This window comes from Streptomyces sp. CNT360 (assembly GCF_000424785.1).
Window position 1 is genome coordinate 516,801 of sequence record NZ_AUKO01000002.1, and the last position, 179,010, is coordinate 695,810.

General features: G+C 70.5%; 121 protein-coding genes, 1 tRNA gene and 8 pseudogenes (1 of these 130 cut by a window edge). 70 read left to right on the forward strand and 60 right to left on the reverse strand.

Annotation, left to right across the window (positions count from 1 at the left end; genetic code table 11):
- From H297_RS34975 to H297_RS0106760, 3 genes are all read right to left on the reverse strand, one after another.
- Positions 1-198, reverse strand: partial view of a cytochrome d ubiquinol oxidase subunit II gene (locus H297_RS34975; RefSeq protein ID WP_051351601.1) — the 5' end (the start) only. Its footprint begins 873 nt before the window's first position; 198 of the gene's 1,071 nt are visible here — the first part of the coding sequence; the start codon lies at positions 196-198; its stop codon lies beyond the left edge, outside the window.
- Between the two features lie 90 nt (positions 199-288).
- On the reverse strand, positions 289-1,704 hold the full coding sequence (locus H297_RS0106755) for a cytochrome ubiquinol oxidase subunit I (RefSeq protein WP_051351643.1): 1,416 nt from the start codon (positions 1,702-1,704) through the stop codon (positions 289-291).
- A gap of 174 nt (positions 1,705-1,878) precedes the next feature.
- Positions 1,879-2,301, reverse strand: a complete 423-nt coding sequence (locus H297_RS0106760) for a secondary thiamine-phosphate synthase enzyme YjbQ (RefSeq protein WP_027736411.1) — start codon at positions 2,299-2,301, stop codon at positions 1,879-1,881.
- Positions 2,302-2,423: 122 nt separating this feature from the next.
- Between H297_RS0106760 and H297_RS0106765 the strand changes: the two genes are divergently transcribed.
- Positions 2,424-3,524, forward strand: a complete 1,101-nt coding sequence (locus H297_RS0106765) for a flavin-containing monooxygenase (protein WP_027736412.1) — start codon at positions 2,424-2,426, stop codon at positions 3,522-3,524.
- A gap of 33 nt (positions 3,525-3,557) precedes the next feature.
- Here H297_RS0106765 and H297_RS0106770 read toward each other — a convergent pair whose 3' ends face one another.
- A complete protein-coding gene (locus tag H297_RS0106770) occupies positions 3,558-4,577 on the reverse strand; it encodes a LacI family DNA-binding transcriptional regulator (protein WP_027736413.1) in 1,020 nt (339 codons plus the stop codon).
- A 468-nt stretch (positions 4,578-5,045) separates the two neighbouring features.
- On the opposite strand from H297_RS0106770, the gene H297_RS0106775 reads away from it, so the two are divergent.
- The 7 genes from H297_RS0106775 to H297_RS0106805 all read left to right on the forward strand — a co-directional run bounded on the left by H297_RS0106775 (position 5,046) and on the right by H297_RS0106805 (position 11,976).
- Positions 5,046-5,798, forward strand: a complete 753-nt coding sequence (locus H297_RS0106775; protein ID WP_027736414.1) for a (Fe-S)-binding protein — start codon at positions 5,046-5,048, stop codon at positions 5,796-5,798.
- Between the two features lie 41 nt (positions 5,799-5,839).
- Entirely contained in the window at positions 5,840-7,402 is a 1,563-nt protein-coding gene (locus H297_RS34980) for a lactate utilization protein B (RefSeq protein ID WP_078513828.1), read from the forward strand.
- Entirely contained in the window at positions 7,389-8,045 is a 657-nt protein-coding gene (locus H297_RS0106785) for an LUD domain-containing protein (RefSeq protein ID WP_027736415.1), read from the forward strand. Before H297_RS34980 ends, H297_RS0106785 begins: the two co-directional genes overlap by 14 nt.
- A gap of 137 nt (positions 8,046-8,182) precedes the next feature.
- Positions 8,183-8,776, forward strand: a complete 594-nt coding sequence (locus tag H297_RS0106790; protein WP_027736416.1) for a hypothetical protein — start codon at positions 8,183-8,185, stop codon at positions 8,774-8,776.
- A gap of 331 nt (positions 8,777-9,107) precedes the next feature.
- Complete coding sequence (locus tag H297_RS0106795) at positions 9,108-9,848, forward strand: MBL fold metallo-hydrolase (protein ID WP_027736417.1); 741 nt, start codon at positions 9,108-9,110, stop codon at positions 9,846-9,848.
- A gap of 72 nt (positions 9,849-9,920) precedes the next feature.
- Complete coding sequence (locus H297_RS0106800) at positions 9,921-10,727, forward strand: ATP-binding cassette domain-containing protein (RefSeq protein ID WP_027736418.1); 807 nt, start codon at positions 9,921-9,923, stop codon at positions 10,725-10,727.
- 160 nt (positions 10,728-10,887) lie between these two features.
- Complete coding sequence (locus H297_RS0106805; protein ID WP_027736419.1) at positions 10,888-11,976, forward strand: questin oxidase family protein; 1,089 nt, start codon at positions 10,888-10,890, stop codon at positions 11,974-11,976.
- A gap of 157 nt (positions 11,977-12,133) precedes the next feature.
- Here the strand turns inward: H297_RS0106805 and H297_RS0106810 are convergent, their stop codons facing one another.
- Positions 12,134-12,643 carry an O-acetyl-ADP-ribose deacetylase gene (locus tag H297_RS0106810; RefSeq protein WP_027736420.1) on the reverse strand — a complete coding sequence of 170 codons (510 nt, stop codon included), beginning with the start codon at positions 12,641-12,643 and terminating at the stop codon, positions 12,134-12,136.
- 199 nt (positions 12,644-12,842) lie between these two features.
- Here H297_RS0106810 and H297_RS0106815 point away from each other — a divergent pair, with 199 nt between their 5' ends.
- Positions 12,843-14,141: a DUF1343 domain-containing protein gene (locus H297_RS0106815; protein ID WP_027736421.1), complete on the forward strand. Its 1,299-nt coding sequence runs from the start codon at positions 12,843-12,845 to the stop codon at positions 14,139-14,141.
- A 56-nt stretch (positions 14,142-14,197) separates the two neighbouring features.
- Here the strand turns inward: H297_RS0106815 and H297_RS34985 are convergent, their stop codons facing one another.
- Positions 14,198-16,168, reverse strand: a complete 1,971-nt coding sequence (locus tag H297_RS34985) for an ABC transporter ATP-binding protein (protein ID WP_051351602.1) — start codon at positions 16,166-16,168, stop codon at positions 14,198-14,200.
- A gap of 137 nt (positions 16,169-16,305) precedes the next feature.
- Between H297_RS34985 and H297_RS0106825 the strand changes: the two genes are divergently transcribed.
- Both H297_RS0106825 and H297_RS0106830 read left to right on the forward strand, forming a co-directional pair.
- Positions 16,306-16,758 (forward strand): MarR family transcriptional regulator, encoded by a 453-nt coding sequence (locus tag H297_RS0106825; RefSeq protein ID WP_027736422.1) that lies wholly within the window; start codon positions 16,306-16,308, stop codon positions 16,756-16,758.
- Between the two features lie 224 nt (positions 16,759-16,982).
- Positions 16,983-20,003, forward strand: coding sequence for an FAD-binding and (Fe-S)-binding domain-containing protein (locus H297_RS0106830; RefSeq protein ID WP_027736423.1), 3,021 nt, complete (start codon positions 16,983-16,985; stop codon positions 20,001-20,003).
- A 98-nt stretch (positions 20,004-20,101) separates the two neighbouring features.
- Here H297_RS0106830 and H297_RS0106835 read toward each other — a convergent pair whose 3' ends face one another.
- Complete coding sequence (locus tag H297_RS0106835) at positions 20,102-21,523, reverse strand: alpha-amylase (RefSeq protein WP_027736424.1); 1,422 nt, start codon at positions 21,521-21,523, stop codon at positions 20,102-20,104.
- 330 nt (positions 21,524-21,853) lie between these two features.
- Here H297_RS0106835 and H297_RS0106840 point away from each other — a divergent pair, with 330 nt between their 5' ends.
- Complete coding sequence (locus tag H297_RS0106840; RefSeq protein WP_027736425.1) at positions 21,854-23,293, forward strand: Gfo/Idh/MocA family protein; 1,440 nt, start codon at positions 21,854-21,856, stop codon at positions 23,291-23,293.
- Positions 23,294-23,377: 84 nt separating this feature from the next.
- On the opposite strand, the gene H297_RS0106845 is transcribed toward H297_RS0106840, so the two are convergent.
- Complete coding sequence (locus H297_RS0106845) at positions 23,378-24,217, reverse strand: L,D-transpeptidase family protein (RefSeq protein ID WP_106959576.1); 840 nt, start codon at positions 24,215-24,217, stop codon at positions 23,378-23,380.
- Positions 24,218-24,577: 360 nt separating this feature from the next.
- On the opposite strand from H297_RS0106845, the gene H297_RS41260 reads away from it, so the two are divergent.
- Together H297_RS41260 and H297_RS0106855 are read left to right on the forward strand one after the other, a co-directional pair.
- Positions 24,578-26,872: an ABC transporter transmembrane domain-containing protein gene (locus tag H297_RS41260; RefSeq protein WP_486589431.1), complete on the forward strand. Its 2,295-nt coding sequence runs from the start codon at positions 24,578-24,580 to the stop codon at positions 26,870-26,872.
- Between the two features lie 65 nt (positions 26,873-26,937).
- Complete coding sequence (locus H297_RS0106855) at positions 26,938-28,716, forward strand: ABC transporter ATP-binding protein (protein ID WP_027736427.1); 1,779 nt, start codon at positions 26,938-26,940, stop codon at positions 28,714-28,716.
- Between the two features lie 83 nt (positions 28,717-28,799).
- Here H297_RS0106855 and H297_RS0106860 read toward each other — a convergent pair whose 3' ends face one another.
- Positions 28,800-29,597 (reverse strand): metal-dependent hydrolase, encoded by a 798-nt coding sequence (locus H297_RS0106860; protein WP_027736428.1) that lies wholly within the window; start codon positions 29,595-29,597, stop codon positions 28,800-28,802.
- Between the two features lie 232 nt (positions 29,598-29,829).
- Between H297_RS0106860 and H297_RS0106865 the strand changes: the two genes are divergently transcribed.
- Together H297_RS0106865 and tesB are read left to right on the forward strand one after the other, a co-directional pair.
- Positions 29,830-32,358, forward strand: coding sequence for a DEAD/DEAH box helicase (locus H297_RS0106865; RefSeq protein ID WP_027736429.1), 2,529 nt, complete (start codon positions 29,830-29,832; stop codon positions 32,356-32,358).
- 73 nt (positions 32,359-32,431) lie between these two features.
- Positions 32,432-33,343, forward strand: coding sequence for an acyl-CoA thioesterase II (tesB, locus tag H297_RS0106870; protein ID WP_027736430.1), 912 nt, complete (start codon positions 32,432-32,434; stop codon positions 33,341-33,343).
- A 110-nt stretch (positions 33,344-33,453) separates the two neighbouring features.
- Here the strand turns inward: tesB and H297_RS0106875 are convergent, their stop codons facing one another.
- Positions 33,454-34,455, reverse strand: coding sequence for a DUF6397 family protein (locus tag H297_RS0106875; RefSeq protein ID WP_027736431.1), 1,002 nt, complete (start codon positions 34,453-34,455; stop codon positions 33,454-33,456).
- A gap of 126 nt (positions 34,456-34,581) precedes the next feature.
- Positions 34,582-34,974, reverse strand: coding sequence for a roadblock/LC7 domain-containing protein (locus tag H297_RS0106880; protein ID WP_027736432.1), 393 nt, complete (start codon positions 34,972-34,974; stop codon positions 34,582-34,584).
- Between the two features lie 160 nt (positions 34,975-35,134).
- Here H297_RS0106880 and H297_RS0106885 point away from each other — a divergent pair, with 160 nt between their 5' ends.
- Positions 35,135-35,752 (forward strand): class I SAM-dependent methyltransferase, encoded by a 618-nt coding sequence (locus H297_RS0106885; protein ID WP_027736433.1) that lies wholly within the window; start codon positions 35,135-35,137, stop codon positions 35,750-35,752.
- 68 nt (positions 35,753-35,820) lie between these two features.
- Here H297_RS0106885 and H297_RS0106890 read toward each other — a convergent pair whose 3' ends face one another.
- Positions 35,821-36,735, reverse strand: coding sequence for an oxygenase MpaB family protein (locus tag H297_RS0106890; RefSeq protein WP_027736434.1), 915 nt, complete (start codon positions 36,733-36,735; stop codon positions 35,821-35,823).
- 142 nt (positions 36,736-36,877) lie between these two features.
- Here H297_RS0106890 and H297_RS0106895 point away from each other — a divergent pair, with 142 nt between their 5' ends.
- Positions 36,878-37,663 (forward strand): hypothetical protein, encoded by a 786-nt coding sequence (locus tag H297_RS0106895; protein ID WP_027736435.1) that lies wholly within the window; start codon positions 36,878-36,880, stop codon positions 37,661-37,663.
- Between the two features lie 105 nt (positions 37,664-37,768).
- Here H297_RS0106895 and H297_RS0106900 read toward each other — a convergent pair whose 3' ends face one another.
- Entirely contained in the window at positions 37,769-37,951 is a 183-nt protein-coding gene (locus H297_RS0106900) for a hypothetical protein (protein WP_027736436.1), read from the reverse strand.
- 203 nt (positions 37,952-38,154) lie between these two features.
- On the opposite strand from H297_RS0106900, the gene H297_RS0106905 reads away from it, so the two are divergent.
- Together H297_RS0106905 and H297_RS34995 are read left to right on the forward strand one after the other, a co-directional pair.
- Positions 38,155-41,112 (forward strand): DEAD/DEAH box helicase, encoded by a 2,958-nt coding sequence (locus tag H297_RS0106905; RefSeq protein WP_027736437.1) that lies wholly within the window; start codon positions 38,155-38,157, stop codon positions 41,110-41,112.
- A gap of 50 nt (positions 41,113-41,162) precedes the next feature.
- Positions 41,163-42,572: an SWIM zinc finger family protein gene (locus H297_RS34995; protein ID WP_486589432.1), complete on the forward strand. Its 1,410-nt coding sequence runs from the start codon at positions 41,163-41,165 to the stop codon at positions 42,570-42,572.
- A 57-nt stretch (positions 42,573-42,629) separates the two neighbouring features.
- On the opposite strand, the gene H297_RS0106915 is transcribed toward H297_RS34995, so the two are convergent.
- The 4 genes from H297_RS0106915 to H297_RS0106930 all read right to left on the reverse strand — a co-directional run bounded on the left by H297_RS0106915 (position 42,630) and on the right by H297_RS0106930 (position 46,010).
- Positions 42,630-43,430 (reverse strand): SGNH/GDSL hydrolase family protein, encoded by an 801-nt coding sequence (locus H297_RS0106915; protein WP_027736438.1) that lies wholly within the window; start codon positions 43,428-43,430, stop codon positions 42,630-42,632.
- A 153-nt stretch (positions 43,431-43,583) separates the two neighbouring features.
- Positions 43,584-44,171: a hypothetical protein gene (locus H297_RS0106920; RefSeq protein ID WP_027736439.1), complete on the reverse strand. Its 588-nt coding sequence runs from the start codon at positions 44,169-44,171 to the stop codon at positions 43,584-43,586.
- A 726-nt stretch (positions 44,172-44,897) separates the two neighbouring features.
- Positions 44,898-45,134: a DUF397 domain-containing protein gene (locus tag H297_RS0106925; protein ID WP_027736440.1), complete on the reverse strand. Its 237-nt coding sequence runs from the start codon at positions 45,132-45,134 to the stop codon at positions 44,898-44,900.
- A 3-nt stretch (positions 45,135-45,137) separates the two neighbouring features.
- Positions 45,138-46,010: a Scr1 family TA system antitoxin-like transcriptional regulator gene (locus tag H297_RS0106930; RefSeq protein ID WP_027736441.1), complete on the reverse strand. Its 873-nt coding sequence runs from the start codon at positions 46,008-46,010 to the stop codon at positions 45,138-45,140.
- A gap of 203 nt (positions 46,011-46,213) precedes the next feature.
- On the opposite strand from H297_RS0106930, the gene H297_RS35000 reads away from it, so the two are divergent.
- From H297_RS35000 to H297_RS35010, 5 genes are all read left to right on the forward strand, one after another.
- Positions 46,214-46,663 (forward strand): ATP-binding protein, encoded by a 450-nt coding sequence (locus tag H297_RS35000; RefSeq protein WP_486589433.1) that lies wholly within the window; start codon positions 46,214-46,216, stop codon positions 46,661-46,663.
- A 178-nt stretch (positions 46,664-46,841) separates the two neighbouring features.
- Positions 46,842-47,615 (forward strand): transporter substrate-binding domain-containing protein, encoded by a 774-nt coding sequence (locus H297_RS0106940; protein WP_027736442.1) that lies wholly within the window; start codon positions 46,842-46,844, stop codon positions 47,613-47,615.
- Entirely contained in the window at positions 47,612-48,391 is a 780-nt protein-coding gene (locus tag H297_RS0106945) for an amino acid ABC transporter permease (protein ID WP_027736443.1), read from the forward strand. The genes H297_RS0106940 and H297_RS0106945 overlap by 4 nt, the downstream gene beginning before the upstream one ends.
- A 5-nt stretch (positions 48,392-48,396) precedes the next feature.
- Complete coding sequence (locus tag H297_RS35005) at positions 48,397-49,275, forward strand: amino acid ABC transporter ATP-binding protein (protein ID WP_051351603.1); 879 nt, start codon at positions 48,397-48,399, stop codon at positions 49,273-49,275.
- A 203-nt stretch (positions 49,276-49,478) separates the two neighbouring features.
- The gene (locus H297_RS35010; RefSeq protein ID WP_078513800.1) at positions 49,479-50,585 is read left to right on the forward strand and encodes a sigma-70 family RNA polymerase sigma factor; all 1,107 of its coding nucleotides are present in this window, start codon (positions 49,479-49,481) and stop codon (positions 50,583-50,585) included.
- On the opposite strand, the gene xylA is transcribed toward H297_RS35010, so the two are convergent.
- Positions 50,567-51,733, reverse strand: coding sequence for a xylose isomerase (xylA, locus tag H297_RS0106960; protein WP_027736444.1), 1,167 nt, complete (start codon positions 51,731-51,733; stop codon positions 50,567-50,569). The genes H297_RS35010 and xylA overlap by 19 nt on opposite strands.
- Positions 51,734-51,968: 235 nt before the next feature.
- On the opposite strand from xylA, the gene H297_RS0106965 reads away from it, so the two are divergent.
- The 7 genes from H297_RS0106965 (at position 51,969) to H297_RS0107000 (ending at position 60,614) form a co-directional block, all read left to right on the forward strand.
- Positions 51,969-53,165, forward strand: coding sequence for an IS110 family RNA-guided transposase (locus H297_RS0106965; RefSeq protein ID WP_199787154.1), 1,197 nt, complete (start codon positions 51,969-51,971; stop codon positions 53,163-53,165).
- A gap of 195 nt (positions 53,166-53,360) precedes the next feature.
- Entirely contained in the window at positions 53,361-54,803 is a 1,443-nt protein-coding gene (gene xylB / locus H297_RS0106970) for a xylulokinase (protein WP_027736446.1), read from the forward strand.
- A 44-nt stretch (positions 54,804-54,847) separates the two neighbouring features.
- A complete protein-coding gene (locus tag H297_RS0106980) occupies positions 54,848-56,092 on the forward strand; it encodes an ROK family transcriptional regulator (RefSeq protein ID WP_027736447.1) in 1,245 nt (414 codons plus the stop codon).
- Positions 56,093-56,321: 229 nt separating this feature from the next.
- Positions 56,322-56,975, forward strand: a complete 654-nt coding sequence (locus H297_RS0106985; RefSeq protein ID WP_027736448.1) for a peptidoglycan recognition protein family protein — start codon at positions 56,322-56,324, stop codon at positions 56,973-56,975.
- Between the two features lie 172 nt (positions 56,976-57,147).
- Positions 57,148-58,029 carry a hypothetical protein gene (locus H297_RS43165; RefSeq protein WP_158693655.1) on the forward strand — a complete coding sequence of 294 codons (882 nt, stop codon included), beginning with the start codon at positions 57,148-57,150 and terminating at the stop codon, positions 58,027-58,029.
- A 189-nt stretch (positions 58,030-58,218) separates the two neighbouring features.
- Positions 58,219-58,986, forward strand: a complete 768-nt coding sequence (locus tag H297_RS0106995) for a bestrophin-like domain (protein ID WP_027736449.1) — start codon at positions 58,219-58,221, stop codon at positions 58,984-58,986.
- 161 nt (positions 58,987-59,147) lie between these two features.
- Positions 59,148-60,614: an acyl-CoA synthetase gene (locus H297_RS0107000; RefSeq protein WP_027736450.1), complete on the forward strand. Its 1,467-nt coding sequence runs from the start codon at positions 59,148-59,150 to the stop codon at positions 60,612-60,614.
- A 57-nt stretch (positions 60,615-60,671) separates the two neighbouring features.
- On the opposite strand, the gene H297_RS0107005 is transcribed toward H297_RS0107000, so the two are convergent.
- The 3 genes from H297_RS0107005 to H297_RS0107015 all read right to left on the reverse strand — a co-directional run bounded on the left by H297_RS0107005 (position 60,672) and on the right by H297_RS0107015 (position 63,790).
- A complete protein-coding gene (locus H297_RS0107005) occupies positions 60,672-61,766 on the reverse strand; it encodes an MsnO8 family LLM class oxidoreductase (protein WP_027736451.1) in 1,095 nt (364 codons plus the stop codon).
- A gap of 49 nt (positions 61,767-61,815) precedes the next feature.
- On the reverse strand, positions 61,816-62,493 hold the full coding sequence (locus H297_RS0107010; RefSeq protein WP_027736452.1) for a response regulator transcription factor: 678 nt from the start codon (positions 62,491-62,493) through the stop codon (positions 61,816-61,818).
- 91 nt (positions 62,494-62,584) lie between these two features.
- Positions 62,585-63,790 (reverse strand): FAD-dependent monooxygenase, encoded by a 1,206-nt coding sequence (locus H297_RS0107015; RefSeq protein ID WP_027736453.1) that lies wholly within the window; start codon positions 63,788-63,790, stop codon positions 62,585-62,587.
- Between the two features lie 269 nt (positions 63,791-64,059).
- On the opposite strand from H297_RS0107015, the gene H297_RS0107020 reads away from it, so the two are divergent.
- From H297_RS0107020 to H297_RS0107030, 3 genes are all read left to right on the forward strand, one after another.
- Positions 64,060-65,502 (forward strand): lipase maturation factor family protein, encoded by a 1,443-nt coding sequence (locus H297_RS0107020; protein WP_486589434.1) that lies wholly within the window; start codon positions 64,060-64,062, stop codon positions 65,500-65,502.
- 551 nt (positions 65,503-66,053) lie between these two features.
- Complete coding sequence (locus H297_RS35020; protein WP_064744785.1) at positions 66,054-66,608, forward strand: DUF4158 domain-containing protein; 555 nt, start codon at positions 66,054-66,056, stop codon at positions 66,606-66,608.
- A 139-nt stretch (positions 66,609-66,747) separates the two neighbouring features.
- The gene (locus tag H297_RS0107030) at positions 66,748-67,485 is read left to right on the forward strand and encodes a dienelactone hydrolase family protein (RefSeq protein ID WP_027736455.1); all 738 of its coding nucleotides are present in this window, start codon (positions 66,748-66,750) and stop codon (positions 67,483-67,485) included.
- Between the two features lie 1,262 nt (positions 67,486-68,747).
- Here H297_RS0107030 and H297_RS35025 read toward each other — a convergent pair.
- The 5 genes from H297_RS35025 to H297_RS0107055 all read right to left on the reverse strand — a co-directional run bounded on the left by H297_RS35025 (position 68,748) and on the right by H297_RS0107055 (position 74,477).
- A complete protein-coding gene (locus H297_RS35025) occupies positions 68,748-70,313 on the reverse strand; it encodes a sensor histidine kinase (protein WP_051351605.1) in 1,566 nt (521 codons plus the stop codon).
- Positions 70,310-71,059, reverse strand: coding sequence for a response regulator transcription factor (locus tag H297_RS0107040; RefSeq protein WP_027736456.1), 750 nt, complete (start codon positions 71,057-71,059; stop codon positions 70,310-70,312). Before H297_RS0107040 ends, H297_RS35025 begins: the two co-directional genes overlap by 4 nt.
- A 159-nt stretch (positions 71,060-71,218) precedes the next feature.
- The gene (locus H297_RS0107045; RefSeq protein WP_078513802.1) at positions 71,219-72,958 is read right to left on the reverse strand and encodes a CotH kinase family protein; all 1,740 of its coding nucleotides are present in this window, start codon (positions 72,956-72,958) and stop codon (positions 71,219-71,221) included.
- The gene (locus H297_RS0107050) at positions 72,958-73,635 is read right to left on the reverse strand and encodes a DUF4956 domain-containing protein (RefSeq protein WP_027736458.1); all 678 of its coding nucleotides are present in this window, start codon (positions 73,633-73,635) and stop codon (positions 72,958-72,960) included. The genes H297_RS0107045 and H297_RS0107050 overlap by 1 nt, the downstream gene beginning before the upstream one ends.
- Positions 73,632-74,477, reverse strand: a complete 846-nt coding sequence (locus H297_RS0107055; protein WP_051351645.1) for a polyphosphate polymerase domain-containing protein — start codon at positions 74,475-74,477, stop codon at positions 73,632-73,634. The genes H297_RS0107050 and H297_RS0107055 overlap by 4 nt, the downstream gene beginning before the upstream one ends.
- 326 nt (positions 74,478-74,803) lie before the next feature.
- Between H297_RS0107055 and H297_RS35030 the strand changes: the two are divergent.
- A pseudogene (locus H297_RS35030) lies at positions 74,804-75,278 on the forward strand (FGGY-family carbohydrate kinase); the annotation flags it as partial.
- A 45-nt stretch (positions 75,279-75,323) separates the two neighbouring features.
- Here the strand turns inward: H297_RS35030 and H297_RS44050 are convergent.
- A pseudogene (locus H297_RS44050) lies at positions 75,324-75,733 on the reverse strand (FGGY-family carbohydrate kinase); the annotation flags it as partial.
- 205 nt (positions 75,734-75,938) lie between these two features.
- On the opposite strand from H297_RS44050, the pseudogene rpsR reads away from it, so the two are divergent.
- Positions 75,939-76,172 (forward strand): annotated as a pseudogene (gene rpsR / locus H297_RS41270) (30S ribosomal protein S18); the annotation flags it as partial.
- A gap of 113 nt (positions 76,173-76,285) precedes the next feature.
- On the opposite strand, the gene H297_RS0107070 reads toward rpsR, so the two are convergent.
- Positions 76,286-77,005, reverse strand: a complete 720-nt coding sequence (locus H297_RS0107070) for a GntR family transcriptional regulator (protein WP_027736462.1) — start codon at positions 77,003-77,005, stop codon at positions 76,286-76,288.
- Between the two features lie 264 nt (positions 77,006-77,269).
- Between H297_RS0107070 and H297_RS0107075 the strand changes: the two genes are divergently transcribed.
- Complete coding sequence (locus H297_RS0107075) at positions 77,270-77,947, forward strand: C40 family peptidase (RefSeq protein WP_486589435.1); 678 nt, start codon at positions 77,270-77,272, stop codon at positions 77,945-77,947.
- 460 nt (positions 77,948-78,407) lie between these two features.
- Entirely contained in the window at positions 78,408-79,736 is a 1,329-nt protein-coding gene (locus H297_RS0107080; protein ID WP_027736464.1) for a helix-turn-helix domain-containing protein, read from the forward strand.
- 732 nt (positions 79,737-80,468) lie between these two features.
- On the opposite strand, the gene H297_RS0107090 is transcribed toward H297_RS0107080, so the two are convergent.
- Positions 80,469-80,969 (reverse strand): MarR family transcriptional regulator, encoded by a 501-nt coding sequence (locus H297_RS0107090; RefSeq protein WP_027736465.1) that lies wholly within the window; start codon positions 80,967-80,969, stop codon positions 80,469-80,471.
- Positions 80,970-81,180: 211 nt separating this feature from the next.
- Between H297_RS0107090 and H297_RS0107095 the strand changes: the two genes are divergently transcribed.
- The 11 genes and pseudogenes from H297_RS0107095 to H297_RS0107140 all read left to right on the forward strand — a co-directional run bounded on the left by H297_RS0107095 (position 81,181) and on the right by H297_RS0107140 (position 125,262).
- Positions 81,181-81,855 carry a DUF6198 family protein gene (locus tag H297_RS0107095; protein ID WP_051351606.1) on the forward strand — a complete coding sequence of 225 codons (675 nt, stop codon included), beginning with the start codon at positions 81,181-81,183 and terminating at the stop codon, positions 81,853-81,855.
- A gap of 293 nt (positions 81,856-82,148) precedes the next feature.
- On the forward strand, positions 82,149-82,658 hold the full coding sequence (locus H297_RS0107100; RefSeq protein ID WP_027736467.1) for a hypothetical protein: 510 nt from the start codon (positions 82,149-82,151) through the stop codon (positions 82,656-82,658).
- Between the two features lie 127 nt (positions 82,659-82,785).
- Positions 82,786-83,529, forward strand: a complete 744-nt coding sequence (locus H297_RS40175) for a 4'-phosphopantetheinyl transferase superfamily protein (RefSeq protein WP_051351607.1) — start codon at positions 82,786-82,788, stop codon at positions 83,527-83,529.
- Between the two features lie 26 nt (positions 83,530-83,555).
- Positions 83,556-84,977, forward strand: a complete 1,422-nt coding sequence (locus tag H297_RS35040; protein ID WP_199787155.1) for a PfaD family polyunsaturated fatty acid/polyketide biosynthesis protein — start codon at positions 83,556-83,558, stop codon at positions 84,975-84,977.
- 25 nt (positions 84,978-85,002) lie between these two features.
- On the forward strand, positions 85,003-85,869 hold the full coding sequence (gene fabD / locus H297_RS35045; protein ID WP_037793043.1) for an ACP S-malonyltransferase: 867 nt from the start codon (positions 85,003-85,005) through the stop codon (positions 85,867-85,869).
- Positions 85,870-85,900: 31 nt separating this feature from the next.
- The gene (locus tag H297_RS42605) at positions 85,901-98,746 is read left to right on the forward strand and encodes an SDR family NAD(P)-dependent oxidoreductase (protein WP_106959568.1); all 12,846 of its coding nucleotides are present in this window, start codon (positions 85,901-85,903) and stop codon (positions 98,744-98,746) included.
- Positions 98,747-98,748: 2 nt separating this feature from the next.
- Positions 98,749-109,383, forward strand: coding sequence for an SDR family NAD(P)-dependent oxidoreductase (locus H297_RS0107125; RefSeq protein WP_027736468.1), 10,635 nt, complete (start codon positions 98,749-98,751; stop codon positions 109,381-109,383).
- A pseudogene (locus H297_RS44055) lies at positions 109,380-113,855 on the forward strand (SDR family NAD(P)-dependent oxidoreductase); the annotation flags it as partial. The gene H297_RS0107125 and the pseudogene H297_RS44055, both read left to right, overlap by 4 nt.
- A 747-nt stretch (positions 113,856-114,602) precedes the next feature.
- Positions 114,603-123,308: pseudogene (locus tag H297_RS44060) on the forward strand (SDR family NAD(P)-dependent oxidoreductase); the annotation flags it as partial.
- Positions 123,305-124,396, forward strand: a complete 1,092-nt coding sequence (locus tag H297_RS35055; RefSeq protein ID WP_037793046.1) for a MupA/Atu3671 family FMN-dependent luciferase-like monooxygenase — start codon at positions 123,305-123,307, stop codon at positions 124,394-124,396. The pseudogene H297_RS44060 and the gene H297_RS35055, both read left to right, overlap by 4 nt.
- An 83-nt stretch (positions 124,397-124,479) precedes the next feature.
- The gene (locus H297_RS0107140) at positions 124,480-125,262 is read left to right on the forward strand and encodes an alpha/beta fold hydrolase (protein ID WP_051351609.1); all 783 of its coding nucleotides are present in this window, start codon (positions 124,480-124,482) and stop codon (positions 125,260-125,262) included.
- A 5-nt stretch (positions 125,263-125,267) separates the two neighbouring features.
- Here H297_RS0107140 and H297_RS0107145 read toward each other — a convergent pair whose 3' ends face one another.
- Together H297_RS0107145 and H297_RS35060 are read right to left on the reverse strand one after the other, a co-directional pair.
- Positions 125,268-125,936, reverse strand: a complete 669-nt coding sequence (locus H297_RS0107145) for a response regulator transcription factor (protein ID WP_027736471.1) — start codon at positions 125,934-125,936, stop codon at positions 125,268-125,270.
- On the reverse strand, positions 125,920-127,014 hold the full coding sequence (locus H297_RS35060; protein WP_051351610.1) for an ATP-binding protein: 1,095 nt from the start codon (positions 127,012-127,014) through the stop codon (positions 125,920-125,922). The genes H297_RS0107145 and H297_RS35060 overlap by 17 nt, the downstream gene beginning before the upstream one ends.
- Positions 127,015-127,317: 303 nt before the next feature.
- Between H297_RS35060 and H297_RS0107155 the strand changes: the two genes are divergently transcribed.
- Entirely contained in the window at positions 127,318-128,118 is an 801-nt protein-coding gene (locus H297_RS0107155) for a response regulator transcription factor (RefSeq protein WP_027736472.1), read from the forward strand.
- Between the two features lie 189 nt (positions 128,119-128,307).
- On the opposite strand, the gene H297_RS0107160 is transcribed toward H297_RS0107155, so the two are convergent.
- Both H297_RS0107160 and H297_RS0107165 read right to left on the reverse strand, forming a co-directional pair.
- On the reverse strand, positions 128,308-129,084 hold the full coding sequence (locus H297_RS0107160; protein ID WP_027736473.1) for an ABC transporter permease subunit: 777 nt from the start codon (positions 129,082-129,084) through the stop codon (positions 128,308-128,310).
- Positions 129,074-129,988: an ABC transporter ATP-binding protein gene (locus H297_RS0107165; RefSeq protein ID WP_027736474.1), complete on the reverse strand. Its 915-nt coding sequence runs from the start codon at positions 129,986-129,988 to the stop codon at positions 129,074-129,076. Before H297_RS0107165 ends, H297_RS0107160 begins: the two co-directional genes overlap by 11 nt.
- Positions 129,989-130,883: 895 nt before the next feature.
- On the opposite strand from H297_RS0107165, the pseudogene H297_RS44065 reads away from it, so the two are divergent.
- The 3 genes and pseudogenes from H297_RS44065 to H297_RS44075 all read left to right on the forward strand — a co-directional run.
- Positions 130,884-131,027 (forward strand): annotated as a pseudogene (locus tag H297_RS44065) (methionine adenosyltransferase); the annotation flags it as partial.
- Positions 131,028-131,145: 118 nt separating this feature from the next.
- A pseudogene (locus tag H297_RS44070) lies at positions 131,146-131,355 on the forward strand (methionine adenosyltransferase domain-containing protein); the annotation flags it as partial.
- A 477-nt stretch (positions 131,356-131,832) separates the two neighbouring features.
- Complete coding sequence (locus tag H297_RS44075; protein ID WP_486589436.1) at positions 131,833-132,114, forward strand: hypothetical protein; 282 nt, start codon at positions 131,833-131,835, stop codon at positions 132,112-132,114.
- A 309-nt stretch (positions 132,115-132,423) separates the two neighbouring features.
- Here H297_RS44075 and H297_RS43175 read toward each other — a convergent pair whose 3' ends face one another.
- Positions 132,424-132,585, reverse strand: coding sequence for a hypothetical protein (locus H297_RS43175; RefSeq protein ID WP_158693656.1), 162 nt, complete (start codon positions 132,583-132,585; stop codon positions 132,424-132,426).
- The gene (locus H297_RS0107185) at positions 132,582-132,998 is read right to left on the reverse strand and encodes an ATP-binding protein (protein WP_027736475.1); all 417 of its coding nucleotides are present in this window, start codon (positions 132,996-132,998) and stop codon (positions 132,582-132,584) included. The genes H297_RS43175 and H297_RS0107185 overlap by 4 nt, the downstream gene beginning before the upstream one ends.
- Before the next feature lie 151 nt (positions 132,999-133,149).
- On the opposite strand from H297_RS0107185, the gene H297_RS0107190 reads away from it, so the two are divergent.
- Both H297_RS0107190 and H297_RS35070 read left to right on the forward strand, forming a co-directional pair.
- Positions 133,150-134,400: a helix-turn-helix domain-containing protein gene (locus tag H297_RS0107190; protein WP_027736476.1), complete on the forward strand. Its 1,251-nt coding sequence runs from the start codon at positions 133,150-133,152 to the stop codon at positions 134,398-134,400.
- Positions 134,401-134,404: 4 nt separating this feature from the next.
- Positions 134,405-134,830: a tyrosine-type recombinase/integrase gene (locus H297_RS35070; protein WP_027736477.1), complete on the forward strand. Its 426-nt coding sequence runs from the start codon at positions 134,405-134,407 to the stop codon at positions 134,828-134,830.
- A 96-nt stretch (positions 134,831-134,926) separates the two neighbouring features.
- Here the strand turns inward: H297_RS35070 and H297_RS0107200 are convergent.
- Positions 134,927-135,000 (reverse strand) — tRNA-Pro (locus H297_RS0107200).
- A 217-nt stretch (positions 135,001-135,217) separates the two neighbouring features.
- Between H297_RS0107200 and H297_RS0107205 the strand changes: the two genes are divergently transcribed.
- A complete protein-coding gene (locus tag H297_RS0107205) occupies positions 135,218-136,579 on the forward strand; it encodes an NAD(P)/FAD-dependent oxidoreductase (RefSeq protein ID WP_027736478.1) in 1,362 nt (453 codons plus the stop codon).
- 55 nt (positions 136,580-136,634) lie between these two features.
- Here the strand turns inward: H297_RS0107205 and H297_RS0107210 are convergent, their stop codons facing one another.
- The gene (locus H297_RS0107210) at positions 136,635-138,047 is read right to left on the reverse strand and encodes a phospholipase D-like domain-containing protein (RefSeq protein WP_037793049.1); all 1,413 of its coding nucleotides are present in this window, start codon (positions 138,045-138,047) and stop codon (positions 136,635-136,637) included.
- Between the two features lie 407 nt (positions 138,048-138,454).
- Here H297_RS0107210 and H297_RS0107215 point away from each other — a divergent pair, with 407 nt between their 5' ends.
- Positions 138,455-139,288, forward strand: coding sequence for a PIG-L family deacetylase (locus H297_RS0107215; RefSeq protein ID WP_027736480.1), 834 nt, complete (start codon positions 138,455-138,457; stop codon positions 139,286-139,288).
- A 72-nt stretch (positions 139,289-139,360) separates the two neighbouring features.
- On the opposite strand, the gene H297_RS0107220 is transcribed toward H297_RS0107215, so the two are convergent.
- The gene (locus H297_RS0107220; protein ID WP_027736481.1) at positions 139,361-140,425 is read right to left on the reverse strand and encodes an acyl-CoA dehydrogenase family protein; all 1,065 of its coding nucleotides are present in this window, start codon (positions 140,423-140,425) and stop codon (positions 139,361-139,363) included.
- A gap of 368 nt (positions 140,426-140,793) precedes the next feature.
- Here H297_RS0107220 and H297_RS0107225 point away from each other — a divergent pair, with 368 nt between their 5' ends.
- The 4 genes from H297_RS0107225 to H297_RS0107240 all read left to right on the forward strand — a co-directional run bounded on the left by H297_RS0107225 (position 140,794) and on the right by H297_RS0107240 (position 144,297).
- A complete protein-coding gene (locus H297_RS0107225; RefSeq protein WP_027736482.1) occupies positions 140,794-141,111 on the forward strand; it encodes an ATP-binding cassette domain-containing protein in 318 nt (105 codons plus the stop codon).
- Entirely contained in the window at positions 141,074-141,598 is a 525-nt protein-coding gene (locus H297_RS35075; protein WP_486589437.1) for an ABC transporter permease subunit, read from the forward strand. Before H297_RS0107225 ends, H297_RS35075 begins: the two co-directional genes overlap by 38 nt.
- A gap of 278 nt (positions 141,599-141,876) precedes the next feature.
- On the forward strand, positions 141,877-142,590 hold the full coding sequence (gene gntA / locus H297_RS0107235) for a guanitoxin biosynthesis heme-dependent pre-guanitoxin N-hydroxylase GntA (RefSeq protein WP_027736483.1): 714 nt from the start codon (positions 141,877-141,879) through the stop codon (positions 142,588-142,590).
- Between the two features lie 204 nt (positions 142,591-142,794).
- Complete coding sequence (locus H297_RS0107240; RefSeq protein ID WP_027736484.1) at positions 142,795-144,297, forward strand: sulfatase-like hydrolase/transferase; 1,503 nt, start codon at positions 142,795-142,797, stop codon at positions 144,295-144,297.
- 34 nt (positions 144,298-144,331) lie between these two features.
- On the opposite strand, the gene H297_RS0107245 is transcribed toward H297_RS0107240, so the two are convergent.
- Together H297_RS0107245 and H297_RS41405 are read right to left on the reverse strand one after the other, a co-directional pair.
- Complete coding sequence (locus H297_RS0107245) at positions 144,332-145,177, reverse strand: SDR family oxidoreductase (protein WP_027736485.1); 846 nt, start codon at positions 145,175-145,177, stop codon at positions 144,332-144,334.
- The gene (locus H297_RS41405; RefSeq protein WP_486589438.1) at positions 145,090-145,668 is read right to left on the reverse strand and encodes a heme-binding protein; all 579 of its coding nucleotides are present in this window, start codon (positions 145,666-145,668) and stop codon (positions 145,090-145,092) included. The genes H297_RS0107245 and H297_RS41405 overlap by 88 nt, the downstream gene beginning before the upstream one ends.
- A 435-nt stretch (positions 145,669-146,103) precedes the next feature.
- Here H297_RS41405 and H297_RS35080 point away from each other — a divergent pair, with 435 nt between their 5' ends.
- The 6 genes and pseudogenes from H297_RS35080 to H297_RS35090 all read left to right on the forward strand — a co-directional run bounded on the left by H297_RS35080 (position 146,104) and on the right by H297_RS35090 (position 152,069).
- Positions 146,104-148,101 (forward strand): ABC transporter ATP-binding protein, encoded by a 1,998-nt coding sequence (locus H297_RS35080; RefSeq protein ID WP_199787156.1) that lies wholly within the window; start codon positions 146,104-146,106, stop codon positions 148,099-148,101.
- A 103-nt stretch (positions 148,102-148,204) separates the two neighbouring features.
- Positions 148,205-148,684, forward strand: coding sequence for a hypothetical protein (locus H297_RS0107255; RefSeq protein WP_027736486.1), 480 nt, complete (start codon positions 148,205-148,207; stop codon positions 148,682-148,684).
- Between the two features lie 137 nt (positions 148,685-148,821).
- A complete protein-coding gene (locus H297_RS35085; protein WP_486589439.1) occupies positions 148,822-149,850 on the forward strand; it encodes an SDR family NAD(P)-dependent oxidoreductase in 1,029 nt (342 codons plus the stop codon).
- On the forward strand, positions 149,736-150,404 hold the full coding sequence (locus H297_RS0107265) for a TetR/AcrR family transcriptional regulator (RefSeq protein WP_027736487.1): 669 nt from the start codon (positions 149,736-149,738) through the stop codon (positions 150,402-150,404). Before H297_RS35085 ends, H297_RS0107265 begins: the two co-directional genes overlap by 115 nt.
- A 104-nt stretch (positions 150,405-150,508) precedes the next feature.
- Positions 150,509-150,937 (forward strand): ester cyclase, encoded by a 429-nt coding sequence (locus H297_RS0107270; protein ID WP_027736488.1) that lies wholly within the window; start codon positions 150,509-150,511, stop codon positions 150,935-150,937.
- Between the two features lie 100 nt (positions 150,938-151,037).
- Positions 151,038-152,069, forward strand: a pseudogene (locus H297_RS35090) (ADP-ribosylglycohydrolase family protein).
- A gap of 18 nt (positions 152,070-152,087) precedes the next feature.
- Here H297_RS35090 and H297_RS0107280 read toward each other — a convergent pair.
- Positions 152,088-152,999, reverse strand: a complete 912-nt coding sequence (locus H297_RS0107280) for an LLM class flavin-dependent oxidoreductase (protein ID WP_027736489.1) — start codon at positions 152,997-152,999, stop codon at positions 152,088-152,090.
- Between the two features lie 352 nt (positions 153,000-153,351).
- Here H297_RS0107280 and H297_RS35095 point away from each other — a divergent pair, with 352 nt between their 5' ends.
- Entirely contained in the window at positions 153,352-155,718 is a 2,367-nt protein-coding gene (locus H297_RS35095; RefSeq protein ID WP_078513810.1) for an ATP-binding domain-containing protein, read from the forward strand.
- Positions 155,708-157,267, forward strand: coding sequence for an MFS transporter (locus H297_RS35100; RefSeq protein ID WP_051351611.1), 1,560 nt, complete (start codon positions 155,708-155,710; stop codon positions 157,265-157,267). Before H297_RS35095 ends, H297_RS35100 begins: the two co-directional genes overlap by 11 nt.
- 73 nt (positions 157,268-157,340) lie before the next feature.
- Here the strand turns inward: H297_RS35100 and H297_RS0107295 are convergent, their stop codons facing one another.
- The 19 genes from H297_RS0107295 to H297_RS35130 form a co-directional block, all read right to left on the reverse strand.
- A complete protein-coding gene (locus H297_RS0107295) occupies positions 157,341-158,156 on the reverse strand; it encodes an alpha/beta fold hydrolase (RefSeq protein WP_027736490.1) in 816 nt (271 codons plus the stop codon).
- 42 nt (positions 158,157-158,198) lie between these two features.
- Positions 158,199-158,486 carry a DUF1330 domain-containing protein gene (locus H297_RS0107300; RefSeq protein WP_027736491.1) on the reverse strand — a complete coding sequence of 96 codons (288 nt, stop codon included), beginning with the start codon at positions 158,484-158,486 and terminating at the stop codon, positions 158,199-158,201.
- 40 nt (positions 158,487-158,526) lie between these two features.
- Positions 158,527-159,318, reverse strand: coding sequence for a PhzF family phenazine biosynthesis protein (locus H297_RS0107305; RefSeq protein WP_027736492.1), 792 nt, complete (start codon positions 159,316-159,318; stop codon positions 158,527-158,529).
- A 66-nt stretch (positions 159,319-159,384) separates the two neighbouring features.
- Positions 159,385-160,122 carry a phytanoyl-CoA dioxygenase family protein gene (locus tag H297_RS0107310; protein ID WP_037793055.1) on the reverse strand — a complete coding sequence of 246 codons (738 nt, stop codon included), beginning with the start codon at positions 160,120-160,122 and terminating at the stop codon, positions 159,385-159,387.
- 162 nt (positions 160,123-160,284) lie between these two features.
- Complete coding sequence (locus H297_RS0107315; protein WP_027736494.1) at positions 160,285-161,787, reverse strand: amino acid adenylation domain-containing protein; 1,503 nt, start codon at positions 161,785-161,787, stop codon at positions 160,285-160,287.
- A complete protein-coding gene (locus tag H297_RS0107320; protein WP_027736495.1) occupies positions 161,784-162,089 on the reverse strand; it encodes an acyl carrier protein in 306 nt (101 codons plus the stop codon). Before H297_RS0107320 ends, H297_RS0107315 begins: the two co-directional genes overlap by 4 nt.
- Positions 162,079-163,320, reverse strand: a complete 1,242-nt coding sequence (locus H297_RS0107325; RefSeq protein WP_027736496.1) for a cytochrome P450 — start codon at positions 163,318-163,320, stop codon at positions 162,079-162,081. The genes H297_RS0107320 and H297_RS0107325 overlap by 11 nt, the downstream gene beginning before the upstream one ends.
- Positions 163,317-166,529 (reverse strand): non-ribosomal peptide synthetase, encoded by a 3,213-nt coding sequence (locus tag H297_RS35105; RefSeq protein WP_051351612.1) that lies wholly within the window; start codon positions 166,527-166,529, stop codon positions 163,317-163,319. Before H297_RS35105 ends, H297_RS0107325 begins: the two co-directional genes overlap by 4 nt.
- Positions 166,516-167,502: an ornithine cyclodeaminase family protein gene (locus H297_RS0107335; RefSeq protein WP_027736497.1), complete on the reverse strand. Its 987-nt coding sequence runs from the start codon at positions 167,500-167,502 to the stop codon at positions 166,516-166,518. Before H297_RS0107335 ends, H297_RS35105 begins: the two co-directional genes overlap by 14 nt.
- A 66-nt stretch (positions 167,503-167,568) precedes the next feature.
- The gene (locus H297_RS35110; RefSeq protein WP_064744786.1) at positions 167,569-168,168 is read right to left on the reverse strand and encodes a hypothetical protein; all 600 of its coding nucleotides are present in this window, start codon (positions 168,166-168,168) and stop codon (positions 167,569-167,571) included.
- On the reverse strand, positions 168,158-169,159 hold the full coding sequence (locus H297_RS35115) for a branched-chain amino acid transaminase (protein WP_064744787.1): 1,002 nt from the start codon (positions 169,157-169,159) through the stop codon (positions 168,158-168,160). Before H297_RS35115 ends, H297_RS35110 begins: the two co-directional genes overlap by 11 nt.
- Complete coding sequence (locus H297_RS0107350) at positions 169,159-170,574, reverse strand: phenylacetate--CoA ligase family protein (RefSeq protein ID WP_027736498.1); 1,416 nt, start codon at positions 170,572-170,574, stop codon at positions 169,159-169,161. Before H297_RS0107350 ends, H297_RS35115 begins: the two co-directional genes overlap by 1 nt.
- Before the next feature lie 35 nt (positions 170,575-170,609).
- Positions 170,610-170,963 (reverse strand): Dabb family protein, encoded by a 354-nt coding sequence (locus H297_RS35120; RefSeq protein WP_051351613.1) that lies wholly within the window; start codon positions 170,961-170,963, stop codon positions 170,610-170,612.
- A complete protein-coding gene (locus H297_RS0107360) occupies positions 170,960-172,105 on the reverse strand; it encodes a zinc-binding dehydrogenase (RefSeq protein WP_027736499.1) in 1,146 nt (381 codons plus the stop codon). The genes H297_RS35120 and H297_RS0107360 overlap by 4 nt, the downstream gene beginning before the upstream one ends.
- A complete protein-coding gene (locus tag H297_RS0107365; RefSeq protein WP_027736500.1) occupies positions 172,102-173,655 on the reverse strand; it encodes an amino acid adenylation domain-containing protein in 1,554 nt (517 codons plus the stop codon). Before H297_RS0107365 ends, H297_RS0107360 begins: the two co-directional genes overlap by 4 nt.
- A complete protein-coding gene (locus H297_RS0107370) occupies positions 173,652-174,779 on the reverse strand; it encodes an acyl-CoA dehydrogenase family protein (RefSeq protein WP_027736501.1) in 1,128 nt (375 codons plus the stop codon). The genes H297_RS0107365 and H297_RS0107370 overlap by 4 nt, the downstream gene beginning before the upstream one ends.
- Positions 174,780-174,784: 5 nt before the next feature.
- On the reverse strand, positions 174,785-175,060 hold the full coding sequence (locus tag H297_RS35125; protein WP_051351614.1) for an acyl carrier protein: 276 nt from the start codon (positions 175,058-175,060) through the stop codon (positions 174,785-174,787).
- Between the two features lie 121 nt (positions 175,061-175,181).
- Positions 175,182-175,400 (reverse strand): MbtH family protein, encoded by a 219-nt coding sequence (locus tag H297_RS0107380; RefSeq protein ID WP_027736502.1) that lies wholly within the window; start codon positions 175,398-175,400, stop codon positions 175,182-175,184.
- Positions 175,397-179,008, reverse strand: a complete 3,612-nt coding sequence (locus H297_RS35130) for an amino acid adenylation domain-containing protein (protein WP_078513811.1) — start codon at positions 179,006-179,008, stop codon at positions 175,397-175,399. The genes H297_RS0107380 and H297_RS35130 overlap by 4 nt, the downstream gene beginning before the upstream one ends.
- Positions 179,009-179,010 lie beyond the last annotated feature (2 nt).

Genomic DNA, 179,010 nt, shown 5'->3' on the forward strand with positions numbered 1-179,010 from the left:
GACGACGAAGATCAGCCAGACGTGGTTGGCCTCCCACACCGGCCCGATCGTGTGCTCGATCAGCACACGGGCCGGGCGTCCGCGCCGACTGCCGCCCGCCAGCAGGTCCCAGAAGCCCGCGCCGAAGTCCGCGCCGCCGAACAGCGCATAGCACGTCAGGCCGATCCACATCACGGCGAGGGTGATATCGGCGAGCATGCGGCTTCCTTTCGGGTGGGGACGGCAGGGGCTCGGTGCGGCGGAGGCTCGGGCCGGCAGGCCGAGGAGCGCGGACGGGGGCGCCCGGGTTCAGACCACGCGGTAGCTCGCCGCGTCGGTGTCCTGCGGCGCCACGGGCACGGGCGTGTCGCGGGCGAGCCGGCGCAGCACGTAGACGGTGGCGGTTGTCATCACGGCGTAGACCAGGAGCACGAGCCACAGCCCCGCCCTCAGGCCTGGGGCGGGGTTCACCGCGTCGTGCACGGACATCAGGCCGTACACCACCCACGGTTGCCGGCCCTCCTCGGTCACCGTCCAGCCGGCTTCCAGCGCGGCGACGGCGGCCGGGCCCGCCACGGCGCCGAGGAGAAGGAAGACGGTGCCCAGCCGTCCCTCGAACGGCCACCGCATCGCCTTGCGTCCGCCGCGCCACCAGACCACCAGCATCCACAGCCCCATGGCCAGCAGGAAGAAGCCGACGCCCACCATCAGGTCGAACGCCAGATGGGTGGCGGTCACCGGGGGCCGCTGGGCGGGCGGCACCTCGTTCAGGCCCTGCACCACCGTGTCGGTGCGGTAGCCGACCAGAAGGGACAGCCCGCTGGGGATCTCCAGCCCGTACTGCAGTCCGTCGGGCCCGGCGATGCCCGCGACCGTCAGCGGCACGTGACTGCCGGTGCGCTGGACGCCCTCCATCGCGGCGAGCTTGACGGGCTGGAAGTCGGCGAGGAAGCGGGCCGCCCAGTCGCCCACCACGATCTGGGCGGGGGCGACCAGCGCACCCAGGACGAAGGGGAGGGTGAAGCCGAGCCGGTGGTAACGGTCACGCCGGCCCCGCAGCAGCGCGACGGCGTACACGCTGCAGGTGAGGAAGGCGGCCACCATGAGCGCCGCCAGGATCATGTGTGTGGTCTGCGGAGGCGTCGCGGGGTTGAACATCGCCGCCCACGGGTCCACCGCGACGACCTCCCCGCCCCGCACGGTGAAGCCGCGCGGCTGGTTCATCCACGCGTTCGCGCACACGACGAAGAAGGCGGAGGCGACGCCGGCGACGACGATGGGGATGCCCGTGAGGAGGTGCTGCCGGGGCGGGAGCCGGTCCCAGGCGTACAGGTAGATGCCCAGGAAGATCGCCTCGATGAAGAAGGCGATGCCCTCCATCGCGAAAGGCAGCCCGATCACCTGCCCGTACTTCCCCATCAGTCCGGGCCACAGCAGCCCCATCTCGAAGCTGAGGATGGTGCCCGAGACAGCACCCACCGCGAACAGCACGCCCATGGCCCGCGCCCAGCGCCGGGCCAGCAGCCGGTAGGCGGGGTCGCCCGTGCGCATTCCGAGCCACTCCGCAAGGAGCGTCAGCAGCGGCAGTCCCACCCCCAGGCAGGCCAGCACGATGTGCCAGGCGAGCGAGAAGCCCATCTGCGCACGGGCCGCGCTCAGGTCGCCTCCGGTGTCGGCGGCGGCGAGGACGGCCAGGCTGTGCGGCGGGCCGAAGTGGAGTGGCAGTGACGTCACCCGGGCACTGGTTCCACCCGGTCACACCGCCACACCCCTCTCACGCCTGGATGCGCCCGATCGCGCCGGGGAGCACGCGTCACGGCTGCCTCCGCCGTGCCCCGAGCGTCCGGGGCCCCTGTGTCCCTTGACCCTGTGCGGCTGAGTGGCTGTGACCCCGAACAATCAGCCCAGGAAGCTGAGCCGGACCTTGCGGTCGGTGTTGTCCTTGTTGGTGTCGACCAGACAGACGGACTGCCAGGTGCCCAGCTCCAGGGAGCCGCTGACGACCGGGAGCGTGGCGTGGGGTGGTACGAGAGCGGGCAGTACGTGGTCGCGGCCGTGGCCGGGACTGCCGTGCCGGTGCCGCCACCGGTCGTCCGGCGGCAGCAGATCGCGGAGCACGGCGAGGAGGTCGTCGTCGCTGCCCGCGCCGGTCTCCAGGATCGCGATGCCGGCGGTGGCGTGCGGGACGAAGACGTTGAGCAGGCCGTCGCGACCGCGCGCCGCCTCGGCGAGGAAGGACTCGCAGTCGCGGGTGAGGTCGTGGACGGTCTCGGACGAGCCGGTGGTGACCCGCAGGACCTGGGTGTGCAGTGCGTCGCTCATGCCCCCCATTCTGGCGGCCGAACGGTCCGGGACGCGGGAGGGCTCCGTCGCGGCAGGAGGCCCGGGGCGTCGGGGTGGTGCACCGCGGGAAGGTTCCGGGGCTCTGCGGGGTTCGCTCAGGTATGGACACTGTGGAGGTCGTGGTCATCGGTGCCGGGCAGGCGGGACTGTCCAGCGCCTACCACCTGCGGCGCACGGGCCTCGTGCCCGGTACCGACTTCGTCGTGCTGGACAGCTCGCCCGCACCGGGCGGGGCGTGGCAGTTCCGGTGGCCGACCCTCACCTACGGGCGGGTGCACGGCATGCACGCCCTGCCCGGCATGGAACTGACGGGCGCCGATCCCGGCCGCCCCTCGGCACAGGTGATCGGCGCGTACTTCGCCGCGTACGAGGACGCCTTCGGTCTGCGGGTGCGGCGCCCGGTCGAGGTGCGGGACGTGCGGGAGGCGGGCTGGGATGACCGGCTCAGGGTACGCACTACCGAGGGTGACTGGGCAGCACGTGCGGTGATCAATGCGACGGGCACCTGGAACCGGCCCTTCTGGCCCCGGGTTCCCGGCCAGGAGTCCTTCCGGGGCCGGCAGCTGCACACTGCGCAGTATCCGGGCCCCGACGACGAGGCGTTCGTCGGCAGAAGGGTCGTGGTCGTCGGCGGCGGCACCTCGGCGGTGCAGCACCTCATGGAGATCGCCGAGGTCGCACGGGAGACCGTGTGGGTGACCCGACGGCCACCGGTCTTCCGTACGGGGGACTTCGGTCGTCAGGCAGGCCGCGCGGCCGTGGCGCTGGTCGAGGAGCGGGTGCGACAGGGGTTGCCGCCGCAGAGTGTGGTGTCCGTGACGGGCCTGCCCATGACGGAGGACATGCGGCGCGCCCGTGAGCGCGGGGTGCTGGAGCGGCGTCAGATGTTCTCGCGGGTCACGGAGGACGGCATCGAGTGGGCCGACGGCAGCAGGGCGCGCGCGGACACGATCGTGTGGGCGACCGGCTTCCGTCCGGTCCTCGACCACCTGGCACCGCTCCGGCTGCGCGAGGCGGGGGGCGGCGTCCGGCTGGAGGGCACCAGGGCGGTCCGCGACCCGCGCGTGCACCTGGTCGGTTACGGGCCCTCGGCCAGCACCATCGGCGCCAACCGGGCGGGCCGCTCGGCCGTGCGGGACCTGCGCGCACTGCTGACGGCCGGCGCCCGGGCCACCTCTCCGGCGGCGGCGTCGGCGGCCTGAGAGGCCGCTAGGGCGGCCCGACGGCGGGAGGTCTCAGGACCTGCTCGGCAGCGAGGAGGTGCGGACGACCAGTTCGGGGCGGAGGACGATGCGCTGGTGCTCGTGGTGGGCGGCGTTCTCGCCGGTCTCCTCGATGAGCAGCTCGGCAGCCGCCCGGCCCATGCGGTGGGCCGGCTGGCGCACGGAGGTGAGGGGAACGGCGGCTGCCGCGGCGAACTCGATGTCGTCGTACCCCACGAGAGCCACCTCGTCGGGGACCGCGACGCCGGCTCCGTACAGGGCTTGGAGCATGCCGAGCGCCATCAGGTCGTTGGCGCAGAAGACCGCGGTGGGTCGCGGTGACATGCCCAGCAGCCGGGCGCCCGCGTCGCGCCCGGCCGCCGCGTCCATGCGGTCGCACTCGACGTGGTGCAGCCGGGCTTCACCGCCGGACGCGCGCAGTGCCTCGGCGGCACCGGTGTACCGGTCGCGGCACTGGCTCAGGCGCGTCGGCCCGCTGACGTAAGCGATCTCCCGGTGGCCGCTGTCCAGCAGGTGCCGCACAGCCAGTCCTGCGCCCTCGACGTCGTCGACGGACACGGAGCAGCCTTCGGCGCTGGGGACGACACGGTCGACGGAGACGAACGGGATGCCGTGGCGCTGGAACGCGGTGAGGTTCTCCCCCGTTGTGCGGGTGGGGGTGATGAGCACCCCGCGGACGCGTTGTTCGGCGAAGAGGGAAAGGTAGTCCGCTTCCTCGCCGGGGTCCTGAGCGCTGTTGCAGAGCATCACGCCGAGTCCCGCGGCGCGGGCGGCCCGCTCGGCGCCGGCGGCCACGTCGACGAAGAAGGGGTTGGTCATGTCCAGCACCAGCAAGGCGATGATCCGGCTGCTCCCGGCCCGCAGGTGCCGGGCGGCTTCGCTGCGCACATAGCCGAGCCGCTCGATGGCGGCCTGGACACGAGTGCGGGTCTCCTCGCTCACCATGGCGGGCCGGTTGATCACGTTGGAGACCGTGCCGACGGAGACCCCGGCCGCTCGGGCGACCTCCTTGATACCGACGCTCCGGCTCACCTGGGTGCTCCGGACGTTCCCGGTCGCACGTGCTGATTCCGCCGCACGTCAGCTCAGCCCCTCCCTGCCGGTGCAATCCGGCTCCAGAAGTCGAGGTGGTCGATGGTGTTCCGGTTCTGCGCATGGTTGGCCCCGGCAGTTCTGCCGTCCCCCTGGAGCGCACCTGTGGGGACCGAGAATAGCGGGACCGTCCGCCCCTTCGTTCCGCCCTCCCGGCGTGCGCCGCACCGGCCCGGGCCCCGGAAACGGGCGCAGGGCGCGCACGTGGCAGGATCTTCCACACGGGCACCCTGAACTCCGGTGGACTGCGGGGCTCACGGGCGGCCGAGGAGAAGGGGCCGGAGCGGCAAGGGAGCTGCCCCGCCCTGCGGGTACCGGGTCGGTCTTCTCGGCCGCGGAGGGCCCCTGCCGACAGCGGCACGGAGGCCTCCCTGTGCGCCGACAGTATGCGGACAGGAGGGAGGTGCCGTGCGCGTAGCGCTCTTCGTCACCTGCATCAACGACGCGCTCTATCCACGCACGGGGCAGGCGGTGGTCACGCTGCTGGAACGGCTCGGGGTGGAGGTGGACTTCCCCCAGGAACAGTCGTGCTGCGGTCAGCCGCAGTTCAACACCGGCTACCGGCATGCCACCGAGCCTCTGGTGCGGCGCTACGCCGACGCCTTCGCGGGGTACGACCACATCGTCGTCCCCTCCGGCTCGTGCGCGGCGATGGTGCGCGACAACTACCCGCGGATCGGTGCGAAGGCCGCCGCTGAGGGGCGCGGCCGGGTGCTTTCGCAGACGGCCGCCGCCGTGGTGCCCCGCACCTGGGAGCTGACGGAGTTCCTGGTCGACGTTCTCGGCGTCACGGATGTGGGCGCCTACTACCCGCACACGGTCACCTACCACCCGACCTGCCACGGGTTGCGGATGCTCGGCCTGGGCGCACGCCCCAGAAAGCTGCTGGAGCAGGTGCGGGGTCTGGAGCTGCGGGAGCTGGAGGGCGCCGAGGAGTGCTGCGGTTTCGGCGGCACGTTCGCCGTCAAGAATGCCGCAGTCTCCACCGCCATGGGTGCCGACAAGGCCCGTCACATCGAGGAGAGCGGGGCCGGTTCGGTGTGCACGGTGGACAACTCGTGCCTGATGCACATCGGTGGGATCCTCTCCCGCTCCGGCTCCCCGGTGCGTCCCGTGCACCTTGCGGAGATCCTGGCCGGCACCGAGGAGGCCCCCCTGTGACCGATCAGCAGCCGGGCGCGGCGAGCGTCACGTACCTGGGCATGCCGCCCTTTCCGCAGGCGGCGCGCGCCTCCACCCAGGACGCGCGACTGCGCCGCAATCTGCGGCACGCCACCCGTACGATCCGCGACAAGCGGGCCGACGCGGTGGCGGAACTGGCCGACTGGCCTGCGCTGCGTGCCGCCGGGGCGCAGATCAAGGACCGCACTCTGCGTCATCTGGACGCCTATCTGGAGCAGTTGGAGGCCGCCGTCACAGCGGCCGGCGGGACCGTGCACTGGGCCGCGGACGCCGCGGACGCCAACGAGATCGTCACCCGCCTGGTACGGGAGACCGGCGAGCGGGAGGTCGTCAAGGTCAAGTCGATGGCCACCCAGGAGATCGGCCTCAACGAAGCCCTGGAGGATGCGGGAATCGCGGCGTACGAGACCGATCTTGCCGAGCTGATCGTGCAGCTCGGTGACGACCGCCCCTCGCACATCCTCGTCCCCGCCATCCACCGCAACCGCGCGGAGATCCGCGAGATCTTCCGCGAGCAGATGGGCCGCTGGGGACGGCCGGCACCCGACGGGCTCACGGACGACCCGGCCGAGCTGGCGGAGGCCGCACGGCTGCACCTGCGGGAGAAGTTCCTGGGTGCCAAGGTGGGCATCTCCGGGGCGAACTTCATGGTCGCGGAGAGCGGCACCCTGGTGGTCGTCGAGTCCGAGGGCAACGGCCGGATGTGCCTGACCATGCCTGAGACACTGATCTCGGTGGTCGGTATCGAGAAGGTCGTGCCCACCTGGCAGGACCTGGAGGTCTTCCTCCAGCTGCTGCCCCGCTCGTCCACGGCCGAGCGGATGAATCCGTACACCTCGACCTGGACGGGCACCACCGAAGGCGACGGACCGAGCACTTTCCACCTGGTGCTGCTGGACAACGGCCGCAGTGACACCCTGGCCGACCAGGTGGGCCGGCAGACACTGCGCTGCATCCGCTGCTCGGCCTGCCTGAACGTCTGCCCGGTCTACGAGCGGGCAGGCGGCCACGCCTACGGTTCCCCCTATCCCGGGCCGATCGGCGCGATCCTCACGCCGCAACTCGACAGCATGGACACCGGATTGGACGCCTCGCTGCCGTACGCCTCGTCGCTGTGCGGAGCCTGCTACGAGGTGTGCCCGGTGGCCATCGACATCCCCGAGGTGCTGGTGCATCTGCGGGAACGCGTCGTCCAGGGCGGGACGGTGACGGTGCGCGGGCAGCGGACGACCGTGCGGCCCGCGAAGGGACACGCGGCCGAACGCGCCGCCATGCGGGCGGCTTCCTGGGCCTTGGACCACCCACGTGCTCTGCGCGCCGGCGAGCGGATGGCCGCACGCTCCCGCAAGCTGGTGCCGCGGCGGCTGCCCGGGCCCGGCAGTGCGTGGACCGACTCCAGGGACGTACCCGCGCTGCCCCCCGAGTCGTTCCGCGACTGGTGGCGGCGCACCCGCGGCCGTGGCCCCGCCCTCGACAGCCGTGCGGACGAGTCCGAAGGCGGCCACCACGCGGACAGCGCCGGGGACGGGCGGGCGGACGCGACGAGGACCGACCGGTGGGAGGCATCCGATGAGCAGCCGTGAGACGGTGCTGGGCCGGGTACGCCGCGCCCTGGCCGACGTTCCCCGCCAGGAGCGGCCCGACCAGGTGCCGGTCGAGCGCGACTACCTGCCGGCTCACGGCGACCGCACGTCCGCCGAGAGCGTGCAACTGCTGGCCGAGCACCTGACCGACTACCGGGCCCAGGTGCACCGCTGTTCGCCCGACCGGCTGCCCGGCACCGTCGCAAAGCTGCTGGAGCGGCGCGGCTCCCGCAGCGTGGTGACGCCCGTCGGAGTTCCCGACGCGTGGCTGCCGGAAACCGTCGACCATGTGCGCGACTCGCCCGAGTTGACCGGGTACGGCCTGGACGCGGTCGGCAGTGTGGTCACCGGGTGCGCCGTCGCGGTGGCCGAGACGGGCACCTTGGTGCTGGATGCCTCGCCGGACCAGGGCAGGCGCCGGATCACCCTCGTCCCCGACCATCACGTGTGTGTGGTACGGGTCCCCGAACAGGTGGTCGACTCGGTACCGCAGGCCCTCGCACGGCTGGATCCCGCCCGCCCGCAGACCTGGATCTCCGGCCCCTCCGCGACCAGCGACATCGAACTGGACCGCGTGGAGGGGGTGCACGGCCCGCGCACCCTGGACGTCGTCCTGGTAGGTGCGCACACGGCGGCTTCCTGACGCTCATGGGCCTTGGGCAGCCGCCGGAGGCTTCTTCCACAAGTTACTTACCGGAACCGGTGGTTCGGCACGCGTGCGCGTGCAAAAGTGACGCGATCATCTTCCCCCCTGTGCTTCCCACAAGGAGACACGCGCACGTGAGCCACTCCCCCATATCCGCCCCCCACAGCGTGACGCCCAACGGGCTCCCCCAGCCGGCCGACTCACCCGGCGCATCGGTACACAGACCGGCGCTCCTGGTCGCCATGCTGGTCACCGCCGTACTGTCCGCCCTCTCCGGGCTGCTCGGAGCGCTCCTGGTCCACCTGGGGGGCAAGGACCTCGCCGACCAGAACGTCCGTGAGGCCGTCGACTCCGACCCCGCCTCCGTCGGCCTCCCCGCCGAGACCCGAGCAGCCGACCTCAAGCGGATGTCCGGCACGGCCTGGGACGACGTCGTCACCGACTGGCAAGGCACCATGGCCGCACGCGCCGGGATCGCCGTGGTACTCGCCCTGGTGGTCCTGCTGTGTGCGCTGCTCGCCCGCAGAGCCGCGCTGTGGTCGCGGATCACTCTGAGCGTCGCGGTGCTGGCCGCGGGCGCCTTCCCCCACCTGCTCGTGCTGCGGGACGCCGCACCGTCCGAGCTGTACGCGACCAGCCTGGCCGCCCTGGTGCTGGCTCCCGTCACCGTGGTGCTGTGCTGGCTGCCACCGGTGGGTCGGTACGCGAGGGCGCTGAACGAGCGCTGAAGCCCTCACGTGCTGTGCAGGCCCGGCCCCCGGGACCGGCGATCGCACGTGCTCGTGTGCCGCGTCCTTGGCGACTTCTCACCCGCAACTCGCTCGCGCGGGGCCTGCCAGGCAATCCGGACGCTCTTTGCGCTCTCCCGATTGATCACCCTGCCGCTGGTGTTCCTCAGCTCGAAAGGCGGCATGACGCCACCGGCGCGGCCGGGCGACGGTGCGCCCCAGCCGGTGGTCACGTCGACGGCGCTCCCGCCTCGGGAGGGACGGTCGCGCCGTCGCTACGCCGGGGGCGGAACACGGCCGACGGTCGCTCGCTCGGGCGTACGTTGCCCGAATGGAACCCCTTGCGGTACGGCCTTCGCTGCATCTGATCCCCTTCCCTGTCGGACAGGCGTACCTGTGGCGGGACGGTGGCACGCTCACGCTCGTGGACACCGGTCCGCCCGGCGGAGCCGACGGGGTGGAGGACGCGATCCGGCGCAGCGGAGGCGACCCACGAGCGCTGCGCCGGATCGTCCTGACCCACTTCCACCCCGACCACGCCGGCTCGGCGGCCGAACTGGCTGCCCGGCACGACGCGGAGGTGATCGCGCACGCGGCGGACGCCCCCGTACTGCGGGGCGAGGCCCCGGCCGAGCCGCCCGACCTGGCGACCGCGCCGGAGTGGGAGCGCACCGTCTTCGACCAGGTGCACGCACCGTTCGGGATCACCTCCGCGGCTCCTGCCGTCCCGCCGACCCCGCCCTGCCGGGTCGACCGGGAGGTGTCCGAGGGCGACGTGATCGAGATCGGCACGGGTGCCCGAGTGCTGTCCGTGCCCGGGCACACACGCGGCAGCATCGCGCTGTTGCTCACCCGGGAGCGCACCCTGTTCACCGGTGACGCGGTGGCGGGAGCCCGGGGAGGGCCGGTGCCCGGCGTCTTCAACCAGGACCGGGCCCGCACGCTCGACTCGTTCCTGCGCCTTTGCGCAGTGGGGGCCGAAGCGGCGGAGACCGTGTGCTTCGGACACGGTGAGCCACTGACGTGTTCCGATGGTGAGACGCTCAGACAGGCTGCTGCACAGTACAGCTAGTGTGGACGCCCGCACAGCGCCGGGAGCCCACAGCCTCCCCGCACCACGTCCGTATCACCACGGAGGCCCGCCATGAACCAGCCCACGCCCCGCCAGGTCGCTTCGATCGAGGGGGTCGCTGTCCGCCGCATGACCTCGGACCGGGTCATCCTCGACGGGATCGACTGGTCGGTGCGGGCCGGCGAGCACTGGGCGCTCCTGGGAGCCAACGGGGCGGGCAAGACGACGCTGCTGAAGCTGCTGGGCGCGGTCATGCACCCCACTGCCGGATCCGTGGAGGTGCTCGGCAACCGGCTCGGCCGGGTCGACGTGCGCGAACTGCGCGCGCACATCGGGCACGTGTCCTCCTCGCAGCGGGTGCCCCAGGACGCGACGGCGCACACGGTCGTGCTCACCGGTGCCACCGGCACGGTGCAGCCCCTGTGGCGCAAGTACGACGCGGAGACCCGCCAGTTGGCCACCGAGCTGCTGTCCGAGCTGGAGTGCAAGGAGCTGGCCGACCGCCCCTTCGGCGTGTGCTCGGGCGGGCAGCGTGCCCGTATCCTCATCGCCCGGGCCCTGATGCCGGCGCCGTCCCTGCTCCTGCTGGACGAGCCGTTCAACGCGCTGGACCTGCCCTCGCGGGAGGACCTGATCGACGCCCTGCGCCGGCTGGCGGCAGATCGCCCGTCGCTGGCGACCATCACGGTCACCCACCACCTCGAAGAGCTGCCGCCCACCACCAGCCACGCGCTGCTGTTGCGCGAGGGCCGCATCGGTGCCGTCGGCACCGTCTTTGAGGTACTGACCGGCGAACAGATGACGCAGTGCTTCGGCCGTCCCATCGAGGTGACCCACCAGGACGGCCGGTGGCTGGCCCGCTCGGGCCGCACGAGCTGACCGGCACACCGCCCGCACCCGGCTTCCCGGCTTCCCGGAGAGCGGCGTGCCGGGCGGCCGCGGCCGGGTCGGCGGCCGCCCGTGGTCCTAGGCCCTGTGTCCCGCCGCGCTGGGTCCCGCGTCCGTTCCGCCGACGACGGGCCGACCGTAGCGTCACCGTATGGACGGTCACCGTAGGGACACCACGACGTCGGGCGCGGGACGCGAGGACAGCTCCGGGACGCTGGACGAGGCGCTCGACCGCCTCCACGCCAGCGGCCCCGAGTTCGAGGGCTGGCTCAGCAACCACGGGCCCATGGCGGTCGAAGCACTGGTGCGGCACGGGCAGGCTCCCTCCGTGCACCGCTGGATCGACCACTACGAGGACAAGCTCGACGAGCTGCCCGGGCGGTACTCCCCCGTCACGGACGCCAACTGGCGGGAGGCGCTGGGCGACGCGCGACGCCTCGGGGACTGGGTGCGGTTCTTCACCCGTACGGTGGAGGAGCAGCCCTGGCAGGACGTACTGGCCACCTGGTGGCCCCGGCTGCTGCCGGGAATCTCCGGTGGCGCGACACACCCGGTCATCCGCACGGGGCACGCGGTACGCGCACTGCTGTCGGAGGGCGGCGAGAGCGCACCCCGCCGTGCGGAGCTTGCACACGCGCTCGGGTACTGGGCGGCACGGCACAGCAGCCTGCCGCCCTTCGCGCCGCTGCCCGCCGGTGCCTCGGCCGAGGAGGGACTCGACGCCGTTCCGCTGGTCGCCGACCAGAGCAGCGGCATCCGCGCGCGGCTCGCCCGGATCACCGCTCTGCCTCAGCGGCCACGGCAAACGGACGGAGAAGGCGCCGACCCGGAGACCGCACGCCGGGACCTGGAGGAGATCGTGCGGGCCGCCACCCACCGGTACGCCACGCACGCGCACGGCTCACCCGTCATGCTGGTGCACGCGGCAACCGCACCCAACGCCGTGCTGCGCACCCTCCCGGCGCTGCCCCGCACGCTGTGGCCCCTCAGCGTGGACGCGGCCTGGGCGGCGAGCGCAGCCGTCACGGCGGTCTACGGGCCCGCACAGGGCACGCCCGTGCCGTCCGACGGCGGGCTCCCCCCGCAGGAGGCGTTCGCCCGTGCGGCCGCCCACGGCGACGAGCACGCCATCAAGTTCGCGGACACCGCCTTGGACGTGGCCTTCCGGCGCGGCGGAGAGGACCCGCCGGCGATGGCCGCGGCGCTGCGGGCGACGGAGCTGATCGAGCCGATGCGGTGACCGCGTCCGGTCGCCGCCGCGGCCCGACGCGACCCTGCTCTGCCCTGCTCTGCCCTGCTCTGCCCTCTGGCGCCCTGGCGGGCGCCGACTGCCGGGGCCGTCCGCCGCGGCGGACTCCTGGGAGCGGCCCGCCGGGGGCCGACCGGCTGCCGGGCCGCTAGAAAGCGGCGGCGAAGGCGTCGTAGGCACGCTGGTCGAACAGGACGAACCGGATCTCGGCGAAGCCCTCGCCCTCGTCTTCGACGGTGCCTACGGCGATGCGTGCGGCGTCCTGCAGCGGCCAGCGGTAGACGCCGGTGGAGATGGCGGGGAACGCGACGGTGCGCGCACCCAGCTCCCTGGCCACCCGGAGCGACTCGCGGTGAGCGGAGGCCAGCAGATCGGAGCGGTCCTCCTCCTTGCTCCAGACCGGGCCGACCGTGTGGACGACCCAGCGGGCCGCGAGCCGCCCCGCCGTGGTGGCGACGGCCTGCCCGGTGGGAAGGCCGCGCCCGTACTGCTCGGCGCGCAGCTCGCGGCAGGCGGCGATGATCTCGGAGCCGCCTCTGCGGTGGATGGCGCCGTCCACTCCGCCACCGCCCATGAGCGAGGAGTTGGCCGCGTTCACGACGGCGTCGACATCCTGCTCGGTGATGTCGCCCTGCACCAGTGTGATGTTCGTCGGCATGCGCCCATCCTGACCCGCCGGACGTCCGCGTGCACACCGCCTGCCCGCTGCGCGCCCCCTGGTCGTCGCTCGCCGGTTCGTATTAGCTTGCCCAGCACCGCGCGCCCGCGGCCGGTGCCCAGCTCGCCTCCGGCCCGCGACGCTCCGTTGCCGCGCATGGCCCCTGCCGTACGCCTGGACGCTGGAAGGACGGTTCACCATGGCCGCTTCGCCCTCTCGCCGTGCCCTGATGGCCGGTGGCACCGCCGCCCTCACCGCCCCGCTGCTCGCCGGCTCCGCCGCTGCGGAGCCGATCCGCGAGCCGACGGGCGGACACGGTGGCCTACGGGTGACACCGGGCGCCGATGTCGCGGCCGCCGACGGCTGGCGCGTCCTGCGGGGCCGGAAGGTCGGTGTCGTCAGCAACCCGACGGGCGTCCTGCGGGACGCCCGCCACATCGTCGACTCGATGGCCGAACAGAAAGAGCTCCGCATCGTCGGCGTCTTCGGCCCCGAGCACGGTTTCCGCGGCAGCGCGCAGGCGGGCGAGTCGGAACCGGAGTTCAAGGACCCGCGGACGGGCCTGACGGTCTACGACGCCTACGGCGCGGACGCGGAGAAGATGGCCGGCCTGTTCCGCAAGGCGGGTGTGGACACCGTCCTCTTCGACATCCAGGACGTCGGGGTGCGCTACTACACGTACATCTGGACGATGTACCACGCCATGGTCGCCGCCCGGGACGTCGGCGCCTCCTTCCTCGTCCTCGACCGCCCCAACCCCCTCGGGCGCAGAGCGGACGGCCCCCTGCTGAAACCGGCCTTCTCCTCCGGCGTCGGCCTCGAACCGATCATCCAGCAGCACGGCATGACGGTGGGCGAACTGGCGCGCTACTTCAACGGCGAGCTGTTGCCGAAGGAGGGCGACGGCGGCCAGGTGGAGCTGGAGGTCGTCCAGGTGCGCGGCTGGTCGCCAGGGACGCCGGCACAGCAGACGGGACTGCCCTGGGTGCCGCCCTCCCCCAACATGCCGACGCCCGAGACGGCGACCGCCTACGCGGGAACCGGCTACTTCGAGGGCACGAACCTGTCCGAGGGACGGGGCACCGCCCAGCCCTTCCTGTGCATCGGCGCACCGTATCTGGACTACCACTACAGCGACCGGCTCAACGCCCTGCGGCTGCCCGGAGTGCGCTTCCGTGAGGGCTACTTCGTGCCGACCTTCAGCAAGCACAAGGGCACCACGTGTGCGGGCGTCCAGCTCCTGGTGACCGACCCCGCACGCTACGAGGCGGTGCCGACAGCGGTCGCCATGCTGCGGGAGGCGCAGCGGTACGACGGTTTCGCCTGGCGCAAGGACCCCGACACCGAGCAGCCGTACTGGATCGACAAGCTGTCGGGCTCCTCCCGGCTGCGGGAGATGCTCGACGCCGGCAAGAGCCTCGAAGAGGTCACCGGCGCCTGGCGCTTCGAGGTCCGCGACTTCGAGAGGACCCGAAGGCGGTATCTCCTCTACCGCTGAGACGACGGTCAGCTCCCCGCCGCACCGGCTCGGCGCCACAGCAGCTCACAGCCGCGTCAACCCACCGCGACGTCGGCTCCGGGCCGCTCGCCGGACACCACGGCGTCGGCATCGGAGCCTGCGCCTGCCTCCGCCGTGCCGGCCTCGCTGTGCGGTGCGTCCGTGGTCTCGCTGTCGCGCCGCACCAGGGCGGCGTATTTGCCGTCCGCGGCCAGAAGCTCCTCGTGAGTGCCCCATTCGGCGATCCGGCCGGCTTCCAGGACGACGATCTGGTCGGCGTCCCGCACCGTGGACAGGCGGTGCGCGATGGTCAAGGTGGTGCGGCCGGCGGAGAGCGTGTCGACAGCCTGCTGGACGGCACGCTCGGTGCGGGTGTCGAGTGCGCTGGTGGCCTCGTCCAGGATCAGCACGGGCGGATCGCGCAGGATGGTGCGCGCGAGGGCGAGCCGCTGCTTCTCGCCGCCCGAGAAGCGGTAGCCGCGCTCGCCGACGAGCGTGTCGTAGCCGTCCGGCAGAGCGGCGATCTGGTCGTGGATCTGTGCGGCCCGTGCCGCCGCCCGCAGCTCCTCGGCGGAAGCGTCCGGCTTCGCGAAGCGCAGATTGTCGGCGACGGTGGCGTGAAAAAGGTACGTCTCCTGGGAGACCACCCCGACCGCCTCGGAGAGGGTGGCGAAACCGAGATCGCGCACGTCCACTCCGTCGAGGGTGACGCGGCCCCCTGTCACGTCGTACAGGCGCGGCACGAGATAGCTCAGGGTGCTCTTGCCGGAGCCGGTGGCTCCGACGACGGCGAGGCTGCTGCCCGCCGGGAGCCTCAGATCGATCCCGTGCAGGGTGCGACCGCTCGCTCCGGTGCGGCCAAGGCTGCCCGGACCGCCTGCGGGCTCGGGCGAGTCGGGACCGGCGTCGTCACCGTAGGAGAAGTCGACGTTCTCGAAGCGCACGTCACCGCGCACCGTGGGCAGCTCCACGGGATACTCGGGTTCGGTGATGCTGACAGGCAGGTCGAGGTACTCGAAGATGCGCTGGAAGAGCGCCAGCGAGGTCTGCATCTCCACGCCGGTGGTCAGCAGCGAGACGGTCGGCCGCAGCAACCCCTGCTGGAGGGTCACGAAAGCGACGAGGGTGCCGATGGAGAAGGCGGGACCGCCGAAGTGGGTGAGGATGCCGGCGGTCCAGTAGAGCAGCGCGGGAATGGCGGCCATGACGATGCCGATGGTTGCCATCCGCCAGCGCCCGGCCATGCTGGAGCGCACCTCCAGATCGACCAGCCGCTCGGACTCGCCGGAGAAGCTCCGGGTGAGCGAGTCGGACCGGCCCATGGTGCGGCCGAGCAGGATGCCGCTGACCGAGAGCGACTCGGTGACCAGTGCGGACATCGACGCCATCTGCTTCTGCCGCTCGGTGGCGATGCGCTTGCGCTCCCTGCCCACGCGCCGGCTCACCCACACGAAGAAGGGCAGCAGCGCGAGGGAGGCGAGGGTCAGCCGCCAGTCGAGAGCCAGCATGGCGACGACCGTGGCGACCACACTGGTCAGGTTGGAGACGAGAGAGGTGGCGGTCGAGGTGACCGTCGCCTGCATGCCGCCGATGTCGTTCGCGATGCGGGACTGCACCTCACCCGTGCGGGTGCGGGTGAAGAAGGCGAGCGGCATCCGTTGCAGCTTCGCGTACACCCCCGTGCGCAGGTCGTGCATGACCCGCTGCCCGACCCTGGTGCTGATCAGTGTCTGCAGGACGCCGAAGACGCTGGTCGTCACGGCGGTGCCGATCATGCCCAGGGCCAGCAGCGACAGCAGTCCGGTGCGCTGCCGGGGGATGGCGACATCCAACATCTCGCGCAGCAGGAACGGAGACGCGACGGAGACCAGCGACGAGGCGGCGACCAGGAGGCCGACCAGCGCCAGCCGGCCACGGTAGGGCCGGAAGAGGCGCAGGATGCGGCGCACCTGCGCGGGCTGCTCGGCTGTCGGTGGATGGAGGGGATGCTTCTGGGCCGGCGTCCAGCCGGGCGCTGGATGGCGCAAGGGACTCCTCGGGTTCGGCGGGGAGGGCGGCGCCGGATCCACGGCACCGCGCTCTCACGGGTCTTCTCACAGGCCTCCGGAGCATAGTTCATTGTTACCTATACTCACAATGAACACTGTCCTGATACGTTGCGGCCATGGTCCACCACCCCGCCGACGAACCCGCTTTCGACCTGGCCGACCAGCTCCTCCGCCTGACGAAGCGGATCAACCATGCTCACCGGCACAACTTCGCCCCCCTCGGCGTCACCCCGGCGCAGGGACGGATGCTGCGCACGGTCGCGCACAGCCCCGAGCCGCCCCGGATGGCCGACCTCGCCGACCGGCTGGGCGTGGTCCCCCGGCAGGTGACCAGCCTCATCGACGCCCTGGAGGAGCGCGGGCTGGTGCGCCGCGCTCCGGACACCAGCAACCGCCGGGTCACCCGGATCGAGCTAACGGAGGGCGGCTTCCGGGCGCTGACGGAGCTGCGGCGGGCCCGGCGGACGGCCGCCGAGGAGCTGCTGGCACCGCTCACGTCCGCACAGCGCGACGAGCTCAGCCGCCTGCTGGCCCTGCTGGACGGCCAGGAAGGCTGGAGCAGCCGGTAGGCAGGCGGCCCGGCCGCAGGCGGGGCGACGAGCGTTGCCCGGCCGGGACGACCCCCACAGCTGGTGTCGGAGGGCCGCTTTAGCATGAGACGCAGATGCCGCCGCTCCGGCCGGGCAGACACCGTGCTCCGACCGGAAGGGGGCATCGCCCGTGCGGCCCGGACGGCGCGGTACGGGCCGAACACCCAGCGTCCCGTGTCCCCGCTGTGCGCCCAGGAGCTCCCATGCCGCTGCTCGAACCGAAGCCCGGATCGCTGCGCCCGCAGGCCGGAGACGGCCGCGCCCCGGCCGCGGACCGGGTGCCGAGCGAGCGGGCAGACGGCACACCGCAGCCGCTCCGTGGCGACCTGGAGCGGCTGCTGGGCGCCGACAAGGTCCTGACCAAGGTCTCCGACCTGGTGCGGTACGCCTCCGACGCGAGCCCGTACCGGTTCATCCCCAAGGTGGTCGTGCTGGCCGAGGACGTCGAGGACGTGGCCGCGGTCCTCGCGTACGCGCGCGAACACGGCCGTGACGTCGTCTTCCGCGCCGCGGGCACATCGCTGAACGGGCAGGCACAGGGGGAGGACATCCTCGTTGACGTGCGTCGGCACTGGGCAGGCGTCGAGGTGCTGGACGAGGGCTCCCGGGCCCGTATCGGACCGGGCACCACCGTCTTCAGGGCGAACGCCGCACTGGCGCCGCACGGACGGCTGCTGGGCCCCGACCCGGCCAGCGCCATCGCGTGCACCGTGGGCGGGGTGGTCGCCAACAACGCGTCCGGGATGACGGCCGGCACCACCCGCAACTCCTACCGCACCGTCGCCTCCCTCACCTGCGTCCTGCCCGGCGGAACCGTCGTGGACACGGCAGATCCGGCCGCGGACGGGAAACTGGCGCGCGAGGAGCCGGCGCTGTGCAAGGGCCTGCTGGCGCTCAAGGCGGAGATCGAGGCGGACACCTCTCTCGTCGCCCGTATCCGGGCCAAGCACGAGTTGAAGAACACGAACGGCTACCGGCTGGACGCCTTCTTGGACGGTGCGACGCCCGTGGAGATCCTGCGGGGGCTCATGATCGGCTCGCAGGGCACGCTCGGTTTCCTCGCCGAGTTCGTCTTCGAGACCCTTCCGCTGCACCGGCGCACGTCCACGGGACTGTTCTTCTTTCCGTCGCTGTCAGCCGCGGCAGCCGCTGTGCCGCGCTTCAACGAGGCCGGGGCCATGTCCGTCGAGCTGATGGACGGCAACACCCTGCGAGCCTCCGTGAGCGTGTCCGGTGTGCCGCGCGACTGGGCGGACCTGCCGAAGGAGACGACAGCCCTGCTGGTGGAGTTCCGCTCCCCCGACGACGCCGTACGGGAGGAGCGCGAACAGGCGGCGCGGGAGGTACTGGCCGGTCTCGAACTGGTGGCCCCCGTCGCCTCCGTCACCAATGAGCTGACCCGCGACGCGAAGACGATCGCCTCCTACTGGAAGGCACGCAAGGCGTTCGTCACGGCGGTCGGCGGGTCGCGCCCGTCGGGCACGACGTTGATCACCGAGGACTTCGCGGTGCCGCCCGCACGCCTGGCGGAAGCCTGCGAGGCGCTGTTGGAGCTGCAGGAGCGCCACGGATTCGACGCCGCCGTGGCGGGCCACGCGGCACACGGGAACCTGCACTTCCTGCTGGCCTTCGACGCGGCCGACCCAGGGGACGTCTCCCGCTACGCCGCGTTCATGGACGAGTTCTGCCGCATGACGGTCGAGCGCTTCGACGGTTCCCTCAAGGCCGAGCACGCGACAGGCCGCAACATCGCTCCCTTCCTGGAGCTGGAGTGGGGCACCGAGGCCACCGAGCTGATGTGGCGCATCAAGCGGTTGCTGGACCCGGCCGGCGTGCTGGCACCCGGCGTGCTGCTGGACCGCGACCCGCACGCCCACCTGCGCGGCCTGAAATCCATTCCCGGCGTCGAGGCGATCGCCGACCCCTGCATCGAGTGCGGGTTCTGCGAACCGACCTGCCCGAGCGAGGATCTGACCACCACGCCGCGCCAGCGGATCGTGCTGCGCCGCGAGATGCTGCGTCAGTCACCCGGCTCCCTGGTGGGCGAGAACCTGCTCGCCAGTTACGGCTACGACGCCGTCGACACCTGTGCGGGGGACTCGACCTGCAAGCTCGACTGCCCGGTGGGCATCGACACCGGTGCCCTGATGAAGACCTTCCGGCACGCACGGCACTCCCCGCGCGAGGAGCGGGCCGCCGCACGGACGGCGCGCCACTTCGCGCAGGTGGAGCGCTCGGCCCGGCTTGCCGTCGCAGCCGCCGACCAGCTCCGCAGGCGCGTCCGCGGGCGGGACGGCACCTTGGGGGACCGCCTACTGGGAGCCGTGACCGGCACCGCACGCAAGGCTGTCCGTCCGGATCTGGTGCCCGAGTGGCTGCCCGAGATCCCGGCGCCCGCCGCCAAGCGGCTGCCGGCGACGAGCCGGCAGCTCGCCGCCGCCGTCTACTACCCGGCGTGCGTGAACCGGATCTTCGGCGATCCGGACGGTTACGAGGGACTGTCGCTGCCCGAGGCCATGGTGGTCGTCTCGGCCCGGGCCGGCCGCCCGGTGTGGATACCGGACGACGTGCGCGGCACCTGCTGCGCCACGATCTGGCACTCCAAAGGCTACGAGGCAGGCAACACGCTCATGGCCAACCGGATGGTGGAGGCTGCCTGGCGGTGGACGGACGGCGGGGAGCTTCCCCTGGTGGTGGACGCCTCCTCGTGCACTCTGGGCCTCACGGAGGAAGTCGTCCCCTACCTCACCCCTGCCAACCGGAAACTCCACGATCGGCTGACCGTCGTCGACTCCCTGGTATGGGCGGCACGGGATCTGCTTCCGCACCTCACCATCGAGCGCCGCGTTCCCTCCGCCGTCGTCCACCCCACGTGCTCGATGCGGCACCTGGGGGACGAGGACGAACTGCGCCGGGTGGCCGAGGCCTGCGCGGACGAGGTCGTCGTACCGCTGGACGCCGGGTGCTGCGCCTTCGCGGGCGATCGTGGACTGCTGCACGAGGAGCTGACCGCCTCCGCGACCGCCCGGGAGGCCGCGGAGGTGGGGCAGCGTCCCTACGACGCCTATCTGTCGGCGAACCGGACGTGTGAGATCGGTATGGACCACGCCACGGGCAAGGGTGCACCCGCCTCCGCGGACGATGCGCACGGCACGGGCCGCACCGACAATCGCGGGTACCACTCGGTGATCCAGGAACTGGAGCTGGCGACCCGGCCGCACTGAACGGGCAGCGCCGGCCCCGGACTGTTCCGGCGGGTCACCCGGTGCCCGCTGTCACCGACCGGCCGCCTCGTCCCGCCAGCGTTGCTCCGCCGACCGTCTCATCTCTTGGCGTCCACGTGGAGGGCGACCGCGGTGTGGGCCGGCAGCGTCAAGCCTGCGATGCCGTCGGAGCCGACCTCCGCCTTCTCCTGGCAACCCCCCTGCTCGGAAGCCACGTTGCAGTACGTACCGGCGGGCAGCGAAGTGGTGAAGTCTGCGCTGACCTCGCTGTCACCGTTGTTGAGAGCGACGAACCCGCGGTCGCCGCGGCTGAAGGCGAGTGTCTGGCCCTCGGACCACCAGTCGGTCAGCTCGGCGGTGCCGACCGCGTTGCGGAAGCCGACCATCCCGGTGATCTCGGGCTTGGCGTGGTTGCCGGTCCAGCCGTCGGTACCGCCGGGCGGGCCCGCGTCGTTGTCGTCGAAGGCGTAGCCGGAGTAGACGTTCGGCGAGCCGTAGGGGTGGGCCAGCAGGAAGACGTTGGCGAGCGTGTAGACGGCTCCGTCCTTGTACGTGAGGGAGGAGCCGTTGCGTTCGGTGTCCCAGTTGTCGACGAAGGTGCGGGCGGCGCCGCCCTCCAGCATCCCGTCCCCGACCTGCGCAAGAGCACCGAGGTCTCCCCCCTGGAACGCGCTCTTGAGGGCACGGCCGTAGCGGAACTCGTCGACGTCCCCGAGGCCGGTGTACTCCTCCGGCTGGACCGCTTCACCGTCCCCCTGGATCACCTCGCTGACCCAGAAGCCGGGATCCTGGCTCATCTTGGCCTTGATGGCCGCCATGTCGTCCGCCGCCATGTGCTTGGCCGCGTCGATCCGGAACCCTGCCACCCCGAGGGAGCGCAGGTCGTCGAGGTAGCGGGCGACGGTACCGCGCACCGCCTCGCTGCCGGTGTCGAGGTCGGCGAGGCTCACGAGTTCGCAGTTCTGCACGTCGTCCCGGTCCGTGTAGTCCTGGATGTCGTGACGGCAGGTGTGGAAGTCGGCGTCCTGGTAGGTGCCGGGGTAGTCGTACTTGCTGTACGCCGAGCCTCCGGTGCCGGTCCCTGACCCGGAGGTCATGTGGTTGACGACGGCGTCGGCGATGACCCCGACGCCTGCCGTCTCGCACGTCTTCACCATCTCGGCGAAGTCGTCGCGGCTTCCGAGTCGGCCCGCGATGCGGTAGCTGACCGGCTGGTAGGAGGTCCACCACTGGTCGCCCTGGATGTGCTCGCCGGCGGGTGAGACCTCGACATAGCCGTACCCGGCGGGGCCGAGAGTGTCGGTGCACTCCTTCGCGACGGCGGTGAAGGGCCGCTCGAACAGGGTGGCGGTGACGGCTTTGCCGCCGGGCGGCGACGCCGGAGCGGGCGCGGTGGCGGACCGCGGCACGTGGCTGAGGCGCGCCGACGCGTCCGCCTGAGCGTGCCAGGGCGTCGTCACGAACAGGCCGCTTGCCGCCAGTACTCCTGCCGTCCCGGCTCCGAGCAGACGTTTTCTCATGGTGCGGCTCCTTCGGTGTTCGGGCAGGGGATGCCCGGAAGGCAGCCTGGCGCCTGGGCCACCGTGGGGGACGTGAACGCACCGGCGGCCACAGGGGCCCGGCCCGTCCACGAGCTGTGACCGGAGCCTCCCGCCACGGCAGGGACGCGTCAAGAGGGCTCGCAAGACCAGCCAGTCTCTTTCAGCAAATAATTGCGGACGGGGAAGTCCATCCACCGGCAACGAGAGTCCAAGTACGCGCTCTTGCGCACCACTGATCTCAACCACCAGGGTCCTGAGCCGAGTTCCTCGTTCCGAGACGTACCGGTGCGCCGAGGCCACCCGGACGACATGCGACGACCTGCGGGAGACACGATGAGTGACGACCAGGGATTCAGCCGCCGCTCCGTACTGCGGACCGCCTCAGCAGCCGGGGCCGGTCTCGGCGTCGGCGCGCTGGGCAGCACCACGGCTGGTGCGGCCACACCCACCCCGGCCTCGGCGGCGCCGTCGGGGTACGACGACGCCGCGACACCGCCACGCCAGGGCAAGACCATGATCGGCGTACCGTTCGAGGCGCGCCGCACCGTCCGGGTCGGCATCATCGGCCTGGGACAGCGCGGCGGCAGCATGATCGATCTGTTCCTCGCGCTGGACGGCGTCCGGGTCGTCGCCCTGTGCGACCCGGTGCGGGAGAAGTCCGAGCGCGCGGCGAAGAAGGTCACCGACGCCGGCCAGCCCGCGCCCGCCCTCTACACGAAGGACGATCACGACTTCGAGAAACTGTGCAGACGCTCGGACCTCGACTTCGTATACGTCGCCACGCCCTGGGACTGGCACTTCGAGATGGCCAAGACCGCCATGAAGGACGGCAAGCACGTCGGCGTCGAGTGTCCGATCGCGCTGGAGCTGCGGCAGCTGTGGGAGCTGGTCGACCTCTCGGAGAAGACCCGCAAGCACTGCATGCAACTGGAGAACTGCGCCTACGGACAGAACGAGATGCGCGTGCTGCGGATGGCCCATGGCGGTCTCTTCGGCGATCTCCTGCACGGCGCAGGCGCCTACCTGCACGACCTGCGCGAACTGATGTTTGACCCGGACTACTACGAGGGCCCCTGGCGGCGCCTGTGGCACACCCGCCTCAGGGGCGACCTCTACCCCAACCACGGCTTCGGGCCCGTCGCCAACTACATGGACGTCAACCGCGGCGACCGCGCCGTACGGATCAGCACCTTCGGCTCCCCCACCGCCGGGCTGGCCGCCTACCGCAAGGAGCACATGCCGCCGGGCGACCCGAGCTGGAAGGAGAGCTACGTCAAGAGCGACATGGCGATCAGCCTCATCCAGACCGCGAAGGGCCGGGTCATCCGGCTGGAGCAGGACGTGTCCAACCCGCACCCCTATTCACGGCTCAACATCCTCGGCGGCACCAAGGGCGTCTTCGAGGACTACCCACCCCGCATCTACCTCGAACCTGACATGTCCGGGGACGAGTGGGGCGACTTCGACGCGTACAAGAGCCACGACCACTGGCTGTGGAGGGAACACGCCGACCCGCCCGGCGGGCACGGCGGCATGGACTACATCATGCTGTTCCGTCTGATGCAGTGCATGCAGCTCGGGCTGGTGCCCGACTTCGATGTCTACGACGCGGCCACCTGGACCTCTCCCGTCCCGCTCAGCCACGCCTCCATCAAGGCACACGGGCTGCCGCAGGCCATCCCGGACTTCACCCGGGGGCTGTGGAAGAAGGCACGACCGGGCGTCGACTCCGAGAAGCCCGAGGAGTGACCCTCCGACACCTCACCCGGGCCCTGCCCGGCCTTGGACCGGCCGCCTCGCCCGCTGCGGGCACAGCGCGCGAGGAAGGCAGGCTCAGCTCCTGAGCGACGCCTTGTCCCCCATCACCACCACCGGGTGCTCCTTGGGATCCAGCGTCCTCAGCAGCGTCTCCATCCCGGACCTCGACAGGCTCACGCAGCCCGAGGTGCCGCTGCCGTGGTCCATGTGCAGCCAGATGCTTCCCCCCTTCGCCTGCCCCTGTGGCCGGGACGGGTCGAGGGGGGACGCGCCTTTGACGCGGTTGTAGTCGATCGCGATCACATGGTCGAAGTCGTGCCGGGTCTTCTTCGGCCAGTACGTCGGCGGAGTGAACGAAGATGTCTGGGCGTACGGCAACTTGGTGTCCGACTGCGGCAGCACCCCGCCGGCGTCGGAGAGGGTGTAGACACCGACCGGACTGCGTTTGTCCCCCTGGCGGTGGTCGGGCGTCCACCCCTTCTTACCGTTGTGCGCCTGCCAGGTGTGCTCCTCGCGCCACTTCTTGCCCTGCCGGGTGTAGAGGCGCACGGTCGCGGCTGCGGAGTCCTTCCCCTTGCCCTCGACGGCGACGACCTGATCGCTGTTGTCGGGGATCTTCTTCTGGAGGCGGTCACCCACGTGGGGGATCCTGGTGGGATCCTTCGCCAACTCGGCCTTCGGGGACGACTTCGAGGCCTTCGATTCCTTCGCTCCGGTGGAGTGTCCTCCCCCGCCATCCGACCCGCAGCCGGAGAGCAGCACGGCCAGCACCGTGCCGCCGGCCGCCGCCACGAGGACTGCCTTGGCCTTGGCCCGCGCTCTGGCCCGACCGGATGACACCTCCTGGGCGCGGCCCGTGAAGTCCGCGCGCGCCGCCGTACCGCCGCTTGTCCGTGCTGCCCCAGGTGTGCGCATGTCCTCCATCCTCGCATTGGCCTGAAGCTGTCCGCCGCCGGGGAAAACCTGTTGCTTTGTCCCGGCTGACCGGATGAGATCAGCAGTCGCCCGAGCCGTGCCGACGCCGCTGCGCGGCCGAACCGGGTGCGTACCGCTCTGTCCGCTCACCGCGCTCCTTCCACCCCTTCGGCCCCTCGCACTTTCCCGCCACCTGACCGACCGACCGTACGGCCCGGGCCTGGCCGCACACCCCTGCACTTCGCCCCGCCGCACTGCCGGCCTACGCCGGGGGCCGTCGACAGCCGGTCGGCCGCCGACCGCGCGCAGCCGACGCAGCCGCAGCCCGACTGCCCCGCTTTCGAAACCGTCTGGAACGGCATGCAGATTCGTGACCTCCCCTACTCCGACCCCGGCGACCCGGACGTGCGCTCCGGACCACGGCTGCTGCTGTGGCTGGGACGCCGGCAGCTCGGCGGCCAGCTCAAGGCGTTGGGGTGGGGTGTCCTGCACCTGGCCTCGATCGCCTTGTTCCCCGCGGTCGCCGGTCTCGCAGTCGACGCCGTCGTGGACCGCTCGGGCCGAGGCCTTCTGCAGGCCGGTGCGGCGATGCTGGCCCTCACCCTGACCGTGACCGTCGGCGACACGATGCTCCACCGGGTCGCGGTCACCAACTGGATCACCGCGGCCGCACGCATCCAGCAGTTGCTCGCCCGCCGTACCGCCGCGCTGGGCGCCACCCTCACCCGCCGGGTCGCTGCCGGGGAGGTGGTCGCCGTCTCGACCGGAGACATCGAGCGCATCGGCTGGTGCGTCGAGGCGGTCTCCCGGTTCAGCGCCGCCTTGCTGACCACCCTCGGTGTCTGTGCCGCACTCGCCGTCTACCAGCCGCAACTGGGCCTCCTGGCCTGCGGAGGCATGGTTGCTCTCGCGCTGACCGTGCTGCCGCTGCTTCCCCGGGCGACCCGGCGGGCCGACGTCCAGCGGGAGAAGGCGGGGCGCGCGACCGAGCTCGCCGCCGACACCGTCGCCGGCCTGCGAGTGCTGCGCGGCATCGGAGGCGAGGGCCTCTTCCTCGACCGGTACCGCAGGGCCTCGCAGGAGGTCCGGCGAGCCGCCGTGCGGACCGCTCGCATGTGGTCGTTCATCGAGGCCCTCCAAGTCGTCCTGCCGGGACTGCTGCTGATCGCGGTCGTCTGGTACGGCGCCGCACTGGCGCGGGACGGGCGTATCGCCGTCGGCGAGCTGGTCATGGTGTACGGAGCCATCAGCTTCCTGCTCATGCCTCTCCAGCTCTTCGGCGAGTTCGCCATGTCGTACTCCTTCTCACGGCCCGCGGCGACTCGTGCTGCGCGGGTTCTGGGGCTGCGACGGTCCGCCACGGGAGAGCGGGACGAGGAGCGGGCACGGCGGGACGGATCGCAGGCGCCGCGGGGCAGATCGCAGGCACCGCGGTACGGGGAGCGCGTCCCGGTCGAGGAGGCGCACACGTCGGTGCAGGGCATGCGCACACCGCCGGGCGAGGGCCGTACATCGGTGGACGGCTTCGACGATCCGGCCACCGCAGCGCGGGGCTCCAGCGTTGGCAGTGCCCGGGTGACCGTCCCCGACCCGCCGCAGGAATCCGTCGTCGACAGACCGCAGGACTCCGTCGTCGGACGGTTGCCCGAGGTCGTTGCGGGGACAGCGGAGGCGTCGCCCGCCGGGCTGTACGACCGGGTCACCGGACTGCACGTCCCCACCGGCACGCTCACCGCCGTGGTCTGTGGAGACCCGGACACGGCGGGGCGCCTCGCCGAGCGGCTGGGCGGCCACCCGCCGTCGGAGGCCGACACCGGGGCGGAATCCGCCGACGACCGCCAGGCGCACGCTTCCGCCTCCGTCCTGTTCGACGGGGCCCCGCTGGACCACATGCCGCTGGAGGAAGCCCGCGCCATCGTGCTGGTCCAGGACAAGGACCCGGTGCTGCTCTCCGGCACCCTCGCGGACCTGCTCGACGTACCGTCCTCCGGCACGGTGAGCGCCGCCCAGGCTCTGGCCGCCGCCCAGTGCCGGGATGTGCTGGACGCGCTGAGGCAGAGCAGCCCGGATGCGGGCGGTGAGGCGATGCGGGCCAGGGTCACCGAACGCGGGCGATCCCTCTCGGGTGGCCAGCGGCAGCGGCTCGCTCTGGCACGCTCGCTGCTGACCGATCCCCCCGTTCTGGTTCTCGACGAACCCACCTCGGCAGTCGACTCGCACACCGAGGCCCGGATCGCCCGCGCAGTGGCGCTGCTGCGGTCCGGCCGGACGACAGTGGTCTTCTCCTCCAGCCCGCTGCTCCTCGACCGTGCGGACCACGTCGTCTTCCTGCGCGAGGCCAACGTCGCCGCAACCGGCAGCCACCGTGATCTGCTGCGTACCGAACCCGGGTACCGAGCCGTGGTGAGCCGGGAACCAGGCGGCTCCGAGCCCGCTTCGGCCCCGGCAGCGCCGCGTGCCGCGGAGGCGGGGGGATGCGCCTCACCGCCCCGGTCCAGCGCCGCCGGCAAGAGACGTGCTCCGGCCGAATCCGGCGCTCCCGATGTCGGTCGCCTTCCAGCCGATCCTGGCGCCAGCGACCAGGAAGGCAGCCCTGTGGAGGCCGCACAGTCACCCGTGGAAGCCGCACAGACGGAGGAGGTCGAATCCGCGTGACCGCCCGTAGTTCGCCACCGGAGACGACGCACCGTCCGGCACCCGCCACGCGGCGCACGCCACGGTTGGGGGTCCCCGACCCGGCCTACGACCCGTCGGCGCCGGAGGACGTCACCATCCTGCCCGTCGGCTCCCCGGCGACCGTCCGCTCCTACGTCCGGGAGCTTCTGCGCCGCCACCGTGGCGCCTTCGTGCTCCTCGTCACGGTCAACACCGTCGCCGTCCTCGCCTCGATGGCAGGGCCGCAACTGCTGGGCGGGGTCGTCGACGATCTGGCCGCAGGCAGCCGTCAGCTGGAACTGGGCCGCGTCACCGCCCTGTTCGCACTCGCACTCGCCGTGCAGACGGTCTTCACCCAGCAGGTACGCCTGCGCGGAGCGATGCTGGGCGAGCAGATGCTGGCCGACCTGCGGGAGGACTTCCTCGTCCGTTCCGTGGGTCTGCCGCCCGGCGTGCTGGAACAGGCCGGTACCGGCGATCTCCTCTCGCGGATCACCACGGACATCGACCGGCTGGCCGACGCCATGCGCAAGGCCGTCCCGCAACTCGCGGTCGGCCTGGTGTGGACGGCGCTGCTGGTGGGCGCTCTCTGCGTGACGGCGCCGCCGCTGGCGCCGGCCGTACTGATCGCGCTGCCCGTGCTGCTGGTCGGCTGCCGTTGGTACTTCCGGCGGGCGCCGCACGCCTACCGGGCGGAGGCGGCCGGCTACGCGGCCGTCTCCGCCGCGCTGGCCGAGACCGTGGACGCGGGCCGCACCGTGGAGGCGCACCGGCTCGGCTCGCGTCGGGTGGCTCTCTCCGAGCGGCGGATCGGCGAATGGACGGCATGGGAGCGCAGAACGATGTGGTTGCGCACCGTGCTCTTCCCCACGGTCAACATCAGCAACATGCTGATCATCGGTGGCGTACTGCTGCTCGGCGGGCTCTTCGTCCTCCACGGCTGGGTGAGTGTCGGCGAGCTGACGACCAGCGCCCTCCTGGCGCAGATGCTCGTCGAGCCGGTGAGCATGATCCTGCGCTGGTACGACGAGTTGCAGGTCGCCCAGGTGTCGCTGGCCCGGCTCGTGGGCGTGCGGGAGATCGAGCGGGACGACGGCGCGGGCGGCCTCGTACCCCGGGGAAAGGAGATGCGCGCCAGCCGGGTGCGCTTCGGCTACCGGCACGGTGTCGACGTCCTGCGCGACGTCACGCTCGACGTGGCTCCCGGCAGCCGGGTCGCTCTGGTGGGCCCCTCGGGCGCGGGCAAATCGACGTTGGGCAGGCTGCTGGCCGGGATATACGGACCCCGGCGGGGCGAGGTCACTCTCGGCGGGGCACGGCTGAGCGAGATGCGTGCCGAGGATGTCCGCCGCCATGTGGTGCTGGTCAACCAGGAGCACCACGTCTTCGTCGGCACGCTGCGCGACAATCTGCTGCTGGCCGCCCCGGACGCCGACGACGCCGCGCTGCTGGCTGCCCTGGCGGCGGTCGGCGCGGACAGCTGGGCGCAGATGCTGCCGGAGGGGCTGGACAGCGAGGTAGGGTCCGGCGGTATCACCATCACCCCGGCCCAGGCGCAGCAGATCGCGCTCGCGCGCCTGGTGCTCGCCGACCCGCACACGCTCGTGCTGGACGAGGCGACCTCCCTGCTGGATCCCCGTGCCGCGCGGCATCTGGAGCGGTCGCTCGGTCAGGTCCTCGACGGGAGGACGGTGGTGGCGATCGCCCACCGTCTGCACACGGCGCACGATGCGGACGTCATCGCGGTGGTGGAGGACGGCCGCATCAGCGAACTGGGCAGCCACGACGCCCTCGTCGCGGCAGACGGCCCCTACGCGGCGCTGTGGCGCTCCTGGCACGGGTAGAGCAGTGCCGGGTCCGGCAAGGGAGGGAGCGGCATCCCACCGGGCTGCCCCCACCTGGCCGGGCGGCAGGACGGCGGGGCGGCTCAGGTGCCTATGAAACCGAGGGCGACCAGGCTGCCCGCTCCGCCGAGCACCATGAACGCGGGCATCAGCAGGGCGTTCTCCACCCAGGCGCCGGCGCGAAAGCGCATGAAGCGCGGCGTGCCCAGCGGGTACCACCGCTTGCCCGCTATCGGGATCGGCCACAGGATCGGGCAGCCGGAGACCGTCAGGGCGTCCCCGATGTTGTGCACCAGCGCGCCAAGGGCGATGGGTACCCCCATCCACAGGTACTCCTGGCCGTCGCCGGTGAACAGCCAGTCGGCCCCGTTGCCCGGCTCCTCCAGTATTCCTGCCAGAATCCAGGCGCAGGCCGCTCCCAGCAGCCACACCAGCACGTCGCTGGAGACCCGCGCCATGCGCCACAGCAGGCCCTCGACGGCGAGCACCACGTGGATGAAGAGGATGACCAGCACGGCCCACCGGCCCCAGAGGGCGCCGGCGGCCGAGAAGCCGGCGCCTATGAACAGGGCCCAGGGCCAGGTATGCGTCAACGTGCGGTGGCCTCCAGCACGGTGGCGCTCCCCCCGCGACCGGGTGCCGTTGTAGACCACCGTGGCGAGCTTGTCGATCACCCCGCACAGAATGTGGGAGAGGGGGCCGAAGGCCCGGGAGATCGTCGCCGACTTCTGATCGAGGTCCGGAGCCAGCGCGGCGCCGGCGCACAGCAGCGTGCCGATGACCACCACGGGCCAGGGCATCGGCTGGTCGAGCGCAGCCGCAGCAGCTCCCACACCGAGCCAGGCAGCGGCTCCCGACAGTGAGTGCGCCGGTCCCATCATGCGTATCCCCGCCTCGTTCTGTACAGCGTTCTGTACCTCGCGTCTGTCGCGGCCCTGCGGCCGGGACCGGGCCCCGCGCCCCCGCGCTGCTCATGCCCGGGCCTGACGCACGGTGGTCGTCACGGCCTGCCCGGTGGCCCGCCGTACCTGACGCCCGGTCGGCCACACAGCGTAGCGCTCGATGATCACGCCGAGCCCACCGGTTCCATGATCGGCAGGGGCAGAGGGCAGTATGGGGAGCGTGACAGCCACCCTTATCGACCAGATGCCGAGCGACGCCGACCCCGATGCCCTCTTCGAGTCCTTCTCCGGGTGGGCGGAGGAGCGAGGGATCTCGCTCTATCCCGCCCAGGAGGAGGCACTGATCGAGGTGGTCTCCGGGGCGAACGTGATCCTGTCGACGCCGACAGGGTCCGGCAAGAGTCTGGTCGCGGCGGGGGCTCATTACACGGCACTCGCCCAGGACAAGGTCACTTTCTACACCGCCCCGATCAAGGCTCTGGTCTCGGAGAAGTTCTTCGACCTGTGCAAACTCTTCGGCACCGAGAACGTGGGCATGCTCACCGGCGACGCCTCCGTCAACGCCGACGCGCCCGTCATCTGCTGCACCGCCGAGGTGCTGGCCTCCATCGCGCTGCGCGACGGGGCGGATGCCGACATCGGCCAGGTGGTGATGGACGAGTTCCACTTCTATGCCGAGCCCGACCGCGGCTGGGCCTGGCAGATCCCCCTGTTGGAGCTTCCCCAGGCGCAGTTCCTGCTGATGTCGGCGACTTTGGGAGATGTCACCCGCTTCGAGCAGGACCTCACCCGCCGCACGGGCCGTCCGACGGCTGTGGTGCGGTCCGCGACCCGCCCGGTGCCGTTGAGCTACGACTACCGCACCACCTCCCTGACCGAGACGCTCACCGAGCTGCTGGAGACGCACCAGGCCCCCGTCTACATCGTGCACTTCACCCAGGCGCAGGCGGTGGAGCGGGCGCAGGCGCTGACGAGTATCAACATGTCGACCCGGGCGGAGAAGGACGAGATCGCCAAGGTCATCGGTAACTTCCGCTTCACCACGAAGTTCGGTCGCAACCTCTCCCGCTACGTGCGCCACGGCATCGGTGTGCACCACGCCGGCATGCTGCCCAAGTACCGGAGACTGGTGGAGCGGCTCGCTCAGGCCGGTCTGCTGAAGGTCATCTGCGGCACGGACACCCTCGGCGTCGGTGTCAACGTCCCCATCCGCACCGTCCTGTTCACCGCCTTGACCAAGTACGACGGCAGCCGCGTGCGCACGCTGCGCGCTCGCGAGTTCCACCAGATCGCCGGCCGGGCCGGCCGCGCGGGGTTCGACACCTCGGGCTACGTCGTCGCCCAGGCCCCCGAGCACGTGGTCGAGAACGAGAAGGCGCTGGCCAAGGCGGGTGACGACCCCAAGAAGCGCCGGAAGGTCGTCCGCAAGAAGGCTCCGGAAGGATTCGTCAACTGGAGCCGGCAGACCTTCGAGAAGCTGATCGCCTCCGACCCCGAGCCGTTGACCTCCCGCTTCCGGGTGACCCACGCGATGCTGCTCTCGGTGATCGCGCGCCCCGGCGACGCCTTCACGCAGATGCGCCGACTGCTGGAGGACAACCACGAGGACCGCCGCTCGCAGTTGCGGCACATCCGGCGGGCGATCGCCATCTACCGCTCGCTGCTGGACGGCGGCATCGTCGAGCGGCTGGACGAGCCGGATGCCGAGGGCCGCACCGTCCGCCTGACCGTCGACCTCCAACAGGACTTCGCCCTCAACCAGCCGCTGTCCACCTTCGCACTCGCCGCGTTCGAGCTGCTGGACCCAGAATCGCCGTCCTACGCCCTGGACATGGTCTCCGTCGTCGAGTCGATTCTGGACGATCCGCGGCAGATCCTGGCGGCGCAGACGAACAAGGCCAAGGGCGAGGCCGTGGCCCAGATGAAGGCCGACGGGATCGAGTACGAGGAGCGGATGGAGCGGCTGATGGACATCAGCTACCCCCAGCCGCTGGAGGAACTGCTCTTCCACGCCTACGGCCTCTACCGCAAGTCCCACCCGTGGGTGGGAGACCACCCACTCTCCCCGAAGTCGGTCATCCGGGACATGTACGAGCGCGCGATGACCTTCAGCGAGTTCGTCTCCTTCTACGAGCTGGCCCGGACCGAGGGCATCGTGCTCCGGTACCTGGCAAGCGCCTACAAGTCCCTTGAGCACACCGTTCCCGACGACCTCAAGTCCGAGGACTTCCAGGACATCATCGAGTGGCTCGGAGAGATGGTGCGCCAGGTCGACTCCAGCCTGTTGGACGAGTGGGAGCAGTTGGCCAACCCGGAGGACGAGACGGCGGAGGAGGCGCAGGAGCGGGCGGACCAGGTCAAGCCCGTCACGGACAATCCACGTGCCTTCCGCGTCCTGGTACGCAACGCGCTGTTCCGCCGGGTGGAACTTGCCGCGTTCGACAAGTACGCCGAACTGGGCGAGCTGGACCAGGACGCCGGCTGGGACGAGGAGAGGTGGGCGGAGGCCATGGACGCCTACTGGGAGGAGTACGACGAGCTGGGAACGGGCCCCGACGCCAGGGGGCCGCGGCTGCTGCAGATCACGGAGGTGCCCGAGGACGGGTTGTGGCGCGTCCGGCAGACATTCGCCGACCCACGCGGCGATCATGACTGGGGCATCTCGGCCGAGGTCGATCTCGTGGCCTCGGACGAGGAGGGCCGTGCGGTGGTCCAGGTGACGGGCGTCGGCCCGATGTGAGAGCCGTAGCCGCCGCGACACCGGCCTGGGACACGAGAACGGCACGGCTGGACGCGAGAAAGGAACGCGCGAGATGACCGGGCCCAGCCCCGCGGAACGCCTTGTGGACCTGCTGAACCTCGAGGAGATCGACCTCAACATCTTCCGGGGCCGCAGTCCCCACGAGTCGCTCCAGCGGGTCTTCGGCGGGCAGGTGGCCGGGCAGGCGATGGTGGCTGCCGGCCGCACGGTGGACGACCAGCGCCCGGTCCATTCGCTGCACGCGTACTTCCTGCGTCCCGGCATCCCGGGCGTGCCCATCGTGTACCAGGTGGAGCGGGTACGGGACGGGCGCTCGTTCACCACGCGCCGCGTGGTGGCAGTGCAGCGCGGCCGCACGATCTTCAATCTGACCGCCTCCTTCCATGTGCGAGAGCCTGGATTCGAGCATCAGTTGCCGATGCCCGAGGTGCCCGAACCGGAGAGCCTTCCGAGACTGGCGGAGGAGATCCAGTCCCATCTGGGCTCCCTGCCCGAGCCGTTGGAGCGGATGGCGCGGCGTCAGGCCTTCGATCTGCGGTATGTGGAACGGCTGCGCTGGAGCCCGGAGGAGCTCGCCGACGTCGAGCCGCGCAGCGCCGTGTGGATGCGGGCGATCGGGTCGCTGGGAGACGACCCCCTCGTGCACACGTGCGCGCTGACGTACGCGAGCGACATGACGCTTCTGGACGCCGTGCGTCTCCCGATGGAACCGCTGTGGGGCGACCGCAACTTCGACACGGCGTCCTTGGACCACGCGATGTGGTTCCACCGGCCTTTCCGGGCCGACGAGTGGTTCCTCTACCAGCAGGAGTCCCCCATCGCGACCGGAGCACGAGGGCTTGCCCGTGGTCAGATCTTCGACCGGGAGGGCAAGCTGATCGTCTCTGTCATGCAGGAGGGGCTGTTCCGCCCGCACGGCGCCGCGCCGAACGGTTCCGCCCCTCGCCGGCCCGGCCACGACTGACCGGTGCCGTCAGCGACCGGATGGGCCTTCCTTCCCTGCACCGCTCCTGACATCGGCCTCGCTGCCGACCCGTCGGTCCGCGCGGCCCAGAGTCGTTTGTCGACCGCCCGTCAGTGTGCCGGCTGTGCCGCCGGCCGCGGCCGGCGGCGCCTGAGCAAGGACCAGCGCCTGCGCGGCACCGGAGCGGCGGGCTCCGGGGTGAGCGGACGCGGGGTTCCCGGGTGGGGCCGCCCCTGCCCGGGGTGCGGCAGGAAGGCCCGGGTCTGTGCCCGGTCCTCGCTGCGCCCCTGACCGCCGAAGGCCGGCCCCGCGGCAAAGCTGTCCGTCGAGAGCAACTCCGCGACCCGCGCGGCCTCTAGGTCGGCTTCCAGCATCAGCCGGTGCCGCCGCACCTCTTCCTCACCGCTGGCCAGACACAGCTTCTCCAGCAGCCCCCTGGTCGCCACCGACTCACTGCGCACCCGAAGCAAGCTGGGACGCAACTGCCTCAGCATGCGGCGCTCCACGGGATGCGGCACCGCCTCCGCCAAGGTGTCCTCGCTCAGCACTCCGGCCCTCGCGGCGGCCCGTTCCCACGGCGTGCCCGCCTGCCGGGTCAGCTGCTGCACACGCCGCGTCCGCCACTTCTCCGCGCGCTGGTCCGTGCCCGCCTGCAAGGCGGCCCGCATACCGACGGGCAGGCGCCCCGCCAACAGCGGGGCACTGTTCTCCGCGAAGTCCCGCAACTCGTCGGCGCGGTAGAGCCAGACGACGGTGCGGTACCGGTTCACATAGAGGCTGACCGGGCCGAGGCAACCCGCCCTGGCGAGGCGTGCGAAGCGTGCGGGGCTGATGTCCAGCAGCTCCGACGCCTCACTCGCCCCCATCACGCGCAGCCGCTCGCGCAGACCTCCGGGGAAGTCGGGAGCCCCCTTGATCCGCAGCAGCTCCTCGCGTGGCACCCGGCGGGGCTCCCCCGGCGCCGCAGGTACGGTGCGCACTTCGTCGAGCTGTACAGCCAGTTCGAGCTCCCGCAGCCCCAGGCCGAGCTCTTTGGCGGCCGTGCGCGGCGCCAGGTCTCCCGCGAGTGGGGAGGAGGCCGGTACACCGCGCCCGCCAGTCTTCTCACGCATCTTGTCATCCCCCGTCGTTGTCGGCTTTTCTTGCGTGACAACGACGGTAGCCCGCCCTCGACTTCTCCGCCGAGCCTGTGGATAACTCTGCGAAAGCGCAGGTCGTTCGGGTGTTTGCAGCCGCGGTCAGTCGTTCTTCCGGACGGCGAGCCCGAGGTGTTCGCCCACGCGGTTGACCAACAGGGTCATCTCGTAGGCAACCTGGCCGATGTCCGCCTCCGCCCCGGCCAGAACGCACAGGCAACTGCCGTCCCCGGCGGCCGTCACGAACAGCACGCCCTCGTCGAACTCGATCATCGTCTGGCGCACCCGGCCGGCCTTGAAATGCTGGCCGGACCCTTTCGCCAGGCTGTGGAGTCCCGAGGAGACCGCAGCGAGGTGTTCGGCGTCCTCGCGGTCGAGTTCCTGGCTGTTGCCCGTCACCAGCCCGTCCGTGGACAGGACCAGCGCATGCCGGACCGAGGAGATCCGCTTCGTCAGGTCGTCCAGCAACCAGTCAAGTCCAGTGTTCAGTGCCACCCCGCGCCCCCTTTTCCTCGGCATCCGCCGTGCCACCCTTACCCATGAGAGCACCGTCAGCAACCATGAGGTTCTGTTCAGTCGCACACAGTTACACCCCTGTCGCTCCTGTCACAGAGAACGCATCGACGGGAGCAGAACAGCCGAGTTGGATACACGTATGAGACATGACACGACAGGCGACCGGTCCGCGGTCCGGCGGTTCTTCGGCGAGCGTGCCGCGCGCTGGGACACACGCTTCCCCGACGACGGGCCCGCCTATGCCGCAGCCGTGGCCGAGGTCGGGCTGAGCCCGGGCAGCGCCGTGCTGGACGCCGGCTGCGGTACCGGCCGGGCCCTGCCCCCGCTCCGGGCCGCCGTCGGCCCGCACGGCACAGTGCTCGGCGCCGACCTCACCCCCGAGATGCTGGACCAGGTGGTGCGCGCCGGGCGGAAGGCGGCTGCCACCGGACTGCTGCTCACCGACGTCTCCCGCTTGCCGCTGCCGACCGGGTGTCTGGATGCGGTGTTCGGAGCCGGTCTCATCTCCCACCTTCCCGGGCCGGAAAGCGGGCTTCGCGAGTTGGCTCGCGTGGTGCGCCCGTGCGGACGTCTGGCGCTCTTCCACCCGGTGGGGCGCGCCGCGCTGGCGGCTCGTCAGGGGCGGAGGATCACCTCTGACGACATCCGCGCCGAACCACGCCTTCGCCCACTTCTGGCGGCAGCGGGCTGGCGACTGCTGTCCTACACGGACGAGGACGAGCGGTATTTCGCCCTTGCGGAGCGACAGCCGGAATGAGCGAGGACAACGGGCCAGGCGCAGCTCCGGAGTGCTCCGAGGGCAGCCACCGGCTCGGAGGGGACTTGTCAGCGCGGGCTCTCGTTCCCGGCGTGCGGAACGGGGCATGAGCCGGGACGCACGCCGCCGGAGCCCGGGAAGGTGCCGAGGTCGGCGGTCCGGTAGCCCGAGGGGTAGCCGGGGTAGCCCTTGATCTCGGGATTCTGCCGGGCGAAGTGAGGCCGCCGGCGGGGCGGCAGCAACCGCACGGTACTGGCACGCAACCGCAGCGCACCCCGCACCAGTCGGCGGGCTGCCGGCCTCGGCCGGGCGTAGCGGAAGGCCCTCAGCAAGGGGTCGTCCAGCAGTGCCAGGCTCGCGCGGCGCACCAGCGGAGCGAGCGGGCCCGGGTACCAGGACGCCATGAGGTCGAGCGTGGCGTCGGAGACCTTCCGGCCACCCTCGTCCCAGCCGAAGTGCGCCTCCTCGTAGTCGTCCAGGTACCGTTCGAACTCCTCGTAGGTGCGCGGCACTTCCTTGATGCCCATCCGCTGGCCCAGCGTGCGGTAGTAGTGGGCGACGGCCCGCAGTTCGTGCGGCGTCAGGCGGCGCCAGCCGAAGGAGTCGAGCCAGCGCTTCGGCACGACGACGAAGGTGCACAGCACGTAGCGCATGTCGTCGTCGGAGATGTCGTAGGCACGGTGCATCTGGTTGATCCGCCGGACGGCGGTACGTCCGTCCTCGCTGTCGAAGCCGTGCTCGACCACCGCATCCAGAAGCAGCGCCGTGTCGTCGTACCGCTTCTGGGTCCGGTCGGTGAGTTCGGCGGTCCGGGCCAGCAGACTGCCGATACTGGGCACCGCATAGGTGCGGTACAGCGCTAGTTCGAGCGCACGCGCGATGTCCCAGGGAAACTCATGAGCGGCGATCAACTGGTAGATCTCGTGTGCGTCCTGTTCCGGATCGAGTCGGAGGATGTGCCTGAGCCGGTCGTAGCGCCCCACGTTCGTGCCTCTCTCCTCGGGTTTCCCGGGGTCTCCTCGGGTTTCCTCGAATTGTGGCGTCCGTCGTGCACTGGTCACGTCTGTCGCGGACGCGTTCCGGCAGCTATGGTCACCGAGATTCGGTAGGAAGGGGAGACCGTCGGTGGCTGTGGAGGATCAGGATTCGCTCTATGTGCTGACTGCCGTACTGTTGACGCCGGCGCAGTTTCCGAGCGTGCTGGGTGACGACTACCCGGCCGTCTGCGAGGTGCTGGGGCTGGAGCCGTACGCCGAGGGATACGGCCTGGTCCTGGGGCAGGACGGAACGGGAGCCCGCTGGACCGTGGTGACCGAGGACGTGACCGAGGTTGCCTGCGCGGTGGCCTCGTGGGACTGCGGCATGGAGCACGACCTGTCCCCCGACGAGCGGCACATCGTCACCGCGCTGCCGGGCTGGCCCCTCTCGCTGGCCGTCTCCGCACCGGGCGTGCCGGAGCCCCACGACCCGGCGCCGGAGCCCGGGGAAGGCGGGGACAGGGTGGCGCTCTCGCCGCCGGACACCTCCGTGTGGGGGCCTGCCCAGCGGCGGCTGGGCGCGGACGAGATCGCTCTGCGCTGGGCACAGTGGCGGGCGGAGGTCGAGGAGGGTGTCGAGTTCGTCGACAAGGGCGGCGAGCCCGATCCCCAGGTACGGCGCGTGCTGGAGGAAGTCCGCGGCTATCTCGCGTCTCCCCCACCACCCGGACGGATACGTTCGGCGTTCGCCTCCGGCGAGGCCCGCACGCTACGCGCGGACGGACCGGGCTGGAGTGTGGTGGCACGCACGGACGACATCGCGTTCGTGTTGCTGGACGAGGCGCCCGGGGAGGTGCGCCCGGTCGGCCGCGGGAGCGAGCTCCCCGAGCTCCTGAGCGCTCTGGAAGGCGTCGCCGTGCGCCCGGCCGCCTAGGGCATCGGCAGGGCGCCGGGACGGCGACGGCACGACATCCCACTCCCCTGCCTCCGGGAGCCCGGGTGGGCCCCGGAGCGTCCTCGACGCCGGCTCAGGACGCGACTACCTGCCCAGTTCCTTGCGACTGACTCTGCGCAGCCTCCGCCGCTGGGAGGGGTCGAGCGCCAGATAGGCGACGGTGGGCACGCCCACGATCACGATCAGCGCGATCCAGAACGACGTCAGCCACCACAGGAGCAGCCCCACCGCGACGCCGCCCACGGCCACCTTGGCTCGGTTGGTCATCTTGATTCCTCCTCGCACCTGCGGCGCGCCAGGTGCCGTTCGCCCGGTGTCCGCCTCTCACTCCATTGAACGCCATGCGCGGCCGGCAGGTTCCCTCGTAGCCTTGCCACGGCTCCGCCCGCCGACGCATCGCGATCCCGGCCGGGGGTGAGGTACCCTCGGCCGCCCGCTCGCTAGTCAAATTTGAGGAATGCGTCAGCACTGTGGCCGAGACCTTGGCAAACCCCTCCTCGATCTCCCAGCTCAAGCGCTGTGCGGCCGTCTTTCTGGCGGCCGATCCGCCCCGCCTCTCCCGCGTCGCGTTCTGGCGTCCCGACGGAGCGCCGCCACCTGGGGAGAGCGAACCTTTGACGATCCTGACGCCCGGGGGCTCGTCCACGCCGACCCGCTCGGTTCCGGCACTGATTCTCCCCGTGGAAGACGCGCTCCCGGTCCTCACCCGGGCCTACGCGGACCGTCAGGACGACTCCGTGAACGCTGCCGCTGCCTTCTGGGGAGCGGCAGCGCTGCATGCTCTGCGACTCGCCGCCCAGGGCCGGCTGCTGCCCTCGCTGAGCCCGGCGGGATACGACACCTGGCGGCTGGGTCCGCTCACCGCCGCGGACGACGCCGTCCTCGGCGACCTCGCAGCCGCGATGCCGCCCGGCGCCCACTGCGTCCCCCTGCCAGGGGAAACCGCCCCGCGCATGCCGGCTCCGGGTCCTTCGGTGCGGGCCTTCCTCGACGCCGTCGCGGACGGTCTCCCACGTACTCCGGCGGCATCCACGGCCGCCGCGTCCTCAGCCTTCGCCGGCACCGAGCCGACCGCCGTTCCCGAGCTGCGCCCGTGGATCGCGGAGGTGACCGCCGGACTCGACGCGGGGATCCGTATCTCCCTCCGCATCGAGGTGAGGGGGCTGCCGACCTCCGAGAGGGATACACGCGGGCAAGGCGTCCCCGACGAAGACACCGCAGGTGCGGCATCGCCCGATCAGACCGCCACCGGTGCCCGCCCGCGCTTCCACGCGGTGGTTCAGGTCCATTCGGCCACGGACGGTGCCCTGGTCGCCGATGCCGCCGAGGTGTGGGCAGGCACGTCCGCGACCGCCAGGCGTTTCGGCCCCGAGGCGCGCAGCCGGATGCTGCTGACCCTGCGTCGCGCGGCGGCTGCCTGGGAGGCGCTCGCTCCGCTGCTGTCCGCCGCGGTCCCCGACACCGTCGAACTCGCCGACGAGGAGATCGCGGAGCTGCTGGGTGATGCGGTACCGCGTGCCCTGGCCGCGGCCGGAGTGCGGGTGCACTGGCCCCGCGAGTTCGCGCGCTCGCTGACGTCCCGCGCCGTGATCGGCCCCGGTGACGACACAGCGGAGGAAGCGGCTGCGCCAAGGAGGCGAGGCGGGAGCAGCGGGCCGCCGTCGGTGCTGTCGCCCGAAGCGCTGCTCCGATTCGACTGGCGGTTTGCCGTGGGTGGCCGAGAGGTCACCAGAGAGGAACTCGCCCAGCTCGCGGAGGCCGGCCGGCCTCTGGTGCGACTGCGCGACCAGTGGGTGCTCATCGACCCGGAGCAGGTCCGCGCGGCGAGGCAACGCAAGGATCGCGAAGTCGGCGCTCTGGAGGCGCTGGACGCGGTCCTCACCGGCGCCACGGAGCAGGACGGCGAACAAGTCGAGGTGGAGGCCACCGGATGGCTGGAGAGGCTACGAGAACGTCTCTGTGACCCGGAGCGCCGTGAGGTACCTCCGCTGCCGCCGCCGGCCGCACTCGACGCGTCACTGCGCGACTACCAGTTGCGCGGCCTGGACTGGCTGCACCGTATGACCTCGCTCGGTCTGGGCGGCTGTCTGGCCGACGACATGGGGCTGGGCAAGACGATCACCCTCATCGCGCTCCATCTGCGGCGGCAGGAGACCGACGAGACAGCCGGACCGACGCTGGTCGTCTGCCCGGCCTCCCTGATGGGCAACTGGCAGCGGGAGATCCAAAGGTTCGCCCCGGGCACACCCGTGCGCCGCTACCACGGCCCGGGACGTTCCCTGGAGGACCTGCGCGAAGGCGAGTGCGTGCTCACCACGTACGGCACGATGCGCCTGGATGCGCCCCGGCTGGCCCCCGGCGCCGATCAGCCGTGGGGCATGGTGGTGGCGGACGAGGCCCAGCACGTGAAGAACCCGTCCGCCGCCACTGCCAAAGCGCTGCGGACGCTCCCCACGCGAGCCCGCGTGGCGCTGACGGGCACCCCCGTCGAGAACAATCTCTCCGAACTGTGGGCGGTGCTCGACTGGACAACCCCGGGCCTCCTGGGCCGGTTGGGCACCTTCCGCCGCCGCTATGCCGACGCGGTGGAGGACGGTGACCCCGCGGCAGCCGAACGGCTTGCCCGACTGGTGAGGCCGTTTCTGCTGCGCAGGCACAAGACCGACCCGGGCATCGCTCCCGAACTGCCCGCCAAGACGGAGACCGACCGGGCGGTCGCCCTCACCGCGGAACAGGCCGGGCTGTACGAGGCCGTGGTCCGCGAGAGCCTGGCGGCGCTGCGGGGCACCGGCGGGATCGAACGACGCGGACTGGTGGTCGGCATGCTGACCTCGCTCAAACAGATCTGCAACCACCCGGCCCAGTTCCTCAAGGAGGAGGACGGCCGGCTTCCGGGGCGCTCCGGAAAGCTGGAACTGCTGGACGAGCTGCTCGACACCCTGCTCGCGGAGGAGGCGAGCGTGCTCGTCTTCACCCAGTACGTACAGATGGCCCGCCTGTTGGAGCAGCATCTGTCCGCACGCCGTGTGGCCATCCAGTTCCTGCACGGCGGCACACCGGTGGCGCGGCGTGAGGAGATGGTCCGCCGGTTCCAGGACGGCGCCGCTCCGGTCTTCCTGCTCTCCCTCAAGGCAGCGGGAACGGGCCTCAACCTCACCCGTGCCAGCCATGTCATCCACTTCGACCGCTGGTGGAACCCCGCGGTCGAGGCGCAGGCGACCGACCGTGCGTACCGCATCGGACAGACGCAGCCCGTACAGGTGCACCGTCTCGTGACGGAGGGCACCATCGAGGACCGCATCGCCGGCATGCTGCGCCGCAAACAGGCACTGGCGGACACCGTGCTGGCCTCGGGCGAGGGCGCGCTGACAGAGCTGTCCGACGCCGAACTCGCCGACCTGGTGCAACTGCGGAGAGCTGAACGTTGAACGGGTACGACCCGACGCACGCGTACGGTCCGAAGAACGAGGGGGACGGAATGACAGGCGACGACTGCCCTGCGGACGCGTTGGACGAGGAGAACCCGATCCCCGAGGACGGTGCGGCGAGCGGCGCACGGGAGCGTGTCTTCGCGCCGCTGCCGCCCTCCGCAGGGCGGGGCTTCGCCCGCACCTGGTGGGGCCGGACATGGCTCACGGCGCTGGAGGAGAGTGCGCTCGACGGGAAAGAACTCAAGCAGGGCAGACGGCTCGCCCGGCAGGGGGCCGTCGGTGCCGTCTCCGTACGCCCCGGCCGCCTCACGGCAGTCGTACGCGGGGCCGACCGCGCACCGTTCCGGGCGGACGTCCTGTTGCGTGAGCTGGACGCGGACGAGTGGCACAAGCTGGTGGAGGTGATCGTCGCCCAGGCCGGTCACATCGCCGCCCTGCTGGACCGTGACATGCCACCCCGTCTGGCGGAGGACGCCGCCGACGCAGGTCTCGGACTGTTGCCGGGAATCGGCGACCTGGACCCGGAGTGCACCTGTGGGGCCTGGGACCACTGTCCGCACACCGCCGCGCTCAGCTACCAGACGGCACGCCTGTTGGACGAGGACCCGCTGGTGCTGTTGTTGCTGCGCGGCAGAGGGGAGACCGAGCTGCTGAACGCTGTGCAGGAGCGCAGTTCGGTCCGGGCGGCGCAGCAGTCGGCGGACGCGGGCCGGAGAGCTGTCGAGGCGGTACCCGAAGGGATCGACGCTGCCGAGGCGTTCGCGCTGGGGGCCGTGCTGCCACCGCTGCCCGCCGTGCCACCGCTGACGCACGAACCCGGCCCGGCCGCAGCGCTGCCCGACAACATCTCCGTATGGTCCGACAGTGCCTGGGACCCTCCAGGGCTGGATCCCGGGGCGCTGGGCTTTCTCGCCACGGACGCCGCCACCAGGGCGCGCCGCATGCTCGCGGAGGCCCTCGGGGCGGGACACCGCACGAGCCGGCCGGCGCGCCCGCTCACCGCCTGGGAGGACACGGTACGGCTCGCCGCCGCTGCCCCTGGCTCCACGGTGACCGCGCGGCTCGCGGAGGGCTGCGGGCGCACCACAGGAGAGCTGGAGACCGCCGTACGGGCCTGGCAGTGCGGCGGCCCGGACGCGCTGACCGTGCTGGCCGAGGACTGGTCCCCGACGTCCGCAACCCTCACGGCTGCGCAGCAGCAACTGGACGCCGCCTGGGCCGGGGAGGAGGAGGCCCGCCCCACGTTGCGGGCCACGGGCGCTCGCTGGACCGAGGCGGCAACGGGCGCCCAGCTCCGTTACGGGCCGGACGGCCGGTGGTGGCCGTTCCGCAGGCAGTGGAGCCGGTGGTGGCCGGCCGGTGGCCCGGAGCGGGACCCCGCCGAGGCACTGGCCGTGGCGCTGGCGGACGAGCACGACCAGGTGGCGGACGAGCAGACGGCCTCCGGGGCGAACTGAACACGAGTGTGCCGCCGCCTCGTCGCCACGAGACGGCGGCACACACGTTGGGGGGTGTCAGACCAGGCCCTCCAGGACGGGGAGGTAACCGCCCGACTGCCCGGCGGCGGTGGGGTGGTAGGACTCGTCCACGGGGATCGTGACGCTGTGCAGCCACTCGTCGCCCGAACAGATCTCGTGCCCGGTGAAGGCCGGCCGGACGTCGCCGAAGCTGTAGCCGTGGTCGGCCGCGCGCTTGGCGGCGACGTCGTTGAGGTCGTCGGAAGCCGCGTTGACGGCCGCACGGGACTTCTCGCTGATGCCGACGGAACAGTCGCCGTCGAGCTTGTAGATGTGGGGGTAGCCCAGCACCACGACCTTCGCCGAAGGCGCCTTGTCGCTGATGGCGTTGTAGACGGTGTCGAGCTTGCCGGGGAGTGTGTTGGCGATGTAGTCGCGGGCCTGCTGGATGCGGGTCAGGCAGGCGCTCTCGCCCTGGGAGACGCAGACGGTCATGGCGTCGGCGAACCCGGCGTCGTTGCCGCCGATGCTGATGCTGACCAGTCCGGTGGAGGCGTTGAGCGGGCCGAGCTGACCGGCCAGCACGTCATCGGTACGCGCCCCGGAACACGCGGTGAAGTCGAACGAGGAGGGGGAGTTGGCGGCGCGCCAGAGTTGGGAGTAAGCGTTGGCGCTGCGTTTGCAGTCGCTTCCGTCGTAGTCCCCGGCGCCCACTCCGGAGGAGTAGGAGTCACCGAGGGCTACATAACCGGTGGCTGCGGTCTCGTCGGCCGATGCGGCGGTGGCACCGGTGAGGGACGACAGTCCGAGGAAGACGGCGACGGCGGTGGCCGTGGACGCCCATCTGTGCAGCTTCATGGGACCTCTCAATGGATGACACGGAGGAACTGCTGTCACTTCAGACGCGGCGGATTTACCCCGCGCCCGATGCGTCCATGCCAAATATGGAGTCCCAACCGAGGTGCTGCGTGGTCGCGTTGGGGCAACCGGGAGCGCGCACCAGGGTTCCTTTCACGCCAGAGGCTTGTGGAGCTTCTGGTCCTTTCCGGCCGTCAGGCTGCAGGTGACGTAGTCGAATCCCTTGCCGACATTCTGCGCCTTCGGGTACGAGATGAGCGTGCCGCCCACCGTACCGTTGGGCTGCTTCGCCGCCTTGTCGCGCAACGGGGAGCGGCAGAGCGAGTCGGCCTTCTGCTGCACCGCGTCGTCGGTGCTGTAGTCGCCCGTGATCTTCTTACGGGTCACGACCTCCGCGTCGTGCGGGCTGTCACACTCGCGTGTCTCGACCGATCCCTCGCGCTTCGTGGAGCGGTCGTAGCAGTCACCGACCTGCAGCAGGAAGGACGGCAACGGGACGTCGCTCGCGTCCTCGTCGGGGTCCTCGGACGGCAGGTCGTCCTCCCCCGGCGCCGGGAAGTCCGTGGCCCCGCCGTCGTCCGGGTCCTCGGAGGGCAGGTCCGTCCCCTCCTCGGAGGGCGAGGGGGAATGTGCGGCCGAGGGCTTGTCGTCGGCCCTGTCGTCCTTGCCCGAGTCCCCACGGGTGAGATACAGGACGGACGCGGTGATGAGGGCCAGAGCGACGACAGCTGCCGCTACCACCGCGGCGACGGTCCTGCCCCGGTTGCGGCCCGGTGGCGGCGAGGGCGGCCAGCCACCCGGCGCGGGCGGACCGAAGCCGCCGGAACCGGGAGGTCCGAACCCCGGCGGCGGTTGAGCAGGAGGCTGCGGGCCGCCCGGCGGCGGATGACTCGGTGGCGGTGGCGGCATCGTCATGGCACGCCACTCTGTCATGACGCGCTCACTGCGCGCGATCTGATTGTGCGACAGGTATGCCACCGCACCACGAGGGCGACCGCACCTGTACGGACAGCGACCTACGCTCCCGTACGTACGCCTCGCACGCCGAGGTCGAGCGCGCCGGCCAAGGCGCCCCCTCCTCCCCGGGCCGGTGGAGCAGCGCGGTCGACGCCATGCAGACTCCCCACGTGCGCTCCCAGGAGAGCGGCGCCCTCCCGCACGTGCGCCGGGCCGGGTTGAGGCGCGGGCAAAGGGGCCAGCGCTGCGGGTGGAGGCGGAGGAGACGAGGTGCTGGTTGACGGCGCGCGGCTGGACCAGTGAGCGCTGGGACGCGGCCCGGCGCACCACGGATCGGGTACAAGGGGGCCGTGTGGGCCGACCTCGACCACGGCATGCAGCATCGGCTCGCAGGCGTGCGGTCCGGAGGTGCTGCCGCAGCACCGATCGGCAGCCGGTCCGGCACGGTTCTGTCTCACCTTCCGGGAGGTGCCCGCCCCGTGGTGGACCGGGCGGAAGGCGTCGGGGCGGTCAGGCGACCAGGAAGTCGGCCTCGCCTGCCTTGACGGCCCGGATGAAGCCGGAGATGTCGCTGCGGCTGCAGATCAGGGCGGGTCCGTCGGGGTCGGTGGACTGGCGCAGCGCGACCCGCCCGTCGGCGAGCTCCAGCGCTTCCACGCAGCTCCCCCCGTTCCCGCCGCTCCAGGGCTTGCGCCAGCCTTCGCTGCCGAGATGGGTGGCGGGCATTCCGTTGTAGATACGGCCCATGGCTCAGATCTCCTTGCGCAGTGCACTCAGGACCGCCCGGGTCCGTGCCAGGGGCACGGCCTGGGCGCTCATCCGGTCCAGCGCCTCCAGGAACATGCTGACGTCGTCCCGCTGGTCGAAGTAGACCGCTCCGACCAGACTCTCGGAGCAGACCATGTCCGGCAGTTCGTCGAGAGGGAACCGGAAGAGGTGGAACGGCCCGTACATGGCCGGGTGGGGGCCCGCGCTGAACGGCATGATCTGTAGTGCGATGTTCGGCCGTTCGGTCGCCTGGAGCAGCGCGTCGATCTGCTCGCGCATCACGTCGGGACCGCCGAGGTTGCGCCGCAGAACCGTCTCGTCGATGACGCTCCACAGCAGCGGCGGGTCGGTCTCCCGGGTGAGGACGGTCTGGCGTTCCATGCGCAGTGCCACGCCGCGCTTGACCTCGCCTTCAGGGGCGTGCGGCATGCCGGCGCGCAGGACGGCACGCGCGTAGCTCTCGGTCTGCAGGAGGCCCGGGATGTAGTGCGGTTCGTAGGAGCGGATGACCTCCGATTCGCTCTCCAGGCTCACGAAGACGCTGAACCACTCGGGCAGCACGTCGCGGTAACGGTGCCACCAGCCGGGCTGGTTGGCCTCGCGGGCGAGCGAGACGAAACCGTCGATCTCCTCCTGGTCGGTCACCCCGTAGGTGCGCAAAAGTTTCTCGACGTAGGGGACCTTGAGGCCGACTTCGGCCTTCTCCATCCGGCGGATGGTGGCGTGGGTGACATCGAGGGCTCTGCCGGCCTGCTCGAAGGTCACTTGCGCACGCTCCCGCAGGTGCTGCAGACGCTTGCCCAGCACCACACGCAGCACGGTGGGCGCTCCGCCGCCCGTCCGTGTATCCGCCACAGTCGCTCCCCTCCAACGGACGTCAACGATCCGAAGTCTGGCACGGGACCGCCCTCGTGCACACCCTGTCAATCGCTTCTCTGCAATTCACAGATTGATCCTTGCCATACGCGAGTGTCGAACCGCATAGTGGAGCCGTGGCTGCCCCCCATGACGCCCTGCCCTTAGACCACCGGCCGAACGGCGCACCGACGACGCGCCCGTTGCGTGACGCGTTCCATCTTCCGGCCCGGAACACCTCCGTCGCTGTCGCACGCGCCCGCGTGCTGGAGAGGCTGCGGGAGTGGTATGTCGACGACGAGTCCAGCGCCGATGCCCAACTGCTGATGTCGGAGCTGTTCACCAACGCGGTACGCCACACGGACAGCGAGAAGGTGAGCTGCGAGCTGTGGGTCATAGGGGTACGGCTGCGGCTCGAAGTGACCGACGAAGGCGGAGGCGGTTCCGCCGCACGCGTCGAGCGGGCGGTCGTTCCCCCACCCGGAGACGACGAGGGCGAGTGCGGGAGGGGTCTGCTGCTGGTGAGCGTGCTCGCCGACGACTGGGGCATACGCAAGGCCCACGCGGTCGGCTCCGAGCTCGTGACGGGGCACGCGGTGTGGGCCGAACTGGAATGCCACAGGACCCAGGACCGCTCCGAGCCACAGTGCTGACCCGGCCGCACCGGACGCTTCCACCCCGTACGCACCGCTGACACAGACTCCGGCCGATGGCAGGATGCACGGCATTTACCGGCCAAGATCGGGCTCCATTGCCGACCTGTCCTCTCGTGGAGGCGCTGTGTCCGCACGACCCGCGCGTAAGCAACGGCACGGGATATCTCCCGTCTCTTTGACGGCGATACTGGCAGCCGCCGTGACGGTGGCCACCGCCTGCACCAGCACCAAGACTTCCGGCAGCGGAGGCGAGGAGATCTCCCTGGTGCACTCCGGAGAACTCACCACCTGTACTCACCTGCCCTACATGCCCTTCCAGTTCAAAAAGGGCAAAGAGATCGTCGGTTTCGATGTCGACCTGGTCGACCTGGTCGCCGAGGACCTCAAGGTGAAGCAGAAGATCGTGGACACCCCCTTCGAGGGCATCCAGACCGGGGAGGATCTGAACGCGGGCAAGTGCGACCTGGCCGCCGCGGGCATGACCGTCACCGCGGTGCGCGAGAGGAACCTTGACTTCTCCCGGCCCTACTTCGAGGCGACACAGGCCCTGCTCGTCAAGAAGGACGAGCAGGTCGACTCCCTGGAGGCGCTCAGGGGCAAGAAGCTGGGAGTGCAGCAGTCCACCACGGGTGAGGAGTACGCCAAGAAGCACGCCAAGGGTGTCAGGACCGTTCAGTTCGAGGATCTCGGGCTGTTGTTGACCGCGGTCAAGACAGGCAAGGTCGATGCGGGCATCAACGACAACGGGGTGCTGTACGACTACGCGAAGAAGAACCCCGACACCCGGGTCACCACCGAGTTCGACACCGGGGAGCAGTACGGCATCGGTGTCCGTACGGGCAACGACGCCCTGCGCAAGCAGATCAACAAAACGCTCAAGAAGGCCAGGGCCGACGGGCGGTACGACAAGATCTACAAGAAGTGGTTCGGCAAGGAGCCGGGCAAGTGAGCCGCAGGAACCGCACACGGGCCGTGCGCACCGCCCAGTACGGCGTGCTCGTCCTCGCCGCCGTGGTGGTGGCCCTCGCCGCCGACTGGGGCGAACTGCAACGGGCCTTCTTCGACGTCGAGGTCGCCAAGGAACAGTTCCCGGACGTGGTCACGACCGCCCTGGTCAACACGGTCGTCTACACGGTGCTCGGGTTCGGCTTCGGGCTGGCGCTGGGGCTGCTGCTGGCTCTGATGCGACTGTCCCAGGTGTGGGCGTACCGCTGGCTGGCCGTCGCCTACATCGAGTTCTTCCGGGGTGTGCCCGCGCTGCTGGTCTTCATCGCTCTCGGCTTCGGCGTGCCGCTGGCCTTCGAGGTGTCGATCAACCAGTACGTGACGGTGATGCTGGCCCTCGGCCTGGTGGGCGCCGCCTACATGGCGGAGACGATCCGTGCGGGCATCCAGGCCGTGCCCAAGGGGCAGACGGAGGCGGCGCGCTCGCTGGGCATGTCGCCGCCGCGCGCCATGGTCTCCATCGTCGTTCCGCAGGCCTTCCGCATCGTGCTGCCTCCGCTGGCCAACGAACTCATCCTCCTCACCAAGGACTCCTCTCTCGTGTATCTCCTGGGCCTGTCGATGGACCAGTACGAACTGGCGAAGTTCGGGCGGGACGCGCTCAATCAGAACCGCAGCCTGACGCCGATCCTCATAGCCGGCCTGTTCTACCTGGCGATCACGCTGCCACTGGGTCACCTGGTGCGGCGCCTGGAGGCCCGCACGGCGAGGGCGAGGTGAGCGGCATGGCCGAAGCGGAGCGAGCGGCCGAGTCGGCCGCGGAGGGCTCGGCGGCCATCGAGATCGCGGGGCTGCGCAAGGCGTTCGGTGAGGTGGAGGTGCTGCGCGGCATCGACATCACCGTGCGGCGCGGTGAGGTGGTCTGCGTGATCGGGCCGTCCGGATCGGGCAAGTCGACCCTGCTGCGCTGCGTCAACCTGTTGGAGGAGCCGACCGCGGGCACCGTGCGCGTCGCCGGAGTCGAGGTCACCGACCCGGACGTCGACATCGACCGGGTACGGCAGCGCATCGGCATGGTCTTCCAGGCCTTTAACCTCTTCCCGCACCTGTCCGCGCTGGGCAACCTGACGATCGCCCAGCGGCGCGTGCTGGGCCGCGGCAGAGCGGAGGCGGCCCAGGTGGCGCGGCACCATCTGCACCGCGTCGGGCTGACCGAGAAGGCCGACAGCTACCCGGCGCAGCTCTCCGGGGGCCAGCAGCAGCGGGTGGCCATAGCCCGCGCGCTGTCCATGGGTCCGGAACTGATGCTGTTCGACGAGCCGACCTCCGCCCTGGACCCGGAACTGGTCGGCGACGTGCTGGCGGTGATGCGCGGCTTGGCGGACGAGGGCATGACGATGCTGGTCGTCACCCATGAGATGAGCTTCGCCCGTGAGGTGGCCGATCGCGTGATCTTCATGGATGCCGGCGTCGTCGTCGAGGAAGGGCCTCCCGAACAGGTGGTGGCGGAACCCCGGCAGCCGCGCACCCGCGCCTTCCTCTCCCGGATCCTCGACCCGGCGGCGGCCGACGTGCTGGAGCAGACGCCCGCCGGAAGGGGCGACCCCACGGGGTCGGCCAAGGAGCCTCCCAAGGACGGCGACACCGGCCGCACGTCACCCTGACGCCGGCGCGGCGCGCGGCGCTCCGAGGCCGACGCGAAGCCGCCGTCGCGTGGGCAACGGCGCTCGGTGCCCGGGGGAACGCCTCCGTCCGCTTCCGCGGAGAGGACGGGCTGTCAGACCCTCCCTCTACATTCGTAGGTCTCACCGACTTCGCGTGTTCGCCGGCGCCGCCGGGCGACCGGAGCAGACGAAAGGCATGGACGATGGCCGACAGCCCCCGCACGGCGGACGCTCCCGCGAGCGGCCCCCCGGGCCCCGCCGACGAGCTGCTCGAACAGGCGAAGCCGTACCGAAAGGAACTGCTGGCCCACTGCTACCGGATGCTGGGCTCGGTCCACGATGCCGAGGACCTGGTGCAGGACACCTACCTGCGGGCCTGGCGGGCCGGCGACCGCTTCGAAGGCAGATCCTCCCTGCGGACCTGGCTCTACCGCATCGCCACCAACGCCTGTCTGACGGCCATCGAGCAGCGGGGACGGCGTCCGATGCCCTCCGGCCTCGGCGCGCCCTCCCAGGAGCCGGAGCAGCCGGTGACGGAGCAGCCCGAGGTGCCCTGGCTGGAGCCCATCCCGGATGCGATGTTCTCCGGGCCCGCGGGCCCCGCTGATCCGGCCGCGGTCGTCGTGCACCGGTCCTCCATGCGGCTGGCGTTGGTCGCCGCGCTGCAGCATCTTCCCGCCCGGCAGCGCGCCGTGCTGCTGCTCAAGGACGTCCTCGCGTGGCGCGCCGCCGAGGTCGCCGATCTGCTCGGAACCACGACGGCGAGCGTGAACAGCGCGCTGCAGCGGGCCCGCGCACAGCTCGAACAGGTCGCGCCGGTCGAGGAGGAGCTGACGGAGCCCAGCGATCCGGCCGCGCGGGAGCTGCTGGACCGGTATGCGGCAGCCTTCGAACGTTCCGACGTCACCGCTATCGTCGATCTCTTCAAGGAGGACGCCGTCTGGGAGATGCCCCCCTTCCCCCAGTGGTTCCGGGGACGGGACACCATCGTGCGGCTCGTCGGCGCCCAGTGTCCGATCGGCCGCGACGAGGGTTTCATGCTGCCGACGTCCGCGAACGGCCAGCCCGCCTTCGGCCTCTACAACCTGCGCGAGGACGGGACCTACCGGCCGTTCCATCTCCAGGTCCTCACCTTGCGCGACGGCAAGGTCGCCCATGTGGGCGCGTTCTTCGGCGACGCGCTCTTCACCACGTTCGGCCTGCCCGAGGCGGTGAGCGCCCAGGAAGCCGCGGACCGGCGCAAGGAGGGAGCTGCGAAGGGCGCCGTCAGCGCCCCCGCAGGCTTCCGGTGTCAGACCCCCAGCAGGTGATCCATGGCGAGCTGGTCGAGGTGCTCGAAGCCCATACCCCGGTCGGCCGCCGCCGCGACGTCGAAGTCCTCGAAGGCGCTCCGGTCGGCCAGCAGGGCGGCAGCGGTCTCCCCGGCGTCGAGGGTGGGCCGGGACAGCTCGTCCAGCCGGGAGGCCCGCAGTGCCTCCTGGACAGCGGGGTCGGCGCGGAAGGCGGCAGCCCGCTCCCGCAGGATGAGGTAGTTGCGCATGCACCCCGCGGCGGAGGCCCACACGCCCTCGGCGTCCTCCGTGCGGGGCGGCTTGAAGTCGAAGTGCCGCGGCCCCTGGTAGCCGCCGCTCTCCAGCAGGTCCACCAGCCAGAAGGCAGCGCGCAGGTCCCCGGCTCCGAAACGCAGGTCCTGGTCGTACTTGATGCCGGACTGGCCGTTCAGGTCGAGGTGGAAGAGCTTGTCCGCCCACATGGCTTGAGCGATGCCGTGCGGGTAGTTGAGCCCGGCCATCTGTTCGTGTCCGACCTCCGGGTTGACGCCGAAGAGCTCGGGGCGCGCCAGGCGTTCGATGAAGGCGAGCGCGTGCCCGACGGTCGGCAGCAGGATGTCGCCGCGGGGTTCGTTGGGCTTCGGCTCCAGCGCGAAGCGCAGGCCGTAGTCCTGTTCGGTGACGTACTCGGCCAGCAGGTCGAAGGCTTCCTTCATCCGGTCCAGGGCGGCCCGGATGTCCTTGGCCGCGCCGGACTCGGCGCCCTCCCGACCGCCCCAGGCGACATAGGTCTCCGCGCCGAGTTCGGCGGCCAGGTCGATGTTGCGCATCGTTTTGCGCAGTGCGTAGCGCCGCACGTCGCGGTCGTTCGCGGTGAACGCACCGTCCTTGAAGACGGGATGCGTGAACAGGTTGGTCGTCGCCATGGGCACGGTCATGCCCGTCGCGTCGAGCGCCTGCCGGAACCGTTTGACGTGCGCGTCGCGTTTGCCCTCGGGCGTCCCGAAGGGGATGAGGTCGTCGTCGTGGAACGTCACTCCGTACGCACCGAGCCCGGCGAGGCGGTGCACCGCCACGACCGGGTCGAGCGGTGCGCGGGTCGCGTCGCCGAAGGGGTCCCGCCCCTGCCAGCCCACGGTCCACAGTCCGAAGCTGAACTTGTCCGCCGGTACGGGCTCGTAGCTCATCTGCTGTCCTACCTTTCAAGGCATGGGTCTGATCTGGTCATTCGTAAGATCGGAGGGCCCAGGGGCTCTGGGTATGGCTGTCATGTGCTCGCCGGTTCGACGGCTCAGAGGACTTGGCCGCCCGGAGCCCCGCGACGACTCGACCGCCAATTGGGATACGCGACTCGATCGCTGCTGTAGGACAACGTCGGCGAGGTCGTCTGCGGGTGGGACGTGAACAGGCGAGCTGGCGGAGGTGGCCGTGCCCGAGATTTGGGCCGGGGTGGACATCGGCAAGGAACACCACCACTGTGTGGTGATCAACGCCGAAGGCGAACGGCTGTTGTCCCGCCGGGTGTTGAACGACGAGACGGAACTGCTTGAACTCGTCGGTGACGTCCTGGCGATATCCACTGACGCGTTGTGGGCCATCGACCTGAACCAGGGCGGTGCTTCTTTGCTGATCGGCCTGCTCCTCAGCCACGATCAGCCCATGGCCTACCTGACCGGCCTGGCGGTCCACCGTGCATCGGCCACCTACAAGGGCGAGGGCAAGACGGACGCGAAGGACGCCTTCGTCATCGCTGACCAGGCCCGCGTCCGCCGCGACATCGGCCTGTTGCGGCCTGGCGACGAGATCGCTGTCGACCTGCGGACCCTGACCACCCGGCGGCTGGACGTGGTCTTCGACCGCACCCGGCAGATCAACCGTCTGCGCGCCCAGCTCCTGGAGATCTTCCCCGCGCTGGAGAGGTCGCTGGACCTGGTCAACAAGGGTCCGGTGATGCTGCTGACGGGTTACCAGACCCCGACTGCGATCCGCCGGGCCGGCGCCAGACGGATCGAGACGTGGCTCAAGAACCGGAAGGTCCGCGGCGCCGCCACGTCGGCGAAGAAGGCGGTCGAGGCCGCCCAGGCCCAGCACACCGCGCTGCCTGGCGAGAAGCTGGCCGCCGCCATGGTGGTCCGCCTCGCGAAGGGGGTGATGGCCCTCGATGAGGAGATCGCCGAGCTCGACGCCCTGATCGAGGCACGGTTTCGCGAGCATCCGCACGCTGAGGTGATCCGTAGCCTGCCCGGCATGGGGACCAAGCTCGGCGCCGAGTTCATCGCCGCGACCGGCGGCGACATGGACGCCTTCGGCAGCGCCGACCGCCTGGCCGGCTTCGCCGGCCTGGCCCCCAGACCGCGCGACTCCGGCCGTGTCAGCAGCAACCTGCGCAGACCCAAGCGATATCACCGTGGTCTGCTGCGAGCGATGTACCTGTCGGCGATGGTCAGCATCACGAGCTGCCCTGCCTCCAAGGCGTACTACCAGCGGAAGAGGAACGAAGGGAAGGGCCACAAGCAGGCACTGCTGGCCCTCGCCCGCCGTCGCGTCAACGTACTGTGGGCGATGATTCGTGACGGACAGTGCTACCAAGGTTCACCTCCCGTCACGAAGGCGGCTTGACATCACGATTGGGAAGTCCTCTCCCGCCCTGTCAGGTCCTGGCACCCGGTTGCTCAGTTGCCTTGTCGATGTGTCGCTTTGTTGCTCTCCGAAGGAGAAAGCGACAAGGCAGCGCCGTGCGACAGCTATTCGTCATGGCTGCTGACAAATTAGTATGCGCACAGCACCGGCAGCGAGGGAAGGGATCGGCAGCCCATGACCGCACCGGAAGGGCCGCTCGTCATCGGAGTCGACAGCTCCACCCAGTCCACCAAGGCTCTGGTGGTGGACGCCGCCACCGGGGACGTGGTCGCCCGCGGGCAGGCGCCCCACACCGTCTCCCCCGGCGACCGCCGGGAGTCGGACCCGGAGCAGTGGTGGCAGGCGCTGCGCACCGCAGTGGGACAGTGCGGCCGGGCAGCGGCCGAGGCCGCCGCCGTGTCGATCGCCGGCCAGCAGCACGGCCTGGTGACGCTGGACACCGAAGGGCGCCCGGTGCGTCCGGCCCTGCTCTGGAACGACGTGCGTTCCGCGCCGCAGCGCGACCGCCTGCTGGACGCCATCGGCGGTCCGAAGGCGTGGGCGCAGCGGATCGGCAGCGTGCCGGCCCCGGCCTTCACCGTCACCAAGTGGGCCTGGCTGCGTGAGCACGAGCCCGAGGCGGCACGCGCCACGGCAGCCGTACGGCTGCCGCACGACTTCCTCACCGAACGGCTGACCGGGCAGCCGGGCACCGACCGGGGTGACGTGTCGGGCACCGGGTGGTGGTCGTCGGCGACGGGCGCGTACGACGAGGAGATCCTGCGCGTGGCCGACCTCGATGCCGGCCTGCTGCCTCCTGTCCTGGGAGCGGGGGAAGTCGCCGGTACGGTGCGGGAGAAGCACGGGGGCTTCCTCACCCCGGGCACACTGGTCGCGACGGGCACCGGTGACAACATGGCCGCGGCGCTGGGGCTGGGGCTGCTGCCGGGCCGCCCGGTGCTCAGCCTGGGCACGTCGGGCACGGTCTACACCGTCTCCGAGCGCCGCCCCGCCGACCCGAGCGGGACGGTCGCCGGGTTCGCCGACGCGCACAACGGCTGGCTCCCGTTGGCCTGCACGCTCAACTGCACCTTGGCCGTCGACCGGATCGCCTCGCTGCTCTCCCGCGACCGGGAGGACGTCGAGCCGGGTGGCAGCGTCACCGCGCTGCCTTTCCTCGACGGCGAGCGCACCCCTGATCTGCCCTACGCCACCGGCCTGTTGACCGGCCTCCAGCACGCGACCACGGGTGGCCATGTCCTCCAGGCCGCCTACGACGGCGCGGTCTTCGCCCTGCTGCGCGCACTCGGTCTCGTCATGGGCGAGGCGGGCGAGAGCGGGCAGGACGCACCCCTGCTGCTGATCGGCGGCGGCGCCAAGGGGGTGGCCTGGCGGGAGACGGTACGCCGGCTGTCCGGGCGCCCGGTGCAGGTCCCCCAGGCACAGGAGCTGGTGGCTCTGGGCGCCGCCGCACAGGCCGCCGGACTGCTGCTGGGCGAGGACGCGGCAGCGGTCGCCCGGCGCTGGCGCACCGACGACGGGCCCGCCTACGACCCCGTCGAGCGGGACGAGGACGCGCTCGCCCGGCTCGGCGCCACGCTGGAGGACGCGCAGACGCTGCTCACGGCCCGGCGCTGAACCGAACAGGGCAAGGCCTGCTCGGCCATGGAAGGAGCCCCTGCATGGCAGGCCACCCGGCCCGCACCGGTCCCGCCGGTCCGCAGCGCGAGATGCGCAGGCGCAATCTGTCGCGGGTGCTGCACGCCGTCGCCGCACGGGGCCCGTGCTCGCGCGCGACTGTGGCCACACACCTGGGACTGACCCGCACGGCAGTCTCCACACTCGTCGATGAACTGCTGCGCGGCGGCCTGCTGCGGGAGCAGGGCACCACTCCGCCCGGCGGCTCCGGCGGCGGTCCCGGCCGCCCCGGCACCGCCCTCGCGCTGCCCGGCAGCGGCCCCTGCGGACTGGGCGCGGAGATCGGAGTCGACCATCTCACGGTCTGCGCCGTCGACCTCCGCGGCGACGTACGCGCGCACGCACGCGTGGAGCACGACGGCCGGGACAGCGACCCGAACGTGGTGCTGGCCCGCCTGCGGTTGCTGGTGGACACGGTGGGCGGGGAGGCCCGCGACCTCAAGCTGTCCCCCGCGGGCCTCACAGTGGCGGTGCCGGGACTGGTGGCACGGGGCACGTCCCTCGTCGTGCGCGCGCCGAACCTCGGGTGGTACGGCACCGACATCGCCGCCGTCCTTTCCGGCGCGGGCGCGGCTGCCGGGTCCGCGCTCCCGCTGGGCGTCGACAACGAGGCCAATCTCGGGGCGTGCGCCGAACTCTGGCTGGACAGTGCCCGGGTGCCCCGCGACTTCGTCCACGTATCGGCCGAGGTCGGCATCGGCGCCGCAGTCGTGCTCGAAGGGGAGCTCCTGCGCGGCGCACGGGGGTTCGCCGGCGAGCTGGGGCACGTACCGGTACACCCCGACGGCGTGCACTGTGCCTGCGGTGGCCGTGGCTGCCTGGAGCAGTACGCGGGCGAGGTGGCGCTGTTGCGCGCCGCTGGGCTGCCCGCTGCCGGGCCGAGACGGACCGCGCTCGCCGCTTTGGAGGAGCACGCCGCCCGCGGAGACGGACGCGCGCGCGATGCGCTGGAGGAGGCGGGGCGGGCGCTGGGTGTGGCGCTGGCGGGGACGGTCAACCTGCTCGACCCGCGGGCGTTGGTGCTGGGGGGCGCGCTGGCCCGGTTCGCGCCCTGGCTGCTGCCCGCGCTGGAGAGCGAGCTGACCGGGCGTACAGCCGCGCCCGGGCAGCCGCCTGCGCTGGTGGTCTCAGGGCTGGGCGCGGAGGGACCGCTGCTCGGTGCCGCCCATGCCGCCGTCCGCGTGGTACTGGACGACCCGTTGTGCTACCTGGCTCACGCGGGGGAATGAAGGGAGTATGCGCAACGGGTCGGCACGGGTGGCGCGTCCGCGTGGTGGCCGTCCGACAGTGCTCCGTGACGGCGGTCCGCGAAGATCGCGGAGCGGTCAGAGGTCTGCCCAATGGCACGGTACTGCGGCTCTTGGCAGCCCTTCTGGCAACTGCCATCATCAACGCGCGTCAACTTGTCATGCACGTGCCCCCATTGCACTCCACCCCTTCCCCCCACTGGGAGACACGATGGATTCAGCACGCCCGCACCTGTCCGCACCGTCCCACCCGCAGAGCACCGCCCGCCGCGCGCTGCTGCGCGGTGGAGCCGGCCTCGCCGTTGCCGCCGGCCTCGCAGGCACCTCGCTCCTGACGAGCGGAGCCGCAGCCGCCCGCTCCAGACGAGCACCCGCCGTCGACTACCCGGACGCCGAGTGGGTCCCGGCCTCGTCGTCCAACTACACGGCAGCGAACCGGCCGACGGAATACCCGGTCGAGCTCGTGGTCATCCACGTGACCCAGGAGTACTACGACGACGCGGTCGCCATCTTCCAGAACCCGGACAAGGCCGTCTCCCCCCACTACCTGGTCCGGTCCGCGGACGGCCACGTCGCCCAGGTCGTACAGGAGCAGAACGTCGCCTGGCACGCGGGGAACTGGGACTACAACACCCGCAGCGTGGGCATCGAGCACGAGGGCTGGATCGACGACCCCGACACCTGGTTCACGGATTCGCTGTACGAGGAGTCCGCGAAGCTGACGGCGGACATCTGCCGCCGCCACAAGATTCCGGTGGACCGGGAGCACATCATCGGTCACGTCGAGGTGCCCGGAACCGACCACACCGACCCGGGCCCGTACTGGGACTGGGCGCGGTACATGGAGCTCGTCAAGGCGCAGTGACCGCCCGGTGACCGCCCCGCGGGACGACCGCACGGGCACATGATCGTCAACTCCGCGCGCCCGCATCCCAGTTCGGGCGCGCGGACAACCGGGCACGCAAACACTTCAACCCATCGTGTGACTACCGGCCGGAAGCCTTCTGCGCGCCGTCCGCACCCCTCATCCTCGGCGTGTGCAGCAACGCGACAGCGGGCGGGAACGCGACGACAGGCGGACCGGTGGCCGCGCACAACGGAAGACACGGACGACGGCTCTCGTTGTCTGCGCCGCACTCGGCACGGCGTCCGGCGTCGGGGCGCTGGGCGCCGCCGCCCTCGCCGCCGAACGGGATGCGGGCGGCACCGGTGCACCGGCCGCAGCAGCCGCACCCCCGGTCGCCGCCTCGCCACAGGCGAGCCGACGCCCCCTCGGCACGCCCCGCTCCCCGCTGCCGGCCTCCCCGGCAGCGAGCCCGACAGGCGGGGCACACCTGTCTGTCGACACGGGCGATGTGCGCCTGGAGGAGGACGCGGGCAGCCCTGACGGCTGCCCGGGGCCCTCTTTGACGGTCCACACCGCGCAGGGCACCACGGTGCACCTCTCCGCGGGGCACCGGCACTGCACCCCGGAACCGCCCCGGCCCTCCCCCACGCGGCCGACACCGGCCCCTCCGCGGCCCCCCGGCTCCCCACGAGTGCCCTCCAGTCCGGCGCCCACCCCACCGGCCCCCGAGAGACCGGCCCCCGAGGCGCCGGTGCCGCCGAAGGCCGCCGAAGCTGCGGCGCCGGCCCGGCACACCCTGCGCGCCGAACCGCCGGAACCCGCTCCTACCCGGGACGAGCCCTCGCCCAAGCCGCCCCAGCCGTCCCCCTCGCACAGCCTCGTCGCGGCTCCGCACCGCGCGCTGCCGGACCGCCAACAGCCCACCGGCGACATGTCGATGGTCACGCGCACCCTGCTGATCATCGCGCCTGCCGTGCTGGCAGCAGCCGCCCTGCGGCCCCGTAGCAGCGGCTCGCCACGGGCCGCGTCCGCAGCGTCCGGGGAAGCGGCAGGCGGCGGCGGTGACGCCTGATCCGGGACGCTGCCCTCCAGCGGACTCCCCTGTGCCGGGCAACGCGTGCGCGTGACGCCCCGCACGACACGCGTACGGATGGCACCGGCACACCGTTCCGTGCGGTTGTCCGCAGCTCACCGCACGGCGCACCTCACCCCTGCCTCATCTCCCACTTCTCTCCCCTGACCCGCTTCCTAGGAGGCCCCGTTGTCCGACTGGCTGGCTCTGCTCCTCGGCCTGCTCGCCGCCTGCCTGGTGGTCGTCGCCGTCCTCCTCCTTCGCGGTCGGCGCGCCAGCAACGAGGAGGACCCGTCCGAGACACCGGACGTCATCGAATACATGACCATGATGATCGGAGTGGTCTACGCGATCGTCCTGGGCCTGGCCATCGCGGGCGTGTGGGAGGCACGCGACGCGGCCGATGCCGCGGTGACCCAGGAAGCACAAGCGCTCCACGAGGTCAGTCAGCGTGTGCAGGTCTACCCCGCCGCAGAGCGCCAGCGGGTACGGGACGACGTCGACCGCTACGTGCACTACACCGTGAAGACCGAGTGGCCCCACATGGTCGAGCACGGGGAACTCACCGACCGGGGCGCCACCCTGCTGGAGCGGCTGCGCTCCGATGTCGCCTCCTACAAGCCGACGACCATGCAGCAGGCCCAGTCCTACCAGGCGGTCGTCGACCAGGTGGCCGAAATCGACGCCGCACGGACCACGCGCGGAGAGAGCGCCGAACCGACGATGCCCGGCGTCGTCTGGCTCGGCCTGTACGCCGGTGCGATCGTCTCGGTGGGGATGCTCTTCGCTCTGCAGATCCAGCGCTCGGGAAGGGAGCTGGTCCTGGCGGCGATCTTCAGCGCACTGATCGCCTTCCTGCTCTTCCTGGTCTGGCACTTCGACGCGCCGTTCGCCCGCGGTCTGGACGACCCGACGCAGGCCTTCACCTCGCTGTTCCCGCACGCGACCGGGTCGTGAGCGCGCACCGGCCGGAAGACGAGCGGGCCGGGGCCAGGCGGCCCGGGGCACGGGTGGTGCCCGAAGAACGGCGAGGCTTCCGGGACGGGGGAAGCCACCGGTCCGGCGAAGGGTGAGATGCTGGCGGGGCCCGCAGGCGAGCGATCACGAAGGAGTCCCGGGTGTCCCTGCTCTTCCCCGCGCTGCACACGGCGTCCGCCCACACGGCGCTGCGCTTCGGCGACCGAGCGCTCAGCTACGACCAGCTCTCCGCCGCCGCGAACACCCTGGCGGCGCGGCTGGAGCCGGCCACCCCTGCGGTCGTGTGGGCGACACCCAGCCTGGAGACGGCCGTCGGCGTGGTGGCAGGGCTGCTGGCAGGCGTGCCCGTCGTGCCGGTGAACCCGAAGAGCGGCGAGAGCGAGCTGGCCCACATCGTCACCGACAGCGCACCGGGGACGGTACTGGCGGAACCCGGCACGGAACTTCCCGACCTCCTCGCCTCGCTGCCGCGTGCCGATGTCGCACTGTCCGAGGAAGCCCTTCAGGCACAGACGGCCCCCACGGTGCCGCCTACCGAGCCCAACGCCGAGAGTGCCGCGCTGATCGTCTACACCTCCGGGACGACCGGCCCACCCAAGGGCGTGGTGCTCTCCCGGCGCGCGCTGGCCAGCAACCTCGACGCGCTGGCGGACGCCTGGGCGTGGACGGCGGACGACGTACTGGTCCACGGTCTGCCGCTGTTCCACGTGCACGGGCTGATCCTCGGTGTGCTCGGCCCGCTGCGCCGAGGGGGCTCTGTGCGCCATCTCGGGCGCTTCAGCACCGAGGGGGTCACCCGGGAGCTCGCCGGCGGCGGCACGATGCTGTTCGGCGTCCCGACGATGTACCACCGGCTCGCCGACGCCTGCGTGAGCGACCCCGACCTGGTACGGGCGCTGGCCGGTGCCCGGCTGCTGGTCTCCGGCTCCGCCGCTCTCCCGCTGCACGACCACGACCGGTTGACCGCAGCCACAGGCCAGCGGGTGGTCGAGCGCTACGGGATGACCGAGACGTTGATGAACACCAGTGTGCGGCCCGGCGGCACCTCGCAGCCCGGCACCGTCGGACTGCCGCTGCCCGACGTGGACGTCCGCCTCGTGGACGATGCCGGGCAGCGCATCCCCGCGGAGGACACCGAGACGGTGGGCGAGCTCCAGGTGCGGGGGCCCAACCTGTTCACCGAGTACCTCAACCGTCCCGACGCGACGACCGGGGCGTTCGACGGCGGCTGGTTCCGCACCGGCGACATGGCCACCCTGGACGCGGACGGCTCGGTGCGCCTCGTCGGCCGGAAGGCCACCGACCTGATCAAGAGCGGCGGCTTCAAGATCGGAGCCGGTGAGATCGAGAACGTTCTGCTCGGTCACCCCGCGGTGGCGGAGGCGGCCGTCACCGGCGAGCCGGACGAGGACCTGGGTGAACGCGTCGTCGCCTGGATCGTCCCGGCCGACCCGCTGCAACCGCCGCAGGAGGCGGAGTTGACCGCACTGGTCGCCGACCAGCTCGCTCCGCACAAGCGCCCCCGCACCGTCCGCTTCCTGGAAGCACTGCCACGCAACGACATGGGCAAGGTCCTCAAGCGCGAGCTTCCCGGGCAGCAGCGCTGAGACCGGCACCGCGCCCCGGCGCAGGCGGGCGGACAGCGGACGGGGCGTTCGCGGGTATCAGCGGGCTGCGGACGCCAGATCGTCCGGGAGCCGCCTGAGCCCGGCCGCGTCGGCAAGGCGGCGGTAGGAGGCGTAGCGGTCGGCCGGGTCGTAGGTGTTCAGGGTCAGCAGCAGTTCGTCGGCCCCCGTACGTTCCACCAGTCCGGCCAAATGGTCGGTCACCTCATCGGCTGTGCCGCGGATGTGGGACCGCCGGGCCTCCTCGAACACGGCACGCTCTTTCGCGCTCATGCTCCGGCTGAGCACGTCCTCGGGCGGTATGAGCGGCGTGAAGGTGCCCCGGGTGCGCGAGACCGCAGTCGACCAGGCCTCCGGCACCTGGAGAAGCTCGGCTTCCGCATGGCTCGCGGCCACGGCGGCGTTCACCGCGACCACGACGTAGGGTCCGCAGTCCAGTCGTGCACGGACGGCTTCGGGCTCATCGTCCGGCCGCGTACCCGGGCTGCCGTCGCCTCTCCCGCGTGGCCGGAAGGCGGTGCGGTAGGCCGCGACTGCCTCGCGGGTCCGGTTCTCGTCGCGGGACGCGCCGATCACCAGCGGCAGGCCCTGCTCCGCAGCCACGGCCGCGGCCGCGCCGACGGCGAGCACGAAGGCCGGCACCCGCAGGCCCTCGGCGGGGCGAGCGCGCACGGGTCCTGTGCCGTCGAAGTAGTCCAGCAGTTCGGCTGTCCGGGCGCTGAAGTCCTGCGCCGCGTCCTTGCCGACGCCCAGCGCCTTGCGGACCCCGTCGGTGAACCCCACCGAACGGCCCAAACCCATGTCGATCCGTCCTGGGAAGAGCGCTTCCAGAACGCCGAACTGCTCCGCCACCACCAAAGGCTGGTGGTTTGGCAGCATCACACCGCCGGTGCCCACCCGGATACGGGAAGTGGCCGAGGCCACGGCCGCCGCGAGAACCGTCGGAGCCGAGCCGGCGATTCCCGGTACGGCATGGTGCTCGGACACCCAGAAACGCAGGTACCCCAACTGCTCCGCCTGCTGCGCGAAGCGCACCGTCTCGCGCAGCGCCTGACCCGGGTGCCCGTCCGTGTCCCGGACCAAGGAGCGGTCGAGGACGGAGAGGGGGACCGTCAGCCGAGGTGTGGAAGTCACCTCGGGTACAACGCCTGTGAGCGCCACGGATTCCCGTTCGTGCCGAAGGTCACTCCTCGCCCGCGACCGCCTCCTCCACGAGCCCGGCGTCGTGGACGAGGAGCGCGATCTGCACCCGGTTGTTGAGGCCCAGTTTGGCGAGAATGCGGGAGACGTGCGTCTTGACCGTCGGCACGCTCATGTAGAGGGAGGCCGCGATCTCCGCGTTGGCCTGTCCCCTGCCTACCCCGTAAGCGACCTGGCTCTCCCGCTCGCCGAGCACGGTGAGCGCCTCCCGCGCGCCGGCCCGGCGGCTGCCCCGCCCCGCGGGGGTGACGTGCTCGATCAGTTGCCGGGTGACGGCCGGTGAGAGCACCGGCTCACCGGCAGCCACCTTCCGTACGGCGGTGAGGATCTCGGCGGGCGGGGTGTCCTTGAGGAGGAACCCGGCGGCGCCCGCACGGAGCGCTCTGAGCACCAGGGTGTCGGCGTGGAAGGTGGTGAGCACCACGACCTCGGGGGCCCGCTCGCGTCGGCGGAGGGTCTCGGTGGCGGTGAGGCCGTCCACGGTCGGCATTCTGATGTCCATCAGCACGACGTGCGGCCGGTGTGCGTCGACGAGGGGGAGCACCTGGCCGCCGTCCGCTGCCTCGCCCACGATCTCGATGTCCGGAATGCCGTCGAGCATCAGCCGGAGCCCGGCCCGTACCAGGGCGTCGTCGTCGACGAGGAGCACGCGAATGGTCATGCGCCCACGGTAGCCAGGACGGCTGCCGCCCTGCGGGCCCGGCCCGGCTGCACGAGGGGCCGCGAGTGGTCCGGGGACGACAGGGACGGCGTCACGGGGCTTCCGCCGTGACCGGGGCGTCCCACTCGATGCGGTATCGCAGCAGCCAGTCGCTTCCGGAGGTCTCCTCGTCGCGGCGCGCTCCGCTGCCGGAGGCGGGGCGCGGTACGACGCGTTCGCCGAGCCGTGCGCTGCGTGCGACGACGGCTTCCACCCGCTGGCGGCGCAGCAGTTCGTAGCGGGCGAAGGCCTCGGGGAGGGTGGGCAGGTCGCGCAGACACTTGGCCAGCACGACGCTGTCCTCGATCGCCATGGAGGCCCCTTGTGCGGCGTTGGGCGCGGCTGCGTGCGCGGCGTCGCCGATCAGCACCATGGCCCCGTCGGACCACACGGGCGTACTGGCCAGATCGTAGGCGTTGGTGGCGACCGTGCCCGGCCCGCCGGCCCGGACGATGCCGGCCGCCGGCGAGGCGTCCTCGGCGAACAGGCCGGCGACGTGGTCGCGCCAGTGAGCGCACTGCTGCGGCGTCACGGTCGCCAGCTGTTCCCGCGTGAGCTCGGCGCCCGGGGTGTTGGCGAACCACCAGACCTTGTCGTCGGGCGCCAGGATGCACCCCAGGAGGGCGCGCCTGCCCTGGATCATCCGGTAGGTGCCGGGCGGCGGTACTGCCTCCGGCGGTACACCGTCGGCGTGGCCGCAGACGGTGATCTGGCCGGTGTGACGAGGGGCGGGCGCCTCGGGGTCGATGAGGGAACGGGTGAGGGAGTGCACGCCGTCGGCACCGACCAGCAGGTCTCCCTCGGCGCTGGTGCCGTCGGCGAAGTACGCGCTCACCCTGCCGTCCGGCGCGGTGCGGGCGGAGACCAGCCGCTTGCCGTGCTCGACGGTGATCCCGCGACGTGCGGCCTCCGCGTGCAAAGCGCGGTTCAATGTCGCCCGCCGCAGTGTGCGCGGGCCGCGCATGCCGTCCTCGCCTGTGCCGGCCCCGCCGGCGACAGGTCGCGCTCCCAGGCTGTCGCCCGTGTGTGCGAGCATCTCGACACGTTCAGCCGGGAAGGACACCTCCAGCACCGGCTGCAGGGCGCCGATGGTGCGCAGCGCCGCCAGGCCGTTGTGGAAAAGCACCAGGAACGCACCCGCGTCGTCGGCACCGGCCGGATACGCCTCGTAGACGGTGGAGCTGATCCCGGCCTTGCCCAGCGACATCGCCGTCGTCGCTCCCCCGATACCGCCGCCGATGATGAGCGCGTGCGTCATGCTGCCTCCTGTCGGGAGCCCGTTTCTGCGGGCTCGCTGCCTCCGGCTCGGCCTCTCGGGCGCTGCCCCCGGTGCTCGGCCCGTGGTGCTCGATTCCGTGCTGCCCTCGCCCGTGGTGCCCGTGCTGCCCCCTGTACGGACCCCGCGCAAGGGCCGCGGGTTGCGTACCCGGAAGAGGGAATGCTTCCCTCCGGCTGCCGCCTCCAGCGAGCAGGCCGTCCTTGCGGGCTGTCGCCTGCGGGAGTGAGGGGGTGGCTCGGGTGGTACCCATGGCCGCCATGGAGTGGTTCACGCCGTGGTTCTCCGCATCCGGGTACGAGCTGAGCCGGCTGGTCCTCCAGCGGGCCCTGGCCGCCGTGTACCTCGTGGCATTCGTCTCGGCCGCCATGCAGTTCCGGGCGCTGCTGGGAGAGCGCGGCCTGCTGCCGGCCGCCGCCTTTGTCCGGCGCGTGCCCTTCCGTGCCGCACCGAGCCTCTTCCACTGGCGCAGCGACGACAGGGTCACCGGGGCCTGCGCCTGGGCGGGAGTCGCCCTGTCCGCCGCCGTGCTGGCGGGCGCCGCGGACGCCGTACCCCTGTGGGCGTCGATGGTGATGTGGGCGCTGCTGTGGGTGCTGTACCTCTCGTTCGTCAACGTGGGACAGATCTTCTACAGCTTCGGCTGGGAATCGCTGCTGCTGGAGGCCGGCTTCCTCGCCGTCTTTCTGGGCAACGCACGCACGGCACCTCCGGTGCTGACGCTGTGGCTGATGCGCTGGCTCCTCTTCCGCATCGAGTTCGGGGCAGGGCTCATCAAATGGCGGGGCGACCCGTGCTGGCGCGACCTGACCTGCCTGTACTACCACCACGAGACCCAGCCGATGCCGGGCCCGCTCAGTTGGCACTTCCACCACCTGTCCAAGCCCCTGCACCGGGTGGAGGTGGCCGCCAACCATGTGGCCCAACTGATCGTCCCGTTCGGCCTGTTCTTCCCGCAGCCGGTGGCGAGCGTCGCCGCGGGTCTGATCCTCGTCACCCAGCTCTGGCTCGTCACCTCGGGCAACTTCGCCTGGCTCAACTGGCTGACGATCGTGCTGGCCTTCGCCGCCGTCGACTTCTCGGCGCTCACCACTCCGTCGTCCGCCGCCACGTCGGCCACCCCGCTGTGGTTCGCCGCCGTGGTGTGCGCGGCTGCCCTGCTGATCGTCGTGCTCAGCTACTGGCCCGCCCGCAATCTGATCAGCCGGAACCAGCAGATGAACCGGTCGTTCAACCCTCTGCACCTGGTGAACACCTACGGCGCGTTCGGCAGCGTGACCCGGGTCCGTCAAGAGATCGTGCTGGAGGGGACCGCCGAGGAACGCCTCGGCCCCGACACCGAGTGGCGCGCGTACGAGTTCAAGGGCAAGCCGGGCGACGTGCACCGCCTGCCGCGCCAGTTCGCCCCGTACCACCTGCGCCTCGACTGGCAGATGTGGTTCGCGGCGCTCTCCCCCGCCTACACCCGCGGCTGGTTCGAGCCACTGATCGAGCGGCTGCTGGTCAACGACCGGGCGACCCTGCGGCTCCTTCGCACGAACCCGTTCCCGGAACACCCGCCCGCACACGTGCGCGCACTGCTGTACCGGTACCGCTTCACCACGCGGGAGGAGCGGCGCGAGACGGGTGCATGGTGGCACCGCACCTTCGTACGGGAGTACCTGCCTCCGGTCCACGCCTCCCAGCGGCGGTGACCGGGACCGGTGGCCCACCGCAACGCTGCCCCGTGGCAAGCCAGCGGGGTTCGTCATCCCGGCCCGCAACGACTACGACGCGATCATCGCCTACATCGCGGTCCTGCCGTCACACCGCGGCAACGGCTACATCGACGCCATCCTCGCCGCGGGCATTCGCATTCTCGCAACAGCACGTCCCCCGGATCGGCGCGTCCACAGACCTCGGCAACATCCCGATGGTGAACGCTTCCGGCCCGCTGGACACATCGATTTCAAGGGGGAGACCAACATGGCCGGGAGCTGATCGAGTACTGAGCGCGGGGGGTCTCAGACGGCGTCCCCGCCTGCCTCTTTCCGCCGCACACCCGCACTGGCCTCTCCCCTCTCTGTGGCAAGCGCATGGCGGTCGCCGAAGTCCGCCGAACGGCTCATTGGGGGGCATTGGCCGAGATACGTGACAAAGGGGCAGCGGGATGGACTTGAAGCCCTGAGCGCCCGCCGCTCGTCGCCCACTCGGCTCGGTGTCGTCAGCGGTGATATTGAGAATCGTCCGGGGCCAGGATGGGGTCGTGACATCGAGTGAACGGACCGAGTGTCCGAGGTTCAAGCGGCTGATCACCGCTCATGAACTGCATCTGCTCTTCTCCCCGAGCCGCGATGAGCTGGAGTGGGCGGCCGACGACACAGACTTCGACGAGCATCTGCTGGCCCTGCTGCTGATGCTGAAGACGTACCGCCTTTTGGGGTGTCCCCTGGCGCTGGAGGCCGTCCCGGGAGTGGTGGTGGACTGCGTCCGGCGGGCCGCTGCCGGAGGGCACGCTGCCGGTGTACCGGGCGGAACGGCCGTCAAGCACCACCGGGGCCTGGTCCGCAAGCAGGCCGACGTGACGTACGACCAGGCCAAGGCCTGGGGAATCGTCAAGCAGTCGATCCGCAAGACGACCACTGCGAAGTTCCGCCCGGCGGATCTGATGATCACCATCGCGCTGGAGCAGACGGTGGAGGCCGGGCTGAGGGCCGCCCGGGATCTCGACCTTCGAGGAGATGGCCTCGAAGAGCCGCACCGAGGTGAACGCCCCGATCCTTATGAGCATCCAAAACCCCATCAGACGCTGGGCAGGTGATCCGACAGCGCTGCCGTAAGAATGGGGACTGTGACGGTCGTTGTGAGCCCTCGCCATGTTGCAGAGGGACACCCGTGGTGTTCCGCCGGCGGCAGAACACCGGCCGGGCAGGGCTCGACCATCACTACAGTCCAGCCTCATGACGACGATGACGACTCGCACGGTCGAGTACCCGGCCGACGGTTCGACGATGATCGGGCACCTCGCTCTCCCGGCCGGTGTCGGCCGCCGGCCCGCGGTGCTGCTCGGGCCAGAAGGCATGGGGCTCAGCGACGTCGAGCGCCGCCGGGCCGATGCTCTCGCCGAACTGGGCTATGCAGCGCTCGCCTTCGACCTTCACGGCGGGCGCTATCTGGGCGACCCCGAGGAGATGCTGGCCCGTTGCACACCACTGCTCGCTGATCCCGACCGGATGCGCGGCATCGGCCATGCGGCACTCGACGTGTTGCGCACCGAACCGCGGACCGACCCCGACCGGATCGCCGCCGTCGGCTACGGCACCGGGGGCGCCGTCGGACTGGAACTCGGGCGGGACGGCGTCAACCTGCGCGCGATAGGGACAGTCAACGCACTGACCACAGGCCGTCCGGGCGAGTCGGCGCACATTCGCTGCCCGGTGTGGGCCGGGGTCGGATCGGAAGACCCGATCATGCCGCCCGCGCAACGGAACGCGTTCACCGATGAGATGCAGGCCGCGGGCGTCGACTGGCGCCTCACGGTCTACGGCGGCGCCTTGCACGCCTTCCACCACCCGCCGGTCGGCCACTCCGTGGTCCCCGGCGTCGGCTATCACCCACGGCACGCGCAGCGAGCCTGGCGCGATGTCGTCGACCTGCTCGCCGAGTGCCTGCCGGTGACGGAGGATCTCGGGGCATGACCCGGGTAAGCATGCTGGCCCCGGGCCCGGTCGGGGTCGGTCACTGACAGTCCCGTCTCTCCAAGCCCGCCACAGCTGCACCGCATCCGGGCGGATGCCCGATCACGGAGACGTCCGCCCCGGCGTCGACGCTCCGCGGACCCGCAGTCCCTCGTGGGAAGGGGCTGTCCAGGCCAGCGCGGTGCGAGCCGGGACGAGATGTGGTGCCCGGCGCGAGCGTCGAGGGTTGCGGTGGACTCGCCGTCGAGCTGGTTGGGGCTCACTCTCTCGGGAGGCCGGAGCTTGGGTTCGCGCGTCTCGGGAGAGCTGATCCGGTCGCTCAAGACGAGGCAGCACCCCCCGCCTGCCGAGGAGCCGCCCTCTGTCTGCCGGACCGACGTAGGTCTTGGTCAGCAAGGTGGCGACGGGCTGTGCCTGGTACTTGCCAGCGTCGAACTGCCCTCGAGGAGACGTGGGCGACCTCGTCGTAGCTCACTCTCGCCAGGTCCGCCCAGGCGGTGCACGTCGTACTGCCCGCTGTCCCGGTGCTGCTGTTCCTTGCCTCGGCCGCCCTGGTGCTGCTCCCGTTCGAGGCGCACGAGGATCCCACCGACCCGACCGCGACGGTGCGGGAGAGATGCGGATCCCTCCTCTCCCCCACACACTCAAGAACGCCGCTGGGCACTCCTCCCTCACACCCGTGTGCGAGTACGCCCGGAAGGCCCGTTGGAGCGCGAGCGGGCAGCTCCTGTTGTGGGGGGCCGGCACCACCGCACTCGTCGGCGCCGTACACATCCGACGGCGGCGCCACCGGAGCCGCCCGGCCGCAGCGCCACGGCAGGTCCGCGACAGGTGACGGACCGGACCTGCACGTTCGGTCTCAAGGGGAGCGACACGCTTCCCGTCCTTGCGCTCCGGTCGGGGCTCGCCGGAAACTGCGCTCATCACCGTGCGTCGGGTGTGCCGCGCCACAGCCTGCGTCCAGCTCCTGCATGACCACATCCGCCACCCCGGCCGGCAAGCCGGAGCTGCTGCCGTTCCTGCTGACGGTCCAGCAAGGTGCAGCGGCTTGCACACCACCGCGCTACGTGGCCTTGCTACCGCTACCGCTGCCGCTGCCCGGGCCCGACCCGCAGCTTCTGGCCGTCACGGTGGCCGTCAGGGCCGCGTGCGGCGGCGTCGGCAACCTCACCGAAGCAGACCTGCCTGCTCTGGGGCTGGGCGATCCACGCGAGGCCGTTGTCGCATGCTGTCGCCGGCCACCGGCGGGAAACCGGCTGAGGTCATTCCATGCCGGGCGGGCTCAGGCCCCCGGGGGGCCGTCGTGGAGGGGTGATCGTCGCGTCGGGCAGCAGCAGACGGAAGGTACATCCTAGGCCGGGCCGGGTGTCCAGCTCCAGGCGTCCGCCATGGGTTTCGGCGATGGCTGCGGCGATGGCCAGGCCGAGGCCGGATCCTGGTTCGCCCTGCCGGCACGTCGGGGCCGCACGGTAGAAGCGGTCGAAGGCATGCGCGGCCTCGTGCGGGTGCATCCCGGGGCCGTCGTCGGTGACTTCGATGACGCCTACCGGCATACCTGGCGCCACCTGCGCACCCGCGCTGACGCGGTGGGGCCGCTGCGTGCCGTAGGTGTCCTCCCCTGCGCGAGCGGCACCGACGAGGACACGGACACGGCTGTCGGCCGGGGTGTGGGCGCAGGCGTTCGCGAGGAGGTTGCCGAGGATCTGGGCGAGCTGGTGAGGATCACCGGACGTCTCTACTACGTCGAGTTCCTGCGCTCTGCCCGGTGGTGCGGTGAGCGGCTCCAGCCCGATGGCGCGGTCGGGATGGCGCACCGCGGTGGTGGCGATGGCGTTGGCCGCCAGGGACAGCAGGTCGACCGGCTCGCGGTGGGAGGCGGGCCGGTCTCCGAGCTTGGCGAGCAGGAAGAGGTCCTCGACGAGGCGGCTCATTCGGTCGGCGTTGTGAGCGATCAGAGCGTGTGCCTCGTTGCTGCGGTGGCCGGGCATGCCGGGCTCGGCGAGGAGGAGCTCGGCGAAGCCCTGGATGGCGGTCAGTGGGGTGCGCAGCTCATGACCGGCGTCCGCCATGAAGCGGCGTAGCTGCCGTTCGGAGGTCTCGGCTCGGTGCAGGGCCGAGCGCAGACGGTCGAGCATGGTGTTGAGTGCCAGGCCGAGGCGGCCGACCTCGGTGTCCGGATCGGGCACGGGGACGTTCAGTTCGAGCGCTCCTCGCGTGATGTGCTGCGCAGTGCGCTCGACGCGGGTCAGCGGGCGCAGTCCCAGTCGGACGGCCGCGTTCCCGAGCGTAAGGACGCCGGCGAAGACGGCGGCGCCGAGACCGACGCTGAACCACAGCAGCTTGGTCGTGGCACCGTCCACGGTGTTCAGCGGAAGGGCCACCACGGCCCGTACATGGCGCGGGCCGGTGTAGGAGATCACCCGCCAGGCCGCGCCGTCGTCCTCGTCCGGGACGGTGGTCGGCTGCCCTTCGTCCAGGTCCAGACCGGCGGCACGGGTGGGCAGCCTCGGCCTCGCGTCGCTGCCGCTTCCCAAAGACGTACCCAGCAGGCGTCCCTCCTGGGAGTAGAAGAAGACGCGGAAGTCGGAGGGCAGGACATCGTCTGTGCTGGGGCGCCGCAGCGCGCCGTCGTCGGCGATGTCGCGGTAGACGCCGTCCGGCGGCCGGAAGTGCGCAAGGCGGTCGTCGACCTGGTCGGTGAGCCACGAGCGCAGCACGGTCAACCCGGCGATCTGGCAAAGGATCACGGCGCTGGTGGCCAGCAGGCTTGCGATCAGTACGAGGCGACCACGCAGGGAACGGGGGCGGAACCGGTGCGGCCACCTCACGGTGCGGCAGCCCTCGTCTCCTCGCGCGGCAGGCGAAGGCAGTAGCCGACCCCGCGCACGGTGTGGATCAGCGCGGGCTCGTAGCAGTCGATCTTGCGGCGGAGGTTCTTGATGTAGGTGTCGACGATGCGGGTGTCGCCCGAGAAGTCGTAGTGCCACACCTGCTGGAGAATTCTGCTCTTCTCCAGCACACGTTCGGGGTGGGACAGCAGGCAGGCCAGGAGCCGGAACTCGGTCGGCGACAGCCTCAGCAGCGTACCCGCACGCCGCACGTCACGGGTGCTCTCGTCCAGCGTGAGGTCGGCGTAGCGCAAAGGTGGCCGGACCCCCGGGACGGGAGCCGGGGCGTTGCTGCGGCGCAAAATCGCGTGGATGCGCAGCAGTACCTCCTGGACATGGAAGGGCTTGGTGACGTAGTCGTCTCCTCCGGAGCTCAGTCCGATGATGCGGTCCTCGATCCCGTCACGAGCGGTGAGGAACAGCACAGGTGTGTAGGTTCCCCGGGAGCGCAGCTCGCGCACGAGCTGGAAGCCGTCGGTGTCGGGCAGCATGACGTCGAGCACGATCAGATCCGGGCGGCGGTCCACCGCAGCCCTGGCTTCCTGGCCGTCGGCCGCCACCACCACGGTGTAGCCGGCGGCACCGAGCGCGGAGGCGAGCAGGGTCCGGATGCTGGGGTCGTCCTCGACGACCAGAACGGTGTGACCGGTGGCGGTCGTCCACGCGGGAGCGTGCTGGTCACGCATGTGCTGACACCTCGGGGTGGGGGCGGCCGAAGCCGCCGAAGAAGGGAACTGCGGTGGGGTGCGGCGTGATGGTAGTCAGGGACGCTGTGAGCGCCGCACAGGCGAACGGCGCCCCGGGCCGTGGCCGTGAGGCCACAGCCCGGGACGCCGTTCGTCCGGTCAGCCGGTCACCTTCTTGTCCTTGGCCAGAGCCGCGGAGCGGGTGCTGATCGTCTTGCGGAGCTTGGCGACGGCAGTGTCCAGTTCCTTGGAATCCGCCCCCGTTCTGCGGGCCTGAGCCGCGAGGTTCGTCAGGTCCTTGGCCGCGGCGCCCGACTTGTAGAACTTCTGGTACAGGTTGCGGTATGCCCTCGTGTAGACCTTGTCGAAGGCGTCGGACTTGAGGAACTTCGTCTTCAGCGGATGCTCCATGGAGGGGCCCTTGCGCTGGTCCTGCCCTTTGCCGCCCTTGCCGTCCTGAGCGCCCTTGGCGCCCCCTGCCCCTCCGGGCACGCCTCCCGGCATCCCTCCAGGCCCGTCCTGACCTGCCTTCTCGCCGTTCTGCGCGCGGGCCCTGTTCCCGTTCTGGGTGCCGGCCTTCTTGCCATCGGCCTTCGCCCCGGGCATGCCGCCCATACTGACGGAGTCGTCCGGCCCGGCCGTCGCGTCTCCGCTGAAGGTCAGGTTGTAGTCCCAGCCCAGGACGGAGAACCTCTTGGCGTCCAGGTCGTACCAGAGCAGGTAGTTCTTGCCGGGGCCTGCCATGTCGTCGAAGTTCAGCAGCAGGTTCTGCGCCGCCAGGTAGCCGGCGAACGAGTCGACGTCCACGTGCTTGTCCAGATCGCGGGCGAACTCCTTGTCCGATGCCTTCTCCGCCCACTTGATGAGCTTCATCACCGGCTCCAGGTCCTGGCTGCCCTTCTTGTTGAGCTGCTTGAACGAGCTCTCGTAGTCCGAGGGGTCGTCGCCGCGATAGGCGAAGCTGCCGCTGGCTTTCGCCTTGTACAGCACCCCGTTCCCCAGGTCCTCGGCGTAGTCGGTGTCCGGGCTCTCGACCATCAGGCGCGTCGCGGTGGGCCGGTTGTTCACCCGCATTCTGGTGAGGCTGTACCGCTCGGCCTTCTGCCCGCTGCTCCTGGTCAGGGACAAGGACACCGCCTCGTTCAGCGGCACCTGCCCGTTGCTGCCAGGGCGCAGCGAGATCTCCCGCTCGCCCTGGTAGGCGCGGCCCTCGACGTATTCGTCGATCTTGACGAGCCAGGGCAGTTCCTCGGGCTTCTTCGCGGACAGGTCGAACTGCATCATGCCGCCCGGGCCGCCCATGCCCCCGGCTCCGCCGGGACCGCCGCCCGCCTTCTGGCCCTGGCCGCGGTCCCGGCCTCCGGCCCCGCCTGGGGCGCCGGCCGGAGCACCCTGCGCGCTCTTGGGAAGATCCCGGCCGCCACCGGGCATGCCCTTCTTGCCGCGCAGGGAGGACAAGGTGGAGTTCCCCTTGAGACGGATCCCGACGTCATTGAGGTAGACCCCGTCGATGGTGAGGTCCGCCTCGATGTAGTCCTTGGTGCCGTCGTCCTTGAACTCCTTCATCATCTTGTCGAAGTCGGTCTGCTCGTAGGTGAGCTGGACCGAGTGCGACACCGACGTGTCGTACAGGTCCACCGTCCCCTCGACGTTCTCGGTGACGGCATCCGCCTCGGCACGCGAGGAGGACGTCACGTACGGAGAGATCCGCGCGTCGCCCACGAAGTAGACGATCGCCGCGAGACCGACACCCAGAGCCGTCGCCGGTTTCCAGTGGTGCCTCAGCCGCACGGGAAGCCGGTCCCGCAGCCTCCGGCGGCGTTTCACGGCAGTGGTGCGGATGCCGGTGCTGTCGTCGTCCGGGCCGTGGTCGATAGCCGGGCCGCTGTCGCCCGTCATCACAGGTCGGTGCTGTCGTAACCGGTCAGGACCGTCACCCGCTGCCCGGATGTACGTTCCTGCAACGCGTTGACCAGGTCTGCGGGTTCGGCGCCCTTCTTCATCCGCACCGTGTAGAAGATCTCGTTCAGCGCTCCGCCCCGGATGGTCTCCGTGCTCACCAGCTCGAACTCGCTGGTGTACTTGATCAGGACGTCACGGATCTGCGGCGTGTAGTCCTCACCGGCCGGCACCTGGACCTTGACCACCTGACGCTGCACGTTCAGCGCGAACCAGTTGAACTTGAACATCACCAGGACGACGACGCAGATCACCGCGGCGCCGACCGCCGCCAGTGTGTAGAAGCGGGCACCGCAGGCCATGCCGATGGCCATCGCCAGAAAGATGAAGCCGACATCCCTGGTCTCCTTGACCGCGTTCCTGAAACGGACCACCGACAAGGCACCGACCAGCGAGAACGCGCGGGCGAGGTTCGACCCGACCACCAGCATGATCAGCGCCACGATCATGCCGACGACGACCAGCGTCTGCACGTAGGACTGGCTGTAGGAGACATTGCGGTGCGTGTAGCGGTACGTATAACCGATCAGCGTGGACAAGATGAACGAGAGCGCCATCGCCGCCACGACGTCGGCCACACTGAACGTGCCGCTGAGTTCCTGCAGATCGAAATTCACTGTGCTCCTGCCTTCAAAGGCGCATCCGGTGCCGACCACTGCTGCGCCGACTGGCCCGGGGTGGGGGTAGGGGTGGGTGGCGGGTAGTCCGCTTCGTTGACGTGGAAGACCGAGCGGGGCGCCTTGCCGAACGCCTCGACGGACTGCACGTACTTCGAGACACGTACGAGGTTGAGGTTGCGCCGGGCTGCCAGGTCGGTGATCCAGTGCGGGGTGCGCTCGTTGACCTTGATCTCCATGACCGACAGATGCGGAGGAATGGTGAACCGGTTCTCCGGCGTCTCGGTACCGAAGTGGAAATCCCGGTCGCGCCCGCGGACGCGGCGGTCGAAGGTGACCCGCAGACCGGTGTCCGCATCGCGCCCGACCAGCGCCTCACGCTGATACCCGGTGATCGCGGTGGGCTGGAGGTTCAGCCGCACGATCAGTTCGAGGACCTCCTGGACGAAGGCGCTCTCCTTCGCCGAGTGCCGCACCATCTCCCGTCCGTCGCACAGCTGCCGGGCCACCCCGTAGGGAAGGGTGATGCGTCGCTTCTGCGTGACGCGGTTCACACGCTGTTTGATCTCCACGCACACCGGCGATGCGTCGGTGACCTCGTCGGGCCCGCCGTAATGGCGGATCCGCAGCTTGCGGCGGAACTTGAGGCCCTCGATCTTCTCCCAGTAGAACCGGAGCTGAGGAGTGTCGTAGTACAGGCTCCACACCCCGTAGCCACCGACCGGACTGTGCAGGTCGCGGTCCATCCGCTCACCCAGCTCGTCCCTGATCACCGCGGCTTCCTCGACGGGAACCAGGTACTTCAGCTCGAACCGGTTGAACGCGTGCAGCCGACTGGCCACGTGCAGCGGCTCCTCGCCCACCGCCCCAGCGCTCTCCTCCGTCCCAGCCTCCTCGGCACGCTGCTCGCGCACCACGGCTGCCTCGGATCGGAACACCATGTGCCTCCTTGCTCGTACGTCGCGGACCGACCGGCCAGCCACACACAACCAACGGCGCATGAGGAGCACATGAGAATCACGGGTGGATTCCAGGAGTCTTCCTGAAGACGAACAGATGAACACCGGGCCAAGAACGGCGTCGCCCCCCTCGTTCCGGTGAAAGACGACCTCGGCCCGTTGGGCTCCGGAAACAGGAGCCGGCAGTCGGCGACCGCGTCGTGCGGGCCGCGCTCATCTCCCGTCTGGGACTGGAGCGTTCCCTCTTCCCTCCCCTGCGCAGACCCGGTGACGCCGCCGGGACGCTCCTCCCGCACGTGGCAGAAAAAACGACGCTCCCGGCAGACACCCCGTGGTGACCGTCGCCGCGCACGACACCGCCTCGGCCGTCGCCGCCGTCCCCTTCCGGGACAACCGGCGCGCGGCGTCCGCGTTCATCGCCTGCGGCACCTGGTCACTGGCCGGACTCGAACTCGATGCGCCCGTACTGACCGAGGAGTCCCGCGCCGCCAACTTCACCAACGAGCGCGGCGTCGACGGCATCACCCGCTACCTGCGCAACATCATGGGCATGTGGCTGCAGGAGGAGTGCCGCCGCGACTGGGCCCCGCACTCCTCGAAGCAGCGGCCGACGCCCGGTCCCTCGCCACGCTCATCGACCCCGACGACCCCGCGTTCCCCGCCCCCGGCGGGATGCCCGCGCGGCGGCTGACGGGCGGGGCCGCAGCACAGCAGTCGGCGACAGCGACCTCAGCCGCGCGTGGTGAGGTCGAGCCGGTCGTCGGCACGGTCCCACGTGGTCGTGTCGCGTGGCTCGTAGTGGGCGAGCGGGACGGTGCGGGCGACCCGTTCAGGTATCGCGGGCAGCGATCCGACGCTGCCGTGTGCTCGGGCCTGGAGCAGATTGTCCAGTGCGGTGGCCTGGGCCGAGCCCGCGGTGACGGGCAGGCCGGTCGCGTCGGCCGTCCACTGGCACAGCAGCGCGTTGCAGGAGGCTCCGCGACCAGGTGCACGTGCCGCAACGGCCGCCCGGCAAGCCGCGCCGCCTCGCGGAGCGTCCTGCGGTGTGCCGGCGCGAGGCTCTCCAGTACGCAGCGCACCATCCCGCCCCGTGTCTCCGGTACGAGCCGGCCGGCGTGTCTCGGCGCGGCGGCGATCCGCCCGGTGGGGCACCGGACTCGTCCTGCACCGTGTGCCCGCCTCGTCATACGTTTCGGATCCGCTGAGCTGGAACGCGAAAGGTGGAGGGAGGGCCCCCGTCGAAGCAGCCGTCGGTCCAGCTGTCTTACGGCCACCCTCGGCGAGCGTCGAGCTGAAGCGCTGGAGGCGGGCGCGCTGAGCGCCCCTTCCTCCGCTTCCGGTCGGATGGTCCGGCGTCGGCGTCACGTGGGTTCCAGAGGCAGCGGCCTTCGTTGCGCACCGGATGCGCCCCGGCCGTTCATCGGCTACAAGGCCACCGACGTGCCGTGGAGGTGCATCTCCGACCGCGGCAAGACCCGCAGCCGCCGGGTCACGGGGTGACCCCGGCAGCAGCAGCGCAGACTCGCCACAGCCATCAAGAAGGCCCGCGAGATGGCCCTGCTCCCCTACCCCGGCCGCTGCACGCACCAGCGCGCACCGATCCCTGCCGACGATGGGAACGTCATGGTCCGAGCGGCACGAAGACCCGCCCGTCGAGGACGGAAGAGGTGCCCGGCGCCCCGGTGCGGGCATCATCGGGGGGCGGTGGGGTCGGTGGTGCGGGCGGGCACACTGCGGCCAAGGAGTTCACGGGCTTGGCGCTCGGCCCGTCCGGACTCGCCTTCGGCGATCAACTCCGCGAGACGAACGTGGGCCTCGACATCGAGGAGCTCGGCGGTCCGTGCCGCCGTCGGCAGATCGGCTGCCGCGACAGAGCCGCTTATCAGAGTGTTGAAGGCCAGGAGGTAGGCGAGATTGCCGGAGCCTTCGACGATCAGCCGCCACCAGGCGACATCGGCGGCGCCCAGGGCGGCCAGGTCCGGCCCGGCCTGCGCATAGCGAGCGACGGCAGCGCGCAGTTCACGCGCGATATGCGGGGAGCAGCGGGCGGCACAGAGACGGGCGGCGTCGGCGCCGATGCAGGCCCGCATCTCCAGCGCGTCCTGCGCGAGTGCGGCAGCCGCTGCTCCCTCGCTGGACTGCGCCAGTTCCAGGACGAGGTCCAGCCCCGCCGACTGCCGCCAGTCCCGCACCAGGGTCCGGCCGCCGTGGCTGACATCGACAAGTCTGGCCTGCTGGAGCCGCTTGACCGCCTCCCGGACAGCATGCCGGTTCACGCTGTACTTCTCGGAGAGGTCCCGCTCGGCGGTCAGGGCGGCCCCCGCGGGCAGGTCGCCGCTGAGAATCCGGTCCCGCAGCAGGCCGTAGAGCTGCTGGGAGACCGCCTCGCGCTGAATGGGTGGCTGCCGCATGTCTCCAGGTTCCCCTCGGCCTGGTGAAGTGGTCAACTGGTTGGACCAGATTCCCTCCGCCGACATGCCCTACCGCGAGATGCAGCGGCCCCCGGGGGGGGCGAGTGACCTACCTCAATCGGGCCGCCCGCACCAGACCTCGAAGCCTGTTTGTGAACTGATTCATAGTTTGTGGTGTACACGTCAAACGTCCGCCAGACTCGCCGCCGCACATCAACTCCCGTTCCTCATACGGGAGTTCCCTTCCACGGATTGGGGATCGTCGTGAAGACCACTCACAGGGCAGCCGTCCTGCTCACGTGCGGCACGCTCGCCCTCGGCGGCCTGACCGCACTCAGCTCGCCCGTCGCAGTAGCGAACACTTCTGCGACGGCAGCTTGCGTGAAGTCCGACCACGCCAAGATCCGCAAGGGCTCGACCGGCAATTCGGTGCGCGAGGCGCAGTGCCGTCTCAACAGCCACGGCGCGTCCCTGGCTGTGGACGGCAAGTTCGGCGCGGCCACTGACAAGGCGGTACGGGCTTTTCAGTCCGCACGCGGACTCGACGCGGACGGCGTGGTCGGACCCCAGACCTGGACCGCGCTCACCGGTTCCGGAGGCAGCCACGCGGCCAAGGCCGCGAAGGTGATCGCCTTCGCGGCGGCCCAGAAGGGCAAGAAGTACGTCTGGGGAGCTGAGGGCCCGAGTAGCTATGACTGCTCCGGGCTGACTCTTCGCGCATACCAGCAGATCGGCATCACCCTCCCGCGCACCTCCTCTGCCCAGGCCAACGCCACCCGCAAGGTGTCCTCCGCCGACCGCCAAGTCGGCGATCTGATGCACTGGCCGGGTCACGTCGGCATCTACGCGGGCAACGGCAAGGTGTGGAACGCCTCGCGCAGCCGTGGCCAGGTCGCCCTGGTCAACGTCTGGGACAGCCCCACCTACCACCGCGTTTTCTGATCCGCTTCCCACCCTGGACCGGAGCGGAAACCGGGCTGGTCCGCCGTCGGCGACTACACCACGCCGTCAGCGGCGGACCACGCTCGATCCGCTCCCGAGCACCTTGTGTGCAGCTGTGTACGAGAGGCAGAGGCTCCTGGCGGAGCTCCCCGGCCGCCCGTGACCCAATGTCCTAACGGGCTGGTGCGTGGTGGGTAGTCGCGCGTCGAAACCTTGATCGTTGACCATGATCCGGTGGTGGTGAACCGGGCTCGTGCAGCGACCATCCGTAGGCGGCAGATCACCGGGCTGACGCCCGACGTGACGGCTGGACTCGTCGCCTGCGCCCTCGCGACCGGCCCGGGAAGAGCGAGTACACCCAACACCCCGGGAACGGAACCAGTGTTCGAGCGTCATGCAGGGGTCATGCAACTGTCGCGTTCCGCTCCCCTCCCCAGCCGCGGACTGCTGAGATAGAGGAGTGGACGCGCTCCCCCAGCACCCTCTCGCCATCGCCCGATCGCTTCACGGCCTCTCCCAGAACGACCTGGCCGAAGGCATCAAGAAGGCAGCACGCCGCCACGACCGGCGCGCCGGCACGACCAAGCAGCAGATCTCCGTGTGGGAGCGGCCCGGGGCCCGTGCGCCGGCCCCGTGGTACCAGCAGATGATCGCCGACGTCTTCGACATCGATCACGACCTTGTCATCGCGCTCGGCTGGCCGTACTGGTTGCCCGGGAACGGGGCGCTCCATCCCCTGGGCACCGGGGCGACGGTCGCCGCTCTCAGAGAGGCCCAACACCGCACCATGCTCAACCGCCGCACCATGATCGGACTCGCCCCCACCGCGCTCGCCACGCTCGCGCAGCAGTGGGCCACCCTCGACCCCGCCTTGGCCGTGCCCGCCGCCGAAGGCCAGACGGCCGCTCCAGAGTTCGTCACCTGGCTGGAGACCAGCGCCCAGCACCTGACAGGCATGGCCACCGCAGACAGCCAGCACACCGCCCAGCTCCTCGACAGCTACTACGACACCGTCGTCGGCCTGCTCGAAAACGCCCGCTACACCGAAACGATCGGCGCCCGCCTGCACGTACTCGCCTCCAGCCTCGCCCAGACGATCGGCTGGCAGCGCTTCGACCACGACGACCACACCTCCGCCAGCCGCTGCTGGAGCGCCGCACTCCACGCGGCGCACCAGGCCGCAGACACCGACCGCGGTGCCGGCGTACTCGCCGACCTCGCCTACCAGAACATCTGGCTCGGCCGGGCCGTACCCGCCATCGATGTACTCGACCACGCCCTTCGCCGCACCCACGACCACACCGCCCGCTCCCTGCTCCACCTCCGCAAAGCCCGCGCCCTGGCCCTGGACGGCGAAGCCCGCGCCTGCCGACGCGCCCTGGACGCAGCCGAGCACGCCCTCAGCACCGCCACCACCGCCCCACCCGCGTGGTGCTCATGGATGAGCCCCGCCGACCTCGCCGTGGACTCCGGCCGCTGCCTCATCGACCTCAAAGAAACCGGACCCGCCCTCCACCAGATCACCCAGGGCGTAGCACTCCTACCCACCGCCCGGGACAGAACCCGAGCAGTCTTCCTCGCCTACGAAGCTGAGACCCTCCTTCGACAAGGCGAGATCGACCACAGCGCCGCTACCGCCCACGAAGCCCACGAAGCCCTCGCCCTCGCCCGCCGCATCGGTGCCACCCGCTGCACCCAGCAGATCACCAACCTCACGCCGCACTTCGAGCGCCACCGCGAAGTACAAGGCGTCCAGCACTTCCTCCACGCCGTCGAGGCAGCGACCTGACCCCGCCCCTGCGCCAGGCAGCGAACACGCCCTGGTCCGCCGAGCCCGGGCAGCAGGATGCTGGGCTCGTCGTACGTCACCGCAGCAGGAGTCATTCCGCGCGAGTGACGAGCTCGACCAGAAGCGGCGCGTCAGTCAGGTCGTCCAAAACGATGTCCGCTGCCGTTTTCTGGAGGTCTGCCACCGAACCACGCCCCGTTGCCACCGCGAACACGCGGACTCCGGGCTCGCAACCCCCGCGGTTTCACCGAGGCAATGGGGGGGGCCACTCCGAGTGCAGAGGACGCTCCTGGCGGAGGGCTCACCACGACGCTGGCCCTGCCGACTTCCCCCCGGACCGACGTCCGCCCATTCCGACCTGCCCGCCGCGAGTATGTTCTGAGCTCTGCCCGCCGTGACAGCGGTCATCTCGGATCCCGCGGCAGCGGACAGACTCTCGCATGCTCGTGAACGGAGTGGACAATGGCGTGCCGGGTGAGGTCGGCGTTCCACCGAGCCAGTGGAGCACCTTCCCTCTGTCGTCGGCCCGTTGCCGAGGGCAGGCGCAGTCCGCAGCGCCAGGCTCCCAACAGCGCCCGGGCGTCACGGCAGCGACACGTCAGCATGGAGTCCTGGATTGCCCAGGTGTCCCCGCACGCGAGTGCTAAAACACTTGGGCACGTACGGAAGCCGCTTCGCGATGCCAGGAATTCGCGCCGCGGGTGTTACCCGGAAGAACGGAAAGGCCCTGGCTCAGGCATCATTTCGTGCGTTCCGCTCCTCGTCCCAGCGTTTCCACAGGGCAGGCATCTCCAGCGAGAGCCACGCGTAGAAGTCATGCATCGTCTGCAGACGTTCCTTGCGCGCCTTGGGGGCGTTTTCGAGCACTCGGAGCCCCTGCTCGGTGATGTCGACGAACGACCGGTAGTGGTCGGCCTGGCTCTGGGCGAGAGTAGGCCAAACACCTTCCTTGATACGGAAGTAGTCGCGTCGCTCCCCCGGCCGTGACACCCGTTCCACCATGCCGCTGGGCACGAGGAAGCGGGTTGCGGCACTGACCGAGCCCTTACTGGCCTGCAGAACTTCCACCAGATCCGCTGCCGTCTGCTCCGGCGGGTCACAGATCAGCAGCCAGCCGAGCACACGGCCTGCCATGCGGAACAGCCCTTGCTTCTCCAGGCATATGGCTGCCTCTTCGACGAAGGCCAACTCCTCGACGGAGGCCTTCGCGTCACCCCGTCCATTCTGTTCCATCTGTTCAGGATACACCGAACAGTGAGCACCGATCCGGTTGCCGGCGACACCCGAGTGAGGGCTCACTCACGCCCCTGCAAGAGACCCCCTTGTTGAAGTTCATGCATTTTCCTGCTCTTTCGATGAACTTCGCCTTACTTACTCCTCTCCTCAACGTTCCTACCCTGAACCGGAGTTCAGCAGACCGCAAGCCACGGACCAGAGGACCTCCATGCCCTTTCCGCGCACCCTCTTCACCAGCCTGCCGCCCGGCGACCTCGCGGCTCGCCTCGGCGTCTACCTCAGCGGCTGCGTCATCTTCGCCGCCGGGGCCACGCTGTTCATCCACTCCGATCTCGGGACCGATCCACTCGACGTCCTCGCGCTCGGAATCAAGGAACACATTCCGATCACCATCGGCATCGCCCAGGCCGCCATCGCCGCCGTATGCATCGGCGTATGGGCCACGTGGAATCGACGGCGCCCCGTCATCGCCCCGTTCATCACCTTTTTCCTCTGCGGCAGCATGATCGACCTGCTCTTGCTCGCCGACCTCGACTGGCTGCCCAGTTGGCCCTCGCTGGCCATCGCGGTGGCACTGTGCGCCTACGGCTCTTCGCTGATCATCATGAGCGGGGTCGGCATACGAGCCATGGATCTGATCGTCATCACCATGACCCAGCGCCTGCGGTGGCCCTTCTGGGTGGCGAAGGCCGGTGTAGAGGCGGTTCTGCTGGCGCTCGGATGGGTGCTCGGGGGACCGGTCGGTGCAGGAACTCTCTGCTTCCTCGTCTTCGTCGACGGATTGATCCAACCCCTCATGGCCCTCAACCACCGTGCGCTGCGGATGAAGAACCACGGCCTGGACGCCCCCGCCCTCCTGTCGAACCAGACGGCATCAGCGTGAAGCCGTCCCCCGGTCCGCTGCCCGGTGACGGAAGGGCTGCGGACCGGGGCACCTCGCCCCGGCACCCCGGGCAAAGGTTTCAACAGGGCGGAAAAATAAGTAGGGAAGCGCGCTGCAAGCAGAAGAGAAGAGCATTTCACAACAGGACATCAGCACAGACCCAAGCCAACGTAAGACAGCAGTTCAGGACACTGGGGAAGTCTCAGGTGAGCATCAAGAGGGTGTAAGAGAATTCCTCCTGCGTCGCTCTTCGAAGACTTGACCGAAAATTCTGCGTCTCAATAATCGAGGCCATGACGGAAAAGAATGAGGGCGCCATATCCGCGCGCTCCACCCTCACCGACGCTGAGAAGTCCTTCGTCCACAAGATCGCCGAGCACTACCACGTCACCGACGGGATGGAGTGGGAGCGCGGCTACGTCATCGGCTGGATGATCATCAACTACCCGGCACGCCAGAGCGCCGACGACATCGCCAAGACGCTCGACATTCCGCGTGAGCCGATCGACTGGATCGCCGACCTGCTCACCCCGCCCGGTGTGTACACGCGGGAGAGCATCCCGGGGACCGACAACTACTACCTCACCCTCAACGACGGCGCTTGGCCGAACGCCGTGGAGCACTCCTTCCGCCGCATCCCCGAGTTCCACGCCGCCGTCCAGCACGGGCTGGAGGTGCTCAAGGACCAGCCGAGCGAGCGCCTGGAGCGCCTCGCGCGCATGGAGGAGTTGTACGGCGTCATCTCGCGGAAGCTCGAGGGCGTGTTCGACGTCTTCGAGGAGCACCGCAGGAAGCTCTCCTGACCTGCTTGTCAACCTGCGCCCTCCGGTCGCCCCGGGGTTATAGGCCTCGGGGCGCCTGTGCCCACCGCCGACTGACAGCCGGCGGGGTGGTCACCAGGAACAGGCAGCCCGAGAGTTCCGCGAGACCATGACCAGGCAATCCGTGCCCGGTTCGGACAGGACCGAAGTGCACTTGTGGACCACCTCGGTCACGGCTACGACCGACGAGTCCGACAGGTTGCACAGGTGCGAGTCCGATCTTTCACCCCAGGAGCGGTACCGGGCTGACCGGTTCCATTTCCCCCGTGATCGAGCGCAGTTCGTGGTGGCTCGGTCGCTACTGAGGCGCTGCCTGTCCCAGTTCGCCGACATCGCACCGTCGAGATGGGAGTTCGAGTTCAACGCGCTCGGAAAGCCGGCCGTCGACCGCCGACACGGTGTGGACCTCACATTCAACCTCTCCCACTCGCGGGGCATGTGCATGCTCGGTGTGACCAGGGAGCGCTCCATCGGAGTGGACGTGGAGAAGCGAGACGCTCCCGTCTCTGTGCCCGACCTGATCCACAGAGTCATGTCGGATCAGGAGATCGAGGAGCTCCGCTCGCTGCACGCCAACGCTTGGCGAGGCCGCTTCATGGACGTATGGGTACTGAAAGAGGCCTACACCAAAGCCAGGGGCCAGGGCATCTCCCTGCCGTTGCGTGACATCTCCTTTCTGTTCTCCGACGGCCGTACGTCCGAGCTCGTGCTGAAGCCCTCGCTCGCGGACCGTCCCGAGAACTGGTTCCACGACTTGGTCGAGGTCCCGGTCGGCTTCCACGCAGCTGTGTGCGTCGGTCGCCACCCCGACGAGGAACTGCGGCTCGTCTTTCACGAGCCCGCCCGACCGTAGCCACCTCTCACGTCCTGGAGGACTCCGTGCATTCGCCCGACCTCACCTCAGGTACCCGGGCTGCCGCGCTCCTCGCCCCGCCGCTGCGGCCCGAGGATCTCGGCAGCGCCGAGTTCCGCGCCGACCACGGCGTAGCGTACGCGTACGCCTCCGGGTCGATGTATCAGGCGATCGCATCGGTGGACCTGGTGGTCCGTATGGGGCGGGCGGGGCTGCTCGGCTATCTGGGCGCGGGAGGACTCGGCGGCGCGGAGCTTACCCGGTCGCTGCGTCGCATCCGCACCGAACTCGGATCCGATCGCAGCTTCGGTGTCAATCTGCTTGCAGGCCGCCCCGAGCGCGTGGACGCCACCGTGGACATCCTGCTCGACCACGACGTGCGACGTATCGAGGCCGCCTCATTCGTCCAGATCACTCCAGCGCTTGTCCGCTACCGGCTGTCCGGCGCGCGCAGAGGCCCCGACGGCACGGTGAGTCTTGCGCACCGTGTGCTGGCCAAGGCGTCCCGGCAGGAGGTGGCCGAAGCGTTCATGTCGCCGCCACCTGCCGACATCGTCCGGGATCTGGCCGCCAGCGGTCGCATCACCTCGCAGGAAGCCGAATGCGCCGACGAGATCGTGATGTGCGACGACCTGTGTGCCGAGGCGGACTCGGGTGGCCACACCGATCAGCGGCCGATGCTCGCGTTGCTGCCCGCGATGCTGGCATTGCGTAACCGACTCGCAGGCACCCACGGCCCGGCGGCTCGGGTGCGTGTCGGCGCCGCCGGTGGCATCGGCACCCCGGAGGCCGCAGCCGCGGCGTTCGTGATGGGTGCAGACTTCGTGCTCACCGGCAGCATCAACCAGTGCACCGCGGAAGCCGGCACCTCGGACGCTGCCAAGGACCTCCTGCAACAAGCCCAGGTGCAGGACACCGTTCTGGTACCGGCGGGCGACATGTTCGAAATGGGCGCGAAGGCACAAGTGCTGCGCCGCGGGCTCTTCTTCCCCGCACGCGCCAACAAGCTGTACGAACTGTGGCTGCGTCACGGCTCCTTGGAGGAGTTGCCCCCCGAGACTGCTCAGCATGTGCAGCGGCGGATCCTCGGCCGCAGCTTCGAGCAGGTGTGGCAGGAGGTCAAGGACCGCTACGGGACCTCACGACCGGCCGTCATCGAGCACGCGGAGTGCGATCCCAAGCGCAGGATGGCGCTCATCTTCACCTGGTACTTCGCCAAGTCGACTCGTGTCGCCATGGAAGGCGACCACGACAGCCGGGTCGACTTCCAGATCCCCTGCGGGCCGGCTCTAGGCGCACTCAACGAGCAGCTACGCGGCACTCCGCTGGAGGACTGGCGCGAGCGTCATGTCGACGATCTCGCCCGCATGATCATGATCGGCGCCGCAGACCATCTCGCGCGCTCGACCCGCCACACCGACCCGTCCCGGCCTGTCGCCGCAGCCTAGCCACCGTCCCATGGGAGACCCGGACATGACGCTCATACATGTTTTCCCCGGCCAGGGCTCGCACCGCCCAGGAATCGGCCGTGACCTGTTCCCCAAGTTCCCGCATCTGGTACGTCAGGCGGACTCGGTGCTCGGTCGTTCCGTGGCCGACCTCTGTCTGAACGGCTCCGCCAAGGAACTGACGGACACCCGCAACACCCAGACCGCGATGTACGTGGTCGATGCTCTGTCCTATCTGGACACGGTCCGAGAGACGGGGCAAGTACCCGATGCTCTGGCCGGGCACAGCCTGGGCGAGTACGTCGCCTTGTTCGCAGCGGGCACGGTCGATTTCCTCACCGGTCTGGAGATCGTGGTACGGCGCGGTGAGTTGATGGCACTGGCGCCTGAGGGGGCCATGGCGGCGGTGATGGGCGTGGCCCACGAGCGGCTGCGCCGGCTGCTCGCCGAACGAGCCCCTGACGTGGACGTGGCGAATCTCAACGCGCCCTCCCAGACGGTCGTCTCCGGGCCACGTACCGCAGTCGTCGGTCTCCGTGAGGCGCTCGCTGACGAGGCCGAGGCCGTCGTGCCGCTGAACGTGGGTGGGGCCTTCCATTCCCGCTACATGGCAGACGCGGCCGAGGAGTTCGGCTCGTTCCTGGCTCAGTACCGGCTCGCGCCCCCGCGCATCGAGGTGATCTCGAACGTCACCGCCCGGCCGTACGGCACCGAGGATCCGGCCGGACTGCTCAGTCGACAGATCGTTTCACCGGTGCGCTGGGCGGAGAGCGTCGAGCATCTGCTGGCCATGCCCGACCCCCACTTCGAGGAGATCGGTCCGGGCCAGGTGCTCACCGGACTCATCGCCCAGGTCACAGCGCAGCACGCCGCGCTGCCCACCCCCGCATGAACCGCACGAGCGAGTGAGTCGAGAGGCGATCATGGAAGACCGGACGACGCCGACCCCTGTGCGGGCCACCGCCGCCGTGGTCGAGGCTTTCCGGCACGCCAGTGCCGATGACAACCCCTTGCATGTCGATGCTCACTACGCAAGACGGACGGCATTCGGCGAGCCCGTTGTCTACGGGGTGCTGGGGGCGCTCCTCACCCTGTCCCGACTCAAGGCGCGTGCCAGCCGTGTTCCGACACGCCTCACGGTGCGCTTCCAGGCCGCGGTGTATCAGGACATGGACTATATGCCGGAGGTCGTCGAGGACAGCACGGAACGGGCGGTCGTCCGACTGCTCGACGGCAGTCGGACGCTCTTGGAGGTCACGGCGGAGTTCCGTGCGGCGCCTACGGGCGCAGATGGCGGACCGACCGATGACGAGAACGCCCAGCGGCGCGTCAGGCCACGCGAATGGGATCTGGTCGACTTCCGCACCGGCATGGAGGTCGGTGCGGGTTATGCGCCCCGCTGGTCGGCCATCCAGCAGCTCGTCAGCGACCTCTGTCTGGCTGAGCGGGGGTTGGGCTCCCTGCCCGTCGGCGTCCTGGCCTGGATCAGCTACCTCGTGGGGATGGAGGCGCCCGGGCGGGCAGCGCTGCTGTCCGACTTCGACGTCACTTTCGAACCCCTCCCCGACGAGGACAGCGCAGCCGACACGGACACCACCGCCTTCACCACACGGGCCGAAGTCACCGATGTCCAGGAACGCTTCCGCATGCTGCGGGTCGAAGGCGTCGCGAGCGGTGCGGGGCTGCGAGCCCTGGTACAAGTCCGCGCCTTCCACCGCGCCGGAACTCCCACTGGCGACACCGCGGCACTCACCGCTCTGCTCCCCCAGGGCGAACCACTGACCGGGCGCACCGCGCTGGTGGTGGGTGCGAGCCGCGGGCTGGGAGCGGCGATCGCGCAGGCACTGGCCCTGCAGGGCGCGAACGTCTATGCCGGGTTCCACCGTGATGCCTCCGCCGCGGCCGATGCCGCCGCCGCAATCGGCCCGGCCGGGGCGCGCATCCGTCCGCTTCCGGGCGACGCCGGCGACCCCGCCTGGGCCGCCGCCGCGCTGCACCGCATCGGCAGCGAAGGAGAGGGCCTCGATCTACTGGTCCTCAACGCCTGCCCTCCACCCGCCGAACTCCTGCTGGAGCCGGCCACCTCCGACCGGTTCGCCGACTACGTCAACCGCTCCCTCGCACTGGTACGAGAGCCCTTGGCCGTCCTGGCGACCGAGGTTGCCGAGCGCGGCGGCCGGGTCGTCGCCGTTTCCAGCGCTTGGGCCGACGACCCCCGACCCGGATGGTCCGCCTATGTGACTGCCAAGTGTGCCGTGGAGGGGCTGGTACGCACAGCGGCTGTGGAAAACCCCGGAGCCGACTGGGTGATCGCCCGTCCTCCCCGGCTGCGCACCGCGATGACGGCCACCCCTCTCGGAGGAGACCGCGGAGCGGCTGTCGAACCGGTCGCCGCGGCGGTGACGCGTGCGCTCACCGAGACGGAAGCAGCCGAGGACATTGTGCTCCTCACCTTCGAGGAGGACGGCACTCCCCGCCCTCACGGGCCGAACTCCCTCGGTCGACGGCGGGATTCAGCGACACCACCCGTCACCACTGCTCACCCCGGTCTCTCCGCAGTGGACGACGGTGCACCGCGAGCCCTGGCCGTATCGCGGGCGGGGGGCGAGGAGACGTCGCCGCACGAGGGCCGGACTCTCGCTGTCGTCGCCACCTTCACCACAGATCCGGTGCTCGAACCGTTGCAGCACTGGTGCGACCGGCTCGGGCTCGATCTCCGAGTCGAAGCTGGCGACTATGCCCAAGTCTTCCAGGAACTGCTGGCACCCGAAGGAGTCTTCTCGAAGGTCCGAGAAGGCATCAAGGCCGTCCTGGTGCGCCCGGAGGACTGGCCGGAGGGCGAGAGCGAGCGCACTGCCCGGGAGTTCACGGAGGCGGTGCGCTCTCACGCGGCCCGCAGTGCGGTTCCGCTGCTGGTGCAGATCTGCCCCCCGTCCGACGGCAATCGGGAAGACCGCGGCAGGGCCTCGGAACTCACCGCCGCCGAAGCCCACCTCGTCGCAGCGCTCGCCGATGTCTCGGGTGTGTACGTACTGCCGCGCGACCGGTGGAACGGGGGGCTGGCACTCGCCGGGACCTACTACGACCCGGCGCGTGAGGAGGCCGCTCACATCCCCTTCACACAGGAGGCCTGTGTGGCGCTGGCCGCGGGGGTCGCCCGAGCCGCCCGAGCCGCGCTCACCGCCCCCGCGAAGGTGATCGTCCTCGACTGCGACAACACGCTGTGGGATGGCATCGTCGGCGAGGACGGTCCCCAGGGAATCCGTGTGGACGCCGCCGACCGCGCCGTACAGGAGTGGGCCGTCGCCCACCAGCAGGACGGGGTGCTGCTCTGCCTCGCCAGCAAGAACGAAGACACGGATGTCATGGCGGTCTTCATCACGCGCGACGACATGCCGCTGCGGCCCGAGCATCTGACCGCACGTCGCGTCAACTGGAACCCCAAGCCTGAGAACATCGCCTCGCTGGCGACCGCACTCGACCTGGGTCTGGACAGCTTCGTCTTCCTCGACGACAACCCCGTGGAAGTCGCCGCGGTACGCGCCGCTCATCCCGAGGTGCTCGCGCTCCAACTGCCGGAGGACGACCAGGCCGTACCCGCCTTCCTGGACCGCATCTGGGCACTCGACCGACTGGCCGTCACCGACGAGGACCGAAGGCGCGCCGACTTCTACAAAGCGCGCAGCGACCGCGACGCCCTGCGCCACGAGGCCGCTTCGTTCACCGACTTCATCGAGGGCCTTCAGCTTCGAGTCGAAGTCGCCGCGCCACAGCCCGACCAGTACGCAAGAGCCTCGCAACTGACCTACAGAACGAACCAGTTCAACCTCTCCACCGTCCGCCGTGGCGAGCCGGAGATGCTGACGCTGCTCAACGACCCGGCCGTACGTGTCCGCGTAGCGCACGTCCGCGACCGGTTCGGCGACTACGGGCTGGTCGGCCTGGCCGTGACGCGTGAGGACGCTTCGGCGGGCGTGGCGACGCTCGACACGTTCCTGATGAGCTGCCGGGTCCTCGGCCGGGGCGTCGAGCACTCCTTCCTGGCTTCTGTCGCCCAGGAGTTGGACCAGGCCGGGGTCACCGAGCTCGTCGTGCCGTACGTGCCGAGTGAACGCAACACCCCCGTGCGCGGCTTCTTCGATGCGGTACTCGGCGCCTTCGCCGAGCCGGGCGACGAGGGACGTGTGAGCTACCGTGTGCCCATCGAAACGGCCGCCGCCGTGGCCTTCGTCCCGAAGGAGGCACCGGCAGGGGAGGATTCCTCCAAGCCGAAAAAGCCGGCCCAGGCCACGCGGAACAGTGCACGCGAGGCTGCGCGTCACCGCGCCTTGGTGGACCTCGCGGAGGACACCGATCCGGTCGCCACCGTTCTCGCCGCCACCCGCCCCTCTTCCCGATCGGCAGGGAGCAGGCCCCTCCCGGTGTCCTCCCCCGCATCCTCCGCGCCGGACGGTGGGGTCGACGAGGCCCGTGAGCTGGTGTGCTCCGTCGTGGCAGAGGTTCTCGGCCTTCCCCGTAACGACATCGGACCGCACACCCGGCTGGAGGAGATCCGGCCGACTTCGCTGTCCATCGTGGATTCGATCGTGCGGCTGGAAAAGCGCTACGGACGGCTGCCGAAAACGCTGTTCTTCGAACATCGGACGCTGGACGATGTCGCCGCGGCCGTGGTGGCCGAGAAGACGGGCGGCGGCGCGAGCCCGAAAGCAGCCGTGCCCGCCGGGACCACGCCCGCCCAGGTGACCACGGCGCTCCCGGTCACACCGGACGTCACGCCGGCCCCCGAGCAGCCTGACGCGCCCACGGGCGCGGGCGACGCCGATGGCCCGGGCGCACGAGACCGTGACCCCGTAGCCGTGGTCGGTCTGGCCGGGCACTATCCGGGGGCCGCAAGTCTGGATGAGCTGTGGGACAACATCCTGCTCGGACACAGCGCGGCGGGCCCGGTGCCGGTCTCCCGCTGGGACCACGCAGCTGTGCATTCCCCGGACGGCGGGGAAGGACGCACCTACAGCGACACCGGTGCCTTCCTCGACGCCGTCGCCGACTTCGACTCCCTCTACTTCGGTATCGCGCCACGGGACGCCGAGCAGATGGACCCGCAGCAGCGGCTCTTCCTTCGCACCGTGGTCGAAGCGGTGCAGGACGCCGGATACGACCGCACCACACTCGGACGTGACGTGGGGGTCTACGTCGGTGCGATGGCGGACGACTACCGCACGCTCAGCGCGAACGGTGCCGCTGCCGGCCACTCCCCCTACCCCTACGCCGACAATTACGCGATCGCCAACCGTGTCTCGTACTTCCTGGATCTGACCGGACCGAGCATGGTCATCGACACGGCCTGTTCCTCCTCGGGTGTCGCACTGCACCAGGCGAGCGAGGCGATCCGCCGCGGCGAGGTGTCGGCCGCAATCGCCGGCGGTGTGAACCTGGTTCTGCATCCGGTGCGGCACATCCAGTACGCGCAGATGGGGATGTTGTCGCGGGACGGCATCTGCCGCCCGTTCGCCGAGGGCGCCGACGGGTTCGTCATGGGTGAGGGTGCGGGAGCGGTCCTGCTCAAGCCGCTGTCGAAAGCGGTGGCCGACGGCGATCACATCTACGGCCTGATCCGCGGCACCGCCGTCAACTCCGGCGGGCGCACCAGCGGGTTCACCGTACCGAGCCCTGAAGCTCAGTCGGCGCTGGTGGCCGCGGCACTGCAGGATGCCGGTGTCGATCCGGCGACCATCGGATACGTCGAGGCGCACGGCAGCGGCACCTCCCTGGGCGACCCGATCGAGGTACGAGCGCTGACCCGTGCCTTCGGCCCACGGGAACAGGCCGGTACGTGCGCGTTGGGAAGCGTGAAGGCGAACATCGGTCATCTGGAGCCCGCCGCAGGCATAGCGGGCCTGACGAAGGTACTGCTCCAGCTCAAGCACCGCACACTGCCGCCCACCCCGTACGCGGACACTCCCAACCCGTTCATCGACCTGGACGCCGGCCCGTTCACACTGCCCACCGGCTCCGCGCCATGGGAGCCCGTGGGCCGGGAGCCGGACGGCTCCACACCACCGCTGCGTGCCGGGGTCAGCTCCTTCGGGGCGGGCGGAGTCAACGCCCACGTGCTCGTGGAGTCCTACGACGCGGCCACCGAACCGGTCCGGCGCACGGTGCGCGAGAACAGCGAACTGTACGTTTTGTCGGCCCGCACCGACGAACAACTGCGCACCACCGCCCGGCGTCTGGCAGCGCATGTGCGTGGGTCGGGGCACCACACCCCGCTCGCCCACATCGCCCACACCCTGCGCGTGGGCCGGGAGCCGCTGGACATACGCGCCGCCTTCGCTGCCGAGGGGCAGGACGCGCTCCTCGACGTGCTGGACCAGATCGCGGATGGCACCGCAGAGTCCGTGCCTGGTGTGTACCTGGGGCGCGTGGCACGCGGCGGGCCGCTCACCGGGCTCTTCGAAGGCTCTGAGCACGGCCGGGGCTTCCTGGCCGCCCTGGCCGCCGATCGTGAATGGGGCACCCTGGGACGACTGTGGGTTCAGGGCGCGGACCTCGACTGGGATGCCCTCGCTCTGGGCGCCGGCGCCCGGCGCACGTCACTGCCCGGCTACCCGTTCGAGGGACTGCCCTACTGGCTGCCGTCTCCCGCCCTGCGGAGCGGCGGCGGGAGCACGGAGGGGACTTCTCCCTCCGCCGAGCCGTCGGTACCGCGGCACGCTGGAGGCAGCGCCGCCGTGCTGAGCCCCTACTGGGCACCGGCGACCGTGACGTCGGCCGACGGCCCGGAGCCCGCCACCGTCGTGGTACTCGACCGGCCCGGCGCCCCCGTCCTGTCAAACGGCGCCGAGAGTCGCCCCTGGCTCGTACTGCACGCTGTCGAATGCGGACCCGACGAGGTCCCGACCTCACAGGCCGATCACAGCCTGCGGCGCGGTGACATCGAGGGTCTGCGCGCTCTGCTCGCACAGGCCAAGGCCCAAGGCCCCCTCGTGCTGGTCGACCGCAGAGGCCTCGACTCGCGCCCGGCGGGTGGCGCCACAGTCGCCGAACGGCTCCCCATCGCTCTGGCTCGCGCGGTCGCTGACGGCACCCTCCCGGCCCTGACCTCGGTACAGGTCGCCTCCGCCGAGGACGACGACCCGGCGGACGCCGCCCTGGCCGCATTCGGCCGCGCAGTGGCCCGCGAGACCAGCCGCTACCGTCACGTGCGTGTGGCTCTGACCGACGGTGTCAGTCCCCCTCTCGATCGGTTGGTCGAAGAGGCACACTCCCCTGACAGGGAGATCCTCCTCGCCCACGACGGGCGCCGGGTTCTCCGTTTCCGGGAAGTGGACGGGACGCAGGCATCATCCGGCGTCGGCTTCGTCCAGGGTGGCCATTACGTCCTGACCGGTGGTGCGGGTGGTGTGGGACGCCTGGTCGCGCTGCATCTGGCGGAGCGGTACCAGGCACGGGTGACCCTCCTGGGACGGTCCGTGCGCGACCCCGACCAGCAACGGTTCTGTGCCCAGTTGGCCTCTCTGGGGGGCGAAGGACGTTACCTCCAGGCGGACGTGACCGACCGGTCCGCGCTGGACGCGGCACTGCGCCTCGCACGTTCCCATTTCGGTGCCGTCCGAGGAGTGCTGCACGCGGCCGGACTCGTCGAGGACGCCCTGATACAGAAGAAGACCGACGATTCTGTCGCCCGAGTGCTCGCGCCGAAGACCGCGGGGACGGAACTCCTCGACGAGCTGACCGTCGAGGACCACCCCGACATGTTCGTACTGTTCTCGTCCGTGGTCGGTACCGTCGGCAACGCCGGCCAGAGTGACTACGCCGCCGCAAACGCCTACCTCGACGCTTTCGCCGCGCGCCGCACCCGTCAGGCGGAGCAGGGGCTGCGCAGCGGACGCACGGTGTCGGTGGCGTGGCCGCTGTGGGCGGAGGGGGGTATGCGTCTCGGCACGGAAGCCGCGCAGATGGCCGTCTCCACGATCGGTCTGGTGCCGATCGCCACTCACGAGGCGATGCGGGTCCTGGAGGGCGCGGTCCGCTCCGACACGTCACGCCTGTACGTTTCCTGCGCCGGCCCCGAACGCACGGCGAAGGTGCTGGCCGACGCCGGTCTGTGGACCCTGCCCGCCTCCCCCGACGCAGTGTCGTCTTCGGAAGGCATGGACCGTGCTGCGGTACGTGACCTCGTCCTCGCGCAGATCGCCCTGACCGCCCAGCTGAAGCCCGACCTCCTCGATGCAACAGCGGAGTTGGGCACATACGGTTTCAACTCGGTTCTGCTGACCGCGCTTGCCAACCGGCTCAACGAGACCTTCGGCCTGACGCTGACCCCAGTGGTGTTCTACGAATTCCCGACCGCCGAGGCCCTCACAGATCACCTTGTCGAGCAACATGGCGCGGCGGTGCAGGCGCCCGGCCGTGAGCAGGACACGCCTACTCCGACTTCGGAAGCCGTCGAGCCGCCGCCTCGGCCGGAGCCGGGGCCCGGTCTTGCCGAGACCCATGCGGAGGACGACCCGATCGTGATCGTCGGACTCGCGGGGAGGTTCCCGGGCGCCGCCGACGCCGAGGAGTTCTGGCGCAATCTGCGGGCCGGCCGCGATCTGGTCACGGAAGTGCCCGCTGAACGCTGGGACTGGCACCGATATGCGGGTGATCCGCGCCGCGAGAAGGGCACGACGGACTGCCGACACGGCGGCTTCCTCGACTCGGTCACCGCGTTCGACGCAGCGCACTTCCAGCTGTCACCCCGCGAGGCCTCACTCATGGACCCGCAGCAGCGGCTCTTCCTCGAGACCTGCTGGCACACACTTGAGGACGCCGGGTACGACCCACGCTCCTTCGCCGGTTCCCCGACAGGTGTCTTCGCCGGGGCCACCCTGCACGACTACCTGGAAGTGCTGCACGAACACGACACCGACGTGGCAGGCCACACAGTGACCGGAAACGTCCATGCCATCGTCGCCAACCGCGTCTCGTACCTGCTCGATCTGCGTGGACCCAGCGAAGCGGTCGACACCGCCTGCTCCAGCTCCCTGGTGGCACTGCACCGTGCGATGGCCGCCCTTCGCTCAGGTGAGTGCGAGGCCGCCCTCGTCGGAGGCGTCAATGTCGTGATGGCCCCGACCTGGTACGTCTCACTCAGCCGTGGCGGCATGCTCTCCCCAGGCGGCCGCTGCCACACCTTCGACAGCCGCGCCGACGGCTATGTCCGCGCGGAGGGCGTCGGCGCGCTGCTCCTCAAACCACTGTCGCGGGCGCTGGCGGACGGTGACACCGTCCGGGCAGTGGTACGCGGCAGCGCGGTCGGCCACGGCGGCCGGGCACACTCGCTGACCGCTCCCACACCGCGCGGCCAGGCCGACACCATCGTCGCGGCACTGCGTGACGCCGGCGTGGATCCGGGCTCCGTCGGCTACATCGAAGCGCACGGAACGGGCACCAAGCTCGGTGACCCGATCGAGGTCCAGGGGCTCAAGCAGGCTTTCACTCGGGCCGCCGCCGGTCAGATCCTGCCCGGCAGCACCGTGCTGGGCGCGCTCAAGGCCTCGGTGGGCCACTTGGAGAGCGCTGCGGGCGTGGCGGGAATCATCAGTGCGGTGCACGCGCTCCGTGACCGGACTCTGCCGCCCATCGCGGAGCTGGGGGAACTCAACCCGTACCTGGAGCTGGAGGACTCACCGTTCCGCGTTCTGCGGTCGGCCGAGCCGTGGACCGCCGAAGACGGACAACCGCGCCGGGTCGGTGTCAGTTCCTTCGGTTTCGGCGGTGTCAATGCTCACGCGGTGCTGGAAGAGCCTCCTGCACAGACGGCACCCGGCACGGCCGAGGACGGCCCTCAAGTGATCGTGTTGTCCGCCCGGACCCGCCCGATCCTGCGCGAATACGCCCGTAGGCTGCGCATCTTCACCGAGGGCTTCACCGGCCGCCTGGCCGATCTGGCCTGGACCTCGCAGACCGGCCGGACCCCGCTCCCCGAACGTCTCGCAATCGTCGCCACTGCTCGCACCGAGCTGGTTGGACGTCTGAACGCATTCCTCGGAGACACGGGTGACGTCGGCCTGCCCGGCGTCCACACCGGTGGCCCCCACGTCGAGCCGGTCGATTCTGCCGGTCTCGTGCAGCCCGCGGACCCGGCCGAGGCGGCAGCCCGCTGGGCGGCCGGGGAGACAGTCGCCTGGAGTGTGCTGCACTCCGGAGCGCGACGCAGGATTTCCTGTCCCGGCTATCCGTTCGACCACGGTGAGGAGTTCGGACCCTCAGGATTCCCGTCACGGGCTGAGGCTCCGGGCACCGCACCGGCACCCGGTCCTCGGGGAGAGGGGTTCGGACCGGACCCCGTCGCCGGACGCGCAGACGGAAGCGTGCCGGCCCTGCTGACCCGCGACTGGATACATGCCCCGCTGCCAACCGTCAGCGAGTCCGGGCGCCCGCCCCTCGGAGTACTGCTGGTCCCTGGGGATGCCACCTTGGACTACGCGGAGGCGGCCGCCCACGCGGCTGGGGCGGACAAGAGCGGCTGGATCGTGGTGCGTGAACGCAGTCTGCTGCCGCATCTGGGTCCGGACGAGTACGAGATCGACCTTGCAGACCACACTGGCGGACGTCGCCTGGCCGAAGAACTTCTGGAGCTCCACGGTCGACTCGACGCAGTTGTCGATCTGACCGATCTCGTCCGCGAACCCGCCCTCGGTTCCCGCCCGTTGGCGCGCGAGTCGGCTCGTATCGGACTGCTGCAGGAATGCGTTCGCCGCAGCACCGCCGCCGGTCACGAGCTGACCGTGCTCCATGTCAGCCGCGGTGGCCGGAACCTGCGCCACGCGACTCCGCGTACGCACGGGGCAGCCATGGCTGCGCTGGTGCGATCCGTGGGGGCCGAGTACAAGGCGGTACGGGCAGCCTCTCTCGACGTGGACGCGAACACGGTCTCAGCCCCCGAGGTGCTGGCCCAAGTACGTGCGGAACTTGCGGTCACCGATCAGCAGCCGATGGAGGTGTGCCTGCGCGGCACGCGCCGCTACATACCCGGCCCGTTGCGACGTATCGCTCTCGGGACCGCCCAGCGGCCCGTACTCGATGCCCATCGCGCCTATGTCGTCACCGGTGGCACAGCGGGCCTCGGCCTCGCAGCCGCCCGGCGGCTGGCCGACCTCGGTGCCCGCCGACTGGCCCTGCTGGGACTCCGGCCACTGCCGCCTCGTCCGGCGTGGAAAGAGCCCTCGGCCGATGCCCGGACCACGGCGCTGGCCGAGACGGTCGACGAACTGGAGCGCCAGGGCGTCCACGTCGAGATCCACACCGGCCCGCTCACCGATCGGTCCGGACTCGGGGCCTTCCTCGACCGGGTACGCGGTGAGTTGGGCCCCGTCGGCGGGGTGCTGCACTGCGCAGGCAGTGTGGACCGACGCCACCCGGCGTTCGTCCGTCGTTCCCCGGAGACGATCTCCGCCACCTGGGAGCCGAAGATCGACGGTTTGGCGCTTCTGGACCATCTGGTGCGCCCCGACCGTCCCGACTTCGTCGTCCTGTACTCGTCTGTCTCCGCCGTGCTCCCTCAACTGGCCGTCGGCCTGGCCGACTACGCGGCCGCGAACGCACATCTGGCGGCCTACGCAGCCACCCGCAACGCGGTGCAAGGGCCCGGAGGCACGCAGTACCTCTGTGTGTCCTGGGGCAGTTGGGCCGGTATCGGGATGGGCGAGGTGAAGGCTGAGGTCTACCAACGGCTGGGGTTCGGGACGCTTGCCCCGGAGGCAGGGCTCGACCTGCTGGAACAGGTGCTCGCGCACCGGGTCGAGAACGCAGTCGCAGCTGCGGTACGCCCCGACATGTTCGACACCGAACCGACAGCCTCCGCAGCCGAGTTCGCGTCGGACTCCGCCGCCGCCCGACCGGACCGCCCCTCCCATGAGCCCACATCCTCGAAGGAGCAACAGGTGACCACTCCGGACGGCGACAAGCACGCCGATCTGACGGCAGCCGTCGAGGACTTCGTCCTGGACCTCATGGCCCAGGAACTGATGCTGACCAGGGACGCCGTGAGCCGTGACATCCCCTTCGCCGACCTGGGCGTCGACTCGATTCTGATCGCCGGGGCACTGGGCCGCCTGGAGGAAGTGACCGGAGAGCCGCTCGATCCGTCGGTGATCCTGGAGAATCCGACCGGTGCCCGCCTGGCCCGCTTCCTCACCGAAGCCTTCCCCGCGGGCGTGACGCGGTGGGCCGAGGCGCACAACGACGCTCCCGTCGCAGCCGCCGACTCGGCCCCGGCCGTCGCAGCCGACCGGCGCATCCCCGGGCCCGTCCCCTTGGCCGTGATCGGCATGGCGAGCCGGTTCCCGGGCGCCTCGGACACCGAGGCGTACTGGCGACTCCTCGCGGAGGGACGCAGCGCCATCAGGGAAGTGCCCTCTTCACGCTGGAGCACCGCGAGGCTGTACTTCCCCGATCAACAGCCCGGCCGTTCGACGTCCCGGTGGGGCGGCTTCCTCGACGACATCGAGTCCTTCGATCCGGAACCGTTCGGCATCGACCCGCAGGACGCCGCCCACGTGGACCCCCTCATCCGACTCGTCCTGGAGACCGCCGAGCAGACCTTTCGGGACGCCGGGTACGAACGCGCGGAACTGGCCGGTACTCGTACCGGGGTCTTCGCCGCGGCGCAGACCGGCGCGTACGCCGCACGAATCCAGGTGCCCCACCGCAATACCGTGACCGGCCTCAACCAGAACTTCGCGGCGGCACACCTGGCTCAGGTCTACGATCTGCGCGGCCCGCACTACGTCATCGATACGGCTTGCTCCTCCTCCCTTGCCGCACTGTCCATGGCAGAGCAGTCTCTCCGGCTCGGCGAATGCCAGATGGCGCTGGTCTCAGCGGCCGACCTGCTGCTCGACGAAATGCCCTACCTGAAGCTGAGCGCTTCCGGAGCGCTTTCACCGGACGGAGCCTGCCGGGTCTTCGACTCCGGTGCGAACGGTCTCGTGCTCGGTGAGGGGGTCGGCGCGACTCTCCTCAAGCCCCTGGACAAGGCGCTCTGCGACGGCGACCGGGTCTACGCGGTCGTGGAATCGGTCGCGGTCAACAATGACGGACGCACCATGGGCCTCACCACGCCGAACCCCGAGGCTCAGGAAGACGTGGTGCGCCGGGCACAGGAGTTGGCGGGTGTCGAGGCGACGAGCATCGGTTACATCGAGGCACACGGCACCGGCACCATGATCGGTGACCCGATGGAGCTGCGGGCCCTGAAGCGGGCGTTCGGGGACGGTGGCACGCAGAAGGGCTTCTGCGCGGTCGGCAGCGTGAAGTCCAATATCGGTCATGCGTTGATGGCCGCAGGCATGGCAGGGCTCCACAAGGTCGTACTTGCTCTCCGGCACGGTCGGATTCCGCCGACCCTGCACTGCGACACTCCCAACCCCCGCTTCAACTTCGCCGATTCACCGTTCTACCCGAACACGCAGCTGCGCGACTTCACGCCCCTCGGCGGGGTGCGCAGGGCCGGCATCAGCGCCTTCGGGTTCGGTGGCGTCAACTGTCACGCGATCCTGCGTGAGCCGACCGCGGACGAACTCTCCTCTCGGCCCTGTGAGCGAACCTCACTGCCGCCGGCCACGTTCCACCGCACACGCCACTGGGTGGAGCCGGACAGCGGTGCTGCGTCCGTGGCGGACGCCGTCCCGTCAACTCCGCTGCGGGTCCCCGCCCGGCCCACCGCAACGACACCCGCCGTCGTGACCCGCCCGATCCTGCCGCTCGAGGAGCTGAGCTGACGATGTCCGACACCTTCCGTTCCCTCGATCGGAGCGCGACCCTGCGCGCCTTGAGCGGCCGTCGTTTCGCCACCCGGGTGACCGCCCAGGACGCCGCGGTCCGCGACCACCTCGTCCACCACACACCGGTACTGCCGGGGGTCTTCCACCTCGATCTGGTCCTGCGTCTGGTCCGCCACCTCGGCGTGGACCCGGCACAGGTGGAGCTGAAGCGCTGCGTCTTCATCCGGCCGTTGATCGCGGTCGGCGATCTGGACCGGCAGATCGAAATCTCCGTGGGCGAACCGGGCGCGCGCGGGGGCGTACCGGCGACGGTGCGCAGTCGGCCTCTGATCGGCGGAGAGGTCGCCGATGAGCAGTGGCAGACCAACTTCCAGACCGAGATCCATGCGGCGGGCCCTTGGCAGCCCGAGCCGGTGCCGGCCGAGCGCTTCGAGGCGGCGCACGACACGTCTTCTCTGGACGCGGACGACTTGTACGGACTGGCCCGTCAACTCGACATCGAGCACGGCCCGTTCATGAAGGTGCAGGGCCGTGTGGGAGCAGGCGCGGACTTCTCAGTCGCGGACGTCCACCTCGATCCGAGCGCGGCCGAACAAATCCCCGATTTCTTCGTGCACCCCGTGTTCATGGACTTCTCGGTCCTGGTGCCGTTCCTGCAATTTCCGGAGCCGGTGCGGCGCTCCATCGTGCAGCCGTTCATCCCGATCTACATCGACTCCTTCCGGGCCCGCCGTGCGCTGGAAGCCCGCAGCCTCGTGCACTGTCCACAACTGGCCGACCTGCACGTCGACGACACCACGCAGGCGGTCGTCGCCGGCATCGACATCTGCACCCCCGACGGTGAGGTGGCCGTACAGCTTACCGGCTACCGGGCCAAGCGGGTGCGATCCACGGAGGACATCCAAAAGCACGCCCAGGAGGGCGGCCGGCTCACGGCGGCGAGCTCGTCTCCTGCCCACTCTCCGAGCACCGTTGCGGCCTCTGCACCACCCGCTCCCCTCCCGGATGCGGTCACCCCTGTGGCCTCCGGGGCGAGCCTGGACGCGCTCATCGGCGGACTGGTCGCCGAACAGCTCGGCAACACCGACACCACCATCGACCCCGACCTCGGCTTCTACGAACTCGGCCTGACCTCCGTCGACCTGCTCACCATCGCCGGAAAACTCGAAACAACCCTCGCCACCGACCTCTACCCCACCCTCCTCTTCGAACATCCCACCATCGCCGCACTCGCCCACCACCTCGCCACCGAAGGACACCAACCCCCCACTACAACGCCTCCGGCAGCCGCCCGACAGCCGACGCCTGCTGCCGGTCCCGGGGCGAGCCTCGACGCGCTCATCGGCGGACTGGTCGCCGAACAGCTCGGCAACACCGACACCACCATCGACCCCGACCTCGGCTTCTACGAACTCGGCCTGACCTCCGTCGACCTGCTCACCATCGCCGGAAAACTCGAAACAACCCTCGCCACCGACCTCTACCCCACCCTCCTCTTCGAGCACCCCACCATCGCCGCACTCGCCCACCACCTCGCCACCGAAGGACACCAACCGCCGGCCGTCACCCCCACACCCCCGCCCACGGCAGTCACGCCTGCGGCGGCAAGCCCCGCCCCCGTACAGGAGTCGGCCACCGTTCGGACAGCCGCCCCCGCGGCCGATGTCCCCCTCGCCATCGTCGGTGTCGCGGGCCGTTATCCCGGCGCACGGACCCTGGAGGAGTTCTGGCAGGCGCTCCGTGAGGGCCGGGACTGCCTCAGCGAGGTCCCCAGCAGCCGTTGGGACAAGGACACCTGGTACACCACGGAACCCGGCGCACCCGGCCGTTCCCCTCTCGATCGCGGCGGGTTCATCGAGGACGTGGACCGATTCGACTCGTTGTTCTTCAACATCCCGCCGTCGCAGGCCGCCCTGATGGATCCCCACGAACGCCAGTTCCTGGAGGTGGCGTGGGCAGCTCTCGAAGACGCCGGGTACACACCTGAGTCGCTGACGGCCACCGCGGGAGGACCAGTCGGTGTGTTCGCCGCCTCGATGTGGGCGGACTACCACCTCCACGGTCTGGAGAACATCCTGGAGGGCGGCACGGATGTCGCCCTGAGCTGGCTCGGCGGCATTCCCAACCGGGTCAGCCACGCCTTCGACTTCACCGGCCCCTCGGTCCTGGTGGACACGGCCTGCTCATCGTCGCTGACCGCACTGCATCAGGCGTGCGAGTCGATCCGCAGCGGCGAGTGCCGGGCTGCTCTGGTGGGCGGCGCGAGCTTGTCTCTGCACCCGTACAAGTACATCCGCTCCGCGGCGAACGGCCTGCTCTCCACGGACGGTGCGAGCCTCCCGTTCGGGGAGAACGCCTCGGGTTACGTTCCCGCTGACGGCGTGGGCGCCCTGATCGTGCGCCCCCTGGCTGATGCCGAGGCGAACGGTGACCGCGTCCTGGCCCTCGTGCGGGGGTCGGCCGTCAACCACACCGGACGCACCCCTGGTTACACCGTCACCAGTCCGGACGCCCAGAGCCGCGTCGTCGAGGATGCCCTGGCCAAGGCCCAGATCTCCGCCGCGACCGTGACCCTCGTCGAAGCTCACGGGGCAGCCACCAAGCTGGGCGATCACCTGGAGATCGATGCGCTGTCCCACACCTACCGCAAGGCCACCGAGGCGACCGGATTCTGTGCGATCGGCTCGGTGAAGGCGAATATCGGCCACACCGAAGCCGCCGCCGGTCTCGCCTCGCTCACCAAGATCCTGCTCTGCCTGCGCCACCGCACGCTGGTTCCGATGCCGGGGGCCGACCAGTCCAATAAGAACATCGACTTCGCCTCGTCACCGTTCCGCCTGCCGACGAGGGAGGAGCCGTGGACCCCGGTCACCGACCCGGCGACCGGCCGACCGGCCCCCTTGCGCGCCGCAGTAAGTGCCTTCGGCTTCGGCGGTGCCAATGCTCATGTCGTCCTGGAGGAGTACGTATCCACGCGACGGCCGGACGCTGAGGCGCCGGGAGGCGCGCACCTTGTCGCGCTCTCGGCCCGCACCGCGGACCAGCTCCTGCAACGAGCCGCGGACCTGGCGCACACTCTGGACGCCGAACCGGGTCCGCGCCTCGCCGATGTGGCGCACACGCTGGCGGTCGGGCGCCGTCACCTGCGGGAGCGACTGGCCTTGGTCGTGTCCTCGGCCGCTGAACTCCGCGAAGCTCTGTGGGAAATAGTCGACGGTCGCACTCCGTCGGTTGCCCATTTTCGCGCCACCACCCCGCGCGCACCTGCCGGGGCCCCCGCCGGAGACCCCGCCACCGTTCTGCCACCGGGCAGCACCCCGACGGAGGTGGCGAAGGCCTGGGTGTCAGGCGCTCTGTCCATGCTGCCCCCTGTGACCGGGGCTCGCCGAATCGCCTTGCCCACCTACCCGTTCGCCGGAGAGCGGCACTGGGTGTCTTCTCCCGCCTCAGCAAGAGCGGGAGGAGCGGACCGCCCGCGGCCGTCCGTGCAGGTACCGAGCCCGCTGCCCGAGGTCCAGTCGGTTGCCGAAAGCACCGTCCCACTGGTCGACCTCGAAGAGGTGCTGCTGTACGAGCCTGCCTGGGCACCACGGGGCATCCCGGAGACCAGCGCGGACCTCAGCGCTGGGCCCGTCCTCCTTTTGGACACCGGCCGCTCCCGGTTCGAGGCCGTCTCGGACCGTACCGAGGCGGTCCTGATCACACCCGGAACCACGTACGCACGGTTGTCCGCCGACCACTTCTCCCTTGTGCCGGACTCGGTCGAGGACCACAAGCGAGTGCGCGAGGCGCTCCAGGAGGAGGGACGAGTACCGAGCGCGATCATGCACCTGTGGCACCTGGACGACGCCGAGCCGGCCGGGATGCCGGAGCGGGCGACGGGACTTTTGTCGGTATACGCCTTGTGCCAGGCCTGGGCAGTCGGCCGCCGCGTCGCGTTGCCTGTGGTGCACGCCTACACCAGTGCGGGCGAGTGCCCGCCGGAGGCCTCGGTCGGCGGCCTCGCCCGAGGGCTGCGACTGGAGCAGCCCAAACTCCCTCTGACGACCCTGCGGTTCGCGACATACGCCGATGCGGAGCGAGTGGCGAAGGTGCTGTTGGAGGAGGCCGCCGCCCCCGGCGACCTTGAGGTGCGCTACTCCGCGACCGGAGTCCGCGAGGTACGTGGCTTCGCCCCCGCCACCGCGCTGCCCGTAGGTGTGCCCCTGGCCAGAGCCGACGGTACCTATCTGATCACGGGCGGCACCGGTGGGATCGCCCGTCACGTCGCCCGCCGTATGGCCGCCGCAGCACCGGGTGTGCATCTCGTTCTGTGCGGTCGCGCTCCCGAGGGTGAGGCACAGCGCGCAGTCGTGGCCGAGCTCACTGCGCTCGGAGCCCGTGTGGTGTACCTGCGGGCCGATGTGACCGAACTCGACGAGGTCGAGCAACTCGTCGCGAGCGCCGAAGAGCGGTTCAGCACGTTGACAGGCGTCATCCACACCGCGGGTGTGGTCGAGGACGGACTGCTGATCAACAAGGATGCCGACTCCGTACGCCGCGTTCTGGCACCCAAGTTCGCCGGGGCCCGCAACCTCGACCTGGCGACAGCCGACCGCGGACTGGACTACCTGGTCCTCTTCTCCTCCACGTCGGCGGTACTCGGTTCGATCGGCACCACCGATTACACCGCCGCCAACGCCTACCTGGACTCCTTCTCTGCTTGGCGCGAGCAACTCGTGGCGCGTGGCGAGCGGCACGGCCGCAGCGTGTCACTGAACTGGCCGCTGTGGGAGGAGGGAGGCATGCGCATCAACCCGGCCGTCGAGGAGCAGGTCCTGCAGAGCACCGGTCTGGTGCCTCTCAAGACTGCGCACGGGCTCGCGGCCCTGGAAGCAGGACTCGCGCACGACGGACCGCAGCTGGCCGTGTTCGAAGGAGACCGCACCAAGGTCGAGCGGATGCTCGCAGTGATCTGGCCCGAGCGCCGACGCGAGACCTCACCCCACTCCGCAACCTCGGTGTCAGCGCCTGCCCCGGCCTCCCCGATCGCGTCGGAGACCGAGGTGCTCGGCGAGTTGGCGGCGATGATCTCGGAGACGCTGAGCGGGCTCTCGCCCCACGTCATGCGATACGACGAGGAGCTGACGTCCTGGACGTTCATGGAGCTGGGGCTGAACTCCATGGAGGTGGTGGGGCTCGGCAGGCGCCTCGGCGAACAGTTGGGCATCGAGATCTCGCCGACTGTCTTCTTCCGCTGCCCCCGCGTCCCCGACTTGGCGGCACATCTGTTCAAGGAACACCCGACGCCGGTACAGGACTGGTACGCCGCGTTCAACGGTGAGGTCTCAGACTCGCCATCGGTTGCGCAGGCGCATACGCCTGCCGGTGACGCCTCTCCGGCACGCGCCAAGAGCATCGAGCCGAGCCCGATCGCCTCGCGCGACATCGCGGTGATCGGTCTGGCCGGCCGCTTCCCGGGAGCCGCTGATACCCGGGAACTGTGGGAGGCGTTGCTTGCAGGGCGCGAACTGGTCGGCGCTGTACCGACCGAGCGCTGGGATCACGGGACGTATCTCGACCGGGACGGTGCGGCGGGCACGACCGAGTGCCCGGCCGGTGGCTTCCTCGACAACGTCGACCGCTTCGATGCAGCCTTCTTCGGCATCCCTGCTGCCGAGGCCGAGGCGATGGACCCGCAACTGCGACTGCTCCTTGAGGTGTTGTACGAGGCGGCGGAGGACGCAGCCGTGTTGCCGCGCCTGCGCGGCTCCGACACGGGAGTGTTCGTCGGCGAGTGCTTCCGTGACTACGAAGGCGAGATGATCGCACGCGGTCGCCGCTCGGGCCCGTACGACGCGACGGGTATCGCCACGACGATGGCGGCCAACCGGCCCTCGCACCACTTCGATTTGACCGGCCCGAGCCTGACCATCGACACCGCCTGCTCCTCGTCGCTGCACGCCCTGCAACTGGCCGTGGAGTCGCTGCGGCGGGGCGAGTGCTCGATGGCGTTCGCCGCGGGGGCCAACCTCATGCTGTCGCCGCGGCACTATCTGTCCTTGTCGGGCACCGGTGCGCTGTCGCCCAGCGGCCGCTGCCACTCCTTCGACGAGCGGGCGGACGGCTACGTGCCCGCGGAGGCTGTAGCGACTGTGCTGCTCAAGCCGCTGGATGCCGCGCTCGCGGACGGCGACCCCGTACGTGCCGTCATCAAAGGTGTGGCCGTCGGTCACGGTGGCCACGCGGGCGCTGTCACTGCGCCGAGTCCTCAGCGACAGACCGAGCTGATCGAGCGTGCGTGGCGGGACGGGGGGGTGCCCGCGCACACCATGGGCCATCTGGAGGCTCACGGCACCGGCACCGAACTGGGCGACCCCATCGAGGTCGAGGGTGCGCGTGCCGCACTGAGCGGTCGTTCCCCTGATGCCCCGGCCGTCGTGCTGGCTACCGCCAAGGCGCATATGGGCCATGCCGAAGGGGCTGCGGGCATCGTCGGTGTGGTCAAGGCTGTCCTGTCACTGGAGAAGGGTGTCGTCCCGGGCCTCCCCGACTTCGTCCAGGCGAACCCGTACTGCGCCTTCACGGAGGGGCCGTTCACGGTTGCCGCCGCGCCCACGCCGTGGCCCGAGATCCCCGGCTCGCCGCGCCGAGCAGGTGTCAGCTCCTTCGGTTTCGGCGGTGCGAACGCCCACGTCGTCCTGGAGCAGGCCCCGTCTCCGACGAGCGCGTCCACCTCAGGCGAGCACAGCTTCGTCGTCCCGTTCTCGGCTCCGTCGGCCGAACAGCTCACGGAGCTCTTGGAGCGGCATCGTGCAGCCGTCGGCGGTCTCGACCCCGCTTGCGTGGGCGCGACCTTGCAGCTGGGCCGCGATGTCTTCGCACAGCGCATCGCATTGGTGGTCCGCACCGCCGCAGAACTCACCGAACTGCTGACGGAGGCCTGCGCCCGGGGCGTGCAGCCGGGCAGTGTGCTGGCTGCGCCCGGCACCGACCCGAGAATCGGTGACCTGGCCCGACGCTGGGCGACGGGCCAGGACGTCACCTGGCCCGTCGTGGAGGGTGCCGCATCCACGCGGCGCGCGAACCTGCCCGGCCTGCCGTTGCGTGGCGAGCGCTTCTGGCTGCCTGAGGCAGCCGTGCCGTCGGCCGCCGGCGCCGAACCCGCGCCGAGCTCCGTCGGCGTCGCCTCGGAGACAGGAGCCCTGGCCGCTGCACGGGCCTGTCTGGAAGCTTCTTCCTACGACGCGGTCCGTGTACGCCGTGGACTGGAACAGCTCGGCGCCGTCGGTGCCCGGCTGGCAGCCTCCGCGGTGCGCGAACACCTCGGGGCGCACGGCGCGTTGACCGTCGCGCAGGTCACCGCCGGGCTACGCCCCGTCCACCCGTACGAGCGTTACGTACCACGCCTCGCGGAACTGGTGGCCTCGGCCCCATACCCCGCGGCGGACACTGCTTCGGAACGGCGCACGCTGAAGAACGAATTCGATGCCTTGGTGGTCGAACATCCTGAACTCGACGCGCTCGCCTCGGTCGTGCAGCACGTCGTGCCGGAGATTCCTCAAGTCGTCACCGGACGCAGTGACGCTCTGGAGCTGTACTTCGGTGGTCAGGTCGCCGATCTTCTCGGCCGGATATACGGGCACAACCCGATCGCCGACGAGTACAACATGGTGGTCGCCCACCTCGCCGAGGGGCATGTCCGCGAGGTACTACGCGCGAATCCCGGTCGTACCGTACGCGTCCTGGAGGTCGGAGCCGGTACCGGCGGCACCACGAGGTTGGTCCTGGAGCGCCTCGCGCCGCTGGGCGGGCAGGTCGAGTATGTCTTCACCGACGTCTCGGCGTCGTACTTCCGCCAGGCGCGTACCCGGTTCGCCACCGCGGGCGTTCCTGTGGTCTTCGCCCCGTTCAATCTGGGGCAGCCTCCGTCACAGCAGGGCTTCGACGAGGGCGCCTACGATGTGGTGATCGCCTCGAACGTGGTTCACGCCACGGAGGACATCGACGTCTCCGCCCGTCATCTGCGGCAACTGGCCGCCGAGAACGGCTTGCTGGTACTCAACGAGATCACTTCCAATATCGACTACCAGTTCTTGACCTTCGGGTTGATCCCCAGCTGGTGGACCTGCCAGGACAGCGAGCGGATGCCCGGTGCTCCCCTGCTGACACCGGATCGCTGGCACCACGTCCTCGAACGTGCCGGCTTCGGCCCGACGGCGGCCCAGGCACACGACAACGGCGTACCCGGGGAGTACGACCAGTGCGTCATCGCAGCATGGGCCTCGCACGCCCCCGAGGCGGAACAGGACTCCGCTTCCCCGGCTGTGGACACCCAGTCCGCCGTGCGTGCCCGGCTGCGATCCGTCGTCGCCTCCTTCCTCTCCGCCGACGAGCGGTCCGTCGACGAGCACGCGACCTTCACCGAGCTCGGCGTCGACTCTCTCGGCACCATCCAGCTCGTCCGGGAGCTGGAGGCGGACTTCGGAAAGCTGCCGAAGGTGCTTCTGTACGAGGCGGGTACGGTTGCCGCTCTCGCCGAAGAGCTGCTCGATCGCGTGCCGGAGGCATGTGCCCGCCTTACCGCCCCGACTGCGACAGATCCCGACGAAGCCCCAGCTCGACAGGGCCGGCGCGAAATGGCTCCCGCTCCTCCCGAACCGGCGCCCGTCTCCGCTCTGCCGATCTCGGCACCGGCACCGGCACCGGCACCGGTCGAGAAGAAGGATCCGGTCGCCGTTGTCGGTATCGCTCTGCGCATGCCCGGCGCACGCGACACGGGCGAGCTGTGGAAGGCCCTGCTCGCCGGTACCGACCACATCACCGAGATCCCTTCCGAACGCTGGGACTGGCAGCCCTTGTTCGGCGACCCGCACCGTGAAGAGGGCAAGACCAACAGCAAGTGGGGGGCCTTTGTCGACGGGGTCACCGAGTTCGATGCCGCATTCTTCGGCATCTCGCCCCGCGAAGCCGAGGTGATGGATCCGCAGCAGCGACTGATGCTCCAGACGGCCTGGCACGCAATCGAGGACTCCGGTCATGCTCCGCCGTCACTACGCGGCAGCGACACAGGCGTCTTCATCGGTGCGACCTCACACGACTACACGGCACACCTGGCGGACGTCGGCCGCTACCGGGAGCCGTACGCTGTCAACGGCAACGCCAAGACGGTCCTGGCCAATCGCGTCTCGTTCGAACTGGGAACCCACGGCCCCAGTGAGGCCGTGGACACCGCTTGCTCCAGTGCGCTGACCGCCCTGCACCGAGCGGTGCGGGCTATCGCAGACGGGGAGTGCTCGGGCGCCATCGCCGGCGGAGTGCACCTGCTCCTCCACCCGGACATGTACGTCGCCCTCGGCCAGATGGGCGCCCTGTCGCCGGACGGCCGCTGCCACGCCTTCGACCGGTCCGCGAGCGGCTTCACGCGAGGCGAAGGTGTCATCGCCGTCTACCTGAAGCCCTTGTCGCAGGCACTCGCCGACGGTGACACCGTGCACGCCGTCGTTCGCGGCACCGGTGTCAATCACGGTGGCCGCTCGCAGTCCCTGCCGGTGCCCAACCCGGCCGCGCAGGCAGCACTCATCAGCGAAGTGCTGCGCCGCTCGGACACGGATCCGCGCACCATCGGCTACCTCGAAGCGCACGGCACGGGGACCGAGGTCGGTGATCCGATCGAATTGCGCGGGCTCCGGCGGGCCTTCGCAGAGCGCACGGGCACCGGTGAGGACACAGATGTCACCGCCTGGTGCTCGGTCGGCTCGATCAAGTCCAACATGGGGCATCTGGAGGCGGCGGCCGGACTTGCGGGGCTCGTGAAGGCGATCCTCGCACTGCGCCACGGGAAGATTCCGCCCAGCATCAACTTCGTCGAACCCAATCCGATGCTCGAACTGGACGGCAGCCCCTTCAAGATCGCGCACTGCGTCGAGGAATGGCCCCGTCCCGTCGACACGGTGACGGGAGCCGCACTTCCACGGCGCGCGGCGGTCAGCTCCATGGGCTTCGGCGGTTCCAACGCCCACGTGATCCTTGAGGAGTACCCGCCGCACGCACTCACCGAGTCGGGGCCCGGCGAACGGGCGGCCGGTGAGCGGCTGTTCGTCCTCTCGGCACGTGACGAGACGCGGCTCAGGGAAGCCGCGAGCGCGCTGGCCGGCCATCTCGGACACGCTGCCGTCGCCGATCCCGCTTCGGTCGCGCACACGCTGCGGACCGGGCGCGCGGCAATGGAGTGGCGCCTCGCCGTGGTCGCCTCGGACTTCGACCATTTGATACGGGCGCTGCGCGCGCATGTCGCCGGCCAGAACGCCGACGGGCTGTTCACCGGCCGGGCGAAGGCCCACAGCAGCCGAACAACACGTACCGCTGATCTGAGGGCCTTGGCCCGGGAGTGGGTGGAAGGCAGCACCGACATCGAGGTACTCACCGACCTGTCCGGGTCCGGTGCACGGCGGGTCTCCCTGCCGGGTTACCCCTTCGCGCGCAACCGCTACTGGGCACAGGCATCGGCCGACTCCGTGCAGGCAGCGGCGGCCGTCGACGAGGACACGAACGAAACCGAACTGGCAGCTCTGTTGGACGCGTTGGGCCGCGGTGAACTGACCGTCGACGACGTGGACCTGCGACTGGTTCGAAACGACGGGATGGAACGATGACCTCCAACAGCACACTGCGTCGTCTGGTCCTCGAACGGGTCCGGGCCGGAGAGCTGGATCCCCAGACCGCGGCTCGGCTCCTGGCACGCCGAGAGAGCTCGGGCAGGGGGCCGGGCGCGGAGCTGGTCACCTACGAGCCCGTTTGGGAGCCGCAGCCTGCCCTCCTTACCGATGAGAGCGCCCTCGACGCCCCCGGCGTGCTCCTGGTCTCCGGTGCCGGAGACACCGTTCGGCCCCAGGTCCCCGAGACGGTCCGTACGGTCCGTGTCGGCCGGGATGTGGCGGCCGAGGCAGCCTCGTGGACCGCCTTCCTCGGCGAGGAACGGGCCCGCGGCCGTGCACCACGTGGACTCGTCTTCGACCTGCCCAGCGAGACTGTGGGACCGGAGCGCGCGTTGGAGCTGGCGCTGCCCGCCCTGCGTGCGGCCATCGCGGACCGGGAGGGCGGCGTGCTGCCCGTGGTCTTCCTGGTGACGGGTCCCTCTCGCCGCGAACTGAGCGCCGTGCTGGGTGCGTTCGCGCAGGTGGCGGGCGCCGAGGATCGAAGGGTCCGAGCCGTGGCAGTCGAGGTCGCGCAGCTTCCGGCCTGGGCCGACGATCCCGTACACGTGGCTCTTGCCGAGCTCTCGGAATCACGCCCGGGCCTGGCCCAGGTTTCCCACGGCGAGGCCGGTCGCGAGGTCCGGACACTGCGTGCTCGTCCGGCACAGACCAGCGGTTCGCCCGTCTTCCGGGAAGGCGGCCGCTACCTGATCACCGGTGGTGCGAAGGGAGTCGGCCTGCGCCTGGCCGAAAGGCTGGCGCTGGAGAGCCGTGCCCGCCTGGTGCTGACGGGACGCACCGACCCGGATGCCGAGCAGTCCGAGGCGTTCGACCGGATGCGCACAGCCGGAGCCGAGGTTACCTACGTACGGGGGGACATCACCCGCTACGAGGCGGCGCAAGAGGCTGTCGCCGCGGCGGAGCGTGACTACGGCGGGCTTGACGGCGTGCTCCACTCGGCCGGGCTCAACGAGGACGCATACCTTCTCAACAAGGAGGTGGACTCGGCTCGACGGGTACTCGCCGTGAAGCTGACGGGGGCCGCACATCTGGACGAGGCCACCGCCCGTATGCCACTGGACTTCTTCGTCCTGTTCTCGTCGACTTCCGCGTACTTCGGCGCAGCCGGCCAGGCCGACTATGCCGCCGCGAACCGCGGTCTCGGCGCGCTCGCCGCGACCAGGGCAAGCCGGGTCGCGTCGGGCTCACGCAGCGGAGCGTCCGTGGCAGTGGCCTGGCCGCTGTGGGCGGAGGGGGGCATGGAAGTGTCCGCCGAGAGCCGTGCGGTTCTGGAACGTATGCAGGGCATGCTGCCGATGCCCACCGACACCGGCCTACGTGCCCTGTCGGAGGCGATCCTGACGGGAGCCCCCGAGTCGGTGGTGGTCTACGGGCACAGCGGGCGTATCGATTCCTGGGTTCATGGCCTGACGTCGGCGCAGGAAGAACAGCAACCGGCTCCCCTCCCGGTGCAGGAGGGCGCGGGCGATCTCACCCAGGCGACCGAGGCCTGGCTGGTCGATCTGGTGACCTCGACCGCGAATCTGCCGACGGGTCAGCTGAGGCCGGATCAGGAGTTCTCCACACTCGGTGTCGACTCGATCCTGATCAAGAAGCTCACCGCCACTCTCGAGGACCAGCTGGGTGAACTGCCCGTCACGCTGTTCTTCGAGTACCGCACGGTCAGGGAACTGACCCGTTTCCTCTCCGAGAACAAGGCCGAGGCCCTGAGCCGGGCACTCGGGAGCGCAACGGGTGCTGCCCGGTCCGCAGCCACGGCCATCGCCGCGGCCCCCGCTGCCCCCGCTGCCGAGAACACCCGTGCCGCCCCATCCACCACCGCCTCCGGTCCGGACACGCTGGACGGCGGCCTCCCCTACGACCAGGCTGTCGCCATCATCGGTGTCGGTGGACGGTACCCAGGAGGCAACGACCTGGCCGAGTTCTGGGACTCACTGGCATCCGGACGAGACCTGATCCGAGAGATTCCCGACGACCGCTGGGACAACAGCAAGTACCTGACCGCAGCACGCGGAACGCCCGGCGCGATCACGGCCGGGTGGGGCGGCTTCCTCGACGACGTCGGCCGCTTCGACCCGCTGTTCTTCCAGATCTCGCCCAGTGAGGCAGAACGCCTCGACCCGAACGAACGGATCTTCTTGGAGGTCGCCTGGTCCGCCCTGGAGCACGCGGGATACTCGCGGGCCCGGCTGCACGCCGCAACCCGCACCCGGGAGACCCACGCCGTGGGCGTGTTCGTCGGCGTGACCGGCTCACAGTACGGACTGATCGGTGCCGAACAGTGGGGACGCGGCAACAAGGTGTTCGCCCACTCCATGGATTACTCGATCGCCAATCGTCTCAGCTATTTCCTGGACGTACACGGTCCGAGCATGGTCCTCGACACCGCCTGTTCCGGCTCCCTGACGGCCCTCCACCTGGCCTGCCAGAGCTTGTTGTCGGGCGAGTCGCGGATGGCAGTAGCCGGAGGCGTCAACGTCAACATCCACCCCCTCAAGTACGCGACGCTCACCGACATGCGGCTGCTCGCCTCCGACGGCCGCTGCCGCGCCTTCGGTGCGGGCGGCGACGGCTTCGTACCCGGCGAAGGGGCGGGCGCCCTCATCCTGAAGCGGCTCAGCGACGCCGTGGCCGACGGCGACCGAATCCACGCCGTCGTCCGCGGCACCGCTGTCAACCATGGCGGGCGCAGCAACGGTTACACCGTGCCCTCCCCGCGGGCCCAGGGAGCCGTCGTCGAGGACGCACTCCGTGCCGCCCGGGTGGACGCGCGCACCGTCTCCTATGTCGAGGCCCACGGCACCGGCACAGCCCTCGGCGACCCGGTCGAAGTGGAAGGCCTCAAGAGGGCGTTCACCGCTCACACGGACGACACCGCATTCTGTGCCCTCGGCTCCGTCAAGTCGAACATCGGGCACCTGGAGGCCGCAGCCGGGGTGTGCGGCATCACCAAGGTCGTCCTGCAGTTCGCACACAAGACCTTGGCTCCGACGCTGCACAGCGAACCGGTGAACCCGAAACTCGGACTGGCCGGCACGCCGTTCCGGCTCCAACGCGCCGCTGCGCCATGGAAGGGCCTGGACGAAACGCCTCTGCGTGCGGCAGTCAGTTCGTTCGGCGCCGGTGGCGCGAACGGCCACGTGGTGCTGGAGGAATGGGTACCGGAAGATGCCCCCGCAAGCCCTGACGGCGGTCGATACGTAGTGGGAATCTCCGCACGTACGGAGGGCCAACTTCGTTCATTGGCCCAGCGGTTGGCCGACGCACTCGGACAGGGCGAGACAGAGCACTTCACCCTGCGCGACATCTCCTTCACCCTGCTGACCGGTCGAGAGGAGTGGGATCACCGCTTCGCGACAGTGGCGTCCTCGGTACGGCAGTTGCGCGATGCCCTCATCGCTCACCTGGCCGGGAAGCAGGCGTCCTCGGTTGTCTCGGGACGCGTGGCGGGCGCCGAGCCCGACGTCGACGTCCGTCGTCTGATGGCCGCGTCACGCTGGGACGAACTGGCTTCCGCCTGGGTCTCCGGTGCGCGCATCGCATGGCAGGACATGTTCGCGTCCGGGCCCCGTCCCCGTCCGGTACCGCTGCCCTCCTACCCCTTCGGCGGCAAGCGCTACTGGGTTCCGGTGGTGGACGAGACAGCAGACGCACAAGCGTCTCCTCTTCCCGTCACGGAGCACACCGATCCAGCCTCTCCCGTACTGCGCCGCACCGATCGCATCATCGCGGATCACCTGGTGCACGAGCGCGCCGTGGTCGCCGGTGTGGTCCAGCTCGCGCTGGCTCAAGCGGCGTCCGGCATCAAGGGAAGTGCCACCTTCGAGGACGTGCGCTGGCACCGTCCGCTGGAAGTCCGCTCGGAGGTCCTGAAGACATCCGTTGCCATGACAGGGAACGGCAGGTACGAGGTGCGGGACGGGGCAAGCGGAACCGTTCACTCGACGGGCCGAATCTCCGGTGGTGCGGCAGAGCCCGGACGTCTCGACGTTGCGGCAGTGCGCACCCGCTGCCCCCATACCGTCACGGGTGCCACCGTGTACGCACGCGCCGACTCCGCCGGGCTGCACTATGGACCGCTCTTCCAAGGGCTCGGTGCTCTGCACCGCGGGGACAGGGAGGCACTGGCCGAACTGTCCGAGCCGGCCGTCGACGCCCCCTCCTGGGCGAGGGACGCGGCGATGACCGACAGCGCGTTGCACGCGGTCCAAGGCGTGTTGCCCGAGGACGACGCCCGCGCAGCACTGCCCGCTTCGGTCGCTCGCGTGCTCGTGCGCGGGCAGGCCGGTCAGGCGCGTTTCGCCCACGCGGAGCTCGTCGCGCTGGACACCGGACGGGGCACCGCATGCGTTGACGTGACCTTGGCGGATGCAGAGGGTACCGTGCTGGTCCGCTTCGAGTCGCTGCGGATCGCCCGGCCCCCGGTTCACTCCCCGCAGGCGGTGCCGCTGTTCCGGCCTGTGTGGCGTCCTGACCCGCTGCCGATGCCTGGGACCGTCGCCGACACTGCGCCCGTTCTCGTCCTGGGCAGCCAGCACGACCACGGGCTGGGCGACGCGGTGAGCGAGTACCACCGTGCTCTCGGCCGACAAGTCCACCACACCGCACTGGAGGATCTCGCGCTCCGTACGGACGAGTACGAGCAACTGCTCCAGCAGGTGGACGATCTCGGGGCCATATGGTTCCTGGGCGGTGTGGAGGAGCATCTGTACGCAGAGGACGATCTCGACCAGCTCGATCTCGCGCTGGACCGAGGGCCACTGGCGCTCTTCCACCTGCTGAAGGCCCTTCAGGCCCGGCAGAGCCGGGACACGGTCCGCCTGCACGTCGTCACCTCCGGCGTGGAGCAGACCGACCCGGATGTCTGCGCTCGCAACCCCTTCGGCGGGGCACTGGCGGGGCTGACCGCCACGGCCTCCCGTGAGCTGGGCTTCCTGGAGGTCAGCAGTATCGACGTGGCCCGTGAGGACATGGCCGAACACTCGCGTCGCGGCGACCTCGTGGATCTGGTCGGTCAGCTGGCCGACGAACCGGCGGCCCGCCCCGCACACCCAGCGGCCCTGTCCGGTGGCGTCCGTTACACCAAGCGCCTGGAGCGGATCGACCTGCCGGACACCGGAACCGCATTGCCGGTGCGCAGGGGCGGCCGCTATCTGATCACGGGGGGTGCAGGAGGTCTCGGCCGGGTCGTGGGCGAATGGCTCGCCCGGGACTACGAGGCGCGCGTACTGCTCACCGGCCGCCGTGGCGAGGATCGTCTCCCCGCCGAGGTGCACGCACTGCTGGAGTCGTTCCCGCAGCGGGTTCACTACGCAGTCGCCGATGTCACCGACGAGGCCGCACTGCGTGGCGCGGTGGCTCGGATGCGCGAGGAGTGGGGCGGTGTGGACGGCGTGGTGCACTCGGCGTTCGTCCTCAACGACCGCACGCTCTCCCGAATGGACGAGGCCACTCTGCGCTCCTCGTTCGGCCCCAAGGCACACGGCACCGTGCTGCTGCACCGCGTCCTGGCCGACACACCTCTGGACTTCTTCGCGGTGTTCTCCTCGGCGATCTCCCACAGCGGGAACGCGGGCCAGGCCAACTACGCCGCCGCTTCGACACTGCAGGACGCTTACGGCCGGTTCCTGGGAGCCCGGCTTGCCCATCCGGTGCGGGTCGTCAACTGGGGCCTGTGGGGAGAGAGCGGCTCGGTTGCCAGCGAGGACTACCGCACGCAGGTAACGGCCCGCCTCGGCGTCGAACCGATCAGCGACCAGGCTGGCGTGGAAGCCCTGCGGCGGGTACTGGCAGGAGAAGAAACCCAGATCGCCGCCGTGCGCCTGACCGAAGCCGGCCACGCCGCTGCTCCTCGACCCGCGGCAGCCGTGACGTCCGACGCGACGGCCCGGGCCGAGAAGGCCGCGCGCACCCGGACCGCAAAGGATGCGCGGCTCATCGGTGAGGACTTCTTCGCCGCTCTGGAGCCGTATGCCCGCCTGCTGTTGCGCGACGCGCTCATCGGGCACGGCGCATGGCCCCTGCCGGGGGCCACCGTCGAACGCACCGAACTGCTACGGCGCCTCGGCGTCGTCGAAGAGCAACAGCGTCTGTTCGACGCCGCCTTGTTCGCCCTTGCTCGCGGCGGACACGTCACCAGGCACTCGGACGGCTCTGTGACCGTGCCCGCCACCGAGCCGGGCGTACCTGACCCTGCCGCGGCCGAGGCGCTGCGCACGGCCCTGGTCGACCGCTACCCGCATGCACAGCCGCTGGCAGACCTGTTGCGCGAGTGCACAGAAGCGCTGCCGGACGTACTGTGCGGCCGGCGGAGCGGCCTGAGCGTACTGTTCCCCGGCGGCAGCGGTCACAAGGTGGCACCGCTCTACCACGACGACCCACGCTCTGAGCACTTCAACGCGGTGTGCGCCGCCGCGGTCACCGCTTACACCGACCGTCGCCTGGAGGAGGGCGCCGATCGCGTGGAGCTTCTTGAGATCGGCGCGGGCACCGGCGGCACCAGCCGCCCGGTCCTGGAGAGCCTGAGCCGACACGGCGACCGCTTCGGCTACACCTACACGGACGTCTCCCCCGGCCTGGTACGCAAGGCCCGCGAACAGTTCGCGGACGCCCACCCGCAGGCAGAGTTCGCGGTCCTCGACATCTCGGCGGACCCATTGGAGCAGGGCTTCGCGGAGGGCTCGTACGACGTCGTCATCGCCGCGAACGTGCTGCATGCGACACCGGACGTGCGCCACAATGTGCGCGCCGCAGCCCGGCTCCTGCGCCCGGGCGGCCTGCTGCTGGTCAACGAAGGCACCAGGGTCCTGGACGCCATCACCATGATCTTCGGTCTGACCGAAGGCTGGTGGGCGTACGACGACGGACGGCTGCGTCAGTCGCACTCACCGCTGCTCACACCCGGAACCTGGCGATCGGTGCTGCTCGACTCGGGGTTGCGCGGAGTACGGGTGATCGGCACCGCGGACACCGACCACGGGTGGGCGGGCCAGCACGTGCTGCTCGCCGAGCGAGATGTCTGGCCGGTACCGGACACCGACCGAGCCGGGCAGACGGCGTCAGCCGATCCGGTGCCCGAACCGGCCACTGCCCCTGCGGAGGACCGTTCCCTCGCGAGCGGCGAGAGCGAGGCCATCGCCTATCTCGTCGGGGTCTTCGCCGAAGTCCTGAAGCTCGACGAGGACGAGCTGGATCCCCGCACCCCCCTGGCCTCGTACGGGGTCGACTCCCTGATCAGCATGGAGGTGGCCGACCGCATCGAGGCGGACCTCGGTCCAGTGCCGTGCTCCGTCCCCTACGAGTCCACCTCGCTCCACGGAGTGGTGGAGGCCCTCCTCGCCGACCCCGCCCAGCCCTTGACCCGCCTGGCCGACCAGGCGGCGCCGACCGCGCCGGCACGCCACCCGGCGCCGTCCGAAGAGCGGGCTGCCCCGCGTCCGGTCGCAGCCGGCCCGAGCCCGCGGTCGACGCAGCACGTGGAGCCCCGAATCGAGCCCTGCACCACAGGGCGTTCCCCGGGCAACGATGAGGCCGTGGCCGTGGTCGGCATCAGTGTCCGCTTCCCGGGCGCCGAGACGCTCGACGCCCTCTGGCATCACCTGCGCGAGGGACGGCGTGCGGTCACCGGGGTCCCGTCCGAGCGCTGGAACCCCGAAGGCAGTCGTGCCGACGCCCGCTGGGGCTCTTTCCTGGCGGACGTGGAAGCCTTCGATCCTCTCGTCTTCCGCATGTCCCCCCGAGACGCGGAACGCACCGACCCGCAGGAACGCATCTTCCTCGAAGCGGTGTGGAGGGCTCTGGAGGACGCCGGTACCACGCGTCGTTCCCTGGAACGCTCAGCGCGCGAGACGAACGGCAGCGGCGTCGGTGTGTTCGCGGGCCTGATGCACAGCCCCTACCAGATCCTCGCCGCAGAGCTGCGCGGAGCTGGTTCTCAGGCCCACGCCCACTCCACACACTGGTCCACGGCGAACCGCGTGTCCTACACCTTCGGGTTCACCGGGCCGAGTCTCGCGGTGGACACCGCATGTTCCTCCTCGCTGACCGCACTGCATCTGGCTCGCGAAGCGCTGCTGCGCGGCGACTGCGGCGCGGCCGTCGTCGGCGGCGTCAACCTCCTTCTGGAGCCCTCCCACCACACGGCTCTGGAAGCGATGAACATGCTCTCGCCGGACGGCCGGAGCCGCTCCTTCGCGACAGATGCCGCAGGCATGGTGCCCGGTGAGGGAGCGGGCGCTGTCGTCCTCAAACCGCTGTCGGCCGCTGAGCGGGACGGCGACCGGGTGTACGGGCTCCTGTTGGGCTCTGCCGTCAACGCCAACGGAGCGACCACCAGCATGGTCACCCCCAGCACCGATGCTCAGGAAGAACTGATCCGCCGGGCTCTGGACCGTGCGGGTGTCGCCCCTGAACAGGTTCAATATGTCGAGGCGCAGGCGACCGGCTCCCCGCTCGCCGACCCGGCCGAAGCCCAGACGCTGGCACACATTTTCGGCGGTACGGGCACCGCGGTCGGCTCGGTCAAACCGTCTCTCGGTCACTTGGAGGCGGCCTCGGGGATGGCTCAGCTCGCCAAGGTTCTCCTTCAGTTCCGCCACGAGGAGCTGACGGCGACGCTGGACTGCGACGAGCCGATCGCCCCCTTCTCCGAGGGGAGCCTGCAACTGGTGCGTGAGGTGGAACCGTGGCCTCGTCCCACCGCCGCACCGAAGCGTATCGCCGCTGTCAGTTCCTTCGGCGCCGGTGGTGCCAACGCCCATCTGGTACTCGCCGCACCACCGGAACCCGCCCGGTCCACTCCGCGTCGCGGCCCGCGTCTCGTACTTCTTTCGGCACGACGTGAGGAACAGCTGCGCTCGCTCGCTGAGCAGGTGCGCGACTGCTTGGAAGCGGCCGGCGAGCGGGCACCGTCGCTCTCGGACATCGCTCGGACCTTGGCCGCGGGACGCGAACCGCTCGCCGAGCGTCTCGCTCTCGTGGCCCATGACGTACCGGAACTGATCACCGCTCTTACGGGGTATCTGTCCGGAACCGAGCAGGCCCTCGTCCACACGGCCCGTGCGGGAGAGGCGGAAAGTGTGCACGAGGTGCCGCCCGACGCCGACGCCCGGCGGCTGGCTGACGCCGCACGAGCATGGGTGAACGGTGCCGAACTGCACGGCACCTACAGCGCATGTGGACTCGACGAAGGCCAGATCGTCTCCCTGCCGACATACCCGTTCGCCCGGACTCGGTACCGGCTGCCCGCAGTTGTCGCCCCTACCGCAAACGCCGTCGAGAAGCGGCCGTCCAACAGCGAGGAGAACATCGTCGTGTCCCCCAATCCCGGTAGGCCGGCTGCGGACATCCAGCACGTACAGGCGACCGTCGTGGAGTCGGTGGCCGCGGTCTTGGGAGTACTGCCCGAAGACATCGGTCTCGACGAGCACCTCAGCGACTTCGGCTTCGACTCCGTCACGGTTGTCGCGCTGGCCAACCGCATCAACGCCCAGTTGACCACGCGGCTCAACCCCTCCGAGTTGTACGGTTTCCGCAATGTGGGCGCCCTGGTCGAGAACCTGGCGGAGAAGGTGCCGGGACAGACTCCCGCCGCCCCGACCACGCAGAGCACCGCATCGCAACCGGATCCGGCCGGCGCCCCTGCCCGAACGGACGACTCCGCACCGGTCGGTGCTCCTCACCCGGTACACGAAGGGGCCTCGGACACCTCCCGTCACGAGCCGGTCGCGATCGTCGGTATGTCCGGTGCCTTCCCCGGCTCGCCCGACTTGAGCACGTACTGGCAGAACCTGGTCAGCGGTCGCCATCTGGTCAGCGACATCCCCGCGGAGCGCTTCGACTGGCGGGACATCTACGGTGACCCGGCCAAGGATCCGGGCAAGGTCGCCTCTCGATGGGGTGGATTCCTCGTCGACGCGGACCTTTTCGACGCGTCATTCTTCAGGATATCGCCGCGTGAGGCCCGCCTGATGGACCCGCAGCACCGGCTGTTCCTGCAGACCGTCTGGCACACCATCGAGGACGCGGGGCACGATCCTGGCGCGCTCGCCGGCACAGACACCGGCGTCTTCGTGGGCTGCGGCTCCACCGAGTACGCGACACTGCTCCTGCAGTCCGGCGTCGAGATCGACGGCCAACTGGCCACTGGGAACGCGCACAGTGTGCTGGCCAACCGGGTCTCCTTCCTGCTCGATCTGCGCGGCCCGAGCGAACCGGTGGACACCGCCTGCTCCTCCAGCCTCGTCGCCGTGCACCGCGCTGTCCGGGCCATCCGCAGCGGCGAGTGCTCGGCGGCCATCGCGGGCGGCGTCAACCTCACTCTGGACCCCACCGGCTACCTGGCGTTCGGCAAGTCCGGCATGCTGGCAGCGGACGGGCGGTGCAAGACCTTCGATCACCGCGCGGACGGCTACGTGCGCGGCGAAGGCGTCGGCGCCGTCCTCCTCAAGCCACTCTCGGCGGCGCTGCGCGACGGCGACACGGTGTATGCCACCGTGCGCGGCACAGCCGTCAACCACGGCGGGCGCGCGGCCTCGCTGACCGCTCCGAACTCCGCCTCCCAGGCGGCGGTGATCACCGCGGCTCACCGTGACGGGGGTACGGACGCCTCCCTCGTGGGTTACGTCGAAGCGCATGGCACCGGCACCGCGCTCGGTGACCCTGTCGAACTCAACGGGCTGACACAGGCGTTCCGCGAACTCGGGGTGCCGGACGAGCGCCGCCAGTTCGTCGCCCTCGGCAGCGTCAAGACGAACGTGGGACACCTGGAGACAGCGGCCGGTGTAGCGGGACTGGTCAAGACAGTGCTCGCCATGCGGCACCGCATGCTTCCGCCGACACTGCACATCGAGCGTCCCAATCCACTGCTCGACTTGGCCGACAGTCCCTTCCACCTGGTCGAGTCAGCACGCCCCTGGGATCGCCCGCGAACTGCGACAGGGGCCGAGGCACCGCGCCTTGCGGGGATCAGCTCCTTCGGGTTCGGCGGGGTCAACGCCCATCTCGTCGTCGAGGAGTTCGTGGATGAGCGCCCCGACGCGGGCGCGCCCCGGCAGGACGAACTGTTCGTGCTCAGCGCCCACAGCGAGGAGCAGCTCGCCACATACGCGGGCCGGCTCGCGGAGTACGTCGAGCGGGCCACAGCGCAGGGCCCGGGAAACCTCGACCTCGTCGCTCTGGCCCGTACCCTGCAGACCGGCCGCCCCGCCTTCGAGCGGCGCCTAGCCGTCGTGGCGCGCTCGGCAGCAGACCTGACCGCCGCACTGCACATGTTCCTCGCAGGAGAGCAGGACCCCGCGCTCCACTCCACCGCGCACGCCGGTGAAGGCAAGGGCATCGACCTGCTCGACGAGGGTGATCTCGAACGAATCCTCCAGCCGACGCGCGACGGCGCACTGTCGAAGACCGCAGCGCTGTGGGTCCGGGGCGTCGACCTCGACTGGGAGCGACTGCACGACGACCCGATCCGTCGCCGCGTGGCGGCACTTCCTGGCTATCCGTTCGCTCAGGAGCGGCACTGGCTGCCGGCACCGGCCCGGAGTGCTTCCTCAACCGCGCCCCCCACTCCTGTCGTGACGCCGGTCCCCGTGGACTCACCGCAAGCACCGGCCACTGCCAGGCGGACGGTTCCGGCGCCCGCCGCACCGGCCGTGCCGGCCGCTGATGCGACCGCGCCGGGCAGCACGCGGTCCGCATCCCCGCCGGTGCCGGCACCGTCACCCACGCCTCCGGCAGCTCGGCCTGCCGCACCGGAGTCGCCGGTAACCGGCGCTGCGCGTGCCCCGCTCACTCCACCGGCACCCGCGGCGAGGCCACAGGCAACCGACCATGCCGGCGAGGACCTGGCGGCCCGGGTGCGTGTGCTGGTCGCGGAAGGTATCGGTCTGACCCCCGAGACGGTCGACCCCGATCGCGACCTCACGGCCTACGGGGTGGACTCGATATCCGCACTGCGGATCATGCAGCGTCTGCAGGCCGCCTTCGGTGACCACATCCCCATGGCCGCGATCTTCGAGTGCACCACCCTCAACAGTCTCGTGACCCATCTGGTCGACGAGTACGGCGTCGCCGGCGGCTCCCCCGCCGATGAGGCACCACAGACTGCCGCGTCGCCCGAAGCCGTCACCATCCCGTTCGGGGGTCAGGAGAGCGGCGTACCCCTGCATGCTCTGCCGGGTGCCACCGGCGAACTGACCTGGCTGCTGCACCTTCGCGACTGGCTGGGGGCAGGTGGCCCCCTGCGAGGAGTCGAGTTCACCACTCCCGCACCGCAGGCGAACAGTGGTCAGGGGCTCAACGATCTCGCCGCCGCCTGCGCCGCCGCGGTGACCTCCGACCGGCCGCAGGGCCCCTACCGGCTCGCGGGCCACTCGATTGCCTCTCGTCTCGCGGTCGAGACCGCCCGTGTGCTGACCGACGCGGGCCACGAGGTGGCCGAGCTGGTTCTGCTGGACGCTCCCGAGCCGGACGCCACCGACACCGACGACGCGGCGGACGACGTCCACGCGGTGGCCGGCCACTTCGCCACGGTCTGGTCCAGTGCGGGCCTCCAGGACATCGCCCCGGGCCAGGACAGCGACACCGCAGTCAGCACGGCGGTACGGCTGTTGACCGCTCTGCCCGGTGTTCCGCTCACCGGCGACGCACTGGCTGAGCGTCTCCGCACGGCCGCACACTGGCGGGCAGCGCTGCGGCGCGCTGCAGCAGACACTGCCGTGCGCCCGCTCGCTCTCGCGGGTCGCACCACCGTCCTGGCCACCCAGGACGCACGCTGTTGGGACCGGTCCCTGGTTCCACCGCCCGCGCTGCTCGCGCCGGTCGTGGCCGACGCCGGGACCGTCTCCCGCGAGGGTGCCCGCGAACTGGCGGCCCGGGCGGAAGGCACGGAGCCGTCCGCCGCTCCCCAGTCGCCGCGGACCGCGCACAAGCTCGTACGTACCGCTCCGGCCGAGGACCGGCACTTCCTCGTGCCGATCAACCGCAGTGGCACGAAGACGCCGTCGTTCTGGGTCCACCATCTGTTCGGCGACGTCAGCTACTGCATCTACCTGTCCCGCTACCTCGGCATGGACCACCCGGTCTACGGTCTTGAACAGCTCGACGCCGACCTGCGCTTCACCGAGTTCCCCTCCATCGACGACATGGCGGCGAGGTACGTCGCCGAGATCCGCGAGGAGCATCCGCACGGTCCCTATGTTCTCGGTGGCGCCTCCTTCGGCGGCATCCTGGCCTTCGAAATGGCCCGTCAACTGGTGGAGGCGGGTGAGGCGGTCTCACGCCTCTACCTGGTGGACGCGCTGCTGCCTGGCACCAGCGCGTGGACCGGTGTCGACAACACGGTGATCACGGAAGAGAACCAGAACTCCGTCACCCTGATGTTGATCGGCAACTCCGCCGCGCAGTTGTGGAAGGCAGACCCGAGCCTGACCATCGATCAGCTGGCGGAGCTGACTGTCGACGAGGCCATCGACCACATCACCCGCCACATCGTGGAGAGCTCGCCCGCAGAGCTGTCCCGGGAGGAGGTGGAGCGTCTGATCCGCACTCGGTTCGTGCTGCTCGACCGCAACGGCAAACTTTTGCTGGACTACCAGGCGAAGGCGTTCGCCCAACCGGTTCCGACGACGGTGTTCCACGCCACCAACGGCTTTTCGGCGGCCGAGAACCCGTACGGGATGCCGGCCATCGATCGCGACGACTCCGACACCACGAACGGGCTCGGCACCTTGGCCGGGGACGAGGTGGACGTACACGCCCTGGACGCCGATCACTTCACCATCGTGCTCGAGGACAACCTGCGGGCCATCGCCGAGGTCGTCTCCGCAACCCTGCCCGCTCTCGCTCCGAACGGATCACGGTCATGACCGACTTCAGCGTCTACTTCTTCTCGTCCAACGACCGCCATGATTTCGGGGACCGCTACCGGTTCATCCTGGACATCGCCCGCTACATCGACGACAAGGGATTCAAGGCGATCTGGACTCCCGAGCGCCACTTCCAGGAGTTCGGCGGAAGCTTCCCCAACCCCTCCGTCCTCAGCGCCGCCCTGGCCGTCACGACGGAGAACCTGCACCTGCGGGCCGGCAGTGTCGTCCTGCCCCACCACCACCCGGTACGCGTGGCCGAGGAGTGGTCCCTGGTCGACCAGCTGTCCGGCGGGCGGGTCGGTCTGTGCCTCGCCACCGGATGGCACAAGGGCGACTTCGTCTTCCGCCCTGACCTGTATGAAGAGCGCCGTGCCTACACCCTCCGCCACATCGAGACGCTGCGTTCCCTGTGGCGGGGCGAGGAGGCAGCCTTCCCCGGTCCGGACGAGCAGGACCTCCACGTACGCACCTACCCGCGCCCGCAGCAGCCGGAGCTGCCGTTGTGGCTGGTGCACACCTCCAATCCGCAGACCTGGACGCAGGCCGGCTCCCTCGGCCTCAACGTGCTGACTCTGCTCGACAGCTGGGAGCGGCTGGAGGACAACATCACCGCCTACCGCGATGCTCGCGAGAAGGCCGGGCTCGATCCGCTGACCGGCGTGGTGACCGTCGGACTGCACACCTTCGTAGGCGAGGATGAGGCCGAGGTGAAGCGCATCGTTCACGACCCGGTGCGGTCCTACCTCTCCTCCTTCGTCAAGCAGAAGCGCAACAACGCAGCCGTCGACGGGACGTCGTCGTCGATGAGTGACGCCGAGCACGAGGAGCTCGTCGACATCGCCGCCGAGGACTTCTACCAGCGCCGCTCCCTGCTCGGTACCCCCGAGAAGTGCGCCCAGGTGGTGCAGCGCCTGACGGACATCGGTGTCGGCGAGATCGCCTGTCTGGTGGACTTCGGCGTGCCCTTCGACACGGTCCTCGCAATGCTGCCCCACTTGGACGCCCTGCGTGCCCGGTTCGCCGAACCGCGGACTGTGGCGGAATCCGCGGACGACTCGCTTTCCTGGTACTACACCCGCGCCTGAGGGAAGGGAGGCGGTCGGAGTCTGTTCGAGCAGGAACCGGCCGCCTCGGTCCCGGTACGTCTTCCTCTTCCTGGAGCCCCTCGATGACCTCGGCCGACGCCGCGTCCGCCAACGATTTCGACCGCTGGGTGTTGCGCCCGGCACCGCGTGACGCCCCATTTCTGCGGCTGATCTGCGTCCCCTACGCGGGGGGCGGCCCGGCGGCATTCCAAGGCTGGGCCGAGGCGCTTCCCGGCACTGTGGAGCCGTGGCTGCTGCGGTTGCCGGGACGCGAAGCCCGCTTTCGTGAAGACCCGCACACCCGGGTCCCCCTCCTCGTCAAGGAGATGGCCGCCGCGCTCGCACCACGGATCGACGGCCCCTATGCACTGTTCGGACACAGTCTGGGTGCTCTGCTCGCTTTCGAGCTGGCCCGGGAACTGGTTTCCGGACACGACAAGGAGCCTGTGCACCTGACCGTATCGGCACGGTCGGCGCCCCATCTGCCGCTGCGCCACCAGGTCGTACACGGGTTGCCTGACGACCTCTTCCTGGACGCGCTGGACCACCGCTTCGGTGCCATCCCCCCGAGCATCCGGGACGACCCTCAGATGCGTGCCCTGTATCTGCCGGTACTACGTGCGGACGTGACGCTCCTGGAGACCTACGAGCACATTCCCGGAACGCCGCTGTCCTGCCCTGTCACGGCATACGCCGGACAGGAGGATCCCGAGTTCGACAACACCGACCTCGACGCCTGGCGTCGGCACACCGCATCCCACTTCCGACTGCGCACCTTCGCCGGCGGGCACTTCTTCCTGGGGCCGCAACATACAGAGGTTCTCGACGACCTCACCGCGGATCTCTACGCGGCGATGATTCCCTGACCGGGTCATCCGCTGTCGTCACGCCCGGTGGGCGCCGGGATCAAAGAGGCGGCCACCGCCTTGTTCACGGCGTCCAGGCGGGACACGGCGCGGAGCTTGCCGTAGACATTGCGCAGATGTCGCTTCACCGTGCCCTCCGCGATGGACAAACGGCGCGCGATCTGCAAGTTGCTCAGTGCTTCACCTGCCAGGGCCAGGACCTCGCACTCGCGCCCCGAGAGGAGGTCGCCGGGCGCCTGGCCCACCCTGTCGAAGCCGTGTTGGGAGACGGAAAGAATCACATGCCCTGAGTCCCGGTCGACGCACACGCTCTTGATGGCCGACAGGAGTTCATGCCGTGTCGACCCCTTCACCAGGTACGCACTGGCACCGAGAGACAGCAGCTCACGGGCGAGCGCGACGTCGTCGTGCATGGTCAGGACGAGAATCCGGGTATGCGGTGAGACCTGCCGTAGCTGCGGCAGAGTTCCGCGCACACCCTGCCCCGGCATCTCGATGTCCAGGACGAGGACATCGGGCTTGAGTTCCGCCGCCTTGCGGCAGGCGTCCTCCCCGCAGTGGGCCTCTCCCACCACCTCGATGCCGGCGGAAGTGAGAATTTCCCGCACTCCCTCCCTGAACAATGTGTGGTCATCAGCGACAACGATGCGCAGGGTCCTAGATTTCGCTTCCACCCTTCTCCCCCTTAAAAGGAACAAAAACGAGAACTCTAGTGCCACATCCGGGCTGCGACTCCACCAGAACATCGCCGCCCAGGAGTTCCGCTCGCTCACGCATGGAGAGCATGCCGCCGTGCCCACACGGCACAGGGGCCTTCGCATCGAATCCGACCCCGTCGTCCTCTACGACAGCACGAGCCTCGCCCGGTTCGAGGTGGACGGCTACGTTGATCACGGTGGCTTTCGCATGCCGCAACGCATTGCGTTGGGCCTCACGGGCTATCAGCAGTAGCTCCTCCGCCACCAGCGGGGGCAGCCACGCCTCATCGCCCGTGACAGAGATGCGTACGTCAGCGGACTGCTCGTCTCCCGTGGCGTCGAGGTCTGCCGCGAGGGCAGCACGGAGTGACCCTGTATCGGCGTGCTGCCGCAGTCCGCTCATCACCTCACGCAGCCGGGCCAGGGACGCGCGAACGATGTCTCGGGCCGCTGCGGCCTTCTCGCGCGCCAGTTCAGGCTGCGTGTCGCGATAGAAATCGTACAGCTCGAGCCAGTTGAGGGCGGAGCCCAAGTGTCCCGCTACCTCGTCGTGCAACTCCCTGGCCACACACCGTCGTTCATCGTCACGCGCACTGTGGACCCGCTCCAGGAGATAGCCACTGTGCGCCACCGAAAGTGCCGAGTGACGAGCGACGATCTGATGGTGGAGCAAGGACAGGAGTACAGAGAACGCGGCAGGCGATGGCCTCGTCTGCTCGGGCTCGTCGAGCAGCACAACGGTCACCGCATCGAAGAGAGCAGCCGAGGCGCGACCGGACTCCACGGGATGCGTCACCCGCCCGTCGGGGTCGAGAGCCTCGCCCTTCAACGAGTCCGTTCCATGCGGTAAGCAGGTCCCGCACCGCAACTCCGCGATGACGTGGACCAGCAGACGGCGCGCCTCGGTCACACGCAGAGCAGCTCGACGGGTATCACCGAGGTGCGAACTCCCTGATGCGAGCAGGGACTCCTCGTATACAGCGAGAACCTCGTCGAGCCGGCGTTCGAGCACGGAGGCAGGAGCAACACGCACTTCCCCCTGCACAGTCACCATCGCCCCCTACCTGATCAGTCGGCCTCTTGACCGCTCGTTGATCCGGAACCCGGAGAGTACCTCGCCACCTGGGCACGGCGCGTTAGGAAGTTGTCAGGATGCTGACGGTATCCGACGGAAACCTTCCGTATACACGCTTCCGATGTCCCGAAAGGAGCACACGGGACTGCCTCCCTCGGCGCGGGCACACCTGTCGCGGCTTGAAAGTCGACCGACCGACTTATAGAACGAGATCTCAAGACGTTCGACAGGTTACGTAGGGGCCGCGGGACAGCGGTTCTACGACGGGGAGGCCTCAGAACCATGAACGTGCTGATCGTCGAGGACGACGACAATGCCGCCGATACGCTCACGGGAACACTCGGCGGGCACGGTTACCAGGTGTACCGCACGGCTGCGGGCGGACAGGCCGTCGACTTGGCACCCTCCGCCCACCTTGTCCTGTTGGCGCTGGAGTTGCCGGACCTGCACGGATACGAAGTCTGCCGGCGCATACGGGAACAGTCCTGCGTCCCAGTGATCGTACTGAGCGGGCGTACGGCCGAACTCGATCGTGTGATGGCGTTCCACATGGGCGCGGACGACTTCATGGCGAAGCCCCTCAGCCGCTACGAGTTGCTGGCGCGCATCCAGGCAATCCTCCGGCGGGCGGGGGGCTGCCCACAGCACGGCGGTGTCGGCTCGACCACAGCGACGAGCACGTCGCCCGTCACGTTCTTGCACGGCATCCCCTCGCCCACTCCCCCACCCAGCCTCGACGCCTCACCGCAGACGGAGTCGATGGAGGCTCCGGCGCGGACATCGCTGTCGGCCGGACCGCTCCGTCTCGACCCTCGGGCCCGGCGGGTGTACCTCAACGGTTCTGAAGTCCGCGTCACGCGCCGGGAGTTCGACCTGTTGACGATGCTGCTCGAAGAGCCGGGCACCGTGATGCAGCGTCAGGAGATCATGAACCAGGTATGGGATGAGAACTGGTTCGGATCCACGCGGACCCTGGACGTGCACGTGGGCTCCCTGCGCAGCAAGCTGGGCAACCCGAAGTGGATCGAGGCCGTCCGCGGAGTCGGCTACCGTCTGACGGTTCCCCAGGATTCCGCCGCGTGAGCGGGCTGTCCATCGATACGGTCGGTGCGTGCTTGAAGTTGCCATTGACGGACTGACTCGTCGGGGCACACCGCTCAACGACCGTCGGCGCTGCTGCGTCGCGCGACCATCGACTGCCCGCCCTGCCCCACAAAACGTGAACCCCCGCCGCCCCCCGGGGGATGGGCGCGGCGGAGGAGTTGATGAACGTCAGACGTTCAGGTCACGGTTACGGAAGCGCGCAAGACCCAGCAGGAGGAGCACGACGGGAGCGACGAGCAGCACAAGCATCTCGGGGCCAAGGCCTTCCTGCAGCGGATTGCCGCCCAGGTAGTAGTAGAAGACCGACAGATACTTCAGCGGTTTCACCGCCTCGGACTGCGAGGCCAGCGCGTTCACGACGAACGAGAACGCGCCGTACCCCGCGGTGATCGCCACGGTCAGCGTGCGGCGGCCTGTCACCGCCCCCGTGGTGAAGGCCACGGCAGCGAAAGTGATCGCGAGCAGGGCGAGGCCGATGATGGTGACCAGGAGATTACCGAAGCCGACACGCATGTCCAGTGCGGTGTCCAGGACGGCGAGCTCCAGCAGGATAAGGACCGAGAAGGCGACGACGGCCAGACAGAGCGCACCGAACCGCTGCAGGAGAAGTCGTCCGCGCTCGATCGGATGAGACAGGTAGAGGTCGAGCAGCCCCGTCTCCTCCTCGCCGGCGACGGACTTGGCGCCGTTGAGAGTGACGTACACCAGCAGGAGCAGCGGCACGATCATGCCGAGGACAGTGGCCTTCAGGAACCCTGGTCCAGAGGCCAGGTCGTCGAAGGAGAGCGCTTCCTGGAATCCGCTGGGGTTCTCGGTGGCCTTGTCCGGATCAAAGCTGGAGGTGTACATCAGCGTGATCAGACCGAGACCGATCGCCCAGAACACCAGGCCGCGGCGCTGATCACGCAGCGCCTTGGCGAAGACGGCGAGTGGTTCAGCGGACACCGTGCATCTCCTCCTCGGGCTCCTGCTCGTAGGCATGCAGGAAGATTTCTTCAAGATCTGCTTCCTCGCACACCAGGTTGATCACGGTGTGCTGGGCGGCGGTCTTGACCAGCGCATCAGCGGCGCCGTCGAGTGTGCAGGTAAGCGTCGCGCCCCTTACCTGCACGTCCCGGGTTCCGGGCAGAGCGGAGAAATGGCGCGGATCGACGGGGTCGGCGAAGCGGATCTCCACCCTGCGCTGGGCCTGTTCGAGCAGCGTTGCCACATCGGAGACCGAGACCAGCTTGCCTCCGCGGATGATTGCGACACGGTCGCCGACATGCTGGACCTCGGACAGGATGTGCGAACTCATCAGCACTGTCTGCCCGTTGTTCTTGGCCTCCCGCACCATGGTCAGGAACTCCTGCTGGACCAGCGGATCAAGTCCGGTGGTGGGCTCGTCCAGGATGAGCAGGTCGGGCTGGTGCATGAATGCCTGAATGATCCCCACCTTCTGCTTGTTGCCCTTCGAGAGGTTGTGCACCGGACGCGTCAGGTCCACCCCGAGGCGCTCGGCGAGCGTGGTGATGGTGGACTTCGACACCCCGCCACGCACCTTGGCGAGGAACTCAAGAAGTTCCAGACCACTACCGCGACCGGCCAAGGGGAGTTCACCAGGGAGGTAACCGACGCGCCTGCGCAGTTCGGCACCGCCCTCGCGGGGATTACGTCCGAAGAGTTCGACGCGGCCCTCGGTCGGGCGCAGCAGATCGAGCAGCAAGCGGATGGTCGTGGTCTTGCCGGCCCCGTTGGGACCGAGATACCCGAAGATTTCTCCCTCGTTGATACTCAGCGACAGTCCGTCCAGGGCCTTGAATTTGCCGTAGGACTTACCGAGTCCCTCGGCTAGCGCCACTGGGGTCATGCTGCATTCGCTCCTTCTGCTCTTGCTCTCGATCGACCCGGACGAGCGGCACCTCACACTCACGCCACTCGTGGAAGTCGCACTTCCGCCAGGCACCGCCCCACCTGATGAACTCCCCCGCGCTTCGCTACCCGATCCAGAGCATCTTCGGTCCCACGTATGGGTGTTGAGGCGAGAAGCGATCATCATGCTCCGCTCCCCACAGAGCTTGAGGGGGCACCAGGCGCCTCACCTCCCGCTCTGCAGCGGTGGATACCGCCACCGGGCGAGACGGTGCCTTGAACTTCCTTCGCTCCGTTCAGTATGCACTGAACAAACAGTACGCGCTATGCGCATCCCCGTTAACGATGCATAAAGGCACGCTCCGCGCTGCGAAGTCACTGGCACTCACATCCGGTGTACCTCTCCCAGCCCCCCTGAAGCGCCCATCCTGAGCTGCGCATACACAGAAGGAGGTGGAGGTCGCGTACCCCTTTCGAGGCACAGGGGCCGACGCCGGTTGCCCGTCTCATGGCCTCTCCACGCGAGCGGAGGCCAGAGAGCGCTCACGTCCCGAACGGGAGAACCACATGTCATCTCAGCTCTTCACCTCGGAACCGGTGACCGGGGACCACCCCGACACGATGGCCGATCGGGTCGGACACGGTTCTCGACGCTCCTCTTGAGCAAGACCCCGCCTCGCGTGTCGCTGTGGAGACGCCGAACACCACGGGATTCGACGGAGCCTCCTGTGGGGTCTCCACCTGACTCGGTGCCCAACCTCCCGCTATCGCACAAGGGGTCGACTCTGGTTACGAGACACGAGGCGAGGAGGAGACAGACGCACTGAACCATCAGGGCGCAGGCCGACCAGGGTCCGAAGTGCGGATACGCATGCGACGGGACACCAGGTCTCATGCCCTTGCCCATCGAACTGGCCCACCGGCTCTCCCGTGGACTCGCCGAAGTCCGGAAGAGCGACACCCCTCCCTTCCTCCGTCCGGACGGTAAGCCTCAGGTGACCATCGAGTACGTGGGCAGCAAACCGACTCGACTGGACACCGTGGTCGTCTCCTCGACCAACTCGCCCAGGACCGCATCAAGCCGGAGACGGACATCCACCGTCTCCTGGTCGACCCGACCGGCCGTTCCGAAATCGGTGGTCCGATGCAGGACGCCGCCTGACGGGCCGCAAGTTCGTCATCGACACATACGGCGGGTCTGCCCGGCACGGTGGCCGCGCCTTCTCGGGCTAGGACCTCTCCAAGGTCGATCGCTCAGCCGCGTACGCAACACGCTGAGCAGCCAAGAACATCGAGGCCGCCGGACTCGCCGACCGCTGCGAGGTTCAAGTCGCCTACGCCGTCGACGAAGCCGATCCAGGGTGAGCAGCGCACCCGGTCCGGCCACCAGCCGTACATCGGCTCGGGACTGCACTACGGGGCGACTGCGGAGCTGCTCCAGCAGTTGGCCGAGGACCAGGAGGTGAAGCAATCCGGCGTCCTTCGGCAGATGTCGAGCCCTTCGGCCACGTCTGCCGGCGACGAGCGCGGCTCGTCCATGTGCCACGCGCGGTCGACAGACCCCGTCCGCACCATAGTTCCGTCCAGTCCGCCGTAACGGTCCGGCGCTGTACGGTCCAGATCCGCTTGTTGGTGTCGATGTCTGCGACGCGGCAGCCTGAGACCCGCGCCCGGTGGGCTGACTGACAAGGGCACCAAGGGAAAGCGCGCCCGCAAGGCTCCCATCGTCGAAGAGATCCGTCCCCTCGTCGCTCGACGCCTCCTGTCCGCCGGCCCGGATCCTGGTGCCCGCGTGTTCACCGGCCCGCGCAGCGGACGCGTCTCCCCCCGCCGTCCTGCGCGATGCGACGCCACACATGCAACGACGTGGTCAGCAGGCTCGGCTACGAGCACCCGCGCCGCCACGACCTCCGGCACACCGGACTGATCTGGTTCGCCGACGCAGGGTTCAGATGCACGTCCGTCCTACGACGCATCGCCGACCACGGATCGCCGACCACGGCCCAGCGGTACCTGCACCCGGGCGTAGGCGACATCACGGCCACTGGGGCGGCGCTTCCCGCGCACCCCAGCACGTCGCACGCACCACACTCGCTGCGCAGCTCCGTCGTCGTGACCCGCTGAACGGTCAAGGGCGCCGGTACCCCACTGGCCCCCAGAAATGATCGAGGGCCGGTTCCGGATGCCTCCGAAACCGGCCCTGACCTGCGACTTCGTAAAGTCGGGACGGCGGGATTTGAACCCACGACCCCTTGACCCCCAGTGAACGAAACACCGTCCACAGGGGTCTGTGAGTTCCGGGGAGTGCGCAAACGTCCAGGTCAGGGCCAGCTTTTCCGGCTCGTTCCACGGAGTCCGTGAGATCTGCGTGAGACGACGAAGCCCCGGCTCGGTGGAGTTCACCGGCCGGGGCTTCGCCGCGCCTTGGGGCGGTCAGTTCTGCTCGTCGCCCTCGGCCTCTGCGCCGACGGCGGGCGGCTCGGGTTCAGCCGGGGCCGTACTGATCCGCAGGCATCCGTCCGTGCCGAACAGCTCGATCAACTGCGACAGATGGGCGCGCGCCGCGCTGCGGCCGGGTGTCTCTCCCGTGGTCACCCGCGCCCCTCCAGGTCCGCCCACACGATCTTGCCCCAGCGCCGCTCATCCGTGCCCCAGTCGGCGGCCAGCGCCGCCACGAGGCGCAGACCACGCCCGCCTTCTTCACTGTCGTCGGCTTCGCGCTGCACCGGCCGCGCCCGGGAAAGATCCGCGACGCCGACACGTACCCGCGCAGCGCCGGGACGGTCGATGACGACCCGGATGGACGCCCGCCGGGCGTGCTGCACGGCGTTGGCCACCAGCTCGGAGACGATCAGCGCCCCGTCCTCGGCCAATGCGTCCAGCCCCCAGACGGCACAGGCGGTACGAAGCAGGCGCCGCGCGGTGGCTGCGCTCTCGGGCTGCCTCGGCAGGGTCTCGCTGTACCCGGGGTATCCGGTCTGGCGGGCCCGGGTTGTAGGTTGCGGCATGTCGGTCTGCTTCCTTCAGATCGGCCAGCCCCGGGGCCGTTCGCGCGGTCGCCGGGGCGCTTCGCGTTCAGGTAACCGGGGTGCGTGATCATGCGGAGGAGCCAACCAGGGGGCCAGGGAGGGGCCACACTGGATACGGAAGGAGGCCACCATGAGCGACACCACCGAGCGACGCCGCGAGTTCGGCGCCTACCTCGCCGGTCTGCGGCGGCACTCCGGCCGCCCGCAGCGGCAGTTCGCCGCCGTGCTGTGCGCCGTGTCCGGCGCCCAGTCGATCACGCGGAACGAGGTCTCCCGGTGGGAGCGCGGGGAGCGCATCCCGGACGTGTGGCTCCCCACCTTCGCCCAGGTACTCGGTGTGCCGCTGCGTGAGCTGGAGCAGGCCGCCGCGTACGCCCGGGGGGACGCTCAGGCCACCCTTCCCGGGGTCGCGGCCACCCTCGCGGACCTGCTGCCCGACGGGGACGCGCTGGAGCCCTTGGCGACCCCCCGTGGCCGTCGGATCGGCGCCACCACCGTGGACGGCCTGGCGGCTCGCGTCCACGGCCTCCGGCTCGCGGACGATGTGCTGTCCGGCGGTGACCTGATCGCCCCCGCCTTCCGTGAGCTGCGCGCCGCCGTCCGCCTGTACCGCGAGTCCGAGCACTCCGAGGAAACGGGGCGCGGCCTCCTCGTGCAGATCGGGGAGTTGGGCCAGATCGCCGGATGGATCGCCTCCGACGCCGGTCGGGGTGAGGACGCGGAGCACGCCTACCGACTCGGACTCTCGGCCGCCCGCCAGGCCGGGGACGCGCCGCTGGTGGCACAGCTCGCGGGCAGCCTCGCCTACCACCTGTCGAACAGCGGCCGGGAACGAGAGGGCCTGGAACTGGCGAAGGCAGCCGTCACCGAGGCCGGGCCGGACGCTCCGGCCACAACCCGCGCCCTGTTCCTGGACCGCGTGGCATGGGCGCACACGCGTGCCGGGGAGGCCCAACCCGCCCTGCGGGCGCTCGGGGAGGCCCACGCCGCCCTGGATGCCACGGACGGCCCTCCCGCGCCGACGTGGGCCTACTGGGTGAACCGCGAGGAGCTGGAGGTCATGGACGCCCGGGTGTTCACCGAGCTGCGTCGCCCGTTGCGCGCGGTGCCGCTTCTCCAGGACGTGCTGGGACGCTACGACGCCACCCACGCCCGGGAGGTCGCGCTGTACCGCTCATGGTTGGCCGTGGCGCTGGCCGACGCCAACGAGCCCGAGCAGGCTGCCGAAGAGGCCCGCCGCGTCATCGACACGTCCGGTGATCTCTCCTCGGAACGCACGGCGGAGCGCGCTCGGACGGTGCTGCAACGGCTGAAGGAGTATGAGGGCGTACCGGAAGCGCGCGAAGTACTCGCCGACTACGGGCACTTGCTGCTCGCTTAGGGATATGCCGAGTATTCGGCGTGTCGGTGCGCTAAGCATCCATGCACACCTGCAGCGCCGCGCCACGAAGCCCGTCCTCCGCGCCCTGAAGGCGTACCGCGCCACGCAGGCGGCGGAGAAGCTGGCCGCCGGGGAGGCGTACGAGAACTGCGGCTACGTGCTCGTGGACGAGCTGGGGCAGCCGTGGAAGACGGACGAGCTCCGGCGCGAGGCGTACAAGCTCATGGATGCGACAGGCGTCCGACGGGTGCGGCTGTACGACGCGCGGCGCGCCTGCCTGTCGTGGATGGCGAACAACGGGGTGCCGGACACGGTGGTCTCCGCGTGGGCCGGTCACGCGGATCTCGGGTTCACGAAGCGGACCTACGTGCACTCCGACCCGCAGTCGCTCAGAGCGGGTTCGGAGAAGCTGGCCGAAGTGCTCGGCTGACCTTGGTCAACAGCGTGCGTGAAAAATTGTGAGACGGCGACCCTGGGAACGATCAAGAGGGGCCCCGAAGGACCCCTCTGACCTGCTATCTCTCTGTCGGGACGGCGGGATTTGAACCCACGACCCCTTGACCCCCAGTCAAGTGCGCTACCAAACTGCGCCACGTCCCGGTGCCACGCTCGGTTCGGGGCTTTCCCCTGCGCCGCTCGCGCACAAAGAACAATACAGCACTCCAGGGGGTGCTCGCGCCCACCCCCGGGGCCTCTCGCCAAGATCATCGAGGCCGCGCGTTTGGCCTGATGGCCGGACGGGAACTCCGGCGTCCTGCGACAGATGGCCGGAACCACTGAGGGCTCCGGCCGCGCTCCAGGGGAGGAGGTCTCGGCTGTGAGCCGGTCCCGCATAGTGATCGTCGGAGCTGGATTCGCCGGATACCAGGCGGCGCGGACCCTCTCGCGTACGCTCCGTGGCGCGGTGGAGATCGTTCTGGTGAATCCCAACGACTACTTCCTGTACATGCCCCTGCTGCCGGAGGTGGCCTCCGGCATCCTGGAGCCACGCCGGGTCTCCGTGTCGCTGGCCGGGACGCTGCCGCGCGTCCGGCTCGTCCTCGGCGAGGTCGGCAGCGTGGACTTCGACGAGCGCCGGCTCCAGTACGTGGACCCCGAGGGCCGCTCCGGAGAGCTCAGCTACGACCGGCTGCTGCTGACCGTCGGCAGCGTCAACAAGCTCCTGCCGATCCCCGGCGTCGCCGAGCACGCGCACGGCTTCCGGGGCATGCCGGAGGCGCTGTACCTGCGTGACCACGTCAACCGCCAGGTCGCCCTGGCGGCCGGCGCGGACGATCAGGAGGAGGCGGCGGCCCGGCGTACCTTCGTGGTCGTGGGCGCCGGATACACGGGCACGGAGGTCGCGGCCCACGGCAAGATGTACACGGACTCGCTGGCCCGGCAGCACAGCCGGGGCGAGCCGAGGCAAGGGGATCCCCGGCAGGAGGAGCCCGGCTCCGTCCGTGCGCGGGACGCCGAAAGCTCCCGCTGGCTGCTCCTCGACCTGGCCCCGCGGATCCTGCCCGAACTGGACCAGCGGCTGTCCGACACCGCGCACAGGGTGCTGACCAAGCGCGGCGTCGACGTACGGACGAAGACGTCGGTCAAGGAAGCCACCAGTGACGGCGTGCTGCTGGACGACGGGGAGTTCGTCCCCACCCGTTCCCTCATCTGGTGCGTGGGGGTCCGTCCCGACCCGATGGTGCAGGACCTGGGGCTGGACACCCAGCAGGGGCGGCTGGTGGTCGACGAGTACCTCCGGGTACCCGGCCACCCGGAGGTTCTGGCCTGCGGTGACGCGGCCGCGGTGCCCGATCTGACCCGGCCGGGGGAGATCACTCCGATGACGGCCCAGCATGCCGTCCGGCAGGGGAAGACCGCGGGACGTAACCTCGCCGCCTCTTTCGGTTACGGAGCCTCCCGTCCCTACAAGCACCACGACCTCGGCTTCATGGTCGATCTGGGCGGGTTGCAGGCCGCCGCGAACCCGCTGAAGCTGCCGCTGTCCGGGCCGCTCGCCAACCTGGTGACCCGCGGCTACCACCTGGCGTCCATGCCCGGGAACCGGGTACGTGTGCTGGCGGACTGGGCGCTGGATGCCGTGCTGCCGCGGCAGGCGGCGCAGCTGGGGCTGGTGCGGTCCTGGTCGGTGCCCCTGGAGTCCTCGTCCCCCGAGGTGGCCCGGGTCCCGGCTTCCTGAACCCGCATGGGCCGGGCCGGACGGTGCGTGCCGTACGGTCCGGCCCGCCACCACCTCACGGGGAAGCGGGCGGCGCCTCGCCTCCCGCCTTTGAGACGATGAGTGGGCCGACCCTCTCATGCGGTCGGCAGGACTTGCCGAGGTCCCGCATCATCCATTGCACGTAGCGCTGCTCGGTGGCCTTGCCGTCGATGCGCAGCCAGGCGTCGTCGGAGCCGGTGAGTCCGGCGAAGTTGGCGCTTCCTGTGTAGGTGGTGCGGGTGTACTTGCCCCGCACGTAGCCCTCGACGGTCATGGCCTTGGCATGCAGAACGACGTCTTTGCCCTGCTCGTTCTTGCGCTTGCAGGGAAAGAGGATGGCGCCTGCACTCCGTAGTTCCTTCAGGATCTTCGGGTCCCACGCAGCCTCGCCCGGGCCCGCGTTGTCGTTGGTGCCGGGGTAGTGGAGAACGGTCACGGCGCAGCCGTCGCGGGCCTTGTGTACCAGGGTGTCGGCGAGTTGCTGACGGTTCTTGGTGAAGCTCAGCATGGCGATGTCGATGAGGGCGCCGCCGCCGCTCGGCTCGCCCTGGACAGGGCGGTCGCAGGAGACGGGCTCCAGTTCCCGCACCACCGGATCGACGGCGCCCGCCCACGGGTACAAGAAGGCGTGGTACCTGGGGTCGCTCCCCTTCACTTCCCGGGTGTAGGGCGTGGGCCAGTACTCGCCGAAAGGCATCCGGTGCTGTTGCTTGCGCCCGGCCACCAGGTCGTCGAAGTACTTCCGGTAGCCCGTGTAGGGGCCGCGGTCGGCGACGGTGACGGCGTCGTTCCAGGACTCGACCGTGTAGAAGTCGTTCAGGTTGGACGAGGACTGATAGACGACGTCGCGGTACTGCTTGCCACCGGCGCGGACGGCGGAGAAGAGAGCGAACTTGTTGTGGTTCAGTTTCGCGCCGATGCATCCGCGGGCTGCCGTTTTGCGTCCTCGGTCCGAACACGTCGCCGCCCAGGACGAGGTGCCGGCGAGATGCTGCCGCAACGCGAGCAGCGCCTTGCTCGGCGGTGTCACATTCCCCTTGCTGTCGCGCCTGCCGCCGTTGTTCACTCCGTCCATCAGGACGCGGACGCGCACACCGTGGTGCGCTTGGTCGATCAGGGAGCGGACGATCTGCTTCTCCGCCACCGACGACTGGATGTCGAACTGGTGCATGGACATCTCGATGGTGCCGCCGCGCGGCACGTTGCTGATCAGTCGGGCGAGCTGCCGCATGATCCGCTCGTTGTCGGCCGTGCTGCCGACCGGATCGTTGAACACCGGCCGAGCGACCACCGGGTCACCGGTGACCGGCGGGGCCGAGGGCACGCCCACCCGGGGCGGGGCCGAGTCCTTTCCGCCTGTGTCCGGTTGTGCGTCCTCGCGGCACCCCGCCAGCAGCAGGCCCACGACGGCGACCAGCGCGATCCCCGCGCGCTTCCCCCCTGACATCGTCATGCTCCCTCCGGCTTCTCATGCCGAGACCGCTTTGACGTGCTGCCTCCCACAGTGGGGCACACGCATACGGAGGGGGAACCGCCCGTCGGCTCCTGTTGCACGTCCGCGACAGACCTGTGCACCGGCACCACACCCGCCGGGTGGCGACGCGTTCCCTGGCCCGCGCGGGAGGTCACGCACTTTCTGTGCGGCGGGAACAGACGGTCCGGCCGGTACTGTTGCACCGACCAGGAGACCCGCACCGTGCGGGCGGCGAACACGGAGGCAACAGGCCGTCCCGGCGCGATCCGGGGCTCCCGGCGCCACAGTGCGCCCGGCAACCGACATCCGCTGTCGAGGGGCGACCGCTCCAGCCGGCTGCGGACCCGGGCCGAGGTCTTTTCACACAGGAGGAGCATTTCTTGAACGACGGGCCCTTGACACTCATGGCTGTACACGCCCACCCCGATGACGAGGCCACCGGAACGGGAGGGGTCCTCGCACGGTACGCGGCCGAGGGCATCCGTACCGTCCTCGTGACGTGTACCGACGGCGGTTGCGGTGACGGGCCAGGGGGCGTCAAGCCGGGCGACCCCGAGCACGATCCGGCGGCCGTCGCCTCGATGCGGCGTCAGGAACTCGAAGCCAGTTGCGAGGTCCTGAAAGTGAGTCACTTGGAGATGCTGGGGTGGGCCGACTCCGGAATGATGGGCTGGACGACCAATGACGCCCCCGATTCCTTCTGGCAGACCCCCGTGGAGGAGGGTGCTGCCCGACTCGCGGAACTCATGCGGCGCTACCGGCCCGATGTGGTCGTCACCTACGACGAGAACGGCTTCTACGGCCACCCCGACCACATCCAGGCCAACCGCATCACGAAGGCGGCGCTGGCAATGACCACGCTGACCCCGAAGGTGTACTGGACGACGGCACCCCGTTCGATGACGCAGCGTTTTCTGGAGGTCATGCGCGAATTCGGCGGGGACGACCAGGTACCGGACCCCGCCGAGGCCGCCGCGATGGCCGAGATCGGGCTGCCCGACGAGGAGATCACCACCTGGGTGGACACCACCGCATTCGGCGGTCAGAAGTTCGACGCGCTGGCGGCGCACGCCAGCCAGGGCGAGAACATCTTCTTCCTCGGGATGGGTCAGGAGAGGTTCACCGAGCTGATGGGGGTGGAGACCTTCGTACGTGTCCAGGACAGCACCGGCGCGGCTCTCCCCGAGAACGACCTCTTCGCCGGACTGCGCTGACCCGCCCGCGCCGGAGAGCTCACATTCCGCACGGCCCGATCGGGTCGGACCGTTCCTGCGCAGGCAGGTGCGTCAGGGGCGCAGGGCGCGGAGGTGGGCCGTGCGGACGTCGGCCGTCTGACCCTGGACGACAAGGAAGAGGCCCTCGCGGGCCAGCCGTTGGGCCGGGTCGGAGAGACCGAAGGCGCGGCCGCCCCCGGCGACCACGGCCGCCGTGGTGGCGGCGCGCATCAGGTCGTAGGCGCGGGTCTTGACCGCGAGCCTGTCGTCGAGGCGTTCGGCGGGCGGGACCTCGTCGACGAGGGCGTAGGCGTCGCGGCGAGCCGCGTCGAGGCGGGCGCGCAGCGCGTCTGCCGTCTCCTTCGCCTCGCCGTCCGCGGAGCCGTCGAGGAGAGCCAGGGCGGCGCGGGCGACGCCGAACACGGCGGGGTTGGTGTTGGTGTTCTTGGGACGGTCGTCCACCGCCCACTGCTCCTGGCGGGTGCGCAAGGCCACCGCGTCGTCGGGCAGCACCAGGCCGTCGAGCAGCAGCCCGACCGTGTGGGTGCCGGTGAGCGCTGCGAGCTGGAGCGGCGGCGTCGGGGTCAGGCCCGGCTGTTCGCGGGGCCGGCCGACGGCGAAGACCACCTCTCCGTCCTCCGTGGCACCGCCCAGCAGGAACAGGTCGTTGCGGCCCCACCCCGTGTACCAGGGCACCCGTCCGTCGAAGCGCCAGCCGCCGGGCACGCGGGAGGCCCTCACCGGGAGCTTCGGGTGGGCGCGCAGGTGCGAGAATGCGATCCCGGCGAGCTGCGTGCCCTCGCTCAGCGGACGGAGCCAGCGGTCACGCGCCGCGCGGGTCTCGTCGCCGCCGGCGGCCAGCATGCGGACCGGGGTGTGGTGCTGGGCCTGGAGGAAATACGTCGAGCAGCAGGCTCCCGCCAGGATCTCCGCGATCTCACGGCCGACGGCCGCGGGTGCTTCGGCGCCGCCGTACGCAGCGGGCGCGTCGACTCCCAGGACGCCCGACTCCTTGACGGCGGCGACGGCCTCCGGCGTGACACCTTTGCGGTCGTGCGCTTCGGCGGCCGGCGCGAGAACGTCGTCGGCCAGTCGGTGGGCGGCCTCGATGAGGGGGTGGTCCGGGACGGCGGCCATGCTGGGGGCTCCTCGGAGTGAGCGGGCGTACTGACACTTCCCGGGGAGACAACGGCTCGCCGAGGCAGACACCGCGTCTCCACCAGGGGCAAGCCTTGCAGGCGTCGCAGCCGTCCGGACGGCGAGGTCACCGGTGGCACAAGCACGCGTGCTCATGCATATGGTCGACGCGCTGCTGACCGAGAAGGGCGTGCAGCAGCTCAACCGGGCCGTGGACACCGTCCGGCTGGCCCCTGCCGAGGTCGCCGGGAAGTTTCTCAGGCCAACGGGCTGCTGTGAGCCGCGCAGCTCCTCCCCCGCCACCGCCCAGCGCCGGCGCGCCCGACGACCAGGAGAACCCCCCATGACGACGACCAGGAGAACCCCCCATGACGCAGGCCGGTTCTGAAACCCCTGCTTTTGCGCAGGAGATCCTCTTCGACCGTGTGGTCAAGACGTACCCGAACGCCACCGTCCCCGCGGTGGACGACCTGTCGTTGACCGTTCCGGCCGGCGGGATCTGCGTGCTGCTCGGCCCGTCCGGCAGCGGCAGGACGACCGCGCCGATGATGGTCGACCGGCTCGCCGGGATCACCGGCGGCGACATCCCTGTCGGCGGACGCTCCATCCGCGACCTGGACCCCATCAGGCTGCGCCGGTCGATCGGCTGTGTCATCCAGCAGACCGGGCTGTCCCCGCACCTGTAGATCGCCGAGAACGTCCAACATCGGCCGCGCGCTGCCCAACCCCGCCGTGATCGCCATCGGCCTGGCAACTTCCGGGCCGACCTTCACCAACATCGCGATCGCCCTGCTCATCACGGCCGCCCCACCGATCCTGAGCCAGGCCTACCAGGCGGTCGACCAGGTCGATCCCGACCTGGTGCGCTCCGCACGCGACATGGGCCTCACCCCCGTCCAGGTGCTGTTCGAAGTCGAACTGCCGCCGGCGCTGCCGCTGCTGCTCTCCGGGGTGCGCGCCGCCGTCGTCCACGTCGTCTCCAGCGCGACGCTCGCCACCGTCGCGGGTGGTGGCGGACTCGGTGACATCGTCCTGGGTCAGGCCATCGACGGATCGGAAGGCGTCATCGCCGCCGCCTTGTGGGACGCCGCCCTCGCCCTGCTCGCCGACGGCGCGCTCGCGCTCCTCCAGCGCCTCCTCGTTCCTGAAGGCCCCCGGACCCCCGCGCAGTAGGACCGCGGAGCGGCCCGCCACCGGGTGGCGGGCCGCTCCGTGCCACCTCGCGAGAATACGGTCACGCCCCGGCCTCGACGGAAGACGACGGCGGTCCGCCCACGGTGCGCGAACGTTAGCCACCCCCGGATTTCGTTGATCAGCCCGGGACCGTCACAATCACCGAGCGGCCTTCCCTCTTCCTGCAGCGCGCCCGGTCCTGCCCGGACGCGCGCGCCGAGGTGGGCGCTGACGAGTACACGAAGGAGATGATCTCCCCTCGAGGAGGAGGCACGTAGTTGGAAGCAAGGCTGGCCGTGACGGCTGAGGCCCATCGCGAGGTCGATGAGTTCATCCTGGGAGACCGGTTCTCCTGCTTGGCCGGGCGTTCCGCCTGGCGCCGGGGCGGCATCACGCACCGGCACTACGACACGCTGGGGAGCACGGGCGCGGCCCGGTCGCTCGCGCTGGACCTGGCGGAGTTCGTTGCATCGGCGGACTGGAGCGCCCGCACCTTCACCAGTTTCATCGCGACCTTCGCGCAACCCCGCGGGGTGGACGAGCTGCGGTTCGAGGAGCTGCTGTGGCAGCAACTGCAACTGCTGCACGAACAGGACGCGGAGTCCCATCGGTGGGCCGACGGCTATTCACCGGATCCGGAGTCCCCCCGGTTCGCCTTCAGCGTGGCCGGCCACCCCTTCTTCGTCATCGGCCTGCACGAGACGCACCGCCGGTGGGGCCGCCGGCCTCCCTTCCCCATGCTGGCCTTCAACTCCCATGAGCAGTTCACGCACATCAAGGGCGCCGGGATGTGGGACAGGCTGGCGGAGAAGATCCGCAAACAGGACATCAAGCTGCAGGGCGACATCAACCCGAACCTGTACGAGTACGAGGAGCTCTCGGAGGCCCGCCGCTACTCCGGCCGCCCGAAACCGGCCGACTGGCAGTGCCCGTTCGCGGCCCGCGCCGATGCGGCCGCGCAGGAACGGGAGCTGACCCCCTCGGGCGTGTGACCCTGCGCGGCAGGCTGTTCCCGTCTCGCCCCGCCGAGCGCCCCACGGTGCCCGGCGGGGCGTCGGACCCGGGCGGCCTCTTCCAGGCCCGGCGGTGCTCAAACGTCCACGTCACCGCACCCTTTGTCCATGGTCACGACGGTGCGGCCGGGCCGAGACTTGAGGCTCTCCACCGCCGGGGCCGTAGCGTACGAGGGAGCCGTCGTGACCGAACGTCCGCCGCGTCAGACCGTCTGGCTGATGACGGACGCCACCCGCTGGGACATGCTCGGCTGCTACCGCGACACCGGTGTGGCCACGCCCCGACTGGACGGGCTCGCGGCCTCCGGGCTGCGGTTCGAGCGGGCGTACACCACGCAGCCGGTGTGCACCCCCGCCCGTGCCGCCCTGTTCACGGGCACCTGGCCGCACACCAACGGCGCCTGGGCGAACAACCTCGCCCCCGGCCTGGACGTGCCCACGCTCGGGCAGCGGATGCGCGACGCGGGCGTGGCAGCCGCCTACATCGGCAAGTGGCACCTGGACGGCACCGACTACTTCGGCAACGGACGCTGTCCGGACGGCTGGGAGGCGGCCTGGTGGTACGACATGCGCCGCTACCTCGAAGACCTCGCCCCGCAGCAGCGGACCGCCTCCCGCGATCCGGCGACCGCGGACGAGCCGGGCGTGGCGGCCGAGTCCACCTACGCCCACCGATGTACCGAGCGGGCCCGGGACTTTCTGCGGGAGAACCACGACGAGGACTTCCTGCTCGTGGTCTCCTACGACGAACCGCATGATCCCGCCCTCACCCCGCCCGCGTACACCAACGCCTACCGGGACCACGTCTTCCCGCACGACGACAACGTCCTCGACGACCTTGCGGACAAGCCCGGTCACCAGCGCGTGTGGGCAGGCCCGCGACTGGGCGAGGACCGGCGGGACCACCGGCGGCGCAACCGGCGCTACGCCGCCGCCCAGTCCTTCGTCGACGCCCAGATCGGCCGGGTGCTCGACGCGGTCGCGGAGCACACCCCCGGCGCTCTGGTCCTCTACACCTCCGACCACGGCGACATGCTCGACGCGCACCGGCTGTACGCCAAAGGTCCCGCGATGTACGACGAGATCGCCCGGGTGCCGCTGCTGATGCGCCTGCCGGGGGTGACCGCGCCGGGTGGGGTCAGCCCGCATCCGGTCTCGCACCTCGACCTCGCCCCGACCGTGCTGGACCACATGCGCGTGCCGGTCCCCGACTTCCTCCAGGGCCGGTCCCTGACTCCCGTGCTGCACGATCCGGCGGCGCGCGTCAACGACGAGGTCTTCGTGGAGTTCGGGCGGTACGAGGTCGACCACGACGGGTTCGGCGGCTTCCAGCCCCTGCGGGGCGTCTTCGACGGGCGCTGCAAGCTGGTGGTCAATCTGCTGTCCGAGGACGAGTTGTACGACCTGGAGCGGGACCCGGGCGAGACGACGAACCTGCTGACCGACCCCGCCTACGCCGCGTGCCGCGACCGGTTGCACGACAGGCTGCTGGAGTGGATGAACGACACCCGCGATCCGTTCCGCGGCTACCACTGGGAGCGGCGGCCCTGGCGGCGGGACGCGCGGCCGGCGACCTGGGACCACGACGGCATGACCCGGCAGCGTCCGGACGACCCCGGCTACCAGCCGAGGATGCTGGACTACCGCACGGGGCAGGAGATGACCCGGCGGGTCCGCCCGAAGTGATCCCGCGCCGCCGCGCCCCCGCTGCTACGGGGGCTCAGTCACGGACAGGTGTGCCCGGGCTGATGTCGTACGCCTTCTGCACGAGGGCGGGGCGGGTGCCGTCGTTGAGCTGCCGGTCCCACAGGTCGTCGACCTGTCGGCGGGCCTGGGGCTCCATCTCTTCGGGCAGCAGATTACGGTAACGCCGGTCCTCGCCCAGCAGGACCCGTACGGTGCGCTGGTAGACCGGTTCGGGGTCGTACTGCTCGTGGGGAAAGGCCAGTTCGGCGTAGTCGTGGAGGCGGTCGGCGGGGTCGTCGCGCCACTCCTTCCACGTTTCGAACATCGTGTCGTTGAAGCCGGTGAGGAAGGGCCCGGGGTTGATCGTGGCGACCGTGACGCCGAACTCCGCGAGCTCCTGGTCGAGGGCGTCGGCGAACGCCTCCAGGGCGTGTTTGGAGCCCGCGTAGGCGCCGGTGAACGGATCGACGGTGAGGCCGGCGACCGAGGACATGAAGACGATGCGTCCGCTGCGGCGGGCCGCCATCCGGCGGGCGATGCCCTGGGTGAGCAGGACGGGTCCGAAGACGTTCACCTCGAACTGGCGGCGCAGCCGCTCCTCGGGGATGTCGGCGGTGGCACCGCCCTCGGAGACACCGGCGTTGTTGAGGAGGATCTCGACGTCCCAGGTCCAGGCGTTCTCGCGGTCGCCCGGGTCGGTGACGTCGAGTTTCTCGACGCGCAGCTCGACGCCCCGTGCCCGCGCCACGGCGCGGACCGCGGTGACCTGCGCGATGATTTCCACTCCCGCGATCACCTGGTGCCCGGCCTCTGCGAGCCGCAGCGCGACCTCCTTGCCGAAACCGCTGCCCGCGCCGGTGATGAGAATCGGACCCGCCATGGTGGTTGCGCCTTCCTGTGCTGATGTCCGGCCTGTTCCGGACATCGGATCCCCGGATGCCAACTGCCGTCGGCCCGTGTCCGCGGTCGCCTTGTCCACCAGGCTGCGGCTGCGGCCTCTGCCACGGCCGTCTCCCGCTCCCGTGAGCCGCCGCCGGCCCGCACGTCCCCGTCGACTGTGCACGGCACCCCGCCTGCGCAGACCAGCGATCGGACCCGCCCGGAGGAAGCCCTGCCCCACGACGGCTCCGGCTCACAGCCCCGGGTCGGATCACCGGTGGCCGACCGGAACAGCACACCGGGGCGCGCCTTGTCGAGGGAGTGGCCGATGCTGCCGAGGCGGGCTCCCTCCCTCCGCGGGTGAGCGACGACGCCGCCGCCCGCCTCCGGGACGGTGAGGGTGCTGTGGAGGCCGATACCGTCCGCCGCCGCGCTGCCCGCTTCGGCGGTCCGGCGGGCAGCGCCGGGATCCACGGTGTGTGGGCTGCGCATGAGAGAGACGGTAGGTCCCTCGTCGTCAGGACGCCCTCCGGTGCGTCCGCCCCGTTCCCCTCGACACCCGAACAGAGCTGCGGGACGGCCACGCAAGCATGTGCCAGCCACGGCTCACACCGCACATGCCACCCCCGTACCGGGCGTGCGAGCTCCTTGCCCCGGCGCACCGCATATTCGAACGCTCCGCTCTTCCCCTTCCTTGCCGCCCGGTCGCCCCGCAGCCCTGGACCTCGGACACGGATTCGAGGAAATCACCCCGTGCCACCCGTAACGGGGCATCGTGCAGCCCGTTTTACCGAGCACGCGTCCGATAAGACAGCATGTGAGGAGAACGGCGTTGCCGCGGTCGACGATCCACGAGACCACGCAGAAATTCGAACACATCCCCCGTGCCGCTCTGTCGGCCGCCACCCCGCCGAGGGGGTGCCCGGCATGAGGCCGCGCGGGACGACGGAGCCCCGTGCCGCCTGCGACCGCGGTACCGCAGGCGGCACGCCGTCCGGGGAAGAACTGCGCTACACCGACGTGAGGGGGCGGCGGGAGGCGGTCGGGCGGTCGATCCGCCTGCTCGACATGGCCCGGCGGCTGCCCCAGCTCGTGCGGCGCTCGATCGCGCTGGCCTGGCGCGTGGACCGTTGGGCCGCCGTCGGCCTGCTGGCCTCCCAGACGGCCTCCGGCGTCATGCAGGCGATGGGCCTGCTGGCCGTGAGCGGCACACTGACGGCGCTGCTCTCCGGCGGGGACATCTACCAGCGGCTGCTGGAGGCGTGGCCCTCGCTCGTCATGCTCGCCGCGGCGGCCGCGGTGCGGGCGCTGCTGGGCATCACGGTGGCCTGGCTCTCGTCGCGGCTCGGCCCGCAGATGTCCCGCGAGGCCGAACAGATGCTGCTCAAGACGGCGACCGAGGCGGAGCTGGCCGCGTACGACGCGCCGGGCTTCAACCACAAGCGGGAGGCCGCCGACCGGGGCGCGCAGGCAGCGCAGGACCTGGTGAACGAGGGTCAGGACCTGATCGCCTCCGCCGCGTCGTTCGCCGCGGGCGCCGCCGTCCTGGCCGGTGTGCACCCGCTGCTGCTGCCGTTGCTGGTGATTGCCGCACTGCCGCAGGCGGTCGCACAGATCAGTGCCGCGCGGGTGCGCTACCTGGCGCAGCTGCGCACCAACGGCGAGTACCGCATGCTCTCGGTACTGCGCTGGCACATCGCGGACCGGTACGCGGCCGACCAGATCCGCGCCGGCACCATGGCCGGCTTCCTGATGGACCGCTACCGGCAGATCACCGCCCGCATCAACACCGCCGACCGGCAGGCCGCCGACACCGGCGCCCGGATGTCGCTGCTCGGAGCCGCCTGCGGCGGACTCGCCTCGGCTCTGGTGTGGACGGCCGTGGTGTGGCTGCTGGCCACCGGCCGGATCACCGTCGCCCACGCGGGCACCGCCGTCTTCGCCCTCCAGTCGGTCGGCACGGCGCTGCGCGGACTGGTGTCGGGCGGCGCCCGTACGATGCGCACCGGCCTGTACATGGACGACTGGTCCGACTTCCTCGACGAGGCCGGCGGGCACCGCATGCGCCGCGGGAGCCGGCGGCCCGGGCCGCCGCGCCGAATCGTCGTGAAGGATCTGGTGTACCGCTACGAGGAGTCCCGCAGCGACGCGCTGCGCGGGGTGAGCCTGACCGTCGGCCGTGGTGAGGTCGTCGCGCTGGTCGGCTACAACGGCTCCGGCAAGACGACGCTGGGCAAGCTGGTCAGCGGCTTGTACCTGCCCACCACCGGGCACGTCGCCTGGGACGGCACCGAGACGCGCGACTGCGACCCTGCGGCCCTGTGGTCCCAGGTCGCGCTGGTGCCCCAGGAGTACGCCCGCTGGCCGCTCTCGGCACGGGAAAACATCACCCTGGGACAGCCGACCGACCGCGGGGACGAGGCGATCCTTGAGTCCTGTGCGGCATCGGGCGCCGACGAGGTGGTCAGCGAGTTGCGGTCGGGCCTGGACACGGTGCTCGCCCGCGACTGGCTGGGCGGGCAGGAGCTGTCCGGCGGACAGTGGCAGCGCGTCGCCCTCACCCGGGCCTTCCACCGGCGGGCCGGACTGCTGGTGCTGGACGAACCGACCGCGAACCTCGATCCACTGGGCGAGTACCGCATCTTCAAGGGGCTGCGGCGGCTCGCCGAGGACCGGGCGGTGCTGCTGATCACCCATCGGCTGACCAACGTGGCCGTCGCCGACCGGATCGTCGTCCTGGACCGGGGCCGCGTGGTGCAGACCGGCACGTTCGCCGAACTCACCGCAGCTCCCGGCCTCTTCCGTGAACTGTGGACCTACCAGCACAGCCGCGAGGGTGCCCGGCCGGGCGAGGCGGGTGACGAGCCGGCCGGCGACGGCACGGAGCCCGTCCGGGGCCGAGGAAGCGTCACGGACCCTGCCTGACCCATCGCCACCGGTGCGGTGGGCGGCGCATCCTGGTCTCCGCGCGGCAGGAGCCCGCCGTCTCCGGGCGGCGGGCTCGGCGAAGTCGAGAAGGGACGCGTCGATGCCCATACCCGTGTGCTCGTTGATCCTGAACGAACGTCAGAGAGTCGCCGCGGGCGCCACCTACCACGTGGTGCGGTTCCCGTTCGGCGGCGGTGAGTCGTACGACGCCGAGGGCATGCACCAGGTGCAGCAGCCGGACGGGGAGGAGGTCACCGACTGGCGCACCGACGACCGCGCCGGACTGATCTGGCCCTCCGCCGACGGGTGGGGAGCCCTGACCGCCATGATCCAGTGGGAGGCGGGGGACTACAGCGAACTGCGCGACCAGGTAGTCCGCGACCCGCTCAGTCTGACCGGCGACCCGATGAACACGACGGCGACCGACCACCGGCGCCCCTCCCCCGGTCTGCAGTGCTTCACCAAGCACCACGAGATGTTCGTCCACCCGGACGTGCCCCTGGCACTCCGCGTCGCCCACAACGACTCGCGCGCCCGCAATCTCGTCCACGCGCAGTTCAAGCTCGCCATCCACACCTGAGCGCGCCGGCAGGCGACAGCCGCCCGCCCCGGGGAACCACGCCCGCGACCGAGGTCTTCGAGGCGGGGCGGGGTACCCCTTGGCCCACGACGAAGAGCGACACGGGCAGCAACCGGGACGCACCCGGGCGGGTCCTGGTGACGGGTGCTTCCAGCGGGATCGGGTACGAGCCGGCACGCGAGTTCGCCGAGCGCGGTCACGACCTGGTCGTGTGCGCCGAGGACGCGGAGCTGGTGGAGGCCGCCGAACGGTTGCGGTCGGCCGGAGCGGGTCGGGTGCGGGCCGTCCGGGTGGACCTGCGCCGCTACGAGGGCGTCGAACGGCTGTGGGCCACCGTGCAGGAGGACGGCGGCCCGCTCTCGGTGGCCGCCTTGAACGCGGGCGTCGGGCCGGGCGGGCCGTTCGTCGAGACCGAGCTGCGGGACGAGCTCGACATCGTCGCCCTGAACACCACCTCCCCCCTCCACCTCGGCAAACGGGTCCTGGCGGACATGGCGGGGCGCGGGGAGGGCCGGGTGCTGATCTCCTCCTCGATCGCGTCGATGATGCCGGGCTCCTTCCAGGCGGTCTCCAACGCCTCGCAGTCGTTCCTGCAGCCCTTCGCTCTCGCGGTGCGCAACGAGCTGAAGGACACGGGCGTGACCGTCACCTCGCTGATGCCCGGCCCGACCGGGACGGAGTTCTTCGATCGGGCCGACATGCTCTACACCAAGGTCGGCCGGAGCACGCAGGACGACGCCGCCACCGTGGCCCGGCAGGGGTACGAGGCCCTGATGTCCGGGAAGGAGAAGGTCGTCACCGGGTCGCCGTCGACGAAGGCGCAGGGCGTGGCGGGCGCGGTCCTGCCGGACAGTGCGAAGGCCAGGCACACCGCAGGATGGCCGAGCCGGGCTCCGGCGACCAGCAGTGAGCGGCGGCCCCACGGCCCGCGCCGTGGGGCCGGTACCGGAGGTGAGCGAAGGTCCGGCGCGGCCCTGTGCTCACGGAGGAGTGGAGCGGGGAGGTCAGGACGGCGGCAGAGGGAGTGGGCCCCCGTTGCGATACTGCAGGAATGTCTGAGAGGAACCAGCCGGTACGGCGGCCGGGGCGTCCGGCGACGCTCTCGCGTACCGCCATCATCGACACGGCCGAGCGCATTCTGGACGCGGAGGGGCTCAAGGGTTTGACGCTGCGCCGGGTCGCGAAGGACCTCGGCACCTCTCCGATGGGTCTCTACCGCCATGTCGCGAACAAGGAGGACATGCTCGCCCTCGTCCTCGACCGCCTGGCCTCCCGGCTGCCGCGCCCGCAGCTCCCCCCGGACCCGCGGCAGCGGCTGACGCTGTTGTGGCGGCTCCTGCACGACGGCCTGTCCGCGCACGAGTGGACCGTGGAGGTGCTCAGTGCGGGCACGCTGATCGGCCCCTCGGCGCTGTGGCACATCGAGCGCATCCTCCAGGCGCTCTGCGACGCGGGCCTGGAGCCGGGGCGCGCGGCCGACTGCTACCTGGCGACCTGGCATTACACGGTCGGGCAGCTGGGGGTACGCGGTGCCACGGCCCGGCACAGCCGGGAGGCGGACGGGGTGCGGCCCTACGCCTTGCGGGTGCTGGAAGAGGTGGACCCGGCCGACTCACCGCTGCTGGCCTCGCTCGGCGACCACTGGTCCCGCGCCCGGCAGCGCGACGGCTACCCCGAGGGGCTGGAGCGGCTGCTGGACGGATGGCTGGCCCGCGGTTGACGACGGTCCGGATCCGTGTTTGCGTACAAGTACGCACTGCACTGCCGACCCGGCACGCCCCGCAGCCCCGCGCTGCAGAGCGGCCGACGCCGAGGAGAGAGCCGATGAACGAGGATCTGCTGCGCACGCTGTACGAGCGTTGGCTGAAGGAGCTGTGGAACGGCGACCTGACCGTGGCGGAGGACCTCGTCTCCGCCGACTTCGCCATCCACCACGGAGCGATCCAGCCCGGCACGGACAAGGAACTCACCGGCCCGCAGGGGATCGCCGAACTCGTCTCCCAGGGGCGGGCGTTCTTCGGCGAGCTGACGTTCGAGACCGAGGTGTCGCCGGTGATCCAGGGCGACATGCTCGCTGCCCGGTGGGTCGGCCACGGCACCTACGCGGGCGGCGTCCCGGGTGCCACGGCCGAGCCCGGCACGCCGGTCGTCTTCCGGGGCAACGACATCCTCAAGGTCGCCGACGGCCGGTTCGTCGAGTACTGGGTCTGCTCCGACGGCTCCTACCTGTTCCAGCAACTCGGCCTCGGCTGAACCACCCGTCCCGGCCCGCGCCGCACACCGCGCCGGGCAGCCTGCGTGACCGCCGGAAAGCTCGCTGGCCAAGTCCGCCGCCCGCAGGTTGGAGGGCGGGATGGGCATCGCAGCAGACAGGAAACGGGTGGCAACGGGGGCGATGATCGGGCTGGCGCTCGGTGACGCACCGGGATTCCCGACGGAGTTCAACGACATCCCGCAGATCCTCGCCAAGTGCGGTCCCTGGCGCACGATGGAACTCCCGCCGCGCGCCTTCGTCACCGACGACACCCAGATGACCCTGGCACTCGGCCACGGTCTCCGTACAGCGCTGGAAAGCGGTCCGCTGTCTCCCCGGCGCGTGGTGCGTCCGGTCCGCGAGGAGTACGTCCAGTGGTGGCGCTCACCCGACAACAACCGGGCGCCCGGCAACACCTGTTTGGCGGCGTGCGAACGGCTCAGCCACGAGGACCGGCGCTAGCAGGAGGCCAGCCAGGTCGGCTCCAAGGGGTGCGGGGCGAACATGCGGGTGCCCCCGGTGGGGCTGATACCCGCTCTTCCCCCGGACACCCGCTCCGAAGTGGCTCAGTTGCAGGCCGCACTCACCCACGGGCACCCCACGGCGCTGGCCGCCGCCGACCTGACGGCGCACACGGCGCATCTGCTGGGCAACGGCACGCTGCCGAACGAACTCGTGGGCGCGCTGCGCCGGTACGCCCACGAGCGCCGCCGCTCCGGCTACCCGGAGCACTGGCTGGGCGACCTGTGGACATGCGCGCCGGACCACTCGGCCGAGGAGTTCGCCGCCCGGGGCTGGGACGAATGCCTGACCGCCCTCGACCGGGTGACGGCAGCGACGCGGACGCCGGACCCGGAGGCGGACCCGTGCACGGCCACGGGCGCGGGCTGGACAGCCGAAGAGGCCCTCGCCACAGCGCTGCTGTGCTTCCTGCTCTTCCCGCAGGAGCCGCTCACCGCGGTCCGCCGGGCCGCCTGTACCTCGGGGGACTCCGACTCCTTGGCCTGTCTGACCGGCGCCTTCGCCGGCGCCCTGCACGGTGCGGACGCCTGGCCCGCCGCGTGGGCGGACCGCATCGAACGTCGCGACGAACTGCCGGCCCTCGGGCGCCTGTGGGACACCGGTGCCTGACCGGGCCGCCGGGCCGGCTCAGTGGAGCTGGGCGAGCCCCTCGGTGACGACGCGCTCGAAGACCGCCTCATCGCCGTCGAACACCGAGCCGGGTACGGGCCAGTGGAAGACGATCTCGGTGAAGCCCAACTCCTGGTACCGCCCGGCGAAGTCGACGAACGCCGCTGCCGACTCCACAGGCGTGGTGCCTTCCGGGGTGAAGCCGGTGAGCAGGATCTTCCCGAGCTCCGCGGGGTCGCGCCCGGCGGCCACACAGGCGGTGTCGACCTTGGCGAGTTGTCCGCGCAGCGCCGAGCGGGACTGCTCAGGGGTGCCCGTCTCCCCCACCGCCGGGTCGCCCATGGTCACCCATTCCTGACCGTAGCGGGCCGTGAGCGCCATCCCTCGCGGGCCGTTCGCCGCGACGGCGAAGGGCAGCCGTGGCCGCTGGACGCAGCCGGGGATGTTGCGCGCCTGCTCGGCGGCGTAGAAGGTGCCGTCGTAGGAGGTGCCGGCCGCGGTGTCCTCCAGGAGCAGGCGGTCGAGCAACTGCACGAAGTCCTCCAGCCGGTCGGCGCGTTCGCGCGGTGACCACGGCTTCTGCCCCAGGGCCGTGGCGTCGAATCCGGCGGCGCCCGCCCCGATGCCCAGCGTGGTGCGGCCCCGCGAGATGTCGTCGAGGGATATCAGTTCCTTGGCGAGGGTGACGGGGTGGCGGAAGTTCGGTGAGGTCACCAGGGTGCCGAGCCGGATGGTGTCGGTGATGGCCGCAGCCGCGGTGAGAGTGGGTACCGCACCGAACCACGGCCTGTCCCGGAACGTTCTCCAGGAGAGGTGGTCGTAGGTGTAGGCGGCGTGGAAGCCGAGTTCCTCCGCGCGTTGCCAGGTGGCTCGTCCCCCTTCGTGCCAGCGGCGGTACGGCAGGATCACGGTGCTCAGACGCAGGCTCATCCGGCGGAGCCTACGCCCCGCGCCGGGCGGCCGCGGCGGGCACGGGGCTTCCCGGCGGCGGCCCGTTCCGCCGCGCCGATCCGGCCGTTCCCGCATCGCCGTCCGCCCGCGTGCAGACGGCCCGCACAGACGCGGCCCGCTCACGCAAAAAAGCCACCCGCCCGTCGGGCGAGTGGCCGGAAACCGTGGTGGGAGCAGCCCACATTCGGCGTGCATGAATTACACTGGCACGCCTAGTAGGCAATTGATAGCCATTCAGAAATCAGTCTACAGGGTTTCACAGTGCAGTGTCAACAAGCGGCGGGTGCGTCCCGGTACGGTGCGGGTGCCACGCCGCAGCGAGAGGGCGGGTATGAGCGAACGAGCGCCAGGAGAACCGCAGGGCGCGGAGGAGATTCCGGACGAGGACGTGTACCGGCGACGGGAGCTGAAGCTGGAGAACGACTACGTCTCCGGGCTCTACGACCGGCTCGACACGCTGCGGGACCGTGCGCACACCCAGCTCAGAGAGGTGCAGTGGCAGGACGCCGGCGGCTCGCACCAGAGCCGGCGCGAGCGGGACCTGATGGAGACCCATCACGCGCAGCAGCTGACCCGGCTGTCCGCAGCCGAGCACGGCCTGTGCTTCGGACGCCTGGACATGCGGGACGGCGAGCGGCTCTACGTCGGGCGGATCGGTCTCACGGACGAGGAGTACGAACCGATCCTCGTCGACTGGCGGGCCCCTGCCGCCCAGGGCTTCTACCGGGCCACCCCGGCCAGTCCGCAAGGCGTGCTGCGCCGGCGTCAACTGCGCACGCGGGGCCGGGAGGTCGTCGATCTCGACGACGACGTGTTCGACCTCGAAACGCTCAGCGACGCCGGCCGCGGCACGCTCAACGGAGAGGCGGCCCTGCTGGCCTCGCTCGGCGCCGCACGCACCGGCCGCATGCGGGACATCGTGGCCACGATCCAGGCGGAGCAGGACCGGATCATCCGCGCCGACCTGCCCGGCATCCTGGTGGTCCAGGGAGGCCCGGGGACCGGGAAGACCGTGGTGGCCCTGCACCGGGCGGCCTACCTGCTCTACACCCACCGCGAGCGGCTGGCCAACCGCGGTGTACTGGTCGTCGGCCCCAACCCGACCTTCATGCGCTACATCGACGAAGTGCTCCCGTCGCTGGGCGAGAACGACGTCCTGCTCTCCAGCGTCGGGCAGCTCTTCCCGGGTATCGACGCGGTCGCCAGGGACACCCCCGAGGCCGCGGTCGTCAAGGGTGATCTGCGGATGGCGGACGTGGTGGCCGAGGCGGTACGGGCCCGCCAGCAGCTCCCGGAGACCGCCTGGGAGCTGACCGTCAAGGAGGGCACGGTCAACGAGGAGGTGCTGCGCCTCGACCGCGCGCTGGTGCAGCGGGCGCGGGACGCGGCGCGGGAGCTGCACGAGCCGCACAACCAGGCCCGCTCCGTCTTCGTACGGGAGGTCGTGGCCGGCCTCACGAAGCGGCTGTGCGACCGGGTGGGCACAACGCTGCTGCGTGAGCAGGACGTGGCCGACATCGCCGCCGAGTTGCGGGCCGAGCCACAGGTGCGGGCCGCCCTGCGGCGGCTGTGGCCGTCGCTGACGCCGCACAAGCTGCTCGTCGACCTGTTCGCCTCGCGTGACCTGCTGGAGCGCGTCGCTCCGGACCTGAGCGAGGCGGAGCGGACGGCCTTGCTGCGGGAACCGCCGGGGCCTCCCCCGCACACCGAGCCGTACTGGACGCCGGGCGACGTTCCGCTGCTCGACGAGGCGGCCGAGCTGCTCGGGCCGGTGGAGACCGCCGCGGAGCGGTTCGCGTCGCAGGCCGCCGCCGAGGAGCGGGCCGAGGAACTGGCCTACGCCAAGCGGGTCCTCAGCGAGATGGGCATCGACATGGTCGATCCGGAGGCGCTGATCGAGCAGCACCACGGCGGCGCCTTGCAGCGGCCGGTGGCGGACCGGGCACGCAAGGACCGCACCTGGGCCTTCGGGCACGTGATCGTCGACGAGGCGCAGGAGCTGTCCCCGATGGCCTGGCGGGTCCTCATGCGCCGGTGCCCCAGCCGTTCCCTGACCGTCGTCGGTGACATCGCCCAGACCGGGGCCGAGGTCGGCCTCAGCGCGTGGGAGGAGGTGTTCGACAGGTACGCGAAGGGCCGCTGGCGCAGGGAGGAGCTCACCGTCAACTACCGCACCCCGGCCGAGGTCATGGAGATCACCGCCGAGGTGCTGCACAGCATCGACGAGCAGCTCCAGCCGCCGCAGGCGGTCCGCGAGACCGGCAATCCACCCTGGAGCCGGCGGATCGAACCGGACCGGCTGGGCGAGGAGTTGCCGCGCCTGGTCGAGCGGGAGATCGCCGGGACGGGCGACGGACGCCTCGCGGTCGTCGTCGCGCAGTCCGCGGAGGACCTGCGCGGGGCCCTCCTCGCGCTGCCTGGTGTCGCGGGCGCCGACGACCCGGACGCCCTGGACGAGCCGGGGGTGGTGCTGACCGTGGAGCAGGCCAAGGGCCTGGAGTTCGACACCGTCCTGATCGTGGAGCCGGAGGACATCCTGAGCGGGTCGCCCAACGGCGCCCAGGACCTCTACGTCGCGCTGACCCGCACGACCCAGCGGCTCGGCATCATCCACAGCCGGGACCTGCCCGGGATGCTGGCGGGGCTGCGCCCCGCCGACGAAGGGGAAGCGGAGGTGGACGGCTCCTATGTCGCCTGAGCGTGCGCCACGGCGCTGGCTGATCCTCGCCGTGCTCTGCACGGTGCTGCTGACGGTCGTGCTGGACAACGCCATTCTGTTCGTGGCGGTGCCCTCGCTGACCGGCGACCTGGGGGCCAGCACCGCTCAGACGCAGTGGATGATCAGCGCCTACTCGCTGGCGATGGGCGGCCTGCTGATCGCGGCGGGCGGCCTGGCGGACCGCTACGGACGACGCCGTGCGCTGCTGCTGGGCATCGTCCTGTTCGGACTGGGGTCCCTGTGCGCCGCGTTGGCGCAGTCCCCCGCCCAGGTGATCGCATCACGGGCCGCCATGGGGGTGGGGGCGGCCTTCCTGATGTCCTGCACCCTGGCCGTGATCGTGCGGGTCTTCGACGACGAGTCACGGCCTCGCGCGATCGCCGTGTGGACGGCCGTCTCGTCCGCCGGGGTGGCCGGCGGGCCGGTGATCGGCGGGTTCCTGCTCCAGCACTTCTGGTGGGGATCGGTCTTCCTGATCAACGTGCCGGTCGCCGCGGTCGGCCTGCTGGCGACGGTGCTCTTCGTGCCCGAGTCCCGCGACCCGTCCGGGGACCGCCCCGATCTCATGGGCGGTGTGCTCTCCGCACTCGGCATCGTCCTGCTGGTGTGGGCGGTCACTTCGAGCGAGCGTCACTCGTGGGGGTCCGCGCAGGTGTATCTGCCCGCGCTGCTCGGGGTGGTGTTCGTCGTCGCCTTCTGCCTGTGGGAGCGCCGGGTGGCCTCTCCGATGCTCGACCTGTCGCTGTTCGCCAAGCCGCAGTTCCGCGGCGCCGTGCTCGGCGGTCTGCTGGCGGCGTTCGGGCTCGGCGGCTCACTGTTCCTGCTGACCCAGGACCTGCAACTGGTCCTGGGATACTCCCCGCTGGAGGCAGGGCTGCGCACCACGCCGCTGGCGCTCACCCTCCTGGTGGTCAGCAGCACGGTGAGCGTACGGGTGAGCCGGCGCCTGGGCGCTCCCGCCACGATGGTGACCGGGATGGCGCTGGTGGCGGCCGGGCTGGTGGCGGTGAGCGCGAGCACGTCGTCCCACAGCTACCCGGTGGTGCTCGTGGGCCTGATCCTGTTCGGTGCGGGCTCAGGACTGGTCGCTCCGGTGGCCGCCACCGCCTTGATGAGCGCGATCCCGCCGGACCGGGCGGGCAGCGGCTCGGGGGTCAACGGCACTCTTCAGGAGTTGGGCAACTCGATCGGGGTCTCGGTGCTCGGCGTGGTGCTGCTCAGCAGGTTCGCGGCCGAACTGCCGGGCGGGTTCGACTCCCACGACGCCTCCTCGTACGAGGCCGCGACGCGCGCCGCCCAGCAGGGACCGCATCCGCGGGAACTGCTGCACACCGTTCAGGACGCCTTCTCGGCAGGGCTGGCGACGAGTCAGCTCGTCGGGGCCGCGGCGGTGCTGCTGGGCGGCGTGGTGGCCGGGCTGCTGCTCAAGAAGGCCGAACGGGCCGTCACGGTCCCGGCACAGCCGACGGGTCCCGCGCCGGTCGACGAGTCCGCCCGGACCGCCAGGGCCCAGCAGGAGGAGTCGTAGCAGGCGGGCAGGCCGAAGGGCGACGCCCGCGGTAGGGGCGTCGCCCGCTCTCCAGGACGGCGGTGCCGGCCGTTCAGCGGCCGGCACCGCCGTCCTGGAGGAAGTCCAGCAAAGCGGCGTTGACCGCGTCGGGGCGCTCCAGGTGGCCGAGGTGGCCGCAGTCGGGCAGTTCCGTATAGCGGCAGCCCTCGATGGCGTCGGCCACCTCCCGGCAGAGTTCGGGCGGGGTGACCAGGTCGTCCGCGAAGGCGAGGACCATGCTGGGCACCCGGATCTCCCGGTAGGCCCGCAGCCGGTCGGGGATGAGCGTGCTGCGCAACTGCGCCTGGTAGGCGGCGTCCCGCTCGATGGGGGCCATCTCGAAGATGTCCAGCCAGTCCTGCAGCGAGGGGTCGGCCAGGGTGCGTCGGGAGAGGTTCTGGACCGCTCGCGCCACCGCGTCGTAGGCGGCAGGCACGCGGTCCGTGCTGTCGGTCAGGTCGGCCTCGGAGACCGTCATCGCCCTGCGGAGGGTGTCGGTCCTTCCCCGGGTCGCCATGAAGACGGCGCCGGAGAGCAGATCCGGCCGGCTCAGCGCGAGTTCCTGCGCGATGAGCGCGCCGAGGGAGAGGCCGACGATCCGGCAGGGCCCCAGCCGGAGCTCCTCGATCAGCCCCGCCGTGTCCCGCACCATGTCGTCGAGGGTCAGACTGGCCGGGGCGGCCTCGCTCGGCGGCGTTCCGCGGTTGTCGAAGGTGACGACCTGACAGCCCGCCCCGACCAGCGCGGGCACCTGGTGATGGTTCCAGCTACGGGCCCGGCCGCCCGTACCCGTGACCATGACGACCGGCTCGCCGGTGCCGTGGAGTGTGTGGTCCAGTTTCGTTCCGTTGACAGACAGTACGGGCATCGTGGTGCTCCGGTTCCCCTCGTTCTGCTTCCGCCGTGGGCGCTATTCGACGATCACGAGTTCGGAGCGCACGTTGTCGGTACGCAGCGGCAGGATCTCCTGGTAGGCGTCCGAGTCGTACCACCGGTGGAAGTGGTCCTTCGAGGGGAACTCGATGATCGACAGGTGTCCCGGCTGCCAGCCGCCCTCCACGGCCTCACTGGTGCCGCCGCGGACCACGAAGCGGGCGTCGAAGGGCTCCAGCGTGGCGCCGACGCGCCGGCGGTACTCCTCCATGCCCTCGTTGCCGTCCGGGGCGGAGATGACATTGGCGATGAGGTAGGCGGGCACGTGGTCCTCCTGGACGTCGTGGTGATGGCTGGATCGGTGCTCAGAGCAGTTCGCCGCGCAGCACGGTGACGGCCTGGCCGGTGAGCAGGACACGGTCGCCCTCGACGCGCACCCCGAGACGGCCGCCGCGAGCGGACACCTGCTGGGCCGTGAACGTGTGCCGGCCGGTCTCGGCGCTCCAGTACGGCGCCAGACAGCAGTGCGCCGAACCGGTCACCGGGTCCTCGTCGACGCCGGAGGCCGGGGCGAAGAAGCGCGACACGAAGTCGACCCCGCCGCCGTCCCCGGGGGCGGTGACGATCACGCCCCGGGCCGGGACGGTCCGCAGGACGGCGAAGTCGGGCCGCAGCTCCCGGACCGTCGCGGCGTCGGCGACGCGCACGAGATGGTCGAAGCGGTTGCGGCCGCTCCACAGCGGCGTGCAGCCCAGTGCCGCCGCCAACGGGGCCGGCGGCTCGGCCGGTTCGGGGGGCTCGGCAGGAAAGTCCATGCGGATGCCCTCGCCGTCGCGCTCGGTCGTCAGGACGCCGCTGCGGGTGTGGAAGGACAGCCGCGGGGCGGGCTGCAGGCCCGTCTCCCCCAGCACGTGGGCCGCGGCCAGGGTGGCGTGCCCGCACAGGTCGACCTCGGTGGTCGGGGTGAACCAGCGCAGTCCGTACTCCGTCCCGGAGCGGGGCTCGACGAAGGCCGTCTCCGAGACGTTCATCTCCGCGGCGACCTGTTGCATCCAGTGCCCGTCCCGCGGCGCACCGGTTGCGGGGAGGAGACAGACGGCCGCCGGATTGCCGCCGTAGGGCACCCCGGTGAACGCGTCCACCTGGAATATCCGCATGAGCTCTCTTTCGCGTGGGCGCACCGGGCTCCGCGCTCGTGCGGGTCCCGGTGCGCGGGGATCCGGTCAGTGCTGGACGAAGGGCCGCACCCCGTCGTATTCGAGCCACGCGTCCCGGAGCGCGTCGCGCCACTGTTCCTTGTGGCCCTCCCTGGCCAGCCGGTAGTAGACCGCGCGGCGTGTGAGGGAGGACTTGTTGCCGCCCACGTTGTGGCCGAGCATGTAGTGGGCCAGCAGCAGGTCTCCCGGCTTACCGGTGATCGCGACCGGTTCGGGCAGCTCGATGGGGGGCGAGGCGTTCGTCCCCAGGAGGGCGTCGGGGCCGTGCTCGCGGAAGTACTCCGCGTGCTTGAGGTGGGTGCCGGGCCACACGTTGAGATTGCCCCTGTCCCCTGCGGACTCGTCGGAGAGCAGCACACATCCGAGCATCGTGAAGGTCCCGGGCCACTCGCCGGCGACCTCCGGAGGCCGCCCGTCGATGTGGTGGCCCTCCAGGCCCTCCCACGGCGGGATGTTGAGCGCGACCTGTATCTGGAGCGGCACCTCCATGGCCCCGGGGCCGATCAGCGTTTCGGCCATCGCGAAAGCCGGCGACCTGGTCAGCAGATGCAGGAGGGAGGGCTCCTCCTCCGAGGTGGGGAAATAGAAGTGGTACCCCGTGTGGTCCGCGTCCGGAGGATCGTTCTCCGTCAGTTTGTCGATGGTGCGCGACGCCTCGTCGACCAAATTCTGCGGCACCACGTCCGGGACGACGACGTACCCGCGTTCAGCGAATTCTCGCACCTGCTCTTCCGTCAGTTCCATGAACGGGGACACTAGCGATGCGCAGAAATTAGTGTCAAGGCTTCGGCTGACCACAGAAGACGGCGTTCACCTGCGCTTTTCCGGGCATACTGGATCGCCTCCAGGCCCTTTTCACGGACCTGGCGGAGGAGGTCTGTACGGCACCTGTTCCGTCTCTGGGAACTATTTCAGGGCACTGTCGGAGCGCTCTCGAAAAGCGCGCCTGTTCAGCTCACCACGATCCACTTTTCCGTGCTCTGTGACAGGTATTCCTGCCACGAAATGAAAGGTGCGGGGCCGCATCTCCGGTGGCAGCCTGTCGGCCGCGAAGCGTTGGAGATCCGCGGTGGTCGGCGCGGGACCGGGACGGTCGGTGCGTACGACGAAGGCGGTGAGTCCTCCCCCACTCGCGTCGAGGTCGATGACGACGTCCTCCAGGGCCGGGTGCGCGCCGAGGACCCCCTCGACCTCGCCGGGCTCCACCCGGACCCCGCGCACCTTCAGTTGCCGGTCCGTACGGCCCAGGAAGCGGAATGCGCCGTCCGCTTCCTGGCGCACCAGGTCCCCCGAGCGGTACCAGCGGCCGGGGCGGCCGGGAAGGGTGACGAAGGCGGCGCGGGTCGCCGCCGGGTCGCGCCAGTAGCCGAGCGCCAGACACCGCCCTGAGATGAGGAGTTCGCCCGCCTCTCCCGGCGCCACCTCGCGCTCGCCGTCGGCCACCAGGGTGCGGGCCGGAGCGATGGCCCGGCCGATGGACGCGGCCCCGGCCAGACCGGGGGCGACCGGGCCCGCGGTGGTCACCACCGTCGCCTCCGTCGGCCCGTAGTGGTTCACGAACCGGCGCAGCGGGTGCCCGTCGGCCAGCCGCAGCAGATCGCCGCCGGTGAGCAGAGCGCGGAGTTGTTCGAAACGGGTGCCGTGCCGGACGTACGCCTCGGCCAGCGGCGTCGGCAGGAAGGCCAGGTCGACACGTTCCGCGCGGAACCACGCGTCGAGCTCCCAGGGCGAGAAGCGGACCTCCGGCGGTGCGAAGGACACAGCGGCGCCGCCGGAGAGATAGGGCCACACCTCCCATTGGTAGGCGTCGAACGACATGGCGGCCACCGAGGAGGCCCGCACACCGGGACGGACGTCGTAGGTGTCCCGGTGCCAGCGGCACAGGGCGGCGAACGACTCGTGGCCGACGAGTACGCCCTTGGGTGTCCCGGAGGAGCCGGAGGTGTAGACGAGGTAGGCCGGCCCGCTCCCGACCCCGGGGCGGTCGAAATGCGGTGGTGCGTCGGAGACTTCCGCCAGCGGGATGACGCATGCCGGTCCGGCGGCCTGCTCGGGCAACGGCGCGTCCTCCGCTGCCAGGAGTGCCGTGGGCCCCGCGTCCTCCAGCACGGCGGCGAGCCGCCCGGCCCCCTGGGCGGGGTCGAGCAGCAGCGAGACACCACCGGCGAGCCAGATGCCGAGTTGGGCCGCCAGCGCCGGGCCACCCCGTCCCGCCCAGACGGCCACCACCTCGCCCTGGCGGACGCCCTGACCGTGCAGCCGGGCCGCGACACCGCCCGCGCGCAGCGCCAGTTGCCGGTAGGTGAGCCGCTGCCCTTCGTGGTCGGCGGCGGCCTCCTGCGGCAGGTGTGCCGCCCAGCGTCCGACGAGGGCAGGGACCGAGCCCTGGGCGGCAGCCGTCCCGCTCATCGCTCTGCCGCCGGACCGGCCCCCGGGGCGCCGTCGTCCGCCTCTTCGAGCGGCACGCACGCCGCGGCCACGGCGCGTGCCCCGGCGTCACGGAAGAACTGCCGCGCCGGAACGTGCAGTCCGTGGCGCTCGCGCAGCACGCCGATGGCCTCGATGACCAGCAGCGAGTGTCCGCCCATGGCGAAGAAGTCGGCGTCGTCATCGGCCTGCACCGCGCCGGTCACCTCGCAGAACACCTCCTTGACCAGGTGCACCCGGTCGTCGAGAGGAGAGGTCGCAGTCGGTGTCCGCTCACCCTGCATCGATCAGTCCTTCCGTCGCGGTGTTGTTCCGGGGCGCCGGCGTGCGGTCCCCGGAGGAGCTGCCGGCCGGCGCCGGCACCACCAGTGCGCGCTCCAGGCCCCGGTAGCCACGTCCGGTGGCCCAACGCACCTCGCCTTCGAGGAGCGCGGCGCAGGGAAAGCGTGCCGCCCACTCCTCGAAGGCGACCCTGGCCGCCGTACGGGCGAGGGGAGCGCCCAGGCAGTAGTGGGCACCCGCGCCGAAGGCCAGGTGGCCCCTGGGCGGTGCCGTATCCAGTTCGTCCGCCCGGGGGTCGCCGCCCCAGTCGCGGTTGGCGGCGCCCAGGAAGAGCACCAGCCGGTCGCCGGCGCCGATCCGGCAGCCCTCCAGCTCGAAGTCGCTCACCGCCACTCGCGGCACCTGGGGCACCGGGGTGTCGTAACGCAGCAGTTCCTCCACCACTGCCGCGGAGTCCGCACGGCCCGCCGCCAGTGCCGCATACAGCCCGTCGGCCAGCAGCAGATGGACGAGGCCCGCGCTCACCAGACCGGAAGTGGTCTCCTGTCCTGCGAAGGTGAGCAGTGCGGCGGTGTGCGGACCGAGCGCGTCCCGACCGGGTGTCTCCGCAAGGCCGCTGTCGTCGCGCGCCATCAGGGCGGGCACGCCGTCGGGTGCCGGGTCGGCGGCCGCGTCCCGGTAGAGGGCGACGAGCCGCCCGGCCGCCTCGTCGGCGGTCGCGGCGAAGGCTTCCTTGTGCGGCTGCGCCAGATAGCTCGCCACGGCGGACACCATGTCCGCCGCCCGGGCGGCGACCGCGGTGGGCAGGCCCAGGACGCGTGCCACGATCAGATGCGAGAGGGGCCGCGCGAAGTCGTCGACGAGGTCGGTGGGCAGACCCGCAGGGAAGCCGTCGAACCACTCGCGCACGGCGGCCCGTATCGCCGCCTCGTCCGCCGCTACGGCGCGGCGGGTGAAACGGGACCGGACCGCGCGACGCAGCCGCTGATGTGCGGGCGGGTCCATCAGCATGAACCAGTCCTCCAGCATCGCGTGCAGTCGCGGGTGTGCCGAAGGGCAGGCGGTGTCCGGTCGCTGCGCCTCCCACGCGGAGGAGACCGCACCCGACCGCAGAACGGTGTCGACCGCCCCGCGGCCCGTGACGACCCAGGCGTCCAGGGCGTCGGCCCACAGCACCGGCGACTGCTCGTGCAGCGCCCTGTAGTGCGGGTAGGGATCCGACCAGAAGGTCACTCGGGCACCTCCTCGATGTCCGGAAGCCGTTCCAGGGCGCTGCCGAAGGCGGCACCGACCCGGTCGGCGAAGTCGGCGCCGATCCTTTCGGGCCGGTGGCCCACGTCCACCACGGCGCCGCCTGCCGCCGACGGCCGGACCTCGACGGTCAGTTCCGCCACCGCGCGGGGTCCAGGTGCCGGCAGCGGCCTGCCGGAGATGTCCGAGAAGAACAGTTCCGCCTCGTCGGCCGCCTCCTGGAGGGCGAACATCACCTGATACAGGGGGTTGCGGCCGGTGCGTGGCGGGTTGGCCAGCCGTACGACCTCGGCGAAGGGCACGTCCTGCGCGGCGAAGGCCCGCCGTACGGTGGCGCGGACCGTGCCGAGCACCGCGGCCGGGTCGTCACTCAACTCACGCAGCGGCAGGCAGACGGTGTCCAGCAGGCAGCCCACCGCGCGGTCCAGTGCCTCGCTCCCCCGCTTGGCGACGGGCACACCGACGCCGAGCGACACCTGACCGGTGACCCGGTGGAGGGCCTGCGCGAAGGCGGCGAGCAGCACGGTGAAGCGGGTGCTGCCCGTGCGCCGGGCCACGGCGTCACAGGCGGTGAGGGAGTCGGCCGGGACGGAGAACGAGAGCGGCCGCATGGGGCGGGCCCGGGCCGGTGCGGGTTCCGGTGGGGCCAGGTCGGGCAGGTCCGTCAACTCCGTTGCCCAGTAGGCGCGCTGTTCCTCCGCCGGAAGGCGTCCGTGCTGGCGCTCCAGCTCCGCCGCGATCTGCCGCAACGACGGGGCGGGTGCCTCGAAGCGGGGGGCGGTTCCCCGGACGCGGGCGCGATAGGCGGTGGACAGGTCCCGGCTGAGGACGCCTTGTGACCGGCCGTCGAAGGCCACGTGGTGCACAGCGATCCCCAGCAGCGTCCGGTCCGCCACCGGCACGACGGCCTGCCGCCACACCTGCCCTCGGTCGACGGCCAGGGGCCGCGTGAGGTGGCTCAGCAGTCGGTCGCGGGCCGATGCAGTGGGCTCCCCCTCGCATGCTTCGAGGCGGTGCGGTGCCGCCGGTGCGGGGGCGTCGGCCACGACCGCGAGGGGGACGCCGTTGCGCACGACGTAGGTGGACCGCAGCGCCTCGTGGCGGCGTTCGACATCGGCCAGTGCCTGTCCCAGGGCGTCGAGGTCCACGGGGCCGTCGCATTCCCAGACCAGCGGGCACAGCGGTGCGAGGTCGTCGGGCGCGAACCGGTGCATCACGCAGAACGCGGCCTGCAAGTGGCTCAGCCGTACCCCGTCCGCCGGCCCGTCCGCCGGCCCGTACGCGGGCGCGGCCGGTTCCGCGCGGGCTTCGGTCCCGTGCAGCCAGACGGCGAGTTCCCGGGGCGTCGGATGAGCCACCACCCGGGAGACCGGCACCGGCATGCCGAGCCTGCGGCTGAGGCGGACGCTGATGCGTCCGGCGTCCAGGGACGTACCGCCGAGCCGGAAGAACGAGGCGTCGGGGTCGACCCGCCTCAGGCCGAGGGTGTCGGCGAACGCGGCGGCGACGAGCGCGGTCACCTCTCCCGCGGCGGAAGCTGCCCCGAGCGCTGCCGGCTCAGCAGCCGCCTGCGGGGTGCCGTCCTGGCGCGCCGCACCGGAGACGCGCCCGGCCAGCGCGGCGCGGTCCGTCTTGCCGTGCGCGGTGACCGGCAGCCGTCCCACCCCTTCGATGTGGTCGGGAACCAGGTGCGCCGGGCACCTCGCGGCGAGTCCGGAGCGCACCTCGTCGGGGGCCGTGTCCGTGCCGGCTGCCGGGGTGTAGAACAGGGCGAGGGCCCGGCAGGTGCCGTCCTGCTCCTCGACTGGCACGACAGCGGCCGAGGCGACACCGGGCAGCCGGGCGGCCGACGCCTCCACCTCGGCCGGCTCCACCCGGCGGCCACGCAGCTTGACCTGACGGTCCATACGGCCGTGGAAACGCAGCAGACCGTCGGCCGAGCGGTACCCCCGGTCACCGGTGCGGTAGAGCCGGCGCTCCTGCCCGTCGAGGCGGACGGTGGTGAAAGCTCGCGTCGGCTCTCCGGCGTGCGGCCGGCCCAGATACTCCAGAGCAAGACCGTCGCCGCCGACACAGATCTCCCCGGCCTGCCCGGGTTCGCAGGCCTCGTCCCCGTCGAGCACGTACACGTCGGTCCCGGCGACGGGCCTGCCCAACGGGATGCCGTCGGGCGCGGCGGTGTCCGGTGTGCCGATCCGGTGCACGGTGGAGAAGACGGTGTTCTCCACCGGGCCGTAGCCGTTGACCAGTTCGACGTCCGGATGGGCCGTCAGGAAGGAGCGCACGTGGCCTGGGGAGAGTCGTTCCCCTCCGGTGATCACCTGACGCAGCCCTGTGAACGCGGCCAGGTCCTCCTCCACGAACAGGTTGAAGAGCGAGGCGGTCAGCCAGACTGTGTCCACCCCGTGCCGTGCCGCCGCCGAGCGCAGCGTCTCGGGCATCAGGTACGGGCCTTCGGTGAGCACCGTGGTGCCGCCGGTCAGCAGCATGCCCCACAGCTCGAAGGCGAAGGCGTCCCAGGGGATCGCAGCGGCCGACGGCATCGCACTGCCCGGCCCGAAACCGGCGAAGAGCTCGTCGCGCAGCAGCCGGACGACGGCCCGGTGCGGACAGACCACGGCCTTGGGCGTGCCTGTGGTGCCCGAGGTGAAGAAGACCATGGCGGGTTCATCGGCGGCCACGTCGGGCAGCGGGCCACGGGCTTCCCCGGCCGGTACGCCGTGCCCCACCACGGTCGCCGGCCAGTCGCGCGGGTCGTCCGTCACCACGACGCCGACACCGGCGAGCGCCATCACCCGGCGCAGGTGCTCCTGCGGCCACGCGAGGTCGAGCGCGGCGTAGGCCGCACCGCACTTGACCACCGCAAGCACCGCGACGACCAGCTTCGTGGACCGGGGTGCCAGGACGGCCACCACGTCACCGGGTCCGGTGCCGGTCTGCCGCAGCCGGTGTGCCAGAGCGTCCGACTCCCGGTCGAGCTCGGCGTAGGTCAGCGAGCCGCCGCTGCCCGAGGCCGGGACCGCAGCAGAACCCGAGGCCGCAGTGGCGCCGGTGTCCGTGCCGGCGCCGTGCGCGAGGGCGGTGGCGTGCGGGTGCCGACGGGCCTGGGCCCGGAACAGCGAGGGGATCGTGGCATCCGGTGGGATACCGGTGCGGTGCGGCGCAAGTACGGCGGGGTCAGCCGAACGCAACGTCCACCCCCAGCCCCTGTTCGGCTGCCACGCCGAGCACGTCGAAGCCGGCCAGGATGTCCTGGACGGCCAGTCCGAGGGACTTGTAGAAGGTGATCTCCTCCGGGCCTTCGCGGCCGGGCCGGGAGCCGAGCAGCACCTCGCCGAGCTCGGCGCGGATCAGGTCCTCACCCGCCAGGCCCTCGGTGACGGGGGCGGTCACATCGGCGGCCTCGGCGGCGGCGGACTCCCGGCTGTCCACGAAGACCGCGCACGCGGCCACGGCGGCGGCATGGAACTCGCGTGCCTTCCTGGTGACCGCCCCGACCGCGTTCACGTGCGCGCCGGGCGCCAGCATGCCCGCCTCCACGACGGGTTCGTCGCAGGCGAGGGTCGTGCAGACGAGGTCTGCGCCGTCGAGGGCCGCTCCGACGCCGCTCACCGTCTCCACGGGTACCGGGAAGCGGTCGGCGGCCCAGGCACGGAACCGCTCGGCGTGGGCGGGTGTCCGGCTCCACACCCGTACCCGGCGCAGGTCGCGCACCTCCGCCATGGCTTCCAGGTGGCTGCGCGCCTGGACGCCGGAGCCGAGGAGCGCCAGGTCGCCGGCGTCCGGCCGGGCGAGGGCGTCGGTGGCGGCGGCCGAGGCCGCCGCGGTCCGTACGGCCGTCAGCGCGCCGCCCTCCAGCAGCGCGGCGGGGCGGCCCGTCGCCGGGTCGAAGACCATGACCATGCCGACGTGGGTGTCCAGCCCCCGCCGGGCGTTGTCGGGTTCCAGCAGGATGGCCTTGAGGCCGTACCCGGTGTGGTCCCCGTCGGCGATGTGACAGGGCATCGCCGCGAACAGGCTGTTGGTCGACGGCGGTGCCAGTACCGTGCGCAGCGGCTGCGTGACCTGTCCCGCGCTGTACAACCGCATCGACTCGGCCATCAGCGGGATGGCCCGCTTCATGGGGAAGGCGGCCGACACATCCGTGTGACCCAGGACGAGCATGATCTCTCCGTAATGTGGTGGGCGGTCCGGCTGACCGGGCGGGCTGGGGCAGGTGCAGCGGCCGTTTCAGTGGGTGTCCGCGTCGGTGTGCGCCTCGGTTCGGGAGCGGACGAAAGCGGACCAGAGCATCCGGATGCGGCGTGTGCCGGAGATGAACTCCAGGTCGTGCACGGCGGCGGCGGGGGCGGTGGTCAGCGCCAGGTCCACCTTTCGCTCGCGGGCGGCCCGCGCCGCTGTGCTGGTCGAGGTCGCCTCGGTGACGTCACCGACCGTGTAGGGCTGCGGCATGAGCTGCTGGAGCAGCGGTATCGGTGCGGGGTGGCTGGCGACGGTCGGGCGTGGCGGTACCGTGCCGCCGCGGGGTTTGGCGACTCCGTAGAAGGGGGTGTCCCAGACGAAGGCGTGGGCGAGGGTGAGTCTGGTGTCCATGTAGAAGTGGTTGATGTTCCGGTAGGCGTTGGCGACCAGCAGGTGGCTGACGGCCCCCTCCAGCAGCCCGTCGCAGGCGGCTTCGAAGGTGTCGTACAGCAGCACCCGCGGATCCTGCTCCGGCCCGGTCGACAGCCGCCGCCACAGGTGCAGGCCCGCTCCCTCACTGCTGGTCCCGGCCGGGCCGAGGGTTCCGATCCCGGTGAGCCGGCGGCCGTCACCGGTGTCAAGCTCCATGTCGTGACCCGTCTGCACGGAAGAGTTCCTCCTCTCCGCCGAGCGGCACACGCCGGTGCCAGTGCTCGTGGCCGGGACGGCCCTTCTCGATCGCCTGCCGGTAGGCGTGGGCCAGACGCACCGTCACGGTGCCGGCCGCGCCGTCACCGACCTTGCGGCCCGAGACCTCCACCACGGGCACCACGCCCACGCCGGTGCCGGTGAGGAACACCTCGTCCGCTGTGAGGACTTCGGTCTGGTGGAGGTGCTGCTGTGCCGCCGGGATGCCCAGGGAGGCGCACAGCGTCAGCACCGTGTCGCGGGTGATGCCGGGCAGCAGGCCGGCGTCGGGTGGCGGTGTGACGACGGTCCCGTCACGGACCACGAAGACGTTGGCCGTGCTGGCCTCCGTCAGCTGTCCGCGGGCATTGACCAGCAGGGCGTCGTCGTACCCGGCCGCTCTCGCCTCGTCGGCGGCCAGCGCGTTGTTGACGTAGCCGCCGGTGAGCTTGGCCTGGACGGGCACGGCCCCGAGGTCGGGCCGGGTCCACGAGCTGATCTGGCAGCGCACTCCCTCGCCGGGCAGGTAGGAGCCCATGGCGTAGGCGACGAGGGAGAAGGCGTCGGACGCGGAGGCCAGCCCGACCCCCGGCCGGGCCCCGGGGCGCAGCCCCAGTTTGTAGGCCAAAGGTCTCAGGTACAGGTCCCGGTGCTCGTCGTTGCGGCGCAGCAGTTCGGCGGTCAGGTCGGTCAGGTCCTCGGCGCTGTAGGGCAACTCGATCCGCAGCAGCCGGCAGGAGTCCAGGAAGCGCCGGTAGTGGTCGACCGCCCGGAAGAGCACCACCTCCCGGTGCCCGGCGACGGCGTGTGCGCGGATGCCCTCGAAGACCCCGGTGCCGTAGTGCAGTCCCTGCACGGTGAGCGGGAGGGCTGCTTCGGCGAGCGGCACGTACTCCCCCTGGTGGAAGGCGAGGGGAGCGATCGAGGCGGTCGCCCGTGGTCCGTCGCTCATCAGGACCTCCGGCGGCCGAGCGCGGCGGCCGCCTGCGCCTCGGCGTCCGTGCCGTCCGGGCGCCGGTCGACGACGCGTGCGGCCTTCCAACTGACCATCGCGCCGGTCCCGGTGACGCTGCCCAGCGTCGCACTCGTCACCGTCAGTACGGTGTCCAGCTGCGCCCGGCACTCCTCGACCGTGCGGGCCACCGCAGGGTCGCCGCGGTCGACGTCGCCTTGCAGACAGAGGGTGAGAGTGTCGGCGCCGTCCTGGCGGTCGATGGCGATCTGGTAGTCCTGGTAGCCGCGGATGTGCGCCAGGAGCAGGTTCTCCAAGTCGTAGCCGCTCAGCGAGTGCCCGTTGAGTGTGATCTCGTCGCGGGACCTGCCCAGCACTTCCAGTGCGGGAACGGCAAGGGTGGCGGCGGGGTCGCCGGGGGCCCACCGGACGAGGTCGCCGGTGCGGTACCGGACCAGCGGCTTGGAGCCCTGGTAGAGGTGCGTGACCACCAGTTCGCCGCAGCGCACCCCGTCCGCTCGCGCGGGGGCGGGGTCGCCGGTCGCCGGGTCGACGACCTCGTAGAAGTTGATGAGGGGCGCGGTGTAGAGCCTGCCGTCCCGCCCCGCGGCGCCGAGGACGGACGCTTCCTGGGAGGCGTAGAGCGCGTTGTAGGCGCGTGCGTCCCACCGCTGTCCGATGTTGGCGAGCAGGTTCGGCGAAGCGAGCTCCCCCGTCAGCATCAGGACGTCGAGTGCGAAGTCGCGGCGCGGGTCGAGGCCCGCGGCCTCGGCCTTCTTGGCGAGCGACAACGCCATGCCGGGGGTGCAGAACAGCCCGGTCAGCGGGAAGGACCGCATGACTTCCAGCGCGCGGTCGAAGCCGACCATCGGGGAGTGCGGCCACATCTTGGCGACTGCGAGCCCCAGGTTGCGGCACACCTCGCCGAAGGTGTCCCCGAAGGCGTGCAGCTCGGTGGGGCCGGACACGCCGATGATCTGGTCGTCCCCGTGCGCGGCGAAGATCGTGGAGTAGTACGCCGTGAGCACCGAGTTGTTGCTCAGCGAGTCGACGTTGTCACGCGGACAGGGCGTGGAGGCCCCGGTGGTGCCGGTGGTCTCGTAGAAGATCCACGCCTCGGACAGCGGCTTGGCGAGGATGTCGCGCTGGGCCGCCCGCAGGTCCTCCTTGGTGGTGAACGGGACGACGGCGAGGCTCTCGGGCCGGTGCGGGTCGATGTTGTCGGGGTCCAGCCCGCCCAGGTGCTTCCGGTAGTAGGGGGACTTCTCCTGGACGTACCGCAGGGTGTCGCGGAACAGCGCGGTCTGGTGTTCGGCAAGCCGGGTCGCCGACCAGCGGCCGGCCAGCAGCTCGGCGTGCTGGTCGCGCAGCGCCGCGGCGGCGGGCGCCAGTTCCGGACGGTGGATGGTGAACATGGTTCGCGTGTCCTCCCGTTGGTGTGTTGCCTGCTTCAGCTCTGCGGGTCGGCAGCCGGCGGCTCCGCGGTCGCGGACCGGCCATCGGCGGGCCCGTCCTCGTGCAGGTCGGCCATGACCCAGTCGCTGATCTCGCGCCACTGCTCGATGGCCTTCTGGTGGAAGGGATGGCGCAGGTAGCGGTCGAGTGCCTCCTCGTCGGTCAGGAGACCGACGACCGCGAAGTCGTAGGCGATGGCGCGGTCGGTCACATTCCGCCCGGTCTGCCACTGGAGCAGGTCGGGCACCTGCTCCCCCACCTGCCGGGCGAGTTCCTCCGCCGCCAGCACGGAGCTGTCCCGGAAGGAGAAGCCGGGCTTCAGCTTGAAGAGCACGATGTGACGGATCATGAGGTTCGCAGCACCGCCTTCATGACCGAGCCCGCGGTGACGTGGGCGACCGCCTGTCCGGCCTCCTCCAGCGGCAGCTGGGTGACCAGGCCCGCCAGGTCGAACCGGCGGACCAGGTCGGGCAGGTGTCCCACGTACTGCGCCAGATGGGCACCGGTGAAGCCCCAGGAGCCCGTCACGGTCAGCTGTCGGTGGACGATCTGGTGCGGGTTGAGCGCTGTGTCGCCGCGGTCGGTGTACTGCCCGACGACGAGGTAGGAGCCTCCCCGCCGGGTCAGCCGGATGCCCTGAGCCACCGCCTCGGGGGCGCCTGAGCACTCGACGACGAGGTCGGCGCCGCGCCCTTCGGTGAGCTCCAGCGCCTGCGCCAGCGCCGGTTCGGGCCCGTCCGGGCCGACGACGTCGAGGTGGTGGTCGCCGATGCCCGCCTCGGCGGCCTGGTCCAGGCGGCGCCGCGGGCCGCCCACCACGATCACCTCGGCCGCGCCCGCCAGGTGGGCGAAGGCGGCGGCGGCCAGGCCGACCGGCCCGCTGCCCTGCACGAGCACCGTCTCGCCCAGCCGGACGGGGCGCCGCTCCAGCGCGTGCACCATCGTCGGCCCGGCGCAGGCCAGGGACATGGCAGCGGACGGTGCCGTACCCGCGGGGAGTCTCACCACGGTCGTGCCGGGGCGCAGGCACATGTACTGCGACCAGGAGCCGGCGGGCGCCGGACCGTCACCCAGCGGGGTGTTGACCCCGTACGTGCTGCGGTTCTCGCACAGTGTCGGTTCACCCGTCAGGCGGCACGGCCGGCACCGGCCGCACGAGATCGACGACGCCCACATGACGAGGTCGCCCGGGCGGAGGGCCGCACCGGTGGCGTCCAGCGGTGGCGCCTCGCCCAGCTCCCGTACGACGCCCAGGCCTTCGTGGCCGAGCACCACCGGGGTGGGGATGGGCAGTTTGCCCTGTTGCAGATGGGCGTCGGTGCCGCACACCCCACCGAGGCGTACCTCCACGAGGAGCCCGCCGGGCGGGGGTGCGTCGACAACGACGTCCCGCACGGTGAGTGGCCGCTCGAACTCCTCCAGCACCACGCAGCGGCTCCGCGTCGGCGTGTGCGTCGGCGTGTGCGTCGTGGGCTCGGTGCGCTCACTCATGTCTGCGCCTCTTCCTGGCGAGGGGATGGGGTGGGGCCGGACCTGGCGAGTTGCAGCAGGCACCGGCGGTCGACCTTGCCGTTCCCGGTACGGGGCAGCTCGGGGAGCGTGTGCACCGAGTCGACGATCAACTGGCGCGGCAGGCGCTGGGCGCAGTGCCGCTTCGCCTCCAACAGGGACGGCCCGGCGGCGCCTTCGGGCACCACACAGGCGACGAGCCGGGCGTCGACGTCCTGACCGGCCACGACGACGGCTGCCTGTGCGACGGCCGGGTGCTCCTCCAGTACCGCTTCGATCTCGCCGGTGTCGACACGGATCCCGCGCACCTTGACCTGGGTGTCACGCCTGCCGAGGTACGTGTAGGAGCCGTCGGCCAGCAGCCTGACCCGGTCGCCGGTGCGGTAGGGCCGGTCCCCCTGCGGTGCGTCGCCCCAGTAGCCGAGCATCACCGAGGGCCCCGTCACGAGAAGCTCGCCCTCCCCGCCGGGCGCCACCGGAACCCCGCTGTCGTCGACGGCGTAGACGGTGTCCGAGGAGCAGGCGCGGCCGATGGGCACCGGCGCGGTCCGGTCGGGCTCGATGTCGGTCACCTCGTGGAAGGTGCAGACGTTGGTCTCCGTCGGCCCGTACAGGTTCAGCAGGCGTACGTCGGGCAGGTGGGCACGGAGCGCCCGTAGCTGCGCCACGGGGAAGGGCTCACCGGCGAACAGCACCGCCCGCAGCGCCTGCGGCCGGGACCTCAGCAGACCGCCGTGCCGCATCATCAGCAACAGGGCTGAGGGCACGGAGTACCACAGCGTGACGGGTGTGGTGGTCAGCAGGTCGACCAGCAACCTCGGCGCGTACGACAGCTCCCGCCCGACCAGGTGCACGCTCGCTCCCGCACGGAAGGCGCCGTACAGGTCGAGCACGGACAGGTCGAAGTGGAAGGGAGCGTGGTTGGCGAAGCGGTCCGCCGCGGTCACGGCGAGCTCCTCCACCGCCCAGTCCACGAACGCCAGAGCAGCACGGTGGCTGATGCACACGCCCTTGGGTGCGCCCGTCGAACCCGAGGTGTACAGCATGTACGCCATGTCGTCGGCCGTGCCGGGCGCTTGCGGGACGGCGGTGCCGTCACGGTGGGGCAGGAGCGCCTCCCGGCCGGTGCCCGCGGTTGCCCCGTCGGTGCACAGTACGCGGGCGGTCGATCCGGCATCGGCCAGCACGGTGGCGCCTTGTGCGGTGGTGACGACGAGCGCCGCCGCGCAGTCGGCCAGCAGCGCACGGGCCCGTGCGGGCGGCGCTCCGGGGTCCACCGGGACGTAGGCCGCACCGACCCGCAGGGCGGCCTGCATGACGGCCACGGCGGTGGCGGACTTCTCCAGCCACAGCCCGACCCGGTCTCCGGGGGCGACCCCCTGTGCGAGCAGCGTCCGGGCCACGGCGTCGGCTTCGGCGTCCAGTTCGGCGTAGCTGACCGTGCGGCCGTCGTCGATGACCGCGGGAGCGTGCGGGGTGGTCCGCGCGGCGGTCCGCACCAGGTCCTGGAGTCGCGTGTCCGCCGGTGTCATAGTCCGATCTCCCTCGCGACGGTCTCCCGCTGGATCTCGGAGGTGCCGGAGAAGACGGTGCTGGGCAAGGCGTCGCGCAGCACGGCCTGGGCCACGGCGTCGGAGGGCACACCGGCCGCCCCGAACTGCTGGACGGCATCGAGGGCGTTGCGCACCACGGACTCGCTGACCATGAGCTTTGCCAGGGCGATGTCGCCCGCCGCGGGAAGGCCCTCGTCGAGTTTCCAGCAGGCCTTCCACAGCAGCAGCCGTGCGGCCTCCAACCGCTGCTTGGCATCGGCCAGCCGGTGCGAGACGGCCTGGTTGTCGCCGATCGGCGCACCGAACTGGCGCCGCCGGCCGGCGTGCGCGACACAGTGCTCCAGCAGCCGCTCCATCACTCCGAGGTAGGCGCCGAAGAGGCAGGTGCGCTCCCAGCGCATGGAGTTCTGAAAGACGGCGGCTCCTTGTCCCTCGGCCCCCAGGAGCTGCCCGGCCGGGACGTAGCAGTCCTCCAGGACGAGCGGGCCGGCCGGGCAGCTCGCCAGCGCGGTCTTGTCGACGGCCGGACCGGTGCGCAGTCCTGGCGTGTCACGCTCCACGGCGAAGGCGCTGATGCCCAGGTGCCCGAAGGAGGGGTCCGTCACGGCGTACACCACGAACACGTCGGCCGCAGGGCCGTTGCCCACGAACGATTTCGTGCCGGTGATCCGGTAGCCGTCGCCGTCGCGCACGGCACGGGTCCGCAGGGCGTAGACGTCGGAGCCCGCGTCCTCCTCCGTGATGGCGTTGGCGCCCACCCGTTCCCCCGAGCACAGCGGCGGCAACAGGCGGGACCGCAGCTGGTCGTCGCCGTGTTCCCACACGGGTACGGCGCAGGCGAAGGTGTGGGCCCCGGCGGCGAAGGCCAGCCCGGTGTCCGCGTAGCCGCGGCCGAAGGCCTCCATGGCGTGGGCGGTCTCCAGGAAGCCGAGGCCGCTTCCGCCGTACTCCCGCGGGAGCGGCAGCCCGAGCAGACCGGCAGCACCGCAGCGCCGCCACTGCTCACGGGTGAAGTGGCCGCCCTCGTGCGCGGGCCAGCAGCCGGTGAGGTCGAGAATCCGGTCGTAGGAGGCACGTTGTGCGGCCGTCCAGGCGAAGTCCACGGCGGTTACCCGCGCTCTGCCAACTGGTCGGCCTCGATGATTCCGGTCACCAGGGCGGCAATGCTGCGCAGGTCGCGGAAGTTGCGCCCGAGAACCTTGTCCGCGGCGATCGTGATACCGAAGTGGCTTTCAGCGAAGGCCACCAGCCTGGCGGTGCTGATCGAGTCGAGAATTCCGTATTCCAGCAGCGGTGTGTCCGGCTCGATCCCGGCGTCCTCCTCCTTCAGGATCTCCTTTTCGATGTAGGCGGTGAGTTCCTGTATGACGGTCGTCGTTGGCACAGGTGTCTCCAGGGACGGAATACGAGAACAGCGACGGGCGGCGCCGCGAGAAGACGGAAAGCAGCGCGTCCGTAGGAAATGCGGAGGGCCGGACGCCGTCAGGTGGCCGGCCCGGGCACGGTCAGTCCGGACGCCCGTCCATGGCCTCGGCCAGGCTCTTGGGCCGCATGTCCACCCAGTTCTCCTCGATGTAGTTCAGGCACGTCTCACGGCTCTCCTCGGAGAGCGCCACCGTCCAGCCGGCCGGCACCTCCGCGAAAACCGGCCAGAGGGAGTGCTGGCCCTCGTCGTTCACCAGGACGTGGAAGGTTGCCTCGTTGTCGTCGAACGGGTTGGTCATCGGTTTCCTTTCTCATCTGCCTCGAATGAGCAGATACGCTCGGTCAGCACCCGGCCGATGTGTGCGATCGGCTCCGGCCGCATCATGTGCTCGTGCGCGCAGTCGACGGGTACGGACTCGATGGGGCCCGTCACGAAGGGCCGCCAGCGGGCCACCTTCTCCTTCGCCGGGATGTCTCCCGCGGCGGAGAAATAGAGCACGTCACCGCGGAAGCACTCGGGGCGGAAATCGCGGATGATGCGGCTGTTGTTGACGAAGATCTCGATGAAGGCGGACAGCGTCTCGTCGGTGAGGTTGGCCAGCGCCGAACCTTCCTCACGGAGCAGCGCCATGATCTGCCCCCGGTCCAGGTCGCGGCCGCGGACGCGTTCGGGGTCGATGTCCACGATGTCCAGCAGGACGGACAGGATGACTTCCTCGTCCTCCAGCTCTTCGACCTCGGCCGGACCCTCGGCGCCGAACGGGACCGCGTCCAGCAGCGCGAGGACCCCCACCTGCGCTCCGCGGCCCTGGAGTTCGGTCGCGATGGCCTGGGCGATGAATCCGCCGAAGGACCAGCCCGCCAGGTGGTAGGGGCCTTCCGGCTGGGCCGCCACGATCTGGTCGGCGTAGTCCCGAGCCATGTCCTCGACCGAGGCGGGCAGGACTCCGGGACCCGTGAGCCCGCGGGCCTGCAGCGCGTGCACCGGTCCCTCGGTGCGCACGTGGCGCAGGAGCGCCGAGTAGACCCAGCCGAGCCCGCCTGCGGGGTGGACGCAGAAGAGGCCCGGGCCGCTGCCGTCCGGCCGCAGCGGCAGCAGGACCTCCAACGCGGAACCGCCGCTCGCACCGTCCATCTCCGCGACGAGCCGGGAGACGGTGGGGGCCGCGAACAGGGTCTGCACCGCCAGGTCGACCCCCAGTGTCTCCCGCAGGCGGCCGACGAGCCGGGTCGCCAGCAGTGAGTGCCCGCCCAGTGCGAAGAAGTCCTGGTCGACACCGATCGAGGGGAGCCCCAGCACCTCCGCGAAGACACCGCACACCAGTTCCTCGCGCGGGGTACGGGGGCCGTCGCCGCCTGCCGAAGAGGCGGTGTCGGGCAGGGGCAGGGCGCGACGGTCGAGCTTGCCCTGCGACGTCCGCGGCAGGGCGTCCAGCACCACGAACGCGGCGGGCACCATGGCCGGCAGCACGCGTTCGCGCAGGTAGGCCCGGAGTGTGCCGGGCAGCTCTCCGAAGCTGTCCGACCTCGCCGGATCGTTGGCGTAGGCGTGCGGATCGTGGAGCACTCCGGTGGACCGGTACACACCGCTCATCGCGGTGGGCGGTGCGGTGGCCTCGTCGGGGCCGGACGCCTCGTCGAGGAAGACCGCGTCCAGGCTGCCGTCCGAGGCCGCGGAGGACCAGGTCAGGACCGCCCGGTAGCCGTGCCGCCGGGCCAGCTCGTGGATCTCTTCCGGGTCGGGAGCGGGCTGCGCGACGGTGGTCGGGTCCTCGCCCTCCAACGCGTGCAGGGCAGCCAGGTCGGGGGCGAGTCGCGCGTTGGGGACGCCCGTCAACCGGAACGCCCCTGGTGTACGGGCGGCCAGCAGACCGGGCAGCGCGTCCGTGTGACCGACCTCTTTGTCCCAGCGCACGGCCGGCAGGTCGGCGAGCGGCAGCAGCCCGGACGGCTGATGGTGCAGGACGATGTCGTAGCGGTACCTGCTCAGCTCGTTGTGGGCGCGGGCGCGCTTGACGCGGATGTCGACTGCATCGATGCCGTCCACGAGTGCGGGCAGTTTCGCGAAGAACTCCGGGTCCAGCAGGAGCTCCTTCTCGGTGAGCACACCGCGGTCGACGGCACGCCGCGCGGCCTCCACCGCGTCTTCGGCCGCGGCATCCGCCGCGGGGCCGCCGTCGCCGGCCAGGTGCACCGCGGCGTGCAGAGTGCGCAGCAGCCGCTGGTTGCGTACGTCCCCGACGAAGATCCGGCCCCCCGGCGCCAGCAATCCGACCGCGCGGGTCAGGACGTCGGCGAGATAGGTGGAGTTGGGGAAGTACTGCACCACGGAGTTGATCACGATGGTGTCGAAGAATCCGGCGGGCAGCCCGTCGACCTCGTCGGCCGGGGCGCACCGCAGTGTCACGCGGTCCTTCAGCTCCGCGTCGTCCGCCACCTGGGAACGCAGCGTCTCGATGGCGGAGGGCGAGAAGTCGGTCGCCCAGTAACTTCGGGTGTGCCGGGCCACCTCGGCGAGTACGAGGCCGCTTCCCGCTCCGATCTCCAGCACGTTCTCCGGTGCCAGGTCGAGGATGCGGGCCACGGTCTCGTCACGCCACTCCCGCATCTGGTCGAGCGGGATCGGCTGCCCGTCGTAGCTGCTGTTCCACCCTTCGAACCCGGTACCGAGTGGTACCGGCCGCGCCTGGGCGTACAGCTCGTCGTAGATGTCAAGCCATTCGCCGACCTGTTCGGCGCGCTTCTTCTCGTCCGGATGCGCGTCGGTGGCGGGGTCTGCCGGTACGACGTAGGCGGTGAGCTGGAGGTCTCCCGGCTGTATCTCCTGCGGCACCACCACCGCCTGCGCCACCAGCGGATGCCCGGCCAGCACCGCCTCCACCTCACCCGGCTCCACCCGATGACCACGCACCTTCACCTGCTCATCCACCCGCCCCACGAACTCCAACTGCCCATCCACACCCCACCGACCCCGATCCCCCGTCCGATACATCCGACCCCCACCACCACCGAACGGATCCGCCACAAACCGCGACGCCGTCAACCCCGCACGCCCCACATACCCCCGCGCCACCCCAGGACCCGCCACATACACCTCACCCACCACACCAGGCCCCACCAACCGCAACGCACCATCCAGCACATACACCCGCGCATTCACAATCGGACGCCCCACCGGAGGCACCCGACCCCCCTCCAACACCTCACTCAACGTACACAACACCGACACCTCCGTCGGCCCATACGCATTCACCACCCGACACCCCGCACCCACCCACCGACCCACCAACTCACCCGAAGCCGCCTCACCACCCACCACCAACGACACCAACCCACCACCACACTCCACCGGCACCGTCCCCAACACCGTCGGCGGAATCAACGTATGCGTAATACCCTCACGCTCCAACACACCACCCAACACCTCACCCACCAACGGACCCTCATCCGGCACCACCAACGCCGCACCAGCCCCAGCCGCCATCAACAACTCCATCACCGACGCATCAAAACTCGGCGACGCAAACTGCAACACCCGACTGTCCGCCCGCACCCCGAAACGCTCCACCTGCGCAGCCGCCAGACTCGCCAGACCCGCATGCGTGACCAACACCCCCTTGGGCACACCCGTCGACCCCGACGTATAAATCACATACGCACCCGAATCAGCACCCACCCGACCCAACCGCTCCCCCTCACCCAACCGCCCACCACCAAACCCCGCACACTCCTCCACCACCCCCGGATCATCCAACAACACCGTCTCCACACCCGCCCACGCCTCACCCAACCGCTCCGCCACCCCCGACACCGACACCACCACCACCGGCTCCGCATCCCCCACCATGAACCCCACCCGAGAAACCGGAAACTCCGGATCCACCGGCATAAACACACCACCCGCCACCA

Coding starts and splice junctions, on each gene's coding strand:
- H297_RS0107185 (WP_027736475.1), bottom strand. CDS start 132,998: ATGCCGCAACCTACAACCCGGGCCCGCCAGACCGGATACCCCGGGTAC.
- H297_RS35055 (WP_037793046.1), top strand. CDS start 123,305: ATGACCGACTTCAGCGTCTACTTCTTCTCGTCCAACGACCGCCATGAT.
- H297_RS34980 (WP_078513828.1), top strand. CDS start 5,840: ATGCCGCCCTTTCCGCAGGCGGCGCGCGCCTCCACCCAGGACGCGCGA.
- H297_RS0107090 (WP_027736465.1), bottom strand. CDS start 80,969: ATGGAACAGAATGGACGGGGTGACGCGAAGGCCTCCGTCGAGGAGTTG.
- H297_RS0107270 (WP_027736488.1), top strand. CDS start 150,509: ATGAACGAGGATCTGCTGCGCACGCTGTACGAGCGTTGGCTGAAGGAG.
- H297_RS0106865 (WP_027736429.1), top strand. CDS start 29,830: ATGGGGAGCGTGACAGCCACCCTTATCGACCAGATGCCGAGCGACGCC.
- H297_RS0107255 (WP_027736486.1), top strand. CDS start 148,205: ATGCCCATACCCGTGTGCTCGTTGATCCTGAACGAACGTCAGAGAGTC.
- H297_RS0107220 (WP_027736481.1), bottom strand. CDS start 140,425: ATGGCCGCCGTCCCGGACCACCCCCTCATCGAGGCCGCCCACCGACTG.
- H297_RS0106805 (WP_027736419.1), top strand. CDS start 10,888: ATGGACGGTCACCGTAGGGACACCACGACGTCGGGCGCGGGACGCGAG.
- H297_RS34995 (WP_486589432.1), top strand. CDS start 41,163: ATGACAGGCGACGACTGCCCTGCGGACGCGTTGGACGAGGAGAACCCG.
- H297_RS35110 (WP_064744786.1), bottom strand. CDS start 168,168: ATGGAGCTTGACACCGGTGACGGCCGCCGGCTCACCGGGATCGGAACC.
- H297_RS0107310 (WP_037793055.1), bottom strand. CDS start 160,122: ATGGAACTGACGGAAGAGCAGGTGCGAGAATTCGCTGAACGCGGGTAC.
- H297_RS35100 (WP_051351611.1), top strand. CDS start 155,708: ATGTCGCCTGAGCGTGCGCCACGGCGCTGGCTGATCCTCGCCGTGCTC.
- H297_RS0106875 (WP_027736431.1), bottom strand. CDS start 34,455: ATGCGTGAGAAGACTGGCGGGCGCGGTGTACCGGCCTCCTCCCCACTC.
- H297_RS0107070 (WP_027736462.1), bottom strand. CDS start 77,005: ATGCGGCAGCCACCCATTCAGCGCGAGGCGGTCTCCCAGCAGCTCTAC.
- H297_RS0107225 (WP_027736482.1), top strand. CDS start 140,794: ATGACGCAGGCCGGTTCTGAAACCCCTGCTTTTGCGCAGGAGATCCTC.
- H297_RS0107140 (WP_051351609.1), top strand. CDS start 124,480: ATGACCTCGGCCGACGCCGCGTCCGCCAACGATTTCGACCGCTGGGTG.
- H297_RS0106915 (WP_027736438.1), bottom strand. CDS start 43,430: ATGAAGCTGCACAGATGGGCGTCCACGGCCACCGCCGTCGCCGTCTTC.
- H297_RS0106785 (WP_027736415.1), top strand. CDS start 7,389: ATGAGCAGCCGTGAGACGGTGCTGGGCCGGGTACGCCGCGCCCTGGCC.
- H297_RS0106830 (WP_027736423.1), top strand. CDS start 16,983: ATGCCGCTGCTCGAACCGAAGCCCGGATCGCTGCGCCCGCAGGCCGGA.
- H297_RS0107045 (WP_078513802.1), bottom strand. CDS start 72,958: ATGACGGGCGACAGCGGCCCGGCTATCGACCACGGCCCGGACGACGAC.
- H297_RS0107320 (WP_027736495.1), bottom strand. CDS start 162,089: ATGCAGGGTGAGCGGACACCGACTGCGACCTCTCCTCTCGACGACCGG.
- H297_RS0107020 (WP_486589434.1), top strand. CDS start 64,060: ATGGCCGCCATGGAGTGGTTCACGCCGTGGTTCTCCGCATCCGGGTAC.
- H297_RS41260 (WP_486589431.1), top strand. CDS start 24,578: ATGCAGATTCGTGACCTCCCCTACTCCGACCCCGGCGACCCGGACGTG.
- H297_RS0107125 (WP_027736468.1), top strand. CDS start 98,749: ATGTCCGACACCTTCCGTTCCCTCGATCGGAGCGCGACCCTGCGCGCC.
- H297_RS0106925 (WP_027736440.1), bottom strand. CDS start 45,134: ATGGGCCGTATCTACAACGGAATGCCCGCCACCCATCTCGGCAGCGAA.
- H297_RS0106800 (WP_027736418.1), top strand. CDS start 9,921: ATGAACCAGCCCACGCCCCGCCAGGTCGCTTCGATCGAGGGGGTCGCT.
- H297_RS0107165 (WP_027736474.1), bottom strand. CDS start 129,988: ATGACCCCAGTGGCGCTAGCCGAGGGACTCGGTAAGTCCTACGGCAAA.
- H297_RS41405 (WP_486589438.1), bottom strand. CDS start 145,668: ATGCGCAGCCCACACACCGTGGATCCCGGCGCTGCCCGCCGGACCGCC.
- H297_RS35115 (WP_064744787.1), bottom strand. CDS start 169,159: ATGAGCGACGGACCACGGGCGACCGCCTCGATCGCTCCCCTCGCCTTC.
- H297_RS0107305 (WP_027736492.1), bottom strand. CDS start 159,318: ATGCGGATATTCCAGGTGGACGCGTTCACCGGGGTGCCCTACGGCGGC.
- H297_RS0107265 (WP_027736487.1), top strand. CDS start 149,736: ATGTCTGAGAGGAACCAGCCGGTACGGCGGCCGGGGCGTCCGGCGACG.
- H297_RS0107095 (WP_051351606.1), top strand. CDS start 81,181: ATGCCCTTTCCGCGCACCCTCTTCACCAGCCTGCCGCCCGGCGACCTC.
- H297_RS0107380 (WP_027736502.1), bottom strand. CDS start 175,400: ATGACCAACCCGTTCGACGACAACGAGGCAACCTTCCACGTCCTGGTG.
- xylB (WP_027736446.1), top strand. CDS start 53,361: ATGACCGCACCGGAAGGGCCGCTCGTCATCGGAGTCGACAGCTCCACC.
- H297_RS0106985 (WP_027736448.1), top strand. CDS start 56,322: ATGGATTCAGCACGCCCGCACCTGTCCGCACCGTCCCACCCGCAGAGC.
- H297_RS0107010 (WP_027736452.1), bottom strand. CDS start 62,493: ATGACCATTCGCGTGCTCCTCGTCGACGACGACGCCCTGGTACGGGCC.
- H297_RS40175 (WP_051351607.1), top strand. CDS start 82,786: ATGACCAGGCAATCCGTGCCCGGTTCGGACAGGACCGAAGTGCACTTG.
- H297_RS0107295 (WP_027736490.1), bottom strand. CDS start 158,156: ATGCCCGTACTGTCTGTCAACGGAACGAAACTGGACCACACACTCCAC.
- H297_RS44075 (WP_486589436.1), top strand. CDS start 131,833: ATGCGACGCCACACATGCAACGACGTGGTCAGCAGGCTCGGCTACGAG.
- H297_RS35005 (WP_051351603.1), top strand. CDS start 48,397: ATGGCCGAAGCGGAGCGAGCGGCCGAGTCGGCCGCGGAGGGCTCGGCG.
- H297_RS0106815 (WP_027736421.1), top strand. CDS start 12,843: ATGGCCGCTTCGCCCTCTCGCCGTGCCCTGATGGCCGGTGGCACCGCC.
- H297_RS0107280 (WP_027736489.1), bottom strand. CDS start 152,999: ATGAGCCTGCGTCTGAGCACCGTGATCCTGCCGTACCGCCGCTGGCAC.
- H297_RS0107040 (WP_027736456.1), bottom strand. CDS start 71,059: ATGCGTGACCAGCACGCTCCCGCGTGGACGACCGCCACCGGTCACACC.
- H297_RS0106825 (WP_027736422.1), top strand. CDS start 16,306: ATGGTCCACCACCCCGCCGACGAACCCGCTTTCGACCTGGCCGACCAG.
- H297_RS0107315 (WP_027736494.1), bottom strand. CDS start 161,787: ATGAGCGGGACGGCTGCCGCCCAGGGCTCGGTCCCTGCCCTCGTCGGA.
- H297_RS0107365 (WP_027736500.1), bottom strand. CDS start 173,655: ATGACACCGGCGGACACGCGACTCCAGGACCTGGTGCGGACCGCCGCG.
- H297_RS0107210 (WP_037793049.1), bottom strand. CDS start 138,047: ATGTCAGGGGGGAAGCGCGCGGGGATCGCGCTGGTCGCCGTCGTGGGC.
- H297_RS0107350 (WP_027736498.1), bottom strand. CDS start 170,574: ATGTTCACCATCCACCGTCCGGAACTGGCGCCCGCCGCCGCGGCGCTG.
- H297_RS0107155 (WP_027736472.1), top strand. CDS start 127,318: ATGAACGTGCTGATCGTCGAGGACGACGACAATGCCGCCGATACGCTC.
- H297_RS0107335 (WP_027736497.1), bottom strand. CDS start 167,502: ATGCTCGTCCTGGGTCACACGGATGTGTCGGCCGCCTTCCCCATGAAG.
- H297_RS0107100 (WP_027736467.1), top strand. CDS start 82,149: ATGACGGAAAAGAATGAGGGCGCCATATCCGCGCGCTCCACCCTCACC.
- H297_RS0106760 (WP_027736411.1), bottom strand. CDS start 2,301: ATGAGCGACGCACTGCACACCCAGGTCCTGCGGGTCACCACCGGCTCG.
- H297_RS35070 (WP_027736477.1), top strand. CDS start 134,405: ATGCCGAGTATTCGGCGTGTCGGTGCGCTAAGCATCCATGCACACCTG.
- H297_RS0106765 (WP_027736412.1), top strand. CDS start 2,424: ATGGACACTGTGGAGGTCGTGGTCATCGGTGCCGGGCAGGCGGGACTG.
- H297_RS35010 (WP_078513800.1), top strand. CDS start 49,479: ATGGCCGACAGCCCCCGCACGGCGGACGCTCCCGCGAGCGGCCCCCCG.
- H297_RS0106810 (WP_027736420.1), bottom strand. CDS start 12,643: ATGCCGACGAACATCACACTGGTGCAGGGCGACATCACCGAGCAGGAT.
- H297_RS35120 (WP_051351613.1), bottom strand. CDS start 170,963: ATGATCCGTCACATCGTGCTCTTCAAGCTGAAGCCCGGCTTCTCCTTC.
- H297_RS0106840 (WP_027736425.1), top strand. CDS start 21,854: ATGCGACGACCTGCGGGAGACACGATGAGTGACGACCAGGGATTCAGC.
- H297_RS0107030 (WP_027736455.1), top strand. CDS start 66,748: ATGACGACGATGACGACTCGCACGGTCGAGTACCCGGCCGACGGTTCG.
- fabD (WP_037793043.1), top strand. CDS start 85,003: ATGACGCTCATACATGTTTTCCCCGGCCAGGGCTCGCACCGCCCAGGA.
- H297_RS0107360 (WP_027736499.1), bottom strand. CDS start 172,105: ATGAGTGAGCGCACCGAGCCCACGACGCACACGCCGACGCACACGCCG.
- H297_RS0106885 (WP_027736433.1), top strand. CDS start 35,135: ATGAGACATGACACGACAGGCGACCGGTCCGCGGTCCGGCGGTTCTTC.
- H297_RS0106900 (WP_027736436.1), bottom strand. CDS start 37,951: ATGACCAACCGAGCCAAGGTGGCCGTGGGCGGCGTCGCGGTGGGGCTG.
- H297_RS35060 (WP_051351610.1), bottom strand. CDS start 127,014: ATGGTGACTGTGCAGGGGGAAGTGCGTGTTGCTCCTGCCTCCGTGCTC.
- H297_RS0107190 (WP_027736476.1), top strand. CDS start 133,150: ATGAGCGACACCACCGAGCGACGCCGCGAGTTCGGCGCCTACCTCGCC.
- tesB (WP_027736430.1), top strand. CDS start 32,432: ATGACCGGGCCCAGCCCCGCGGAACGCCTTGTGGACCTGCTGAACCTC.
- H297_RS42605 (WP_106959568.1), top strand. CDS start 85,901: ATGGAAGACCGGACGACGCCGACCCCTGTGCGGGCCACCGCCGCCGTG.
- H297_RS0107015 (WP_027736453.1), bottom strand. CDS start 63,790: ATGACGCACGCGCTCATCATCGGCGGCGGTATCGGGGGAGCGACGACG.
- H297_RS0106860 (WP_027736428.1), bottom strand. CDS start 29,597: ATGATGGGACCGGCGCACTCACTGTCGGGAGCCGCTGCCTGGCTCGGT.
- H297_RS0106835 (WP_027736424.1), bottom strand. CDS start 21,523: ATGAGAAAACGTCTGCTCGGAGCCGGGACGGCAGGAGTACTGGCGGCA.
- H297_RS35080 (WP_199787156.1), top strand. CDS start 146,104: ATGAGGCCGCGCGGGACGACGGAGCCCCGTGCCGCCTGCGACCGCGGT.
- H297_RS0107245 (WP_027736485.1), bottom strand. CDS start 145,177: ATGGCGGGTCCGATTCTCATCACCGGCGCGGGCAGCGGTTTCGGCAAG.
- xylA (WP_027736444.1), bottom strand. CDS start 51,733: ATGAGCTACGAGCCCGTACCGGCGGACAAGTTCAGCTTCGGACTGTGG.
- H297_RS0106795 (WP_027736417.1), top strand. CDS start 9,108: ATGGAACCCCTTGCGGTACGGCCTTCGCTGCATCTGATCCCCTTCCCT.
- H297_RS0106980 (WP_027736447.1), top strand. CDS start 54,848: ATGGCAGGCCACCCGGCCCGCACCGGTCCCGCCGGTCCGCAGCGCGAG.
- H297_RS35095 (WP_078513810.1), top strand. CDS start 153,352: ATGAGCGAACGAGCGCCAGGAGAACCGCAGGGCGCGGAGGAGATTCCG.
- H297_RS0106845 (WP_106959576.1), bottom strand. CDS start 24,217: ATGCGCACACCTGGGGCAGCACGGACAAGCGGCGGTACGGCGGCGCGC.